199 protein-coding genes and 2 other annotated features (2 of these 201 only partly in view) are annotated in these 230,686 nt (G+C 46.5%); of the genes, 56 read left to right on the top strand and 143 right to left on the bottom strand.

The annotated features are described in order from the left end of the window. Positions 1-1,234, top strand: partial view of a serine hydrolase gene (locus tag MHB49_RS07775; protein ID WP_405155692.1) — the 3' portion only. It extends 260 nt beyond the left edge of the window; 1,234 of the gene's 1,494 nt are visible here — the last part of the coding sequence; its start codon lies beyond the left edge, outside the window; it ends in the stop codon at positions 1,232-1,234. A 42-nt stretch (positions 1,235-1,276) separates the two neighbouring features. Here MHB49_RS07775 and MHB49_RS07770 read toward each other — a convergent pair whose 3' ends face one another. Further along, a complete protein-coding gene (locus tag MHB49_RS07770) occupies positions 1,277-3,193 on the bottom strand; it encodes an ABC transporter substrate-binding protein (protein WP_405155691.1) in 1,917 nt (638 codons plus the stop codon). Between the two features lie 132 nt (positions 3,194-3,325). On the opposite strand from MHB49_RS07770, the gene MHB49_RS07765 reads away from it, so the two are divergent. After that, complete coding sequence (locus tag MHB49_RS07765; protein WP_405155690.1) at positions 3,326-4,546, top strand: MDR family MFS transporter; 1,221 nt, start codon at positions 3,326-3,328, stop codon at positions 4,544-4,546. 184 nt (positions 4,547-4,730) lie between these two features. On the opposite strand, the gene MHB49_RS07760 is transcribed toward MHB49_RS07765, so the two are convergent. Together MHB49_RS07760 and MHB49_RS07755 are read right to left on the bottom strand one after the other, a co-directional pair. Then, positions 4,731-5,915: a DUF4179 domain-containing protein gene (locus MHB49_RS07760; protein WP_405155689.1), complete on the bottom strand. Its 1,185-nt coding sequence runs from the start codon at positions 5,913-5,915 to the stop codon at positions 4,731-4,733. Then, positions 5,893-6,468 carry an RNA polymerase sigma factor gene (locus MHB49_RS07755; protein WP_405155688.1) on the bottom strand — a complete coding sequence of 192 codons (576 nt, stop codon included), beginning with the start codon at positions 6,466-6,468 and terminating at the stop codon, positions 5,893-5,895. The genes MHB49_RS07760 and MHB49_RS07755 overlap by 23 nt, the downstream gene beginning before the upstream one ends. Positions 6,469-6,641: 173 nt before the next feature. On the opposite strand from MHB49_RS07755, the gene MHB49_RS07750 reads away from it, so the two are divergent. Continuing rightward, complete coding sequence (locus MHB49_RS07750) at positions 6,642-8,816, top strand: serine hydrolase (RefSeq protein WP_405155687.1); 2,175 nt, start codon at positions 6,642-6,644, stop codon at positions 8,814-8,816. 192 nt (positions 8,817-9,008) lie between these two features. On the opposite strand, the gene MHB49_RS07745 is transcribed toward MHB49_RS07750, so the two are convergent. Together MHB49_RS07745 and MHB49_RS07740 are read right to left on the bottom strand one after the other, a co-directional pair. Beyond that, the gene (locus MHB49_RS07745; RefSeq protein ID WP_405155686.1) at positions 9,009-10,064 is read right to left on the bottom strand and encodes a hypothetical protein; all 1,056 of its coding nucleotides are present in this window, start codon (positions 10,062-10,064) and stop codon (positions 9,009-9,011) included. Then, positions 10,064-11,899 (bottom strand): HSP90 family protein, encoded by a 1,836-nt coding sequence (locus tag MHB49_RS07740; protein ID WP_405155685.1) that lies wholly within the window; start codon positions 11,897-11,899, stop codon positions 10,064-10,066. Before MHB49_RS07740 ends, MHB49_RS07745 begins: the two co-directional genes overlap by 1 nt. A 447-nt stretch (positions 11,900-12,346) precedes the next feature. Between MHB49_RS07740 and MHB49_RS07735 the strand changes: the two genes are divergently transcribed. From MHB49_RS07735 to MHB49_RS07720, 4 genes are all read left to right on the top strand, one after another. Then, positions 12,347-13,252, top strand: coding sequence for an ABC transporter ATP-binding protein (locus MHB49_RS07735; protein ID WP_405155684.1), 906 nt, complete (start codon positions 12,347-12,349; stop codon positions 13,250-13,252). After that, entirely contained in the window at positions 13,245-14,078 is an 834-nt protein-coding gene (locus MHB49_RS07730) for an ABC transporter permease (RefSeq protein WP_405155683.1), read from the top strand. Before MHB49_RS07735 ends, MHB49_RS07730 begins: the two co-directional genes overlap by 8 nt. A 248-nt stretch (positions 14,079-14,326) precedes the next feature. Beyond that, positions 14,327-15,613, top strand: coding sequence for a DUF5050 domain-containing protein (locus tag MHB49_RS07725; protein ID WP_405155682.1), 1,287 nt, complete (start codon positions 14,327-14,329; stop codon positions 15,611-15,613). Positions 15,614-15,800: 187 nt separating this feature from the next. Continuing rightward, positions 15,801-17,429: a helix-turn-helix domain-containing protein gene (locus tag MHB49_RS07720; RefSeq protein WP_405155681.1), complete on the top strand. Its 1,629-nt coding sequence runs from the start codon at positions 15,801-15,803 to the stop codon at positions 17,427-17,429. Positions 17,430-17,530: 101 nt separating this feature from the next. On the opposite strand, the gene MHB49_RS07715 is transcribed toward MHB49_RS07720, so the two are convergent. Continuing rightward, positions 17,531-18,103 (bottom strand): GbsR/MarR family transcriptional regulator, encoded by a 573-nt coding sequence (locus MHB49_RS07715; RefSeq protein WP_405155680.1) that lies wholly within the window; start codon positions 18,101-18,103, stop codon positions 17,531-17,533. Positions 18,104-18,599: 496 nt separating this feature from the next. Here MHB49_RS07715 and MHB49_RS07710 point away from each other — a divergent pair, with 496 nt between their 5' ends. Beyond that, positions 18,600-19,829: a glycine betaine/L-proline ABC transporter ATP-binding protein gene (locus MHB49_RS07710; RefSeq protein WP_247901291.1), complete on the top strand. Its 1,230-nt coding sequence runs from the start codon at positions 18,600-18,602 to the stop codon at positions 19,827-19,829. Further along, positions 19,795-22,383, top strand: a complete 2,589-nt coding sequence (locus tag MHB49_RS07705; protein WP_405155679.1) for a glycine betaine ABC transporter substrate-binding protein — start codon at positions 19,795-19,797, stop codon at positions 22,381-22,383. The genes MHB49_RS07710 and MHB49_RS07705 overlap by 35 nt, the downstream gene beginning before the upstream one ends. Before the next feature lie 237 nt (positions 22,384-22,620). On the opposite strand, the gene MHB49_RS07700 is transcribed toward MHB49_RS07705, so the two are convergent. From MHB49_RS07700 to MHB49_RS07645, 12 genes are all read right to left on the bottom strand, one after another. Then, positions 22,621-22,839: an immunity 17 family protein gene (locus MHB49_RS07700; protein WP_405155678.1), complete on the bottom strand. Its 219-nt coding sequence runs from the start codon at positions 22,837-22,839 to the stop codon at positions 22,621-22,623. A 211-nt stretch (positions 22,840-23,050) separates the two neighbouring features. Continuing rightward, on the bottom strand, positions 23,051-28,639 hold the full coding sequence (locus MHB49_RS07695; protein WP_405155677.1) for an S-layer homology domain-containing protein: 5,589 nt from the start codon (positions 28,637-28,639) through the stop codon (positions 23,051-23,053). Positions 28,640-29,128: 489 nt separating this feature from the next. Beyond that, entirely contained in the window at positions 29,129-30,502 is a 1,374-nt protein-coding gene (locus MHB49_RS07690) for an ABC transporter substrate-binding protein (RefSeq protein ID WP_405155676.1), read from the bottom strand. Positions 30,503-30,795: 293 nt separating this feature from the next. Next, positions 30,796-31,617, bottom strand: a complete 822-nt coding sequence (locus MHB49_RS07685) for a carbohydrate ABC transporter permease (RefSeq protein WP_405155675.1) — start codon at positions 31,615-31,617, stop codon at positions 30,796-30,798. Next, the gene (locus MHB49_RS07680) at positions 31,614-32,480 is read right to left on the bottom strand and encodes a carbohydrate ABC transporter permease (RefSeq protein WP_371129256.1); all 867 of its coding nucleotides are present in this window, start codon (positions 32,478-32,480) and stop codon (positions 31,614-31,616) included. The genes MHB49_RS07685 and MHB49_RS07680 overlap by 4 nt, the downstream gene beginning before the upstream one ends. Before the next feature lie 542 nt (positions 32,481-33,022). Further along, the gene (locus MHB49_RS07675) at positions 33,023-34,840 is read right to left on the bottom strand and encodes an APC family permease (RefSeq protein WP_405155674.1); all 1,818 of its coding nucleotides are present in this window, start codon (positions 34,838-34,840) and stop codon (positions 33,023-33,025) included. A gap of 285 nt (positions 34,841-35,125) precedes the next feature. Next, a complete protein-coding gene (gene rhaD, locus MHB49_RS07670; protein ID WP_405157075.1) occupies positions 35,126-35,977 on the bottom strand; it encodes a rhamnulose-1-phosphate aldolase in 852 nt (283 codons plus the stop codon). Positions 35,978-36,368: 391 nt separating this feature from the next. After that, on the bottom strand, positions 36,369-36,890 hold the full coding sequence (locus tag MHB49_RS07665; protein ID WP_405155673.1) for a GNAT family N-acetyltransferase: 522 nt from the start codon (positions 36,888-36,890) through the stop codon (positions 36,369-36,371). Positions 36,891-37,008: 118 nt separating this feature from the next. Beyond that, a complete protein-coding gene (locus MHB49_RS07660) occupies positions 37,009-37,692 on the bottom strand; it encodes a hypothetical protein (RefSeq protein WP_405157074.1) in 684 nt (227 codons plus the stop codon). Positions 37,693-37,877: 185 nt separating this feature from the next. After that, a complete protein-coding gene (locus tag MHB49_RS07655; protein ID WP_247901283.1) occupies positions 37,878-38,165 on the bottom strand; it encodes a hypothetical protein in 288 nt (95 codons plus the stop codon). Positions 38,166-38,341: 176 nt separating this feature from the next. Next, positions 38,342-38,830: a DinB family protein gene (locus MHB49_RS07650; RefSeq protein WP_405155672.1), complete on the bottom strand. Its 489-nt coding sequence runs from the start codon at positions 38,828-38,830 to the stop codon at positions 38,342-38,344. 26 nt (positions 38,831-38,856) lie between these two features. Continuing rightward, complete coding sequence (locus MHB49_RS07645) at positions 38,857-39,783, bottom strand: helix-turn-helix domain-containing protein (protein ID WP_405155671.1); 927 nt, start codon at positions 39,781-39,783, stop codon at positions 38,857-38,859. 296 nt (positions 39,784-40,079) lie between these two features. On the opposite strand from MHB49_RS07645, the gene MHB49_RS07640 reads away from it, so the two are divergent. Further along, positions 40,080-40,343: a DUF2642 domain-containing protein gene (locus MHB49_RS07640; RefSeq protein ID WP_405155670.1), complete on the top strand. Its 264-nt coding sequence runs from the start codon at positions 40,080-40,082 to the stop codon at positions 40,341-40,343. 243 nt (positions 40,344-40,586) lie between these two features. Further along, the gene (locus MHB49_RS07635; protein WP_405155669.1) at positions 40,587-41,318 is read left to right on the top strand and encodes a hypothetical protein; all 732 of its coding nucleotides are present in this window, start codon (positions 40,587-40,589) and stop codon (positions 41,316-41,318) included. A gap of 224 nt (positions 41,319-41,542) precedes the next feature. Here the strand turns inward: MHB49_RS07635 and MHB49_RS07630 are convergent, their stop codons facing one another. From MHB49_RS07630 to MHB49_RS07595, 8 genes are all read right to left on the bottom strand, one after another. Further along, positions 41,543-41,779, bottom strand: a complete 237-nt coding sequence (locus MHB49_RS07630; RefSeq protein ID WP_405155668.1) for a hypothetical protein — start codon at positions 41,777-41,779, stop codon at positions 41,543-41,545. A 121-nt stretch (positions 41,780-41,900) separates the two neighbouring features. Beyond that, positions 41,901-43,532, bottom strand: coding sequence for a chaperonin GroEL (gene groL / locus MHB49_RS07625; protein WP_405155667.1), 1,632 nt, complete (start codon positions 43,530-43,532; stop codon positions 41,901-41,903). A 73-nt stretch (positions 43,533-43,605) separates the two neighbouring features. Continuing rightward, the gene (groES, locus tag MHB49_RS07620; RefSeq protein ID WP_024630746.1) at positions 43,606-43,887 is read right to left on the bottom strand and encodes a co-chaperone GroES; all 282 of its coding nucleotides are present in this window, start codon (positions 43,885-43,887) and stop codon (positions 43,606-43,608) included. Positions 43,888-44,344: 457 nt separating this feature from the next. Beyond that, complete coding sequence (gene tatC / locus MHB49_RS07615) at positions 44,345-45,139, bottom strand: twin-arginine translocase subunit TatC (RefSeq protein ID WP_405155666.1); 795 nt, start codon at positions 45,137-45,139, stop codon at positions 44,345-44,347. Positions 45,140-45,217: 78 nt separating this feature from the next. Then, positions 45,218-45,466: a twin-arginine translocase TatA/TatE family subunit gene (locus MHB49_RS07610; RefSeq protein WP_405155665.1), complete on the bottom strand. Its 249-nt coding sequence runs from the start codon at positions 45,464-45,466 to the stop codon at positions 45,218-45,220. Positions 45,467-45,668: 202 nt separating this feature from the next. Beyond that, a complete protein-coding gene (locus MHB49_RS07605) occupies positions 45,669-46,154 on the bottom strand; it encodes a molybdenum cofactor biosynthesis protein B (RefSeq protein WP_024630749.1) in 486 nt (161 codons plus the stop codon). Between the two features lie 37 nt (positions 46,155-46,191). Then, positions 46,192-46,695: a cyclic pyranopterin monophosphate synthase MoaC gene (gene moaC / locus MHB49_RS07600; RefSeq protein ID WP_405155664.1), complete on the bottom strand. Its 504-nt coding sequence runs from the start codon at positions 46,693-46,695 to the stop codon at positions 46,192-46,194. A 15-nt stretch (positions 46,696-46,710) separates the two neighbouring features. After that, the gene (locus MHB49_RS07595) at positions 46,711-47,349 is read right to left on the bottom strand and encodes a 5-formyltetrahydrofolate cyclo-ligase (RefSeq protein ID WP_405155663.1); all 639 of its coding nucleotides are present in this window, start codon (positions 47,347-47,349) and stop codon (positions 46,711-46,713) included. Between the two features lie 278 nt (positions 47,350-47,627). Here MHB49_RS07595 and MHB49_RS07590 point away from each other — a divergent pair, with 278 nt between their 5' ends. Beyond that, complete coding sequence (locus tag MHB49_RS07590) at positions 47,628-49,586, top strand: ABC-F family ATP-binding cassette domain-containing protein (protein ID WP_405157073.1); 1,959 nt, start codon at positions 47,628-47,630, stop codon at positions 49,584-49,586. Positions 49,587-50,145: 559 nt separating this feature from the next. On the opposite strand, the gene MHB49_RS07585 is transcribed toward MHB49_RS07590, so the two are convergent. The 8 genes from MHB49_RS07585 to MHB49_RS07550 form a co-directional block, all read right to left on the bottom strand. Beyond that, positions 50,146-51,702, bottom strand: a complete 1,557-nt coding sequence (locus MHB49_RS07585; protein ID WP_247901274.1) for a 2-isopropylmalate synthase — start codon at positions 51,700-51,702, stop codon at positions 50,146-50,148. After that, a complete protein-coding gene (locus MHB49_RS07580; RefSeq protein ID WP_405155662.1) occupies positions 51,671-51,916 on the bottom strand; it encodes a hypothetical protein in 246 nt (81 codons plus the stop codon). Before MHB49_RS07580 ends, MHB49_RS07585 begins: the two co-directional genes overlap by 32 nt. Beyond that, positions 51,917-52,265, bottom strand: a binding site (T-box leader). A 66-nt stretch (positions 52,266-52,331) separates the two neighbouring features. Further along, positions 52,332-52,692 (bottom strand) — a binding site (T-box leader). Positions 52,693-53,005: 313 nt separating this feature from the next. Next, a complete protein-coding gene (gene tsaD, locus MHB49_RS07575) occupies positions 53,006-54,061 on the bottom strand; it encodes a tRNA (adenosine(37)-N6)-threonylcarbamoyltransferase complex transferase subunit TsaD (protein WP_062323739.1) in 1,056 nt (351 codons plus the stop codon). Beyond that, positions 54,058-54,579 (bottom strand): ribosomal protein S18-alanine N-acetyltransferase, encoded by a 522-nt coding sequence (gene rimI / locus MHB49_RS07570; protein ID WP_247901271.1) that lies wholly within the window; start codon positions 54,577-54,579, stop codon positions 54,058-54,060. The genes tsaD and rimI overlap by 4 nt, the downstream gene beginning before the upstream one ends. 237 nt (positions 54,580-54,816) lie before the next feature. After that, the gene (gene tsaB / locus MHB49_RS07565; protein ID WP_405157072.1) at positions 54,817-55,665 is read right to left on the bottom strand and encodes a tRNA (adenosine(37)-N6)-threonylcarbamoyltransferase complex dimerization subunit type 1 TsaB; all 849 of its coding nucleotides are present in this window, start codon (positions 55,663-55,665) and stop codon (positions 54,817-54,819) included. Positions 55,666-55,667: 2 nt separating this feature from the next. After that, complete coding sequence (tsaE, locus tag MHB49_RS07560; protein WP_247901270.1) at positions 55,668-56,150, bottom strand: tRNA (adenosine(37)-N6)-threonylcarbamoyltransferase complex ATPase subunit type 1 TsaE; 483 nt, start codon at positions 56,148-56,150, stop codon at positions 55,668-55,670. Positions 56,151-56,353: 203 nt separating this feature from the next. Then, a complete protein-coding gene (locus MHB49_RS07555) occupies positions 56,354-56,530 on the bottom strand; it encodes an H-type small acid-soluble spore protein (protein ID WP_053783520.1) in 177 nt (58 codons plus the stop codon). A gap of 5 nt (positions 56,531-56,535) precedes the next feature. Continuing rightward, entirely contained in the window at positions 56,536-56,832 is a 297-nt protein-coding gene (locus MHB49_RS07550) for a hypothetical protein (RefSeq protein ID WP_247901269.1), read from the bottom strand. Positions 56,833-57,032: 200 nt separating this feature from the next. Here MHB49_RS07550 and MHB49_RS07545 point away from each other — a divergent pair, with 200 nt between their 5' ends. The 5 genes from MHB49_RS07545 (at position 57,033) to ligD (ending at position 62,442) form a co-directional block, all read left to right on the top strand. After that, the gene (locus MHB49_RS07545; protein WP_405155661.1) at positions 57,033-57,944 is read left to right on the top strand and encodes a Ku protein; all 912 of its coding nucleotides are present in this window, start codon (positions 57,033-57,035) and stop codon (positions 57,942-57,944) included. A gap of 311 nt (positions 57,945-58,255) precedes the next feature. Then, positions 58,256-59,125, top strand: a complete 870-nt coding sequence (locus tag MHB49_RS07540; RefSeq protein ID WP_405155660.1) for a VOC family protein — start codon at positions 58,256-58,258, stop codon at positions 59,123-59,125. A gap of 215 nt (positions 59,126-59,340) precedes the next feature. Beyond that, positions 59,341-60,438 (top strand): endospore germination permease, encoded by a 1,098-nt coding sequence (locus MHB49_RS07535; RefSeq protein ID WP_405155659.1) that lies wholly within the window; start codon positions 59,341-59,343, stop codon positions 60,436-60,438. 67 nt (positions 60,439-60,505) lie between these two features. Then, entirely contained in the window at positions 60,506-61,471 is a 966-nt protein-coding gene (locus MHB49_RS07530; protein ID WP_405155658.1) for an RNA ligase family protein, read from the top strand. An 80-nt stretch (positions 61,472-61,551) separates the two neighbouring features. After that, positions 61,552-62,442, top strand: coding sequence for a non-homologous end-joining DNA ligase (gene ligD, locus MHB49_RS07525; RefSeq protein ID WP_405155657.1), 891 nt, complete (start codon positions 61,552-61,554; stop codon positions 62,440-62,442). Positions 62,443-62,501: 59 nt separating this feature from the next. Here the strand turns inward: ligD and MHB49_RS07520 are convergent, their stop codons facing one another. Together MHB49_RS07520 and cls are read right to left on the bottom strand one after the other, a co-directional pair. Further along, the gene (locus MHB49_RS07520) at positions 62,502-63,410 is read right to left on the bottom strand and encodes a YitT family protein (protein WP_247901263.1); all 909 of its coding nucleotides are present in this window, start codon (positions 63,408-63,410) and stop codon (positions 62,502-62,504) included. A 346-nt stretch (positions 63,411-63,756) separates the two neighbouring features. Then, entirely contained in the window at positions 63,757-65,196 is a 1,440-nt protein-coding gene (cls, locus tag MHB49_RS07515; RefSeq protein ID WP_405155656.1) for a cardiolipin synthase, read from the bottom strand. 375 nt (positions 65,197-65,571) lie between these two features. Here cls and MHB49_RS07510 point away from each other — a divergent pair, with 375 nt between their 5' ends. Continuing rightward, a complete protein-coding gene (locus tag MHB49_RS07510) occupies positions 65,572-66,918 on the top strand; it encodes a hemolysin family protein (RefSeq protein WP_405155655.1) in 1,347 nt (448 codons plus the stop codon). A 212-nt stretch (positions 66,919-67,130) separates the two neighbouring features. Here MHB49_RS07510 and MHB49_RS07505 read toward each other — a convergent pair whose 3' ends face one another. The 24 genes from MHB49_RS07505 to MHB49_RS07390 form a co-directional block, all read right to left on the bottom strand. Further along, positions 67,131-68,228, bottom strand: a complete 1,098-nt coding sequence (locus MHB49_RS07505; RefSeq protein ID WP_405157071.1) for an AI-2E family transporter — start codon at positions 68,226-68,228, stop codon at positions 67,131-67,133. Positions 68,229-68,430: 202 nt separating this feature from the next. Continuing rightward, positions 68,431-69,234 carry an ABC transporter permease gene (locus tag MHB49_RS07500; RefSeq protein WP_405155654.1) on the bottom strand — a complete coding sequence of 268 codons (804 nt, stop codon included), beginning with the start codon at positions 69,232-69,234 and terminating at the stop codon, positions 68,431-68,433. Further along, entirely contained in the window at positions 69,227-70,135 is a 909-nt protein-coding gene (locus MHB49_RS07495) for an ABC transporter ATP-binding protein (RefSeq protein ID WP_247901259.1), read from the bottom strand. Before MHB49_RS07495 ends, MHB49_RS07500 begins: the two co-directional genes overlap by 8 nt. A 527-nt stretch (positions 70,136-70,662) precedes the next feature. Next, entirely contained in the window at positions 70,663-71,181 is a 519-nt protein-coding gene (locus tag MHB49_RS07490) for a hypothetical protein (protein ID WP_405155653.1), read from the bottom strand. Positions 71,182-71,269: 88 nt separating this feature from the next. Then, positions 71,270-71,836, bottom strand: coding sequence for a VanZ family protein (locus MHB49_RS07485; protein WP_405155652.1), 567 nt, complete (start codon positions 71,834-71,836; stop codon positions 71,270-71,272). A gap of 43 nt (positions 71,837-71,879) precedes the next feature. Further along, the gene (locus MHB49_RS07480; protein ID WP_405155651.1) at positions 71,880-72,797 is read right to left on the bottom strand and encodes an LCP family protein; all 918 of its coding nucleotides are present in this window, start codon (positions 72,795-72,797) and stop codon (positions 71,880-71,882) included. A 39-nt stretch (positions 72,798-72,836) separates the two neighbouring features. Then, entirely contained in the window at positions 72,837-74,168 is a 1,332-nt protein-coding gene (locus MHB49_RS07475; protein WP_405155650.1) for a UDP-glucose dehydrogenase family protein, read from the bottom strand. After that, positions 74,165-75,553, bottom strand: coding sequence for a sugar phosphate nucleotidyltransferase (locus MHB49_RS07470; RefSeq protein ID WP_405155649.1), 1,389 nt, complete (start codon positions 75,551-75,553; stop codon positions 74,165-74,167). The genes MHB49_RS07475 and MHB49_RS07470 overlap by 4 nt, the downstream gene beginning before the upstream one ends. A 48-nt stretch (positions 75,554-75,601) precedes the next feature. Continuing rightward, positions 75,602-76,597 (bottom strand): polysaccharide pyruvyl transferase family protein, encoded by a 996-nt coding sequence (locus MHB49_RS07465; protein WP_405155648.1) that lies wholly within the window; start codon positions 76,595-76,597, stop codon positions 75,602-75,604. Further along, positions 76,563-77,948 (bottom strand): lipopolysaccharide biosynthesis protein, encoded by a 1,386-nt coding sequence (locus tag MHB49_RS07460; protein WP_405155647.1) that lies wholly within the window; start codon positions 77,946-77,948, stop codon positions 76,563-76,565. Before MHB49_RS07460 ends, MHB49_RS07465 begins: the two co-directional genes overlap by 35 nt. Further along, positions 77,948-78,844, bottom strand: a complete 897-nt coding sequence (locus MHB49_RS07455; protein WP_348773248.1) for a glycosyltransferase — start codon at positions 78,842-78,844, stop codon at positions 77,948-77,950. The genes MHB49_RS07460 and MHB49_RS07455 overlap by 1 nt, the downstream gene beginning before the upstream one ends. Before the next feature lie 24 nt (positions 78,845-78,868). Further along, positions 78,869-80,014: a glycosyltransferase family 4 protein gene (locus MHB49_RS07450; RefSeq protein WP_405155646.1), complete on the bottom strand. Its 1,146-nt coding sequence runs from the start codon at positions 80,012-80,014 to the stop codon at positions 78,869-78,871. A gap of 39 nt (positions 80,015-80,053) precedes the next feature. Next, positions 80,054-81,136: a glycosyltransferase family 4 protein gene (locus tag MHB49_RS07445; RefSeq protein WP_405155645.1), complete on the bottom strand. Its 1,083-nt coding sequence runs from the start codon at positions 81,134-81,136 to the stop codon at positions 80,054-80,056. Continuing rightward, positions 81,129-82,277 (bottom strand): glycosyltransferase, encoded by a 1,149-nt coding sequence (locus MHB49_RS07440; RefSeq protein WP_405155644.1) that lies wholly within the window; start codon positions 82,275-82,277, stop codon positions 81,129-81,131. The genes MHB49_RS07445 and MHB49_RS07440 overlap by 8 nt, the downstream gene beginning before the upstream one ends. Before the next feature lie 5 nt (positions 82,278-82,282). After that, complete coding sequence (locus MHB49_RS07435; RefSeq protein ID WP_405155643.1) at positions 82,283-83,587, bottom strand: hypothetical protein; 1,305 nt, start codon at positions 83,585-83,587, stop codon at positions 82,283-82,285. A 1-nt stretch (position 83,588) separates the two neighbouring features. Further along, the gene (locus tag MHB49_RS07430; protein ID WP_405155642.1) at positions 83,589-84,782 is read right to left on the bottom strand and encodes a glycosyltransferase family 4 protein; all 1,194 of its coding nucleotides are present in this window, start codon (positions 84,780-84,782) and stop codon (positions 83,589-83,591) included. Between the two features lie 25 nt (positions 84,783-84,807). After that, positions 84,808-85,773, bottom strand: a complete 966-nt coding sequence (locus tag MHB49_RS07425; RefSeq protein ID WP_247901244.1) for a UDP-glucuronic acid decarboxylase family protein — start codon at positions 85,771-85,773, stop codon at positions 84,808-84,810. Between the two features lie 32 nt (positions 85,774-85,805). Beyond that, entirely contained in the window at positions 85,806-86,474 is a 669-nt protein-coding gene (locus MHB49_RS07420; protein WP_247901243.1) for a sugar transferase, read from the bottom strand. After that, positions 86,471-87,379 (bottom strand): UTP--glucose-1-phosphate uridylyltransferase GalU, encoded by a 909-nt coding sequence (gene galU / locus MHB49_RS07415; protein WP_247901242.1) that lies wholly within the window; start codon positions 87,377-87,379, stop codon positions 86,471-86,473. The genes MHB49_RS07420 and galU overlap by 4 nt, the downstream gene beginning before the upstream one ends. Before the next feature lie 262 nt (positions 87,380-87,641). Beyond that, positions 87,642-88,325, bottom strand: coding sequence for a CpsD/CapB family tyrosine-protein kinase (locus tag MHB49_RS07410; protein WP_247901241.1), 684 nt, complete (start codon positions 88,323-88,325; stop codon positions 87,642-87,644). After that, a complete protein-coding gene (locus MHB49_RS07405) occupies positions 88,306-89,055 on the bottom strand; it encodes a YveK family protein (RefSeq protein WP_405155641.1) in 750 nt (249 codons plus the stop codon). The genes MHB49_RS07410 and MHB49_RS07405 overlap by 20 nt, the downstream gene beginning before the upstream one ends. Positions 89,056-89,171: 116 nt before the next feature. Continuing rightward, positions 89,172-89,657, bottom strand: a complete 486-nt coding sequence (locus MHB49_RS07400) for a tyrosine-protein phosphatase (protein WP_405157070.1) — start codon at positions 89,655-89,657, stop codon at positions 89,172-89,174. Further along, positions 89,654-89,785, bottom strand: a complete 132-nt coding sequence (locus MHB49_RS07395) for a hypothetical protein (RefSeq protein ID WP_405155640.1) — start codon at positions 89,783-89,785, stop codon at positions 89,654-89,656. The genes MHB49_RS07400 and MHB49_RS07395 overlap by 4 nt, the downstream gene beginning before the upstream one ends. 151 nt (positions 89,786-89,936) lie before the next feature. After that, positions 89,937-90,371: a hypothetical protein gene (locus MHB49_RS07390; protein WP_405155639.1), complete on the bottom strand. Its 435-nt coding sequence runs from the start codon at positions 90,369-90,371 to the stop codon at positions 89,937-89,939. A 326-nt stretch (positions 90,372-90,697) separates the two neighbouring features. Here MHB49_RS07390 and MHB49_RS07385 point away from each other — a divergent pair, with 326 nt between their 5' ends. Continuing rightward, positions 90,698-91,066 carry a helix-turn-helix domain-containing protein gene (locus MHB49_RS07385; protein WP_024632898.1) on the top strand — a complete coding sequence of 123 codons (369 nt, stop codon included), beginning with the start codon at positions 90,698-90,700 and terminating at the stop codon, positions 91,064-91,066. 484 nt (positions 91,067-91,550) lie between these two features. Here MHB49_RS07385 and gltB read toward each other — a convergent pair whose 3' ends face one another. From gltB to MHB49_RS07370, 3 genes are all read right to left on the bottom strand, one after another. Continuing rightward, positions 91,551-96,149 (bottom strand): glutamate synthase large subunit, encoded by a 4,599-nt coding sequence (gene gltB / locus MHB49_RS07380; protein ID WP_405155638.1) that lies wholly within the window; start codon positions 96,147-96,149, stop codon positions 91,551-91,553. Positions 96,150-96,826: 677 nt separating this feature from the next. Continuing rightward, the gene (locus tag MHB49_RS07375) at positions 96,827-99,109 is read right to left on the bottom strand and encodes a YhgE/Pip family protein (protein ID WP_405155637.1); all 2,283 of its coding nucleotides are present in this window, start codon (positions 99,107-99,109) and stop codon (positions 96,827-96,829) included. 210 nt (positions 99,110-99,319) lie between these two features. Next, a complete protein-coding gene (locus tag MHB49_RS07370; protein WP_405157069.1) occupies positions 99,320-99,901 on the bottom strand; it encodes a TetR/AcrR family transcriptional regulator in 582 nt (193 codons plus the stop codon). A 375-nt stretch (positions 99,902-100,276) separates the two neighbouring features. Between MHB49_RS07370 and MHB49_RS07365 the strand changes: the two genes are divergently transcribed. Beyond that, positions 100,277-101,497 carry an MGDG synthase family glycosyltransferase gene (locus MHB49_RS07365; RefSeq protein ID WP_405157068.1) on the top strand — a complete coding sequence of 407 codons (1,221 nt, stop codon included), beginning with the start codon at positions 100,277-100,279 and terminating at the stop codon, positions 101,495-101,497. Positions 101,498-101,770: 273 nt separating this feature from the next. Here the strand turns inward: MHB49_RS07365 and MHB49_RS07360 are convergent, their stop codons facing one another. Continuing rightward, the gene (locus MHB49_RS07360; protein WP_405155636.1) at positions 101,771-102,628 is read right to left on the bottom strand and encodes a cell wall hydrolase; all 858 of its coding nucleotides are present in this window, start codon (positions 102,626-102,628) and stop codon (positions 101,771-101,773) included. 130 nt (positions 102,629-102,758) lie between these two features. Then, a complete protein-coding gene (thpR, locus tag MHB49_RS07355; protein WP_405155635.1) occupies positions 102,759-103,361 on the bottom strand; it encodes an RNA 2',3'-cyclic phosphodiesterase in 603 nt (200 codons plus the stop codon). A gap of 188 nt (positions 103,362-103,549) precedes the next feature. Here thpR and MHB49_RS07350 point away from each other — a divergent pair, with 188 nt between their 5' ends. Continuing rightward, positions 103,550-104,506: a D-2-hydroxyacid dehydrogenase gene (locus tag MHB49_RS07350; protein ID WP_405155634.1), complete on the top strand. Its 957-nt coding sequence runs from the start codon at positions 103,550-103,552 to the stop codon at positions 104,504-104,506. Positions 104,507-104,642: 136 nt separating this feature from the next. Here MHB49_RS07350 and MHB49_RS07345 read toward each other — a convergent pair whose 3' ends face one another. The 31 genes from MHB49_RS07345 to MHB49_RS07195 form a co-directional block, all read right to left on the bottom strand. Further along, complete coding sequence (locus MHB49_RS07345; RefSeq protein ID WP_405155633.1) at positions 104,643-105,617, bottom strand: TRM11 family SAM-dependent methyltransferase; 975 nt, start codon at positions 105,615-105,617, stop codon at positions 104,643-104,645. 44 nt (positions 105,618-105,661) lie between these two features. Next, positions 105,662-107,374 (bottom strand): methyl-accepting chemotaxis protein, encoded by a 1,713-nt coding sequence (locus MHB49_RS07340; protein ID WP_405155632.1) that lies wholly within the window; start codon positions 107,372-107,374, stop codon positions 105,662-105,664. Positions 107,375-107,738: 364 nt separating this feature from the next. Further along, positions 107,739-108,743: an MsnO8 family LLM class oxidoreductase gene (locus tag MHB49_RS07335; protein ID WP_405155631.1), complete on the bottom strand. Its 1,005-nt coding sequence runs from the start codon at positions 108,741-108,743 to the stop codon at positions 107,739-107,741. A gap of 21 nt (positions 108,744-108,764) precedes the next feature. Then, positions 108,765-110,180 carry a deoxyguanosinetriphosphate triphosphohydrolase family protein gene (locus MHB49_RS07330; protein ID WP_405155630.1) on the bottom strand — a complete coding sequence of 472 codons (1,416 nt, stop codon included), beginning with the start codon at positions 110,178-110,180 and terminating at the stop codon, positions 108,765-108,767. Positions 110,181-110,814: 634 nt separating this feature from the next. After that, positions 110,815-112,065, bottom strand: coding sequence for a hypothetical protein (locus tag MHB49_RS07325; protein ID WP_405155629.1), 1,251 nt, complete (start codon positions 112,063-112,065; stop codon positions 110,815-110,817). Positions 112,066-112,474: 409 nt separating this feature from the next. Then, positions 112,475-114,355, bottom strand: a complete 1,881-nt coding sequence (gene htpG / locus MHB49_RS07320; protein WP_072734365.1) for a molecular chaperone HtpG — start codon at positions 114,353-114,355, stop codon at positions 112,475-112,477. Between the two features lie 1,040 nt (positions 114,356-115,395). Further along, positions 115,396-116,295 carry a nickel transporter permease gene (gene nikC, locus MHB49_RS07315; RefSeq protein ID WP_405155628.1) on the bottom strand — a complete coding sequence of 300 codons (900 nt, stop codon included), beginning with the start codon at positions 116,293-116,295 and terminating at the stop codon, positions 115,396-115,398. 24 nt (positions 116,296-116,319) lie between these two features. Further along, entirely contained in the window at positions 116,320-117,324 is a 1,005-nt protein-coding gene (locus tag MHB49_RS07310) for an ABC transporter permease (RefSeq protein ID WP_024632912.1), read from the bottom strand. Between the two features lie 154 nt (positions 117,325-117,478). Beyond that, positions 117,479-119,131, bottom strand: coding sequence for an ABC transporter substrate-binding protein (locus MHB49_RS07305; protein WP_405155627.1), 1,653 nt, complete (start codon positions 119,129-119,131; stop codon positions 117,479-117,481). Positions 119,132-119,974: 843 nt separating this feature from the next. Then, entirely contained in the window at positions 119,975-120,913 is a 939-nt protein-coding gene (locus tag MHB49_RS07300) for a glycoside hydrolase family 25 protein (protein ID WP_405155626.1), read from the bottom strand. Positions 120,914-121,361: 448 nt separating this feature from the next. Next, on the bottom strand, positions 121,362-121,859 hold the full coding sequence (locus MHB49_RS07295) for a holin family protein (protein ID WP_405155625.1): 498 nt from the start codon (positions 121,857-121,859) through the stop codon (positions 121,362-121,364). A gap of 77 nt (positions 121,860-121,936) precedes the next feature. Next, positions 121,937-122,095, bottom strand: coding sequence for a hypothetical protein (locus tag MHB49_RS07290; protein WP_405155624.1), 159 nt, complete (start codon positions 122,093-122,095; stop codon positions 121,937-121,939). Beyond that, complete coding sequence (locus MHB49_RS07285) at positions 122,095-122,388, bottom strand: hypothetical protein (protein WP_405155623.1); 294 nt, start codon at positions 122,386-122,388, stop codon at positions 122,095-122,097. Before MHB49_RS07285 ends, MHB49_RS07290 begins: the two co-directional genes overlap by 1 nt. Beyond that, positions 122,388-122,807, bottom strand: coding sequence for a hypothetical protein (locus MHB49_RS07280; protein ID WP_405155622.1), 420 nt, complete (start codon positions 122,805-122,807; stop codon positions 122,388-122,390). The genes MHB49_RS07285 and MHB49_RS07280 overlap by 1 nt, the downstream gene beginning before the upstream one ends. Then, on the bottom strand, positions 122,807-123,409 hold the full coding sequence (locus MHB49_RS07275; protein ID WP_405155621.1) for a hypothetical protein: 603 nt from the start codon (positions 123,407-123,409) through the stop codon (positions 122,807-122,809). The genes MHB49_RS07280 and MHB49_RS07275 overlap by 1 nt, the downstream gene beginning before the upstream one ends. Further along, positions 123,410-123,994, bottom strand: coding sequence for a pyocin knob domain-containing protein (locus MHB49_RS07270; RefSeq protein ID WP_405155620.1), 585 nt, complete (start codon positions 123,992-123,994; stop codon positions 123,410-123,412). Then, positions 123,994-124,584, bottom strand: a complete 591-nt coding sequence (locus tag MHB49_RS07265) for a YmfQ family protein (RefSeq protein WP_405155619.1) — start codon at positions 124,582-124,584, stop codon at positions 123,994-123,996. Before MHB49_RS07265 ends, MHB49_RS07270 begins: the two co-directional genes overlap by 1 nt. Continuing rightward, the gene (locus tag MHB49_RS07260) at positions 124,544-124,801 is read right to left on the bottom strand and encodes a hypothetical protein (protein ID WP_405155618.1); all 258 of its coding nucleotides are present in this window, start codon (positions 124,799-124,801) and stop codon (positions 124,544-124,546) included. The genes MHB49_RS07265 and MHB49_RS07260 overlap by 41 nt, the downstream gene beginning before the upstream one ends. After that, the gene (locus tag MHB49_RS07255; protein WP_405155617.1) at positions 124,794-125,933 is read right to left on the bottom strand and encodes a baseplate J/gp47 family protein; all 1,140 of its coding nucleotides are present in this window, start codon (positions 125,931-125,933) and stop codon (positions 124,794-124,796) included. Before MHB49_RS07255 ends, MHB49_RS07260 begins: the two co-directional genes overlap by 8 nt. A gap of 4 nt (positions 125,934-125,937) precedes the next feature. After that, the gene (locus tag MHB49_RS07250; RefSeq protein ID WP_064640166.1) at positions 125,938-126,393 is read right to left on the bottom strand and encodes a DUF2634 domain-containing protein; all 456 of its coding nucleotides are present in this window, start codon (positions 126,391-126,393) and stop codon (positions 125,938-125,940) included. After that, positions 126,386-126,796, bottom strand: a complete 411-nt coding sequence (locus tag MHB49_RS07245; protein ID WP_405155616.1) for a hypothetical protein — start codon at positions 126,794-126,796, stop codon at positions 126,386-126,388. The genes MHB49_RS07250 and MHB49_RS07245 overlap by 8 nt, the downstream gene beginning before the upstream one ends. Further along, positions 126,789-127,775, bottom strand: coding sequence for a phage portal protein (locus MHB49_RS07240; RefSeq protein WP_405155615.1), 987 nt, complete (start codon positions 127,773-127,775; stop codon positions 126,789-126,791). The genes MHB49_RS07245 and MHB49_RS07240 overlap by 8 nt, the downstream gene beginning before the upstream one ends. Continuing rightward, a complete protein-coding gene (locus tag MHB49_RS07235; RefSeq protein WP_405157067.1) occupies positions 127,772-128,401 on the bottom strand; it encodes a LysM peptidoglycan-binding domain-containing protein in 630 nt (209 codons plus the stop codon). The genes MHB49_RS07240 and MHB49_RS07235 overlap by 4 nt, the downstream gene beginning before the upstream one ends. 54 nt (positions 128,402-128,455) lie before the next feature. Next, positions 128,456-130,126, bottom strand: a complete 1,671-nt coding sequence (locus MHB49_RS07230) for a hypothetical protein (protein ID WP_405155614.1) — start codon at positions 130,124-130,126, stop codon at positions 128,456-128,458. Positions 130,127-130,151: 25 nt separating this feature from the next. Beyond that, on the bottom strand, positions 130,152-130,295 hold the full coding sequence (locus tag MHB49_RS07225) for a hypothetical protein (RefSeq protein ID WP_162842432.1): 144 nt from the start codon (positions 130,293-130,295) through the stop codon (positions 130,152-130,154). A gap of 14 nt (positions 130,296-130,309) precedes the next feature. Then, on the bottom strand, positions 130,310-130,744 hold the full coding sequence (locus MHB49_RS07220) for a phage tail assembly chaperone (RefSeq protein WP_053783415.1): 435 nt from the start codon (positions 130,742-130,744) through the stop codon (positions 130,310-130,312). A 183-nt stretch (positions 130,745-130,927) separates the two neighbouring features. Next, entirely contained in the window at positions 130,928-131,335 is a 408-nt protein-coding gene (locus MHB49_RS07215) for a phage tail tube protein (protein ID WP_110897169.1), read from the bottom strand. 94 nt (positions 131,336-131,429) lie between these two features. Then, positions 131,430-132,893, bottom strand: coding sequence for a phage tail sheath family protein (locus tag MHB49_RS07210; protein WP_405155613.1), 1,464 nt, complete (start codon positions 132,891-132,893; stop codon positions 131,430-131,432). Further along, complete coding sequence (locus MHB49_RS07205) at positions 132,893-133,135, bottom strand: hypothetical protein (RefSeq protein ID WP_405155612.1); 243 nt, start codon at positions 133,133-133,135, stop codon at positions 132,893-132,895. Before MHB49_RS07205 ends, MHB49_RS07210 begins: the two co-directional genes overlap by 1 nt. Positions 133,136-133,308: 173 nt before the next feature. Beyond that, positions 133,309-134,382: a hypothetical protein gene (locus MHB49_RS07200; protein WP_405155611.1), complete on the bottom strand. Its 1,074-nt coding sequence runs from the start codon at positions 134,380-134,382 to the stop codon at positions 133,309-133,311. A gap of 237 nt (positions 134,383-134,619) precedes the next feature. Further along, a complete protein-coding gene (locus tag MHB49_RS07195; RefSeq protein WP_405155610.1) occupies positions 134,620-136,473 on the bottom strand; it encodes a DUF4127 family protein in 1,854 nt (617 codons plus the stop codon). A gap of 351 nt (positions 136,474-136,824) precedes the next feature. On the opposite strand from MHB49_RS07195, the gene MHB49_RS07190 reads away from it, so the two are divergent. Further along, a complete protein-coding gene (locus tag MHB49_RS07190; protein ID WP_405155609.1) occupies positions 136,825-137,307 on the top strand; it encodes a hypothetical protein in 483 nt (160 codons plus the stop codon). Between the two features lie 51 nt (positions 137,308-137,358). On the opposite strand, the gene MHB49_RS07185 is transcribed toward MHB49_RS07190, so the two are convergent. From MHB49_RS07185 to MHB49_RS07155, 7 genes are all read right to left on the bottom strand, one after another. Then, positions 137,359-138,312, bottom strand: coding sequence for a hypothetical protein (locus MHB49_RS07185; RefSeq protein ID WP_405155608.1), 954 nt, complete (start codon positions 138,310-138,312; stop codon positions 137,359-137,361). 145 nt (positions 138,313-138,457) lie between these two features. After that, complete coding sequence (locus MHB49_RS07180; protein WP_405155607.1) at positions 138,458-139,093, bottom strand: VOC family protein; 636 nt, start codon at positions 139,091-139,093, stop codon at positions 138,458-138,460. After that, the gene (locus tag MHB49_RS07175) at positions 139,090-139,560 is read right to left on the bottom strand and encodes a VOC family protein (protein WP_405155606.1); all 471 of its coding nucleotides are present in this window, start codon (positions 139,558-139,560) and stop codon (positions 139,090-139,092) included. Before MHB49_RS07175 ends, MHB49_RS07180 begins: the two co-directional genes overlap by 4 nt. A gap of 52 nt (positions 139,561-139,612) precedes the next feature. Beyond that, complete coding sequence (locus tag MHB49_RS07170; RefSeq protein ID WP_405155605.1) at positions 139,613-140,176, bottom strand: NADPH-dependent FMN reductase; 564 nt, start codon at positions 140,174-140,176, stop codon at positions 139,613-139,615. Between the two features lie 202 nt (positions 140,177-140,378). Then, entirely contained in the window at positions 140,379-141,101 is a 723-nt protein-coding gene (locus MHB49_RS07165; protein ID WP_405155604.1) for a response regulator, read from the bottom strand. Positions 141,102-141,119: 18 nt separating this feature from the next. Beyond that, positions 141,120-142,790, bottom strand: coding sequence for a GAF domain-containing sensor histidine kinase (locus MHB49_RS07160; RefSeq protein ID WP_405155603.1), 1,671 nt, complete (start codon positions 142,788-142,790; stop codon positions 141,120-141,122). A 95-nt stretch (positions 142,791-142,885) separates the two neighbouring features. Then, complete coding sequence (locus tag MHB49_RS07155; protein WP_405155602.1) at positions 142,886-143,368, bottom strand: ArpU family phage packaging/lysis transcriptional regulator; 483 nt, start codon at positions 143,366-143,368, stop codon at positions 142,886-142,888. A 1,002-nt stretch (positions 143,369-144,370) separates the two neighbouring features. Between MHB49_RS07155 and MHB49_RS07150 the strand changes: the two genes are divergently transcribed. The 3 genes from MHB49_RS07150 to MHB49_RS07140 all read left to right on the top strand — a co-directional run bounded on the left by MHB49_RS07150 (position 144,371) and on the right by MHB49_RS07140 (position 147,259). Next, positions 144,371-144,817, top strand: coding sequence for a helix-turn-helix domain-containing protein (locus MHB49_RS07150; protein WP_405157066.1), 447 nt, complete (start codon positions 144,371-144,373; stop codon positions 144,815-144,817). Between the two features lie 42 nt (positions 144,818-144,859). After that, positions 144,860-145,267 carry an ImmA/IrrE family metallo-endopeptidase gene (locus MHB49_RS07145; RefSeq protein ID WP_062323893.1) on the top strand — a complete coding sequence of 136 codons (408 nt, stop codon included), beginning with the start codon at positions 144,860-144,862 and terminating at the stop codon, positions 145,265-145,267. 192 nt (positions 145,268-145,459) lie between these two features. Then, on the top strand, positions 145,460-147,259 hold the full coding sequence (locus tag MHB49_RS07140; protein ID WP_405155601.1) for a 5'-nucleotidase C-terminal domain-containing protein: 1,800 nt from the start codon (positions 145,460-145,462) through the stop codon (positions 147,257-147,259). A gap of 558 nt (positions 147,260-147,817) precedes the next feature. Here the strand turns inward: MHB49_RS07140 and MHB49_RS07135 are convergent. Beyond that, on the bottom strand, positions 147,818-149,602 hold the full coding sequence (locus MHB49_RS07135; protein ID WP_405155600.1) for a proline--tRNA ligase: 1,785 nt from the start codon (positions 149,600-149,602) through the stop codon (positions 147,818-147,820). 413 nt (positions 149,603-150,015) lie between these two features. Then, the gene (locus MHB49_RS07130; protein WP_405155599.1) at positions 150,016-151,962 is read right to left on the bottom strand and encodes an FAD-dependent oxidoreductase; all 1,947 of its coding nucleotides are present in this window, start codon (positions 151,960-151,962) and stop codon (positions 150,016-150,018) included. Between the two features lie 149 nt (positions 151,963-152,111). Between MHB49_RS07130 and MHB49_RS07125 the strand changes: the two genes are divergently transcribed. Both MHB49_RS07125 and MHB49_RS07120 read left to right on the top strand, forming a co-directional pair. Next, complete coding sequence (locus MHB49_RS07125) at positions 152,112-153,068, top strand: IS30 family transposase (protein ID WP_405152478.1); 957 nt, start codon at positions 152,112-152,114, stop codon at positions 153,066-153,068. Positions 153,069-153,487: 419 nt separating this feature from the next. After that, entirely contained in the window at positions 153,488-154,159 is a 672-nt protein-coding gene (locus tag MHB49_RS07120; protein ID WP_247901195.1) for a 3'-5' exonuclease, read from the top strand. Between the two features lie 54 nt (positions 154,160-154,213). On the opposite strand, the gene MHB49_RS07115 is transcribed toward MHB49_RS07120, so the two are convergent. From MHB49_RS07115 to MHB49_RS07105, 3 genes are all read right to left on the bottom strand, one after another. Next, positions 154,214-155,179 carry a helix-turn-helix transcriptional regulator gene (locus tag MHB49_RS07115; protein ID WP_405155598.1) on the bottom strand — a complete coding sequence of 322 codons (966 nt, stop codon included), beginning with the start codon at positions 155,177-155,179 and terminating at the stop codon, positions 154,214-154,216. Positions 155,180-155,339: 160 nt separating this feature from the next. After that, the gene (locus MHB49_RS07110; RefSeq protein ID WP_405155597.1) at positions 155,340-156,044 is read right to left on the bottom strand and encodes a hypothetical protein; all 705 of its coding nucleotides are present in this window, start codon (positions 156,042-156,044) and stop codon (positions 155,340-155,342) included. Between the two features lie 207 nt (positions 156,045-156,251). After that, positions 156,252-156,410 (bottom strand): hypothetical protein, encoded by a 159-nt coding sequence (locus tag MHB49_RS07105; RefSeq protein WP_405155596.1) that lies wholly within the window; start codon positions 156,408-156,410, stop codon positions 156,252-156,254. A gap of 340 nt (positions 156,411-156,750) precedes the next feature. Here MHB49_RS07105 and MHB49_RS07100 point away from each other — a divergent pair, with 340 nt between their 5' ends. The 7 genes from MHB49_RS07100 (at position 156,751) to MHB49_RS07070 (ending at position 162,375) form a co-directional block, all read left to right on the top strand. Next, positions 156,751-157,206: a hypothetical protein gene (locus MHB49_RS07100; RefSeq protein WP_405155595.1), complete on the top strand. Its 456-nt coding sequence runs from the start codon at positions 156,751-156,753 to the stop codon at positions 157,204-157,206. Between the two features lie 18 nt (positions 157,207-157,224). Then, positions 157,225-157,929, top strand: coding sequence for an AIM24 family protein (locus tag MHB49_RS07095; RefSeq protein WP_247901191.1), 705 nt, complete (start codon positions 157,225-157,227; stop codon positions 157,927-157,929). 365 nt (positions 157,930-158,294) lie between these two features. Continuing rightward, positions 158,295-158,978, top strand: a complete 684-nt coding sequence (gene queC, locus MHB49_RS07090; protein WP_405157065.1) for a 7-cyano-7-deazaguanine synthase QueC — start codon at positions 158,295-158,297, stop codon at positions 158,976-158,978. Then, the gene (queD, locus tag MHB49_RS07085) at positions 158,975-159,466 is read left to right on the top strand and encodes a 6-carboxytetrahydropterin synthase QueD (RefSeq protein ID WP_405155594.1); all 492 of its coding nucleotides are present in this window, start codon (positions 158,975-158,977) and stop codon (positions 159,464-159,466) included. The genes queC and queD overlap by 4 nt, the downstream gene beginning before the upstream one ends. Continuing rightward, a complete protein-coding gene (gene queE / locus MHB49_RS07080) occupies positions 159,459-160,211 on the top strand; it encodes a 7-carboxy-7-deazaguanine synthase QueE (RefSeq protein WP_405155593.1) in 753 nt (250 codons plus the stop codon). Before queD ends, queE begins: the two co-directional genes overlap by 8 nt. A gap of 154 nt (positions 160,212-160,365) precedes the next feature. Beyond that, entirely contained in the window at positions 160,366-160,857 is a 492-nt protein-coding gene (gene queF / locus MHB49_RS07075; RefSeq protein WP_247901188.1) for a preQ(1) synthase, read from the top strand. 249 nt (positions 160,858-161,106) lie between these two features. After that, positions 161,107-162,375 carry an MFS transporter gene (locus MHB49_RS07070; RefSeq protein ID WP_405157064.1) on the top strand — a complete coding sequence of 423 codons (1,269 nt, stop codon included), beginning with the start codon at positions 161,107-161,109 and terminating at the stop codon, positions 162,373-162,375. 550 nt (positions 162,376-162,925) lie between these two features. On the opposite strand, the gene MHB49_RS07065 is transcribed toward MHB49_RS07070, so the two are convergent. The 9 genes from MHB49_RS07065 to MHB49_RS07025 all read right to left on the bottom strand — a co-directional run bounded on the left by MHB49_RS07065 (position 162,926) and on the right by MHB49_RS07025 (position 171,568). Then, complete coding sequence (locus MHB49_RS07065; RefSeq protein ID WP_405155592.1) at positions 162,926-163,777, bottom strand: EcsC family protein; 852 nt, start codon at positions 163,775-163,777, stop codon at positions 162,926-162,928. Positions 163,778-163,967: 190 nt separating this feature from the next. Beyond that, the gene (locus MHB49_RS07060; RefSeq protein WP_405155591.1) at positions 163,968-164,948 is read right to left on the bottom strand and encodes a family 43 glycosylhydrolase; all 981 of its coding nucleotides are present in this window, start codon (positions 164,946-164,948) and stop codon (positions 163,968-163,970) included. Between the two features lie 413 nt (positions 164,949-165,361). After that, complete coding sequence (locus MHB49_RS07055) at positions 165,362-165,499, bottom strand: hypothetical protein (protein WP_405155590.1); 138 nt, start codon at positions 165,497-165,499, stop codon at positions 165,362-165,364. 157 nt (positions 165,500-165,656) lie between these two features. Beyond that, positions 165,657-167,078, bottom strand: a complete 1,422-nt coding sequence (locus MHB49_RS07050; protein ID WP_405157063.1) for an arabinan endo-1,5-alpha-L-arabinosidase — start codon at positions 167,076-167,078, stop codon at positions 165,657-165,659. Between the two features lie 56 nt (positions 167,079-167,134). Continuing rightward, on the bottom strand, positions 167,135-167,977 hold the full coding sequence (locus MHB49_RS07045) for a carbohydrate ABC transporter permease (protein ID WP_405155589.1): 843 nt from the start codon (positions 167,975-167,977) through the stop codon (positions 167,135-167,137). A gap of 26 nt (positions 167,978-168,003) precedes the next feature. Next, complete coding sequence (locus MHB49_RS07040; RefSeq protein ID WP_247901180.1) at positions 168,004-168,894, bottom strand: carbohydrate ABC transporter permease; 891 nt, start codon at positions 168,892-168,894, stop codon at positions 168,004-168,006. After that, positions 168,878-169,063 (bottom strand): hypothetical protein, encoded by a 186-nt coding sequence (locus MHB49_RS07035; RefSeq protein WP_405155588.1) that lies wholly within the window; start codon positions 169,061-169,063, stop codon positions 168,878-168,880. Before MHB49_RS07035 ends, MHB49_RS07040 begins: the two co-directional genes overlap by 17 nt. 71 nt (positions 169,064-169,134) lie before the next feature. After that, entirely contained in the window at positions 169,135-170,475 is a 1,341-nt protein-coding gene (locus MHB49_RS07030; RefSeq protein ID WP_405155587.1) for an ABC transporter substrate-binding protein, read from the bottom strand. Between the two features lie 133 nt (positions 170,476-170,608). Beyond that, the gene (locus MHB49_RS07025) at positions 170,609-171,568 is read right to left on the bottom strand and encodes a glycoside hydrolase family 43 protein (RefSeq protein ID WP_405157062.1); all 960 of its coding nucleotides are present in this window, start codon (positions 171,566-171,568) and stop codon (positions 170,609-170,611) included. 351 nt (positions 171,569-171,919) lie between these two features. On the opposite strand from MHB49_RS07025, the gene MHB49_RS07020 reads away from it, so the two are divergent. Then, positions 171,920-172,837, top strand: a complete 918-nt coding sequence (locus MHB49_RS07020) for a transcriptional regulator (RefSeq protein ID WP_247901177.1) — start codon at positions 171,920-171,922, stop codon at positions 172,835-172,837. Positions 172,838-172,923: 86 nt separating this feature from the next. Here the strand turns inward: MHB49_RS07020 and MHB49_RS07015 are convergent, their stop codons facing one another. Beyond that, a complete protein-coding gene (locus MHB49_RS07015) occupies positions 172,924-173,439 on the bottom strand; it encodes an SRPBCC domain-containing protein (RefSeq protein ID WP_405155586.1) in 516 nt (171 codons plus the stop codon). 29 nt (positions 173,440-173,468) lie between these two features. Next, positions 173,469-173,816 (bottom strand): ArsR/SmtB family transcription factor, encoded by a 348-nt coding sequence (locus MHB49_RS07010; protein WP_405155585.1) that lies wholly within the window; start codon positions 173,814-173,816, stop codon positions 173,469-173,471. Positions 173,817-174,099: 283 nt separating this feature from the next. Between MHB49_RS07010 and MHB49_RS07005 the strand changes: the two genes are divergently transcribed. Together MHB49_RS07005 and MHB49_RS07000 are read left to right on the top strand one after the other, a co-directional pair. Further along, positions 174,100-174,627, top strand: a complete 528-nt coding sequence (locus MHB49_RS07005) for an NAD(P)H-dependent oxidoreductase (protein ID WP_405155584.1) — start codon at positions 174,100-174,102, stop codon at positions 174,625-174,627. Positions 174,628-174,766: 139 nt separating this feature from the next. Continuing rightward, complete coding sequence (locus MHB49_RS07000; RefSeq protein WP_405155583.1) at positions 174,767-175,336, top strand: YdeI family protein; 570 nt, start codon at positions 174,767-174,769, stop codon at positions 175,334-175,336. 87 nt (positions 175,337-175,423) lie between these two features. On the opposite strand, the gene MHB49_RS06995 is transcribed toward MHB49_RS07000, so the two are convergent. Together MHB49_RS06995 and MHB49_RS06990 are read right to left on the bottom strand one after the other, a co-directional pair. Continuing rightward, the gene (locus MHB49_RS06995; RefSeq protein ID WP_405155582.1) at positions 175,424-175,780 is read right to left on the bottom strand and encodes a winged helix-turn-helix transcriptional regulator; all 357 of its coding nucleotides are present in this window, start codon (positions 175,778-175,780) and stop codon (positions 175,424-175,426) included. A 42-nt stretch (positions 175,781-175,822) separates the two neighbouring features. Next, a complete protein-coding gene (locus MHB49_RS06990) occupies positions 175,823-176,686 on the bottom strand; it encodes a helix-turn-helix domain-containing protein (RefSeq protein WP_405155581.1) in 864 nt (287 codons plus the stop codon). Between the two features lie 309 nt (positions 176,687-176,995). On the opposite strand from MHB49_RS06990, the gene MHB49_RS06985 reads away from it, so the two are divergent. The 3 genes from MHB49_RS06985 (at position 176,996) to MHB49_RS06975 (ending at position 182,748) form a co-directional block, all read left to right on the top strand. After that, complete coding sequence (locus tag MHB49_RS06985; RefSeq protein WP_405155580.1) at positions 176,996-178,684, top strand: ABC transporter substrate-binding protein; 1,689 nt, start codon at positions 176,996-176,998, stop codon at positions 178,682-178,684. Between the two features lie 9 nt (positions 178,685-178,693). Beyond that, on the top strand, positions 178,694-180,220 hold the full coding sequence (locus MHB49_RS06980; protein WP_405155579.1) for a glycoside hydrolase family 43 protein: 1,527 nt from the start codon (positions 178,694-178,696) through the stop codon (positions 180,218-180,220). A gap of 227 nt (positions 180,221-180,447) precedes the next feature. After that, positions 180,448-182,748 (top strand): helix-turn-helix domain-containing protein, encoded by a 2,301-nt coding sequence (locus MHB49_RS06975; RefSeq protein WP_405155578.1) that lies wholly within the window; start codon positions 180,448-180,450, stop codon positions 182,746-182,748. A 222-nt stretch (positions 182,749-182,970) separates the two neighbouring features. Here MHB49_RS06975 and MHB49_RS06970 read toward each other — a convergent pair whose 3' ends face one another. The 8 genes from MHB49_RS06970 to MHB49_RS06935 all read right to left on the bottom strand — a co-directional run bounded on the left by MHB49_RS06970 (position 182,971) and on the right by MHB49_RS06935 (position 194,643). Beyond that, complete coding sequence (locus MHB49_RS06970) at positions 182,971-184,002, bottom strand: glycoside hydrolase family 18 protein (RefSeq protein ID WP_405155577.1); 1,032 nt, start codon at positions 184,000-184,002, stop codon at positions 182,971-182,973. A gap of 5 nt (positions 184,003-184,007) precedes the next feature. Beyond that, on the bottom strand, positions 184,008-186,638 hold the full coding sequence (locus MHB49_RS06965) for a transglutaminase domain-containing protein (RefSeq protein WP_405155576.1): 2,631 nt from the start codon (positions 186,636-186,638) through the stop codon (positions 184,008-184,010). A 7-nt stretch (positions 186,639-186,645) separates the two neighbouring features. Further along, the gene (locus tag MHB49_RS06960; RefSeq protein WP_405155575.1) at positions 186,646-187,668 is read right to left on the bottom strand and encodes a carbohydrate-binding family 9-like protein; all 1,023 of its coding nucleotides are present in this window, start codon (positions 187,666-187,668) and stop codon (positions 186,646-186,648) included. A gap of 63 nt (positions 187,669-187,731) precedes the next feature. Next, a complete protein-coding gene (locus MHB49_RS06955; protein WP_405155574.1) occupies positions 187,732-189,018 on the bottom strand; it encodes an alpha-L-fucosidase in 1,287 nt (428 codons plus the stop codon). A 31-nt stretch (positions 189,019-189,049) separates the two neighbouring features. Next, on the bottom strand, positions 189,050-190,645 hold the full coding sequence (locus tag MHB49_RS06950) for an extracellular solute-binding protein (protein WP_247901163.1): 1,596 nt from the start codon (positions 190,643-190,645) through the stop codon (positions 189,050-189,052). A 41-nt stretch (positions 190,646-190,686) separates the two neighbouring features. Beyond that, complete coding sequence (locus tag MHB49_RS06945; protein ID WP_405155573.1) at positions 190,687-191,595, bottom strand: carbohydrate ABC transporter permease; 909 nt, start codon at positions 191,593-191,595, stop codon at positions 190,687-190,689. Positions 191,596-191,611: 16 nt separating this feature from the next. Next, the gene (locus tag MHB49_RS06940) at positions 191,612-192,595 is read right to left on the bottom strand and encodes an ABC transporter permease (RefSeq protein ID WP_405155572.1); all 984 of its coding nucleotides are present in this window, start codon (positions 192,593-192,595) and stop codon (positions 191,612-191,614) included. A gap of 1,124 nt (positions 192,596-193,719) precedes the next feature. Further along, positions 193,720-194,643 carry an S-layer homology domain-containing protein gene (locus tag MHB49_RS06935; RefSeq protein ID WP_405155571.1) on the bottom strand — a complete coding sequence of 308 codons (924 nt, stop codon included), beginning with the start codon at positions 194,641-194,643 and terminating at the stop codon, positions 193,720-193,722. A gap of 359 nt (positions 194,644-195,002) precedes the next feature. On the opposite strand from MHB49_RS06935, the gene MHB49_RS06930 reads away from it, so the two are divergent. The 3 genes from MHB49_RS06930 (at position 195,003) to MHB49_RS06920 (ending at position 199,230) form a co-directional block, all read left to right on the top strand. Continuing rightward, the gene (locus tag MHB49_RS06930) at positions 195,003-196,745 is read left to right on the top strand and encodes an ABC transporter ATP-binding protein (RefSeq protein WP_405155570.1); all 1,743 of its coding nucleotides are present in this window, start codon (positions 195,003-195,005) and stop codon (positions 196,743-196,745) included. Beyond that, positions 196,738-198,597: an ABC transporter ATP-binding protein gene (locus MHB49_RS06925; protein ID WP_405155569.1), complete on the top strand. Its 1,860-nt coding sequence runs from the start codon at positions 196,738-196,740 to the stop codon at positions 198,595-198,597. Before MHB49_RS06930 ends, MHB49_RS06925 begins: the two co-directional genes overlap by 8 nt. Before the next feature lie 117 nt (positions 198,598-198,714). Beyond that, entirely contained in the window at positions 198,715-199,230 is a 516-nt protein-coding gene (locus MHB49_RS06920; RefSeq protein WP_405155568.1) for a hypothetical protein, read from the top strand. Positions 199,231-199,243: 13 nt separating this feature from the next. On the opposite strand, the gene MHB49_RS06915 is transcribed toward MHB49_RS06920, so the two are convergent. Next, positions 199,244-199,675: an Lrp/AsnC family transcriptional regulator gene (locus MHB49_RS06915; protein ID WP_405155567.1), complete on the bottom strand. Its 432-nt coding sequence runs from the start codon at positions 199,673-199,675 to the stop codon at positions 199,244-199,246. Positions 199,676-199,802: 127 nt separating this feature from the next. Here MHB49_RS06915 and MHB49_RS06910 point away from each other — a divergent pair, with 127 nt between their 5' ends. Further along, a complete protein-coding gene (locus tag MHB49_RS06910) occupies positions 199,803-200,576 on the top strand; it encodes an MBL fold metallo-hydrolase (protein WP_405155566.1) in 774 nt (257 codons plus the stop codon). Between the two features lie 558 nt (positions 200,577-201,134). Here MHB49_RS06910 and MHB49_RS06905 read toward each other — a convergent pair. Next, positions 201,135-202,640, bottom strand: coding sequence for an alpha-N-arabinofuranosidase (locus tag MHB49_RS06905; RefSeq protein ID WP_405155565.1), 1,506 nt, complete (start codon positions 202,638-202,640; stop codon positions 201,135-201,137). Positions 202,641-202,914: 274 nt separating this feature from the next. On the opposite strand from MHB49_RS06905, the gene MHB49_RS06900 reads away from it, so the two are divergent. After that, positions 202,915-203,823 (top strand): transcriptional regulator, encoded by a 909-nt coding sequence (locus MHB49_RS06900; RefSeq protein ID WP_247901154.1) that lies wholly within the window; start codon positions 202,915-202,917, stop codon positions 203,821-203,823. An 87-nt stretch (positions 203,824-203,910) separates the two neighbouring features. Here MHB49_RS06900 and MHB49_RS06895 read toward each other — a convergent pair whose 3' ends face one another. The 5 genes from MHB49_RS06895 to MHB49_RS06875 all read right to left on the bottom strand — a co-directional run bounded on the left by MHB49_RS06895 (position 203,911) and on the right by MHB49_RS06875 (position 214,374). Beyond that, complete coding sequence (locus MHB49_RS06895) at positions 203,911-204,726, bottom strand: C40 family peptidase (RefSeq protein WP_247901153.1); 816 nt, start codon at positions 204,724-204,726, stop codon at positions 203,911-203,913. A 453-nt stretch (positions 204,727-205,179) separates the two neighbouring features. Then, entirely contained in the window at positions 205,180-208,455 is a 3,276-nt protein-coding gene (locus tag MHB49_RS06890; RefSeq protein WP_405155564.1) for a glycoside hydrolase family 48 protein, read from the bottom strand. A gap of 98 nt (positions 208,456-208,553) precedes the next feature. Next, positions 208,554-211,547 (bottom strand): glycoside hydrolase family 9 protein, encoded by a 2,994-nt coding sequence (locus MHB49_RS06885; protein ID WP_405157061.1) that lies wholly within the window; start codon positions 211,545-211,547, stop codon positions 208,554-208,556. A gap of 329 nt (positions 211,548-211,876) precedes the next feature. Further along, positions 211,877-213,613 carry a methyl-accepting chemotaxis protein gene (locus tag MHB49_RS06880; RefSeq protein ID WP_405155563.1) on the bottom strand — a complete coding sequence of 579 codons (1,737 nt, stop codon included), beginning with the start codon at positions 213,611-213,613 and terminating at the stop codon, positions 211,877-211,879. Positions 213,614-213,822: 209 nt separating this feature from the next. After that, the gene (locus MHB49_RS06875; protein WP_405155562.1) at positions 213,823-214,374 is read right to left on the bottom strand and encodes an undecaprenyl-diphosphatase; all 552 of its coding nucleotides are present in this window, start codon (positions 214,372-214,374) and stop codon (positions 213,823-213,825) included. Between the two features lie 184 nt (positions 214,375-214,558). Between MHB49_RS06875 and MHB49_RS06870 the strand changes: the two genes are divergently transcribed. Together MHB49_RS06870 and MHB49_RS06865 are read left to right on the top strand one after the other, a co-directional pair. After that, positions 214,559-215,548: an LCP family protein gene (locus tag MHB49_RS06870; protein WP_405155561.1), complete on the top strand. Its 990-nt coding sequence runs from the start codon at positions 214,559-214,561 to the stop codon at positions 215,546-215,548. Positions 215,549-215,711: 163 nt separating this feature from the next. Next, a complete protein-coding gene (locus MHB49_RS06865; RefSeq protein WP_405155560.1) occupies positions 215,712-216,968 on the top strand; it encodes an acyltransferase in 1,257 nt (418 codons plus the stop codon). 51 nt (positions 216,969-217,019) lie between these two features. Here the strand turns inward: MHB49_RS06865 and MHB49_RS06860 are convergent, their stop codons facing one another. Continuing rightward, positions 217,020-217,754, bottom strand: a complete 735-nt coding sequence (locus MHB49_RS06860; protein ID WP_405155559.1) for a hypothetical protein — start codon at positions 217,752-217,754, stop codon at positions 217,020-217,022. Positions 217,755-217,974: 220 nt separating this feature from the next. On the opposite strand from MHB49_RS06860, the gene MHB49_RS06855 reads away from it, so the two are divergent. After that, a complete protein-coding gene (locus tag MHB49_RS06855) occupies positions 217,975-218,922 on the top strand; it encodes a hypothetical protein (RefSeq protein WP_405155558.1) in 948 nt (315 codons plus the stop codon). Positions 218,923-218,969: 47 nt separating this feature from the next. Beyond that, positions 218,970-219,221 carry an NHLP leader peptide family RiPP precursor gene (locus MHB49_RS06850; RefSeq protein ID WP_405155557.1) on the top strand — a complete coding sequence of 84 codons (252 nt, stop codon included), beginning with the start codon at positions 218,970-218,972 and terminating at the stop codon, positions 219,219-219,221. A gap of 78 nt (positions 219,222-219,299) precedes the next feature. Here the strand turns inward: MHB49_RS06850 and MHB49_RS06845 are convergent, their stop codons facing one another. Continuing rightward, the gene (locus tag MHB49_RS06845; RefSeq protein ID WP_405155556.1) at positions 219,300-221,201 is read right to left on the bottom strand and encodes an ATP-binding protein; all 1,902 of its coding nucleotides are present in this window, start codon (positions 221,199-221,201) and stop codon (positions 219,300-219,302) included. A 164-nt stretch (positions 221,202-221,365) separates the two neighbouring features. Next, positions 221,366-221,647, bottom strand: coding sequence for a hypothetical protein (locus MHB49_RS06840; protein WP_379438738.1), 282 nt, complete (start codon positions 221,645-221,647; stop codon positions 221,366-221,368). Positions 221,648-221,793: 146 nt separating this feature from the next. Here MHB49_RS06840 and MHB49_RS06835 point away from each other — a divergent pair, with 146 nt between their 5' ends. The 3 genes from MHB49_RS06835 to MHB49_RS06825 all read left to right on the top strand — a co-directional run bounded on the left by MHB49_RS06835 (position 221,794) and on the right by MHB49_RS06825 (position 222,702). Beyond that, entirely contained in the window at positions 221,794-221,955 is a 162-nt protein-coding gene (locus MHB49_RS06835; RefSeq protein ID WP_167483752.1) for a hypothetical protein, read from the top strand. A 131-nt stretch (positions 221,956-222,086) separates the two neighbouring features. Beyond that, the gene (locus tag MHB49_RS06830; RefSeq protein WP_405155555.1) at positions 222,087-222,464 is read left to right on the top strand and encodes a hypothetical protein; all 378 of its coding nucleotides are present in this window, start codon (positions 222,087-222,089) and stop codon (positions 222,462-222,464) included. 37 nt (positions 222,465-222,501) lie between these two features. Further along, the gene (locus MHB49_RS06825) at positions 222,502-222,702 is read left to right on the top strand and encodes a hypothetical protein (protein WP_405155554.1); all 201 of its coding nucleotides are present in this window, start codon (positions 222,502-222,504) and stop codon (positions 222,700-222,702) included. Between the two features lie 174 nt (positions 222,703-222,876). On the opposite strand, the gene MHB49_RS06820 is transcribed toward MHB49_RS06825, so the two are convergent. Then, on the bottom strand, positions 222,877-224,088 hold the full coding sequence (locus tag MHB49_RS06820; protein ID WP_247901140.1) for an MFS transporter: 1,212 nt from the start codon (positions 224,086-224,088) through the stop codon (positions 222,877-222,879). 257 nt (positions 224,089-224,345) lie between these two features. On the opposite strand from MHB49_RS06820, the gene MHB49_RS06815 reads away from it, so the two are divergent. The 3 genes from MHB49_RS06815 (at position 224,346) to MHB49_RS06805 (ending at position 226,700) form a co-directional block, all read left to right on the top strand. Beyond that, positions 224,346-224,993 (top strand): peptidylprolyl isomerase, encoded by a 648-nt coding sequence (locus MHB49_RS06815; RefSeq protein WP_247901139.1) that lies wholly within the window; start codon positions 224,346-224,348, stop codon positions 224,991-224,993. A 494-nt stretch (positions 224,994-225,487) separates the two neighbouring features. Continuing rightward, positions 225,488-225,745 (top strand): YqkE family protein, encoded by a 258-nt coding sequence (locus tag MHB49_RS06810; RefSeq protein WP_247901137.1) that lies wholly within the window; start codon positions 225,488-225,490, stop codon positions 225,743-225,745. 160 nt (positions 225,746-225,905) lie between these two features. Further along, complete coding sequence (locus MHB49_RS06805) at positions 225,906-226,700, top strand: SDR family oxidoreductase (protein WP_405155553.1); 795 nt, start codon at positions 225,906-225,908, stop codon at positions 226,698-226,700. A 110-nt stretch (positions 226,701-226,810) separates the two neighbouring features. Here the strand turns inward: MHB49_RS06805 and MHB49_RS06800 are convergent, their stop codons facing one another. Beyond that, positions 226,811-227,572 carry a TIGR02206 family membrane protein gene (locus MHB49_RS06800; protein WP_405155552.1) on the bottom strand — a complete coding sequence of 254 codons (762 nt, stop codon included), beginning with the start codon at positions 227,570-227,572 and terminating at the stop codon, positions 226,811-226,813. A 227-nt stretch (positions 227,573-227,799) separates the two neighbouring features. On the opposite strand from MHB49_RS06800, the gene MHB49_RS06795 reads away from it, so the two are divergent. Further along, positions 227,800-228,774, top strand: coding sequence for a ring-cleaving dioxygenase (locus MHB49_RS06795; protein WP_405155551.1), 975 nt, complete (start codon positions 227,800-227,802; stop codon positions 228,772-228,774). A gap of 145 nt (positions 228,775-228,919) precedes the next feature. On the opposite strand, the gene MHB49_RS06790 is transcribed toward MHB49_RS06795, so the two are convergent. Both MHB49_RS06790 and MHB49_RS06785 read right to left on the bottom strand, forming a co-directional pair. After that, on the bottom strand, positions 228,920-229,627 hold the full coding sequence (locus MHB49_RS06790) for a stalk domain-containing protein (RefSeq protein ID WP_405155550.1): 708 nt from the start codon (positions 229,625-229,627) through the stop codon (positions 228,920-228,922). A gap of 249 nt (positions 229,628-229,876) precedes the next feature. Then, on the bottom strand, positions 229,877-230,686 hold the 3' portion of the coding sequence (locus MHB49_RS06785) for a hypothetical protein (protein WP_405155549.1). The gene runs 36 nt beyond the window's last position; the window shows 810 of its 846 coding nt (coding positions 37-846); its start codon lies off the right edge, out of view; the stop codon is at positions 229,877-229,879.

The raw sequence follows: 230,686 nt of genomic DNA, 5'->3' as shown, positions 1-230,686 counted from the left end.
GGATACGCCTGTTCAAACGTATTTGAAAGACTTCAAAATGTTCGATCCGGTAGCCACGGAACGTCTGACCATCCGCGATATGCTCTGTCACCGTTCCGGTCTTCCAAGGCACGAGATGGTATGGTACAACTCATCACGGAGCAGAGAAGAACTCGTAAACGCGCTTCAGTATCTGGAGCCTAATGAGGACTTTCGGAACAAGTGGCAATACCAAAACCTGATGTATATGGCCGCTGGTTATCTGGTGGGGCAACTCAAAGGAACTTCATGGGAGAATGTTGTTCAGGAGTCCCTGTTTAACCCACTCGGGATGAATTCAAGTGTCTTCTCTGTTGATGAGATGCAACTTCAACCTGACTTCGCCTTCCCTTATATGGATCTAAATGGAGAGAATACACGAATCCCTTTTCGAAAAATAGATGCCGTAGGGCCTGCTGGCTCCATTAACAGCAATCTGGTCGATATGATCGCCTGGGTACAATTTCAGTTGAATCACGGTCAACAAGATGGGAAACAACTGATTTCCAAAGAACAATTGGCGGTCACACACAGCCCGCAAATGCCCTGTGACTCACCATTCCACAGCAAAGAGCTGCCTGTTAGCACGTACGGCCTGGGCTGGATGATTGATTCTTATCGCGGACACGCCATGATTCATCACGGCGGAGCAATCGATGGATTCGCTTCACAGGTCGCCTTTTTACCAGAGGAACAGATCGGTGTGGTTGTCCTTTGCAATACCAATGGGAGTGTTCTACCCTACACCATTTCTTTTAACGTTATTGATCGTTTGCTTGAAATGGAGCCCGTGGACTGGACCAGAAGAGTAGCCAAATTAGTGGCTGGAGAATCGAATGAATCTGAAACTGATACAAATATCACAGAAACACCAACGACTTCAGAAAGCTCTGTTGAGGAAAAACCAGTGGAGGCTCAGGTTCATCCTCATGATCGTCCTATCCATTCGTATGCGGGAAGTTATAGCCATCCGGGTTACGGAGAAATCGTTATTCAACATTCGAATGATGGGTTACAGGCTACAATGAATGCCATTGAAATGCCTATGGAATACACAGGGAATGATACGTTTTCTGTGGAGCTTACCCTGTTTGGCCTAAATGTCACTTTCACGTATAAGACCGATGAACAAGATAACATAAGCTCTGTATCCATTCCGTTTTTGCTTGAACCGGGCACGAATCCAATTGAATTTATAAAGACACCTTCAGTATAAAAGTATCCCCGACCGGACTATCCCATTGTGGTGACTAAACAGTTACCACAATGGAATGTACGCCGGATAACTTGCTGTATCTTGGTCCGTGATCGAACTGCGCTTCACCCACAATCGACGTAGATCAGGCATGCCGAAGGAAAGGATACGATAATCCTGAAGCGAAGCATGGTGTGCATGCTCTTCCCTGAAACTGTACACGGGCAGAAGCAAAGCCTCTTGAATGAGTCGTTCCTCCAACACCTCTAGCCTGCGCAAACGTTCAGCAGTATCCTGAATCATAACGACTTGTCTGCACTTGTGTTCCAACTCCCTTTTCCTTTGGTCGTCAAGCGCAATGAGAAGGAGCGTATTCTGGAAGGTATACATTGTTAGCAGACTCAATGTGAGATGGTCATCGAACACCTCACCCGTATAGATCAGATCGCAAGAAGCAAACTCTTCATGGTATACGGCATTTACCGGATTACCTGGCATAACACTCACCTTCAGTCCAATCAGTTCACAGCGCTGTGCGAACCAGGCCATATCCGTCTCCATTTTCTCTCCTTCCTCTACCCACACAATTATAACTTGTCCTGCGTAGCAACTGCGTTGTAATAGCTTTGAAGCTCGTGCAAGAGAAGAATCAGCAAAAGGTACAGGTCGTCGCGGCCTCGATGCCTGTGGAAGAAAAAGATGATTGTGCTCTAATTGTTCGGGGCGGTTCATGGGTTCATTTTGTTCCGAATGCTCATTTTTATCTGTTTGTTCGATCATCCCGGACTTATCTCGGATCAGGCTATTTGCAGCCTGTACATTTGTTCGTGGCAATGCCCTCACGATCTCCTGTGGATCCATTAATTGCTGAACAGCCTGGCGGAAGTATAGATCCTGCTGCGGTCCTTCTTTTCGCATATTAAACGTCATGTACACACCGCCCTGAACCTCATGCTGCACCGAACGAGCTTGTCCGTCCGGAAACAAGTTCTGTTTGATCACCGACTCCACCAGACCCGACTGGGGAAGCTGCCATATTTCAACGCGATCAATATAAGCCCGGCCCCTGAAATAGGAAGGGAATACGTCCAATACAAGCAGCTTGGGATGATTGCGCGTCAATCGGTAAGGTCCCGTACCAATCGGATGCATCGGGTCCAGCTCCATATCACGGGGCAAGATGGAAGCATTCATACAGCTCATCAGATCCGGAAACATATAATTGGGGTAACGCAACAGAAAGCACACCGTAAGCTCATCCAGTGTCTCTATACGATGAATGGAGCCAAAAAGCGGTCTGCAGGGGCTTTCCTGATCGAAAATAATCCGTTCAAACGTGTATCTAACGTCCTCCGCATCAAGGATCCTGCCATGGTGAAAGAGTATGCCTTTGTGCAAATAAAAGGTCCACTCTGTTCCCTCCTCATTGCTCTCCCACGCAACAGCAAGGCTCGGTTCACAGACGTGACGCTCAGCGTTGTACTGCACCAAGCGATCAAATACCTCCGCAATAATTCCGACTTCTCCCCACATCGCTGCCTGAGACGGGTCCAATGTCTCAAAGGGAGTTTCCTGTGGAATACGCAGCGTATCAATCCTTCCACGAGCGCCTTGATCAGAACGCAGGCCGAACTGTCCCCGCAATCCTTGCATCAACATTTCTCTGATCGAAAATGGCAGTGTTGATGCCAGTGCATAGGCTTCCTCCAGCTTGTTCCCCTGTAAAAGTCGGTCGAATCGTTCCTGAGCAGCCTGTATCAGGGGATGGCAAAATACGAGCACTGATGTTTTCCCTCTGCCACGCTGTGGGCTCCATCTGATCCAGCCATGATCCATAAATTTGTTCATAATCAGATTCATATTGCGCATCGTACAACATAAATGATTCGCAAGTTCACCAATCGTTGTGTGTATTTCCTCCTCCTCATCTGCGTTCGGAAAGGCCTTACGCAACTGTATGTAATGTTCGATGACCTCCACAAATCCCCCACCTTTCCCTGCACTGATTAAAATACGAAATACATCCTTGTGCGTTTACAGTTTTTCTTCAGGTTTTCCTCCATTATACTCAGGTACATCGACAAGACCAGCAGGAGAGGAAGAGAGTTACATATGAAATACACTGAATTGCACCGCAACATCAAAATTCGCATCATTACAGATTTTTTTACGGATTTGACTCAGAAATCCATTATTCCGTTTATGGCAATTTATCTGAGTGTCCAGATTGGTGCAGGCTGGGCAGGTATACTGTTAACCGTTAATATTGTGGCCTCCATGATCGTTGGCTTAGGCGCAGGATACTGGTCTGACCGAGTCGGACGTAAGAAACTGATGGTCATCGCCCAACTGCTGCAGGTATTCGCCCTGTTCTGGCTGACTGCCGCCAACTCCCCATGGATGGACTCCGTACCTTTAACTTGTGTTATGTTTCTGCTTAGCAGCATCAGTTCGGGCATTACCGGACCCATTGCCAATGCCATGATTGTAGACGTGAGCAGTGAGCATGAGCGTCATTATGTCTATGGGCTGCAATATTGGACCACTAACGTTGCCGTTACGATTGGTGCGCTGATGGGCGGGTTATTGTTCGAGTCCTTCCGCTTCATTTTGTTCAGTCTGGTATGCATGGAGAGCCTGATTACACTATTTATTCTCTTGTTCTTTATTCATGAAACAATGGATAGTAGACACTCCAATCAGCTTGATGCCCCGATTAATAGGAATATATTGAAAACGTATGGCGGTGTATTTAGGGACAAACGTTTTATGGTGTTTTTCACCGCAACAGTGCTGGCTGTCTCGTTGGAATTCCAAATGGATAAATACATCGCCGTTCGTCTCAAAAGTGAATTCAGCGCCTATCTGTTCCGTTGGGACATCACAGGTCTGCAGATGTTCAGTCTGATCATGGCCATCAACACTGTACTCGTAGCCTTGGTGGCCATTCCATTCTCCAAATGGATGGGGCGTTTCCAGTCCAGATATATCATGACCGTCGGCATGTGTCTGTACACTGCTGGTTTCGCCGTGCTCGCTTTCAGCAATTGGGCCTGGCTGCTTATCACATCCGCTGTACTGCTAACCATCGGTGAGCTCATGTATGCGCCTGTCCGTCATGTCATGCTTGCTGGCATGATTCCCGACTCCGACCGTGCTGCCTATATGGCTGCTGACGGCATGAGTTATAATGCGGCCGCTCTGCTGGGGAGTCTTGGGCTGACGATTGGGGCCTTTCTGCCTTCATACGCAATGGCAGGTCTGTATGTATTAATGGGGATCGGTGCTCTCGTATTTTTCCGGCAGTCGCTCCGCCCGTCAACGACCTTATAGCGGGAATGAGCTCGGTTCTTCAAAAAAATTCTCACTAACATTAAACAATAAAAAAGGAAGCTCCCCCATCTGCTAAACGTTGAACCGTTCGAGGGACACTTTGCTAAAGCGGCCTCTCGCGGGTCAATGTCTAACTTGATGACGATGGAACAATCCTTTTTTTCCCTCTGTAGATAGACTGCAATTACAATTTAACATCAATCTTCAGTTCAAGATCATCGTAATACACTTTTGAATCGTTGCCGTTTTCGTCCAGCACGGGAAGCCAGTCACTGCCAATAATAAATGCATAGGGCTTGATGATCAGTTTTTCGGGGCGCTGGTCAAAGGGAGCATAGGACTCCTCTGAATGTGACGTCACTGGTGGAAGTCCGTGTTCAAATGCGATGGATTCCTGTTCAACGCTCTCGCCCTGCTCATTGATGATCTCAAAATGAACAGCACTGAGTTTGTGCCCCTTGGGCAAAGGGCCTGCATCCGGGGCAAAGCCTTTTGTATCCACGATGAGCTTGGTCATCGACGGGGTGAGTATTACCTTTTGCACCGTATAAGCGAATTCGTCATTGGACTGCGACTTCTCCGGGCTGAGCGTGATGCCATCCTGCATCTTCTTGACCGGAATCACAAATTCATACGGCTGCTCGATCCCGGTGACCGGAATAAGAACTCGCATCTCAAAATCATCAGGGATATCCCCGCCGTCAGTCCTGCTCAGATTTTCGAATTCGGCTACTAAAATCTTATCGCTAAACCCGACCTTCCCGGACTGATCCGTGCTGGCAATCTCATTCAAGGTTCTTGTCCGGTAGCCTAACTTCGTATCTCCAAGGTACATTTCGGGATATCCAAGGTACCCTTTGGCCGGATGCTCCTCTGCTCTGTCCCGATTAACCATGTTCAGACCCTCCGCACCTTCCCGCTCAATAGCCATACTTAACCGGATGCCATCATATGCTACCTCCGAGATCGTTATCTTAATGTCATCCTGTGCGTCTTGTTGTTCAGGAACCGTTGTCAGTCCTGCTTCAGATGCTTTTTTCAGCCCGCTTTTCCCGATCTCCTGAAAAAGACCGCCTACGACCGGAATGTTCCGCAACGCGGCAGCCATCACGGGAGAGACAAAACCACTGCCAACAATCCCGGCACACAACATAACACTTGCAACAGTCACAGCAATCATTCTTCGAGCGAAGTAAGGACGCCGAACCTTGCCGGACAATTTCAACCTGTTACTTCGTGTCTCCTCCTGCAACCGCTTCATGATGCGATCGCTGTATCCACCAGCAGGCATACCCAGATTCAAACCAGCATCACGAATTTCCTGTAGGATATCCGATTCTTCCAACTCACTTGGCATATGATTCATCATGGCTGAGCCCCCTCCTTGTCTTGTTATGTTGGACCAGCTTCTTACGAAGACGCTCGTACTTTTTGCGCAAGGTTGCCGGTTTCATATCCATAATCTGACCAATCTCTTCAAAACTGTACTGCTGTACCACTTTGAGCATCACCAGATTTCGCTCTTGGGCAGTCAGATGCATCAGTAACTCGTCAAGCGTTGTCTCGTGTGGTTGGGAGGACTGCTGCTGATGTTCTTTCCACGAAGCGATCAGCCGAATCCAGCGTTTGCGTTTGCGGATCAAATCAATGGAGTGATGGTAGGCGACCTTATACAGCCAGGATGTGAACGAAGTCCCAGCCTGATACTGTCCGATATTTTGATACACTGTTATAAAAATGTTCTGGAGTGCGTCCTCCGCTTCCTCACGATTGCTTAGTATGCCATAACAATATGTATACATTTGCTTCTCGTATGCTCTGATCAGTTCGGCATAGGCCTGCTGGTCTCCGGCTTTTACACGCTGCACAACCTGTTCTGCTTCCCCGGCATCCAGAAAGCATCCCTCTCTGGTACGTTTCAATACGTCCACTCCTTTCTCCCAATATCTCTATAACGCACCTGAACCCCTTATTTGTGACAAGCATATAAATTAAAAAACAATTCTCCCCAAAATTGTGAAACCTGTCTCTCAATTGAGCTGTAGTATACAGGAGTATGTGATTTTGTAAAAATTTACTTAAAAGGAGTGTTTGCATGCATTTATCCAATCGAAGCACCCGCTTCAGGCTCACCTCCCTAACGGGGGCGTTCATGGCGTTGGTCCTGTCCCTCAGTCTATGGGCACCCGCCGTGCAGGCGGAGACCACACCTGCTGCGGTCAATGAAAAAGGGAAAGTGACAGCGCTGACAACAGAGTCCGCGACAGCCTTTCTGGATACATTTTTTGATTCCGCCGAAGCAAAGGCACAATATGTAGGTGCTTCCGTCGTCGTGGTCAAAGATGGAAAAGTCCTGGCAGAGAAAGGGTATGGATATTCCGATCTGGAGAGTAAAACGCCTGTTGATCCGAAAAATACCACCTTTCGTATCGCCTCGGTCTCCAAAACATTTACATCAGCCGCTGTCATGCAGCTCGTAGAGCAAGGCAAGGTAGATTTGAAGGCAGATTTTCAGACCTATGTGAAAGGACTGAAATTCGATAATCCTTTTGACAAACCTGTAACGGTAGAGAACCTGCTCACACACACCACCGGGTTCGAGATTCGCGACCCACAGCAGGAAGACGTCCATGATGACTTTGACAAAAGTGTATCGATGGAGGATTATGCCAAGGTACATATGCCGCCTGTCGTTAGAGAACCTGGTACCGCCTACATGTACGACAACTTCGCTTTCCTGCTGCTTGGCATGATTGTGGAGAATGTGAGCGGCGAGCCGTTTGAATCGTATATGCAGCAGCATATCTTCAAACCTCTGGGGATGGATAACAGCAGTTTTATGCTGAACGGCAAGTTCAAAAACCAACTTGCAGCTGCCTATGATGCGGGTCATAATCCACTCGATCTGTACACCCTTTCCCCAACACCTATGCCTCAAGGCGGCATGCTCTCAACGGCTGAGGATATCGGGAATTTCATGATCGCTTTCCTGAATGATGGTGTGAAGGATAACGAACGTATTTGGAAAGAATCTACGGTAAAAAGCATGGAACAATACCGTTCTTCCATTCATCCGCTGCTGCCCAATACCACATATGGTTTCGAAGCTGCTTTTCAGCTTCCGGGTGCAGGCAGCAGCTCCAAAATTATTACCAAAGCAGGCGATATCATTGGATTCAGCTCTTATCTCTTCCTAATTCCTGAGCAAAACACAGGTGTCTTCCTTACCTACAACCAGACGGGAGCACTTCGTAATCTGTTCTACCCGGCCTTTATCCAGACGTTCTTCCCGCAATATGCGGAACCGGTCAAGTTCAAGGAGTATACACCCCAATCTGCGGATGAGCTGCAACGTTTCGCTGGGCTATACGCGGATCTGCGACTGAGCACCATTGTCAGTTCCCTGAAAGATGGCGGCAAAGAACCCGGACAATTAAGCATTTCCGACGTCTTCCTTGGCCCACGTCCCCTGATTCAGATTGAAGATCATCTCTTCAAGGACGAATTAACAGGCCAGTTCACAGCGTTCAAGGAAAATGCAGATGGGACCATCTACATGAAAGAACCTTATCTCAACCCATTCGGATATGAGAAAAAAGGGCAGAAACCCCAAGGCTTCCGGGATGTCCAGGCGAATAGTCCTTATGCTGAAGCCATCTATGGATTACAATCGCTTGGATACTATGCCAATGAGGCATGTGAAGCTTTTCAACCTAAAAATGCCGTTACACGGGCTGAATTCATTGAGGATGTCCTTAAAATGAGCGGGCTGAAAGCCAGCAAAACGACGCCACCTGCGGATACCGACTGGGCAACTCACCCTGCTGCCGGTTACATTCAGCTAGGTTATGAATCCGGCATGATCGCAGGTGCGGATGAGAAACAGTTCAAACCGGATCAGATCATCACCCGTCAGGAAGCCATGGTAATGATCTGGAGAACTCTCCAGCTGCAATATCCGAACGAACTGTTCGAGGATGTAAAGCTGGCCGGGCAGACAGATGCCTGGGCTGTGCCTGCCATCCAAATGATGGTGAAGCTAGGCATCCACGGTCCTGAAGTGAAGGTGCTGGAGGATGGATCGGTCGACTTCCTCTCCCGCAAACCACTGATCCGCCAGGAGGAAGCAGCGATTATGTACCAATTATTTACACAGCCAACCGATAAGATCGTAGCTGACCTGATGACCAAGCAGACGCAAGTGGATACTTCCTCAGACGAGGAACCTGCCAAAGATACAACCGCGCCTGCAACCGTGACTCCTGAATAATCAGAATACCAACATCATATTCACGGTAAAAAAACGATAAACAGGCTTGTTCGAAAGAGGGTAACCCTCCTTCTGAACAAGCCTGTTTTGTTTAGCGCGGTACCATTAGGAATACCATCCGATCATATCCTACATCATACTGCCTAATAAGATTAGCTGAGTTCGTTAGCAGCGCTTTAGGAATTATACTGACTATACCTCGCTTAACATAGAAGAGACATGCTGATTGCCATTCCGCTGGTCATATTTATCTGCAGCCGCTTTGGCATAAGCCGCAAAATAGTCGGCTAGTTTACGCAAATCCCCCGGATCTCCTTCATAGGGGAATGAAGCAGGAAGCCGCAATCGGTATCCTGGAGATTCGTCAGCCCAGCGGCGCAGCAGTTGTGCTGCTCTGGCATAGAACATCATTTTGGCAAACGGATCTTCATGCTCCATCGCGAGCACTATATTTTCTTCCAGTACATCGATGCCCTTCGCCGGGTTGGTGCGTGCAAGATAATCCATCTGCTCGGCAAAGCTCTGCACAAAATCATTATGTCCTTTGATCATGCGATAGCCTTTGGCCTGATGTTTGTCAGCTTCATTAATTTTACCAAGCCGGTATAGTGGCATCAAAATCTCCGATAAGGTCAGGTGCGGTATTTCGGCACAACTCATTCGCCCTTTCAATATAGGCTTCGCCGCTTCCAGCACCTTCTCATCCTCACCTACCAGTATCCAGTAACGCATAATCTCGTCCTGCTCACAGGCTTCACAATCACTCATAAAGTCACGGTCCATACTTCTGAACTTCGTGTAGCTGGTACCGGCCTCCTCCAGATCGCCAAGATCCATGGATATGCGGAACCGATAATACCAATACGAACGCTCGCTGTACCCGAATGATTTGAAGCGACGTCCAAAGTCCTCCAGCAGCTCCAACATTTTATCGCGAGACACTTCCGGGAAGCTGGATAACTCGCCCAAAATCCATTTATACGACCACATTAACGTTTCTTCGTCATAGCGTTCTGGCTGTTGATCAAACTTGCCCAGCTGCCAGGAAAAAGCAATCAGTGCTTTCATCGGATAACCGCAGAATGTCGCGGTCTCCACGATCTCTGAACGTGCTTCGTACGCTTCCTCCTCCATGCCATTCACATCAGCGACTCTTGCCGCTTCCTCCAGCATGCCCAGTTTCGCTGTTCCATTAGGCAGGCCATACGCCTCATCCATCAAATCCTCAAAATTCATTTCGGTCTTCATCAGGCATCCCCCTTACGATCTGTATTTGCACGCAAACCCCAATCAATAAAACGAACGATGCCCTGATTCAACACCTCAAGCTCCTGCCGATTCATCGCATAATGTCCCATCATCAATGCGTTGACATATAACATCTCAATGGCAATCGGAGTCATTTGGGCATCCGGTGAAGTCAGGACCCGCTGAATAATGGGATTGTTGATATTCAGGTACAGAGTCGAATAACCTGCGGAACTGATGCCTGAGGACAATGATCCAAGGACAGAAGAAAACAATTCTGTACTCTCCTCACTTGCTTTTTCCAATGCTCGCAGCGTGGAAGACTCCTGCGAGAGCGTGAACAGCACCGGCAAATCAGCTGGCTTGAAGCCCTTCACCTCTGCACGGCAGCGGAAACGTTGCAAAGCAGAATCAGCAAGGCGCAGGGCATCATAATACTGATTTCGTTCAGCCGGCGGCACATCGGTGAAACTCATGGATACCTCGTCCGGCTGCAACCGCTGTGTCTGTACATGCTGTACCGCCAGTGGCAGCATTGCCATCAAATCGCTGTCGTAGATGTATCCACCGTTAATGACCAGCATTGATTGGGCTGACGCGACATGATGAATCTGGCGATACTCATCCACCGTGGTCGTGAAGTACAACGTTTCTCCCTCGCTCATCAACTCGCCCAGTTCCCGATGGCCACGGGTGCTTTCAAACGGAAGCCAGCGGTGAATCATGGCGTAGAACTCCTGATCCTGCACAGCCAGTGCTTTCATCGACAGCGCATGCAGGCGAATCAGCTTCTGCAGTCGCTCCGTTTGGCTCTCAGCCATGTCGGCCAATCCTTTACGAAGGGCATCGCCAAGTTCGGAGCGAACCTCTTCCAGCTTTTCATTTTCATAAAAATGTTCCCGTGAAGCCGTTGGTTGAAGCTCATCTGTCCAGATCAGGCATTTCACGAAGAAGGCCCAATCCGGCAAAATATTTTCCGCCTTCTCCGAGATCAGCATTCGCTTCAGATACACCCGGTGAGAACGCTTGGCATTCAGATTGACAGCATGTGGCAGTACAAAAGCTATACCTCCTGTACGGCCTGAAGCCGTCGTCAGTGGGATGAAATCCTGGAACTTCTCTCCAAGCAATCGTTCACCAAAAGCCAGCACTTCCGCTCGGCGTCCACGGGCAAGCTCAGGCTCCATCAACCAGATCGGTGACTCGCTATTGACGATATGTTGAACACCGTCACTGTGCAAGTTGACTGGATAAGGCAGCAGCGCTCCATAATAGAACAAAGCTTCTTTCACATATTCCGTTTCAAAATAATGGGCTGCATCCGGCGTACAACGCAGATATACTTTTGTTCCCGGAGACAACTGTGTCTCCAATTGCCGAATCGTATAGGTGCCATCAGGCTTACCCCGCCACTCCATCGAAGGTCCACCCTTCGCGGATTGCGTCAGCATGACGATTTCATGGCTCACCATGAAACAGGACAATAATCCGATCCCGAATCGTCCGATAAACGAAGTCTCTCCATCGAGCAAGGCCTGCTGCCCACGCTTCGAGGATTGACCTATCATCGCGAGAAATTCATGGATATCGGCTTCCGTCAAACCAATGCCGTTGTCCTCCACCATCATGGTCAACTGCTCACCTGTTCCGGTTAGTTCCACACGTACTTCACCCTGGAATCCAGGTTCCGCCTCTGTTCGAGCTGTAATAGCATCAGTCGCATTTTGCATTAACTCACGTAAAAATACTTTAGGGCTGCTGTAGAGATGGTTCGATAAAATCTGGATCATACCGCTTAGATTCACCTGGAAGCGATATTCATTGGATGCTGTCATTTCGCTCACCTTCCTCTGGTCCAAACACATCTGATGTTTCCTACTTGGAAGTGTTCGTATGATGTGTTAGACGAAATAGTTATGTACTCACAAGGCATGAGACGCTCCATAGATGGATACGCCAAGTGACGACGTCAAACCGGCCTTGGCTAACCAAGACCGGCGTTAGATGAATATTCAGGCATTCCTGATATGTAAGAGGCCTTAAGTCTAATTACCACGTTATGGATGGCAATGAAACGGGATATTGCATCCTTTTAACCAGAATACATGGTATAAACCATAGTGAAAACAAACCTTAGACCCGATTTCGCCGGACTTTAGGGTGAAGTTGCTGCTCACATTTGGGACTAAAGACGGAGAAGTGTTATTTTCTGGCCCACCATTTGAACGATATAGCTCATCTGGACGTATAATCTCCAAACACAGATCGGACGGTGAAGAAACATGATTGAAGTACGCAACATTTCAAAGAATTTTAAAGTTCATCAGGCACTGAACGATGTCAGCTTCACGGTTGAACAAGGCAGTGTTACCGGGCTAATTGGACCCAACGGTTCGGGTAAAACTACCCTGATCCGCATTATGAACGGCGTTCTTGGCGCTTCAGGCGGGCAAGTACGAGTTAACGGCCTTGATCCCTTCCGTGAGACGGAGAACGTATTAGCCATATGCGGCACATTAACCGAACAGAGCGGATTGTATGAAAATATGAGCGGGCGTGACAACCTGATTTTTTTCGCTGAAGCTTTCGGTGTACAACATGCCAAAGCACGAATCGATGAACTTGTGGACCTGTTCAAATTGCAGGAATATCAGCATCGGAAAGTGGGGACCTACAGTACAGGCATGAAAAAACGCGTAGGTCTGGCACGGGTACTGCTGCATCGTCCCTCCATTCTCTTTCTGGATGAGCCGACCAACGGGCTTGACCCGGACGGGATTCAGATGGTTCTCCGTATCATCCGCAGGCTGAATCAAGAAGAGAACATGACGATTCTCGTTTCGTCTCACGTGTTATCCCAGCTCTCGGCCGTGTGTGATCGGTATATTTTTATGGAAAAGGGGCGTAAGGTTGAGGAAGGTACGGAGCAGGAAATCGTCAACCGGTACCTGACCTCACCCCGGATTGAAATTGAAGCGACGATGCCGAATGGCTGGCAAATGGTGACAGGGTATACACCAGAGATCGTTTCCACGAACAAAGCCGTGTTCCAGCTTCAAAGCCGTGAAGATATTCCGTTGCTGCTGCGACATCTGACTGAGCGTGGACAAGTCTATCAGGCCCGAATTATGGGCAGCGATCTGGAAAGTATTTATTTTGCCATAAGGGAGGCACACCATCATGAATAACCGACAAGCTATACGTGCACTGGTATACAAAGATATTCGAGCTATCACAGCCAGCGTGCAGCTCTGGCTCCCCATGTTGATCGTTCCATTGGTTATCGGGATCATTATGCCTGGAATTCTCATTTGGACAGCCTCAAGAATGGAGCTTGCTTCCCTCGGCAATATGAGCTTCCTGCTTGATACGTTGGATACCCTAACCCATGCCGGGCGGATTCCACAGCTCGCTTCGATGCCTACGGATAACCACCGCATTGTCTATTACCTCGCCTTATACATGTTTGCGCCGCTGTTTCTCATCATTCCGGTGATGGCATCCAGCATTCTGACGGCTAACAGTTTTGCAGGCGAGAAGGAGCGCAAGACGCTTGAAGGTCTCCTGTTCACTCCGATGAGCATGGATACGTTGTTCAAAGGCAAGGTGTTAGCTGCCCTTATTCCTTCTCTGTTATTATCCTGGATTACCTTCATAATCTACGGAATCATTGCCAATATCCTGATGTACCCCATGTTCGGGGCATGGATGTTTCCCAATCTGAACTGGATCATTCTGGTTCTGTGGGTTGTTCCGGCGTGCAGTCTTGTTGTCATTCTGTTGAATGTACTGATCTCGGCGAAGGTCCGTGGATTTCAGGAGGCCTATCAACTCGGAGGATTGGTCGTGGTTCCATTGCTTGCGCTGATTGCCGGTCAGGCCAGCGGTATGCTGCTTATCAGTCCACTCATGTTAATCCTGGTCGGAGCGGTGCTTCTGCTCATCAGTTTCATTTTGCTTCGTCTGGTTACTTTATGGAACAGTCGTCAGCAGCTGGCTGAAAGTCAGATTTAAATTTCCGCACCGCGTGTATCTTTTTTTTGCGCGCGGTGTATTGGTGTTTTGTTGTTTACCGCAGATAAGACGTTAGGCTATGCAGGTTGCGCAGAAACCTTCCAGCATGCAATTTTCATGAAATTCAATTTCATATCTGTCCATTTTATCCGACTGAGATGTGTAACATATTTTCCATAGTTTACCGATATAACGTAAGGTGATAATGTGTTACTTACATACATAAACAGAAGGGTGACGATTGATTTATGAACAAATGGTCTACACGCATGCAACGCACGGTCTGCTCCTTGCTACTGTTCACACTGATCGCGGCAGCCATCCTTGGAGGCGGAGCCAATGCTCATGCAGCTTCCCTCGGCCAAACTACGGTATATTATGAGTCCGATGGTGTATTGTACAAAGTATCCGGTGACGGAAGCGGAACCACAGAGGTATTGCTTGATTTTGAAGGAGATGGTCTATCTGCGGCGGGAACCTATCTCTATTACATCCGTTCAGAGTCTTCCACAACGCTGCTTCGCGTTCCTAATGATGGTTCAAGTGATTCTGCTGAAACCTATGCGACAGATGTATTGAGCTACTTTACGGATAATGGGTTCATCTATTATATGGATTCCAAAGGAACGATCTATCGTGCAAATGGAAATAGCGAAGCTTCCGCTGCCACCAAAATTGCAGACAAAGCAGATACGGATTTCCCGTTGCTCGCCGTAACGAAAGGCCGTGTATACTATAATGGGCTCGTTAATGGAAACCCATGGATCGTTTCCAAGGCATCCAATGGCAGCGGAGCCGTGCAGCGGATTGCTGCTGGCGCAGTAGAGAGTCGTTATTTTATGAACGAGGCCAAAAACGAACTGCAATTGATGGTAAACACTGACCCATACGAGCAGTACTACTCAACCAACGCCATTATTATGTACAAGGTAAACTACAATACAGGCAAAGGTACAGCTGTTAATCCAAAAGCAAAGCTGGATGTGAACGCTGTTTATGCTGGGGGCTGGGGCAACAATCTGTACGTGTATAACAAAGGCATCAAGCTGGACAGCAGCAAGGATTATGATTATTCCACAGGCAAAGCCTTTGCATTGACTACTTCTGGCAAAACATTTCAGCTTCATAGTAAAAGCATCCGGGAAGTGAGTCCACTGGGTACAGGTAAGGTTGTCGTTGTGGATGCAGACAAAAAGGCATATGCCAAAACGATCGCCGGGAACAAGGTATCCAAATCTGCCAACCTGAATCTGAACAGTGTCACTTTCGTGACCACTCAGTTGACCAACGGAACACCAACTCTTGCCTATGTATCCGGTACGAATGGTCTTTATTCCGTTAGCACCGCTCTCAAAGTAACCAAGCTCGCCGGAGAGGAATGGGCAACGTTCCAGCTTCATGACGATGTTCCAGGAATGTTCTACATCAACGCAGATGATCTCTATCGTCTGTATCATGTGCAAGCCAACGGCACTGGCAAAAAGGTGCTGAGCGACGTTTTCCTGGATGATATCCTATTGGTCGTGCCAAACTAACCTACGAATGTGGATGTAGGCTGATAGCCATCTCATCTTGTATGTTCAAAATTAAGAGGATAACCCTAAGCCATCAAGGCTCTGGGTATCCTCTTTTTTTGATGTGCAAAACTATTTTCCAAAAACATCTTCCATATGAGAATGATAATTGTTATCATTAAGAAAATAAGACAAAAGGATGGTCCGAATGACTGAACAGCTTCCCTTCATTTCTGAAGCCTCATCTCTGCCGCTCCTCTCTTCGATGTGCCGTGTACGGCGCGGGGAGCATTTCCGTGTGCAAGGCAAGACGGTGTCCCGGCCCATGCTCTGTCTTATTTTACAAGGAGACGGTGTTCTGGTTCTGAACGACACAGTCCATACCGCTGAAGCCAATCAACTGTATGTCCTGAAGGCAGGAACAACGATTGAGGCGGCTGCACGCTCCGCTGTGACGGAGTTTATACTACTTAGCATGGATACGGTTTGTTTGCAGCAAGTGCGCGGTCAATGGAAAATGTCCTCCTCTTCCGGCTTCCCGCTCGATTGGGAAACGGGCAGACTTATGGTTCGTCATGACCAACAGGCCAGAGAACGATTCGAACAATTATATGAAGCCTATCGCGGCGTTCGTTCTGATCACTTTATTAGCATACATAGCCAGCTGCATGAACTTTTGCAGTATCTCTCGGAGAACAGGCTTGAAGAAAATTATGAGAAGGTTGATCCAGCGCTTGAACGCAGCATTATGTATATGAGACGGTTCATGAGTGAAGGCATCAGCATGGATCAACTGGCCAAAATTGCCGGATTAACCCCAAGCTCCTATTCTCGCAGTTTCAAAAAAGTCAAAGGCATGTCGCCTACCGATTATCTAAATCGCTTACGGATTGACGAGGCCAAAAAACAGCTCAAACAGGAATCATGTGCACTCAAAGACGTCGCCGTATCTGTTGGCTATGGCAATGAATATTATTTTAGCCGCAAATTCAAACAAACCTTGGGAATCGCACCCAGCCTGTATATGAAAAGAGACCAAATTCGCGTAGCTACAGTGTCCAGAATGGGCCTTCATGAGAATCTCTCTTCGCTCGGATTACATCCCGTAGCTGCAATGGACGGATTTCATGATCGAGAGCTTGATGAAGTCGAGCAGCAGCAGGGGCTAGCCAAACAATTGGAGAAATTACGTCAGGCCAAGCCGGACCTGATTATCGGAGACTTTTATCATCAACCTTTTTACGATAAGCTTAAAAGTATTGCACCTACAGTTATTCTGAATCAGGCCCAAGACTGGAAAGAAAATCACATGCGCATGGCTGAACTTATCGGACGAGAGCAACAGGCCTTGCAGAATTTCAAAAAGCTTGAGCTTCGCAACCTTGAAATCGGACTTCGTTTGAGACATCACTTCGGACAAGAACGTATTGCGCTTTTGCAAATTACGAATCATTCTATCCGGCTTCTGGAAAGAGCTGAGCATCCATTAAATCGCCTCATCTACGAGGAGCTGGGGCTAAAACCTGCACAGATCATTTCAACTGATACAATAACAGACGAGTATGCGGCAGATAGCATCCCCATGTTGGACACGGATCATCTGTTCATACAGCGCGTCTCCAGTTCACCTGCCAGTGAGAAGATACTTCGGCGCATGAAACAAACGACCGCCTGGAATCGTTCTCCAGCGGTGTTGAAAGGCAACGTGCACGACATATCCGATTGGTCCATCCTCACCTGGACCCCCGGCGGACGCCATCAGATCATGGACGAACTGGAACAGATCATTCAGCAGCTGTTAACCCGTTCACGTGTGGGATTACTCGGACAATTGTAAAGGATACATCTTTTTCTTCATTATAAATGCACAAGCATATAACCTAACAGCAATGCAAAGAGCCCTCTCCGATTCGGAAAGGGCCCTTTGCATTACTGTTATTAATGTTCCTTGATTTCTTCCTTTGGAACCAATTTGTATATTTCCTCATCTTCCATGGTATCAATCAAACGATCCAGCCATTTGTAATAGGCTTCTGCTTGAAGCACCTTATGCTTGTCTTCCTTAAGAATGTGAAGAAGCTCAGCATCCGTTTGTTCGTCCAGTTCAGTAATCAAACGATTCAGTTCATCAATGGATTTGCGCAGGACCTGAAGGTTACTCTCCACAGCTTTTCTCCATTTAATCACAAAATAATCCGTAAACGTCTGATGCCAGTCATACTCCACTTCATATAGGTCTTTCCGGGAGCCTTTGCTCCATACTTTATTCACCATTTTTAGATCCAGCAGTGTACGTACGCCGGTACTCATGCTTGTTTTGCTCATTTCCATTTCCCGGCCCATATCGTCAAGGGTCATAGGTTTGTCTGCAAAAAAAAGCAATCCATATAAGTGTCCCGTGGACAGCGTAACGCCGTAGAGATCCATATTACGTCCAATGGCTTCAATGACGCGTTTACGGATTCTAAGAACGGTTGCCTGCTGTTCCTCTTGTAAATGGTCCAAGCTCATGCTTGCAACCTCCATTCTGAACATTCCCAGTCTTGGCAAAATAATTGCAACTGTTTAAGATCCTGCTTACATGGGAAAGTATCCGGCAGGACATCCTATATGCCAACAGGCTTTAGGTTATCCAATGTATTTATGGGAGCTTTACCAAGTTGCAACCGCCTACGACTATCTTTTAACCAAAAAAAACGGCTTAGATTCAGCACATTTTCTATTGTAGGAAAAGCGATATCAAATGTAAAGGTGTCATATTAGCCAGAATAAGGAGAATGACGGAGCATATGGACGAAAAACTTTGTACAGTTTTTACTGTACAAACATTATGTACTGTTTATTCGGTTGCTATACAGGTTAAGTATTGTTAGAATACAAAACGTTACCCAGAAAGACGGGAAGCGAAGCAACAATTACCGGATTTCGTGGCTGGGCGCACAAGTGTATGGGCTTGTGGATGCTGAAAGCCGTTCGAAGTGCACAACACATCAGAAGGGGTGAAAACATGACCATACTTGAAGTAAAGAATGTAAGTAAACTGTTTGGCCCCCAAACCGAGCAAGGTCTGCAATTACTGGAGCAAGGTTGGGGCAAAGAAAAGTTGGCCAAAGAAAAACAGATAACGGTTGGTGTCAACCGGGTCAACATGGAGATTCAGGAAGGTGAAATTTTCGTCATCATGGGACTGTCCGGAAGTGGGAAGTCGACACTTGTTCGAATGTTCAATCGTCTGATTGAACCTACATCGGGAGAGATTCTCGTCCATGGTAAAGATCTGCGTAAGATGAACAAGGAACAATTGCGCGAAGTGCGTCGGAAAACGATCAGCATGGTATTCCAGAAATTTGCGTTATTCCCGCACCGTACCGTTCTCGATAATGTGGAGTATGGACTCGAAGTTCAAAAGGTAGATAAAGATAAGCGTCGGGAAAAGGCAAAAACGTCGCTTGAACTGGTTGGCCTCAAAGGCTGGGAAGATAAAATGCCGGATGAGCTGAGTGGCGGGATGCAGCAGCGTGTAGGTTTGGCCCGTGCGCTGGCGAATGATCCGGAAGTACTGCTAATGGATGAAGCATTCAGTGCACTTGATCCACTGATTCGTCGTGATATGCAGGATGAGCTGATTGAGCTTCAGGATAAAATGAAAAAGACCATTATTTTCATTACCCATGACTTGGACGAAGCGCTGCGCATCGGCGATCGTATTGCCCTCATGAAAGACGGCGCAGTTGTGCAGATCGGTACTCCGGAAGAAATCATGATTCAACCGGCCAACTCATATGTGGCCCGCTTCGTCGAAGACGTGGACTTGTCCAAGGTCCTTACCGCATCTCATGTTATGCGACGTCCTGAAACGATTACGCTTGACCGCGGTCCTCGTGTTGCCCTCGAATTAATGCGCGAACGTGGTATTTCCAACCTGTTTGTCATTGACCGTTCGAAGAAGCTGCTTGGTGTTATTACAGCAGAAGATGCAACCCGCGCGATGCGCGAAAACAAAGTGTTGAACGACATTCTGATCACGGATGGGCCGACGGTATCACCTGAGACCCTGATTCATGAATTGTTCGAAATCGTAAGTTCCGCCCATGTGCCACTCGCTGTTGTTGGCGAAAATGGCCGTCTGCAAGGTGTTATCGTCCGCGGTGCCCTGCTTGGCGCACTAAGCGGTGAAGTTGCAGTAAAGGAGGAACTTGCGAATGATTCCCAAAATACCACTAGCATCGTGGATTGAAGCGATTGTTGACTGGATGAGCTCTTCGCTCTCTGGATTGTTTAAAGTCATTTCCGTTGTCATTCAAGAGGTTGTCGGATTTTTCTCCGGGTTGTTCATGCTCCCCCATCCGCTCCTGTTTATTGTAATCCTTGGAGTATTGGCATATCTTGTTGGCCGATTACCATTGACTCTGTTTACGGTTATCGGATTCTTACTTGTAGATAACCTCGGATACTGGTCCCAATCGATGGATACTTTGGGGCTCGTTATTACGTCAGGATTAATCTCCATTCTGCTAGGTGTTCCCATCGGAATCTGGCTCGCATACAGCAAAACTGCGGCTCGGATTATTACACCATTGCTAGACTTTATGCAGACCATGCCTGCATTTGTCTACTTGCTGCCAGCTGTAACTTTCTTCAGCCTCGGTGTGGTTCCCGGTGTTATTGCATCCGTTATCTTTGCGATTCCACCTACGATTCGCCTGACTCACCTCGGAATTAAGCAGGTATCCGGTGAACTGGTTGAAGCAGCAGACGCTTTTGGTTCTACTTCCATGCAAAAGTTGTTCAAAGTGCAGCTTCCACTGGCATTGCCTACCGTAATGTCAGGGATTAACCAAACCATCATGCTGTCACTGTCCATGGTTGTTATTGCTTCCATGATCGGTGCACAGGGTATTGGTGCGGAAGTCTATCGTGCGGTAACACAGCTGCAGATCGGTAAAGGTTTTGAAGCAGGTCTGGCTGTTGTGGTACTCGCAATTGTGCTTGACCGTTTCACGCAAAATCTGTTTATGCCAGGTCGTAAGAAGACCTCACGCATCTCGTCGAAACAAAAAGCCTGGATTACGGCTGCGGCAACGCTGATTGTACTTGTTGCTGGTTTCTCACAATACTTTACTGGTGGCAATACTTCTGCCGGTGGTAATAACACATCAGCTAATGCTGTAGGTGAAGAAGTCAATTATCAGATTATCGGCATTGACCCGGGTGCTGGCATTATGAAGTCTACAGCCAAAGCCATCAAAGATTATAACCTGACGGACTGGACCCTAATCGAAGGATCTGGTGCAGCGATGACTGCCACACTGGACAAAGCCATTAAAGCAGAACAACCAATCATAATTACAGGCTGGACTCCGCACTGGATGTTCAACAAGTATGATCTGAAATATCTGGACGATCCGGAGAAATCTTTCGGTGATGCAGAAGAAATTCACACCATTGCACGTAAAGGTCTGAAAGAGGATCACCCGGTTGCTTATGAATTTCTGTCCCGCTTCCAATGGACATCCGATGAAATGGGCGAAATGATGAGTGCCATCCAGAATGGTACATCTCCGGAAGAAGCCGCCAAAGACTACGCTGAGAAACATGCAGACCAGATTGACGAATGGACCAAAGGTCTGACGCCAGTTAACGGTGATGCATTTAAACTTAGCTATGTAGCCTGGGATTCCGAGATCGCGAGTACCAACCTGTTGAAATATGTTATGGAAACCAAACTTGGCTATAAAGTTAACGCCCTGCAAGTTGAAGCTGGACCGATGTGGACGGGTGTCGCCTCAGGCGACGTAGATGCCTCTCCTGCAGCCTGGCTGCCATTGACTCACGCTGACTACTGGGAACGTTACAAAGACCAGGTGGATGATCTGGGTGCCAACATGACCGGTGTACGTACAGGGCTCGTTGTTCCTGCGTACATGACAGACGTTAATTCGATTGCAGACCTGGAAACAGGTGCTTCTTCCTCGACTCCATCGGCGAATGCCAATGTGGGTAATGAAGTGAATCACCAAATTATCGGTATCGATCCTGGTGCCGGAATTATGAAATCCACAGCGAGTGCCATTGAGAAATACGGTTTGTCTGACTGGAAACTGGTTGAAGGTTCAGGAGCTGCAATGACAGCTACACTGGATAAAGCCGTTAAGAATAAAGAACCGATTATCGTTACCGGTTGGACACCGCATTGGATGTTCAACGCATATGACCTGAAATACCTGGACGATCCAGAAGGCGTCTACGGTGAAGCAGAACAAATTCATACCATTGCCCGCAAAGGGTTAAAGGAAGACAAACCTGTCGCTTATGAATTCCTGGATCGCTTCTCTTGGACACCTGAGGATATGGGTGAAATCATGGTCGCCATTCAAAACGGGGAAGATCCCCAAAAAGCCGCAGCAGCTTTTGCCGAGAAGCATAGTGACAAAGTGGCTGAATGGACCAAAGGTCTGACCCCAGTGAATGGAGATTCCATTAAACTGAGTTACGTAGCCTGGGACTCCGAGATTGCAAGTACCAACTTGCTGGAGTACATTCTGAAAGAAAAACTGGGTTACAAAGTAACCTCCCTTCAAGTGGAAATCGGTCCAATGTGGACCGGCATTGCCAATGGTGATGTAGATGCAACTCCTGCTGCATGGTTGCCTCTCACCTCTGCAGATTATTACAACAAATACAAGGATCAGATCGATGATCTCGGTCCAAATATGGACGGTGCCAAAACAGGCCTGGTTGTACCAACCTATATGGACATCAATTCCATTGAAGATTTAAAAGATAATTAAACCAGATTGAGATGGATAAACCTGAATTTGGCAAAAAGACCACCGAAATTTTTCGGTGGTCTTTTTTAGTGTAACTTTTACTAAGGTGTGTCTTCAAACCTACTCAACTAACTTTGTAAATCTCAAGGTTAAAGCTAAACATACTAATCGTTACCTTCTACAATAAAGCTCTGAAGCTGAATTATGTAATCAGGCTTTGCACATTATCTTTTCGTTTACTTTTCTTTTACTTTTTTTCTACGCTTGCCCAATCAGCAACAACAATACACCAATGGTAATCAGCACAATTCCAAAAATGCCATACACGACTCTTGCACCCTGGCGTCCAATCGTTTTCACAAAGAGACCTGCTCTAAAACTCTTCATAAACCAATCCCAATTGTTGATTCCACCCAACAGACTGAAAATCCCTGCGGCAATAGCCAATAGTGCGATTAAAACCGGTTGATCTTGCATGTCAACACTCCTTCCATATAATCCTGTCTACTATACCTTCCTCTGGTAAAAATGAACAGTCATTAAATAGTAAAAAAACAGCTGCAGATGGGAGTCTGCAAGCTGTTTTCGTTAAGAAAGAGTTTACGCATTATTCAGTCTAAGCGTTCCAACCTCTCAGGCTAAAACTGGTCATCGCTTCCTCTATATGAGCAGAGCAGCAAATCTTTAATTACTTCGCCTGAAACTCACTTGCTGAGATCAACAGGGTTACAACTTCAGCACGAGTTGCTTCAGCGAGCGGGTTAAACAGGTTCTTGCCTGTGCCTTTCACCAATCCTGCATCAGATGCAGCTGCGATATAAGGTACAGCCCATGCAGGTACTTTATTCGCATCTGCAAAGGTTAATGCGGCATTCGATTCAACTGGAAGTCCAAGTGCTCTTACAAGCATCACCGTCATCTCCATACGTGATACTTTGCCAGATGCACGGAATGTCTCATCCGTGTATCCACTGATGATTCCTTGCTCCACAGCCTGAGCAATAAAGGACTGTGCCCATGCCGGAATTTTGGAAGCATCCTTGAACGTCAACGCCTTACTGCTAGCTGGAAGTTCAAATGCTCTTGCCAGCATGACAATGAACTCGGCGCGTGTTGCCGGTGCATTTGGACGGAAATTACCGTCCTGATATCCGTTCACAATTCCCCGGGAAATGGCCTGCTCAATGGCAGCTGCTGCCCAGTGATTGCCGATATCTTTCAAAATCATACCCGGATTGGTTGGTGTAGTCCCTCCACCATTTCCATTACCCGGAACGGAAGGTGTTGTAGGCTTCGTCGGAGTGGTTGGATCCGTTGGTGTTACAGGTGTTGTTGGTGTCGTTGTACCCCCACCGCTATTGCCACTACCCGGATTACTTCCGTTGTCTCCACCACCATTACCAGGGTTGCTTCCATTCCCGTCACCTGGAAGTGGAGATCCCTTCAGATCCGTAATTCGTCCTTCCGTCATCTGATTGACTTCACCTACACGGTCCAGATGTTCATGGAAGATTTCATAATCCACCAGATTCAGTTCATAGTAGCGGTTATCATCTTTCGCTGCTCTCATGGCGCGGTAGAAGTCTCCTCCGTTAGCCATAAACGAGTTGGTGGCTACAATGTAGTATCCGTTTGGATCAATGTCCGTGTACGTGCCATTGGCATTTTTAATCTGTACTTTGAGCACGCGTTGACCAACTTGGGTCACCGTATTCGTTGTTGCATCAACTTTCTCGCCTTGCTTGGTGGAATCATAGTAGAAACGCATGCCTGAAACCTGCGGGAAGCGCCCTTCACCTGTTTCCACACCGCTCACGCCATTTTCCAGCGCTGCCGTAATTTCCTTACCTGTCATTTTAAGCGCAGACAGGTTATTTCCGAATGGCATTACGGTTAATAAATCACCCAACGTAATATCTCCTTTTTGGAATGACGCCCGAATGCCTCCGCCATTTTGGATGGCTACATATCCTTTAACGTCGTTTTCTTTCACAATGGATTTCACTTTCTCTAGCATGCCGTCTGTCATCAGGTCCCCAAGGTTGGTTTCCTGCTTGCGCACACTGCCGCGTTCTCCATCAAGGAATACGTTTGTTTTACCAATAACTTCTTTTTTGAACTCTTCTAGAGGTTTTGCATAGCTTTCCAGTTTCTTTGCTGCTTCCGGATCATTAGCGTATACATATTGACCGGTGGCATTCTTCGCATCCAGGTTCAGCAATTTGCCGTTCCATGTTTTCAATACGCCTTGTTCGTCAAACGTTACATCCAGTAGGCCAAGGGAAACGTCATATTCACCTGTCTGTACAACCAGCGTCGGATCAGTGTGTGTATCTACAACCACAGGTTTGTTCAGAATAGTGTGTGAATGACCACCAACTACGATGTCGATGCCTTGCACCGCTTCCGCCAGCTTCAAATCTTCCGAGTAACCCAGATGCGTCAGCGCAATGATTTTGTTGATGCCTTCATCTTGCAGCATGTTCACTGTTGCCTGAGCACTTGCTTTGTAATCCTTAAACTTCAGATCATCTCCCGGTGATGACAGGGATACAGTATCCGGTGTCGTCAAGCCAAAGATTCCGACCTTCTCGCCGTTTACTTCAGTAATAATGGCCGGATAGATTTGCGAATTCTCGCCTGGATTTCCGATGTTACTGTTGTACAGGCCACCCAAATTCGCATCCTTCGTATAGTCAATATTCGCACTCACGAATGGGAAGTTCGCTTGTTCAATAAACGCTTTGAGTACGCTAGGCCCCTTATCAAACTCATGGTTCCCGAAGGTCATGGCATCGTATCCGATCATGTTCATGAACTCCAGATCGGCCAGACCGTTAAAGAGATTGAAATACAATGTTCCAGAAAATACGTCCCCTGCATCCAGCACCAGGGTGTTATCATTACGTGTTTCCTTAATGGCTGTTACGCGGCGCGGGATGTTATCCAGATGCGCGTGCGTATCATTCGTGTGCAATACACGCAGGTTGAAGTCGCCTTCTTCTACCGCGTTTCCAATGCTTAGCTGCGCAAGCAGCGGATCATGGTCACTGACACGCCCATGTGAATCTTCGAAGTCAGCATTCACATGAACCGCTTCGATCGCAGCTGTTTCGGACAGATTTTTGCTCACCAGAATGTGATCCAGTGTCTGAGAGTTTCCGTCATAGATGTAGGAATAACGCTTGTTCTCTGGCAGTTTGTTTACCAGATTGTCCAGTTCATTCCCTTCAACAATACTCAGTGTTTTGGAGAACTGGAAGTCATTGAAGTCTCCGAGAACTGCGACATTTACCTCAGGATCCTTGTCGATTAATTCCGATACAAATTCATTGACAATCGCGGCTTGCTGCGCACGTTGTACTTCACTGCTGCGGGTTGCAGGCTGGACATTACCAAATGGGGCTAAATCCCCACCCTTGGAATTGAAATGGTTAGCGATAACCACCACACGTTCACCATTAAATTCAAACTCTGCCGCGAGCGGTTTTCTTGAAGTTTTGAAAGCGACATTATCCGGTTGAACGCGCCCTGGATTTAGCGACAGGTTTCCACTTGCATCAAGGGACAGTGCTGTGTTTGCATCACCCTTGGTACCCGCTTTCAAGGATACCCGATCCGGATTGTACAGGAACCCTACACGAATGTTGCCTCCGGTTGCTCCACCATCCATATTATTTAGCGGTGCAATATCGGTATACTGATAGCTTGGCCCATTATTACTTTTAATTGCATCCAGAAGCGTTTTAAAGCTTTCACTCGCATCTGTGTTTCCACTATCTGTTGCGCCATCGTTATCCTGAACTTCCATGATCCCTATGATGTCAGGACTTTTTAGATTGTTAACGATAATCTTTCCGATTTTATTTCCACGGGTTGCATCCTTTTTACTGAAATTCTCCACGTTAAACGTTGCTATGGTCAGCTTGTCTTGTTGCGGCTCAATGGAGGTTGTTGCCTGTTTTAAACCACTGGATGTAATCGGAGGTAAATCGCCTTCCAAGTTGACCTTATAATTACCACTCGAATAAGAAATCACACCAGTGATCGGGCCTGTAAATTTATCACCCGTAGTTACAGCTTGAGAAGGTTTTTTATTAATGAACAAGCGTTGAGGATTTAGAGAACTTTCAAAATCTCCTGTTCCGTCTCCACGTAAAATCACGCCTCCTACCGGAGTCCGCAATGGATTGTTAGGTCCGTTGTCTACGGTCACTGCTAATCCAGGATTGTAGGAATAAGGTCCAAGAATAGTAGCATTATCTAACTGAATGCACATGCCTTCTATACTTTCATAAAAGTCTATAGCATCCATGTCCGGGTTGAATTCGCTCAATCCATCTGAATCAATGACATTCGGTATTACGCGACCACCTTTCCCAATAATTACGGGTTGTGGCAATTCAACATTGGGTTGTTCCAACGTAATCTCGGAAGCTACAATTTCTGTGGTTGGCAGATCTGTTGCACTCGCTGCATACTCTTTGACTTGACCTGAAACCTTAACCTGATGCTGGACTTTCATTCCATGACCTTTTTTATAGATTAAAATCCCCTCAGAAGTTGCCGGATTTCCATCTTCCTGATCAGGAATGGATTGCATATAGAACGAATCTGCATTAACTACAGATGTAACAATCCCTTCTACATTTTGTACTTTCATTCCATCATAAATGGAGTAATGGCCTGCCCCCTGAATTTCGTGAATACGCACACCATCAATTCGATCCACCGCAGTATACTCAAAAGAAAAAATGGCGCTTACTCTGCTATCCGCAGTGGCAACAGCTTTAATGATTTGATCTTGATTGATTGTAATAGGCTGTGTGTATTCCGTCGAATTCACAGTTGGTTCAGAACCGTCCAGTGTATAGAAAATTTGGGAACCTACATAAGGAGAAGACAACCTAACTTCCGTTCCTTTTACAATGCCACCGGAAGGTGTGCTCGCTGTTACGGAGAGCAAATCCTCCAGAATATCCGACGCCGTTCGAGGAATCAGCTCCAGACCGTAAGTGGAATGGTAAGTCAAGACCCCTGTCACTTTATGATACGATTTGCCAACGGAGAGAGCAGACGGGCTGTTTTTGGCATAAATCAGCATTTCCCCGCCATGTTCATCTGTCGCCGTGTAAGTGGGCGTGTTGCTTTTTGTCACTTGAATATTGTTTACTTCGACAAGCATCCCTTCATACTGCCCTCCAGAACCCTTACTTCCCCCCGCACCGGGAGCAAAATGGGAAGAATTGAGCGATACAGGTGAAGGTAGATCCTGTGACTTTTCGACAGTCCGGATATATCCCCCCTGAAATCCCGATTTGCTTGCTTCAACCTGGACAAGGCCGTTGTAGATCGTAATTGGGCCGTAGGCTTCAATTCGGTCTCCCACTTCCACACCAGAAGCATTACCGCGCACAACGATCCCGGCATCGTTATCCTGAATATACAGATTGGATACACTGCCGGATAATTCGCTGTAGGTTACAATGCCTTGAACGGTAACGGTCGTATTTTCAGTTGCATTTCTTGCTTCAGAGATGGAAATAGGGCTGTTATCAACGATGGTGTAGTCAAAATTGGTAACATCGCTATTGTCGATCCCTTCTTTGGCTGCGTAGGTTTCAATGTGAGTTGCATCATTTACCGTGATGGGCACGGTATAGGGAAGATAATCAACATCCGTATTCTGTTTGTAGTATACAGTTGCACCGACAGTAGCTGTTTCCAATGTAACCTGCGTTCCTGTTGGAACAGCACCGGAAGTAGGATTAGCTGTGACGTTTGCCACTTTAGTTACAGGAGTCTCATCGATCAGTTGGAAGGTTGTTGATGTGGAGTCAATGTATTTGAGGCCAGGAAGAGCAAGATAGGAAGCTAGCGTTGCATTGGTTATCCTTACTTTTTTTCCAAAAAGCTCGGGATTTTTATTTAATCCAAATATGTCACGCACTGAGGTCTCATTAGGAATTTGAACAGACATAATCTTGCTTAGATCCGTTTCCCCTGGCGTATCAGCAATTCCGAAATTGCTTCCTCCGCTAAACGGGGCTTCCGTTTGAAGTTGGTTTTTTGAATTATTGTTAAAATACCCGATAACGTATCCTTCTACTGTCCCCGGTAATCCATCATTGTTGCGAGCTATTGCCTGAGCAACCGTTAACGGCTCATCTGCCGCGTCTGCCTTACTGCTGAACATTCCAGCCGGAATGGCACCCGTGATGAGCAGGACCATGGCCAGGAACAACCTGAGCCACCTCTTCATTTGCAGAACATGCATCTTTTACCTACCCCCATGTTTTTGGATTTACAATCATTTGTTCAAAGAGCTTGTACATTAGTTCAAATATAAGATAACTGAACTTCTATTACGTGTAAACAATATTCTTTTATAATGACACAAATTAGAACATACACATTACAAAATGGACGAATAAAAATAAAAACAAGTAAAAAAGTACTACTTTACAGCTTTTATATGTCATATTCAATGCTTCAATAGTGATTTTTTGTGTATAACAGCCTACATTGGGTGACCTAAACTAACATAAGAGAGATGAAAATCTCTGTATTCGACATATATTGATAGATATCCCTATAGCCAATTCGCCTTAAAACGATTTGGCCCTAGATCTTTTCACAGAAAAACGATGCGACAGTCAGTGTTGACCATCGCATACGCCTCACTCGTTATGACATCATAAGTTAAGCCATACATTTCAATTTTGCTATATCCAGCGTAGAGTTCTTCCTGCTGCAAACCAATATGTTACTTCTTCACCGTGCTGTTATACTGCGCAATCTTGTCTGTAATTTGCTTCGCTGCTGCATCCAATGCGTCTTGCGGAGTACCTTGTCCATTCAGAACGGTCTCAATCGCTCCTTCGACAATTTGACGGGCTTCGGGAAATACACCCATTACGGCCCCGGATGTTGCTGTCGAATCAGCGGAAGCGTGCAATTGGTCGACTGCTGTCTGGAACTGCGGGTACTTCGCCATATTATCCTTTAATACTTGCTCATCGTAGGCTGCTGTCGTAATAGGGAAGTATCCTGTCGCAACGCTCCAATTGGCTTGTACCTCAGGTGTAGCCAGGTACTTGATAAATTCCCAAGCGGCTTGCTGTTGAGCCTCGGATTTGTTGTTCATGATGTACAAGCTTGCGCCACCAACAACGACGCCGCCTTCTTTGGCATCTGCCGGACGCGGCAGGAAGCCTGTTCCCAGCTCAAACTTGCCACCAGCGCCCTCTACAATTTTGCGCAATCCAGCGGTGGAATCCAGGGTCATGCCGATTTGCTGTGCGGTAAATGCAGCGGTTGTATCGTCTGTGCTACGTCCCAGATTGGAGACAGTTTTCTCGTCCATCATCTTTTTCCACCATGTCAACGTCTTCACACCAGCTTCGGAGTTCAGCATGGATTCCGTTGCTGCATCGGTTCTTCCGTTACCATTGTTTACATAATCTGCATTCTGGTTCGCGAAGAACTGTTCCATAAACCAGCCATAGATAGCCATCGATGCGCCTGGTTTACCGTCTTTCGCCAACGCTTTGGCGGCTTGCTCAAACTCCTCGTATGTCTTAGGCGGGTTCTCCGGGTCCAAACCAGCTGCTTTGAACATGTCCTTGTTGTAATACAGAATCGGGTTCGATGTGTTGAACGGCATCGCGTTTAATTTGCCATCAATGGTGTAATAACGGATGATATTCGGCTCCAGTTGAGACAAGTCGAACTTGTCTTTATCGATGAATTGCTGTACCGGCGTAATCATTCCCGAATCGATCATGAATTTGCTGCCGATCTCGTACACCTGGATAATATCCGGACCACTGTCCGAGCCCATGGAAGCTTTGAGTTTGTTCAGGCTCTCATCATATTTCCCCTGATAGATTGCCTTCACCTGAATGTCCGGGTGACTTGTGTTAAAATCGGAAGCGAGTTGATTAATGGCTTTCTCTCCTGCACCCGACATCGAATGCCACCATGTCAGTTGTACCGGTTCAGCAGCTGCGGCATCCGCCTGCGCTCCGCCTGTTGTGCTTGTCGTTTCGGTTTTTCCGCCGCAAGCGGACAATACCAGCATAAGTGCAGCCAACATCAATGCAAATGTTCCTCTTTTTTTCAAACAAAACCCGATCATAATCGCTCTCCTTTTTTTGAGGCTCACGTCACAATAAGTGCTTTAACTTCTGCAAGGTGGCCGTTACGGTTACGAATCGTTCTTTTGATCGCTGTTATCACCGGATTTTTTTCATCTCCCTCAAAGGGGAAAATCCGGTGATAAAGGCGAACGCTTCGCTTCTACAGAATCGATTTCGTCCCCTCCACTACTTTTGCAGGCTTCAAAGAACATATTTCAAGAGTGAGGCCTTGTTTATTCGCTCCTGGGTATCCAAACCACAAACCCGTAAATCCATAAAACTTTTAACTGAATCAACCCTTCAGGGCGCCTGCGGCCATACCCCGGACAAGCTGTTTCAAACCGAAAACCAGAAGCAGCAGCGACGGTAAAATCACAAGCGCTGTGCCGGCAAACACCAGATTCCATGCTGTGGATTCCTGGAACTCCAGCATGGAGATCCCGATTTGTACTGTTCTCATCTCCGGCGTATTTGTGACGAGCAGCGGCCATAGATAGGAGTTGTACATGCTCAGGAACGAGTAGATCGCCAATGTTCCAAGTGCCGGGCGGGACAATGGCAGGACATGGGATACAAAATACCGGATGTGCCCGCAGCCATCGATCTTCGCCGCTTCAAACAACTCTTTTGGAAGCTGCATGAAAAATTGTCTTAGCAGGAATGTACCAAATGCTGTTGCCAGAAACGGAATGGTCAGCCCCTGATACGTATCTAGCCATCCCCAACTGCGCACCGTCAGATAGTTTGGGATCATGGTGACTTCCCAAGGAATCATCATCGTCGCCACAAACATGCTAAAGATGACGTTCTTGCCCTTAAACTCCATTTTCGCGAAGGCATAGGCTGCCATGCTCGCTGTTACAAGCTGACCAAGCATCGTCAGTCCCGCGACCAGGAATGTATTGCCGATAAACGAACCAATCGGAACAATATCGAATACTTCCGTGAAATTGGACAGGTCGATGGATTGCGGGATGATATGAGGCGGATACGCACTGGCATCCTCCGGCGTCATGACCGCCATGAAAAAGGTGTACAGCACCGGATACAGCACAAGTGCCGCACAGATTGTAAGCAACACATACAGCAATGTTTTGGTCCATGATGTTCTCATTGGTAATGCACTTTCCTTTCCACCCATTTGAACTGAATCAGGGTCAGCAGCATAATGACCGCGAACAGAATAAGCGCCTGCGCACTGCCTGTTCCAAAGCGGAAATTAACGAAGGCTTCCTGATAGATGGAATAGACGAATACATTGGTACTGTCCATCGGGCCACCACGGGTTAGAATGTTGATCTGTCCAAATGATTGGAACGCACCAATGATCGATACCACAGTGACGAAAAACAGGGTTGGCGACAACAGCGGCATCGAAATTTTGCGAAAAGTAAGCAAAGGTCCTGCACCATCAATCTTTGCGCTCTCATAAATTTCATCCGGGATGCCCTGCAATCCGCTGGATAAAATGATGTAATTGAATCCGAGATTCATCCAAATCGTCATAATGGAGATCGATATCAAAGCCCAATCCGGGCTGGTCAGCCAGGGAATTGGATCGATTCCAACTTTTCCTAATAAATAATTCAGCATGCCCAAGGTCGGATGAAACAGAAACTTCCAGATGACCGCCGACGAACCGACAGACAATACCACGGGCAGAGAGAACACAAACTGGAATATGCGCATTCCTTTGAAACGGTTGTGTGTTAATGCCGCCAGAATCAGAGCTGCCAGCATGCCGGTTGGCACGGTAAACAGGACAAATAGCAGCGTCACTTTCATACCTTGCAGGAAAAGTCCGGACTGGAATACCGCCTTGAAATTGTCCAGTCCCACATAAGCTGCAATCTGTCCGGTAGGGTCAGTGGAATGCAGACTCAGGTACACCGACTTAAACATCGGATAAAACAGAAACACTGCAAATAAAAGCAGCGATGGTGCCAGGAAACCATAGGCCAGCATATTCTCCCGCATCCGCTGTACTCGCAGCGAAGCTGTCCGGCGTTGACTCGTACCCCTTACGCGCCGTCTGGCAGCAGGCAAGCCGATCCGGTTGTCAAGCTCACTCATCGGATTTTCTTCCCCCTTGATCTACGCATTCGGTGTGTGAACTTCATCACCCACATGATCTAGTGTAAAAGCCAACTGTCACAGCAGCATCCACTCTGAATCAACGCAGCGTTAATCGTAGACAAGCGTCTTTACCAAACTAGGGAGGTTCAAAAGGCACCATCCAGGATTAGTAAACAGTAAAAAAAACCGCAAGAACTCCCATCATTCAGGAATGTTCGTGCGGTTTGGTGTGTAAAGAGAAGTTAAACAAACGATGAATTATAAACAAAACATATTTAACAGAAAACTGGATATTTAGTATTAACGTAAATGGTGAATTACGGAACTTCTATAAATAACCGCTCCAATGAATTGCATGTAAACAAATGTAATACACGTTTTACACCGTGTCATCGCCTTCGCCATTACCATCGCATCGCCTGTGCCATTGTAGGCGATGCTTTCTAACGATTGAGATGGTACGGCACGGTCGTGACAATCACGTCTTTGTAATTAATCAGATAAGCGCGGATCATGAAGCTAGTCTGATTGTGCAGTACATTTTGCCACCAATGCTTGGTGATGAACTGCGGTATTAGAATCGTGATATGGTCCGTCTCGGCCGTCTTCCATTCCACGGTATCAATAAACTTTTTGAGCGGCCCCATAATGCTGCGGTATCTCGATTTAATGACAACCAGGCGAACGCCAGGGTTCCACTCTTCCCACTTCTGCTCCATCTTGCGGATAGCTTCATCGTCGAATCCAATATATAAGGCAACCACGTGATCTGACATTGTCTGGGCGTATGAAATGGTGTTCATCACCACCCTCGTAATGCCTGCCACCGGAATGACGATTGTATTTCCCTTTCTTACCGGTTTCTCCAGCTTGATATCAATCCGCAATTCATCCGCGATGTTGCAGTAATGACGGTGAATGCGCATGAACACATAGACAACAAGTGGCAGGAAAATAAAGATAACCCATGTTTGCGTGAACTTGGTGAATATAAAAATCAATGTAATCGACAGTGTGGTCAGCATCCCAATCGTATTAACGAGCAGTTTCACGCCCCAGCCGGTTGGTTTGACTTTGATCCAGCGAATCATCATGCCCAGCTGCGACAGAGTGAATGGAATGAACACGCCTACGGCGTAGAGCGGAATCAGGCTTTCCGTATTTCCTTTGAATCCGACAACCAGCACGGCAGACATCACACTGAGAAAAATAATCCCGTTCGAGAAGCCCAGGCGGTCTCCTCTGACCATAAACATATGCGGCATATATTTATCCTTTGCCATCATGAAGGACAACAGCGGGAAAGCTGAATACGCCGTATTCGCCGCTAGGAACAGGATCAATGCCGTTACACCCTGAATAATAAAATACATCGTGCCCCTGCCAAATGTGGCTTCAGCTATCTGGGAAATGACTGTCGCCTTCGGATCAGGCTTCACCCCGTAACCATAAGCAAGTAACGTAATCCCGATAAACATGGCGCCCAGAATACATCCCATAAGCATCAAGGTTCCCGCTGCATTTTTCTCGGCAGGCTGTTTGAAGTTCGGAATGGCGTTACTCACCGCCTCAACCCCTGTCAAGGCCGAACACCCCGAGCTGAATGCCTTCAGCAGCAGAAACAGGCTCACATGAGACATACTTGTTCCGAATTCAGGGGCTGCAGCTTCCATGCCACCCGCGAGAAATTTGATGCCTCCGGATATAATCAGAATCGCAATCGAAAAGATAAACAGATATATGGGGATCGCCAGTACGGAAGCAGATTCCGTCACTCCCCGCAAATTCATAATGGTCAGAAATACAATCATGATCAGTGCAATGACTACGCTGTAATCATGAAGCATCGGAAAAGCGGATGTAATCGCATCGGTCCCTGCAGACGAACTTACCGCAACAGTCAGAATATAATCGACCAGCAATGATCCTCCGGCAATCAGGCTCGGAGCCGTACCGAGGTTATCCTTGGCTACGATATACGCGCCGCCTCCTGTTGGATAAGCAAAAATCGTCTGGCGGTAGGAAAAAATTAAAATGACGAGTAATCCCAACACGGCGATGGAGATTGGAACAGAGTACCACAAGGCGGCAAATCCGGCCGCAACAAGCACCAATAAAATCTGTTCCGTACCGTAGGCAACGGACGATAGTGCATCGGAGGACAGAATGGCGAGCGCCTTCCATTTCCCCAATTTTTCTGCATCCAATTCAGCCGATTTCATAGGCTTGCCTATTAAGATTCTCTTCATTTTGCCAAGCATGATCATAACTTCCTTCCGTCTTTCATCTGTGAAGCATTGTTATTATGCAAAATCGCCGAGCCGTTGACAATACGTCATTTCACCCGAATTTCGCCAGCGTGTGATAATGCATCCTACGATTCAATAATGGATAACAAAGCCTCGCTTTATTAGCTTTTTGAACTTTTTTGAATCAAAACGGCGTTTGTTCGCCGAAAAAAAGGAAATGGCCTTCGGTTTTAATAAACCAAAGACCATTTATATTAGGCTGTGTTGAAGCTCTTTCTTTTATTCGATCTCGACCCGTCAAATCTCCATGCCCAAGATGCCGGGACGCGGAGTGACACCGAAAGCCTGAGCCAGTGTAGCTAACTGCTGATCCGTAATTCTCTGTTTGATCTCATGACCTGCAACCAACATATACACCTGTGCTGCCTTCTCAATAGTCTCGATAAGACCAAAGGCTTCATCAATCGTTGTACCCGTTCCAAAAATCCCATGCTGCGGCCAGATGACTGCGTGGTATTCCTTCATTTTCTCAGCCGTTTGCCGTCCAATTTCATTCGATCCAGGCACCATCCACGGAATAATACCCACACCGTCAGGGAATACGACAACACATTCGGTACACATCTGCCACAGCGTCTTTGTAAATTTCAGTTCATCCAATTCGTGGATAAAGGTCATTGCCAGCACATTGGTCGCATGGTTGTGCATCACAACCCGGTGTTTCGGGTCAACTTTCAGACGTTCGATATGACTCATAACATGCGTAGGCAATTCACTCGTTGGGTTCGCCCCCGACTTTAGCCCCCAAAGCACTTCCAGCTCCTGTCCATCCTTCGATACACGCAGCAACCCCAGATTGCTCTCTGGATCAGCCAGTACATTTTTGAAATATTTGCCCGAAGCTGTCACAATAACATACTTGCCTGCCAGCTCATGCATCGAAAAGGCAGGTTTGATTTTGCGGATCACATGATTGATATCGATATATTGAGCGACCTCCTCTTCCTCCAGCAAATAGCTGACATTTCCGCCATTGCGTTCATCCCACCCGTTTTTCCACATATGTTGAGTAATCTCCGCCATCTCACGGACAAATGGGATATGGAATCCAGCAGCCTGCGTTGTTTCAGTGGTAAGGGTCACGTTCATCATCCTTCTCTCCTTATGATCAAAATAGAATGGCTGTCACGTTCATAGTAAGTTCCTTTTTTCACATTCATTATACCTTTGTTTATCTTTGTAAGTCAATAATAAACAGATAAATACACTTCATTTATTTTTGTTTAAGTTTGTTTATGTGTTTTATATGAAAAAAAAACAAAAAAATACCTCACCGGCGTCCGGCGAGGTCAGTCACACATCTATCTAACACGAGAAGGGGTTTACAAAAATAATCTTACCTCTGCTACCTTAATAGAAGCTGAAAATGAAATAAAAAAACGATGAAAACCCATTTACCAAAAAATTACGGTAACCCCTGCTATCCATTCAATCAAGCTATATATTTAAAGACTTTGCACTGCTCTGAATGGCCGATATATTACTCCTTTTTCAGTAAATAGGACGGGTGCATCAGTCCTGTCGGTTCATATCGCTCATCGCGTACATATTGGAATCCCAGCTTGGATAACATGTGACGTGACACTTCATTATCTGGATGATGCCCCGCAAACAACGCTTTAACCTTCCGTTCCCCAAATGCATAGTCAATCACCGCCCGTGCCGCCTCCATGGCGTAGCCCTTGCCCCAATTATCCCGGGTAAGATGAAATCCCAGTTCATATATCTCTTCTTCTGGAGAATAAGGGCGCAAACCACAGCAACCCACAAATACTTCCGAATCTTTCTCAAAGAGGGGCCAATATTGCACTCCCACCTCTTCTTGCCTTTTTATCTCCTGTGTCAACCGTGCTTCCACTTCATCCTCACTCAGAAATCCTTTGCTGCTAATCCACTTCGTTACCTCAGGATCTCCCCATAGAGCAGAAGCCAGAGCACGATCTTCTTCATTCCATGTCGAGAAAACGAGCCGCTCAGTTTCAAGAAAAGTTGTTCTTTTCATCGTCCAATAACCTCCTGTTTCACAACATCAGTCTACTAGTACTTCTACAATAAATTACTCGAATAGCTGCCTTAGTAAACAAAAATTTGTGTAGCCATTATATTACTAAAATTAATAGCTATAATTTCTGAGCCAGTTTCTCAAACTGATTGATATGAGGCTTAATCTCTTTTTCTACACTTTTGATAAAAGAACTAAATTGCTTCTGACTGAATTCATCCCCAACACCGACATCTTTGTATACTTTTCCTTTTTGATATGTAAATGAAAAGAAATAACCATCCTTCAATCCATCTAAAATATTTCCGGCATCTCCCAAAATTTTAAGACTCATATTTGAATCCTTGTAAACAAAAGAATAAGGAGGGTCTGCCACAGTAATATGTCGAACCTCATACCCTGTAATCCACTGATCTTTCGTAAATGTTCCGGTTTGGATTCTTGCTTCCTGCATTTCACCTGTCAGCGAAATTTCTTTAATAAGCAACTCACCCTTCCCTTCTTTTTTATCATTCTTCCAGAACCCCTCATATTTAAGCTCAGTAATGCTGTCCTCTCCACGTGTAACTACTTTATACGTACCTTGTCCTGAACGTTTTCCTGCTATCCAGTTTCCCTTATAAGTCTTGCTCTTTCCCCAGGTCATCGTCCCATAGCCATGAGGCTTGCCATTCTTGGTTTCACCATAATAAGTGACTCCATTTCCAAGCTCCAAAGTACTCATTGAAGAGGCTGCATCCGAAGCGTGCGGAGACATGAACAATGATAAACACAAGGTCAATCCTAAAACGTACAACAACATCTTTTTCAAAATTCAATCTCCCTTTCGTTTTGATATAAGAATATCGATCATTCTTATAACAACTACTTAAATTTATAAATACCCTAGTATAATATCACTTCCACCCCAGATACATCCACAAAAAAAAGAGAAAAACCTCTGCCGACAACCCGTCCGACAGAGGTTCACAAAGCATGCTGCATTCATTAGAAATCAGCTGTTGCGATTTGAATCGTGCCTGTTGAAGCACCTGACGGAGTCGTCAACAAAGCAGCTACGAGCAGCAAATCAACAGACAACGTAAGGCTGTTGCCAGCAGGGATCAAATACGTGATCACTGGAGCATCAACACGAGTCACAACCAGGTCTACCGGGAACGGACCATTATTGTTCACTGTGATGCTGGCATTCGTGCCCCCAGCAAGGTTCTCATAATACGATTTACCCACGCTTGCAGCCAAAGCATAGAACTGTTGCGGTAAAAGGATGGCCATGGAAATCACCTCCTTTTGCTTTGATACGGTATTCTATGCCTGGAATCTATTAATGTAACGGTAAAATGACCGTGTGATAACGTCCATTTTGATAGAGATGCTAGACTAAAGTAATCAAAAAGCCCCGCCAGATCATCCGGCGAAGCTACTTACATGAAACTTATATTTTAAGATTACTAAGCATACAGCATGAAAAAGTTCAACTCATGCCCCTGCTGTTTGAGGTAATTATACAACTGTGAACGGTGATGGAATACATGTGTTAGCGTCTCAATTTGCCATTGAGCCTGCAAATGACCATGCTCCATATAGAAAGCTTTGGTTGAGCGGTTCAACAGATCCTCTTCGCTCAGTGATACAATATAAGCCTTGTAGGCTTCCAAATTGCTCCAAAGTGCTGCCTCCAGTTTTTCAACATCTTCGATCCCTGCCAGGCTATTCTCTACCAAACCAACCTCCGCTTCACTCTTCTCCTGCATAATCGCAAGGTCCGACGCGGTGATCTGAATAAAATGATGGACCAGTTCTACCAAAGAACGCATATTGTCCTGCGGGCGATAAGCCCAATCTTCTGGTCGGATCAGGCGGATTAAGCTCGCCCCTGTACGTACTCCCGTCTCCAATTCACGGAGCAGATGATCCCGAATTTGCAATGTTCCATTCATATATGATATCTCCTTTACTATTATTCTCACGTTTTTAGCATAACGGATTGACCAGCCGATTTATTGTACAAATCGGACAAGATCAGATGATGTTCTTTGGCTGCTGTCAGCGGGGTATCTCCATAGAACTTGCGGAATTGACGAATCAGATGGGCTTGGTCAAAAAAGCCATGATTCAGAGCCAGTGCTGCCCCATCCGCCTCATGCCCCTGATGAATATTGCCCAGGACACGGTGAAAACGAACCACCTCACTAAATCGCTTTGGACTAATCCCAACCCATTCTGCGAACTTCCGATGCAGCTGGCGTTCACTGACAACCTCTCGCATTGCCAGCTCGCTGACACTCATACGTCCCCCATTGATAAAGATGCGATACAACGCGTTCTTCATCAAATCGTTCTCGTAAGTGTTGGTTTGCACGGACAGCGGACTCAGATAGGCATTCATAACCTGAACTCGTTCTTCAAAGGTTTTTGTTCCAGCCATCCGCTCCTGAAGCTCATTCAATCGGACTGGCCAACATTCCTCAAGCGGAATTCGCATGTCCGTAAATCCTTCCAATGGCAAACCGTGAAAGACGTACGCCCCACCTGGAAAAAAACGTACGCCAAATGTGTAATCTGCAGAAGGATTTACATCAGATGCCTTAGGCACAGCGAATGGATGTGAATAATTTCCACAGTAGGCGTAGGAATGAGCCGAGCGGACCGAGTCGTATGAAATCAGCATGTCCGTGCAGCCATCCGGCAATACCCGAGCGGGCACGGATACAGGTTCCTGATCTTGCTCCCCCAGGTGCGGAATAGAACCCGATTCCCAATAACAGGCTACATGAGCCATAAGGGAAATAGAAGGTATTTGCTCAATATAATACGTGTTTCTAACTGTCCCATTCATCTGAATGGGTCTGAACAGCGGATGCAGGCTGGAGTCCACGGACCATCCCTCCATTACGGGCATTTATGTATTCATCTATCATACCATCAACCGATGAAATGAAGAAAAAAAGTGCCCCGCCGGACAATCCGACAGGGCTAGTCACACATCTATTTAACACGAGAAGGGGTTTACAAGACTTATCTTACCCTTGCTACCTTAATGGAATCTGAAATGAAGATGAAAAGAAGATCAATTTTTATGTGCTGTTCAGCGAAACTCTGTGATTGGATTCCAAAGTAGGCAAACGCCCAGTCATTTGGGTAGGCAATCGCATAGGATACCGTATAAATGATTTGGGAGGTTTTTTCTTGAATAATTATCCAATGATGCATCCAATGGCTAACTCACATTATGTGCCCCACATGCCTCATAACATTGTCGTTCATCCAGTGGATCATTGCGTAGTCGAAAGTCTGATGTCCCTGGTGGGAAAAGTGGTTATACTGGAAACGACTCGTGGTAGACTGGATGGATGTGTGGTTACTGTTAAACATGACCATGTTGTACTGGAGGAAAGAAACAGAAAATTCTTCGTGCGTATTGCCGAGATCGTCTGGATCATGGCTGATTAGATAGCAATTAAGGCTAACGAACTGACAGCTACTTAAAAGGAAGATTAGACCACACTTAAGAGATGGTTCCTGTATTGCATAGGGGTCATCTCTTTAGTCTGCTCGCCTTCATTAGTGTACAAGTAACAGAATAGCTGGCCGTATGCCAGCAGTCTTTTTTAAAATGGCGAGTACGGGTTTAAAGTTTTCCAAAGGAACACTATAATGAGGGTACGAAATAACAATGTATTACGAGGTGAGAATTTGAAATATCTGTTTACAATACTATTTATCCTAGGCTTTATGGCTTTCTTCGTATTTCTTGTTTTGATGGTCTTATCCATAAGAAAACATAACCAAATAGCGGTAAGGCATGTGATGCTAACAGCGGCATGTTTTGTAATTGCTTCAATAGGAATGTATGGCATGCTGGCTTTATCTTCAAATCCTCCGCAATCATCCGGGACAAATCCGACGGAGAAACACGAATCTGGCCCAGCTATAACAGAGAAAGATTATGCACCTCTAGACCAAACGAATGCCTCTGGCTTACATATAACCACGGACGAATTCAAAAACAAGTTTAATGGCGCCGTGGGCAAATACCGACTAAATGGTTTGAGTATTACCCGCTTGAATATGAAAGAATCATCAGGCCAGGACACTGGCGCTTTCGAATATGTATTCAATGATGATTTACGATTGGTTGGTAATTTAAATTCAGATCAAAAAGTTCAAGACGTCAGGTTGTACAGGACTGGTGATGTCAGCGAACCAACGGGTGGAATCTTTCTGACTGCTATCGCTACACTTATTCTGACAACCAATAATGAGTACACGTATAATGATGCGCAAGACGTGATTCAGGACATTGGCATATTGGATCGCGACGTAAACCAGAGTGAATTTGATGGAGCGACTGTCCGTAATGAATTTGAATATCGCTTCATCATTCGAGACGATATTTCTACTTTTGGAATAACAACTGTTGAGTGAATTGCAAATGTGCAAACCAGTCTTTCAGTAGGAACGACTCAACATCCCTTCTTCCCTTCTTCCCTTCTTTAGACTTCTTTAGACTTCGTTAGCCTCTCCTTTATATCCTCACCTGCATCTGAATAAAGAAAGGCTCCCAAGTGGGAGCCTTTAAACTAATGACGAACATAAGTTGTTAACCTGCCTGTTAACAACAAAGCTATGTATGGTATACTCAATGATTACTACCTCGTGTATCGATCGATGTCATCGATCGCAGCTTGATGCTCTCTTCTGTGATGATCTTCATGCTGACGAACGTCGTTTTTTAACTTTGCTAAGAATCCCCATCCCATAAAAGCAAGTAAAAGCACGGTAATCAAAGCATAAGCGAAGCTATATAGATTCATATAAAAGTTGATAAAAATTGCAGCGAGCATCAAGCCTAGAATCCATAGTGTCCACTTTGTACCCTTCTTCAATTAATCTCCTCCTCCGTGGCAAGATATCATTTTAAAGCACGCCACCACCTGATTAAATGGAAAAAGGCTCCCGAGAGGGAGCCTTTTCTCTACCGGCATTAAAAGGTTTTTACACCTTTTATTACATCATGCCGCCCATTCCACCCATACCGCCCATATCAGGAGCGCCAGCAGCGCCTGCAGGTTCTGGCTTGTCAGCGATGACCGCTTCAGTAGTCAAGAACATTGCTGCTACGGAAGCAGCGTTTTGCAGAGCAGAACGAGTTACTTTCGCAGGGTCAACGATACCCGCTTCGATCATGTTAACCCACTCGCCAGTAGCTGCGTTGTAACCTACGCCTACTTGCTCTTTTTTCAGACGTTCCACGATGACGGAACCTTCTTCGCCAGCGTTAGCTGCGATTGTGCGGATTGGTGATTCCAGTGCTTTCAGCACGATGTTTACACCTGTTTGCTCGTCACCGGACAGAGCTACACCAGCAACCGCTTGATATACGTTCAGGAGCGCAGTACCACCACCGGATACGATACCTTCTTCAACCGCAGCGCGAGTTGCGTTCAGGGCATCTTCGATGCGCAGTTTGCGTTCTTTCAATTCAGTTTCAGTAGCCGCACCGACTTTGATTACCGCTACGCCGCCGGACAATTTAGCCAGACGCTCTTGCAGTTTCTCTTTGTCGAACTCGGAAGTTGTTTCTTCCAGTTGTGTACGGATTTGGCTAACACGAGCATCGATATCGGATTTGTTACCAGCACCGTCAACGATGATTGTGTTTTCTTTGGTTACACGGATTTGGCGAGCTGTACCCAGTTGTTCCACAACAGCGGATTTCAGGTCCAGACCCAGTTCTTCCGTGATCACTTGGCCACCAGTAAGGGCAGCGATATCTTGCAGCATGGCTTTACGACGGTCACCAAAGCCAGGAGCTTTAACAGCTACAGCGTTGAATGTACCACGCAGTTTGTTCACAACCAGCATCGCCAGTGCTTCGCCTTCGATATCTTCAGCGATCAATACGAGTGGTTTGCCTTGTTGTACGATTTTCTCAAGCAATGGCAGGATGTCCTGTGTGCTGGAGATTTTTTTATCCGTGATCAGGATGTACGGGTTGTCCAGAACAGCTTCCATTTTGTCCGTATCCGTGATCATGTATGGAGAGATGTAACCGCGGTCGAATTGCATCCCTTCAACCACTTCCAGCTCCGTTGCGAATCCACGGGATTCTTCAACTGTGATTACGCCGTCTTTGCCCACTTTTTCCATAGCTTCAGCGATCAGTTCGCCTACTTCTTCGTCAGCTGCAGAGATTGCAGCAACTTGTGCGATGGATTGTTTGCCTTCAACCGGTTTGGAGATGGCTTGAAGTTCAGCAACTGCAGCTTTAACCGCTTTGTCGATCCCTTTACGGATACCGATTGGGCTAGCGCCTGCAGTTACGTTTTTCAGACCTTCTGTGATCAGCGCTTGAGCCAATACAGTTGCAGTTGTTGTACCGTCACCGGCAACATCGTTTGTTTTGGTTGCTACTTCTTTAACCAGTTGTGCACCCATGTTCTCGAATGCATCTTCCAGTTCGATTTCTTTAGCAATCGTTACACCGTCATTGGTGATAAGCGGGCTTCCGAATTTTTTCTCCAGAACCACGTTACGGCCTTTAGGACCGAGTGTTACTTTAACTGCATTAGCCAATGCATCCACACCACGAAGCATGGAACGACGAGCGTCTTCACTGAATTTAATGTCTTTAGCCATGGTAAGAAAACCTCCCTAGTATATTGTGTAAAATGGTACTGCTATATGGTTCGGTTAACCGATTAAATTTGAATTAGTCGAGAATCGCGTGAATATCGCTTTCTTTCATAATCAAATATTCTTTACCTTCGAACTTAATTTCTGTACCGGCATATTTGGAGAAAATAACGCGATCTCCTTCTTTCACTTCCAGAGCTACACGTACTCCGTCTTTCAATACTCCGGCGCCAACAGCAATAATTTTACCCTCTTGCGGTTTTTCTTTAGCGGAGTCCGGCAGTACGATCCCGAAAGAAGTTGTTTGCTCTTGCTCCAGTGGTTCTACCAATACGCGTTCACCTAAAGGTCTGATCATGAAAAATAGCCTCCTTTTGAAATTATATAACGTTGCATTTGTAGGTTGTAGCCATATGTATTAGCACTCGACAGTGTTTAGTGCTAACAACCAACTTTATGATACTTCAACTTGAAGTATGATTTCAAGTCCTTTTCATGAATTCCTGCGAGATTTTACGTTGTATTTACACCAAACCAACCAAATACCACCCGGATTACCTTCGCAAATGTCATAATTATCATATAACTTATTCCATAGAATCGTAAGACCTCCTGCAACGTTCTCAGGAGCCCTTTTCCATTGTATCCATTGTTGAACATAATATGCCTGCTTGTCCCGTCCGCCGAAATATTTCACTGTATAGGTTATCGCCCCTCTTATCCCGGGGAAGAACCAATCGCCTTTTCCCGGGAAGGGCATCACGCCAAGGATTAACTGTTTAACCGTTTCAAATGCGGATAAAATTTCTCTCTTGTTATACTACGCTCTGCTTATCCTCGGTCTTATCCTCGGCACGGATGTAACGGGATTCAACTTCTGCATCAGCAGCAAGCTGTTTACGATACACAAAGCCAGACAGAAACACACTGATTTCATATAACAGGAGCAAGGGGATCATCACAAGAAAATCGGAAATAAAGTCAGGCGGTGTGACCACGACCGCAATGAAGATCAGCACAAAATAAGCGACTCTGCGCATTTTGCGAAGCCGGATCGGATTCAATATCCGCAGTCCTGTCAGGAACATAATGATTAGTGGAAGTTCGAACAACAGGGATACCGGCAGTACTATTCCAAACAAAAAACTAAAATACTGCTTCATTCCGTAGGTCTCAACAAGCCCCATTTTTTCCGTAATCGATGAAGTAAAAGAAAGTGCCATCGGGAAAACAACATAGTATGAGAAAGCCAACCCGATCAGAAATAACAGAAATACATAAGGCACATACTTCAGCGTGGCTTTCCGCTCACGCGGCCGGAGACCTGGACTGACAAACTTCCAGAGCTGAAACACCGTAAACGGCAGCGTAATGACCAGTGAGAACAGACCGGCAATCTTCATGTAGATGCCAATCCCGTCCCAAAACGAGAATGCATGCAGCACAAACCCCTGAGCAGTCTCTGCCTTTGTCAGATATTGATACACCGGGTCCGCCACCAGAAAGCCTGCCACCAGCCCCAAAATAAAAATGCTCAACACATACATCAGCCGCTTGCGCAGCTCACTCAAATGTTCTGTAAGCGTCATTTCTTCCTTCTGCTGCGTCATGCCTGCCCCCCATTGTTGCCAGCTTAAAATACAAAACCCTTCCGGCAGGAAGGGATTTCTCTTTCATTGCCGTCAAAGTTATTCCGGCAGGCGTTTATCCTCAGGCTTGTCTGCAGATGCAATCTCAGATGCCATTGGCTTCGCCTTTTCCTGCTCCTTGCGACTAGATGAATCATCATCCGAAATAATCTCACGTGCGCCTTCTTTGAATTCACGGAAAGTGCGACCGACTGCCCGCCCCAATTCTGGAAGCTTGTTGGGTCCAAACAAAAGCAGCGCGATAACGGCCAGCAAAATAAAACCTGTTGGTCCAATGGAACTAAACATTGATATTATTCCTCCTCGTTTCAAGCTTCAAAGATGCACACGCTTGGCCATAGGCTCATGGATGTCTTTGCTTCATTTTGAATTATGTCAATCATACCATAGATGTAACCACTTACATAACCCACATTATTCACAAAAGAGACCTCGACATCCAATCATTTTTTCACGCTTGATTTCACACCCGCTACTGTATGTTTCTCGTTTATTGCTTGAACTGACCCGTAACCATCAACAGCGCTTCCGGAAGCTGGTCCATAATAGCCGCCAAATGCTCATGCACACCCTTCGGGGTACCTGGCAGGTTGACAATCAGTGTACGTCCGCGAATGCCGCATACGCCACGGAACAGCATCGCAGAACGATTTTTGCCCATAACACTGTATCTCATGGCTTCAGCCATGCCTGGAACTTCCCGTTCAATGACCCGCCGGGTCGCTTCCGGCGTAATATCACGAATCGCAAGCTCCGTCCCACCCGTAGTCAATACCAAATCAGCGTGAAAATAATCCGTCATCTCAATCAAAGCCGCGATAATCTCATCGGGTTCATCCGGAACGATGCGGTACTCCACGATTTCCCCACCCAGTTCTTCTTCCACAAGTTCCCGGATCACTTGGGCACTCGTATCCTCACGTTCCCCGCGGGCCCCTTTGTCGCTGGCTGTCAGGATTGCTGTTCTCCACACCATAAAGATCACCCTTCTCCTCTATGAAAATAAATGTCCTTTATCGGCTGAAATCGCCGTTTTTGCCACCACTCTTAGAATTCAGCATGGTTGGACCGATAATCATATCTTTTTGCATGGCTTTACACATGTCATAGATCGTCAGTGCCGCTGCCGACGCCGCCGTGAGCGCCTCCATCTCGACACCAGTCTTTCCTTCGGTTTTCACCGTAACTTCAATCTGCAATTCATCGACACCGTTGTCATGAAAACGGATATCCACACCCGTTAATGCCAATGGATGGCACATCGGAATCCAATCCGATGTCTTCTTGGCACCTTGAATGCCCGCAATTTGGGCCACAGCCAGAACGTCACCTTTGCCGATGCGGCCCTCCCGAATGGCTTCAAGCGTTGCCGGATTCATCGTCACTTTGGATACCGCCACAGCTGTACGCACAGTACTTTCTTTACCCGAAATATCAACCATCCGAGCACGTCCCTGTTCATTAAAATGAGTCAGTTTTGTACCTGAAGTCTGGTCGTTATTCGCTTCTGAATTCAATCACATCACAACCCTTTATTCGATATGTAATATACCTTCGGTTGTTATCAACAGATCCATACGCAGATCAAGCGGGTCCATCGGAATTTCATCTTGAAGCTGGCCTGGCAATACCAATGCAGCCATCCGCGGTCTTTTGTCCGTCATCGCACATTTCGCTGCGAGTGTCTCGGCAAAACGATCATAATAACCGCCGCCATACCCAATGCGCCCTCCGTGAAGGTCATAGCCCAGCCCCGGTACGATGACAAGATCGATATCCGGCCAGCTTTCAGGTGGCAGCACTTCACAGGAATCTTTGGGCTCAGGTATCCCCCATATTCCCGGCAGAATATCATGTTCACCCATGATACGCCGCAACTCCATGCGAGCCGGATTCGCCAGCACTTTCGGTGCCAGCATCCGATCTCCATGCTTCCAGCCTTCTTCAAACAAAAAGGCCGTAGAGGCTTCGCTTCCATAAGACAAATAGCTGAAAATCATAAGCCGCTTGTTGCCCAGCTTCCATTTGTCCCGTCTAAGGCGCTCCAGCTCCCGCTTCGTCACATGATTAATCTCATTCATCGCCTGCTGACGTATGCTTTCATCCATCAGATCCCGGCTCTGTCTCAGCTTGGAACGAAGACGGCTTTTCTGTTCCGTATGATCCTGCATGTCCTTGAATAACCTCCTGTTGATCGGGAAGGTAAACCAGCTCTCCATTTAAACCATTTATATGTTATGCACCAGTTGTCATCGTGTTGGAATCGTTAAAATGATTCATTTTCTGCAAAATCCTCATGTATTAACATGCCTTCTTTCAGTTTATCATTGATTGACCAAAAAGACTACACGCCCCAGGCACTCCTAATCGGTGCATTTGCTCTGTATTTCATGTAAACTGGGATGTAGTTGTCAAATCAAGAACTGGACCTATGGAGGAACTTAATTTTATGCTGCTGCAAGTATCCGGAATTATCAAACGTTTTGGTGTCGATCCAATCCTGGACGGCGTGAACTTACAAATATTAGAACGCGAGCGCATCGGCCTCGTTGGTGTTAACGGCGCAGGGAAATCCACTTTGCTCAAAATTGTGGCCGGAGAAATGTCCTACGATGGTGGACAGATTTTCAAATCCAAGGAAACAACGCTTGGTTATCTCGCCCAGAACAGCGGACTTCAATCCGATCGCTCCATATGGGAAGAAATGATGAACGTATTCGCCCATCTGACCGAGGCTGAAGCGGATTTACGTCAGATGGAACAGGATATTGCTGACCCCGCACAGATGGAAGATGAAAAAAAGTATGCCGATCTGCTTGAACGTTATGCCAAACGCTCGGACTGGTTCAAGGATCATGGCGGTTATGAGATGGAGACACGCATTCGCAGTGTACTGCACGGGATGGGCTTCGGTGAATTTTCACCAGATACCCCAATTGCCACACTGAGCGGTGGGCAAAAGACACGTCTTGCACTTGCTCGCATTTTGCTTCAGGCTCCTGACTTGCTCATGCTGGACGAGCCTACCAACTATCTTGACATCGCCACCCTCACATGGCTTGAAGATTATCTCAGAGGTTATTCCGGTGCGCTGCTGGTTGTATCCCATGACCGGTATTTCCTTGACCGGCTTGTCACGACCATTGTGGAGATCGAACGGCACCGCTCCAAAAAATATACGGGCAATTACAGCCGATACATGGAACTGAAAGCTGCCGAGTACGAAAGTCAGATGAAGCAATACGAGAAACAGCAGGATGAAATCTCCAAAATGGAGGAGTTTGTCCAGAAAAATATCGTCCGTGCTTCAACAACCAAACGGGCACAAAGCCGCCGCAAGGCACTCGAAAAGATGGATCGGCTCGATAAACCAATGGGAGATCTGAAGAAAGCTCACTTTTCTTTTGAAACAGCTGTCATGTCCGGCAAGGAAGTGCTTCGTGTGAATCAGCTTTCCGTTGCCTACGATGAGGCTTCGCCGTTGTTCCGCAATGTGTCTTTTGATCTTAGACGTGGGGAAACGGTTGCTTTGATTGGTCCGAACGGTATTGGTAAATCCACCATGCTGAAATGTCTCACCGGAAGTTTGCGTCCTGTAAGCGGTGAGATCCAATGGGGTACCAAGGTGCAGATTGGCTATTATGATCAGGAGCAGACAGGACTTAATCCTTCCAATACGGTATTGGAAGAGCTCTGGAGTGCCTATCCAGGCATGGAGGAAGCGCGAATCCGTACGGTGCTCGGCAACTTCCTGTTCAGTGGAGATGATGTACTCAAAAAAATCTCATCGCTTAGTGGTGGAGAAAAAGCACGTGTTTCCCTCTCCAAGCTCATGCTTAAGGAAGCCAACATGCTCATTCTGGATGAGCCTACGAACCATCTCGACCTGTTCGCCAAAGAAGTGCTTGAAGCGGCGCTAATGGACTATGAAGGCACATTGCTGTTCATCTCCCATGACCGGTATTTCCTCAATAAAATGGCTGAGCGTATTGTCGAACTGCATCCCGGTGGGACAGAGCATTACCTCGGTAATTATGATGATTATGTGGAGAAGAAACAGGAGCTTGAGGATATTGCCCGCGAAGCTGCGGAAGCACGCCTTGCCTCTTCCAAAAAATCAGCTCAATCCGAACCAGCCCTACATGCAATCGAGAAATCCGGTGCCGCCTCATTCGAAGCGGACAAGCAGGCCAAGCGCGAAGAACGAAACCGCCAGCGCAAGCAGGAAGCTCTGGAACAACAGATTGCGAAGCTGGAAACGGAGATTACGGAGCTTGAGGCACAGATGGCTCTGCCTGAAATCTATCAGGATTATATGAAGCTGCAAGAGCTTCAAGAAAAAGCTGAGGATCACAAACTTCAACTTGCCAAGGCTTATGAAGAGTGGGAAGAGTTAGCTCTGGAATAGGACTGTCCCATCCCCCGTTCCGTATACTCCTCTACTATCCTTCTACTGGAATAAGTAAGAATATTAAAAGCTGATTCCTTGACGGGATCAGCTTTTTTATTAATGATAAACGTAGAGTTTTGACAAGGGTGTTTTCATAATTGTCAAATCCACTCGAATCATGGAAATTATTTTTCTGTTGATTACCCTCCCCTTTATCCACAAGAAAGCAATATAGCAAGCAACTTAATCAACTTAATTATACGGCGGTAGAATAGCTTTTTCTGCATAAAAACCATATTTATCCACCAAGTTATCCACGTTATCCACAACTTTGTGGATATATAAGGGAACCTCTATCCCCTAAATGCTTTGATTTTCGAAAACATTACGGGTTTGGGTTTGTTATAGTTACCCACAAATTATCCTGAATATGTGGATAACTCTAATCACACCTTGACAAACCTATCCTATCCCTCATATTTTTTCTCCTATAAAAAGACAAAAGCAGACCTCTGTAATTCAGGCCTGCCTCTGCCTTGCTTTTGATCACAACGTTATGTGATGTGCTGAAGTAATATTACGCGTGCACCGGTTCATCACTTTCAGTAGATTCCGCCTTTAGTCCGGCTGCATTGCAAGCTGCTACATACGCTAAACCGGCGGCCATGACAATATCATTATGAGTGGCAGTTCCCCTGAATTCACGGCCTGCACGCTCCACCGTAACTGCAGCTTCCGCGCTCGCAGCCTCTCCTCCGCTCAGTGCATGCATCTCCATGTCGACAAAGGTAATATCGTCTGAAATACTCTGTCCAATCGCACGAATGGTCGCATCTACCGGACCACCGCCAACCGCAGAATAGGATTGCTCCCCTGCGCTCGTGCGAATACGAACAGCTGCCATTCGATCCGTCATGCTGCCTGCTGTTACCTGCAATTCAACCAGTTCATAATCCTGGGCAGGAATATTCATGGTCTGGCTTACCATCTGCAATAACTGGTCATCACTAACCACTTTCTGTTGATCGGCAGTTTCTTTAAATACCTCATACAGTTGTTCCATTTGCTGCTCATCCGGCTCAAAGCCATATTTGCGAACCCGATCTTTCAAAGCATGGCGCCCGGAATGTTTGCCCAGAATAATCATGCTGCGGGGAATCCCCAGCGCTTCCGGGTCCATAATCTCATACGTACTCCGGTTCTTGAGCAATCCATCCTGGTGAATACCAGACTCATGCTGGAAGGCATTACGCCCTACCACCGGTTTGTTGTATGCAATTGGGAAATGCATCGCTCGGCTAATCTGACGGGATGTCTCATACATTTGGTTCAGTCTGATATTCGTTGTTGCACCAATGGCGTCTCCGCGCGTCTCCAGAGCCATAATCAGTTCCTCCAGGGCACAGTTGCCCGTCCGCTCCCCCACACCGTTGATGGTTACTTCAATCTGGGAAGCACCGTTGGCAATTGCAGCCAGACTGTTAGCAACCGCGAGCCCCAAGTCATTATGACAGTGAGCGCTGTAACGTACCTTATCTCCACCTCTTGCACCCTCACGTACCTGACGGAACATCTCTCCATATTCATGCGGCAGTGCGTACCCAACCGTATCTGGCAAATTGATAATACTTGCCCCCGCTTCAATGGCGACTTCAACCATTTCGATCAGATCATCCATCTTTGTACGAGCCGCATCCATGGCGGTGAATTCCACAATATCCGTGAACTGACGTGCATAGGAGACCATTTCCCGGGCAGTAGCCACGACTTCACTACGCGGACGACGCAGTTGATGCTCAATATGGATGTCCGAAGAGGAGATAAACAGGTGAATACGGCGGCGCGCTGCGTCAGCGGTTGCCCGAACGGCTGCATCAATATCCCCTTTGACCGCACGTGCGAATCCGCAAATCTCCACGTTTTGCAGTTGTCTGGAAATCGCCTGAACCGCCGCGAACTCACCTGGACTTGAGATCGGGAATCCAGGCTCGATGACGTCAATGCCCAGAGAAGCCAACTGATGTGCCAATTCAATTTTTTGCTCAGGCTGCAGACTCGCTCCCGGTGCCTGTTCCCCATCGCGCAGTGTTGTATCAAAAATCTCAATCATGCGTTTGTTGTTGTTCGTTGTCATCTTCATCAACCTCCATCAAATTTGGATATATATTGGATTTTGGGGAACGGAACAAGGCGTTCACTTCCCGTTTTCTATGTTTATTCATTTCGCATTCCATGCCGATGTGCACGTCGACTTGCACGCCGTGTGTATTTCCTTTTTCACCATGATTCTGGATTTCCCATTGCCCACCCTGCTGCCGGCAGCAAACACAAATAACCCGCCATCTCATCTAAGAGACGGCGGGTTATTATCCCCTCCGCGGTACCACTCTTGCTTGATGGTCCAGGCTTGCGCCAGGCACCATCCACCTCGTCGTCTCCGGCCTAGATCCATTGCAGCTGCGTACACCTCGCAACACGCACAACCGATCCAGCCGGAGAAACACCCTCTAACGGAGGTTAGCCGTTGCTGTGTACCACGATGTCCTTGGTTACAAGGACAAGGGGTGAGACATAGTCTCACCTGCTTCCACAGCTCCGTTCCCGGGCGAGATTCGAACGATTCCAGCCGCTGCGTCGCACCACCCCGCAGCTCTCTGTGCGCTTTATCGTTTTACTGCTCCCGTTCATTACATTTATGATATGTGACCATGAATTTCATCACCATTTTGAAAATCAAAAAAGCCTGCCATCTCCTGCAATATTGCAAGAGACGACAGGCTGTTCACCTTCGCGGTACCACTCTTGTTGACTTTCATTTTCCTTCGAGCTGATCCAGTATGCGTCCATACCGTTTTCAGTGCCCAAAGTGACAAAAGCCCCCTCAGTTATTGTTCATGTTCTACGGAAATGTCTCATCTGTATTCCATCAACAACGGCCCTTTCACGGAGGCAACCCGTAACCATGTACTTTGGGCCATCATCGGCCTTCGGCTTCTCCCAGGGAGTCACCGTGTTCCATCGTTCCGCTTCCAGGTGAGTTTCAGGTTTCCTTCGACTGCGTTGCACCACCCCGCAGCTCTCTAATACCCGGAATTACCTTACTGTTCCTGTTCATTGCGTTTCAGTTCAGGAATCTATATAAGTTCAACAAATGAATATTTACACTGGCGCTCCGATGACAGAAAAACCTTCCGATCGCTGTTATCCCCAGATTTCTTTGATTCCCTTCTAAAAGGGAAAATCCGGTGATAGCATATGCTCCCGATGCAGCTTTCTTTCAGAAAGCTTTTAGGCGAACGCTTCGCTTCTTCAGGTTATTTCTGTCCTCTCCGCTATCGTGTAAATGTTTAGTTAAACAAATCGTATTCCTGTTTTAATTTGTAATTAATATACAGTCTTCACTTGAGACTGTCAAGTCTTCAAATACATGAATTATTCTACAGCGATTGAACAGACCATGCCTCAAGTGAAAGTCCCGGATCAGCCTTGGCGTCGAATTCCGAGATTTCTCCCCGCTGCCATTTCAAATACGCCGCAGCTCCAATCATCGCGGCATTGTCGGTGCAATACTCCATCGGCGGAATCAGCAATTCGAGTCCTTCCTTCGCACAACGCTCCTGTAAAGCTGAACGCAATCCCCGGTTTGCCGCAACGCCACCGCATAACAGCAATTGACGTGAGCCATATTCACGGACAGCCCTTACTGCTTTTTCGACCAAAACTTCAACAACAGCTTCCTGGAATCCCCGTGCCACAGCAGATGGTTCAAGCGTTTCTCCGCGCATTTTGGCTTGATTCAGAACATTAAGTACAGCTGACTTCAGACCGCTAAGGCTGAAATCATATGAATCTGCTTCAAGCCAGACGCGCGGCAAAGGTACCACCTGTTCTGCTTCAGCAGCCATCCGGTCCACATGCGGTCCTCCCGGGTATGGACAACCCAATGCACGTGCCACTTTGTCATAGGCTTCGCCTACAGCATCGTCACGTGTACGTCCAATCAGTTTGAACTTGCCTTCGGATTCCATATGCACAAGCTCGGTATGGCCTCCAGAAACCACCAATGCCATTGCTGGATATTGCAGCTCATGGGTAAGTCTGTTGGCATAGATATGCCCTGCAATATGATGTGTGCCAATGAGCGGTTTGCCAAGTGCCATGGCCATGGTTTTCGCTGCCACGATGCCGACCAGCAATGCACCAACCAGTCCGGGTCCTTGCGTCACGGCAATCGCACTCAGATCACGCGGACGGATACCGGATTGCTCAATGGCCTGCTCCAACATCAATGTAATCACTTCCACGTGTTTACGCGAAGCCACTTCAGGCACAACCCCGCCAAATGCCTTATGTGTCTCGATCTGGCTCGAGATCAGATTGGACAACACTTCCCGTCCATCCTTGACTACCGCTACGGATGTTTCATCACAGCTAGTCTCCACGGCCAATATATAAGATGGTGCTGAACTTATCTTTTCATTGAAATCCTTCATGAATCCGTTACGCTTCCTTCCTCTTCGCCGCTCCGGCTCGCAGGCGGCAAATTCGCCCACATAATCATCGCATCCTCCCCATTGTCGGAGTAATATCCTTTGCGAAGACCTGCCGATTCAAACCCTTTTTTCTGATACAAGCTTTGGGCAATCCGATTTGAGACCCTGACTTCCAGCGTCATTCGTTCCATCCCGAGATAAGCCGCTGTTCTCATTAATTCGTCCAGCAGCTTCTCACCGAGCTTGCGCCCGCGATAGGCTTCCCGGACTGCAATATTGGTAATGTGGGCTTCATCCATGATGGTCCACATGCCGGCATAGCCAATCGCTGTACCTTCCAATTCCATAACCATATATTTAGCAAAATGATTGTGTGTCAATTCATTCCGAAACGCTTCTTCCGTCCAGGGCAAGGTGAAGGCTTCATGTTCAATAATCATAACATCAGGAATATCATCCAGAGTCATGAACCTGAACTGGAGCGCTGCTTCCTGCTCGTCATTCTCCACGTGTTCCATCTGCTTCTCCTCCCCTTTTAATGCATGTTCAAAAAAGACCCGCTTTCAGTACCGAGAAGATGGGATGAAGCTAGAAATGGAGTAGCGGACCGTAGGGAAAACTACGTGAGCAAATACAATGTTCCGAAAGAACATTCTTCGGAAGCATCCGCTTATTTCGGCTGAATTCCATATTCGATGCTGATGATGCCCTAGGCATCCTTCGTAATCACAAGCGGACTTTTTGACCAGCCTCTTTTAGCCTTTGCGCAGCAGATTGGCTTCTGCTTCAGCAAGCTGGGTGTAGTTGGGCACAAGCGCATGCACGTCATCTCGCTGACCTGCAAGCAGCGCCTCGGCGCCCAAGCGCCCAACCCAGCGGCCCTCCAGCTCATAGGGTACGAGCTGGAGCGCCGTTCCTGCGGGGCAGCGGAGTTCAGCCGCTGCCGCCGCATGCGGGCCCGTCTCGCCGACAATCCAGACGGCAGCGGGCCGCTCTTCCGGCGCCGCTTCCGCCATGCGGGCGGCGAGGGCTTCCAGCCATCCGTCCACCAGACGGATGGCATCCGGTTCGAGCCGCCGGGGCGCAGCGCTCCCGGCGGAGGCAAACAGCGCGGTATAGGCTTGACCGCGCCGCGCATCCACAAGCGGAACGATCCAATGGACAGGGGCGGCACCTGTGCCGCCCTGGTCCGCGGATGGCGTTCCGCCAGCCCCTGCTGCGGCATCCTCTGCCGCAGCTTCGGCCTTGGCGGCGAGGCCGCTGTGCCAGCCGCCCCAGGCCAGGGCCTGAAGGCTGGACACCCCAACAACGGGGATGTCCCACGCCCAGGCCAGCGTCTTCGCCGCGGTCACCGCAATGCGGATGCCCGTGTACGAACCCGGGCCGATGCCGACGGCAATGCCGTCCAGCTGTCCCGGCTGCGTGCTGCTGGCTTCCAGCAGCTGCTCCATTACAGGTACAACGTGTACCGAATGGTTGCGTTCTGCCCGTTCATTGCGTTCTTCCAGAAGAGCATGACCTTCCATAACTGAAGTTGCCATCACCGCAGTCGAGGTATCCAACGCCAAAAACCGCTGGCGCGGCTGTTTTTGTAAATCTTCCATCATCATTTGACTCCATTCTGTCTAAACTGTCGGCACATGGCAGCATAAGTCTCACCATACCCATCCAGCGTAATCGTTCGATCTTCCGGACCCGTCGTCTCGATCTGCACATGCAAGTGTTCCTGCGGCAGCAATTCGGGAATGATGCTCGACCATTCCACCAGACTGACTCCGGCTCCATAGAAATACTCATCCAGTCCAAGCTCGTCCGCTTCTTCCAGCGATATGCGATACACATCCATGTGATACAAGGGCAGACGCCCTTCGTATTCCTTGATCAGGGTAAACGTAGGGCTGTTGACCACATCACGTACACCCAAATGCCAGGCAAACTTTTGTGAAAATGCCGTTTTGCCAGCCCCCAAATCACCATCCAATGCAATCACCATGCCGGCGTTTGCCTGTTCAGCGAGTGCGGACGCCAGCACTTCTGTATCTGCAATGCCATGGGAGTGATACACCCACTGCTCATGCGTCTGATTCAATATACGCCCCCACCTTTGGCGGTCCAGCCGCCTGAGTTCACTTTGAACTTTATTATATCGGTCCCATTCTCCCCCCGCAACATCGAAGGATGAGAAGCAGAGCGGAGCATAGGCTACCATTCACACGAACGACAAATAAACCGGCACCTTACGGCACCGGCCTGACCTAAACATGCCTCACCAGCATGTTCTTTCTCCTTGTTTTACTCTTCCAAACGGTCTACACGTACTGTCTGGGTATTGCCCGGCCTGCTGCCCACCTGCACCGTTGCCATGCCATTGGCCTCATCTACATTTTCGATCCAGACCGGGTCTCCTTCCAATGTAACGGCAATCGTATCTTTGGAATCATAAATAGCTTTCGCCCGTTTCACATCCATCATAATTATTCGTACTCCCCTTCCGGATCATCATGCGATTCCCGCACCATGCTGTCTGTTGTACTTTCACCGATATAACCGTTGTCTTCCGTTACTTGTCCACCGCCCAGGCCCTCATTCACCATCCGGTCAATGTCCAGCATGAACGACTCCCTGTCAAGCGGCAGCTCTTCTGAGGTGATGGCCTCCCAGTTAACCGCTGTTGCAGGTGTATGAAAACCTTCAGCCCCTTCCGACTCGGCACGAGGATACGGAGAGAACGTATGGGCATGAGCTTCGGCTTCATCTCGTTTGTTTTTCATAGGGGGACCTCCTGACATAAATAGTTAATAACTAACATCATCCTCTTTCAAAGCCAGTGCTTTTACAGCGCAGACTTTGAAGGATGTTTCTGTTATCATCCCCCACTCTTTCTGAAGCATACCGCTTCCGGGAAAATAGGGTTATCCCACCCGTAAAATGCCCATACTATTCATAAAATGTTCTCGGAAAGGAGCCGTTCATGCATACAGTCTGGAAAGGTGCAATTAGCTTTGGTCTGGTTCATGTTCCTGTCAAAATGTTTTCGGCTACCGAAGATAAAGACATCTCCATGCGTTATATTCACAAAGTCTGCGGCAGCCCACTCGCTTATGTTCGTAAGTGCCCTTCCTGCGAGGTTGAGGTTCAATGGGAAGAGATCACCAAAGGATATGAGTATGAGAAAGGCAAATTCGTCTTGTTTGAGAAGGACGAGCTTGAAGCGTTAAATGATTCCAGCAGCAAAACGATTACCATTCTCGATTTCGTGGATTTAACGGAGATTGATCCGATTTATTTTCAAAAAACGTACTACCTTTCCCCCGATCAAGCGGGAGGAAACGCCTACCAGCTACTAATGACTGCCATGCGGGATACAGGCAAGATTGGCATCGCCAAAATCTCCATTCGTTCCAAAAGCAGTTTGGCTGCGATCCGTGTGCTGGGTGATTGCATTTCCATGGAAACCATTTTCTATCCGGACGAGATCCGTCCCGTCACCCAGGTTCCCAACCTGCCCGAGGTTCTGAACGTCAATGAGAAGGAATTGACAATGGCAAAACTTCTGATTGATCAGTTATCTACTCCTTTTGAACCCGGTAAATATACAGATGACTATCGCGCCAAACTGCTTGATCTGATCAATCACAAAGTGGCAGGTGAAGAAATCAAAATTGCCCCTGCCAAGCCGGAAGCCAACGTCATGGATCTCATGGCTGCGCTGCAAGCAAGTATTGAAGCTGTAAAGCCCATTCCTACCGATCCAGGAACCACCACGGCCAAGCCAAAGAAACGCGCTCCCAAGAAAACTACGGTTCAGGCAGCGGCTGGGGGAGAAACAGAAACTCCTTCTCCTGCCAAAAGAAAGAAGGCTGCGCCAAAGCCCAAAGCGTAAGCAACAAAGGCAAGCGCTTGTCATCAACATCAACTTTGGAAAGAAATCCGGCTATGAAGCCGGATTTTTGTTTTGTATTCCCTATTTGCAACGATACTTACCAAGAATGAGCACACCAAAATCAAAATTACAATTGACGAAAGTTGATTTATATTTTATATTAACTTATGAAAAGTAACCTATTTATAAATATACAGTTAAGCCTCATAACTACATGAATTATGACACTACAATAACCCGATTCCATTGCCAATGAGTGAACCGCAACAATTCAACTAATTCAACTAAATTTTATACAGGAGGAATTCCTTATGAATTCAACTTATCAAATTCCTGCTACTACCCATCTGGGTGAAGTAAGTCTGCGAATCAGCAATTTGGATCGCTCCATTCAATTTTATACCGAAGTGGTTGGGCTGAAACTTCTTGAACGCAGCGATAAAGTCGCTACCCTGTCAGCTGATGGAAAACAGTCCCTTCTGCGACTGGAGCAGTTAGCCAATGCAGTGACGATGCCTGTTCGCTCCACTTCGGGCCTGTATCACTTCGCCATTCTGCTGCCTGATCGCAAATCGCTGGGCCTTGCTCTTCGTAATCTGGCTGAATCCGGCATCGAAATTGGTCAAGGTGACCATTTGGTCAGTGAAGCATTCTACATTTCCGATCCAGATCAGAACGGGATCGAAATCTATGCAGACCGCCCCCGGGACACCTGGAAGCGGGATGCAGATAATAACTACATTATGTCAAGTGATCCCGTTGATGTAGACAGCCTGTTCGCTCTGGCCGCGAATGAGCCTTGGCAGGGATTGCCTGCCGGAACAGTCATTGGTCATGTTCACTTTCATGTACGCAGTCTGGAAGAGTCACGCCGTTTCTATACAGGAGTACTTGGATTCGATATCGTTGGTAACTTCGCCAACATGTCCGCCCTGTTTGTGTCCGCAGGCGGTTATCACCATCACATCGGACTGAACATTTGGGCTGGTACCGGAGCGCCTGTGAATCCGGCCAATGCGACAGGCATCGACTACTTCACCATCATTTATGAAGGAAAAGAACAATTGGAACAAGCTGTCGAACAACTGCGTCAATCAAACACATCAATCGAACAGCAAGGTAAGGACTGGTTTACTGTAGACCCGCAGAATATTCGCATTCGCTTGACCACAACGAGCTAACACGAGAAATCCGTGACATGAATATTGTGTATGAAGCTAGTACTCTGATTAGCCCGGATAACAATTCCCTTGCTCCATCTAGGGAATTCAGTTGTCCGGGCTTTTTTCCCTGCCTTTTTTATGTTCATAGATGCCTATATCCATTTCCAAATAAAATTGGTGCAATTGGTGCATCCTAACCAAATATCTAGATCGACATGCGAAGGAGAACCCACATGATTGAGAAGGGGCGTTTAACCGTAAGACAGCTGGGCTCACTGATGTTCTTATGCACGATTGGTGAGCAGATTATCGTCTTCCCCTCGATGATCACCTCATATGCACATCAGGATGCATGGTTGTCCGCATTATTGGGCGTTGCTGGAGGAGTAGGGGTTTTGTCCATTATGCTTGTTCTATACAAACTACAGCCCCGGATGAATCTGATCCAACATGCATTGCATACTCTTGGACCCTGGATCGGAGCTTTCATCAGCTGCTTTTATCTATTCTATTTTCTGATGGGAACCTCTGCGTTCATAAGAGAAATTGGTGATTTCATGACGACCCAGATCTTGCCTGAATCTCCGCTTTTCATTGTCAATTTGCTCTTTGTATGTACCCTTGCTTGGGGACTCCTTTCTGGTCTTGAACCTATCGGCAGGAGTGCAGAGGTTTTTCTTCCCCTGATTGTGGTGTTCCTGCTCATTCTGACTGTCTGTCTGTTCCCACATTCACATCTGGACAACATCAAACCCATTCTTGCGGAAGGCTTTCTAAATCCCTTTAAAGGCTTTGTCGCTGTGCTTACCTATCCATATTGTGAATTGTGTATCTTTCTTATGCTCTTTCCTTACGCCAAAAAGGAAGCACATTGGGAAAAAGATATCCTTCTGGCAGCCATCATAGGAGGACTGATGCTTTCCCTAACGCTAACCATCTGTCTGCTGGTCATGGGGCCATTTATGACGCAGCACCATTGGTTCGCAGCATTTAATCTGTCGCTGAAGATTAATATAGGCAACTTTTTGCAGCGCATTGAGGCCTTTATGGCTTCCGTCTGGATTATTGCCGTCTTTTTCAAAAGCATTCTGTTCTTGTATAGCTTTGTACTCGGAATCACTCATCTCTTCAAACTGTCCAGCTATCGTCCACTCATTTTGCCGGGTGCCCTGCTGATTCTGGCCATGTCCCTTATTCTCGCCCCCAACGAAAATTTCTATCTCAAAGTTGTTGTTCCGTATTGGATTGATTGGGACCTGACCTGTGGCATCGGAATTCCTTTGCTGCTCATTATGGTACATAAACTAAAAGCAAGGCTTCGTAAGGGGTAAACTTGTAACATCCAACTTAGGAGATCAAGCTCAGGCAGATTTAAAATAGGAAAGGAGTTTTAAGCATATGTTCAATCCCCTGGTTCCTTTTGAACCTATATCCCGAGACGTGATTCCTACCGGGCCAAACTGGATTGCCCAAATTAAATGGGATGGGGTCCGCATGCTTGCTTACGAGGATGGACACGGAATTCAGTTGATTAATCGCAGATTACACAACCGAACTGCACAGTATCCTGAACTGGTCCAGCCACGCAATCTGTGCTCCGTCCCTTCTTACATTTTGGATGGAGAGATCATTGCCCTTGATCCGGATACGGGAAAACCGTCCTTCTATCACGTGCTGCGGCGAGATCGCATGAGCAGACCAGATGGCATTGCCCAAGCTATAAACCAGATTCCGGTGACTTATATGGTATTTGATATTCTTTTCTGCGATGGGGTATGGGTCACAGATCAACCACTTGCAGAACGTCAGCGTCTGCTGCACCAGGTTCTGAATCCTGCTCCCCATGTTCAGGAGGTAACTAATACGTCAGATCCCGACGCCCTGCTCACTGTAATGAGGCAGCACCAGATGGAGGGAATTGTATGTAAGGACCTTTCCAGTACCTACGGCATCAACGGTAAGGATCAACGCTGGCAGAAGGTCAAGATTTTCCACGATCTTTATGCGATGATTGGTGGAGTAACTTACCGCAGCGGTACCGTCAATGCAATTGCAGTCGGTGTATACGATGGGCCTAACTTTGTCTATATTGGTCATGTAGGCACGGGTAAACTGAACTCGGACTCCTGGCGTAAATTAACCGAAGAAGTGAAGCCTCTCATCCGAAAGGATAGACCCTTTTATAACATTCCGGAAAGAAGTGCCGAGACCACATGGATCGAACCACAAATCGGTGTCAAAGTGCAATTCATGGAACTGACCCGCCATTTTACGCTACGTCACCCAAGTATTCAGGCTTTTGCTTCGGTAAAACGAGATGAGTGTGGGATCAGCCAGATCAGTCAGCTTATCCCTGAACGATAAACCATTTTTCTATCCGCCCATAATAGTAAGAGAGCTTACATTTTTCTTTAAAATCGTACTTACCACAGGAGGTGGTCTTCATGGCCCACACAATAAAGGGCACCATAACAATTAATGGAACGGAGCTTACCGTAACCAATCCGGACAAGTTGTTATGGCCCGAAGCAGGTGTAACCAAGGCTATCTATTTGCAAAAACTGGCTGCACTGGCTCCCTATCTGCTTACTTACACACGCAACCGGCTTCTTACCACGATACGTTACCCACATGGTGCAGGCGGCGATTTTTTCTACCAGAAGAATGCTCCAGATCCCGTTCCAGAGTTTGTACGAACCGAGGTGCATGAGGGGATACGATATGTAGTGATGGACAACCTTCCTGATCTGTTATGGCTTGGCAACCTAGCCGCTCTGGAGTTTCACCCTTCCTTACATGCTGTAGGCAGCCATCTGCCTTGCGAGTGGATGATTGATCTTGATCCTTCGCAGGAAGAAGAGCCTCGCATTATGCAAGCTGCTCTGATCGTGGGAGAAACGCTGACTTCGCTTGGTTTGAGATCCGTACCCAAAACCTCTGGTGCCACAGGTATACAAATTATTGTTCCGATCCGCCAAGGAATAACCTTCGATCAATTAAGGGACATCGGTTATTTTGTAGGCAAATACGTCACTCAAAAACATCCGGATCTATTTACACTGGAACGCTTGAAAAAAGACCGCGGGGATCGCATTTATTTTGATTACCTGCAACATTACGGCGGCAAAACACTCGCAGCTCCCTACACACCCCGTGCCAAACCAGGCGGTACTGTATCTACTCCCCTTACCTGGGACGAGGTTCGGAACAACGTATCGGTTAAGGATTACCACTTGATGAACATTGTGGAACGCCTGACGCAGACCGGGGATCTGATCGCAGCTGTCGAACCCCAGCCTGTTGAGCTAATCATCCAGCATTTAAAACAAAAATAGCCGGTCACCCTCAAACCAAGGGTACCGGCTATTTTTTCGTTTACGCGCGATGAGATTCGCTAATGTATACCTTTTTTCTTGAAACGTCCGCCCTTCACATCGTGAATGTTCCCAATTGCCACAAAGGCATGCGGGTCCCAATCTTCAACAATGGACTTCAGTTTAGCTTCTTCCAAACGGGTAATCACCACAAAAATAATTTTCTTCTCGTCTCCGCTGAAGCCGCCCTCTCCATCCAGGAAAGTGACGCCACGACCTAGACGGTCGGTCAAGGCAGAACCAATATCGCGGTACTTCTCACTGATAATCCATACCGATTTGGATTGATCCAACCCTTCATTTACAATATCGATCATCTTCATTGCAATATAATAAGCAATCATGGAATACAGAGCGTTTGGCCAGCCAAACACAAAACCTGCACCAGCAAAAATAAATACGTTAATAAAGAGAACGATCTGCCCAACAGATAACGGTGATTTCTCACTCAGCAGAATGGCTACAATCTCAGTACCATCCAGTGAACCACCCGAACGGATAACCAGGCCTACTCCAACACCGAGGATCAATCCGCCAAATACTGCTCCTAACAGCGGTTCACCGGGCGTCAATGCCGGAACGTGGTGTAACAAAGATGTTCCAATGGACATTACCACAATCCCGAGCAGTGTAGATAACGCAAACGTTTTACCAATTTGTTTATATCCCAGAATCAGGAAAGGCAAGTTGAGCAAGGTCAGGAAAATTCCGAGTGGCAGATGCGTAAGTTCTGACACCATAATCGAGATCCCTGTGATTCCACCATCAATAACGCCATTTGGCACGAGAAATACTTCGAGTGACACAGCCATCAGTGCAGCACCGACCAGAATCATCACAATGCGCTGCAGAAGCTTCAATGAAAACACCGAGCTCTTCACATTGTGGTCCGGCTTGGATGTTAATTCTTTAACCGTTACATTGGACATGGTATCCCCCCGTTATGATCAATATGTGAATCCATTTCATAAATCATTTAAGTACTTCAGAGGAACCCTGCATACAGTAGAACAACACCGTTCCAACGCTATATGCACCCCGTTGTATAAGCACCTAAAGGCTATATGAAATGTATTCAAGTATGTCTTAATTCCGGTTGACACTTCCAAAAGAGAGCAAAAGGGAGCCTGTTTTCCCGCAGACTCCCCTCCTTCGCCAAGACATAATTTATATAAACATTATATCATAAAAGATCAAATTTGAGCAAAATAGTTAGCAAAAAGAAGATAAATTCACAAAAAGTGAACTTATCTTGAGAAATCCGCCCTAAAACGGCTAAAGCAGCGGAGAAAGCATGCGAGAAAGCATTTCTGCCCCTTTTTGCCACCGTGAACGCCGTTGAAATACCTTCACATCAATCTGGCTGCATTCATGCAAATCACGCTCAAAATCCTCGGTCAATCGCTGCATGGATGATGTCTCGAACAACACAGCGGTCAACTCGAAATTACAGAAAAAGCTGCGCATATCCATATTGGCTGTACCTACCGTCGCAAGCAAATCATCCACAATCAGAACCTTGGCATGTACAAAACCTTTGCGATACTGATAGAACTTCACTCCCGCACGCAACAATTCTTCCACATAGGACATAGAAGCCAAGTGCACAAGCCGGGAATCGGATTGATACGGAATGATGATTTTCACATCCACTCCACTGACGGCAGCCGTCTTGATTGCTTCATATAATGCAGGATCCGGAATGAAATAGGGTGTTGTGATGTATATGCGTTCGCATGCCACGGAAATCGACCCAAAGCACATTTCCTGAATGGCATCCCAGTCCTGATCCGGTCCGCTGGCCAGAATCTGAATCCGTTCATCCCCACTACATATATGCGGCGGGAACAGTTCTGTCAGCTGAGGCTCTGTAATCTGCTCCCCGGATGCAAGCTTCCAGTCATTCAAGAACGTATTTTGCAGAAAATAGACGGCATCTCCTTCGATCTGTACATGGGTATCACGCCAAAAGCCAACCTCCGGATATTGCCCAAGATAATCATCTCCTACATTAATTCCACCCACAAACCCAATCTTTCCATCCACCACAACAATTTTACGGTGATTCCGGTAATTCACTCTTCGGTCAATCGTTGCAATGAGCGGCGGCAGAAAATAATGAAACTCAACCCCTGCTTCCTGTAACTTGCGGATAAAGCTCCAACTCATTTTGTGACTGCCGAGTCCATCGCAAATCAATCTCACTTTGACGCCTTCTCTGGCTTTGCGAATCATTACGTCCTGAAACCTGGTACTGATGACATCATCCCGAAAAATATAAAATTCAACATGCAGATGATGCTCTGCCTGTTCCATTGCCCTCAGCATGGCTGCAAATGTCTCTTCACCATTCGTAAGCACCTGACTCCGGTTGCATCCTGTGATTGGGCTCTCAGACAGGTGTGACAGCAGATTGAACAAACGCTGCTGATTGGTGAATCGACTACCCGACATCTGGTCGGCATGATCCACAATATGAGCCTGCTCCCAGATTGTTTCCCGTATTTCACGAAAGATTCGAGAACCGCCTTTTCGGACCTTTTTGCGTTTGCTGTAGTCCTGGGCGACAAAATAATATACAACAAAACCGATCAAGGGTATACAGAATAAAATAAAAAGCCATGCCACAGCTTTCGCCGGATTACGGAATTCCAGCAACAGAATGGTGGCTGCCTGAAAAGTAAATACGAGCAATAAAATGACCAGCCAAAACATTCGGCTTCCTCCTCATGGCAAGGTTGAAACCCTGCCGATCTCTCTGACTACACTAGCTTTGACGATAAAGTCTTTAGCTAATCATAGATACCCAATGTATGTACTGATCGTAACGTTTGCTTTAGATAAAGTTTTACATAAGCAGTTGATGTGCAATGCCGTCAGCCAGTTCATTCCATGTTCCACGTTGTATATTCTGACTCTGTTTCGCTTTACATATGATTCTTTTCAGTCAGCAGAGCAGCACTTTATCACCATTTACTACATTTGACCTTCCAGTCTCTTCCTCTTTTCTTGACCGGAAGGTGGTCTTCTTACGTAAAATTAGATATAATATTCGTTAAAAACTTATTACTTAAAGGAGAAGACTCGTTAATGGACAGTGAGAGGTATGCGATAAATTTAGTATTGGTTGCTTTTTTGATAGGACTTTCGGCGTTTTTTGTAGCGGTGGAATTTGCACTTGTAAGGGTTCGCCCGAGCCGGATTGACCAAATGATTGCAGAAGGAAACAAGCGTGCCTTGGCTGTCAAACAAGCCGTTGCCAACCTGGATGGATATTTGTCCGCCTGTCAGTTGGGTATCACGATTACATCTCTGGGTCTGGGCTGGCTGGGAGAACCAACGGTTGAGAAAATTCTCCACCCTGTGTTCGAAAGCATGAGCATGCCGGAGACCGTTTCTTCATTCTTATCGTTTGTTATTGCGTTTGTTGCTATCACTTACTTGCATGTGGTAGTTGGTGAACTTGCACCTAAAACGATTGCAATCCGTAAAGCCGAAGCCGTTGCTTTGCTGACGTCTACACCTATCATCTGGTTTAACCGAATTATGTATCCTTTTATCTGGCTATTAAACAGCTCAGCGAATCAACTGGTCAAGTTGTTCGGAATCAAGCCTGCATCGGAACATGAAGAAGCTCACTCGGAAGAAGAATTACAGATTATTATCAATGAAAGCTTTGAGAGCGGCAAAATCAACCAAGCCGAATTCGGATATGTAAGCCGGATTTTTGCTTTTGATGAGATGCTAGCCAAAGAAATTATGGTACCCCGGACTGATATGGTCTGCCTTTATGTCAATAGATCAAACGAGGAAAACCTGGAGATTATCCGTCAAGAACAGTACACCCGTTTTCCTGTAGTAAATGAGAGCAAAGACGATATTATCGGTATCATTAATACCAAGCAATTTTTCCTGGAATTGTACGGAAACGACGAACCTGTCGACCTTTCTTCCCTCATTCAGCCGGTATCCGCTGTGCATGAAACAACTCCAGTCAAGGATCTGCTCAAAAAAATGCAGAAGGACGGCGTCCATATTGCCGTGCTGGTCGATGAATATGGGGGTACTTCCGGGATTGTAACGATTGAGGATGTGCTTGAACAGATTGTCGGAGAAATCCGGGATGAGTTCGACGCAGACGAAGTGGAGGATATTCAGGTCATCAATGAAAACTATGTCATTATGGATGGCAAGGTATCTTTGTCCAAAGTAAACGACATGTTCACATCAAACCTGGATGCTGACGAATGGGATACCATTGGCGGATGGCTCTATAGCCATCGTCCAGAGATGAATGAACAAGAAGAATATGAATTCGAGAATCTGACCTTCGTTTTGCTGGAAAAAGACAAGAATCGCTTCTACAAAGTCGCCGTTGTTCCCAAGGAACCGCTGACCATGTCCGACTACATCGAGGAAGACGAGTCGAATTCATAATCTAACATTTAAGCTTGTCAATAAAGATACACTAAAAGGGAAGTCCATCGTCGTGAAGATAATGGACTTCCCTTTTTTTTCATAATGGCAGGCATATCAGGTGTGTGCCGCTGTTGACGTTCCTGGATGTTTAGTGTGACTCGCACAGGCCGTCGAATTTCTAACGAATCGAGCACGTAAGCGAGTCTGAAGTTCGTTACACCGTAGTTGAATTAATTGGCTGGATCTGCCTTGTCTTCAACGATTCGATTCTGAATCTTCCGGAAAATGATTTTGATAATCATATACAGTGGAATAACGATGATCATCCCGAGAATGTTTCCCAGATCCGCCCCTACAAGCAGCAAGATGACGGTAGTTAACGGATGAATATCTAACTGTTTGCCATAGACATAAGGAGAGATCAGATTGTCCTGGATCTGCTGGGCGATAACAATGATGACAAGCGACCAGATCGCCATTGAAGGGGATTCAATAAACCCCACGATGACAACAGGAATGGCTGCCAGCAAGGCACCCACATAAGGAATGAAGTTCAGAATAATGGACACTACCGTCAGAAGAAGTGCATATGGCAAACCAAGGATCAGAAAACCGATATACATCAGGATGCCCAAGGCTACATTGACAATGACACGACCCACAATATAGCCACTTAGAGCTTCATCGATTTCACGTACCGCCTCTTCTCCATCCTTACGGTAACGTCTAGGGAGCAACAGTGTAAGATTGGTTCCAAATTTACTGCCTTCCTTGAGCATGTAATACAGCATGATCGGGAATGTCGCCAGAATAATGACCAGATTGGATACAACCGAGAACAATCCGGATACGTAATCCGTAACCTGGGCAATCCCTTGACTCAGAAAATCAGAGAAGCGCGAGAACAGATCGGAATCTTCAGGTAGATATTTTGAAATGAAACCGCTTCTCTCGAATTCACCCAACTGATCACTAAGGGAAGTAATCAGTACCGGGGCATTTTCTACAAAATTCAATAGCTGCTCACGTAATGAAGGCCATACGAGCACACTAAATCCTGCCATGATCAGCGCGATCACCACGTAAATAATTAGGACTGACAATGCACGTTTCATATTGTGCCGTTCCATATAATCGACGAGTGGACGCAGCAGATAATAGAAGAAACCGGCAATCAACAGCGGAATGATGATGATGTGAATCAGTGAGGTCAGAGGACTGAAAATAAAATTGACTTTATCCCCCAAATACACGATGAGCAGCAGCAAAATAATGGCTGTGCATATGCGATAAAACTTGTTGTTTATCAAGTAACGTGATCCCTCCATACGCTGCTCTGCCAAATACCGACTGCGGCGATAATATGTATGTATTTCAACTAAATACATCTTGGCAGCATGTTCCATTCCAAGCCGTATTCTCATGCATAATTATATGTACCCTTAAATGCTAGTCATGCCACAGCGGATGCTGAATATACTCACTTTTCTATCCTGAAGGAGAAATTGGGCAAAAAAAAGAAGCAGGCGATTAGCCTGCCACATCTCTTTTGTTGAATACAACCCATGAGATCAACATAAAAACGACATAATATACAGCTAGCACAGCAACAGAAAAGCCAAGTGTCATGCCTGCATTGGCTTCGGTAATTAGTCCTGATCCTGTTGCAGAGTCCATGTATTTTCCAAGATCCATATTAGTAAACAGGACATACTTCGTCCATTCATAACGGTTCGGATTGAAAATCAAAGACAACGGATTCCTGGTAATTATAATAAATAGAGATATCCCGATGGACAATCCTCCTGATCGAAACACAATGGCGAGCATAAAGGCAATTGCGATAGTAATAAAAAGATCAACGTAGGAAAATCCCCATGATGCAATAACGCGCCCAGCAGTATTAACACTATCACCCTGGTCGTACGGCACTGATTGTGAAAACAGGATGTACGACATTCCCGTCGCCAGAATGATAATAAGCAGTGTACTTAAGAGACTGAAACCAATCACTGCCACATATTTGGATGCCAGAATTTTGCTTCGTGACCACGGCCGGATGAGCAGCAGCTTAATTGTTCCCCAAGTGAACTCTCCTGCTACCACTTCAGTTGTAATGACAACACAAAAAATACTATTAAGAAATACAAAAACAATCCCCACTGTTGTTGAGGCTGACTCCCAGATTGAAATCCCAGTCGATCCCATACCCTGTCTAAACAAAACTGGTAATAATAACGAGAAAATCGCAAGAATGGAGAGAAATGTCCAAGTGAGCGATCTACGGTAAATTTTCATATTCTCATTCAGAACCAAGTTCCAAAAGCTACCCAATGCTTCCGCCCCCAGTCACCTGCAAAAATTGATCTTCCAGCGTATGGGTTACATTACGGATACCGTATACCTGGAACCCTTCACTAACCAGCCTCGCATTCAAGTCCGGAATCTGCTCACGGGATAAACGAATCACAATGGCATTGCCCTGAACTGTAGCCTCGCTAATGAGTTCGGCTGCACGCGGGGCATCATTTACCTCAAAAGCAACCTCAGTTAGTACGTCTACTCCCGCCTCAGCTCTGAGATTTCTCACATCAATCAATTTGCCATTTTGGATAATCGCAACGGTATCACACATCAACTCCATCTCGGACAGCAAGTGGCTGGATACAAAGACGGTGATTCCTTCCTCCTGACAGAGCTGACGCAAATAATCTCTAAGTTCCCGTATTCCCTGTGGATCAAGTCCGTTGGTGGGTTCATCCAATACCAATAACTTTGGCTTATGTAATATGGCTTGAGCTACACCCAGACGCTGGCGCATACCCAGAGAATAGGTCTTGACCTTGTCATGAATGCGGGCTGTAAGTCCTACACGTTCAATGGTCTCGGCAATACGTTCTTTCGTAATGCCAGGTGACATCCGGGCAAAATGAACAAGATTCTGATATCCTGTCAGAAATTTGTACATTTCCGGATTCTCGACAATGGCCCCAACCTGAGCTATGGCTTGTTCAAATTCATTCTTTACACTGTGTCCCGAGATGATGATATCACCTTGACTGATGGACATGAGTCCTACCATCATTCGAATCGTTGTTGTTTTCCCCGCCCCATTGGGTCCTAAAAAACCAAAAACCTGCCCCGGAGAAATATCCAGAGTCAGGTCACTGACCAATGATCGGGAGGAGATGATTTTACTGACGCCTTGAAGACGGACAACCGGCTCCTGCTGCATTCCATTTCCTCCTTCATCAACGGACATTCGCATCATGCCCGTTTCTCATATGAAGATAGTGTATCATAATCTTTAGTATATTGTCCCGCAAACTGGGATTTCCCTTGACGTTTCATATGAACTACACACGCTTCACAGCATCCAAGCGGCATTTCACTCCGATAAAATCCGGTGCGAAATACGTGATTGCCTCCACAGTCCTCTTCCTTTAGTTCGACAGAGCCTCTAGCGACCGACACAATCATCCCACAACTGACACAGTAAAAGCGGTCCATTTCGATCAATGATATTCCTTCCCCTCACAAGGAGCAATGAAGTCCCTGTTATTTGTCGTTAGACGATGAATTTTGATACATTATGTATCTAACTCGTAATTTACTTGACACCGGGACTAATGTCAACCCCTTGCGGGTTTAAAAAGAAATGAAATGCAAAAAAAGCTCTATAAATGCGACTAAAGTCTCACATTTATAGAGCCTTTTCACGTACTAATGATACAATTCGGTTCATAGTATGGGTTTATACTATCATTCGGTTTTGTCCCGCTCGGTCTCGGTATCTCCCTTCTTTGGATAATACCAAAGCAGCGTCCAATCGTCCCCATCCTTTACGATATAACAATCCTGCACGATTTTAAATTGACCAAAGGTTCCCGTAAACTTCTGGGTAACACCAATGCGATACGCCTCTGCGAATGGTTTAACGCCATCCATTACTGTAACATCAAACTCACGTTCCGGCTTTTCCATCTCCAGATCAAAGGTTTCCACCCCGAAATGCTGCATAAAAATATGCGCTCTGGACTGTAAATAGACGCTTTTGGGAAAACGTTCTTTCATCAGCGGATGAAACAACTCCCATGAACTGCCGAAATCACCCGTCTGCTCATATTTGTAAAACTCTTCGGCAATGGCAGCAGCTTCATCTGGTGCATCCGCACGAAACAAATATGGGATGGTTCTGCCTATGAGCCACAACAGCAGCAGTACAAGTGCTATGAATCCGATCTTTTTAAGTAACGCATTCCGGTTCCTTCTTCGCAGCATGCCCCGTCCCCCTTGTCCTACTTCCATACTTATGATGGATAGCAGGCAAGTAGAAGCGGGAACTAGACAAGCAGCATTTCCTGGGAAATCACTTTCTTTTGGCTGAAGATCGCCTCGGATATCTGAATCTTCTGGAAACGGCATTAACACCCATATATAAGGCAATTCCTCCACATCCGCCAAGCAGATCCACACCCACATCCCGGATTGAACTCGTCCGGTTAGGGCTGAACTGCTGAATATATTCATCAATGGAAGCGATAATCACTATCACGGTCAGGGCAGTAGCGAAACAAGCCCACATATGAATTTTCCTATATCTCATCCCACCATAGATAAGCACTGCCAGCACAGCATATACAAATAAATGTGCACTTTTTCGAAATATGAACTCCACAAAATCATACGGTCGTTGTCTTAAGGAATAATCAAGCTCACCGTATGTGAATTGCACATCGGGTAGTGCAAATCCGATCTTCACCTTTTCAGACCATTTATGCAGCCAAGGCTGGATGGTCTGCTGCTGATAAGATTGTGTAGAAAAGTGCCAGATCACCAAAATCCAGCCGGCAATCAGCAGAAGTGACAAGATATAAACATAAGGTCGTTGTTTACGTCTATGCTTATGTCTTCGTTTTCCGTACTCCTCCTCCATAAACAAAGTCCCACCACTTTCATAAACCTTTCATTATTTCTGTTTATTGCTCCAAATGTTTTTCAAGTATTTCGTGAATACGATCCCGTTCCTGTTGATCCACAATGTAATAATAAATCCCATTGATTTTCTCGCCTTTACCCTGAATCTCCACCGTATCCACATTCTCCAGATCATTACGATATTCGAGGAGAAGTTCCTTCATTTCATCAAAAGTAACATCTGTTCTGACATGAGTACCTAGTTCATCCAGCATATTTTGGATATTAAGTACGCTGGAGAATTGCATGGTATTCTTAAGCATCTGCTTCAAAACCTCACGCTGTCGGTCATTACGACCCAAATCCCCTTTCGGGTCATCATAGCGCATTCTTGAAAAACCGAGTGCAGCAACACCGTCCAGATGAATATTTCCTTGATCGTAACGCTGGCCCTCATAATCGAAGGCAAAAGGATTATTTACGTCCACGCCTCCGACCAGGTCAATGATTTTGGCAAAGCCCTCCATATCCACTTTCATATAATAATGAATGGGGACTCCCAGAAATCGTTCGACGGTATTTACCGACATGTCCACGCCTCCGAAGGCATAAGCATGATTGATCTTATCTACTGTGTTGTGTCCCACAATATCTGTTCGTGTATCCCTTGGAATGTTAAACATGAGCACTTGTTTTTTCCCCGGGTTCACACTCAGTACAATCATGGTATCCGAGCGTCCTCGATCATTCGGACGTTCATCCACACCCAAAATCAGTGCATTGAAAGGCTCTTTGCTGTTGATATCCACCCGTAGCCCACCTCTGCTATCTGTGACCGAGACGGGCTTTACAGGATTTCGAGGCTCATAAATTTGGTCAGCGGTTGATTTAACGGATTGGTAGAGATATATGGCATAGCCAAACACAACGACGACAAAAAAGGAAACAATCCAGATGGTAACTTTCATCCACTTTTTCATGGGTTCTTCCTCACTCACATTCAAGATGATGAATAGCTGTTAAATGATTGCTGCCGCTTTCCCTTCCAGTTTCGTCAAACCCGGACGACCAACCGAATAATATTGAAGATTTGACGCCTGAACCTGTTCAGCACTATACAAATTACGACCATCAATCATGATTGGATCCTTCATGATCTCGGCAAGTTCATTCAAATCGATATGAGCGAATTCCTTCCACTCAGTCAACACGCACAAAGCGTCTGCTCCTTCAGCAGCGTGAAGTGGATTCTCTTCCCACGTAATGGAGGCTACATCTACCTCTTTACGGAAATTTGCAGTCGCAATGGGATCATAAGCCTTGATTACTGCACCAGCATCACTTAAATGCTGAATGATATCAATCGCTGGAGCATCCCGAACGTCATCTGTCTCCGGTTTAAACGCTAATCCCCAGACAGCAATTGTTTTTCCTTTTAAAGATCCCAGTGCCTCTTCCAGTTTGTGAATGACATGAAAACGCTGATCCTGGTTTACTTGAACAACGGATTTTAATAATTTGAAATCATAATCGACCATGCCTGCAATCTGAATTAACGCCTGTGTATCTTTTGGAAAACATGAACCTCCATAACCAATGCCTGCCTTCAAGAAGGAAGCTCCAATACGCTTATCGTAGCCCATGCCTTCGGCCACTCGTGTAACATCAGCCCCTACTTTTTCACATATATTCGATATTTCATTAATGAATGAGATTTTGGTTGCTAGAAATGCATTGGAAGCATATTTAATCATTTCGGCTGATCGAATATCTGTAATGATCAGGTTCTCCGTCAATGGCCGATGAAGTTTCTTTAGTGATTTAATTGCGCGATCACTGTTTGTTCCAATAACAATCCGGTCAGGATTCAGCGTATCATTGACCGCTGATCCTTCCCGGAGGAACTCGGGAACAGAAGCCACGTCGAAAGGCTGAGATGACATACTGCTAACCAGCTCACGGACACGATCATTGGTGCCTACAGGAACGGTGCTTTTGGTCACAATAATTTTGTAGCTTTCAATGTGACTTCCAATCTCTATAGCTACTTGCTCCACATAGCTCAGGTTGGCTTCACCGTTCGGAAGAGAAGGCGTGCCTACAGCGATAAAGATAATATCCGACTGGCTAATCGCTTCAGCAATATTGGAGGTGAACGATAATTTGCCTGCTTTCATGTTGGAAGCCATCAACTCTTTGAGGCCGGGCTCATAGATAGGAACGTTGCCCTCGTTGAGCATCTTTACTTTGGCCTCATTGTTGTCCACACAGATGACTTGGTTGCCGATCTCCGAAAAGCATACTCCCGATACAAGACCTACATACCCTGTTCCAATCACCGCGATATTCATCTTGTTTTCCCCCAATTCACGCAATTTTGGATAATATCTGTCCATTCCATCTCTATTCGCACGATATCCTCTTCCACCAGCTCACTGCCCATCTGAACTTCAATGATTTCAAGCTCGGTTACGGCTTTTACACTGTGTTTACTGCCTGCCATAATGGAAATGATGTCCCCCTGATTAAGTAATCTCAGTTCACCATCCAGAATCAATTCGCCTTGTCCCGAAACAACTGTCCATACTTCATTTCGTTTGAGGTGGTACTGATAAGAAAAATTCTTACCTGACCCAACGATAATGCGTTTGGTTAATACTTCTTCTCCTCTTGCATTACGCGTGTAATCAAGCACCTTGTAACAACCCCAGCGGCGTTCCTCATACATAGGGCGTTGAGTGTCATCCTTAAGAACCTCTTTAATCTGCGGACTTGCCTCTTTCTCACTGACCAGAATGCCATCCGGACTGGTCGCAACAATCAAATTGGATACCCCCAGCACACACACCGGGATGTTCAACTCATTGATCAGATGTGTATTCACTGAGCTGTTGGTCATTACACCTTTGCCCACAATATGTGTGCTCATTTCATCCGTCAGCGTATTCCATGTGCCGAGATCTTTCCAATATCCGTCATAAGGTGTAACCACAATATGACCGGCTTTCTCAACGACCTGGTAATCAAAGCTGATTTTCTGTAATCTTCCATATTGTTTGAGCATCTCTTCATACTGAATTGGAAGCTCAAGTGAGATCAGCAGATTAATCAGATAGTTCAGCTTGAATGCAAAAACCCCGCAATTCCAAAGGGCAGATTGTTCGATCATCTCTGCCGCTTCAGTCTCACAGGGTTTTTCTTGAAAACGTGATACTTTGGCGTAATGGTTATATTTTTCGGTTTCATGTAGATCAGGAATAATATAACCGTATTTTTCTGAAGGATACGTGGGTTTTACTCCGATTAATGCGAGCTCCGCACCAGACTTATCCAACACTCCTTCAAGCTCCGCGACTTTATAGAAAAAGGATTCCTCCACATATGGATCAACGGGGAGTACAACGACCGTTTCGTTCAGACTGACACCCTGTACCGAGTACAGATAGGCAGCTGCCAAGGCAATTGCGGGAAAGGTATCTCTGCGTTCGGGTTCTACGACAAGATCAACCTCATCGCCGAGTTGACTCCGTAAAATCTCCACCTGTGGCTTGCTCGTTGCAATCGTGGCCTGTTCGCTTAGCCCCGTATGCTGCAGCTGCCTCCATACCCGCTGCACCATGGATTCAGTCTGCCCTTCGGGGCCCTCCAGTACTTTCAGGAACTGCTTCGATCTCGTATCGTTGGATAAGGGCCATAACCTCTTACCTGATCCACCGGAGAGAAGTACGATTCTCATGGTTATCACTCCACTCTCTATATTTTAAACACATTGAGCCCGGATTTTTCAGACTGTTGCGGTTGATTCCATATACTTTGGCGCAGGAGGAGAGATGGCTTTTGAGGAGGAATCCATGTTTGCCGTGTTAACTTCATGAGTCCATACCCGATAATATCCCGAGTTTTTCCCGTAGGAGTTATCTATCAAGACATTGGGTTTTGCCATAAGGCACGACAGGATATGCCCGTGTAATCTGGAAGAATGAATCATGCGATAGTCCGCGAAACAACGAATAGCCTTGTTCACCAGATAATCACTAAATTTCATCCATAAAAATTGTGAAATGGCTCGTGTCGTCCGCTTTTTTAGCCCTTTACTAATGTAGTGAATCAGTTTCTTTTCATATCTGTTATATAATGTTGGCCAATCCAAGTAATCCCCTTGCTCCTCTGATGAAATCAAAGATTGCTGAGAGATTTGTTCGATATCTGTTCTCAAGAAATTCAACTTTTCTTTACGCGGAGATCGTTTTAATTCAATGGGCCATAATTGATGCGCCATATCAGGAATTAAAGTCACCTCACACTTGAAACGCTCTGAAGCAACCTGATACGACATTTCATCCCGAACATATATATGGAGATCTGGATGTTTATTGAAAATGGCAGCAGTTCTTTGGAGAGCAGATTGATCTTTATAAAATATCGTCTGAGGAAGAATCACAATCTTATGATTCGGATAATGCTGAACAATAGTTTCCCTCAATTTTTGGTGTGCTTCGTATAAATCACCAAAGTTCCCTCCACCATGGAGTACAATAATTTGATCCCGTGGTATTTCAACCTGATAATCAAAATCATGAACACTATATCTATGGGTGACATGAATACGGTGATCTTTAAAGAAAGCCTCTGTTCCCTTCATAATAAGAAGATCCCCACAATTGCTATGAACAGGATAATCAACATAGTAAATATTGGAATTTGAGGGTATGACCTCCAGAATTGATTCAAGTCTTTGTTTCAACTCATCCATGGGATGAGTTCTTTGCACGTTTGGCATCTTTTCCGGCTCCTTTGAATAAGTTTTTCTCTCTCAATCTTTCCTTCAGGAAAATAATATCTTCCTTGTTGTACAGCATCTTGTGCATGGGCATTTTGAAAATAATAGATATCGATGCCAACGACATCAATATACGTACAAAGGAACCCAGCAATAAAGCTAGCCCTATCCCGTATAGACCTAGTAGTGGAGTGAGTACAAAAAATAAAGTAATGGTGACAGCCAAAGCAATGATCTGCCGGAGTACAATTACACCAGGTCGCCCCAGCGCATTAAATGCAGATGCCAAAATCCAGGATCCTCCGCCAACAATGCATTCCAATGATAATAAGTAAAATACACCACTAGCCTCAAGAAACTCCGGTCCGAATAACAATCCAATAAAAAAACGACCAATCAGCATACTAGGTATGATGATGATCGTCATAAGAACCATACTGATTCGAAAGGCTCTGCCTACAAGAGTCAGTACCTTCTCTTGTTCCATGCCTGCGACCTTTGGAAAGATCACATTCGTTATCGCAGTCTGGACTACATTAAACATTCGGGAGAGAGCAAAAACAACCGAATACAGCCCAAAATCTTTGGGCGTAAGCAGCGCCAAAATAATAATTTTATCAAACTGGTTATACAACGTACCTAGCAATTCTACACCATATACTCGAATGCCATAACTGAATAAGTGAATACAGGCTTTGAATTGACCAGCCAATTTGTTTACCGAACTGAATATTTGCTGACGCATGGCATACATGTAACATACTAATACGAGTATATTGGCTGCAAAACTAACGATAATTGCACTTTCCACCGTCAATATACCTGTAATCCATAACAGTACAAGCCCAGTAAGATTTAACAAGGGTGCAAGCAGTCTCGATAAATTGTAAATATGAAACTTATCCGTCCCTTGAGCTGCTGCTGCAAGCGCGCCCATCAACAGCATCACCGGAACCATGGATACCGTATACCAGCGCGCAATGGAAACGACAGATTCCGAATATCCGGAGAGCCAGGAAGAGATGCCAAACCAACTAACAATCCCAGCTATGATGCTGATCGGAATTTGAACCGCAAAACTCATGCTGATGTATATTGGTAATTGATTTATGTTCTTTTTCACATTGTAGATTAACGAGGTTGGCAGACCGAATGCAGCCAGACCAGATATAAAAGCAGGCCAGAACAGTACAGCAGCAAGTTCACCTTTACCGGTTGCCCCGAACATTCGGGCTGTAATAATAGAAGTAAGTGTCGTCACAGCCATAATAAGAATATTGGCAGCACTGGTCATAAGAATGGTCTGCAGCATGCTGAGCTGTCTTGGCTTCTTGGCAATGGCCATGTTCATCAGGCTTTCAGTCCTCTGCTGTTTCGGAATGATCCTACGATCGTCCCGTTACGATAAGATATCTTTGCCATTTCACTCATGACCTTTTGCACATTATTGAATGAGATTAATATTAATAATGCCGCCTGAACAATCCTTACCGTATGCTTGAATATTCCCCATCCACTCTTCTTATAACGTGTTGCATCACTAATGCCTTGCCAATACACTCTTCGCAGCAACCAACGTTTGGTCAGCCTACTTTTTGCTATTTTGTGCTCTACAATAGCGTATGGACTGTAAAAAACTTTATATTCTAAGCGAACCCTACCGATTAGTTCACTTTCTTCACTCGACATTAAATTGCTGCCGACACGTCCTAAATCTTCTCTAAATGGTTCTATCTGTTGGAAAATACTCATTCTGAATGCTACGTTAGCTCCAAAAGGAATAGAGGGCGCCTGCATTTCCACAATCTCGCTAGAAAAATCCATCAGTGTGTACAGACTAACGATATCCTGTGGTATCCAATCAGGTTTCCCACCTTCCCAGATAGGTACTATTTTCCCACCAACACAACCAATTTGGGAATCCATATCAAAAATTTTAATGACTTCTTTAATCCAAGTCGAACAAGCTAGTGCGTCATCATCCAGAAATAAAATAAATTCCCCTTTCGCTTCCTGTATTGCTCTATTTCTTGCATAAGATAATCCTAATTGAGGCTCGAAAATATAGCGAACATGCGCTGGCATCTTAAGAGAGTCGAATAATTCTTTGGTGTTATCTGTTGAATTATTATCAATAACCAGAATCTCGTAATCAACACTACCCGTGTCCCCATTCAAAACACTTTCAACAGCCTGCATCGTGTCTATCGCTCTGTTGTGTGTGCAAATGGATACTGAAGCTCTCATTAACTCACCCCAAATCTTTTTATTTTAGGCTAATTGTTTCAACAGCTGTCCGCGATGCGACCACAGACAATGATTGATAACCCAATCGTAACCGTTATTCCCCATCGTTCTGGCCAGTCCCTCATCTGTAATCAATTCTTCAATACGATCGGCTATTTCCTTTTCATCGAGAGGATCTACGAGATAACCGGTAACTTCATCCTTTACCGCATCGGGAATTCCACCACTATTCCCGGCAATTACAGGCAATCTGTAGTAGTTGGCCTCAAGAAATACAATGCCGAAACCTTCAACATCACCTTTTTCCTTGATATCACGGCTAGGCATAATGAACAGATCAGAACATTCATATAACTGATGCAGCTCATGGTCAGTCGTCCGCCCTGTGAAAACAACTACAGAATCCAACCCGTACTGTCTCACCAGACGTTCCAACTGTTCTTTATAGGGGCCATCACCGCATATTACATATTTAAGATCTGGAATCCGTTCAATCACTTGGCTCATGGCTTTAAGCGTGACATCATGACCTTTGCGTTCAACGAGACGAGAAACGGTAATCATTACTTTTTTACCGTCCAGATCATATTTATCCCGGATATCTTCGTGAAGTCCAGTAGAACCGTTTAATTTACTTACGTTTAATCCCGGTGGAATTATGACTATCTGCAGCTCCGAAATACCCAGCTCTACCAATTTTGACTTCGTATACTGACTATTTGCAATCACCTTGTCAGAGCGTCTTAAAATGAATAATAGGAGTGGAAACAACCTGCTGTTCACCATCCCCATGACATCCAGACCATGAACATAAGGGAAATATTTAATCCCGAAAAAAGCTTTCATTACCGGACCTGCGATACCAACCGGGAAGACATTAACAAAATGTATTTCCTCTGTTTTCTTACGCCATTTCAGAAGAATAAGCTGCATGATTAGAATAAACTGCGATAGAATTAACAGGATTTTATTCGAGTTCCAATAAATTCGTTTTCGAATAATCTCAAAATCGGCCTTCCGGTCAAATTGTTCGGATTCGGCAACATCCTTAATTTTGTTCGTTAGAACCGTGGTCTCCTCTGCAGGAATCTGCGAAATAAGCCCGTAGGCATAATCATGAATTCCTCCTTTTTCCGGCGGGAAATCAATAGCAACAAATACTTTATTCATACGTTTTATCTCCCTTGAAAGACCTTATGAGTCCAGCCACTATACTGTGTTCATAATGATATTGACTGTGTCTTTAGCGCATTTATTCCAAGAAAACAAGCCTGAATGACCTTTACCTTTGTATGACATTTGCGCACTCAATTCTGAATCGGATGTGATCTCAATCAACCGTGATGCTGCATCTTTCGGGTTATCGGGATTAAAATACAAAACGGCATCTCCGCATACTTCAGGAATGGATGCGCGAGAAGATACAATCACCGGGCAACCCGTTGCCATTGCTTCTAAGGGTGGCAATCCAAACCCTTCATATAAGGAAGGAAAAATAAATCCTGCAGCATTTTCATATAGCGCCTTTAACTCTTCATCAGTAACATAACCTACCCAATTAATTGCATCGGAGTCGGTCCATGTTTGTTCACCAAATACTTTGCTGTTTTTGGAGCCAACAATAACCACATTCAGATTATGAGCTTCAATCTCAGGTAATACTTCAAAAATAAGGTTGAAATTTTTGTAGGGATTCATTGTACTCACAGCCAGAACATAGGGAGACTGAATCCCGTATTTTTCAATCGTCCCTTCCGCCGCTTTTTTTCGATGGATGTGATCAATGCCCAAATGAGTGACCGCCAGCTTATGCTCTGCTATCTTACAATGCTGCATCAGCTCTGCTTTGGAGAAATGAGACACTGTAATAATTTTCTTAGAGGTTTTACCCAGTCGTACCATTAGAAATTTGTACCAGGCACGAAAAGCAAAAGAAAAAGCTTTAGGGTAATTGAAGACAGCGGCATCATGAATTGTGACGATTTGGTTTTTGTTAAAAGCAGGACCCGTATTACACAAATTAATTAACAATCCATCCTTGGCATAAAAGGGAAGTTCAAATTGCTCCCAAAGATGTCCTTTCAACTTACCAACCACTTTGAGGCGCATATGTGTGAAAGCTGGTTCATTAAGAATATTGGCAGGGGACAATAAACAAAATTCGTAACTGTTTCTGTCAATTTCCCCCCGTTCAATCAGTTGGTCAATTTCCTTTACCAGTTCCAGTGCATATCGCTGAACTCCTGTTACAGTCTGAGTCAAAAAACGAGCATTAATATATATCTTAATCATGTGCATCTCCAGCTCTCTTCGAATATTCTAAACGACTCTTCACGAGGTTTTCCGAAACGGAAGCTCCTGTGACAGCCTCATAATAAAGCCCTACAAGTTCTTCGTTCATCCGAGCAGCGCTAAATTTATCCTTATAGATGCCATAACCTGCCTCACCCATTTTCACCAACTCAGCCCTGTTTAGGTTCTTCAGGATGTCCAACAGTTTGTGAGAATGTTCAATGTCAAAAATATATCCATTTACACCATGTTGAATGAGTTCCGGTAAAGCTCCACGATTACTTCCTATGACAGGTTTGTGATTGTTCATCGCTTCAATGGCTACAAGTCCGAACCCTTCCCATCTAGAGGGCATAATGACTGCATCGCATTGCTGATAATATCGATCTATGTCCGCATTATTCACCCAACCAAGTCGAGTAACGTTTTCGGGAAATTCCCATGCATTATCTTCAAGTACATTATCTCCGATAACATAAAGATGAATATGTTGCTTTATTTCGGGATTTTCTATAAATAGATTTAATACAATATCAAGCCCTTTTTGTCGGTCATACCTGCCTACGAATAGCAACTTAATGATGTTAGGGTCTTCCGAAGATTCGCTGATAGGATTCACGTTATTGCGTTCGCGTACACCGTTATATACGAGTTTAGACTTGGAAGTAGATAGTCCCAAGTGTAAAGATTGTTCCAGTTCATATCTCGAAATATTAACAACGACATCTGTTTTGAGTTCCATCAGCTTTTCTATTAAGAGATATCCCTTTTTGTATACTGGCTTTGTATCCATAAGAAAAGCCCAGCCATGGGAACAATAAAAAACAATTGCCTTCTTGGGTCGTACAAAAAACAACCCTCTTGCAAGCAGGCCTGCAAATGAGCTGTGAATGTGAATAATATCCGGTTGAACTTTCTCGATAATCTTATGAATCTGTCGCATGGCTGAAAGAAAATATTTAGGATGCCGTTTGTATTTATAATACAGAATATGACTTGAATCCAACTCAAAATCGGTGGCACTATTATGCTCACTCATCAGTAGATAAACATCAAAGAATTGCTGTTGATATCCGACAACTTCATTTATATAAGTCGCCATTCCACCAACAACGTACTCGCCGATGTGTAAAATCCTCATTTCCCTCAACCCGCTTTCTGTGGTATATCCCTTGAATCACGAGAATGAACAAGAGCCATACCAATAATCATCCAGAAAAAAATGTTGGCAGGGAACATCTCCAGTACATTCGTTGTAAGACTTGCGGCAGCCACTCCTGCCCCAAGTGCAATTGCCATCTGAGGTAGGCGCAACGGACCTGAATCCGAGATGATATTCATTTTTCTCACTAGAGAGATAACAATCCACATAAATAGAACAAAAAGATAGATCATCCCGATCCAACCTGTCTGTTCATAGAAAGAAAAGTATTGATTATCGACAGCAAAGTTATTGGAATCCAAACCGATAATCATTGTTCTGCGGCTGGCAGCTCCTACGGAACCAATTCCATTCCCAATCGCTCCATTCATCGTAAACGGGGAGGTAAGATTGCTGCCCCATGACTGCAATCGACTCAGTAAAGAAGAACTCGAAAGCAGGTTATTGGATTCAAGTAAACGCCCTCCGAAAAACACAACTGATGGAAGCAAAATGAAGGTGAACGCCAATATTAATGTGTTCTTTTTGCTGTACTTTCGAATTTGAAGAAAAAACATAACCACCTGATATACAATCCAAAGGACCAAAGCAGAACGAATCGTGGATAAGAGTAAAAAACTGATCGTCAACAACTGAATGATTCCTCGAAACATCCGATGATTCACAGCCATTTTAGTCCGTTCTGCAATCAACCCTGTAATGACCAAAGCATACGCATAGCCGTCAGGTGAGTAGGTAATAGATGACAAACGAGGCACACCTTCAAAATAATTTTTAATATTCACACCATAGATAAAACCAAGTGAGATCAACTGTTCAATGCCAAGCGAGTATTGTATCAACCAACCTGCAATTAATAAGAAAAAAACGCTCAGGTTTGTTCTTGCAAAGGGGTATATGCCCTGGCTTTGTGAGAGAAGCATTCCAGCAAATATCATGATTAGTGGCAAGAATGTTATTTTTATACCATATATAAGTGTTACCACACTTGCACCCAGCAACAGATTAAAGGAACCCAGTACAACAACTGACCCCAATACAAATAGAAAAGGTCTGATAAACGAAGCTTGATTGCGGAACACTTTACTTAAAGCAAAGCCCGCAACCAACACCAGTGCCAAGTCCTTAAGTGAACGAATAATGATATTGTCTACATAAATAGAAAGCAAACCATAAACCGACAGATAGATTATTAACAAATGTGTGGTTGTCGTAAACAGCGGAAACTGTGATTCCGACTTTTCATATACATTCAAATAGTGCCTAGAATTCAATGAAGTGAGTTGCATTTTACCCTCCACGCCTGATTAACTTTTCGTATATGTCGATATGCTCTTTAAGAAGATAGGCTTCATTAAATGTCTGGCTATGTGCATAACAATCCTGCTTCAATTGAAGCTTATCTTGTTCAGGCAGACGATAGTATTGAATAATCCCATGAGCGATAGCGTCTGAACGGCAGGCAGGAAAAGAAAATTTTTCCGGTTCAATCAGAATTTCTGGCATGCCTCCTACACGTGATGCGTATACTGGTGTACCTACCTGATAGGACTCGATCACTACTCTTCCAAAAGGCTCAGCCCACGTAGAGGGGACAACTGTAAGATCCATCTCTTTCATCTGTGAGGCAATCAGGGATTTATCCAGTTTCCCTCTGAACATAACGCGCGGATCTGAATCGGCCAACTGTTTTAAATGGTCCAGCAGAGGACCATCCCCAAAAATATGCAGGTTGCCCACAATATCCTGTCCAAGACTTTTTACCGCTTCAATTAAATATTGAACACCCTTTACTTCCGTCAATTGCCCAAAATAACCGATATTCAATGGCTGATGATGGTGAATTTCCTTCTGCGCATACAACTGCTGGACATTGTTATTTTCCTCTACAATGTTATGGATCACATGTTTCGAGGATCGTTCAAAGAAACCAAGTGTTGTATGACTCCCAAGGATATGATTGGAAATACCAATTACCGAAGATATTAATCGACTGTATCTCCTTGATATTTGTCGATATATCCTGGAATAGGCAGATATCTTGATCGGGTCAATCAATGAAAAGTCACGTAACGTATGCACGACAGGAATATTCAATTCATGTGCAGCTTTCCAGATCGCCAGACTCAGACCAGGAATATTCTGGGTATGAATAACAGCCGGCTGTACTCTGGTGAGATACGCCTTGATGTATCGATATTGCTTAATATTAAAGATATCCTGGACTCTCCAGATGATTTTATTCGCAGGGGATGTTTCTAACCCAGAGTCACCAATCCAGTACCGATTGTTATAGGGTAACCGCGAGATCTCGATCCCGTTTATCATCTCAGTACGTACTTCTGGTTTCTCGTGTTCACCTACAGTAATGACCTTGACCTCATAATGACGATTCATCGTCTGCGCCAAAATTTGTGTTGATATCTCTGCGCCCCCTATGATATGGGGTGGATACAAGCTGTGAGCTATTAATACCTTTTCCATTCTTCTCAACTCTCTTTGATCAGCTTCATGGGGTTTCCTGCAGAAGCATTGCCCGGTAATGATCAATCGTAAGTTTTAAACCTTCTTCCAGGCTAATTTCAGGTTCCCAATTCAAAATCTCCCGAGCTTTATTGATAACCGGACGTCTAACCTTGGGGTCATCTTCTGGCAAAGGTAAAAATACGATCTTGCTGTCTGATTGCGTAAGCTCTTTAACTAAATGAGCGACTTCAAGTATGCTATATTCCGTTGGATTACCAATGTTGATAATTTCTCCATTTGCTCTATCTACAGCCATCAGTTGTTGTAGTCCTCGAATGTTATCATCCACATAACAGAATGAGCGAGTCTGTGCCCCGTCCCCATACACCGTAATATCCTGTCCAGTCAGTGCCTGTGTTACAAAGTTGGAAATCACACGACCGTCATCGTTCCGAAGTCCTGAGGAATAGGTATTAAAAATACGTGCTACCTTCACGTTAACGCTGTGTTTCGTGTAGTACTCGTAGCAAAAAACTTCGCCCAAGCGCTTGGCCTCATCATAGCAGGCTCTTGGTCCCCAAGTATTGACGTTACCTCGATAACTCTCAGGTTGTGGATGAACTTCAGGATCTCCGTAAGCTTCACTCGTACTTGAATACAGGAACTTTGCTCCTTTCGTACGGGCTAGCTCCAGCAAATGATAGGTTCCCCGAGTGTTTACCCAGATCGTACCGATCGAGTCGGCCTGATAGAATTTGGGTGAAGCCGGTGAAGCCAGGTGATAGACTTCATCCACTGGTTGATCTATTAGAAAATCCAGTGAGTCGGGCAGCGTAACATCAGCTTCACGGAAAAAAAAGAGGGGGCTGTTAGCCACCTCTTGCAGATTTTTAGAAACGCCTGTTGAAAGGTTATCTATTCCGGTAACCTGATGTCCTTGATCAATTAATGATTTGACTAGATGTGAGCCCAGGAAACCGGCCGCGCCCGTCACTACAACATGCTTCAATGCGATCACGCTCCATATATCTAAAGAGTAGGTTAAAATGTATTACTTTTGATCATAACGCCAACGGTTTTAAAGATAATGGTTACATCCATCTTAAAAGAGATGTTGGAAATGTAATGAAAATCATATTGCAGATTATGATGAATAGGCTCCTTGCGAGCTTCACTTACCTGCCACAATCCGGTGATCCCAGGTTTCACCAGAAAACGTCTGCGCTCCAGATCCGTATAGCTTTCTTCTACAATTCGCTTCATTTCAGGCCGGGGGCCTATGAAACTCATATCCCCTTTGATTATATTAAGCAATTGCGGTAACTCATCCAGGCTGGTTTTACGAAGTAGTCTGCCCAGCCGTGTAATTCTCGGATCATCGCTTGTCGTTGGGGATGCGCTGTACTTCGGAGCATCCGTGCGCATCGTTCTGAATTTATAAATATTAAACTTCACTCCGTTTTTCCCATAACGCTCCTGTCTGAATATTACAGGTCCTTTGGAATCAAGCTTAATCATAATCGCCGCAACAAGCATGACCGGTGATGTAATCAGCAGCAGTACAGCCGCAATAATAAAATCGACAAACGGTTTTACTACGTCAGCATATCCGCCAACGCGTCGTGAGTAAGGCTGCTCCAATATTGCCGAAGTGCCCTCTTTGGCTAAAGCTTCCCCACTCCCAAAGTACTCCGGTCTTGAAAGTTTCACAGACTATCCCCTCCTGCTACAAGCAATTGGTTCAATTGTTCCTTCATCAGAATCTCTTCAATCGCCATGAGGACCGGCGCACGCAATTCTTTATTTTTGAGTGCAAAGTCAAGTGTGGTCAGAATATAACCCAGCTTCTCACCCACATCAAACCGTGAACCTTCAAAATCATATGCGCTAATGCCTTCATCCCGATTTAACATTTGCAAAGCATCAGTGAGCTGGATTTCACCACCAGCACCTACATTTTGTTCTTCCAGGTATTCAAAAACCTTAGGTGTTAAAATGTAACGACCCATAATAGCCAAGTTAGAAGGTGCTGTACCCAAAGGAGGCTTCTCAATCATGCTGTTTACAGAGGATAGGCGTCCCTCTGTATGCATGGGATCAATAATCCCGTAGCGGTAGGTCTCACTCGGACTCACCGTTTTCACACCGAGTACTGATTGGTTCACCTTTTCATATTGCTCAATAAGCTGTTTAGTGCACGGGACATCAGAAACCACAATGTCATCGCCAAGCAATACAGCAAATGGTTCATTGCCAATAAAGTTTCGAGCACACCACACCGCATGCCCGAGTCCCAGCGCTTCCTTCTGCCTTATGTAATGAATATCAACGTTGGAGGACTTCCGGACTTCTTCCAGTAAACCGAGCTTTCCTTTTTCGAGCAGATTCTGCTCCAGTTCAAACGCACTATCGAAATGGTCTTCAATCGCACGTTTTCCCTTGCCCGTTACAATAATAATGTCCTCAATTCCGGAAGCTACAGCTTCTTCAACGATGTATTGAATGGTCGGTTTATCCACAATAGGGAGCATTTCTTTAGGCATTGCCTTTGTAGCGGGTAAAAATCGGGTTCCCAATCCGGCTGCGGGAATGATTGCTTTCCTCACTCTAGTCATAAATACCACCCTATCCATTAATATTTTTATGTTTAAAAGCATGAGTTGAATCACTTATTAAACACCATGAAATCATGAAATAAATTGATGCAATTCTTACTTTTAATTTCATAAAAGGGCATTAAACCCACCCTCACATCACACCTTTGACGATATACGTCTAAGGTACACTACCCACAGTGTGACCGAGTGCCTACCTTGATAAAGGTATAGTAGACATGACCTTGGAGCATTTACTTTCCGACTTCAATCCCCGTAATCTTTATGCATTTTCCCCATAGTTAGCATTTCTACCCTTTGGCACCTGAACATTGTTCAATACCGCTCCCAGAATTCGTGCGTTCACATGTTCAAGATGTGATTTTGCTTTTTTGACCAGATCCTTCTTCACCTTGCCTGCACTTACTACCAGAATTACGCCATCACATAATGAACTAATAATTAAAGCATCCGTAACTGCTAGAACAGGAGGTGTATCAAATAAAATCACATCATATTTTTCCTTTAAATCTTCGAGCAGAGCTGTCATTTTACGGGATCCTATCATCTCTGAAGGATTAGGAGGTATGGGGCCAGAAGACAGGACATGAAGCCCTTCCACTCCTGTTTCTCGAAGTACTTCCGTAACCTTATATTGGCTGGATAATACACTAGTCAGACCCACGTGATTGGGGACATTAAACATACGATGCACAGCAGGCTTACGTAAATCCGTATCCATAAGCAGAACCTTTTTTCCTTCTTGAGCATAGGCAACGGCAAGATTGCCTATTGTTGTTGTTTTTCCTTCACCAGACAAAGCAGAAGCAATCATGATTGTTTGAATTTGACTATCAATGGATGAAAATAAAATATTTGTTCTCAACTTCCGATAAGCTTCAGATGAACTAGACTTGGGATTAGCCATTGTAACTAGGCTTCCTTTATCATTGGTTAACCGTGGCATATTGGCCATCACCTACCTGCTTTTGAGATGTTGTCTGTTTAGAGATGCGAGCATCTTCCTTCTTAATTCTGGATACAACAGCGAGTGCCGGAATACCCAGCTCTTTCTCTAATTCATCTTCAGTTTTTAAGGTGTCATCCAAGTATTCCAGAAGGAATACAAAACCTATAGCCAGTAAAAGTCCAACGAAAAAACTGACGAGTATGTTTAAAGAAGGATTTACATTAATGGGCCTCGAAGAATCCATAGGTTTGGCTTCACTCAGAATGGTTACATTATCTACTTTCATAATTGCGGGGATTTGGGATTTGAACACTTTGGCAACGGCGTTAACTGTTTTGGCCGCTTTTTCGGAAGATAGACCTGTGGCGGTTAAACTCATAACCTGGGATTCTTTCGCAGTAGTGACTTGAATGTTTTGCCCCAGTTGGCTCCCACTCATGCCTAGATCGGGGTATGTAGCAGCAACTTTATCGAGAATTGCTGGAGATTTAATTATCTCTATATAAGAGTTGATTACCTTAATGTTGGTCTGGATTGAACCAATATCAAGATTAGGGAAACCTTCTGCGTTATATGCCTGATTGACGATTAATTTAGCATTTGCTTCATAAACAGGTACGGTAAAAAAATAATTTTTGACACCGGCTCCGATGCAAGCAACAGCCACAAAGGCTACGATGATCCAAATCCGTTTGCGTAAAATTTGCATATATTCTTTTAGTTCCACGATGTATTCCTCCCTTTATCTTGGTGATATGATCATTCTTTTTCTTATTGGATGACTTACCAAAATAAAAACCCGCGCTTTAGGGCTCTAATCCCCCCTTTTTGTATCTGAGGTATTCATCGAGAATGTTTTTCCACCATATTATGGACGTCCAATGAAATGAAATGAAATCCGTTTTCTTTGCAAAAATGGAAACACCATTTCTGAACTTTTCGCCCGAAAAGTCCTATGACCGATTGAGCCGTAATTTGACATAGAGCACCTTGCCCAAGATATTCAACCAACAATTCAGGATTGTTCTGGATTGGACGATTACGTTCCGGATGAGCGATAATTGGAATGATACCCGCTAATTTAAGTTCATGGAGTATCCCGGGGAACTGCGAGGGAATATGGCCAAAGGGCAATTCCAGCAACATGTAACGGCTCCCGGCGAGTGTGCAGCACTTTCCTGCATATAAGTCTCCAATCAGGTTTTCATGCACCCTGATCTCCTGTCCGGGACGGATCTCCAAGCGAATGTTGCGTTTGCGAAGTTCTGCATGTAGCAGGTCCACTGCCTGATTGACCACGTTGGGTTTATTATTGTACTGCCCGTTCAGGTGATGCGGAGTAGCAATGATCGAGGTAATTCCTGAGGCTGCCGCTTCTCAGCCATCGCAATGGACTGTTCCATAGCAACAGGACCATCATTCAGACCGGATAATATGTGGCAGTGCATTTCAACCATATCCAAACTTCCTCAATGTATGATCCTCCTCGCCCCTTTATTCATTGCGCAAATGCTTTTGGTGTTAAAGAACTAATGCATAACGCTATGAAATATAGTAAAATGGCGTTAAGTACATGCTTGTTCAGAATATGTTTAGAATGTGTTCAACTCATATGGTAAAATCAATGTAATGATAGGTTTTCTGCAAGTTAGGTTGTTCCGATGCTTTCTCATACTGAAACCGGGAAACGGTCGGAAACTGAACTTCTCGAATCATTGTATTTAACTGTCCCGTTATATATAGTGTCTGCTCTTGCTGAATATGCAAGCTTGAATGATACAATGTGAGCTCACCGAATGGCTGTTTCCATTGCAACCTTGCTTGGAGTCGTACGCATACATGGCTGTCTTCCACATCTAAACCAATCAACATCTCTGGTGTTATTGGCAAGTCCAAGTCGCTCAAGAAGGTGATTGCTCGTGTGTCCATACCAAGCAACAGAACGGGGCGTCTTTTGCGGTCTACCAATTTGCCATGAAACTCCTGAATGTACATATGGACATTTAATTTGAGATCCGCCCATTCCTGAATCATTGAATTCATGGCTTCATTCCTTTAGAATGGATTAGCTTGCAAGTGTTGCCTATACTCCTTCTCACAGGTATATTGGCTAGGCAACGTGGTCATACTTAAAATATCCCAAATGATACATTTTGTAACTCCATACGTCCAATTTACGATACAATTTGTATCATGTCAAGCAGTATTTGGACATGGTTCTTTTGATTTACGACAATATGAGATGTCCTTAGACAGACCTATTTACAACTGGGACTAATAAGGCGTTATGCAGGAAAGCTGCCCTGATCAAACACTTGGCTCAGGATTGTTTCAATATATATTTGATGGCGTTCAGGGGGAAATAGCATATGAGCTACGGAAATCGCATTGCTGAATTAAGGGAACAGCGGGGACTTACTCAAGAAGAACTTGCGAGCTCCATTCATATTACAAGAGCTGCTCTCTCCCACTACGAGAAGAACCGACGTAAACCGGATTTCGAAGTGTTAACGAGACTTGCTGACATCTTTGGCGTATCGATTGATTATCTCATTGGACGGACGAAACAAAGTGATGTCGTGATGGATGAGGACGTAAGGGAATTCGTCGACGCCCTTGAATTATCGGATAAGGAAGTGCTGGAACGCTTTGGTCTGATGATTGATGGCAAACCCTTAACAGAAGAAGAGGCACGTCGTTTTATTGCTTTTGTCCGAATGGAACGCAGTATGGATTAAATCCGCAAAGAAGACCCAGCACCGAGGAATATCACTCTCCGGTTTCTGGGCTTTTTTATGTCTTGATTTGATTTCCCTCCATCTATTCGATTCTTGTCGATGTGTTGTCAAGCCCGCTTGTTGTTGTCGGAGGATACGAAATGGTTCCAACGCTCCGGGTCGATTCCGCATTGTAGTAAAACTTTCATGATGTCCATCTGGGTTGCTTCGACTGGTTTACCTTTCGGCTTACGATCGCCCCTGTTTGGATGCTTCATATTCATTCCGCTAACCTCTCTTATCTTTATACTTTCCCTGCCCTCCAAAACTAGCCTTATTATACTTGAGAAAGTTCTTCAATGTTGTCGTCTCATGGCGATAGCGTTTTTTGTGCGGGTTCTAATTTTGTCGAAAACCAAATAGGAGCTCTACAGCGCCGCATTGGACGCCATAAAGCTCCTATTCTTCTTAATACAACCGGTTCATGCACTCTAACAAGAATGAATTAACCTCCTGTACGTGCAAGTTCACGCATGTTGGCTTCAAAAGCAGCCAGCAAAGCAGCCTCTCCGGTCAGGCCCGTGGCCTGAACGCGTTCGATTTGCTCTGTCATTCGTTTAAAGTCCTTCGGTATAACTCGAACAAATTGATCTACAGATTGCTGCCAGTTATCCAGGATGCGCTGACCAGCCGCACTGCCCGTATTCGCAACGTGGCGTTGAATCATACCTCGCAGATCTGCACTCTCAGAAACATCTTCAATGCGCTCCAAAAGTACCATTTCCAGATTACAGCGGTTCAGGAATGTGCCTTTTGGATCATAAACGTAAGCAATACCTCCGGACATGCCAGCTGCAAAGTTACGACCTGTATCACCCAGAACGACGACACGTCCACCCGTCATGTATTCACAACCATGGTCGCCTACACCTTCAACAACCACTTTGGCACCTGAGTTCCGAACAGCAAACCGTTCCCCTGCGATACCACGAATATAGGCTTCACCACTGGTTGCCCCGTATAGAGCTGTGTTACCAATGATGATGTTATCTTCTGCATCGAATGTGGCTTTTGGTGAAGGCATGACGATGAGTTTACCTCCGGATAATCCTTTACCTACATAGTCGTTGGAATCCCCTTCAACGGTCAATGTCATACCTTTAGGTACAAAGGCCCCAAAGCTTTGTCCAGCAGAGCCGACAAATTTGAATTGAATCGTATCCTCTGGCAAGCCTGCAATTCCATATTTGCGTGTAATTTCGCTACCCAAAATAGTTCCTACTGCACGGTTTACGTTGGTAATTGGAAGCACCGCTTCGACCGGTTGACCGGATTCAATTGCAGGTTGCGCCAATGACAGCAACTGCTGCATATCCAATGTCTCTTCCAATTGATGGTTCTGATGCTGTGTACGATAACGTGCTGAGCCTTCCGGCATTTCAGGCACATGCAATAATACCGACAGATCTACACCTTTTTTCTTCCAGTGGTCTACAGCCTCTACCGTTTCGAGACAATCTGTACGACCGACCATTTCCTGAATCGTATGGAAGCCAAGCTCAGCCATGATTTCACGGACATCTTCAGCAACAAAACGCATGAAGTTGACGACATGAGCAGGATCTCCCGTGTAATTTTTACGCAATTCAGGGTTTTGTGTTGCTACACCTACCGGACATGTATCCATCTGGCAGACACGCATCATGATACAGCCGAGTGCAACGAGTGGTGCTGTTGAGAATCCATACTCCTCAGCTCCCAGCAAAGCAGCGATAGCCAAGTCACGGCCATTCAGCATTTTGCCGTCAGTTTCCAGAACAACACGGTCACGCAGATTGTTCAACATTAACGTTTGGTGTGTCTCTGCAAGACCTAGCTCCCAAGGCATTCCCGCGTGGCGAATCGAGCCTTGCGGGGATGCACCTGTACCGCCGTCATAACCGCTGACGAGGATAATATCGGCACGACCTTTGGCAACACCTGCCGCAATCGTTCCAACGCCGACTTCGGATACCAATTTAACGTTGATTTCTGCACGTGGATTGGCATTTTTCAAGTCATAGATCAACTCCGCCAGATCCTCAATCGAGTAGATATCATGGTGCGGTGGCGGGGAGATCAGACCTACACCCGGTGTTGATCCACGAACCTCAGCAACCCAAGGGTATACTTTACGTCCAGGCAGCTGCCCACCTTCACCCGGTTTTGCTCCCTGTGCCATCTTGATCTGAATCTCATCGGCATTGACCAGATAGTTGGATGTTACACCAAAACGTCCGGATGCCACCTGTTTGATGGCACTGCGACGGGAATCCCCGTTGCTATCTTTAATGAAGCGAGCCGGATCTTCCCCGCCCTCACCTGTGTTGGATTTACCGCCAACACGGTTCATGGCAATGGCGAGATCTTCGTGTGCCTCTTTGCTAATCGAACCGAAGGACATTGCCCCGGTTTTGAAACGGCGCATAATACTTTCAACGGATTCCACTTCTTCCAAAGGAATCGCAGGACCGACCGGTTTTAGCTTCAGCATGGAGCGAATGGTCAGTAACTGATCATTTTCGCCTTGCACGAGTTTGGCATACTTTTTATACAGTTTATAATCGCCAGTACGTACAGCATGTTGCAATGTATGGATCGTTTGTGGATTGAACAGATGCTCTTCTCCGTCGTTACGCCATTGGTATTCCCCGCCGGAATCCAGCACTTTGTCATTGCCATCTTTGTCCGTAAAGGCACGGTTGTGGTGAGTCAGCGCTTCAGCAGCCACTTCTTCCAGACCAATCCCGCCAATCCGGGAAGGCGTCCATGTAAAGTAACGGTCAACAAAGTCTGATTTCAGACCCACCGCTTCAAAAATTTGAGCTCCGCGATAGGATTGAATCGTTGAGATTCCCATTTTGGACAATATTTTAATAACGCCCTTGGTAGCGGCTTTAATATAGTTCTTCACGGCTTTTTCATGCGAGATGCCGCGCAGCAGTCCTTGCTGAATCATGTCATCCAGCGTTTCAAATGCCAGATACGGGTTCACTGCACTGACACCGTACCCAAGCAGCAAGGCATAGTGGTGAATATCACGCGGCTCTGCCGATTCCAGCAAAATGCTGACTTTGGTTCTGGTTCCTTTACGGATCAGATGGTGATGCAGACCTGCTACAGCCAACAGTGCTGGAATAGCCGCATTCTCGGCATCCACACCACGGTCAGACAGGATCAAAATGTTATGACCTTTGTCAATGACACGGTCCGCAGCTTCGAAGAGCAGTTCCATCGCTTTGCGAAGTCCTTCTGCGCCCTCTTTCGCTGTAAAGAAGATCGGAATTGTCATGGAACGGAAGCCTGGACGGCGCACGTGACGAATTTTCGCGAAGTCCTCATTAGACAATACCGGTGTATCCAAACGAATCTGGCGACAGCTCTCCGGTTCAGGATTGAGCAAGTTGCGCTCTGGGCCAATCGTTGTAGCCGTAGACGTGACGATCTCTTCACGGATGGCATCAATTGGAGGGTTGGTTACCTGTGCAAACATTTGTTTAAAGTAGTTATACAAACGCTGCGGACGATCCGACAGCACTGCAAGTGGAGCATCATAACCCATGGAACCCGTAGCTTCCATCCCTGTGGATGCCATTGGCTCCAGCACTTTGCGCAGTTCTTCAAATGTATATCCATAGGCCAGCTGAAGCTGGGTCACGTTATCATGTTTTGGATCAGGGAGTTCCGGTGCATCCGGCAGCTCATTCAAATCCATCAGATGTTCATCAAGCCAATCCTGGTACGGATTCTCGGCCGCAATGAGAGCTTTGACTTCCTCATCCGCAATGATACGGCCTTGCTCTGTATCAACAAGCAGCATACGTCCTGGACGCAGGCGGTCTTTGTAGAGAATTTCTTCTGGAGCAATATCAAGTACCCCAACCTCGGAGGACAAAATAATGCGGTCATCCTTCGTTACATAGTAACGTGCAGGACGCAGACCATTCCGGTCAAGGGTTGCACCAATCTGCAAACCGTCCGTAAAGGCCATCGCCGCTGGTCCGTCCCACGGCTCCATCATCGTGCTGTGATATTCATAGAATGCCTTTTTGGCAGGGTCCATTCCCTCATCTGTACTCCAAGGCTCAGGAACCATCATCATGGCCACGTGTGGCAATGAACGGCCGCTCAAATAAAGGAACTCCAACGTGTTATCAAACATGGCTGTATCCGAACCGTCCGGATTGATAACCGGTTTTACTTTCGAGATGTCGTCACCGAACAATTCGCTCTCAAACAGCGACTGGCGTGCATGCATCCAGTTCACGTTACCACGCATCGTATTGATCTCACCGTTGTGGATCATGAAGCGATACGGGTGGGCACGCTCCCAGCTTGGGAATGTATTCGTACTGAAACGGGAGTGAACAAGCGCAATCGCAGATTCCACGAGATCTTCCTGAAGATCCAGATAGAACTGTCCCACCTGTTCAGTTGTCAGCATGCCTTTGTATACAATTTTGCGACAGGACAAGCTTGGCAGGTAAAATGAACCACCTTCTGCTTCATCCGCCGAATAACGAATAGCCAGCTCCGCACGTCTGCGAATGACGTACAACTTCCGTTCAAATCCCAATTCGTCCTTCACTTCTGCCGATCTTCCAATGAATACCTGACGTACATAAGGCTTCGCTGCAAGCGCAGAACGTCCCAGCATCTCATCAAACGTAGGCACATCCCGGAAACCCAGGAATGTCTGGCCTTCTGCTTCGATGATCTTCTTAAGACTCTCTTCATGAGCGTTGCGAATGACCGGGTCCTGTGACAGGAACAACATTCCTACGCCATAGAACCCCTGTTCAGGTAATGCAAAACCAAGGCGGTCCGCTTCCTGCGCAAAATAACGATGTGGAATCTGGATCAGGATACCGGCTCCGTCACCGGAATTGGGCTCACTGCCCTGTCCTCCGCGGTGTTCCATGTTACTAAGCATGGTCAATGCCTGACTAACGATGTCGTGTGAAGGTACTCCTTTGATGTGGGCAACAAAACCCATTCCGCAAGCGTCTTTTTCGAACTGCGGGTCGTACAGACCCTGTTTAGGAGGTAATCCGATGTGTCTCATGGAACGCAACCTTTCTATAATGAAGTATTTCGGAAAGATCAAGAACATAGGCAACAAGCAACAATAAAACGGGAGGAGCGGGCATCTTCAATATGAATAATCGCCTGCTGGATAAACGAGGGCGACAGCAATAAGGGCTGTCAATCTTATAAGTGCTGCTAGTGCGGCAGAGGCCATCCATGAGATGAGAGCTGATGCGGATCATCCGGCAAACAGCTTGTTATAACAACACGCAACCGCTGGCACGGCCGCTGATATGGAGCGACGTTTTTTGATATAGTTCTATTATTTTAACACCGACCTAACATCAGCGCAATTTAAACTTTTTAATACCTCTGATAAGAAATGTTTTGCAGTACAGCTTTAGTGTGATGGTGTTAAAATTCATCTCTTTTTCGAATAATTATACACATTTTATGTCAAAGCACAACTCATTTTATTTTGCTGGCAAAAGAAAATCATTCCATATGTGGCCTGCGTTTATCCATAGTCGGGCCAATTTTTCATGCCATGATCCAGCGAATATCTGCATCTCTATGCATTTGTATACAAAAAGAGTCTGCAACCCATTTTCGGGTCACAGACTCTTTGCACTTTTTGACTACTATATTGCATAATTTCGATACTTGAGTTTAAAGTTTATTTTCAGTATTCTGTCCTATTCCGGTGAATTTGGCTTATGCCGTCACCACTTGGCCGGATTTAGCCGCTTCGACTTCTTTTTTGCGACGTTTGCCGTTCCAAAGGAAGAAAGCCAAGGTCAGCACCACGGACACACCTGCATAGATTGCCAGAATGCCGACCTGATGCCACATCACATCGAAATTGCCACTGGATACAACTGCTTTGAAGCCCATGATGCTGTGCGTCATTGGCAGCCAAGGGCTAAATGCTTGAAGCCACGACGGAATCAGCTCTACCGGGAAAGTTCCCGCACTTGCTGCAAGCTGGAAGACCAACAACAGAATGACAACGTAACGACCTGGCAAGTCCAGCCAAGTTACAAGAGCCTGAACAATAAACATAAAGGTCAGTCCCGTAAAGATCGTGAACAGATAGAACAGCGGTACGCTGTGTGTCTCCAGTCCAAGACCGTACAGCATGAAGCTTGCCACAATTACGGATTGAATGATGCTCACAAAGCCGAATACGAGTGTACGGCTGACAAAACGATTCCAACCCGTTGCGCCCGGTACGGAAGTTTCCCGCATTTTCAACACAATCGTTGAAATCAGCGATCCAACAAACAAACCGATGGACAGGAAGAACGGCGTCAACCCTGTACCGTAATTACTTACGTTCTCTGTTGTGTTCTCGGACGTATTCACAGGTTCGGCGAACATATTCACCACATCGTCTGACTTTTTGACTTCTGATGTTTTCTGAGCTGCATCATTCAGCTTGGTAGCCAGTTCGTTTGAACCGTCTTTCAGTTCAGATAAACCGTCTGCCAGCTTGCCTGCTCCGTCACCAAGTTGTTTGGAGCCGTCCGTAAGTGAACTCACGCCCCCGCTCAGTTTACCCACACCCGTCTGCAGGGCTGTTGTTCCTGAGCCCAGTTGCTTGGCTCCGTCTGCAAGCAGCGTACCACCACTTGCAGCTTCGCCTAGCTTGCCGCTGAATTGCTTCAGGCCATCGGAGAGCTTCGCTCCGCCTTGGCTAAGCTGTCCAGCGCCCGCCAGCAATTGCTGCTGGCCATCCACCAACTGGTTCGCACCCGTCAGAAGCTGCGCTTGTCCTCCATGCAGCTCGGAGGCACCTGCCGCCAGCTGCTGATTGCCCTGGTGCAGCTGATCTGCACCCTGCGCAAGCTTCTGTTCGCTCTCGTGCAGTTGCTTACTGCCTTCAGCAACTGCTGCGCTGGCTGCCAGCAGCTTCTGTACGTCCTCACTGGCTGCCAGCTCAGGGTTGGATGCAGCAAGCTGTTTCAACCCGTCGGCAACGCCCTGAGCACCGTCAGCAACCTTGCTGCTGCCGTCTACTGCCGATTGCAGGCCAGTGGCCAATGTGCCACTGCCCTGGACTGCATTTTGCAGACCCTCAGACAGCTTCGCACTGCCCTGCTCGGACGATTGTAGACCCGCTTGCAGCTTGCCTGCTCCGTCCACGGAAGACCTCAGTCCAGTTTCCAGCTTGGCACTGCCATCCTTCAACTGGTCTGCACCGCTCTGAAGCTGGCTTGTTGCCGCCGCTTGAAGCTGCTGCAAACCGGATACCAGATTGGATGTTCCGCTTTCCAGCTTGGTTGCACCCGTGTGCAGTGCATTGACACCATCACTTAGTGGAGACAAACCATCTTGAAGCTCCAAAGTTCCGGATGCCAACTTCTCCAAATTATCCTTGAGCTTCACAGCCCCATCATCCAGCTTGCCTGCGCCGGTATTCAACTCTCCTGCACCGTCGCCGGCTTCTGCCAATCCGTCCGACACTTCGGAAAATTTGTCTAGCAGTGTCTCCGCATAGGATTCCGTTACTTTGGCCGAAACCTTGGCTTTCAGATCCTTGATGGCCGTCTTGCCAATCTGCGCACCCACGAAGCTATAATTGCCATTTGGTTCGTAGATCAGATCAGCCGGCTCTGGTTTGTCATCAAGCAACGTGGTTGCCTGGGATGAAAAGTTTTCCGGAATCGTAATTTGCATATAATATTTGTCGTTTGCCATGCCTTCTTTGGCTTCGTTTGCACTGACAAAATCCCATTTAAAATCTGCATTTTTCTTCAGTTCATCGACAAGGTCACTACCAACATGCAATGTTTTGCCTTCCAGCTCTGCACCTTTATCAAGGTTAACAACCGCAACCGGCATTTCATCGACATGACCATATGGGTCCCAATAAGCAGCGAGATAGATACCACTATACAGAATCGGAATAAACAAAATGGCAATAACGGGGATCAACACCTTCGGGTTTCTCACGGCCGATCCCACATCCTTGAAAAACACGGATAAAGATTTCATGTCATATTCTCCCCTTGTTTCCTCTGCTCTCTGAGCAGAATAAGCATAATGATGAAATTAATTTGATGTCTTCCGGAAAATTTACCGAAACACGAAGTGACCAGTTTCCTCAAACGGTCACTTTAGAGCAAAAAAACAAACCTGTCTCTCGACAAGCCTCACTGCCTGAAACGCAAGATTAACCCATATCTATAGTAGATTAATTTCAGATTACGTTGCAGCAGCAATTCCTTCCATTAAGAAAAGGCGAAAGTAATTCTTGATTTCCTCTTTGCTCAGCGGCTCGTGCTGCTTGCTCCAATCTGAGGTGAGGGCAATGTACAAACGAATCATCATAAAGGCGACTACCTGTGGATCACAATCACGAATCTCACCGTTGTCTCTTGCCTTCTCAAGCTCACGGGCCAGAAAATCGGAGATGACTTTCTCCACTTTCTCCAAACCTTCCTTGGCTTGAAGTGTTCCAAAATCCTTAAGCTCCTGGGACAATTTAACCAGCAAATCGTGATCACGGCGAAACTCCAGCAATGAATCAAGCACACGAAACAGATTATCAAAAAAAGCACTTTCCTGATGAACTTCACGATGAGCAATGTTTTTCATTTCCTGGATGACTTCCACCAAAATCTGATCAAACAATTGTTCCTTATTCGTAAAGAACGTGTAAATTGTTCCCTTGCCAACATTCGCAATCTTCGCTACCTGATCCATCGTGGTTGCCTTGTATCCAAACATGGCAAAAGACTGCGTGGCTGCTTGAATGACCTGCTGTCTCCTGTCAATCGGAGCCATCATATCCCTCCTCATTTTCATTGATCGTCCTTTTTTAAATGACCAAAAATACAATTCGGTCATTCGGTCAAAAACAAGATTACCACTCTCATCCTCAGATTGCAACCCTAACATTTAAAATTTGGGTTAATTTTTTTTAACCGAAATGCAGTGGAAACTGCTTCTATCGTCGTCTATAGTGTATGATGACGCCAATAACACGGTTAAAGACGAAGTTTCGATGTATCAGAACATTAACTATTGTGTAAATATGTAACGAATGAACATGATTTTCCGCTTCACTGTATATTCATGTAGTAGTGCATCGCCCAGTATGATCATGAATTATACCAAATGCTGAATGTTAAATTTAAATTGATGAATAAAGGTGAACTCATGCGAAAACCAAGAGTGCTCTTGTTATCCGAAGGTTTCGGCACCGGTCACACCCAGGCCGCCCATGCGCTCGCAAGCGGTATTAAGAAAATCAGTCCACATGTGCATAGCCGGGTCATTGAGCTCGGCAAATTTTTGAATCCAACCATGGCTCCGCTTATTCTGTCCGCATACCGTAAGACACTAACCGTTCAGCCCAAGCTGGTCAGTCTGCTGTATCGAACGCAGTATAACAAATCACTAAACGGATTTACCAAACTGGCCTTGCACCGGATTTTCTATACACAGACGGCTCAAGTCGTGTCCCAATTAAAGCCCGATGCCGTGATCTGTACCCATCCATTTCCGAACGCGGTCATCTCACGCCTGAAACGTCAGGGACTTAATATTCCACTATATACGCTCGTCACAGACTACGACGTACATGCAACGTGGATTAATCCCGAGGTAAATAAATATCTGGTATCCACGCCGCAGGTAAAGGCTCTGCTTGAAATCAGAGGGGTTGAGCCCTCTCGCATCCAAATTACCGGTATTCCTGTACACCCTGACTTCTGGGAAGCAGGGGATAAGGTGAGCCTCCGACAGGAAATGGGCCTTCAGAACATGCCCACTGCTCTGCTGATGGGTGGCGGATGGGGACTTTCCTTCGATGAAGAACATATGAAGGCTCTTGCATCATGGGCGGATCGTGTACAGCTGCTGTTCTGTCTGGGAAGCAATGAAAAAATGATTGCCAAGTTGAAAGAAATGTCCTGCTTCCAGCATCCAAATATACGTATTCTCGGCTATACCCGTGAGGTCAGCAAACTGATGGATGTATCCGATGTGCTCATTACGAAGCCAGGCGGGATGACTTGTACAGAAGCCTTGGCTAAAGGGTTGCCGATGTTGTTCGTGCCTCCATTGCCAGGACAGGAAGAAGAAAATTGCGAATATTTCGTACAAGCCGGATATGGTCAGGTCATTCACTCTGCTGACGTTATTGCAAACCGCTTCAGACATTTGTGTGAGCAGATCTATGCACCAAGCCAAGCTGAAAGCCAGCTGAAATCATTCCATAAATCAGGGAGCAAAAATACCTACGATCCAACATGCTGTGCCCAGACTGTTCATGATTTATTGTTCCCGGCTACAACAGAAGTCACATCCGCACCCAAGGAGCGCTTCACAGCCGGAATCGGAGCTACTTCGCTGTCAGGTACCAGAATTCCATTCTAGCAGCTCTATGACCCCTTCGAGTCGTTCTACGAGGGCGTTTCATCTCTAGGAGAGCACAAAGAAGGTTCCCCTCCATTGATCCGGAAGGGAACCTTCTTTTATTTCGTTCATATCTTCGTATGATTTTCTGCTAAAAAGGGTAATTTAAATAACAAACCCTCATCACCAAAAAATTAAAAACAACGAAATAAAACTGCGTTTCTGGGCCTTTTAAGGTATATGTAGTATATACATAGTTAACTACCCTGCCTGTTTGCAGAATTTACAGGTCAATTACTTGTAAAAAGTATGATGCCCGATCGTTTTTACTTTTTTCTGGGAGCGAGCCACTGTCAGATCATCCGCAAGCGTCAATGACAGGAAATAATACGTATCATCGGCGACTTCCTTTTTCCCATTCAACGCTGCATTGACTGCCTTGATACTGTCCTCATTGGGAGTAACACGTTTCAAGCGCCCGTTCGCTACAGGACTGAACTGAGATTTCTGATAGATTACTTTGTAAATGGTATCGGGAAAATTGGCTGACCGCAGCCGGTTTAAGACAACATTGGCAACTGCCACTTTGCCTTCGTACGGTTCACCTTCCGCCTCTGCCATGACGATTTTTTGCAGCAGATGCAGTTCTTTATCGGACACACTGTATGACCAGGTTGCAAGTTTCGAGTCTTCCTGGTTCAGAAGTTTGGTCCGTGTAAAGTAAAGTTTTTGGGGGGGAGTCGTAATTGCAGCTATCGCCTTGGCACGCTCTACTTTGGCCAATTTCAGAGCAGCCTCTTTTTTGGCTTTGGCCGCTGCTGCAGCTCGGGCTGCATGCTTAGCCTTGGCTTCTTTCTGTTCCTGCTCTTCCTGAGCAGCCGTCAGCCAATTCTTGGCCGGGAGCGAATTGGTCCAGTTATCCGCCTGAATAGACGCATCAGTAGACAGACTTGTCCCGTCTTCCATCATTCGCCTGTCTCCGCTAAAAGAATTTTCGCTATTTTCTGCAGAAGCCGCAAGCTCGGTCATCTGTTTGCTATCACTTTCCTCATTCCACTTTCCAGTCGCCTGAACGACGTTAGCCCCCACTATACATACAAGCAGCACAGATAACATCGGTGCCACCCAACGATTTTTGCTTATAATATCCATTCGAAGATTCCTCCTGTCGAAACAATTCCCTAATCTAAGTAACCACAAAAAAAGAATTTGAATAACGATGGCTAATATTACATAGGGAATAACGTAATGTCAATGTGATTTTATGGCATATCCATGAGTTTCAGGAAAAAGAAAACGTATCCACGACCTCATACATCGGCGCCTGACCTGACTGTGTCACATATAGCACAAAATCTTGCACTATCCAAGAATTAACACCCAAAAAGAGTTCAGGAAACAACCCAAATATTCCTTTATCCCCATTTCCTGGGTTGTGACCCAAAAATTTACGCGCCATCGTAATATGAGGAGAATACGGTCTTAATTCAGCCTTAAATCCCAGAGAGGAAGTTGCGTCCACGATCCGTTTTTGCAAAAGATGCAGTTGGTCGATCTCTCCTTCAACACCTTTCCACAGCACCTTTGGTGCCTCCTCCAGACCGAATGTTCCCCATCCGGATAATTGCAACTCAAAAGGATGAGTTCCAACCGTTACCGAGCGCAATGTTTTCCGAAGAAGTCCAATGTCACTAACAAGGGTATCCCCCAGAAATTGCAATGTAATATGATAATCCCTATAATCGGTCCATTTGCGAAAATCAAGCTTTCCTTGCACCTGCTCCGCAGACATCCGAAGTACATTCTGAATATGTGTCGGCACCCGAAGTGCAATAAATAATCGTTCCCTTCGGGATGGAAGATCCGTATATGAATAGTTATTCATGGTATACACCTCTTCTAAAGTTCATTTTATTATTTCACAGTCGTCTCTATGGTTTCAAGCTGGTTAAATATAGAGTGACACAAATTCAGAGATTTGCACATGAGGCTGTATTCCTGCCTTTTACGCACATCGCCTTCTTTTCTGATACACTAAAACCACAACATATTGATTTCAGGAGGCCAATAACTATGGGTAAAATTGTATGTTTCCCATCCTTGTCAACGAAACAGCAACAACGCATTCTGGAGGCAGCACCAGGTTATACACTTAAGGTTGGCAAAGCCAAGGAGATTGACTCATCGGAGTTAAAAGAAGCTGAAATTATCGTAGGCTGGTCTCCTCTGGTAACCGAGCATGCACTGAAAGAAGAAAGTCCCCTGAAATGGGTTCAGGTCTGGTCCGCCGGCGTCGATAACCTTCCATTCTCAGATCTGGAACAAAAAAGCATTTTGGTAACCAGTGCTAATGGCGTACACGCCATTCCCATTACCGAAATTATTCTAGGCATGATGTTGTCCCACAGCCGTTGGCTGAGACAAGCGATGCTGCACCAGCAGCAAGCCGAGTGGAAATCACCGGGCAAACCGCTTCCGGAACTGCATGGCAAAACAGCGGTTATTGTCGGCGTCGGAGAGATCGGATCAGAAACCGCGCGTATTCTCAAAGCACTGGGCATGAACGTAGTCGGAGTGCGCCGTTCAGGAAAAGATGTTCCGAATGTAGATCTAATGTACAACATGTCCGGCCTGCACGAAGCACTGGGGCAAGGTGATTACGTCATCAATATTTTGCCACTTACGGATGAAACCTATCATATCTATGACCAGTCTGCATTTGAACATTTCAAGTCCGGTGCATGCTTCGTCAATGTGGGGCGTGGCCCAAGCGTGAATACGGACGCCCTGCTGGGTGCGCTAGACAGTGGACAAGTTGCCTTTGCTGCACTTGACGTATTCGAAGAGGAGCCGCTCCCAGCTGATCACCCCTTGTGGGGTAAGGATAACGTCCTGATTACGCCGCACATTGCCGGCAGCACAGAGCAATACACTGAACGAGCACTGGATATTTTTGTACAAAATCTGGAAGCCTATATTGCCGGAAAGACTCTCCCGCTTAACTTGATGGATTATAGTCATAAATACTAAAAATTCCATTTTATCCTATGTGAAATTGTACAAATCCATGTAATGTAGTTTTCCCATAAAAAATCAAAAACCTCCATACCGGGAAATGAATTTTTCCGGTATGGAGGTTTTTTCTGTTATTTCCATTATAGTCATTCTAGGTGCACAGCCAAATGTGACGTATAAACGTCCCTTTGCTCACGGTTCGATACTGATCGATGTTCCATCCGGCATCCAGAATGTGCCCCTCCACCCATTCAGTGGAAACGATTACTGCTCGTCCTGCAAGTCTCTTCAAACTCGTCAACATGGCAAGTTGTTCCTCATCCGGAAGAACAGAACAGAGATTATATGGCATGTCCAGTATGGCTGCATCGTAGAAACCTTCCAGATCATTCATATCTCCGAGGGTAATCCTGGCTGGATCATATCCATAATGAGGAAGATTAATGCGCGCACCTTGTACTGCCAAAGGGTTTAAATCATTTCCTCTGGCCTCAATCCCCATCGACAACGCCTCAATGATAACGGTCCCCATCCCGCAGCACGGATCGAGCAACTGATGTCCCTGCACATGCGGAATAGCAATATTCACCAACGCTCTGGCCAATGTAACACCAAGGCCTGTGGAATAATTTTGCGGCTTCTGATGATGGGTTTGCCACGAGCGGTCGGCTTCTGTCCATTGACCGAAGAGCCATCTACCATTCCCATGCATTAGTCCAAAAGTCACGTCAGGCTGTTTCATCATCGCTTTTCCTTTAATGCACATGCCGAGCTCTTTTTCCATCAAACGGGAATGTGCGTAGTCCGGCATATTATCGCCTTCTTTCAGGCAGACAACCTTGAACGTTTCACCAGATGACAGTTCGATTTGTGAAGCGGCAGGCTTAAGACCTGCCACAGTATCCGCTTCGGCCATCACATCCAGCCTGCCCCGGATAAAAGGACTTCTCCCTGGTGGAATACATCGATCGGAACGAACATAGGCATGGTCGCGTGAATCAAGATCTGTACCAGGAACGAGCATTGTTCCCAACTCCAGTTCACACAGGGCACGTTCATTCTCATGGCAAGCAAAGGTATATACGTAACTTCCGACAACTGAATCTTTGGTGATTTTAGAGGTCAATAGAGTAGCCGTCCTTCATGTTTCTTCTATTATAAGAAGAGGTTTTATATTTTTAATTTTTCAATGGAAGCAAGCAGATCTTCGGACAATTCTTTCAATGTGTTAATATTGCCGCTAATCGTTTCCATTGAACTCACCTGTTCTTCGGCCGACGCTGACACTTCTTCTACGCCGGCTGCGGATTCCTCCGATACTGCCGAAATTTGTTGACTGAACTGATGCATGCGTCCGCTCGCTTCCTGCATGCCCTTCAAACCATCTGTCATTGTACCAATGACCTGAACCATACCTTCCACCGACTCACTAATGGTGCGGAACAGATTGCCGGAATTACGTACTTGCTGTTGTCCACGCTCTGTCTCCAGTACACCTGTTCGCAATTCCTCGACTACACCCTGGGAATCCTTCTGAATATCCTCCGTGATGACAGTAATCTCTTCTACAGATGTCCGAACGGCTTCCGACAACTTCCGCACTTCTGCTGCAACGACTGCAAATCCGCGTCCGCTCTCTCCTGCACGGGCAGCTTCAATAGAAGCGTTCAATGCGAGCAGGTTAGTTTGGCGCGCAATGTCATGAATGACTTGAACCAACTGTGAGATGTTTTCGTTTTTGCGGTCAAGCTGCTCCATCTTGTTCATGGAAGACGAGACTACACCAGCAATCTGCTGCATCTGATTCACGGATTGCTCCATGGACTCCCGACCGTTCAGCCCTTGTTTCAGAATGAGGTCTGACATCAGCCGAAGCTGGTTCCCCTGCTCCGAATGTTGCAGAATATGTGCGTTCAATTCCTCGACGGTGCGGGCGGATTCAACAGCCGTTCCCGCCTGACTCTCTGCTGCTTTTGCCGACTCTTCCATCGTTAGAGCAATTTGGCGACTGCCGATCTTAACCTCTTCAGAGGAAATGGCCAATTCGCTGCTTTGGCGGTTGACAGCTTCAGCGATTCGTCTGACATTCAGTACCATGGAGGTCAGATTACCTTTCATGTCATTCACGGCTTTGGCAAGTACACCAACTTCGTCTTCATGTTTGGTATGTATGTCCTGGACATTCAATTGACCTTCCGCAATCAGTTTCACGGCACTGATCACCCGTAGCAGCGGTTTAATAACTTGTGAACGGATGATCGGAATTACTATTGCTGTAATCATAATCATGACCAGAACACCAATGATAATAATAATTCGGCCATCCTGAACGGATCGAATTGTCTGAGCCGCTGAGAGATCGGACTGCTCCTGATTGTATTCCACCAGAAAATCCAGATGGACTTGCATCGAATCAAAGGAAGCTGCTCCTTTTTCGGATACTTCCTTAGCCAGTTGTTCCTGACCTTCGTCACTCAGCTTGATGGCTTGCGTGTTGATTTTAAGGTAAGCTTCCCACTTCGTCTTTAGCTCTTCCCAATGTTCTTGTTCTTCAGCTGCCTTGTCCTGCTGATCATATATTTTAATAGCCTGAGCCGTTTCACGAATATATTTGGTGCGCTCTTCAGCGAGGTCCGCTTTGGCCCCTGCCTGTGCATCATAGTGGCGATAGCTCAATGACAAGATATGCTCTGTTGTATAATTCAAACGGTTAATTTGCTGAATGGAAGGCATCCAGTTGTTGGTGATCATATTCGTGTTTTTTTCCATCGAGTTCATTTGTATAACAATTGTGACACTAAGAAGAATTAAACAGAGGATTAATAAATAGAACGCGATGCTGATACGCAGACCGATACTCTTGATCCTGAATCTGCTGAACATGTGATTTCCCCCTTGTGCCCATCTTCGGCCACTTCCGAATTATAGGTGCTTTTGTCGTTGTTTTACCCTTCTTTTGGCATCTTGCAAAATACTCTTTTCTATAATTATATATACAGGTAAAGAGACGTAAAGTATTATAACATTCTTTTGTTTTGATCATACTTTATTTTGTAAAATCTTGTGATTGTTTCACAGCACCTGCTGAACGGGATTGAATGATGTAGAATTTTGACTAAAATGAAGCAAAAAAAGAGCTGCAGCATACGGTGAATATCCGATCTGCAGCTCTTACGATTTGAATCCAAGCAGATGGCGGGTATGGAACCTGCCATTCTTAGTATCATAACGACTAAGAGCCGCCCTCTTATGCGTTCATCAGTAACTTGTAGGAGGCCAACCTTCTCTCGTAATCCGGTCCAGTTGTTACTACAAGCAGCCGATCCGTATTCAGCCTTTGGCACACCTGCTGCAGCTGGTTCCAGACCTGTTCAGGTGTACCGGCATAATGCCGTTGTACCTTATTCTCATTGGCATCGGTCCTGTCGTTGGTGCTGGTACTTATGCTGACATGGTCAGACTGCGTTGAAATTTCTTTTCCAACAGCTCTGCGTCTCTCCGCCATTTCGCGGCTCCAGGTCACCGCATCTTCCTGCTTCTCCGCACACAGCATACTGACAGCAACCATAACCTCAGGCTCTTTCCTTGTGGCGCTGGGGATAAAGCCCTCCCGGTAACGCCGAACAGCCTCTGTACCATCCGCATCACTCATGAATTGTCCAAATACATACCCCATGCCAAAACGGGCGGCAAACTCAGCACTCTTTACGTTGGTCCCCAGCATCCATAAGGATAAAGGAAGCTCCGGAATCGGGCGGGCCGTCACTAGATGTTCCTCATAAGTGTAACGGTCTTCCAGCAATTCGGTCAGTGCCGCGAGTGATTCTGGCAGCTTGGACACATGCTGCAAGTAATTGCCACTCAAGGCCATCGTTGCATGCGGGCCACCCCCAGGAGCTCGTCCCAAACCGAGTTCAACCCGTCCCGGGTAGAGCGCCGCCAGCAGTCGGAACGACTCTGCTACCTTAAGCGGGCTATAGTGCGGTAACAGTACGGCACCGGAGCCAAGCTGAATCGTGTTCGTTCGCGCGCCAATATGGGCAAGCAGTACTTCCGGTGATGCTGATGCAAGTTCATCCATGTCATGGTGCTCAGACGTCCAGTACCTTGAATAGCCCCACTCTTCAGCATGCTTCGCAAGTGTAACGGATTGTTGAAGCGCCTGTTCTGCTGTGGCGCCGTTCAGCCTTGGAACAAGGTCAAGTACGCCCAGATTGTATTTTCCACTGATGTTCGCACCCAAGCGTCTCATCTCCCTTCGTCTTCCTTATCTCTAATCCAGATCGTAGATGGAACCGACCTTGAGGCCGTATAGTTCATTGTAGATTTTCTCGGCAAAAGCGTCCGTCATCCCGGCAATATAATCGATCACCATATGCTCCCATGTCCAGATTGGATTCGCCTTCGCCTGATCTTTCTCATAACGCTGCAGCCAATCGGATGGAATAATGGACTTTGACGTTTCCGGATCAAGGAAAGCATCCCACAGACGCTTGATCATCCATTCGCTGCGCTTTTGCAGCCTTTGCACACGCAGGTCACGAATCATGGTCACCCAGGCAAAGCTTTTGAGCACACTTACCGTACGCAGCATATCGAGATCCTCGGCACCTTCACGGACAAACGTCACCTTTTTCCAGTCCCCGTCATCAATAACGCCCAGGCTGGCGACAAAAAGGCTGACCCAGTAAGCCTTGACCTCACGGCGGGTACGAGAGTAGTCATGCTCGCAGAACGGCATCTTTTCATTCCAGATGCGCAGGAACGAAGCGAGGACTTCTTCGACTTTTTTGCCAATCGCTTCCCTTGTCCATCCGTTCCAGAACAGATCCTCTAATGTCGTAATTTTATCCACAATCAGTCGATTGATATGCGGATCTTGCAGGAAATGCTCGTGTACTTCGATTTTGCCTGCTTTGATGCCATCTTCCAGATCATGTGCGGAATACGCAATATCATCGCAAAGATCCATGAGCTGCGCTTCAAGCGTCTTTTTGCCAGAGGGAATGTCCCAACGATCGCGAATCTCGCGGATATACTGCCATTCATGATGATACATGCCCTTCTTGCTCTCCGTACCCGGATACGGGTACTTGTTGATGCCCAGCAGCACCGCATCCGACAGGTTCAACCCATCGATATCCTCCCTTTTCTCCAGAAACATAATGAGGCGGAAGTTATGCGCATTACCTTCAAAATGTTCATATTTCCGCTTCAACGCTGCACGAATCTCCGATTCCGGTTGAGGGGATTTGGCACCACGATTTTTCTTCATCATTTTCTTGGCCTCGGTGTTGATTAGATCATCGAGGATGCCATCCAGCACTTCTTCTCCTTTATGCCCAAAAGGCGGGTGACCGAAGTCATGCGCAATCGCGGCACACTCCACCACTTCCGAATCGATAATCAGTCCGGGGCTGTCTGCTTGGTTCAATTCCACCTCGGGATAGCGACGCAGCAAGCTTCTTGCTGCTTCTCGCGCAATCTGCGCCACCTCCAGGGAATGCGTCAATCGCGTGCGATAATAATCGCCCGTTCCTGCACCAAACACCTGCGATTTTCCTTGCAGCCGACGGAAGGTCGGTGAATGTATCAGTCTGGAATAGTCGCGCTCATAAGCGGCACGAGCCCCATCCAGCTTCGTTAGTTCAGGATATTGTCTATGTTCTCTCAGATCGTTCCATTGCATGTTGATCACTCCTAGCCGACTGTCTCTATTTTGAGTGATTATACACATATTCTGCAGTTTCGAAAAGCAAAACCTATCTGCGATTGTCATCTCTTCTCACATCAACTTATGATGCACAGTCGTCTTCTCTTATTATACCCCGCCAGACTATCGTCCGTGCACCTAAATGATAATGATATAAAATGAAGATATACTTTCTCAGTCCAATCTCCAAACTAATCTTTAATACAACTCGGTAAATTAGAGATCGATCCTTTAGTTAGCTAAGAATAGATGTCTAATCATTTGAATATGAGTTTGAGAATTATTGAGTAAAAAACATCATCAGTTGTTGAATCAAAGGTTGGAAATCCACATTATGAACCTTATCGACACAAAAAATGGCAAGCCATTCCTGCTTTTAATTTAGCTTATGTACAGTAACAAGCGAGATGTTTTTTAGTCAACAGAAACACTGTATTGAAACCTCACATACGCCTTTATGGTTTTAAGTCAACATTCTGGGTACGAAAATTGGGCTTATAAGGACAAGGTATTCCATTGATTAAATTCTAAAAAAAAGTTCGGTAAAGTATTTCCCAAAGAATGAGAAAAATCTACTTTACCGAACATCCAAATCTAAGTCTCGATATACTCATATTACTTTTGATGATTGAAATTTTACGGGATTTAAGTTAGGGAAAATCGTTGATTTTTTTTCTCTCGCTAGCTGATTGTAACTTATCCCCAAAAATAACCATGTGGTCAAGTAGGAAAACTCCGGGACAGATATCATTAAGGATACATAAATGATTAGTAAAGAAATTTTAAGACCATCATTAAAATAGTTTTTCTTTAATTTAAACATTGGATATAAGAAAAATATACTAAAAAAAATAAATCCAATAATACCGCTATTAACCAATAATGTAGAGAAAAAATCGGTTGAACGAACATATCCAAATCCAACCCCGAACAACTTATTGAAAAATGGCATATGGGAAAAGTATTCCAAATGTGTGAACATTGAAGAGGATCTTTGATTCCCTGAGTGGGAATCAATCTTATTAAATAGTAAGAATTCAAGAACAGAGGTAACCTTTTTATAATTTAGAATAACTAAAATTGTGGAGAAATATAGGAGTATTTGACAATACCTATCTCTTAAATGGTAACGCAAAACTCTATATACGAAATAAATTAATATACCTAAAAAAGCGGTTGAAGAGGTAGATAAAATTAATGCTATTAGCATGGGAATGTGGAATAAAGGTTTGCGTAAATGTATTGCAAATACCCAGAGAGGTAATACAGTAAGTGCGAAAGCGCTTGGTTCTCCAGTTAGACTCTTCATTCGAAGTGTATCTATTCCAAAAGCATCCGTTCTCTGACTCATGCTCCCCAGTCTAGGATCACCGTTAATATCTAAAGCAAAAACTCTGTTACTCAAAAAATCTCCAGTTGTTCCAAATAGTAAATAATAAATCCATTCGTAAAATCCATAAATAAGAAATATAGAAGTACCTATGAATATGAACTTATTCCATTCCTTCTTGTAAAAGTACTTAGTATAAAAGCAAATTATTGAAGCAGCAATAAGATATATGGATTGAGTAAATAGGCTAGATCTTAAAAAAACATGCCCATTTTCGTTAACTAATATAACATTGTGCACAAAATTGTAGTCATATCCTTCATTCATTTTGAATAAAACAGTTAATTGTGCTAAACCGTTAAATAGCGTTAACACGTAAACGAAAATAATTATATCTCTATAAAAATAATTTGTTACCTGTTTAACTTCCGTATTATTTTTGAATTTTAGACTAATGGCAAATAAAAGTACAAAAACAACTGACAATAAGGATAAAAGCAGCCCCGGCGTTGTTCCTGGATTTGAAGGCATTAAAACCCAAGAATTTATAGGTAAAACAATGGCCCATATTTTAAAATAATTATCAAAAGGCTTAGGTGCGGATAATACTTTAATATATTTTCACCTCTCAATATTGCATTTGATACAAATTGTATCACCACATATGATTTGTATCAATGCCAAAGTAATTTTTCAGCAAGAATAGTTCATTCTTTTTTTGAAAATTACTTCAAAGATTTTTTCGTTATCTCACATCCCCTCCGCATAGGTAAGATACAATAAAAAAAAACCGACAGGGCGGAAATACCCTGTCGGAGTGAAGATGGTGCGCGCAAAATTTAGGACGTTACAACTTACAGAAGATTACCTTAAACCCTTCCGCTGCGTAAAATGTCCTGCTTTCTCGTTACTACCGTTATATCACTGTAGTATTGTGTATTTACACCATTACTTTGCAGATATCGTTGGTGAACTCTACCGGGTCTTGAATTGGAAGTCCTTCGATCAGCAATGCTTGATGGTATAGCAAGCTTGTGTATAGGCTCAGCTTTTCTTTATCCTGTGCAAATGCGTCTTTCAAGGATTTGAAGACATCGTGATTGACGTTGATTTCCAGCACTTTATCCGCCTGTACATTTTCGCTGTTCGGCATAGCTTTCAGGATTTTCTCCATCTCAATCGTCAGTTCGCCTTCAGTGGACAAACATACCGGGTGGCTTCTCAGGCGTTTGGATGCTTTAACAGCTTTTACTTTGCCGCCGAGCTGTGCTTGCATCGCTTCGAACAACTCTTTGTTGTCGTTGTCCTGTGCGTCTGTTTCTTCTTTGTCTGCACTGTCCTCGATACCCAGGTCACCGCTGGAGATGGACTTGAATTCTTTCTCTTTGTAATTCGTGATCATTTTGATTGCGAACTCATCAATGTCGTCGGTGAAGTACAAGACTTCATAACCTTTATCGAGTACACCCTCGATTTGTGGCAGCTTCTCAATCCGTTCAATGGATTCACCGGACGCGTAGTAAATGTACTTCTGATCTTCCGGCATTCTGGAAACATACTCGTCCAGGCTTACCAGCTTCTTCTCTTTGGAAGAAGAGAACAAGAGCAGATCCTGCAGGGTATCTTTGTTCACACCATAATCGCTGTATACGCCATACTTCAGCTGACGGCCAAACGCTTGGTAGAACTTCTCATAGTTCTCACGCTCGTCTTTGAGCAGGCTTTGCAGTTGGCTCTTGATCTTGTTCTTGATGTTCTTCGCGATTAGACTGAGCTGACGGTCGTGCTGCAGCATTTCACGGGAGATGTTCAGGGACAGGTCTTCCGAATCGACCATACCTTTTACAAATCCGAAGTAATCTGGCAGCAGATCGCCGCATTTGTCCATAATCAATACACCGTTAGAGTACAGTTCGAGGCCTTTTTCATACTCTTTTGTATAATAATCAAACGGTGTGTTCTCCGGGATAAACAGGATTGCATTATATACCACTGCGCCATCCGCGCTGATGTGCAGGTGTTTGAGCGGTTTGTCAAAACCGTAGCGTTTTTCCATATAAAAGTTGTTGTAGTCTTCTTCGGTCAATTCGCTTTTATTTTTGCGCCAGATCGGCACCATGCTGTTCACGGTTTGCTCTTCTTTGTATTCTTCGAACTCGTTTTCTGTACCTTCCTTAGGACGCTGACCTGTCACATCCATCTTGATCGGGTAACGAATGAAGTCGGAGTATTTCTTAATGATGGATCTCAGGCGGTACTCTTCCAAAAATTCGTCATACGAATCTTCTTCGGTATTTTGTTTGATCGTCAGGACGATTTCCGTACCCACGGAATCTTTCTCAGCTGGAGAGATCGTGTATCCATCCGCGCCTTCGGATTCCCATTTCCATGCTTCGTCGCTGCCCAGTGTTTTACTGGTTACCGTGAGCTTGTCCGCCACCATAAATGCGGAGTAGAAACCAACCCCGAATTGTCCGATGATGTTGTGTCCGTCTTTGGCTTCATTCTCTTTCTTGAACGCCAGCGAGCCACTCTTCGCAATAACCCCCAGATTGTTCTCCAGCTCTTCCTGGGTCATCCCGATTCCTGTATCGGTCAGTGTAAGCGTACGGTTCTCTTTGTCGATCGTGAGCTTGATATAGTAGTCCTCTTTGTTGAAGACGAGTGTGTCGTCCGTTAGTGCTTTGTAATATATTTTGTCAATGGCGTCGCTGGAGTTGGAGATCAGTTCTCTCAAAAAGATTTCTCTTTGGGTGTAAATGGAGTTGATCATCATATCCAGCAAGCGTTTGGATTCAGCCTGAAATTCTTTTTTAGCCATGAATGGGTGTCTCCTTTCAATTTGGATATCGAATGATTTGGTTGAATATAGAAAGCAAACCTTTGAATACTCCCATGCAGAATGTTACGTTGCTAGAAAAGCCTTCAATCGCTTTTATCCCCAGATTTCTTTGATTTCATATTCAGGGCTCAACACTAATACAAGTAATTGATGTTCTTCTGGTGGCCGTTCCGGTTACGGATCGTTCTTTCGATCGCTGTTGTCTCCAAATTTTCTTGAACTATTCTGAAATGGTTAGAAATTCGGAGACAAAGGCGAACGCTACCGCTTCTTAAGAATCGATTCCGTCCCCTCCACTACTGAAGTTGTTTCGCCAAATACTTGCTAATGCTAAGACATCTTTAAATCGGAAAAATCCGGGGAGACAAACTACAATTCCCAAAATCTTTTCTAGCCCCTGCACTCTCCATGTCCTATTCAAGTTTCACTTTATCCATATTCAAAAACACAATCATTCCATATGTAGTCGTGTAGTAAAAACATCATTTGTTAGCACTCTGATGACCGGAGTGCTAAACCCTTCCTTTTATATAACATATGGGAAAATTGGGTGTCAATACGAAAGCGGTTATTTTAACAAAATGATCGAATGACACTTCAAGTTTTGCACATCTCTACCTATTCTAGCTCAATACATCAGGCAATACAAAAGCCGCTCCGAACCAAAGTTCGAACCGGCTTGGAGGCAGATGGCAATGATTGTGGGTAGCATTGGCAAGCCAAATGCTAACGAACCTCACAGACGTTAATTGGTCTTTTTAGGATGTTTTCGCAATCTAAAGAATCGTAGGCACGCTATTTCTATCTAAAGCCGACCTTTCGAGGCTTTCCGCAGGTTTTTCGGAAAATAGCGTGTGTGTGATTCGTTAGACTGAGAAAGTGGCAGCAACTCGCGAAATAAGGCTTCCTAGGTTCGTTAGATTTGGATCAGCGTCGGTGACTTAGTTAATGATGCAACGGGTTGCAACTAGTGTAGCAACTAGAAATGCCACCAGAAAAGCAATCAAAGATGCGAACCTCTACTTTTTGGCCATCTTTGGATCCAGGGTATCGCGCAGGCCGTCCCCGAGCAAGTTGAAACCAAGCACAGTGAACATGATGGAAAGTCCGGGGAAAATAAGCGTCCACGGTGCTTTTTGCAGAAACTGGCGGGAATCCGACAGCATTTTGCCCCATTCCGGGTCGGGTGGTTGTGCCCCCATGCCGAGGAATCCAAGCGCAGCCGCTTCAATAATCGCTGTTCCAATTCCCAGTGTGCCTTGTACAATGAGCGGGGTAAGGCTATTGGGCAAGATGTGCCGGAACAGAATGCGCATATTGCCAGCCCCCAGCGTACGTGCCGATGTTATGAATTCCTCCTGTCTCAAGCTAAGTACCCTGGAACGCACCAGTCGTCCGTAGGTCGGGATGTTCACGATCGCGATCGCGAGCAGTGCATTTTGCAAAGACGGGCCGAGAATCGCCACGATGGCGATTGCTAACAGGATAGCTGGGAAAGCGAGCAGGATATCGAACAAACGTGATATGAGCATATCTGCCCATTTTCCATAAAATCCGGCAATCAGACCGAGCAATGCGCCCGCAATAATAGAGCCAATAACAGAAAAGAAGCCAACCCACAATGAAATACGCGCTCCGTGCAGCACTCTGGAGAAAACGTCACGCCCCAGATCATCGGTACCAAACCAATGCTCTGCCGAAGGGGCTTGCAGACGATCTGTGAGTACCTGCTCTTTGTAATCATATGGGGCAATGTACGGGGCAGCAAAGGCCATCAGAATGAAAAAAACGATAATGATCAAGCCTGCCAGCGCAAGCCGATTTTTCCGAAACGTTCTCCAGGCTTCACGCCACGGACCCGATGCAGGTGCCGACGCGGCGTCAATGGAAGCTCCGGTATTGGTCGATAATTTGGCCATGCGGCGTCTCCCTTCTGTTCATACTCATTTATAACTAATGCGAGGATCGAATACGGCGTACAGTAAGTCTACAATCAGATTAATCACTACGAAGAAGAAGGCCACAATCAGGATACCGCTCTGGATCACCGGATAGTCGCGCGAACTAATTGCTTCATATATATAGCGACCGACACCGGGCCAAGCAAAGATCGTTTCCGTCAGCACGGCTCCCCCCAGCAAAGATCCGGTCTGTATGCCGATGACGGTGAGCACGGGAATAAACGCATTTTTCAACGCATGTCCATATACGACGAAAAACGGGCCGAGCCCCTTCGCCTTCGCCGTTCGGATATAATCCGAACTCATTACTTCGAGCATGCTGGAACGCGTCATCCGGGCAATCACAGCCATCGGAATTGTTCCGAGCGCAATACTTGGCAGCAGCAAATGTTTTGTTACTGTCCACAGCTGATCCCAGCGTCCTGCAATCATGGTATCCAGCACATACAAGCCTGTAATGGCTTCAATCGGATCACGCGCATTCATCCTCCCGATGGACGGCAGCCAGTGCAGTTTATTTGCAAACAGCCACTGTTCCATCAATCCAAGCCAGAAGATTGGCATCGATACACCCACCAATGCAATGACCATACAGCAGTAATCAAACCACGAGTTATGTTTCCACGCACTGACAATTCCAGCATTCACACCAATGATGATCGCAAACAGCATGCTTGCCATCGTTAATTCGAGGGTTGCCGTCAGATAGGGCACAATTTCCTGGGCAATGGGGACCTTGGTACGGATGGATGTGCCCAGATCTCCCTTAAACAGATCGCCCAAATAAGCGAAATATTGTTGAAACCATGGTTTGTCAAGACCGAGCTGGTCACGCAGCGCTTGCTTGGATTGTTCGGTAGCCTTTTGCCCGAGTATGGTCTCTGCCGGATCACCCGGAATGGCGTGGATAATGGAAAAGACGATCAAGGTCATGCCCAGCAGCACGGGCAGTAACACAAGTACACGTTTGACGATGTAACTGTTCACTCCTCATTCACCTGCCTTTAACATATAAAAACGCTGGCAAACATGCATGCTTTAGATCGTTACATCCTGATGTGGGTTCTGCCAAGCATTGCGTGTACGCCAGCGCTTTGTAACTAATGAGTCCTGATAATACTAAATTCAGCTAATATATAAGTTATTCAAAGTAGGCATTAGCATAGGATTCCGTGCCCAATGGGGACGGTACGAAATCTTTCAGGTTTGCTTTACCTGCCAAAATGGGTGTGGTGTGCACCAGTGGAATCCACGGCGCATCTTCCTTAATAATCACTTGCGCCTGCTTGTACAGTTCCGCACGTTTGTCCTGATCCGTTTCTTTCTGCGCACTCGTGAGCAGCGTATGCAGTTCTTCGTTTACGTAAAAGCTGCGGTTGTTGCCCGGGATTGCATCCTTATCGAGCAGTGTGTACAGGAAGTTATCCGGGTCACCGTTATCACCGGTCCAGCCAAGCATGTAAATATCGTCTTTCTCGCCGGCTTTGGCATCATCCAGATACGTTGCCCACTCCGGTGATTCGATGTTGACGGTCACTCCGATTTTCTCAAAATCGGCCTGAATCGCTTCGGCAACCTTCTTGCCGTCAGGCATATACGGCCGGGATACTGGCATGGCATAGAATGTTACCGGATCAGGCAATCCTTCAGGGTAGCCAGCTTCGGCAAGCAACGCTTTTGCTTTTTCCAGATCATAAGCATAGTCCTCAATACTGTCGTTATACCCCCAAAGCGTTGGCGGCATCGGGTTTACCGCTGGTTGCGCTTGTCCGGCAAAGAAAGCATCGATAATGCCCTGTTTGTTTACCGCATGGTTGAGGGCTTGTCTTACTTTCACGTTATCAAACGGTTTTTTCTTAAAATTGAAGCCAATGTATGACACGTTAAATGGTGGACGCTCGATTTTTTGCAGCTCGCTATTCCCCTCAAGGATGGACAGATCGTCCGGGTTCAAGTCCTCCATGATATCAATCTCGCCGTTTTGCAGCGCATTGAAGCGAGCCGTGTTATCTGGAATGGAACGTACAATCACTTTGTTCAGCTTCGGCAGTCCCTCTTTCCAATAATTCGGATTCTTCTCCAGGGTGATGGAGTCGTTCCGCTTCCACTCTTTGAATACAAATGGGCCTGTACCTACGGGCTCGCTCTTGAAATTTTCCTTTTTCTCCTGAATTGCGGTTGGGCTTGCAATGCCGAATGGCGTCATCGCAATGTTTTGCAGGAAAGGCGCTTGTGGCTGGTTCAGGGTGAACTCGACCGTTGTCTCGTCAATCGCCTTTACTTCCTTGATCACGCGACCGTCTTCCGGACCAAACATGGAGTCATAATAGTCGAAGGAATCTCCCTCGAATTTATATTCACTGGCCGGGTCACTCCATCGGTTGAAGTTGAACACCACAGCCTCTGCGTTGAAGTCAGTACCATCGTGGAATTTCACGCCGGACTTCAGCTTGAAGTCATACTTGAGTCCATCCGCCGAAATCTCCCAGCTCTCAGCCAGTCCAGGAACAACCTCGGTTCCACCTTCTTTGTAGTCCAGCAATGAATCGAATACCTGATGTCCAATCTTTAGTGACTCCCCGTCTGTAACGATTGCCGGGTCCAGCGCCACCGAATCTCCGCCGCGTCCCATAATCATCGTATCCTGTGCTGCCACTTCTGCCGGAGGCTCGCTGCCTTCTGCCGGAGCGGGGGAATTGCCTGTACCTTCGTTACTCGTGCTGGAGCAGCCCGACAGAATCAACACTGTACTCATGGCCATGGCCATGACCCCGGATAACCATTTTTTTCTCATTCGCATACGTACAACACCCTTCCCTGTCTCATAATGTGTGTGATACTGGCGTGAAAAAACTTCAATGATTACAATCGATCGGTTTGGTGCTTTGTATCATATGAAAGGCTTTAGAAGCCTGCGATACCTATGATGTAAATCTGAATAAGTTAAAGCGTATATATGAAATGTAAAACAGGATGTAACCGCACACATTTGGTTAAAATTTTTGAAAGATGAGCTAAGTTATAAAAACTTGTGGTTGTTGCACCATACTTGTTGCTCAATAATTGAACTTAGGTCAATAATCAACAGTAAAATGGGACCAACTGGTCGCAGCCGAATAAGGCTGACTTAGAGAGAACGGTAGTGTTATGTTGGATAAAGTTTTGGCTAGGGATTTGAAATGGAGTTAGATCGTTATAGCTGAATTGTTGTTGGAAAAGTTTAATGATCGTGATCAATTGGAACAGAAAGAAAGTATGTTAAACAGAACTGAATTTTTAGTGGTTTCTTAAGGCGGTTGGATTGGATTGTTTCAAATGTTGTGAGATTGATCTAGAGATGTTGGATTTTACAACAGGGAGACATTACAATAACTTTTTCATGTTAAAGTCTTGTCATGATGAGGAGGTTTGTGTAAATAAACAGTGGTGAAAATCGATTTCGTGTAACTTACTTTACATCACATTCATCAATTAGACAAGAGATTTACGGACATAAGTCTTCAACTTTATTATATATGTTAATATCACTTACATAAAACACAAAAAAGGAACACCATTCGACAAATAGCGTCGTGTGTCCCTTGTTGTGTTCCCTCTTTTAAAATCGGCTCCAACTTATATCTTAAGTTTTATCAGCTTATTTTTTGAATAAACCTCTGCGGTACATAACCGTGATAAAACGGTAAAAATCATAACTCGCCCCATTATCGATGCTGAACAGCGGATTTTTGGTGTCATATGCCAGTGCTGCGTCCACGGCCGCTTTTGCCCAGACTGGAACTTCCATCTGCTGCCGCGCCTGAAGTTTATCAACTTGGGATTTGAGCGCATCAAACGCTGCTTTCTCTTCGGCTGTCATCGGTTCGCCCCCTTTCGGTGGTTCGGTTGGATTTGTGGGATTGGTGGGTTCGGATGGCTCTGGCGGCTTTGGTGCTGCTGTTGCATATCTTGCTTTTAATTCCGCTGCCGATCCTTGGAACTCGTTCATATCCACGTTGCCGCTGATCCCGTTCACCTTGCCCGAGTCCGTATACTGCCAGAATGTCCAGCGTTTCCAGGCAGGCTTGTCATCCGGTACACGCGTGTTGCTGTAACGCGCAATCCATAGATCGTATGAGCTCATCGAATTATCAAAATTGCCGGCAAATGAATTGCCCGTGTATATGATCGGTTTCACACCCGTGAGACGTTGTAATTCCGTTAAAAAAGCTTTAGCTACCGTGTTGATCTGAGCTTTGCTCAGGTTACCCGGATTATTCTCGTAGTCCATGACAGGAGGTAATTGCATCGCCTTGGCGCCTCCTACTTTTTGCAATGTCGTGGCATAATGCGCAGCTTCAGCCTTGGCACCATCGGTAGTCGTTGCACGGAAGAAATGGTACGTTCCGACCAGCATGCCCGCCGCCAGTGCGCCAGTTACGTTTTTTTGGAAATTTGGGTCGGTGTACGTCTGCCCTTCGGTGGCCTTGATGAACACAAATGTCATGCCGCTTGCCTTCACTTTGGCCCAATCGATCGTGCTCTGATACCGGGAGACGTCAATGCCCTGCGTGTTGCCCGAGCTTCTCGTTTGCATGTTTCTCACACCCTTTATGCGGCAAATTGCCGTTTGTATATAGTTAATGCTTGGGGATCTGGGGTTGCTTGTGTGCGTGTCCCTGATTTTTGGTGAGTGCTAAAGTTGGGATGGCTATGGGTTATGTCGGTGGGTTTGCTTGGTCAATCTGCTTCGTATTCTATGTCGTCTGTCGGTAGACTACTAGGTATCCATTAACTCACTAAGGAAAAAATACCGAGTCGGTACGTAACCGTTCCAGACACGGATCGTTCTTCCGATCGCTGTTGTCTCCAAATTTTCTTGATTCATTTTCTTAAAGGTTTGAAATTCGGGGACAAAGGCGACCGCTATCGCTTCTTCAGAATCGATTCCGTCTCCTTCACTACTTGTAGCTAATGGATCGGCTTTCTATTCGAATATTGATCTATCTCTTGCTACTGGGCACATTTGAATGAATGCTAAATCCTTACTTTGCTTCATCTCTAGTCTGTTGATCAGTGTCCTCATGATCTGACTTTACAAAAGATTCTTTAGAATCAGGAGTATAGTTGCCGGGAATCCCCCCGTCTCCTCCCTTACCCTTGAGCACTTCAATGGCCTGCCGAATCGCAGGCGGAATCGGCGCGCCCAATTTGCCCCCATTTTCAATTATGGACAATAACTCATTCGCGATATAAAAAAAGGCGACCGCATCCCTGAACAAATGTCCGTCTCCCAAAACACCGTCCACCAGATGAGCCACCGATACCATTGCAAATATAAACACCTTTCGTGCGATGCCGAACATCCCGACATTGCTCTCCAGCTTACCAATCATCCCCGCTGCCGCGATGCCCGTTAGGTAATCGAGGATGACGAACACGAGTAGTACTCCGAGCACGCCTGACCAACCTCCGAAGAAGTAGGTTGCTGAGCTGGTTATTAGGGCGAAGAGCCATTTCCATAGAGTTTCCCACCGTTCCATGGTTTCACCTCCTTTGGGTTTTTAAATGCCAGCTGCTCCATAGGGCATAAAAATAGCGCACCACGTAGGTACGCTTGTTAAATTCCTTCGGATTTTGACAAAATGTAATCCTCAACGGCTTGACGGTAATCGTCATTGGTGATGTCATCAAGCAGGTATACTTGGCTGGTCTTTAGATTAAGTCCTTTATTTAAGATTCTTTCTGCTGCAATACGTACCACAACTTCATTTACCATCACAAAATCCCTCCTGTATTTTCATTGGCTAACAACAAAATCTGTTCTTCCAATTCTTTTATTTTCTGCTGTTCTGGTGTTTCGACAATGGGAAGCTCCTCTAAAACTGGTTGTTTCGTAGCAGGATCGATACTGACAATTCGATGAGTGTGATAATCGATTGCCCCATACTCCAAATCGATGTAATGTAGTTCAGTGATTTCCTTCCTTGGAAGTACATCACCTTGTATTTCACCAGCTCGATAGATGATCTCACCGTCTTGATCGTATATAATTCTAGTCCCAATATTCATTATTCGTATGCCCTCCAATAAAATGGACTTGATGTCAATTCAAAATATGGCAACGGTACCTGAAATCCACCGTTTGTGATATAAGTTCTGCCAGCGCTTTTGTCCTCTACTCGGAAATCAACCCACATTGTTCCTGTGCTTGTCCATCTATACCCGTTGTACACAGGATAGCCGTTATCTATTCTTTTGGAATTATAACCCAATATAAAATCCTCATCATCATGAAAAGTGATAATGATTTGCGATGGTAAAAAATTCAGATTGGTAACACTTATATATCCGCAGGTAAATGCAGTTCCATCTGAATAAAGAAATCTTTTATTTCCTAAGTTATATCCAAAGCCTGAAGCAAACTTCCTCCCCTCATCAGGTCCATCCAGCGCGTAATTATCCAACGTATAATATTCAAGTCTCGGCATTAGTTCACCACCAAAGCATTGACATGAACAGTAACAGAGGTTGACATGTTAGACACTCGGCAAACGACTGATTCGTTGTCCAATACCTGATCTAAAAATGGAATAAACAAGGTATCCAACGGTTTTAATGCTTTTCCGTAAATGACATAATCGCTCCCCAGTTTCATGTAAAAATCTATCGGACTCGTTGAAAGTGTGCATATGACTATTGATTTAACAATCATTTTTCCTGCTGGAATAACTGTGGTATCTGTTGTGTTAACCTTCATTCTGGCGGTGAGCATGTCTGTCCTGTCGGTTACCTTGCCACTTAACCTAACTGATAAGGCATTTGCAGTCGGGCAAAAAACAAGCACAGATTCGCTTGCTTTCATAACTTGATCTAATACAGGTATAACCAAAGTTTGACCCGGTTCGATGTCGTGTAATCGAGCGAAATCGATGCCTTCTAATTCCACACTAAACATTTGTTTAGTCGCACTTGTATTGCATATGGTTAGTGATTTAAGGATAACTGTTTTACCCCATGGGACCGTATAAATACTACCAACCGAAGTGGTGGATGCGTAACCTCCGTATAACTTTTGTGTTATTACAGCCATCTATAACGCCCCCCATAGATTTTCTTCTGGTGTTTGCAATACCCAAGGATGCCAAGAGTTATTATTTCTAATCCGCGTATAAGTGATTGACGGACTAATAAAAGTCGTAACCCTTTGTAATAAAAACGAAGAAGAATAAATAATAACCTCAATATAAAAAGAACCTTGAATTGGGCCGTTTGCAGTCACACTACTGAAATAAAATCCAGGGGCCAAATAGTCATTTAAATCCGAACTCCCCACCACCTTGACAATTCCATCATCCTGTGTGAGCTTGTACTTTTGCCATGGCTTATCGTCTACATATTTTTGAGCAGCTAATCTAGCATCATTGAGCGCCTTTTCAGTAGGTACAAGTTCTTCAGAGTCACCGTCAATCTTATTTGACAGTTGCACTTTACCTTTTACCGTAAGGGATGCATCCGGGATGTCCATCTCGCCCATCATTTGGCGTAATGTCTCCAAATCCTCCCGTGTCGCCACACCAGCATCAATCTTTTCAAAAATCCCGTTAAAACTCTCTCGGGTTACGTTTTCGTTCCCCAAGGGCAGAGGCAATTTCAGTCGATCTGTTTCTTTTGGCATTACGCCCACACCTCCAGTTCATTCCACGTCAGAGACGCGGCGTCCAGTTCATCCCAGGTCATCCGTTTGTTGTCCAGATCGTCCCAGATCAGATAGCGATACTCATATTCCACGGCCATGTGGGCCGGTTTCAGTTCATCAATCGCACGTTTGAGATCGTCAATATTGGGCGGGATGCCCATCGTGTCCACAAAGCTCACCGTAAAACTCCACGCTTCCGGCTGAAAAGTTATATCCACCTTGCCCCCGGCATACGCCTCAGCTACATTCGCAACCAGTCTGCCGGAAAATTTCCCGGCACCGCGCAGCTTCGATTCCACCACGGCACGCCGCTGCTCAACAGGTTTGAGACGATCCGTCTCAATGCCAAGCTCCTGTTCCCAGAAATCTAGGCCCCATGTCGCCGTGCGGACAAAGAACTGATCCAATGTTTCATCCAGCGCCTGATACAAGAGATCCATCTCGGTTCCTTTGGACTGCATATCCGCCTGCATCACGCGGGAAGTCTCATAGTAGCTCGGCAAATACGAGAACAATTCCCGCCCTTTCTCACTCATCAATCCAACAGGTACAGCAGAAGGAGCACTCATGCCCTGTCCCCTCCCTTCCTTTCACATCAATGCAAACCGCTTCGCTCAAATGCTGCGTTCCCGAGCGGAGTACCGCACGACCCAAGCACTCTTCTGGCCCACCACTTACTTCATTTCCAGCTGAACCGGATGCTGCATAGTCAGAACATTCCCAATGTCCCACATTACCTCTGCCCCCACATCCGCACTTCGTATCCTCCACTACAACACTACTCATGCACATCCACCGTCCCCAGCACCGCCACCTGACTCGCGGTCATCTCGATATTCTGGTCGCTCACACCGTTTACGGTCAGCTCCGAATAATCGATAATCGGTGGAATGTCGAGCAGGATTGCGGCAATTCGAGTGTAGCGCACAAGCGGATCAGCAAAAGCCAACTGTTTCAGATACGCGGTCACCCCACCCTCAATCAATGCCCTCACATCTGCCAGCGTCGCATCGCTTGCAAGGGTCAGCTTCACCTGAATGTTCATCGGCACTTCCTCGGCGGGCATCACCGTCACCACCGGGCCAGCCGGGGCAACGCCTTCTCCCTGTCCATCCTGCGTCGGATCAACGTACTTCTGCACCGCCGCTACCAGATCGGTGCCCGCAGCACGCTTGTCCGTATCCAGCAAATACAATCCTACCGTGCCCGGACCTTGCCATAACGGAATAACCCGCGTTGCACCAACACCTGGTACTTCACTGGCCCACTGCACATATTGCGATTTGTTGCCGCTTGTCCCCTGATTGCGGACTTTGGCATAAAAGCGTTCCAACAGCGCCGTATCTGCCTCGATATCCGCACCGCCCTTAATCACCTCAACATTAGTTACAGAGGTAACGCCACTCACTGGTGTAGACAGCACGGTCACGGTGCCCGCAGGCACATTGCTTTCTTTTCCGGCAACGAGCGCCCGCACACCAACACTACCCAGACCATCTTCTCCCAGCTCCACACGACCAACGGTTTCATATTCAAGTGAGGCCTCACCGGAGATTTCATCGGCCAACGTAGCCACAACCGTGCCCGCAGGCACCACTTTCCCAGGCGTACCAGCAAATTTCACTGTACCTTGCGCCACTACAGCAGCCCGCCGTGTAATGCCATGCTCTCCCGCCCGCAGATCCAGCTCTTCCGAACGAAAATTCGGATCACTGCTCGCCGCCGTACTCGCAAATCCGCGCCGCAGCAGTTCCTGCGCCCATAGCGCTGCCTCAGATAGCATAAACGCTACCGGAGCCTCCGCATCCCACAGGAACGAACCCTCCGACTTATCCAGATCCGCGGGCAGACGATCCAGCATACGCTGCATAATCTGTTCCTCCGTCTGGTCCTCCAAATAACGCGGAATCTCAGCCATCCCGTCAGATCACCTCACTTTCCAGAATAAACATCTCTTCCTGCACACTCGCCACCCGACACGAGAACATGCACTGCTCCCGATTCCAATCAAACGTAAACTGGTCTACCGAATCTGTGCGAGGATCAGCCAGCAGCGTCTCCGTAACCATCCGGGTAATCTCACTTTCCATCACTCCCCGGCTGTCACCCTGACCAACCAACTCATCCAGCTCCGATCCATAGTTTCGGGAGTAAATCACATGTCTGTAACGTGGCGTTTTCACTGCTTTGATGCACCACTGCACCCACGCTTCATGCGCTCCTGCCGCAGCAACTTTGCCACTTGGGGTCAGCACAAAATCCCCTGCATCGTAATCGAATCGCCAGCTCCGTCCAAATCTCACCTCTTCCGAAGCCGCCCCCGACAGATCTTCCTCATCTCCCCATACCAAACCCGTTTCCGGGAACAAACTAGGCATTCGCACTCACCACCTTACACAGCACCACAATGTCGTTACCGCCATTCACCCGCATCGCCAGCACTCGATCTCCAGCTTTCAATCCTTTACCAAGAGACCACACCGCTTCTTCCACTTCCCCTTTTTGCAAAAGAAACCTTCCCGTGCCCGTCGTTCCGCCGTTTGCCACGTCAGGTATACCGGAAATCGAGCCAGCAGCCTCGCGCTCCGGCAAATTTAATGTCCCAGGAAACTCGGCCACGAGATAGTCCTGCACCTCGTGCTTGAAATCATCCAGCTTCACACCGGATGAAGTCATCGTACCCAGCACCGCTCCCATGCCGCTCACGGCCTGACGAGTATGCGTGCTCATCGCACCCCGCATGACTTCGGCAAAATGTCCGTACGGATCTTCTTTATTCAAGGTAAACCCTCCTTTTCACCAGCTCGGCCGTGCCCAGTTCCAACGTCATCGTTCCATGCCCAGCGGACAGATCACGGCTGACAGACATGACGATTAGCTTCAGCCCTTTGAGCAGCACCGCGTCTCCGGCACGAATCGTATTCACATCTGGTGCAGATACGGTAAAGGTCTCCTGAATACCCGTCAGACGGCTTTTCGCCAGCTTCTTGGCGGCCGTCGCTGTTTTCACCTGATCGTCCTCAATCAGCTTTTGCAGCGTGCCCAGTTCAGCTACACCGTCCTGCTCAATCGCGAGTACTTTGGAAGGAACCTCTTTGCCGCTGCTGGACTCCGAGGCCGCCATCACTTTAACTTTGGTGACCGCACCTTCGAGCGTACGCATCTGGGTCAGATCAATCAGTCGATCCAGCTCATGCACCTTTGCATTACTGCCCACCTTGAACAGCTGCAGCCCACCCGGCGTCATCCGCGGATGATAAATATCTCCACCAGACTTCACCGTTTCCTTTAGATCGGCAAACATCATCGAAAAAATCGTCTGCGACCGATACACCGCTTTACTCAGCTTTGTCTTGGTATCCGGCAGCGCGGCGTAGGGTATTTTCCATTCCTTGGCGTACGTTTTGAGACGCTGCGTAGCAGTCTGGTCTTTCGGCAGCAGGAACTCATCCTCTGATTTTTCCAGATAAATCATCCGGTCGTAGACGGTCAGGGACAGTCGCTTGGTACCGCTATTCGAGCTTTCCACTTCCCAGATGACGGCAGGGTGCAGCAAGTGAACCATTGATTTTTCGCCAAAAGGAATCCCGCTGATCCGCACCGCCATACCCGGTGAGATCGCAGGCAGACCCGAAGATGCAGACACCGCCAGCCGGATGTTGGCCTGATAGGCAATCTGGTCGAGCGAGTCCTTCAACGTAATCGTCTCCACCAGTTTGGTGATGTCAAATTTGTCGTCCACAATGACCTTGTAGGTCATGGCATCACCAGCTTTTGTCCCGGCTTGATCCGGTTTGGATCACTGCCAATGGTCTTCACATTGAGCTTATAAATTTCGTTCCATTTGGAACTACTGCCCAGCTCAAGCTTGGCTATTTTGGACAGGGAATCGCCAGATTTGACGGTGTAGGTCTTGCTGCTCGTTTTCAGATCCGTACGAGAACCCGATTTGCTCGCAGATGCTGCACCGCCAACCTTCTCCACTTTGGAGTCCCGCCACGTACGCAGCGTAATGTCAAAGTAAATATCTCCGCTCTCACCGCCCCGGAAGGTCGTATTGTGCGAGATCAGATATACGGGCACGTTTACCCCTGTGTTGGTAATGATGAAGCGCAGCGGCTTCTTCGATACCAGAAACGTATTCAGCATATTCATCGCTACACGCGGATCAGGCAAAGGCTCGTACATGCAATAGGACGCATCATATTCTTTGGGAAAAAAAGAAGAGAAGGTGATCTCCTTCACCTTCTCCCCCTGCGCAAAATCAAACTCGCCATGCTCCAGCATATTAATCGTTTCATACCCTTTGGATCGGGAGATCGTTAGTTCCTCCGGTTTCACCGGAAATTGAAACTTCGTTTTCCCATCGATCAGGGTAAATTCCATTTTGACACCTTCCACGTTATCTTCAAAAACAGTCATAAACGGCCTCCTTTCTGCTTAGGCCATAATGGTTTTTCGGTTTTCCATCGCACGGCGCACTTCGCCTGCAAATCTCATGCCAACCTGATGTGAGATGGCATCGTAGTCAATAGCGTTCTCCCGGACGGTCACCTGAACAGCCCCTTGCGGTACGTTGACGGTGATCTGGTTGGTCGTCTCGGTTTTAAAATCCTTCAGGTAACCGGACAGACTGCTCATCTGGTCTTCGGAAATTTGTACGGTTATCGTGGATGATTTGCCATTAGCATTCGTTTGAGCTCCGTTACCAAGCGCCATCGCTTGGTTTTGCATCACGCTTGTTCCCATGAATCCTGCTGCCGTAGGTTGACCGAACTTGCTGTTCATATATGCTGCCGGACCCGTCATTGTCAGTGCCGATGGAATATAGGCAGGTGGCATCTGCGGACCTGTCGCTGCTTGCGAGGTTAAAGCCACCGTTGCCGCCTGGGCTTCTGGGACAGTGGATACGGATACGACAGGCTTCTCTTCCTCTTTCTTGGAGCCAAAACCGAAGAAACTGGATATGCCATTGAACATATCCTTTGATTTCTCCATAACAATATTCGTTCCCTCCACAGCAAGATTCGCCATTTTCGAAATACCCTCTGCATGGTTATTGATAAACCCACCTACCTTATCGCCAACCCAGCCACCTGCTTTCTCGCCAAGCCATCCACCTATTGCACCGCCTGCCAGGGTTCCACCCACCGGAATTACACTGCCAAGGATGCTACCGAGAGTAGTTCCTAATGCACTACCAGCAACAGAACCTAATGCACGCACTCGTTCCTCTGGAGGGGCGCTTGCAAGATCTTTAATATTGCTAAACATACGAATCGGTGCAAATAGCTTGCCTGCTCCCTTAGCTAATCCGCCACCCAGTTTACTCATTATTCCAGAGGCTCCACCACCTCCTGCTCCACCACCACTGCCACCAAATAACCCTTTCACATCTCCCCACATTCCGTCTATACCACCGATTAAATCGGACCCGGCGGTCGAGAAATCGTTCATAAAAGTAGCTCCGCGTTTCGTAACCCTTACCGCTTTCTTCCATTTATTTCCTGGGGTAGATGGGGTTGTTATTTCTCTCCACAGCTTTTTCCCACTACTTCTGGCGTCAAATCCCTTTTTTACTCCTGAAGAAATCGATTTTCCTCGATCAAACATGCCTTTCATCTTTTGTAAAAAGGTTTTAGGCTTTTCTTCGCCTCCTGATGCCGCCCCAATATTGATGGAGTCGAGCTTGGTACTCAGCATATGAATAGATTGCGTATTGGTATTCAAGGCATCGATCAATGGCTGTGAATTCACATTAATGGACACACCTGAAATTTGGTGGCTGACTTTGTGCTGTACATTAGCTGTAGCATTCAACATTTTAGATCGGATTTGCTTCATTTTTTTCAACAAACCATTTAATGCTGGAGTCGCACTGTCAATCAACCCAACCGTCGGCGTAATCCGCAGCCTGCTGAGCCGAACAGCTGTACTATAGATGCTTTCCAGCCTGCGCCCGGTCGTTCTCAGCTCATTGTTTACCTTGATCAAACTCTGATAGCGAACTCTGCCCAAACGTTCAGTAGAACGCTGGATCTGATCCAAATAACGGATGGTCGTCCGCATTTCCGCGTTTGATTTGGACAAACCCACAATCATTTCTGCCATTTCTTTCACCCCCTGTCCGATCTAGTTATCTATTCATTTGCGAGGTGATCGCTGCCATTTCCTCTTCCGAGAACGCAATCAACAGCGAACGCTCCCCGCGTGGCAGGGACCAGAATTCTCCGGGCCGTAGATGATGACGAACCCACATGTGATACAGGAACGTAGTCATCCCGCCGGAGTGAATCAGTTTTTTAGGTCTTCAATCTCCACACCGAAGCCGGACAGCTCAAGTACCTTGTCGCCAACAGCATCCAGCTCACCTGCGAGCAGCATGCGGCGAACCGCTTGTTCCCCACCGGACAGCTTCATGCGTCCGGTAATACGGTTGTCTCCCCAACCGGACAGCTCGAGGCCCCGCACATTCATTTTTACCGTGGCTTCGGAAATCAGCAGCGCGTTAAACGTTTCGGTATCCACCTTTTCCTCGGTGCGGCCTTTGACCGTTTTGCGAATCGTACAGCGTTCGCGGATCTGATCCACTTTGGAGGATGTCAATCCACGCAGAGTCAGCAGCAGATCCAAACGTTGAATGCGTACATTCTCTTCCGGCAAACGTTCTGCTGCTTCAAACAACTGATCCAAAATTTGTTCTTCAGACATATTCTCATTCATACTCATGGGGTGCGATCTCCTTCTCATTTTACAATTGGGTTAAAACATCTCCATATTCAGGGATAACAAAGAGACCGAGAATTTCTCGGCCTGTCTGTGTATCCCACTTCTGTTAAGTCTCGTTGCCCGTTCGCCTGATTAGACAAGTAGCTTTACGAGGCCTTTTCGAAGTTCGAAATCATTCCATTCTTAGTTCGCTACAATCGGATTCAACAATTCAAATCCTTCAAACGTAAAGCCTGTTTCCTCCGGTACTTCCTCACCCGCTGTCCAGTTCGCGAGTTGGATTTTGTCCACCATGCAGCCTTTCAGCAGGACACTCTCATGTCCGTAAGATTCAGGATCGTCGAGTTTGGAAATAATCTGGAACTTGGTGAAGCCACGCTGGATCATGTCCGAAGTGACTTTGTAACCTGTCATCGTACCTGTTCCTTTTTTCGCACCATTCTTGTGTACTTTCCAATCGTTGCCGACCAGATTCAGCTCACGCTTCTCGATTTCTACGCTGGCCTCCAGCTTATTAATATTCGTCTGCCACACACCGTCGATATGCAGCTGACCATGGGTACCGAGAATTACTCTTGACGCATCCAACATGACAATTCCTCCTTGAGATTAGAAAATATCGTATAAACCATCCATTCAACGAATCGGCGTCTCTTTTAAAAGACCGTTTCCTTCTACACAAACCTTATTGCACGTAAAATGTTCCAAACAACTGCTCCATTACATCCGTCAGCTTCACGTTCCATTGCAGGAATACCTGATCCGCCTCCGGCTTAAGAATAGGTGCAGCACCATAATACGCCGGGTCAAGAACGACATCGTATCCCTCAGCTTCAATGACATTACTCTGTGCAAGCAGCGCCAGATAGGCTTTCATCGCACCGATCAGCGCTTGGCGTCCTTCTTCCGTATTGTTTACTTTGCCGATATACGTATCTTCAGCAGAGCGCTGCAAATCCGTATTAATGGCATCCATCACACGAATGGAACGAATTTTTTTCCAGGCATTATTCTGTCCTGCGGCAGGGGTCACGAGTGTATTCACTCCGCGAAGCGCCTTCACCTGACGTCCATCGTGGAAGAAAATAAATACGCCATTCTGTACCGCCTGCTCCTGTTCTGCACGAGTCCAGCGACGAGTCACGTCATCGAACGGAGAAGGTGCGTATGTTGTGGATTCATTCAAACGTTGTCCGGCAATCAGACCTGCGACATAAGCGGAAGTCTCAGCCGAGCTATAGAAAGCATCCCCCAGACGCACACCCGTACCAACATTGATTACGCCCTCATGATTCAACGTGAGTGAACGTGCCGCCGCCTTCTGTGCAGCGGTCGCAGAGGTGTCGTCTGCCGCAGTACCGCCGAATACAGCCAGCACCGGTTTACCCTCACTGCGCACACGTTTCACCCATGCTGCAAAGCTCGCCAGCAAAGGTGCATCCGCTGCATGATCCAGTGCCAATACATCGAATTGCTCACCTTCCAGCGCGCCCTGCACGGCAATATACTCCGTATTGGTCAATCCATCGTTGCCACTTGCACCACCTTTGAACGCCGCTCCCGCAACGGTTGCAACGACACCTGTACCATCGCCAATCGCCTGAGCGTTAATCCAAATGTTGCTTTCATCCGCATTGATCTCTTTCGCCAGCGACGCTGCCGAAATATCCGCAGTCAGCAGTGCATACAACATGCGGTTGCCTTCAAACAAGCGCACTTCATGCTTCGTATTATCAATTACACCCGGCTGAATGGTGACGTAGAACCCGTTACCCCGGTCACCCGGATACTTGGCGTCCAGTTGCAGCACGGCTGCATCACTGCTATCTTTCAGCGTAAGTGTGGCTGCTTTCGCCGTCTCTCCGGCTACCCGATATGCGAGCAGCTTTTTCGGTCCACCCAGCAGGGCTAGCTTCAAGGACGTATAGGCTGTCCCGTTATCCAGGGCATGCGCCGAGAAAATACGCTCAATTGCAGCTTCACTGCCGACTTCTACAAAAGTGCCCACCGGACCCCAGTTGGCCTTGATCGGCACAACAACCGTTCCGCGATTACCAGCCTGAATGGCCGAAGACGCTGCTGCCTGAAAATTCATATATAAGCCCGGAAGTACCGGACGATTCGTTTGCTCCCAAGTTCCGCCTGCCATTATCCCTTCACCTTCGCTTTCATAAATTGGTTGATGCGTTCCTTCGCTTCCTCAATGGAAAACGTCTCTTGCGCTGCTTCGTACAGCGCACCATACAGCACCTCTGCCTTAACGGCAAAGAGGGCTTCGGCATGATTCATCAGCTCGGCCTGCGTATATTGCGGGGCGGCCTGTTTATTTTTTTTCACGGAGCTTGCCATGGGCCATCTCACCTCATCTGTTGGACTGACTGCCGTATTCATTGAACCTAATCTTGGTACTATCTTTTTGACCTATGAATTTTTGTCCCTATGACTCTATGAATTTTCGTCCCTATGAACCTACGAACTTATAAATTTGAGGCTACAGCTATGATATTGACTTTCTTATCTGGAACCCCATCAAGAGTTCCTCTTGGTTAACGTTTACTCTATCTTCACTCTATCCCTTTGCTATGGTGAATCTCGCGGATCAAAGGTACATCCGTTCCCGGACGACGAATATGCTGCTGCAGCGTCAGACGAATCTGCCCGTTCAAGTAGGCGTCGGCCTGCAGGTCGGCAGAAACTTCATCCACCGTCACATATCGCGTATCGTCTGTATCCGTCAGAGCAATTCGGGCCTGCACAGCCAGTTGTTCAACCAGATGTGTGACCGTTTGACGGACATCTGCCACATTGGCAGACAGCACATGCCCGATCCATTGCTTACGAATCTCCAACGCCGAAGTCCCTGCGGTGGTTGTACTGCATCCCGTTAATCGCCACAGTATGGACTTGGCCCTGTAACCTCCAGGCCAGACATCCCCATATACGGACCATTCCTCGCCGAGCTGAGTTCGTGTCCAGCCTTGAAGTGCAGCCATCCACGAGTCTGCCGTTTCTGCCTGAGCGATTTTCACCGTTTCCGGAACATACACCCCAAATCGCAGGCTGCGCGTAACCAGTCCAGAACTGACGTCCACACGATCGCCATCCGAAGAACCCAGATAAGTGCAGGTAAATGCCCCACCCTCTTCATCCTCCAGCCTGACCTGGTGCAGTCCTTCCATCAGCGCTGCTGACCATACTTCTACTTGTTCAGCACCTCCATCTTCCGGGCGTGCATATGGAGAGATTTTGATGATCCGCCTATACCCCGCCCAAGCAGACTTCGGTACTTCTTCTGCAAAAGCAATCACGGCACAGGGTCCTGCTAACACCTCTCCCGGTGCAGGAATATCCTTTACTTGGCCATTCCATGCCGGGACAAGAGCGCCGAGCTTCTGCTTCAACGTTCGCCTAATGACGCTACTCAATTTCTCTGAGCTGTCCATGTTGTTTAACCCACTACGCATAGGCACATTCATTTCACTCCCTTCAGCTGCAAGTTTCGATCTGTCCGCATTGTGCAGCGACAATGTGGCAGCAGCGAACTCCCCCTTTAACCAATCTGCTAATGGAAAAAGGAATTCACCGTCAGTACGTCTCTGTGCTGACGGTTCTCCACCGGCGCCAAAGCTGGACACCATTCACCGCATCAAAAAGACCGGCCCCTTGTGGCCGGTCTGTACATTAGCGTATGTGCTTTCGGTGTGTGTGCTTTCGGTGTGTGTGCTTTCGGTGTGTGTCCTTTGCTATGGATCCGATAATACAATCTTACCCCCTTTCATCCCTAGCGCGGATGGTGATTCGTACGACTTCAGTGCGAATAAGGGTGTATCTGGGGTGGAAAAAAGACGACTCAGCACGTCTCATGCCAACGCACCTTATTTCAGCGTAACTTTCGGATTCAACGTGATCTCAAACGCACGTCCCCAGATGAAGTCGGGGTTCGCATATTCCAGGAGTGCACTGCAATACTCCGCATAGGCTGCTTTGCCATTACAGATTTGTTTGATCGCTACGTTCCCTTGGGCAAAAGCCGGTTTTCCTGCCAACGTTGCTGTATGGGTCTGCATCAGATCCCTGAGTAAAGTCTGCAAATGAGCATAATCCTCTTCCGAGTTAAACAATGACATGTTCTGATCCGCAAGGGTGGCCACATTGGTATACAGCGCATGCGCTCTGGAATACGTACGAATATCTGCAATCGCTACTGCTTTATAGTAGTAATCTTTCAGGAAACGTTTGAACAACAATGAACCTTGTGCATTCATGGCATCTCGCAACGCGTGAGCATGGGTTTCGGTTGTAATCAGAGCATAGCGGGATTGTCCCATACCCACAGCCATACCGATTTTGTTCCCCGGCGTATTCCATGCACTGTAACCCAAAACCCGACCTGTATACGGACTATTCAGGAGTGCTTCGGCTACATCCACGTTGGCTGGACCTTTTCCTACAAAATCAATCAGCACCGAAGGAAGACCTTTCTCACTATTACTCGTCAACTGCGCCACAGCTGCCTGCACCTGATCCAGCGCCGTAATGGCAATAATCTCAATGTCCACCGGATTTTTACCCGGTTTGCCTGGATGACGATTCGTCATACGATCCAGCTCGGACGCCATGTCAAACGAAGAAGCTTCATCGATAGAGGCAGCACTCGTTAATTCATTCCCATTTTCCGCATTGGAAGTTGTGTCCGTTCCCACTTCAGGCTCCGGGTAAGCGGAATCCGCCACAACCACACCACCAACAATATCCACATGACGCACCACATTCTCGTGCACATTCATATATTCATAGGCATTGATAATCGTGGAACCATGAGGGCCAAAATATTTCACTGCATAACGCGTCTTCTTCCCACCACGAAGCAATTGGTTCGCCATACGAGCGACCAGAGCGTGACCCAGGCCATCCGCATCCGGAAGAATAATAGCCCGATCCGGATTTTGTCCATCCGTCCCACCGAGCCATTCATTGATTCGTGCTTCCACATAATTGATCTCATTAATCTGAACGCCTTGCGTATTCGCATCGTCGACGCCTACGGCGAGGAAGTCAATATATCCTTTGCGAGCAAGCTTATCCAGAATGTACAGATTGGTTTTGAATTTATGTTGTCTGGTGTTGTAGTACTGTTCTTTATTAAAATACGTCGTTTCCCCATATTCCGTAGACTCTGGAGAAAGGTTGTACCCGTTCACAATATCCTCGAATGCCGTAGAGGACTGGCGTGGCTGCTGCATCAGTGCACGTGACTCGTTGTAGGCATCCAATGCGAGACCATCTGCAAAAGAGGTGGTGGCGAGTCGCATAATGGTATCCATCACAAACACCGGTTTGCGTGGATATTTCCCTTTAATCGCTTTGATCACATCGAGTAAACGGGTGGTGTCCTGATCATAATCAGGATATATGCCGCCTCCATCTTCACGAAGCTGACGACTGCCAATCAGCCCCCCATAAGCCAGCATATCCGAAGAGATGATGAATCCATCGACTTTGGCGGCATTTTTCAAAATGAAATCATGAATGTTGGACGGTTTCCCATACGTAGGCGTAGATGTCCCAAGCAACGTAGACCCTTCTACCGTTTTCTCGGAATCCAGACGATTTTGAATGTCACCCAGGTGCGGTGTAATGATGTGGATACCGGCTGCTTTTCCTTGTACAACGACGTCATCCAGATTCGCTGGACGATCATCCAGTGGAACATACAATACTGTTTTCATATCCGAAAACCTCCTGTTAGATATATTCAGTCTTTCTTTAGTACCCGATCAGAGCAAGTGTGCAATCACCGCATAAAAAAACGACCCTTGGAGGGACCGTACATTAGCGTATGTGCTTATCGGGATAGGGTCACTTGCTGCTGATCCGATAATACAATCTTACATGTTTAAATCGGTCGCGCTGTCGGTTGTCCGTATGGATTACGTCTATTTGTTGTTGCTCTCACGGCGGTTAAACGTCGGTTTCTTGCGGAGAGTTTACCGGATAAACCAACAAATCCATTCCTGATGCTGTTTATATGATATAAGCAACCTTTCTAACCCTATTTACCATAAAGGATGGATACAATCATGAAAAAAAAGCTCTGGTTCTATCTGTGGATTGCTGTTACCAGTTATATGGCTGGCCCCGTTATGTATGCATTGACAATGTACACCTTTTATCAGGAAACAGATGTTCTAACTACTTCACTCATTGGATGGACCGCTGCTACATTCTCATCCGTTGGTATCCTGTTTATCCTGGTCACAGTCATTCTGCTTCGAGTGCTGCACATCTATTATTTCTGGCTGCAAACGCTGCTTTTTGAGTTACTTTTCCTTGTGCTCGTCTATATGACCACGGTTCTGCTTGGGACTGGAAACACAAGGCTGCCCTCGCCCTCCTTTCCTTTTACGCCCGAAGGCATTCCCTTGTGGGTGTTCTGGGGCAGTATCGCGCTTATGAGTTCCTGGGGAATATGGTCAGCGCGTCAGCCCATGCGAAAATCACCATACATGCTGGCGTCCAGAGTTATTCTGCTCCTGTTTATCCTTGAAATATGGCTCCATTAAAAAAGAAGAAGCACAGCCATCTCAGGCTGTGCTCTCTTAAACGTATTTTGCTCACGCGATAATATAGCGGAAGTTTTCCCAGCTTTCTGGAACCGAATTTCCGTTTCTGGCATGATGGTAGAAGCTGAATGGAAATTTGAACAGATGACCTCCGTGCCAATCGCGAGAACGTCTGTCAGTGAGCCAGTATTCCAGTTCATGTGGAAGTGCAACAGAGCGTTCTGCACGGATCAATGGCAGACGGTCTACAGGAGATTGCAGTGTGGGCATCTCCTGTGCAACATCCACATCCCTACTCAGTCGCAGCGCCTTAACCATCGTGAGAAAAGGCGGAATGCCTTTATGGAACAAAGCAGGATAATCCAGTTCAAATAATATATTAAGCGCGTGCCCGTAGGTTAACATGTGGCCGATCAGATCATGATGTGCTTCTGCCTGATAGATGGTACGAAATGCGCCAAGCTCATCCAGAATCAGCCGGGACAATTGTTCCGGGCGTTCTATATCAGGGAATCCGTCTGCCTCATTTAACTTCAAGCTGCGAATTTCTTTCACAGTCGTGTTTACCCAAGATCTTCCTGGGATGGTACGTTCAAAAGAATCAATAAGTTCAACCATCTGTTCCATGTCGTGTTGCGTGCCCCAACCATCCAGTTCCCGAATGGCTTTCAGACTGAGGGCACCATAGATGGCCTGATGGCCAACCCAGTGCAGCTCTCCGATGGTCCGATGCAGCGCTTCGGTAATACGCGCTTCGGCCTCTTCCCTTGGCACAGCCTCTCCCTTCAGGGAGGTCAAGCCATCCTTCAATCCGTGCTGGCGAAGCATGGCTTTCGCTTCAGCCGTAACACTGCCTGCTGCAAGGGCGGTGAGACGATTTTCCCGCAACCAGAAATAAGCCGCAATAGCTCCCGCCCCATAATGCGCGTGCCACAAATCTCCTGTACGCTCCCGACTGGATACCATAATAGCCAGCCCTTCTTCCAACAAACGTCGATCCAACATGCCACCACCCTTCATCGATGCAAACCCTGATATAGATACGACTAGCAACAGTTTTTTAGCAAAACACTCTTTATAAAGCGTTTACTTCTATAAGATGATTCAAATGGTGCACATATGACCGTTTTGCCTGCTGTTCCGCGTCATTTTAGCCGATTCGAAGTCTCCCAACATCACGAATGGACACTTCCAGCGGATATATGTTAGCTTTTTGCTCGGAAAAGAACCAGACTCGCTCCTTCTTCACCACAATAAACAGACCGTTCACATCCCCTATAGGGGCAAATGTATCGCTAATTGCTCTCCATCGTTTCAACGCCATCTGCTCAAGTTCATCTACCGTAGAAAGCACATCTTCCGTGACAAGTCCCACCTCACACACCTGCAGCAGATCCTTCTCCGAAAAGGTGCGGTCACTCTCGTTATGAACGGTATGATGAGCAATCAGCTCCAGAATGTTACCGACAGGATCTTCGAAATAGAGCGAAGTCGAGTTCCAATTGGTTGAATAAGTCTCATCCTCACCTTCATACCTACTTAAACGGACACGTGCCGCTGCCCACGCTTTGGCCTCCTGAAAACGATTGGCTGGAATCATCCAGGCGAAGTGATAGAAGGGTTCCTGTTCTGTTCTACTCTCAGCGAATATCATCTTCGTTAATCCAACTCGTATCGTAAATGAATGCCGAGACTCCTCAAGCAGCTCCAATCCCAAAGTATCCACATAAAATGGTTTGATGTCTTCCAATCGTGCTGTATAACATTTGACCTCTTCAAAAATCATCCTGAGTCCCCCTTCATCCGACCGTGTATCTTCTCCCACTCACTCCATGGCACCATGCCGAGTTCCGGCTTCGCTTCATCCGGGAGCATCGATATGAATTCCAGGGAATGACCATCCGGATCGGTAAAATATACGGACACAGCCGGCATCCATCCAAATACATACAACTCGCCAATATCATCATCCAGAAAGTTACGCGTCTTGATCCCTTTATCCTCCAGGTAAGTGACAGCTTGCTTCATGTCCTCCAACGATACCTGAAAAGCAAAATGCTGTCGCCGCACCTCGGAAGGGTCCTTTTGCCACAGTCCGAGCATTGCGTTGCCTTCACCGCCAATCCAGTAAAAGGAGTTCCCACGATCCTTCTGCCCATAAGCGTGCTGCAATCCAATGATCTGTTCATAGAAATGATGGGATCTCTCCAGATCCGTTACGTTCAGATGGGTTTCAAATATACCTTTAATCATAATGAAAACCTCTTTCTCTTTTTATCTATGGTTAGTTTCCGTTAATTCTTTCTCATTTCCGCGCAGCTGTTAATGTCTCTGCAAGGTGCAAAAAGGAACCCAGAACGCGTTTGATCCGGTCCTCAATATCCTGACTGCCTTCAAATTCTTCGTATCCGTCAAACGTTGCTTCAAACCTTCTGCGCTGTGCACCACCAATGGAAATCCACTCCTGCGCGTTAATCCCATGCAAATTGCGAATAATGGCCTGCAGCTGCAAAAGTGAGCTTACTCCGACCGCGCCTCCTGCGGAGCTGATGGATAATACCGGTTTACCACTAAAATGAGCCTGGCTCAGGTGATCCAATGCATTTTTTAGAACACCACTGATGCTGCCGTGATACTCTGGCGTGGACAAAATAATGGCATCTGCCGCGAGCATACGCGTGTTCAAATCAGACAGATTTTGATCTTCATTCTGTTTTTCATCCGGTGCATAAAAAGGGAGCGGTGTCTGATATAAATCAAACAAGCTGGCTTCATGCCCCTGACCATTGATGACTTCAACGGCATATTCCCCTAAACGTGTACTGGTTGCATTTTTCCGATTACTGCCTGCCAAAATGATAATATTCATTGATGTCACTCTCCTTCGATTTTATAAAAACATTCCATCTCTTCGATTCAACTTTCCCTACTCTCATCTTACCTTGCTTCTACCTCGGAATCGTCGGCAGATAGACTTAACTTCCAGCACAAAAAAACTCAACCTTTTGGTTGAGTTTCTACGACTTTAGACTGAAAATATCGGATTAAATCGAAAAATGCAGGAAGATGGATTAGATAACCCAACCATTTCTTACGGCATGAAGTGCAGCTTGTGTTCGGTCTGCCAGGCCTAATTTGTCCAACAGATGACTGACATGGGTTTTTACCGTTTTCTCGGTAATGATTAGTTTGATGGCGATCTCTTTATTACTCAATCCTTGTGCGATCAGTCCCAGAACCTCTCGTTCCCGACGGGTGAGTATGTCCGGTCCATGAGAATGTTCTTTCCCTTGCTCGTCCCGCTCTTGCTCTGAAGGCCGAGTGTACGGATGGGGATTTGCACGCCCATGCGACTCATTCATCGGCAATTCAGACGAAGCCATCACATGCATTAATTGTCCTGCTGCCGCTGGATGAAGTTCTACCTGACCTGCATGTACATTACGAATGGCAGCGGCAAGATCCTCTGGCTCAATATCCTTTAGCAGATATCCCTTCACTCCTGCGCGTACGGCCGGCACCACATGATCCTGATCCGAGAAGGACGTAAGTACGATGATCCGAATTCTAGGCAAGATGGAGCGAAGCCTTCTCGCTGTCTCGATCCCATCAAGTACCGGCATATGCAGATCCATTAATACCACGTCTGGATGCAGCTGTTCCGCTTGTTCCAGTGCTTCCTGTCCGTTCGACGCTTCTCCAACAACTTCCATATCTGGCTGTGTGGACAAAAACACATACAACCCGCGCCTCACCATGGCATGATCGTCAGCAAGTAAAATCGTAATCGGCATGTCTTCTTCCCCCTGAATTTATACAGATTCGGACGGAAGTGGAATGACAACCGTTACCGATGTTCCCTTACGGGATGAACTCACAAGTTCAAGTCTGCCGCCCAGCGATTGGGCTCGTTCTCTCATGATGGACAGACCAAGTGAACTGGCAGGCAAGGCCTCACGCTTTTTGGCTCCCCCTTTTCCACGATCTGTAACGATTAATACCGCTTCCTGATCGCTTAGCTGGAGGGATATCTCCGCGGAAGGGACCCCTGCATGTTTACGTACATTATTCAGCGCTTCCTGTCCGATACGCCATAAGCCTTCCTCAATACTTTGAGGCAAGGAGCGCACACCCGTCCGATGTACAACGACCTGCAGTCCCTGTCCTGTACCATATTCCTGCAGTGCACTGAGCAGACCAGACTCCAACCCGGCTGGACGAAGCTGCATAATCAAGGCACGCATTTCCTTCAATGCTTCCTGTGACAAGGAACGGATATCCTTCATCGCTTCCGCAGCGGGATGCATCTGTGGTGATGCGGATAACATACTCTCCGCCCCCTTGGCTGTCAGCGACAGGGAGAACAAAATTTGATTCACCGAATCATGCAAATCCCGAGCCAGTCGGTTTCTTTCCTCCAGTCGGGTCAATTCCCGGCGTTTGTATACCAGTCTTAGACTCTCCCACGAGGCTGTAATATGTTCAGCGAGCGCATCAAGAACCTCGCGATCTGCATGAAGGAAACCATTCGCCGAGTCCATTCCAACCACCAGCACTGCCGTTTCGCCGGGAGAACTTAATGGAATCGGGGCGGCCAGACCCGAACCCAAAACGGACATCGGAAACCGGGTATTGCACATGGCAGCAACGCCCTGAATCTCTGTTGCCTTCAATACCGTAGCCCGATGAGAATCAATAACATCATTCATACGAGCCTCCACCTCTGGAGATAATCCGGAGAGATTCATCATTTCGGACTTGCCATGAGCATGAGCTGACTGCACCATAAAACTTCCGTTTTTCTGTGATAACAGTGCAGCAAAAGGCCAGTCATAATGATGCCCGAGCAGCTTTACAACCATCATGGCCATATCATCTGCACTGCTGCACTCGTTGACCATCATGCCCAGCGAACGACTGAACTCCCCCAGCCTGACATACAAATCCGCACGCCTTTGCTCTGCGCTGTATAATCGCATCCGCTCCATTGCACTGCCGATCTGATAAGCTACAGCCTGCAAAAGCGCCAGCTCACTATCACTAAAATGCTCTTTTCCTGGCGCAGCAACATTCAGCAGTCCCAGCATCTTCTTCCCCGAGCGGAGCGGAACCGTTGCATGATGGGTGATGTCATGGGTATCTCCCCATTGATGTTCCACGGCATCCTCCAGACGTTTGCAATTAATAATATTGACGGCATTATCCAATCTCCCGTCCCGGAAGCGATTCACACACCAGCAAGACCCGCAGCGCATTGGCTCCTTGTCGTTATACAGCAGAGCAGGAGGCAGACTGTAATCAGCAATGCAGACGTATTCTCCCTGAGGATTGATCAGAAACACCCAGCCCGTAGTCAAACCCGTCAGTTCCAACAGCTTGCCGAGTACCGTATCCAGCATCAGATTCAGGTCGTTGGATGTGTTGAGCGTTTCCGCGATCGTCTTCAGTGTATACATCTCCTGCATTCCGGCTTTTTCCGTCATGCGGATTCCTCTCCTTTGACTGATCCATAGAGTTGTTTTCAATTATTGTATACAATCAGCGAAGGATATAAAAGGATGAACTTCCCGCTTCCTTTCTAGCCCAACTTCTGTCGCTCTTTGCGAGGTGCGGATAAAGGCTCCATATTAATCAGGCCACGATCCGAGAGAGCCAGCGCCATTTTATAGAAAGCACGCGTCCGAATCTTCGTATACGTATCCTTGCTGACAGGTGGATCAAATACATGGTTATACACCTTGTAGTCAAATACATCGTCATCTTTCAGATAACGTTCACTGACGAGTACACGTTCCTTCTCGCTCAAGCGGGATACCACAAAGTCAATCGTATCGCAGTACGCCTGACGTGCGCGCTGCACATCCACATTATAGATTGCCGTTCTGGCGGTGGAATCCCCGGTCACATTCGTTGCACCATGGAAACGCTCAGCGTAACTTGCTGTCACCAACACCTCTCGTTCTTCAAAAGCAATCGTTTTATAAATCCGGTATTTTTCCAGCGCGGCTTCAACAGCAGTCTGTGTTTTGCGTCGGTCCAATTCGGGCAGCATCAGTTCCATATTCATTCTCCTCCTTTAACATTCGTTATAGAATGAAAGTCTATTAGCTTCGCATGTTCCACTCCGATGACAGAAAAATCTTACGATCGCTGTTATCCCCAGATTTTTTTGATTATATTTTCTAATGTAAAAATCCGATGATAAATGCGAACGCTACGCTTCTCCAGCTTTTTTCTGTCCTCTTCGTTTGCGTAACTTAAAGTTCATTCTATAAAAGTTAAACTTGCATACATCTCTTCTTTGGTATTTTGTATTATTCGGTTACAGTCGCTTTCGGGTACAAAAGATAGACGAATAGAATCTTTTCGATCTACCTATTGCTGATTTGAATCGCTCTTCGGATGAATACAAGATACTCCTTTTATTAGAGTTATCCAGTTCTCTGAAATAGTAACGGCATTTTTCAAGTTTTTCCTGTTGCCTTTTGGACTCAAATAAAGTCAGCGATGAAGCAGAAATTATTCATTTTCCTCATCATTCAGCTTGTCTCAACTTTACATTTTGTTCGTATATTGTTCGTATTTCTATTTGAGGATACCACTTTCTGGGGATTGGCGTAAACCTTCATTTTGGGTCGTTTTAACTATAAAATAAAACCCGCACTCTCATTTTCTTTACCTTTTGGCATAATTGTTTCATATCCCTTTACCTAATGGTATATATACGATATAGTACAGATAATTAAAGATCTTCGTATAAGTCATTTTCTAGTTTTAATGTTGAGAAGGTACATTTGAATATTCGATGAGGGCAGTATTGGCACTTCAAGAGAGTGGCAGTAGTGAAGGAGACGGAATCGATTCTGAAAAAGCGGTAGCGTTCGCCTTTATCACCGGATTTCTCCCTTTAGGAAAGGGAAAAAAGGAAATCTGGGGATAACAGCGATTGGAAGAACGATCCGTATCCGGAACGGGGCATCCGCAGATCGTCAAGCAATACCTCATGCTTTGCTTCTCAATATTAATTAGTAATACACTTGTACGAATCAAAGGAGTGGCATGAATCGTGGAGCACGCTTTTGGTCCTTATCTGAAACAACTGCGCGAGCAACAAGGATACAGCATCAATCAGCTCGCCGAAGCAGCAGGAATCAGCAACTCGCAAATTTCGCGCATTGAAAATGGGGTTCGCGGAGTCCCCAAACCTGCTACCATCCGCAAAATTTCGGACGCACTCTCGGTTCCCTACGCAGATATGATGAAGCAAGCCGGGTATTTGGAAACTGTCAATACAGCCAATGCGCTCCAGGACGCTCCGGAATGGGCAACTTACAAGGACCGTCGAGACTTTAAAAAGATGCTCGAGGATGAGGATGACTTAATGTTTGACGGCATCCCGCTGGATGATGAGGATAAGAAACGAATCAAGGATGTCCTGACAGGTCTGTTCTGGGAAGCCAAACAGATGAACAAACGCAAAAAAACGAACGATCCGGACGAGCGCCCATGAAGCATTTCAAGCTGAACAAACTAAAGCAGCAGGTGAGATGATATGGATGACATTGTAACAAAGCTGATTCGAAAACACCGGACCAACTGCCCTTTCAGCATTGCCAGAGCCATTGGAATACAGATCCGATTCACCAATCTGGGCAAGTCTACCAAAGGACTGTATTTCCGAAAGCTCCGTCGCAGATTTATCGTCATTCACAATGATTTACCGCCGGAATGGCAGCGCTTCGTGTGTGCCCATGAACTTGGACATGACCGATTGCACAAAGGCATAAACCGCTTCTTTCTGGAGGAACATTCCTATTTTGCCCCAGGCAAGCTGGAAAGACAGGCCAATCGTTTTGCCATACAGCTTCTAACTTCAGGGGTGATGCCAGAGCCGGATGAATCACTGGAGAAATTTTGTTTACGTACAGGACTGCCACGTGAAGTGCAGCATTTTTTTTAGTCTTTTTAAGAACACATGTTCCTTTAAAATAAAATTCTCTCTTCATCTTTCACTGTGAAAATCTGATGTCACTTTCGGGTTACCTATTTTTACGTGAATAGCGAGATTTCCTAATAATAGTCTGGTAAAATACAACATGAGTTGTGCAAACGCTCACGTAGATTATTATTTATGGGGAGGTTACTGATTCATATGAAAATCTGGAAGACTTACGTTTCGCTTGTGCTCACGCTCTGTCTGCTGTTTGGCAGTGTAGGCATTGCCGCTGCTGCAACGGATACCAATCCGGGCACTGGTAAACACATTACTATTCTACATACGAATGACATGCACGCACGCGCAGTTGAGTCCTCACCTGCGATGGGTTTCGCCAAAGTGGCTGGCATTGCGGACAAATACCGTAGCGAAAACCCAAATACCCTTCTGCTGGATGCCGGAGATGCAGTGCATGGTACAACCTTTGCTACACTTGTTAACGGGGAAAGCATTGTTAAAGTGATGAACGAAATCGGTTATCAGGCCATGGTTCCAGGTAACCACGAATTCAACTACGGCTCCAAGCGCCTCATCGAACTTGCGGATATGATGAAATTCCCTATGCTCAGTGCCAATGTGAAAAAGAAAGACGGAACTCGTCTCTTCGAGCCTTACCTCATTAAAGAAGTCGACGGCGTGAAGATCGGGATCATTGCACTGACTACACCGGAAACGATGTATAAAACAAATCCGAAAAATGTGGAAGGTCTTGATATTACAGACCCAACTGCGGAAGCCAAAGTTCTTGTGAACGAAATTCGCAGCAAAGTAGATGTTGTTGTTGTATTGGGACACCTTGGACAAGACGCGTCCAGCACCGATACTAGCTTCAAAGTTGTAAAGGAAGTGCCCGGCATTGATGTATTCATCGACGGTCATAGCCATACGGTTCTGCAAGATGGACTTGTATCCGATAACGGAACATTAATCGCCAGCGCTGGTGAGTACACTAACTTTGTAGGTGTGATCGACCTGTGGGTTGACGGTGGCAAAGTAACGAAAAAACAAGCAACACTGATTGATGAGACGGAAGCAAAAGACATCAAGCCGAATGAGAAAGTTGCCGCATTGGTTAACTCCATTCAGAAAGAACAAGAACCCATCCTGAAAGAAGAAGTAGCCAATACAGCAATCCTGCTGGACGGCAAACGTGAACAAGTACGCGCAGGTGAAACCAACCTGGGTGACCTCCTGGCAGATGCCATCCGTGACGTCAGCAAAGCCGATATCGCACTCACAAATGGTGGCGGTATTCGTTCTTCCATTGAAAAAGGTATCGTAACCAAAGGGGATATCATCACTGTACTTCCTTTTGGTAATCAGGTTGTAACGCTTGAAGTAAAAGGCTCTGATGTACTCGCAGCCCTTGAAAACGGTGTAGGATCTTATCCTGAACCAAGTGGTGGATTCCCACAAGTATCCGGCATGACGTTCAGCATTGATTCTTCCGCTGCCAAAGGCAGCCGTGTACACTCCGTCATGATCGGAGATAAAGCCCTTGATCCGAAAGCAACATACACATTGGCTACGAATGATTTCACCGCTGTTGGCGGTGATGAGTACACCATGTTTGCGAAATACACTACGTCCGGCATGTATGGTGCCATGGATGAAGCGTTGATCGAATACATGCAAAAACTGGGCGCTGTGGATATCAAAACAGACGGCCGTATCAAGGAAGCCAAAGCTCCTGCAGCTGAGCCGGAAGCTCCAGTAACCGAAACACCAGCACCAACTACACCGAAACCAGAGACACCAAAACCAGAAACACCGTCGAAACCGACACCAAGCAAACCAGCTCCAGCCAAAGTGCATATTGTAAAATCCGGAGATTCCCTGTATTCCATCTCCAAACAGTACGGTACCACTTGGCAAGCTCTGCAAAAGCTGAATAAGATCAAAAATCCACACTGGATTTATCCAGGTCAACAATTGAAGCTGCCTGCAGCTTCATAAAAAAAGGGTGTCCCTCATGCCATAATCGGCTGATGGACACCCTTTTTATTTTAAGAATCAATCACATCAATATACGGTTACCTAACGATGCTCCATTCTCCCTGTTTACCCCAACATCACTTTGCTGCAAAAATAAATCCCCGGAAGCACTCTGAGAAATCACTTCATGTCCTGTCCCCAACCGTGGACTAGATGTGATTTCTCCAAAATTGCCACTCTCATGCGGTTATTTCACATTCAAAACGACATATTTTTCGTCCATGATTTGCATATTTGCACATGTATAGATTCTTTTAACACCATATTTGAAGCTCTTATGAATAAACCTGTTGTATACAGAATACATTTTTTCAAATTCTAGTTACTTTGTATGATAACACACAAATATTGTTGTATCCTTATATGACTATAGCCCTCTTTTTAATGCTTTAATCCGCTACACAACCACAAACATCTCTTATCGCATTTTATCCGGACCTACTATAGATTGGTCTATTATATAGAGATACGTAGCAACAGTTCCTTACGGGATGGATGCTTTTTAATTCCAATTTTGGACTACAGCTCTTCCTTCGCCCGCTCTACAGCCTCGTGTGCCGTCATACTGATTCGGTTGGATTCACCTTGTGCTGCAAGAACATGCGATCCAAATTCCACCTGTCGCTCTGCCGCGCCTCGGCCAATCACAATCTGGACAGGCAGCCCGATGAGTTCCGAATCCTTGAATTTCACCCCTGGCCGTTCATCACGATCATCGACCAATACACTGTATCCTGCATCCAACAGTTGTTGCTCCAGTTCCAGCGTGAGTTCGCGTTGCTGTTCATCCTTCCAGCTCATGGGGATCAGATGTACATGATAAGGTGCGATGGCTGATGGCCAACGGATACCCTCTTCTCCGGCATATTGTTCAGCAATAGCGGCCATCAGACGAGACACACCGATACCGTAACAACCCATTACAGGTGCGCACTGCCGTCCATTGCGATCCAGGAAGGATGCTCCCATAGCGTCACTGTACTTGGTTCCCAATTTGAAGATATGCCCAACTTCTATTCCTTTTGTGAATACAAGCGATTCTCCACAGGTTGGGCAGCCGTCACCTTCAGCAGCAAAACGGATTCGATCTACTTTGTCCAAAGCAAAATCTTTACCCGGAACTACATTCGAATAGTGTACGTCGACTTCATTAGCTCCTGTAATGGCATGTTCCATTGCAGCTACATCCGCATCTACTACAATCGGCAGATCCAGTCCAATGGGACCGAGAAAGCCCACAGTTAATTTGGGATGACTCGCTAGGGCAGTTTCATCAGCCAGAATCAGCTCCTCTGCACCTAATACCTGCTTCAGCGCGATATCATTCACTTCATGATCCCCACGAACAAGCGCAGCGATCAATTGACCGTCAGCCTGATAAAGCAGCGTTTTGATTATCTCATGAGGAGCCTTGCCCACAAAGGAACTTAATTCAGCAATGGTCCGTACCCCTGGAGTTTCAATACGGACCAGCGTGTTATCCTCCACATTCTCAACGGCTCTAACCGCTGTAGTGGAACCACTAGAACCAGAAGAAACAGAATCTTCTGCTTGCGCTGAATTTCCGGTAGTATATCCTGACGTCTGATATCCAGCCTTCTCCAGGTTTGCGGCATATCCACAATGTTTGCAGGTGACGATTGTATCTTCTCCCACATCAGCAAGTGCCATGAATTCGTGAGTCTCTCCCTGACCACCAATGGTGCCTGCATCAGCCTCCACCCGAATATATTCCAGTCCACAACGCTCCAAAATGCGCGAATACGCCGTATTCATGGCCTGATAGGTGCGATCCAGCTCTTCCCAATCGGAAGCAAAAGAGTACGCATCCTTCATGATGAACTCCCGTCCCCGCAGCAATCCAAATCTTGGACGACGTTCATCTCTGAATTTGGTTCCAATCTGATAAAGGGTAAACGGCAGCTTCCGATAGGAATTCACCTCGTCACGAGCTAATGCAGTCACAACCTCTTCATGGGTTGGACCCAGGGCGAATTCTCGTGCATGGCGATCCTTCAGACGCATCAGCTCAGGGCCATACTGTGTATATCTTCCGGATTCTTCCCATAGCTCAGCCGGCTGCATGATGGGCAGCAATACTTCCTGACATCCTGCACGATCCATCTCTTCCCGAACGATTCGTTCGACATTTAATAAGATACGACGTCCCAAGGGCAGGAAACTGTATATCCCTGCTGCGAGTTGGCGAATCATACCCGAGCGTAATAACCAGCGATGCCCTGCTGCATCTGCCTCTGCTGGCGCTTCACGTAATGTTGGAACAAGCATTTCACTTTGACGCATCTTGTTACACCCCTTATCCTTCTAATTGTTATTGTAAATCAGGTTATAAACAGCAAAAAAACACATCCGTCAAGGGACGAATGTGTCGTGGTACCACCCTTATTTAACTGCACTTTGCCAGCTCACCTGATATCAAATCATCAAGGCCTCACCATAACCGATTCTCCGTTTGCAACCTATGCAAAACGTGAACATGCAGTCCTTCAGAGCATAACGGGCCCATCCGGCGAAGGTCACAGGCCATTTGGGCCTTTTCCTCCGCAGCTCGCGAGGTAGGAATAACGAAACAGCAACAGAAACCTTGCACTATGTGGTTTCCTCTCTGTAGAAGCTGGCTGACGTCATTATGTCCTCGTTGATCGCTGTTATCATTTTTTGATCACCATAGTGTATTTACAAGAAATTGTCAACCATTACTCGAATACTACCCCCGAATAATATTCCACCACATCACGGATGAGCATGTACGCCTCTCCATTAGTAAGCTCGTTTTTGTTTGCTATACCAGCAAGCGTGTCCTTGCTTACGAAGTTCTGCATTTGCAATTGAGTGAGTGCCAATTCAGGTGTAGTTTCAGCTTCAGCAGCCCCCATTGCCAAACATAGCATATACGCAGCTTGATCCAGAGTTAAAGGTAAAGCGGAAGCGTTCTTCATACTCCCAACAACTTTATCTGCACTGCCTGTATAAAAGTTTGGAAACATGGCTTGCAGTCTTTTCAATTTACTCAAATAACGTTCCGGATTCATGGCCGTATCCAGATCCCAACCCTCATTATTATAATTACCTGAGGTCATGTACATACTCGCGGCAGCAAGTAACCCCCTATAATCCTTATGCTCCATGTAGTCAGGCTTCTCGAAATCATGCATCGATAGATCCATGCCTTGTTTCTCCAGCATCTTACGCAATTCGGTTGCACGCTCCTTAGAAGCTGAGAGTTCCCGGAAGGACTCCTTGTGTATATATGCCAGTTTGACCGCTGCTCCAGCAGCTTCTCCAGTAGCCATCCCCAGAGGGACGACCCTTGCGCTTCCATGTGGAATCGTGTCATAACTTGCTGCTCGTCCTACTACTAACAGACCATCAACTTTCAATGGGACAAGCGAACGGAAAGGTACACCATATTGAACTGGACTCAGCATAATTGTACCAGGATTGCCCACACTCGTACTCTGAATATCGATATCGTATGAACCATAACCAATAGCATCCCAATGATCACGATTCTCCATAACATCAGCAAGTGTCAGACGATACTCACCATAGATGTGACGTGATTCTCTTACGTAGAGCTCATCCGCCGTTCCGACATATTGAAGCCCTGCAAATTCCTCGTAATTTTTCTTCAAAAAATCAACGATCAAAGGTGCTTCCTTCCGCCCTATCTCCAGTCCCTCTTTCACAGATGCCGGATCCAGTGGATCTACTCCAAAGATCTGCATCGTATTGATCAAGATGGTATCATCGTTTTGTCTCCCAATGTTCAGACTGCGAATCTTGATGCGTTGCGGATCGGTTGATTCATATTTTCGCGCATCACCGTATCCCCAGGCACTCATTTTATCAACACCTGTGCCTTCTCTTTCCCTGAACTTTTGCCATACTTCATCTGTAACACCACTTAGCTTAAATACGAGCGTAGAGACCATCTTGGACTTGCCATCTCCAATGTCCTGTCTGCCTATGGAATATGGAACCCCAGCAGCCGCTGCAATATCTGCATCCTGAGTAGCGTCAATGATTGAACGTGTTGCAATTTTTATAATGGTTCCATCTTCTTTAGTTATGTTCATCCCTATAATTGTAGTTTGCCCTTCCGAGACAGACTCCGTAATGGGCTCTAAATGTTTAACATTCATCAGAAGGTCTATATTAGGTTCGGAATAAATCATTCGATAGAAAACGTTAGCTGCTGTATGGATATCAAATGAACTGCCCTCAATCTGGTCAAACCATTCCTGAAAAATCCCTTTATTCAGAAAATCAGGCTGTCGAAGACTGCTCAACCATTGTGGCTGATCAGGGGAGTAATTCAAATCCAACGTATTAAGTCCCCCTTCGGTCATCAACCCTCCAAGCATGTTGCGATCTCTTGCTTCTACCAACAATACCCGCATCCCGTTGCGGGCAGCAGATAACGCAGCTGTAATCCCTTCCGGATCAGTTCCAGCAACAATAACGTTATAAGAATCGGACAGCGTTGTGCTCGATTGTACAGTCTCCAATGGCTGCCATACATAATTATTATTGAATTTATAGTTCTTGTTCCAGATATAAAAGGCAGCATAAGCTGCACTAAATAAAATAATAAATACAGCGGCCGTAACTGCTGTTGCTTTCATTTTTTTGCTAACCAAAATAATAATCCTCCACTATGTAATGTAAATTCTTGACGGATTGTAATATGAAGTGCGACACCTACTGGAAATAAATAAAAAATGGCCCATGGCCGGATTCGTGTAGAATGAAGTCACCACAACACACATTCACACAAGGAGAATCCACCATGAGCTACACACATCTTAGCATAATCGAGCGCAGCAAGCTAGAAATCCTCCACCAGCAAGGGAAAAGTGCCCGAGCCATTGCCAATGAATTGGGCAGGCATCATGCCACCATTTGCCGTGAACTTCGTCGAAACGAAATGCAAATGCCCTATTGTGCCGAGCGATCTCAGGAGAGCTATGTCCAAAGGCGTAAGTCCTCCGTTTCCGCAGGGAAGTGGACACCGCAGCAGTCGGTCCTTATAGAAGAAAAACTGCATGCCACGTGGTCTCCTGAACAGATCGTAGAACGGCTCCGTCAAGAGGGATACCCTATAGTCTGCTTTAAAACCATCTATCGCTGGCTGTATACAGGCCGTTTGGTGAAAGGGGGGCTTGCCGTCCTACGTCACAAAGGGAAACGGCAGAAGCCTGCAGAGACGCGCGGCAAGTTTGCTGTGGGTAAGAGCATCTCTCAGCGTCCGAAAGAGGTTCGTTCCCGGAAAACCTTCGGTCATTGGGAACTCGATACGGTCGTCTCAGGCCGTGGGAAAAGCAAGGGCTGCGTAGCTACATTCATCGAACGCAAGACTCGACTGTACATCGCCATTCCCATGCCTGACCGTACCGCTTTGTCCATGGAAATTGCTTTTGGCGTAGCAGCCTCGCAGTATCCTCCTAGTGCATTTCAAACCGCTACTGCCGATCGTGGCAAGGAATTCGCTTGTTATGCCAGTCTGGAAAAAGTTCATGGCCTACAGGTGTATTTCGCAGATCCGTATTCTTCCTGGCAACGGGGCTCGAATGAAAATGCCAATGGCCTCTTGCGAGAGTTTTTCCCCAAGGGGACGGATTTTGCACAAATTACGGATGAATCCTTGGAGACCGCTCTACGCTTGATCAACCACAGACCACGAAAATGCTTGGGCTGGAGAACCGCTCACGAATCCTTTTCAGAGGAACTGTCGCACTTAGCTTGACAATCCGTCTCTTAAAAACTATTAATGAATCACCTAACTCCGATATTCTTCCAACAAAATGCTATTACGCCCCCCTCTCCAACCATAAAAATGTCCATAAAAAAACACTCCCCAACAGTTTGCACCATGTCAGGAAATGTTGATTATATCGGCCTCTGTTATGATTAAGATCCTACGATTGTGCATAACAATGACAACAAAAACTTGGACTGCATCCTAACTTTATCCATTATAAAGACCCCTTTTTGCAATGTAAAGGCATCTCAAACCTATGCACTTCATACAAAAAGAAACTTCAACACTCCCAACCGTTATTACTCACCCTCCATGAATTGCTGAGCGATGGCTGACATGGCCGTGCGTTCCCTGTAATATAGAGAAGTAGGAACCATGTATTAAATGATAAAGGAGTTTGTCCTATGCCATATATTATTTACGATCTTGAATTCACGGTAAGCCGCAATACACGTTATTCTTCTGAAATTATTGATATCGGTGCCGTCAAAGTAACAGAAGGTGAGAACGGCCTGTGTGTATCGGACACGTTCCACACTTATGTTCGTCCATCCAATAAATCGGTGCTGTCAGCTGATACGATTCAGTTTACGGGGATTACGCAGAAGGACATCGACGCAGCCCCTCTTTTTCCGGAAGCGCTGAATCAATTTATTGCCTGGATGGGAAGTGAATCCTATTACATGTGTTCCTGGGGACCCGATGACCGCACCAAACTGATCTCTCATTGCCGTACTCATCAGCTTGATGTAGCCTGGATCACCAACCACAATGATCTTCAGCAACAATGGTCGCGCACGATGCGCAGAGAGGGAAAATTTCGACAGCTCGGACTCGCTCAGGCTCTTGAACTATGCGGTATTGAATTCGATGGTACTCAGCACCGCGCTTTGGATGATGCCATTAATACTGCCAAAGTATTCATGCATCAATTTGATCAATTCAATTTGGAAACCAACTGCGCAGCAGATGATGAGGGCATCACATCCAAAGTGGTCTATTCCAGCAGCACAGAAGATGACGATAAAGATTCCCCTTTTGGTAACCTTGCGCATCTGTTCAAAACCAAAGATTAAGTGCATACAACGCATATTTATTAAAGACGGACCCACCCAGACCTGCACTGAAGTTCAGTTGTAGAGCTCCCTCCAACGTTCAAGACGTTCTTTCATCATGAGGCGGTATTTCTCGGGTTCCAGAATTTCTGCATCAGGTCCATATTGAGACAACCAGGTTAAAAATCCTTGTTCATCACTTAATATGGCCTCAAACAACAGCGTGCCCTCCGGTTCGATTGTCAATATGGGGCGTGCAAAAAACTGTTCCTGCATAACACGCTCCACCGCGTGAGGCGAGAATCTGATCTTGAATGCAGTCCACTCCGTACTGCCGGTAAGTTCCCTTGGCGTACGGAAGTGAGATTGTAAAAGGTAATCATCTTTGCGGAATGTGCGTGGCAAAATCCGAACTCTGTGCAAGCGATTCACTTGAAATATTCTCAGTCTCTCTGACAGGTGACAATATGCCAACAGATCAAATCGATATTCGCGGGGAATAAGACAGTAAGGATCCATTCGCGCAATCCCCTTGTTACCTTGAACGAGATATTCTCCTTCTATAGTATTCTGGGATATTCCAGCCTGAAGCAGCGTCACCAGTGAATGATTGAAATGTTCGGTACTGTCATTTTGCCAAGCAGATGTACCCACCTTGAACAACCCGCTAATTTGCTCAGACCATTCCACTCGCTCTGTTTTGTTTTTCTGACTCGAAGCAACCACTTTCTCATACGCGCTCTCAAAAGCAGGTTTCAGCAACGGACGAATACTATCCATGACTTCTTCCAGGTGCATAAAGGCTTGAGCTTCTTCATCAGACCAATTCAGCGGATACATGGCAAAATGGCTGATAAACATGTATCCTCTCCCGTGTCCCATATTGGCGATGGGGATATGCATTGCACTGAGGGCCTCCATGTCGCGGTATATCGTCCTTTCCGTCGTCTCGCACCGCTCAGCAAGCTCACGGGCCAGAATACCCGGCTTGGCCTGCACAAGAGTTATAATGCGCATTAATCGGATCAGTCGGTCTGTCATTTTGCCGGACCCTCCACGATGTTGTTTCAAAAAATTCGATACAACTCCATCCATTTTTTATTATTATGTTGTTTAGTACATTCGACTTATTCCCTGACTTCACCTTCAAAAATTATGTAGAAACATTCCTTTCTCTATCATCACCACTAGTTCTTTGTCCCTATTCACCTAACATCGTTTTTTCACGATTTTGAACCGTGGAGTTAAAAGTAATTCCGTAATGGTGCCGAAGTTTCTCCACAATTTCGGCTTCCACGTAATAATCCGGATCCTGTTTTCGAGCCGCTTCAATTAACAAAGCATCTGCGTGACGACGCAGCAGATCACTGCCCTCTTGTGTACGTCCTCTTTCATAAGCGCGCAAAGCTTGTTTAATGAGAGGAACGGTTTCATTTAATTTGATCGTCTTCTCCACCTTGGGATCTTCCGGCTGGCGCAGCATGCCCAGATGACTTGTGTACTGAATATACAATTGTTCTCTGCGCAGCAGCACTCTCTGGCTTTGCTTCAACTTTCGTGTACTCCAATATGCTGAACATACGGCACTTTTCCCCGAAACACGAGGTCCCATGGCGAATTCGAGTAAGATTTGTTTACTCTCTCCCTTGTATACATCGCCAAGTCTTAGGACCCAACCAATATCCGTTTCTTTGGAGCGACAGCCATAGATGCCCTTGAGATGAATTCCAAATTCCGGTTTGAGCAATAGTTCCAAGTCTCTCGACACAATTTTGGGTGCTATTTTCCTGAGTCTTTTGGCAGGGGCTCCGTTACGCCACTCTACCATCATATATACGGGGTCGGCTCCCCCTGTCGGTATGGCCTCTCTATTCCACGAATAAGATACTTCAAAGACTGAGTTCACTGGTAGTCTCTCCCCCGATTTATATGTATTATCTTCTAAGTTATCAGGGTAAATGGACACTATATTGTCACGGAACATATGTTCGCAGGAAATTTTTCCATAATATTAGTTTCTCATCCCTAAATCCGCGTTATTACGACAATAAACGACGAAAAAGCTTGGCAGTATGCCAAGCTTTTAGACCACTTTTTTATGACAAGTCCTAACTTAAATCGTGGACGATCCAATTCCTATTTTGTGTAAATCTTGTATGGAATCAGGTTCTGTAATTGGAGCATAAGTAATACTGTCAATAATCAATTCACGCCCGATCGGCTCACCATTTACAGTGATCTTAATCGTTTTGGTTTGTTTAGTTGTGTACATATGTTTCTACTCCTTCGTGTTCACGATCTTCATAAAAATCGGATATATTGATTTCAATCATTAAATTACAAATTTCGTTAATATGAATAGCAAGCACCCGGAGCTGAAGTAAAAGAATGATGTTAAGACCATCCGGGGTGCTGCCCTGTTCTTCTATTACCCCGACAATATCAAAATTAAACAGCTGTCCACATGTATTTGTTTATTCATATATAGGGTAATTAAAACTACATCCCCTTGAACCCATTGTCCCGGTTTTGACGTATAATGTAAGAGTCCTATTTCAACAAATGACGACGAAATCGGCAAACGATTATGTAACCGAAAGAAGGTGCCTTTCATGCCAAAATCCATTCAGGGATATTTCATTCGGGTGTTATTCACCACTTGTGTATTGTTTACTGTTTCTTTGACTTCTACAGTCAGTGCAGCGAATGCCAATATATTCTCCGATATCTATAGTGGATGGGAACGAGTCTCTGAGCTACCTGGGGAAGTAAACGCCTTGCAGGAAAGCTACAAACAAACGCTGGAGCAATTAAATCAGACCTCTGCCCAATTGGGACAAGCCCAGGCAAATGTCGAAGCATTCAAGGCCCAGAACGAATTGCTGCTGGCGCAAAACGAAAAACTGACGGACATGGTGAGCAAGCTGCAAAATGATCAGGATGCCAGAACAGCAACGGCCAAGCGCATTCAGACCATGATTATCACAGCCGTTTCACTCATACTGGGATACTTTATTCTGATTCGGGTGATGCGCTGGGGAATGCGTCGTCGTTCAGGCCGAGTATAAAAGAACAGGAGCAACCGCATGCACATACACCTGAACACTGCCGAAGCTGGCGGAGCCGGACAAGTGGTCACGTTCTCGTTGATCCAGGACGACCGCCTGCATATTCTCCACCCCCAGCAAATTGTCGCTTTTCGCGGCTCAAGCAATAGCCGCAATGATAAATTTATGAACATTTCAGGTATCTATCGCAAAAAAAAGCTGATCAAATCCGAAATTACCGGTCCTTGTCAATTTGTAGCCGCCCTGCCTCCTGGATTCACCATGAAGGAAGTTGAGCTGAGCGAGAACAGCGATCTGCTGTACGACTTCCGCCACCTTTTTTTCTACTCTGACGGCGTCACGATGCATACCAAAATTCAGAAAATCAAAAACATGCTGATCACTCGAGATGCCGTGAAAATGAAGTTTTCGGGCAAAGGCAAAATTGGATTGCTGACACAAGGTCAGGTCTGCCAGCAGGAACTGCACCCTACTGCACCACTTTATGTGGATGCAGGCAGTATTATCGCCTATCCTGAGAACGCGCAGCTTGAACTCACCGTGTACGGGAACAACCTCGCCAGTCAGCATATGAACTATCATTGGAAGATGACAGGACATGGGTCTGTGCTCTTTCAGGCTGGACGTGAAAATCATAGACTGGAACAGGATGTAAACGACGAAGGCTTGTTTAAGCGCATTCTGAAGGAAGTCATTCCGTTTGGAAATGTATTAATTAAATAAGTTCAGATAACGTACCTCTCGGATTTAAATGGATTCTCATGGAAAGCATGCTCACCGGATTCAAATTGTGTTATACTGTACCGGACAATTGAAGAAGAAAATCCATGCCCATGGCATGGGAGAGGTTCGCGAACTCCCTCTATAAGACTCGACCTTTGTAAAGGTCAATATAGTCTTGCGTACATTTTTTTTGGTAATAACGTACGTAAAAAACTAAGGACACTAGATCGTTTCTGCTTTTTTGAAGCAGCCTACGAGAAGGTGTGTTTTTTGATGGATGCCAGTTCATGAACTTCTCTGTTCTTCCGACACTCTGTGCCTGTGTGCATGGATTGATCTTAAGAAGATGGAGAGGTTTTTTTATGTTGAACGAAGAAAAAGCAGTCGTTGTATTCAGCGGCGGTCAGGACAGCACAACTTGTTTGTTCTGGGCCAAACAGCAATTTGCTGAGGTTGAGGTCGTTACCTTCGATTACGGGCAGCGTCACAAGCTGGAGATTGAATGCGCCGCAGAGATCGCTCGTGATCTGGGTGTGCAGCAAACGGTACTCGACATGAGCTTGTTAAACCAGCTCGCGCCCAATGCACTTACCCGTACGGATGTGGAGATTACGCATGAAGAAGGCGAATTGCCAAGTACGTTTGTCGATGGGCGGAATCTGCTGTTCCTTAGCTTTGCGGCCATTATGGCGAAGCAAAAAGGGGCTCGTCACCTGGTTACAGGTGTATGCGAAACAGATTTCAGCGGTTACCCGGATTGTCGGGATTCATTTGTGAAATCAATGAATGTTACGCTGAATCTGTCCATGGACTACCCGTTTGTCATTCACACCCCTCTGATGTGGCTGGACAAAGCGCAAACGTGGAAAATGGCCGATGAACTCGGTGCATTTGATTATGTGCGGGAGCGAACACTGACCTGTTATAACGGGATTATCGGCGATGGCTGCGGTGAATGTCCTGCCTGCAAGCTGCGCAAAGCCGGACTGGATCGTTATGTGGAGCAGCGCACTGCTTCTGTAGGATCTGTTGGAGCGGACGCACGATGAGAGAACCCGGGACATTCCGTATTGTGGAGCGGTTGCAGCGGATTGGGGAAGATATTCTTCCGGATCAGCTGCGTTATCATCGCAAACGTGTGCTTGTGAGCAAGGAATTTACGTTTGATGCGGCACATCACCTGCATTGTTATGAAGGCAAGTGCAAGAACTTGCACGGGCATACGTATAAAGTTGTTTTTGGCATTAGCGGTTACCCGGGTGAGACCGGACTGACGGTTGATTTTGGACATATCAAGGAGATATGGAAAACACAAATTGAAGGGTATCTGGACCATCAGTATTTGAACGAAACCCTTCCCCTCATGAACACAACAGCTGAAAATATGGTCGTCTGGTTGTTCGAGCAGATGGAGCATGCCTTGCAAACCGAACCGTATGCTGCTCTGACTGAGGGTGGCCGAACGGAGTTTGTCCGCTTATACGAGACGCCGACCAGCTACGCTGAGGCCAGACGGGAGTGGATGATCGATGAGTAGTGTGGAACGGGGCAAAGAGGCTCGTATTCCTGTAATGGAGATTTTTGGCCCGACAGTTCAAGGTGAAGGTATGGTCATTGGGCAGAAAACGATGTTTGTCCGCACCGCGGGCTGCGATTATCGCTGTTCCTGGTGCGACTCGGCCTTTACTTGGGACGGCAGTGGCAAGGACCTGATCCAAATGATTACGCCGGAGGACGTGTGGAACGAGCTGCGTCGCGTTGGCGGCTCGCGCTTCTCCCATGTGACCATCTCAGGCGGCAACCCTGCCCTGCTCGCTTCGCTGGGCGGATTGGTTAAGCTGCTTCGGGAGAACGGCATCCGCACCGCGGTAGAAACGCAGGGCTCCCGTTGGCAGTCTTGGCTGGCGGACATTGACGAAGTCACCGTCTCGCCCAAGCCACCCAGCTCAGGCATGGAAACCGACTGGGCTGTGCTGGATGATCTGATCCACCGACTGGCTGCTCGCCCGGTGGAACGAAGCCACAGTCTGAAAATCGTGATTTTCGATGAAACAGATCTGGACTATGCCCGCCGTGTGCATGCACGGTATCCAGGCACAAATTTATTTTTGCAGACCGGGAACCCGGATGTCACTTCTGCCGATACGCCAGATCTGGCGTCCTCGCTGCTTGCTCGCTACGAGTGGCTGATTGATCAAGTCAGTGCTTCCGATGATCTGAACGACGTTCGTGTGCTGCCACAACTGCATACGTTGGTATGGGGCAACAAACGCGGCGTCTGATGGACTGTATGGGTGGAATGGGCGGCATGATGTAAGGATGAGAATGAATTGTCCTCAATTAATGAAAAGAAAAGAATTAGACAGGCAAAATCGCCTATTTATATATACCGCGAGGCTTCGGGCTTTGACGGAAACAAGGAGCGTTTAAGAACCGATGAGACAATCTGATGAAATGCAAGATCTAACATTACTGGGTAACCAGGGTGTAAAATATACGTTTGAATATGATCCGGGGATCCTGGAGAACTTTGATAACAAGCATCCGTACCGTGATTATTTTGTCAAATTCAACTGCCCGGAGTTCACCAGCCTGTGCCCGATTACGGGTCAGCCGGACTTTGCGACGATCTATATCAGCTATATTCCTGATGTGAAAATGGTGGAGAGCAAATCGCTCAAGCTGTACCTGTTCAGCTTCCGCAACCATGGCGATTTCCACGAGGATTGTGTGAATATCATCATGAACGACCTGATCAAGCTGATGGACCCACGCTATATTGAAGTATGGGGAAAATTCACGCCGCGCGGTGGCATTTCCATCGATCCGTACACCAACTACGGCAAGCCGGGTACGAAGTACGAGCAAATGGCCGAACACCGCATGATGAATCATGATATGTACCCCGAGACGATTGATAATCGTTAATTTGGCAGATACATCAATTATGCTTTGTACAAAATAAAATTATAGAACACACAGAAGCCGAACTCTTCTATCTGAAGAAGTTCGGCTTCTGTTTTGTCGGATTTCGAATGCAAGACACGCAGATTATTTCACCTGTTCCCCTTGTCGACCTTTCAAATCTGTCCTATTATGTAACAATATGCTTAGGCACATCACATCATCAGGCGCTGATCCCTCGTGACCGCGACCAAAGGAGAACTGTTCATGTCCATGCAAAATTCATTATCCAAAGACGCCGCTGCGCGTTTGAAGGCTCCACCCGGATTGGATGCACAAGGTACCGTTTACCGGATCTTAATTGCTATCAGTCTGGTCCATTTGTTCAACGATTCGATCCAATCTGTCATTCCGGCTATTTTTCCAATTCTGAAAGACTCCATGCATCTCACGTATACGCAGATCGGATGGATTTCGTTTGCTATTAACTTTACTGCGTCCATCATGCAGCCTGTTGTAGGCTGGTTTGCTGATAAAAAACCGACACCATCCATTCTGCCCATCGGCATGGGCTTTACGTTTACCGGTATGCTATTGCTTGCCTTCGCCGACAGTTATATGGCTGTCCTGATCTCCGTCATCTTTGTTGGGCTCGGTTCGGCGGCGTTCCATCCAGAAGGTTCACGGGTATCTCATATGGCCGCAGGGCCTCGTCGCGGTCTCGCTCAGTCAATCTTCCAGGTGGGTGGTAACGCAGGTCAGTCTCTGGCTCCATTGCTCACCAGATGGATTTTCATCCCGTTTGGGTTGTTCGGTGCCATCGGCTTCACGGGCATTGCAGCTGCGGGAATCGCGGTCCAAATCTATATCGCTCGCTGGTATGGACACATGCTGCAATCGGGTGGATATCTGCGCAGACAGGCGGCAGCCCGTCGTGCTCCCAATCCGGCATTACGTAAAAAGATTGCTGCGGCCATAACCATTTTGATTCTGCTCGTCTTTGTCCGTTCGTGGTATGTCGCTTCGATCGGCAGTTTCTATGCGTTTAACCTGAAGGATACATTCAACTTGTCCACAGAGGACGCACAGATCTATATCTTCCTGTTCTTGGCGGCTGGGGCTCTTGGTACGTTCTTTGGCGGTCCACTGGCGGATCGCTTCGGTAAACGCAACATGATCTTCCTGTCGATGGCCGGAGCCGCTCCACTGGCGCTGCTGCTGCCTTACGCGAATCTGTTCTGGACAGCCGTGCTGCTGACCATTATTGGTTTCATTATGTTGTCCAGCTTCTCGGTGACCGTTGTGTATGCGCAAATGCTGATTCCGGGTAAAATCGGAACCGTCTCCGGCCTGATTACTGGTCTGGCATTTGGTATGGGCGGTCTGGGAGCACTCGTGCTGGGGAACTGGATCGACGTGTTCGGCGTATCGCCAGTTATGCAGATGTGCAGCTTCCTGCCACTGATCGGTATCTTCACCTTCCTGCTTCCATCGGATAAGCTGCTGAACCGCTGGGCGGAAGAGAATGGTAGCGAAGATTAAACGTATATTTTAATTGGATTAGATTTAATAAGATCAGTTAAAAAGATCCGTTTCAACAAAATAAGCTGTGATGCTCAATGAAACAAAATGGGGTTGTTAAAACGGCCTCGTGAAACGTAACATCAGGTGGTTAACCAACCTCGAAATGTTACCTGTTGTGTAAACGGGATAAAGCCTTGTAGCACTAGGCTTTATCCCGTTTTTGTTTGGTCAGCATCAGCGTTAACGACATCCACGTGCTGTTCCCAGGCAGACGGCGCCCTGCTTCATGATAAAGGCGATCAGTCAACAAGTGCGGTAAACAGCTGAATCGAGCCTGCAAGAAATGACAGAATTCAGTAAGATGATATGTGTGTAACGAATCCAGCACACGTTACTGGAATCATTTCTCGCAATCCGCCAATGTAACGAATCACAGACACTTTATTCCTTTTGTTTTGTGTGGTTTCGCATCGTTTTGCCTGATTATCATGCAAATAGCGATGGATTCGTTAGCGTTGGAATCTGTGCCAAATGGCAGTCCTCCCTAGCCATTTGGCTCTGATGGACATCATTTTGAAAGGCGCTGAAGAATCAGCCGCTTTTTGTATAACATTTTTCCGGCTTCGGCAACATCACGAATCGTATTTTTGTTACTCACCGAACCGAATACCATGCCGGCAATCGGAATGAGCTGGAACAGCTTTTTCCAGCCAAACGATTCACTGTAGGAATTAAAAACCTCTCGCCAGCCCTGCATTTGAGAGATAACCTCCACCTGCTTGTCGGGATTATCATAATCGGTGAGTTCATCAATAATGGCTTTCTTGCCCACAATATCAGCCGAGGAGAATTGCAGACATTTGACGATAAATATGCGCTCTTGAGGTTCGTCAGGATCATATCCGTAGCATAGCGCCATTTCCTGCAGCACCTTTAGGGAAAGCCCCATCACGATTGGAATATCCGCCGCAATCGTTACAATGCCACCGATACCTGTTGCGGCCCCTTGTGCAGCAGCAAACCTCGTTCGACTGTCCGTAATGTTATCAGCAGTGCGATCCAGCACTTCAAGCGGTAAGCCTTCCACACTGTGGATTTTTGCGGCAGCTTCTGTTTCTGCAACCTCTTCAATGTAATAAGGGGGTTCGTCCTTCATTAAATAACCCGACTTGACCGCTTCCTCTTGGAGAAGCTTGGCTACTTTCTTTTTCTGCACGAGAAATTTCCCACCATGCTGCACATACTGACCGACTTCATTCAGCGAGTCACCAATCTTCTGTTTCAGTGCTTTGGGCATCACTTTATCCAGCATGGCAAATGGCAAACGACCAATTTTGTCCCAAATAAACAAGTCCTTCTGCCCTTTTTCCCATTTCAAAATCTGTTCCAGCTCCCGGTCCAATGTCTCGCGCGAATCCATATATGGCCTCCTAATGTTATGTGTATAGTGAATTGTATACTCCTCATACGCAGAGTCCAAAGGAAGGTTGCTTCTATGTCAGTCCATAATATTGAATTTCCAGCCATCACAAACAATGTGTGCATAAATAAGAACCCTTAATCAGCGTCATACGCTAACTAAGGGCTCTACCTATCCAAAATCTTGATTCTTATTTCGCTTCTGCCGCAGCATTCCCATCTGGAACAGGAACTCCAAAGTCAGGCGTGCCATCTTCGTTCCAGTGAATTACCTGCGCGCGGGCGTGACGGTTTGGATCGTATAGAGGATCTCCCTCGATGTCCTTATAGTTTCGTGCGTGATAGATCAGAATATCCGTTTTGCCGTCTGGTGATACGGTAAAGCTGTTATGACCCGGACCATATTGGCCGTTGGCTTCACACGTCTGGAATACCGGATTAGGCGATTTCACCCAGCTCGCTGGATCAAGCAAGTCGGCATCTTCATCCGCAGTGAGCAAACCCATACAATAATTGCAGTCGGTCGCACTCGCCGAGTAACCAATGAAGATTCGCCCATTGCGATGCAGCACTGCTGCCCCTTCGTTCACCTTGAAGCCGATGATCTCCCAATCATATTCAGGTGTAGCGATCATGACCTGCTCTCCGCGCAGCGTCCACGGATTTTCCATTTCGGAAATGTACAGGTTCGAGTTACCCACAATGTCCGGATCTTTCTGTGCCCAGACCAGATAACGAATTCCCTTATGCTCAAAAGTCGTTGCATCCAATGCAAACGTCTCCCAGCGCGTTTTAATTTGTCCTTTTTCGACCCATTCACCTTCCAGTGGATTCGCAGAATCGTTCTCCAATACATACATCCGGTGATCAAAAAGACCTTCATTCGTCTCGCTGGTATGAGCCGCTGCGTAGTATATGTACCATTTTCCATCGATAAAATGAATTTCGGGTGCCCAGATGTTGGCACTCATTGGTCCTGTATCATGTTTGCGCCATGCCGTTACCGGCTCGGCATTTCTCAACTCTTCCAGGGTTTGCGCACGCCGAATCTCAATCCGGTCAAAGGCTGGTACGGAAGCGGAGAAATAATAGTAACCGTCTGTATGACGGTACACCCACGGATCAGCACGCTGCTCCAGGATGGGATTGGTAAATGTAATGGAATCAGTCATGGGAATGCTCCCCTTTCAAATGTGTGTGTATGGCTCGGAGTGAGGATTAGAAACCTTTGAGCGAAAAACATAAACCTATTGTCGGTGCACCGCAGACGCTCCGGGGGTGGTAGGGCCTTGGCGCTCTCTTGTCCTCCGATTTCTTCTTTCCACCGCTCCTGGCGGTTGAAATCGGATGCCAAAGTCGCCCCTGCGGCTCCTTCCTCCCCCTTCGCTGCTTGTGCACCTGAAAAACAAGGGCTTCGCACTAACCGCGCTCGCTGAATCAAATCCCAACTCCGAGCCATCGGTGTGGCTCTGTATCTATGGGGTCGACCGCTTCGCCCGGTCGACTCTCCCCACTAAATGTATGTCTGGCCGTGGCTTCTCGGCCAGCTTTGGGTGCACCGCGGACGCTCCGGGGTGACAGGACCTTAATCGCTCTCTTGTCCTCCGATTTCTTCTTTCCACCGCTCTTGGCGGTTGAAATCGGATGCCAAAGTCGCTCCTGCGGCTCCTTCCTCCCCCTTCGCTGCTGGTGCACCTTGAAGCAATAGCTTCGCTCTATTCACGCTCGCTGAATAAAACCCAAACTCCGAGCCATCGGTGTGGCTCTGTATCTATGGGGCCGACCGCTTCGCTCGCTCGACTCTCCCCACGAATTGCACGACTGGCCGTAAGCTCTCGGCCTAGCTCCAATTCCAAACTTCGAGCCATATCTATGGCACTCTACTTCTCCTCCGCGCTAATCTGCTTGCCCCAGACGGCAATGCCGCGGTCGCTCAGGCCTGTCACAACAAGTGCGGGCTGGCTTCGCTCCCAGTCCCAGGACGGGAGCAGTTTGAGCTCCTCTGTTGAAGCTCCGCCCCACGGGCTTTCTTTCCACTCCAGTGTCAGTGTTTGTTTGCCGTCAAACGTCCACTTGCCTGAACCGTTTTCGCTTTTCAATTTGCCATTGCCTTGTAAGGTGTAAGGTACTGCCTGCACCTGACCGTCCACTGACGGATCGACAGCAAGACCTTCCCACTCCCCGGCGATCATCGACTTCGGAATGTCCTGTGCGTACTCCCCTGCATATCGTTCAGGTGACACAACGGGCCATCCGTCCTTGGTCCACACCATTTTACGTACATGCAGGTACGGCCAGTTTTTATCCGTCTCGCCTCTCGCATGATGCACGATATAATAATCGTCGCCATCTTTAAGGACCGAGTTATGTCCAGGTGCAACCCAGCCCTCACCTTCGGTGAAGCGATAGCCACCCAGAATTTTGGTTCCAACTTCGTATTGGGGCAGATGCTCTGTATCCAGCATGTTCATGCCATTTACATCCGTGTAGGGGCCTTTAATGGAATCAGCGCGGGCTACACGCACGTTATAATCTTCGAATAAAGAATCATATGAGACGAATAAATAATACTTTTTGAACTCCGGATTATACACAATATATGGTCCCTCCACCGCACCTTCTTCCGTAGCACGATCACGGGCGGCAATGCGGGTCCCATACCCCTCTTCCTTGAACTTTCCGGTTTCCGGATCGAGAGGTGCAATGTATATCCCGTCAAAAAATGAACCGTACACCATCCATGGATTGCCTTCGGCATCTACTATCGGATTGGCATCAATGGCATTCAGCTTATCCTTTTCATTCTCCGCTGTTTTAACAACCAACCCTTCATCTGTCCAAGGACCCTCCGGGGACGAGGAGGTCTGCAAACCAATAGCTGAACGCGTACTGCCAAAGGTCGAAGCCGAATAATACATTCGGTAGGTGTCGCCAACCTGAATCACATCCGGTGCCCATAGATTTACCGCCCCTGTCCAATCGAGGGCTTCCTTCGGAATCCCCGGCAAAGCCTGACCTACCCATGACCAGTTGATCAGATCATCCGATTTGCGTACCATGACGCCAGGTTTCGCTTCTCCCGCAACACGAACGTCTGTGGAATAGACGTAATATCCCTGATCTGTTTTGATAATGGCCGGATCATGTGCATTGTTCACCGTCCAGCGGGATTCGTCGTCCAGAATGGAGGTGTCATACAATTGAGTATCTTGGGGAGCATCCGGAAAGACCGGCGGGGACACCGCTTCCCCTGCTCCATCTCCAGAACAGCCTGTAGCCCCAACCAGCAGCATAAGCAACACGGAAGCAACAACTCCTTTTCCTGAATTCGTCCACCGGCGGAATGTTTTCCGCTGACTCATCCCTTCACTCCAGAGATTGCTACCGATTCAATAATCTGTTTCTGGAAGATCAGAAAGATGATCAATACCGGCAGCAATGCAACAATGGATGCTGCCATAATAAGCGGGTAATCCGTCTGGATCGCATACGTGGCATTAAAGTTCGCAATGACGAGCTGCAGGGTCTGTTTTTCAGGTGAATTCAGATAAATAATTGGTGCCAGATAATCGTTCCAGATGCCCATGAACCAAAGAATCAATTGAGCTGCAATCGCCGGTTTAATGAGCGGGAACGTAATGCTGGAGTACAGTCGGAAATAGGAGCTCCCATCAATTTTGGCCGCTTCAATAATGGCATCAGGCACACTAAGCAGGTATTGACGCAGGAAGAAGATCATGACAACGTTACCGAATAATCCAGGAACGATAAGCGGCAGCAGTGTGTCCACCCATCCCAGCTTCGAGAACATGATGAATTGCGGAATCATGACTGTCGGATATGGAATCATCATGGATGCGAGCAGTGCAAGAAACAGTTTGTTTTTATGCGGAAATCTTAATTTGGCAAAAGCAAAGGCGGCGATACTCGACGTAAACGTCCCGACAACGGTAACACTGATCGCCACGATCAAGCTGTTTTTGATCCCGCTGAGCAGCGGACCTGCTTCCCAGATTTCCTTATACTTTCCGAATTGAAACACTTCAGGTATCCACACAGGCGGAAGTGCGAACACATCCTGCTTCTCCTTCACGGAAGTGGACAACATCCAGATCAGTGGCGCAATCATCGCAACAGCACCAATCGCCAAAACGATAAAAATGATAGAGTTCGTTAGTTTCCTCTTTTGACTGTAAGACATCTCCGGTTCACTCCTTTCCTAAACCATTAATCCCCATCATAGGCTGATTTTTCATTCATTTTGAATTGCACTAGGGTAATGACAAAGATGAAAATACCAAGAATCATGGCCATCGCAGAGGCATAACCCATTTGCAGGTTACTGAATGCTTTCTGCCAGATATAGAAGACAATCGATGCGGATGAATATTCAGGACCACCCGTAGGTGTCATAATGTTCATTTCGGTGAAGATTTGAGAACCACCAATAATATTCGTAACGACGAGGAAAAAGGTAACCGGCTTCACCATCGGCCAGGTGATGTTGCGGAAGATTTGGAACCCGTTCGCTCCATCCAGCTCGGCCGCCTCGTAATATGTACGTGATACACTTTGCAATGCAGCCAGATACAATAACATCGTGTATCCCAGGCCTTTCCAAACCGTCATAATAATCAGGGCCGGTTTAACCGTGTCTTTATTGGCGAGCCAGTTAGGACCTTCAATACCGAATAAATCCAGGAATTGGTTCACCAATCCATAATCCCCGTTGTACGCCCAGTTCCACATGATGGACACCGCTGCCAGGGAAGAAATGACTGGAATATAATAGATTACTCGAAACGTTGTTGTGCCGGGAATTTTACGATTCAGACCCATCGCCAGCAGCAATGCAAGCAACAAACCAATCGGGATACCCAGCATCAAATAAAACGTGTTGAACATCGCTTTGTAAAATAGATCATCTGTGAGCAAATCCTTAAAATTGGCCAAACCGATAAAGTTCATCTGTCCCAAACCATCCCAATCCGTAAACGAACCGTACAAGGAATACAGGAAAGGAAACAGGACAAAGATCAGCAAACCAAGAATCGGAGGCAAAATAAACAAATACCCGTACAGCCTCTCTTTGCGATACAAACTAGATTTTGTAATCACTGCGCTCACCCCTGTTTCTAATATCAGCATGTTGCATGAATCGATGAATGCCTGCTCGCTTGATCAATTCATGCAACATGCCCGCATGGAATCCAAAATGATGCCAGCAGCGTGATAGCAGGCTGCTGGCACCGCATTTTTTGAACACGGAATTCACTACTCTATCCATTCTGAGTAGGCTGCTTCTCTCTAGAACCTACCTTCAACCTTTTAAGTCAAATTTCAGCATTTACAACATGCTTATTTCTGAGATTTTTTCTCTTGCTCAACCGCTTTGTCCAACAGTTTTTGCATTTTGGGCTGCTGCTGCTTCACATAGTCTGCCGCTGTAATCTTGCCATCCAGTACAGGCTGAATGTCAGTGAAGAACAGGTCATACCATTCCGCATTGTACGTGTAGTTACCTGGCAGCGCACGACCATAATCTTCTACGATATCAATGAATTCTTGTTTGTTGGCGGGTTTGGTTGAAGTATCCTTGGCCCATTCGTCAGCCATATCGAGCAGATTCGGGATTTGCACTTTGGCATCGACCAACTGCTGCATACCTTCTTTGGAAGCTGTCAGGTAATTCACCAGCGCTGCAGCTTCTTCCGGATATTTCGTTTTGGCCGATACACCGATCCCCAAGGAACCGATCCACGTCGCTGATTTTCCAGTAGAGCCAGCAGGGAAAGGCAGCAAATCATAATCGAAAGGCAGTTTCTCGAATGTACTCATATCCCATGGGCCTACAGGGAAGAAAGCCATTTCCCCTTTCATCCAGCGTTGATATGTATCCAATGTTTGCGCTTCCTCGATGGAAGGCGTGATTTTGTATTTGTTCTGCATGTCCGCAAAGAATTGCAGTGCTTCCGCGAATTTCGGATCATCAATGGTTACCTTCGTTTTGCTCTCATCCAGCCAGTCTGCGCCATTGCTCCATACAAAGGCTTGCAGCGCCCACTGTACATTGAAGCCTGTACCGAATACATCCGGTTTCCCGTCTCCATTCGTGTCCTTCGTCGCCTGCTGGTTGACCTTGATGAACTCTTCCCATGTATAAGGCTTGTCCTTATCAGGGAATGGAATGCCCTCTTTTTCAAATAACGTCTTGTTATAACCGAGTGCAAACGGACCTAAATCCTTCGGCATGCCGTAGATATCGCCCTGACCTGCCATTTTGCCATCATAACGGTATAAGTCCACGCCATATTTCCAGATATTATCCAAATCTACATCCGGATTGTTTTCAACGTAAGGAGACAGGTTCAACAGCACATTGCTGTTCACATAAGCTTTCACATCGCCTGGGTTAAAATAAAATACGTCTGGCAGGCTGTTGCCGGTGATGGCAGCTCTCAATTTGGTTGCGTATTGATCAGCGGCAGTTACGATAATTTTGACTTTGACTCCTGGATGCTCTTCTTCATATTTTTTGACAACGGCTTGATAAGCCTTCTGCTCATCCGTGCCGCCCCGGAACATAAATGTCAATTCCTTGTCCCCGCTTGATCCGCTGCTTCCTCCACAGCCTGCAAACACCAGTGCACTTACCAGCATAAGCAGCATCAACGTGACCAACCTTTTTTTCTTTACCATCTGAACCCCTCCTGATCTGGATTTGTAACCGTATTCAATTCAGCAAAAATATGATTTCTGTTGTTAAATTTATCAAATCCAGATCACTTTAGTCAATACTTTATTAAAACATTTCATATTTATTTAAAACAAATTAGTACGTTGGCCATCCGCTGGAATCCCAAAGCAAGTCGTTAATTAACAATTTCGGATTGCCATTATCATCGGCATCATAGGCGTGGCGTGCAATTACATTACCGTTATACACATCCTGCCCGCCGGGTCCCTTCCACTTGACGTTCCCCGTATCCAATATCGTTCCTCCGCCATTCAGCATGTTCACACCGTTTTTGTCCACATACGGACCTGTAATACTCGTTGAACGTCCATAGACCATTTTGTAGGTGCTATTTACGCCCTGACAGCATGAATCAATCGAGGCAAACAAGTAATAATAGCCATTCCGGTACACAATACCCGGTGCTTCGATGGCCCCGCCATTATTCGGACGCGCCGCAATGGAGGATATGCTTCCAGTAGGTTTCATCGTCGTTTTATCCAGTTTCACAATCTTCAGACCACTCCAGAAAGAACCGAAAGCCAGCCACGGGTTGCCTGAGGCATCGATGACCAGATTCGGATCAATGGCATTGTAGTTATTGGCAGATGTAGTCTGAAGCACCATTCCTTCATCCTTCCATTGTCCCGCACCTATGCTGTTCGCAGAGGCAAGGCCAATTGCGGATCTATTCGAGCCAAAGGTAGAAATGGAATAATACAGCCACACTTTGCCGTTATATTGCTCAATGTCAGGCGCCCATACATCCAAACCGCTCTGTCCCGGAACGGCAGTAGCCCACCAGGAGGGCTTGCTTAGAAAAATCTGCGGAACGCGATACCATGAGGATCCGTTATCCGATTTCAGTACCTGAATGCCAGGACCTGTCGAAAAGGTGTACCATGAACTTCCCTCTTTGATGATGGATGGATCGTGGACAGCAATATCTCCGGACAAATTCCAAAATGCCGCGAATGCCCGAGACTGACCCGCCAGCAGCAAAACAAGAACAAGTAGTGCCGGTAATGCCCAACGTTTCTTCCTGAATCCTGTCATTCCTTTGAATTTTTCCAAATCGAATTCCACCTCTCCTGATCAAATGGTTAATTTGGTTCATGAAGTATTAAATCAATTTAGGTATACTAGGATTATAAAAGCGGTTTCATCACAATTCAATGGTATATTTCAAATATATATGAAATGATTTAAGTTATTTTTTAAAGTAAATATACAACAATTTATGAATAATGCATTCATTTATGCTATGTATACAAGGGATTAGGCTTCCTTTTCTCCGCCCTTCCCTTCCATCGGGTAATCATTTATAATTATCTAAAACAAACCATATAAATGTGCAGAAGCCTGGTCAGTAGGGCTTTGTTCAGAACGTGGAAAGGAAAACCACCTATGATTTATATTAAAGATCTGATGTCTGGCGTTAATATTTTCAAGGCACTCAGTTCGGAAATTCGAATCCAGATCATTGAACTGCTTGCCAAGAACCAGAGTCTTAACCTCAATGACCTTGCAACCAAACTGGGGCTCAGCAATGGCGCCATTACAATGCATATTAAGAAATTGGAAGAGAGCGGCCTGATTGAGATCAATACTGCGGTTGGCAAACATGGAATTCAGAAGATTTGTTATCTCAATGAGGAAAAACTGATGGTGGACCTGCGTTCACAGGAGATTTATAACCGATACGAGGTTGAAATTCAGGTAGGTCATTATAGCGATTACCAGGCTGCACCTACATGTGGTCTCGCTACGCGGGACAGCATCGTCGGTGAGTTCGATGATCCACGCTATTTTGCTGATCCTCTCCGTATTGATGCGGAGATGATATGGCTGGCCGAAGGTTATCTGGAATATCGTATTCCCAACTACCTTAAGCCTAACCAGACGTTCAGTGAAATTCAGTTATCCATGGAGTTGGGTTCGGAAGCACCAGGTTATTGCGATAACTATCCTTCAGATATTTATTTCTACGTCAACGGCATTGAGATCGGCTGCTGGACAAGTCCAGGGGATTTCGGCAATACGCGCGGGACGTTTAACCCGGACTGGTGGCCACCACATTTGAATCAATACGGGATGCTGAAGCTGATCCGCATCACCCAAGAAGGCAGCTATATTGACGGATGCCGTATCTCGGACGTTACCCTGGACGAGATTGGCCTGGATTACAAAAGCGATATCCATTTTCGAATTGCTGTAACAGACGGACCAGTGAACAAACGGGGATTGACGATCTTTGGCAAAAATTTCGGCAATTACGGACAGAACCTGCTTGCGCGTGTGCTCTATAATGTGCAAGAGGAATAATTACGCAATTACAAACACATCGTGTTATAACTTAAAGACCAACAAACAGCCGCCAAGCATATGCATGGCGGCTAGATTCATTTCTATTACTTAACTTCGCCCAGACGCTCTGCAAGACGATCCCAGGTTTCCGTAATTCCCTGCAGCATGCCCATATCCATGACCGTTTGAAGTGCCTCTGCGGACACATATTCTGAACGATTAACGATCTTTGTCTTGCCGCCGAGATCAATGAATTGCATGGTCACCTCGGTTGACGGCAGGCTCTCATCTGTATTCCCCTCGGCGTCCGAGAAATAGTCGGTATATACAATCCGTTCCGGTTCAACAATTTCCTTATATACAGCTTTGCCCCAGGATTCCATACCGTAGAAATCACCCTGACTTTTATCCTCACATTTCATGCAGTAATGCCAAATACCGCCTGGGCGAAAATCGACGTTACAGACGGGAATTGTCCAACCTCTCGGTCCCCACCAGCGCTGAAGATGCTCGGGTTCCTTGAACATGCTGAACACAAGCTCACGAGGTGCGTCAAAAACACGCTCAAGTACAAGTACCTTTTCATTATCCACGCTAGACACCATTCCATCGTTTAACATTGTCATTCCTCCTTATGATTTGGGAATACTTATGGTTTATCTTTCTTACTTTGCAGTTCACGCAAGTATTGATCCAGGTTGTCAAAACGATCTTCCATGACGCTCTGAAACGACTGCAGCCACTCATCCAATGTACGAAAAGGTTCGGGACGGAGCTTGTAGATCCTGCGGTTAGCTTCGGCCTTTACCTCCAAAATGCAGTTCTCACTGAGTACCTTCAAATGCTTCGAAGCTTGAGGCTGGCGTAATTCCAGCCGTTCAGCAATTTCCCCTACAGTCAGAGGACCATCACGCAATAGTTCGACGATATGCATACGATTCGGTTCAGCCAAAGCGCCCAACAAGGCCATGTCCATACCCGGATTGTGTCCTGACATGCCTTTCACCTCATTCAGTTATAGTGTATTGGTAGAATCTCATCTCCTTCACCAAAATGCTCTTCTTCCTGATATTTGAAGTATACTTCATAAGGAATATTCCTGTAAAGGAATATTATTCAGATCGTCAGTCCGATCTTTCATTAAATACTCTTTGGAACATACCAATGGACCGAAGGTGCTTACCTTAAGGTAAGTACCTGTACTAAAAGTGCATACTTACATCTTGGCAGCACTCCCCTTATACTCAAGAAATATTAGCGCTTAGGGAGGAAGAATTATTTTGAAAACACTTGTCATCGCAGCACATCCCAACATGGAAACATCAGTCATCAACAAACGGTGGATAGAAGAACTCCAACAATATCCCGAAAAATATACAGTACACGAACTTTATAATGTTTACCCTGATGGGCATATTGATGTGCAGCAAGAACAGCATCTCATTGAAAGTCATGACCATCTGGTCCTGCAATTTCCGTTCTATTGGTTTAGCAGCCCACCTCTTCTTAAAAAATGGCTGGATGAAGTTTTCACTTATGGCTGGGCTTACGGCTCTGAGGGAGACAAATTACAGCAACGCAAAGTCGCTTTGGCCGTATCTGCCGGAATCAAAGAAATAGATTACACGGAAGGTGGCAAATATCGCTATACCCTTGCACAACTGTTATCTCCTTTTGAGACGACCATGCTTTACTGTGATGCGGATTATCGATCATTCTTTGCCTTTTATGGGGCAGAACATGAGCCTATGGCAAGTGAAGTGGAACAAAGCACACAAGGCTATTTAAATTTTATTGACAATCTGTAATCATAATCGGTCAAAAACAACCGCTAAACGCTCCAGCTTTATGAAGAAGTGTGACAGTCTGTTGTCATACTTCTTTTTTTATAATCATTTTATAAACAACTCAATTCATAACCAATCCAAAGGAGACAATATCAAAATAATGGAGCATGAACATTTAATTACCGTAAAATCAAGAGAAGATTTGAGAATGTGGTTGCAGGAGCATGGAAAGACTCAGAAATCCTGTTGGGTCGTTGTTAGCATGAAACCAACCCAAAGCACACTGTTATATTTGGACGTGGTTGAAGAATCTTTATGTTTTGGCTGGATTGATGGGGTTAAGAAAAAAGTATCTGGAAATCGGTTGGCTCAGAGACTGTCTCCCAGAAGCAAACGCAGTTCATGGACAGAATTAAATAAAGAGCGTGTTCGCCGTCTTGAGAAGTTGGGATTAATGAGCGACGAAGGAAGAATGGTGCTTCCTGACATGAATCACGAGGCTTTCAAAATAGACGCCGTTATCGAGCAAAGGTTACAAGAGCACGAACAAGCTTATGCGAATTTCTTGGCATTTCCAGCTCTTTATCAGAAAATCCGGATCGACACGATTCAAAGCGTTAAAAATCAGCCCGAGTTATTCAAGAGTAGGCTGGATAAATTCATAACAAACACAAAAGAAAACAAAATGTACGGTCAATGGCATGACCACGGTCGTCTTCTGGATTATTAAAAATGGTTAAAAATACAAATTACATTTTTATGGAAATTAAAAAAAAGGCCTCCTTGAACAGGAGATCCTTTTTCTTAATTCGCCTTACTATCGTTTGATATGCTCCGGAGTAAACATATTGGCTTCTCCCCAATCACACATCATATTTAACAACGGCATCAATGATTTGCCCCGTTCGGATAATGAATATTCAACTTTAGGCGGGATCTGTAGATATTCTTGACGTATCACCAAACCATCTTCCTCCAGCTCTTTCAACATAACGCTCAGGGTCTTAAACGAAATGGTACCGATACTTCGCTTCAGCTCATTATGTCGCATCACCTTGTTTTCAGACAGCCAATACAGAATAACCATTTTATATTTACCATTAACCAGGGACAGCGTATATCCAAAGCCGGTATCTTTTAACGCCACGCCCGTTGGAACACAAGTTTCTCTCACACTCACCCCTCCTTCTTCCATTCATCCCACCTCAGTGGCACGTTATAGAGACTGCCTATACATTTTGGGAGAAATGCCATACGTCTTTGTGAATTGCCTGCTGAAATAATTGCTGTCATTAAATCCGCATTCATAAGAAATTTCCGTAATGGACAAGTTCCCGTGTTTTAACAGATAACATGCCTTCTCCAGACGCAGCTTCTGTAAATAAGAGATAGGTGTCATCTGATAATAGGATCGAAAAATCCGGTTCAGATGCCGCACTGAAACATTCGACCTCCCAGCAATCCCTTCCAAGGTCAGAGGTTCCAGATAATGATCCTCGATATAGGAAATGGCATTGGCCAGATGCATCAGATTATTGCCTTCTATGGCCTTCTCCTGTGTATCATAATGCCTCGACAGATAGACGACCAACTCCGTAAAACGGGAGATCAGCATTGTCTGATACCCTTGCTGCTTACTTTTATACTCCTCAATCATGACCGAAATCAGCAATTCAACATATTCCAGGCTGGGGATAGGTAAAGCCAGTTTACTCGGATAAGAGTGAAGATTACGATAAAACGGTTCCAAAACAAACAGTGCCTGAAAGCCATTGGATTTCCTCAGATCCGGTCCAGTCGAAGCGAGCATCTCCGGTCTGAACATAATATTGCATATCTGAAAATCATAGGGGTCTTTGTATGCATGCGGCGTGTCCCCATTGATCACGAATACATTTCCCTTCTTGATAAATGATTCCTCAGTGTTGACGATATGCGTGGCATTCCCATTCAGTACGATCACGAGTTCAGAAAAATCAACATGCCTATGAAGTTCCATGTCTTCGTCGTGTCCGCCGTATTGAATAAAAAATGGAAATTCGTGGTCTGAAGTAAACCACCTCAAATATGCATTACTCAAAAGATCCCCCTCCGCGAACATTGTTGGGCTGAATGTCTATATCATGCTACTCCAGGACCGAAAAATCAAGGTTTGTCGATCTCTGAGCCGATATAATTCCTCTTGTAACTGTGCAGAAGAACCTGACATCTAAGGGGGTGCAGTTGGTTAGAGATTACATCATACCGTTAATCTGTCGAGTGCATGTTTCTTATCACCATTTTGTAAACGCATTCAATTCTATAGAGGCTCCTTTTAGCGGGCTCTATACGTAACATGCGTCAGAAAGTTCTCTCAGACCAATTATATGGATCATATCAGGGGGTTAATATGACTAAACTATCGAGAAAGATTCCAAAATGTTCTGTCGCACTTGCACTCTCGTTAAGCTTGCTGGCAGGGTGCAGCAATGGCAATGAAAGCTCCGAAAGCAATGATGGAAATGCCAGTAATACTTCGCCGATGACGTTGACCTTTTTCGGAGCAGATTCCAACTCAAACTGGAATAAGATGCAGGATGATGTCGGCAAAGAAATAACCAAACAGACAGGCATTACGCTCGATGCCGAATTTGCCGTATCAGACCCCGCTCAAAAACTGGCACTCATTGCGGCAAGCGGCGATTACCCCGATCTGATCAGTCCCAAAGGAGAACTAGACAAATTGGTGGATGCAGGGGCAATGTTGGACCTTACCGATCTGATTGATCAACATGCCCCAAACATCAAAAAGCTGTTCGGTGATCAAATCAAACGACTGCGCTACAGTAACGATGATCCATCCATTTATGTAATACCCACCTACTCAGCCATAGACGGAGTCAACTTCGTGGCAGGAGCGGGCTTCGAGCTTCAGCATCGTGCGGTGAAAGAGGCGGGATATCCACAGATCAAGACATTGCAAGATTATGAAAACGTCATCCGATCGTATCTGGAGAAGCACCCTACCGATGAGAATGGCAACAAAAATATCGGTATGACACTGAACGCGGATGACTGGCATATCCAAATTACCGTGACGAATCCCGCTGCCGAGACTACAGGTAAATCCGGTGACGGGGAGTATTACGTTGATCCGGATACGTATGAAGCTACGTATCATTTCCGCACGGAAGGCGAGAAAGAGTATTTTCAGTGGCTTAACCACATGTATAACACGGGGTTGCTTGATCAGGAATCTTTTGTACAGAAGAACGACCAATATCTTGCCAAAGTCGCTTCTGGTCGAGTCATTGGTCTGATTGATGCAGACTGGGGCTACTCCGATGGTGAGAAAGCACTCAAGTCTGCCGGGAAAAATGATCAAACGTATGGACATTATTCGGTCATGCTGTCTGACCAGTACAAGGATAACCGCTACCAGTCCACAGGTTTCATGGCTGGCTGGGGAGTAGGAATAACCGAAAGCGCCAAGGATCCGGTACGAGCCATTAAATTTCTCGATTTCCTTGCATCTGAGGAAGGCCAGGTTCTTAACTATTGGGGCGTAGAAGGCAAGCAGTATACCACGGAGAACGGTAAGCGGGTTGTACCTGCAGATGTGCAGGAGCGCATTATTAACGACAATATCGCCTTTACCAAAGAATCCGGGGTGGGTCTCTATACTAACATTGGTGGTCATTATGGGGATGGTGTCAAAGACTCCACTGGAAATTATTACACCAAGAACTTCCCGGAACAGATCATTAAGAATTACACGGATGCAGAGAAAGAGACCCTCAAAGCTTATGATGCAACGACCTGGATGGATCTGTTTCCGAACGAGAAGGATTACCCGATAAAACCATGGGGAGCGGTATGGAACATCTCCGTACCAAGTGAAGATGAAATCAACATCATAGCCAACAAGGTGAAGGACATTACATGGAAGCAAATTCCACTGGCTGTTATGTCCAAACCGGAAGAATTCGATGCCATCTGGAATGACTATCAGCAGAAGCTCATTGATGCAGGTGTCGAAAAAATGGAACAGGGATTCACCAAATACGTCCAGGATCGTGTTAAACTCTGGAATGAATAGGAGCACATCATGAAGAACTACACTAATCCCGTGATTCCGGGCTTTTATCCTGATCCCAGTATTTGTCGGGTAGAAGAAGATTATTACCTCGTAACCAGCACGTTTGAGTACTTCCCGGGAGTACCCCTTTTTCACAGCAAAGATCTGGTGAATTGGCGTCAGATCGGCCATGTTCTCACTTCTGCCGAGCAGCTGCCACTCGCCAAGGCGGGCAGCTCAGGCGGAATTTATGCGCCAACGATACGCTATCACGACGGTTGGTTCTACATGACAACAACGAATGTAAGCGGAGGCGGCAATTTCTATGTACGAAGCAGGCAACCTGAAGGCCCTTGGTCCGATCCCTTTTTTGTTGCCCAGGATGGAATAGACCCCTCCCTATTCTTCGATGATGATGGGCTTATATACTTTCAATCAGCCTGTAATGGCAATGAAGGCGAAGGAATATATCAGTGCGAGATCGACATTTTGACGGGCAACAAGCTGACAGAGAGCCGATTCATCTGGGGCGGAACTGGCGGTGCTGCACCCGAGGCCCCTCACCTGTACAAAATAAACGAATTCTATTATTTAATGATTGCTGAAGGTGGAACCGAATACGGGCATATGGAAACCATCGCGCGAAGTACTAATCCGTACGGGCCATTTGTTCCCTGCCCTCACAATCCAATCCTGTCGAACCGAAGCATGAAAAGTAGTATTCAGGCCACTGGGCATGCAGATTTGGTGCAAGCACATGACGGGAGCTGGTGGGCGGTATGCCTTGGCATACGTCCTGCTTCTTATCCGTTACGTCACCATCTGGGGCGTGAGACGTTCCTCGCACCAGTCACCTGGACGAACGAAGGATGGCCATTAATCGGTCATGACGGAATTATTGAGCCTATCATGACCGGGCCGGAGCTCCCAGAAGTCCAATGGTCTCGTAAGGAAGTCCGGGATGATTTTAATGTGCCCTCACTGGGCCTGGACTGGATCTTTCTGCGGAATCCGGCTCCTGACAGCTGGTCCCTCACAGAACACCCGGGCCATCTTGCTTTACGAGGAACCCCCGTGTCTCTCAATGATGGTGGAAGTCCCGCCTTTGTTGGTCGCCGTTTGAGTCATTTTTTATGCCGCATGGCTGCCAAACTCAACTTTGATCCAACATATGATGGTGACGAAGCGGGATTAACTGTTTACATGAATGAGAAATATCATTACGATTTGGCTATAAAGCGGATCAACGGTCAGAAAAAAATAATATTTAGACGAACGGTCGGTTCACTAAGAACAGAGGAAATTCGGGATTGCGGAACCGGACCTGCGATATTACGAATTCAGGCCCAGCGTGATATCTTCAGGTTCTCCGTCGAGCAAGGTGAAACAACCGATGTTGTCGTGGGCTCAGGCGAAACTCACCTGCTCTCAACTGAAGTCGCGGGCGGCTTCACAGGAGTCATCGTTGCCATGTATGCCCATAGTCCATCGGGAGAAGGCGCCCTATGTCTGTTCGATTGGTTTGATTATGAACCGTTGGATGAACTAATAGTTTAACCTTCCCATTTCAATGTACAAACTATGAATACTCTCTATTATAATTATCCCCTTTAAGTAGATACTCTTTGAAAAGCCTTGTGTGTTAACATAAGGAAAAGAGTGAACTTGAAGGGGATTTTGCTATACTTAGCAGGAACCCATAACTCGGCATGATGGCAGCAGCTTTATGGTCATTATGAGAGCGTTATCACTGTAGATCTAATGAAAATCGGGAGGTTGCAGATATGAAATGGAATCACTTCAAGTCCAAGCTTCTGCTTAAGTACACACTATCCTATATCTCCATTTTCCTAATACCTCTTGTTATATTAACTATCATTATTTATCACAATGCTGTGGACACGCTCCGGTCCGAAATTGAACAGACCAACGTCAATCAGTTGACTCAAGCAAAAACGGTTATTGATGACCGCATGAAGGAATTGCAGGACATCGCATTTCGCATCGCCTACGATGAGCAGCTAACGCGGTATTGGACCCATCATCCCTATTACAGTCGGGAATCAATTGGTGCATTGGTCAAATATAAAGCCACCAGTTCCATTATCGATGAATTATTCCTGTTCTTTCGAGGTGATGATACCATCTACTCGTCCCAGGGCTCTGAGAATCTGGATGTATTCACTGGCCGCTACAAATTTAATACCTGGAACGAGACGGACATGATTCGGGATTTGAATAACGTTCCGTTTCCCACGATACGACCGGCTGAACAAGTCGTTCAAGGAACCAAAATACCCAATTCCATGCTGGCCTACCTTGTACCGATTGCGCCTAACAATACGCCCGCCCATGGTACCGTCATGTTCCTGATTCACGAATCCAATCTGACCGGATTGATTGATTCCATTCTCAGCGATTACCACGGGATGACTTATATCTTTGATAATTACGGACAGGTGCTGGCTGCCAATTATAAGGGAGAAACCATTACCGAACAGGAAGTCAAAGCGCTGTTTGCACTTGAGCCCGGAACGCACAGCCTTTCCTTGAATCAAGAACCGCATTCGGTTGTATCTGTCAAGTCAGATGCTGGCTGGACTTATGTAACCGCTATGCCCAGCAATCAGTTTTTTAGCCGAATCGTCCATATTCGTACCTTTATTGTTCTGGTTTTTTCCTTCATGGTGGTCATGGGTACTTTCCTCGCTATTATGCTGGCACGCAGACAATATCATCCGATTTCAGACTTAATGGAATTCATTCGGTTAAAAAACAACCCCGGACCTTCCACAACCAGCAACGAGCTGGAGTGGATCAAGAAAACGCTGCATGATTACAGCCAGCGCGTGGACCTTCAGGAGCCCTATGCTCGCAATCATATTCTGCTCATGCTGCTGAAGCATGGTCATACCGGTGAGCTTCCATCTGAGTTTACGGACAATCTTGGCATACGTTTTTACCGATCCCATTATTTTGTCATGACCTTGAGCTGGGATATGCACGCTTTCTCCATTGCAGATCATTCCGAACAGCGTACTGTCATGCAGCTGTTAAACGATGTAGAGCTGCCGGAACTGTCAGCTTATGCTTATGGCGTGGAGCTTCCACAACCAGACCAAGTGGCACTCATCGTGGGATTTGATGCCGAAATCAGGCATGAGTCTGGCTTGAAGGCTCGTATGGATCCTATTGTTGAATCACTGCAATTGATGGTGACCAAGCATGTCGGAGTCGCTCCCGCCATCGGGATCGGCAACAGCTACAGCTCTCCATTGCAGCTGAACCAATCCTACATCGAGGCATCAACGGCGCTGGAAGCATCCATGCTGCACGGACAAGGCAGCAGCACCTTTTTCAACGCCCTTTCCGGTTCCGGTGCACAAGACCCCTCTTTCTGGGTCCCCAAAGATGTGCTGCTGAAGCTGGTCCAGAGTTTGAAACAGGGCAGTTATGATGTGGCAGTTCAGATGGTATCAACCGCGCTGAATACCCTGAAATCTGAAATGCCATCTGTACCGCTGCTGCGCTGCATCTGCTTCGATATTCTGAATACAATGCTCAAAACAGCATCGGAGCTTGACATTCACCACGTGGTCAATCAACTTCCAAGGATCACTTCCTATGACTCTCTCGAGGATCTGGAGAAAAAACTGACAGGTCTTGCCGCCGAAATCTGTGCTCATGTTGAGGCGAAGAGCGAGACGGAAGAAAGCTCTCTAATGGATGAAATCGTTGCTTATATTGATGCCAACTTCTCCGATTATGATCTCAGTCTGGGTACGATTTCATCCAAATTCACGATTTCTTCATCGTATTTCAGCCGTTCCTTCAAAGAGAAGATCGGTATGAATTTTACCCAATACATCTGGCAGAAACGGATGGATGAAGTCATTCGGCTGCTGCTTCATACAACTGATCCGTTAAAAGATATCATCACGCGCGTCGGTTATCTGGATACTCCGAACTTCATCCGCAGATTCAAGAAAGAAACGGGTTATACACCCGGTCAGTATCGCAAAATGCATCGTCCCAACGGCTCCGCTGATGCGCCGGATGATGACGACGAGGAATGTATGGGATAAAGGATTGAACCGACGTGGATCAGGAATGCATCAGGTAACCGATGATCAACAAACGCAAAAAGGGCGAAGTGGGATGAACCCCAACTTCGTCCTTTTTGTGTATATCAATGTTATTTTTAATCATCCAGGGCTTTCGATACAAGCCCTTCATCCATCCAATAATTCACTTTTGGAACGATCAGAACTATTTCATTGGCCGAGCTTCTTCTATTTTCAACCATGTCAATCCTGAAGCCCTTGATGGATCGCACCCAGCAGACGATGGGTCGGATCACAGCCATATTCCCAGAACATGATTCCGGCCAGGCCTTGATCCTTTACATAATTACATTTGCACTGGATCGATTCTTCATCATCATAAGAGATTAGGCTGGACCCATTAAACAGGAACGGTGCACACGCTTCTTCATCCCAATAACGAACGTAACCATTCTTATCGATGTACTTCGATTCCAGCTCTGCAAATGATGGACCGTAGCCACCTGTGCTGCCAGCCATTTGGTGAAGTCCGTGATTTCGGTCAGGAACCTCAGTCCAGATCCGGGAGTAGAACGCGGCGCCGATTACGATCTTCTCCTTCGGCACGCCAGCGCGGACGAAGAGGTTCACGGAAGCATCTGTACTGATTCGGAACAGATCTCCGGTAGGCGTATACAAATTCGTATGGTGTCCGGTCAAAATTTGAAAACCGCCGCGCATATCGTAGGTCATTAGCTGCACATAGTCCAGATACTGCTGTACCTCAGCCATCTCTGTACCGTCTACATAGTACTGGTCCGCCCCTGCTGCAATGGTGAGCAGATAATGACGGCCATCCTTAACTTCCTTGGCATCCAGCGTTTTCCGGATTGTTTTGAGAAGCAAGGTGAAATTCCGTTTGTCATCAGGACTTGACGCGATACCTGCTTCACCATAACAAGGGTACTCCCAGTCCAAATCAATTCCGTCAAAAGGGTATTCCTCCAGCACCCGAACCGCCGATGCAGCCATGCTGTCCCTCCCCGCCTGGGTTGAGGCTGCTTCAGAGAAGCCACCTGCGCTCCATCCGCCAACAGACAGCAGCACCGTCAGATTCGGATACTCTCGCTTAATATCCCGAACAACCTCCCCGTTTGTTAAATGCTCGGTGGTGATTTCATCATTCTTGACATGACCGAAGGCTACGTTCAGATGTGTTAACTTCAACAGATCCTCATGAGTCATATCAGTAAGAACAGAATCGACTGCATAACCCACAGCGATATATTTTGTCACCCTCTTCACTCCTCCCTTCCGCTCAAAGATATCGCAGCAGCAATCTGCAGGGATTCCTTACCGGTACCAATCCTGTATCCGGAGGCTGAATAACGGATTTGATCCTGATGATCCAGCACGAACAGATGTGGATAACCCGCTTCGTGAGCAGCAGGTTTCGATATGAACCCTGACAAAGCCGCATAGCTGGAATCCCGTACAAAAATTGTACGTTCCGGCAGCTTCGGATAACTCACAGGATCAAAGGAGGCGTTCCACTCCATCTCTCCAATCACCAGCACGATTGGCAAGCCAAGCTTATTAAGAGGCTCAGCGAGCTCACACAGCTCCCGAATCAGATGTTTGGTTGGTTCCCGCTCCGGTTCAATCCAGGCAGCAATGGCCCCTTCTGATCCCAGAAGCTCTTCCAGTACCACCTCAGAACCATCCAAACGAGTCAGCACACTGCCGTTTGCCAGTTTTCCCAGCACTGGGATGTCCACCTCCGGCTCACGATAAGTCAGGACTACCTCTGTGGTGTCTCCAGCCCGAACGGTGCAGTAAATGAAGCGGACTCTTACCGTTCCATCTTTTAAACGGATGCCAGTTGTTAAACGATAAGCTCCCGATTCAACCTCAAATGGATCACTATAGACATCGGAGTGTCCATCCGGATAAATCAGTGTTTTGTACACCCCGTCTTCCAGACGTGCGAACGTGAAATTCTCCGCATAGGATGCTGCCGGGGCATCCTCACGAGCCTCTGAGTCATTGAGGAGATGCAGCATTCCCCAGCCTGAGCTGTCCTCATTTCGAGAAGAGGCTCGACTGAATACTGCATCCTTCCAGCCTTTTCCACTAAAGTACTGCGGTTTCTGCTCACTCGGATGTAATCGGGCCGGAATGCCCAAACTGCGACACACTGCGACAAACAGAATATCCAGCGACTGTGGATCTCCCTTCATCAGGCTGTATGTACCTGCCGGGTTTCCCTTGCCTTTCAGATTGGGAAGGTCCTCATGATATTCATAGCTCTGTTCCAAAAGTTGAGCAAGCATCAACGGATCTTCCCTGAACGCTGCTGCCTCTTGCTCGGAATAAGCATTCAGGAATACGGATCGATAAGGAACCAGCATTTCATAGGAAACCCGCGGGCACAGGATGTACTTCACAAATGTCTCTTCTGTCCATTGTCCTCGCTGCGAAAGCGCACCTAAAAGATGATCGTCCAGCGTTGGCCGAAAGGTATCGATCAAGTCTTTTTCGTTCATCGACTCCAGCAACCGGAGTGGCCACTCGCCAAATTCGCCGGAACATTCCTCCAGGAAGGCTGCGATTTCATGGCTGTTGCCCCTTGCCTTCTGTAGAATATCCCACACCCGTTCCAGAGGCAGTTCAGCCGAACGAGCCAATGCAGAGGCCTCTTCCTCACTCAGGAATGTATCCTCATATTCACTCCGAATCTTCGTGCCTTCCTCCAAGCGGCGGTTGTGATCTCGAATCTTCTCTTCCGGTAACGCAGTAACCATTTCTCCCTCCCCTTCTGGAGGAGGAACCATATCAAAATCCACGACCCCTGATGGCTGCTCTGACGAGTCCAACACGATCTCAACATGATCGCCGTCCTGAGCTTTGAATAGAATTTCACCCCACTTGCTGCCACGAACCGCACGAATTACTAGGTCGCCATGACCTGTCTTAAATGAGGCATCTCCTTGTGTGTCAGTCTTGATTTCGGCGATGGGATAAAATTCAGCACTATTGTACAGCTCAAAGCGGACACTCGCTTCAGGCACAGGCTCACCCTGCTCATTGATTACCTTCACGCCTATGGTGTGCGCTGGCGCGTAGTTCTCCAGCAAATTGATCTCCGTATATCCCTTCTCGGAGAGCGTTATATCCTCTGGTCCCGGATAGTCGGCAAAAATCCTCGTATTAATCAGCATGGCCCTGCGTGCTGGCGGACTGAACCACCCTTGATTCAATCCGGCTTCCGGCTCGCATGCCCCAATGTAATACCATTGGCCGTCTGCCCATGCTTCCACCCAAGCATGATTGCTGTCACAGTGAGCCCAGCGCGGTGTGTAGACCTGACGGGCAGGTATGCCAATGCTTCGGAGAGCGGCTACCGCCAGCGTGGACTCCTCGCCGCATCGACCGCGGGCATTCCGAATCATCGACAGTGGCGAGATCGTTCGCAGATCGCTGCCAATATAAGTCGCTTTCTCATGACACCAGTAATTGGTCTCCAGAATAGCATCTGCCATGGATAACTTCGCTGTCCGTTCAGCCAATTCGTCAAAGATAATGCCGCGGAAATCTTCAATATTCTCTGTATTGATTCGATAGGGCAGCACAAAATGCAGAAACAAATGATCCGGTACACGCTCCCCCCAGGGCACTCGCTTGCGAATGTCCAGTGCCCAGCGCACATGACTGAGGAACAGTTCTCCATCATAATCAGCCAGGTCGTTCACCGGCATGTAGGCATACACATATTTCAAAGCCCATGCCTCTTCTTCTGTTAATGGCTGCTCAAACACATGAAACAGTTTATCTTTGCGGGCCTCTGCAAAACGTACCTTCTCCTGGAACTTCTGCTCGATCCGTTCCAATGCTTGTGCATCCATCGAGAACACCAAGGTTTGGCTGGTCATCGCTAGCTCACTCCTTCCACAGCTTTCCGTCTTCCCGAATGCAGATTAAGGTGGTGCCGTCCGAGGAAGGCGTACTAATCTGGAATAGGCTACGGGTCTTTTCAATTACAGGCTGACAAATGAATGTTTCTTCACCCATTAGTAACTTCACATCCTGTGTAAATTCACCATGGGCTTCAAAATAATTGCGTTCACGGTAGTAGAGTCTGCGAAGCTCCCATTTGATTCGTTCGTCTTCCGGCAGCTCAAAGGACTGATCCGTTCCGTCATCCGAAAATACGACATAGCCCCATAACTCCGGATAATGCATGTTAATAATACCCATGGGCGACCAGACCCAGTTGTCTTCCGGATAAGGTTTGCCTGTATCCGGATTTAGCACCTTGCGGTATTCGCCATCGTGCACCTCGGTCTGCCATTCCACCCGCGAGAAGTTGACACGCCAGAACTCACCCGGCGCAGGCAGACGGCTGCCTTCGGCACATTCCTTTAGGCTGGTCCAGGGAATTGCGACCTCGACACTCCATTTCCGGTTATCGGCGCCAGGTGTGTTCAACTCCCCATCGATATGTACGGCCGTCTTGAGACCGCTGATATCCCAACCGTTGACCGGAGGTCCACCATCCCGATATGGCTTCACCAATAACAGGTCCCATACCGTATTCAGCGCATTGATCTCGAACTCATAATATTGATGGGTATCCCCGTCGGGATCGATAAAAATCTCAAAATCATTGTCGTAGAAAATAACAGAATCCCGCTCGGTCAATGTAGCCCAGATCTGATCTTCAATCAGTTCGGCTGCAAAGTAGAAATAGTCGTTATCCCACAGCATTTTTACCCGTGTCTGTTTTCCAGGCTTCGGCCGAAGATCCCCTTCGATATCAACGAAATCATCCGTCCAATCAGCAGCATTCCAGAATGCCTTGTCTATGCGGCCGTCCAGCACCAGCGGTTCCTTTGCACGCTTGCATATATAATGTTTGGGAGCATACTCAATTCTTGGCTCAGGTACTCCACTTTGGTTCATATCGCTCTCTCTCCACTTCATGAGGGAGGGCATGCATCTATTGGCGCATGCCCTCCCGTAATATTAGTTATGGGTAACAACGGCTCCTGAGCCGCCGTACATTTCCAGTTCCTCATCGAACTCGAGCTTAAGAACCGTCACCTGCTCATGGGTGTCCTCCGGGGTCATTTTAATCCACGTTGTCCCCGGGATATTGAACCAAGGCACACCTCCATGGATTTCATGGTTAAGTTCTTTGCCCGAATGCAGCACAGTAATCCTCTTGATTGGATTGCATAGTCCCTTGATGCATACATTCTCTTTTGGATCATCATAAACAAACAGGTACAAGGTTTTTCTGTCCTCGGATACGGTGCTTCCCCCCAGATAATAGCGAGGCATAATACCTTCACCCGTTCCGAAGACGGCCTCTTCATGGGTTCGGATCCAAGCTCCCAGTCCAAGCAGAATATCCTCCTGCCTCTTATCAATGGTGCCATCCTCGCGCGGACCGATATCCAGCAGCATATTGCCCCCCATTGAAATACAATCACAGAACATTCGGATGATCTGATTTAACGATTTGTATTTATGGTCTGTTGGTACATAGCCCCAGGATGTGTTAATCGTGGTACAGAACTCCCATGGTCCCTCCGGTCTTGTGATTGGAATGCCTTGCTCCGGCGTTTTATAATCCCCATAGCCCTGAAGTCGGGAATTAATGATGATATCCGGATTAAAGGATTGCAGGTAATGCTTGAACTCCGGGAGATTCCACTGCTCGGCACTCCGTTCCCAGTCCCCATCAAACCACAGCAGATCCACTTTTCCGTAATTCGTCAAGATTTCCCGCAGCTGATGGTTATTGAACTCAAGGAATTTCTTCCATTTCTCCTGATCCTGAACACCGTCCACAGGACTTGAATGCCGATTGACACTGCTGAGATCCTCCGGCACCTTGCCGCCTTCATATACGCTGGGATAATCCGGGTGCGACCAATCAATCAGCGAGAAGTACATCCCCAGATGAATCCCCTTCTCCCGAATCGCCTCCGCATATTCCCTCACAAGATCCCGATTCGCTGGTGTCTGTTTGACGACATTGAGGTCGCTATACTGTGTGTCCCACAGAGCAACACCATCATGATGCTTCGTTGTCAGCACGGCATATCGGGCTCCCGATTTCTCAATCAAGTCCGCCCACTTCTCCGCATTAAAATTTGATGCCGTAAAACCGTGCAGCTGCTTCATATACTCTTCATAGGAGAGCCTTCCATTATAGAAGGACCAGGATTCCGCAACCCCGTCTACAGCGTAGATGCCATAGTGAATGAATATTCCGAGCTTGGCCTCCTCAAACCACTTTTGCATCCCTGTTCACACCTCTTTCTGATCCTTGTTCTTATTTCCCTGTATTCCAGCGGTCATATGCGCCTTGATATAGTTCAACGATACGATCGCTGCCCATTTTTTGAATTTGCGCAATATACTTATCCCAGTTCTCCAGCGGCTCCTGACCGGTTACGAACTTCGCCTCCATTTGCTTGACGTAGGTATCCAGATCAGATAATAAAGCCGTCGCTTCGCTTTGCTCTTCATTTGTTAAATAAACGTTAGGGAATGGCGCTTTTCCGATAGGCACCAACTTCTCTTGATTCTGCTGGTCAATCCACTCATCAAACTCGGTGCGAAGCCCCTTCGCTACATCCGGATCATTAATGCCCGGTGTCAAGATGCCGAAGTTCGGCGTGATTTTACCGCGATATTCCTCACGATCCCCGCCGCCAGGAACAGGCAGCCATTCCTTCACGAGGTTCTCCTTATCTTTGAATTTCCACAGCACACCTTCTGGACCTTGATTGAACAAGGTGGCTCCATCATAGCTGTACAAATAGTCGATCCAGCGCATCGTTGCTTCAGGAGACGGGTTGCTGCTAGTAATTGCAAAGGTCCCCCGTGCCGATATGCCCGGATGTTTACCGTATACAGGCGAATCTGCGATCTCGCTCTTCACGGGTGTCATCAGCGGATGTTTTGTGCTAGGCTCGCCGCCGAGTGTGAAGTACGGATGATAATCATTGAACAAAGCAAGCTTGTTGCTTTCGCCTTTTGCTTTTTTCTGGTCGCCGGTTTGCGAGAAGGTCTCATGATCCAGCAAATCTTCCTTCCATAAACGGTTCATAAACGTCAGATAACCTTTGTAGCCTTCTTCCTGGTAAGGATAGTGGACTTTTCCGTCCTTATCCGCATAGATTCCTTCGTTGTACATTCCCCAGAAGCCGAAGAAAAACATACGTAGATCGTCCAGTTTTACAGAAGTAAGCGGGATTTCATCCTGTTGTCCATTGCCGTTAGGATCTTCTTCCTTCACACGCTTCAGGTACGTATACAATTCCTCCGTCGTTTTTGGCTCCTCTGCGTTAAGTGCTTTTAGAAATTCTCCGTTGTACCACATCGGACCTCTGTACCACACGGCAGCCGTATCGATAAATGGCAGTGCATACATATGTCCGTCAGGCGTTGTAAATGATTTGCGAACATCCGGGTTTTCGTCGAGGATCTTTTTAATATTCGGGGCATAACCTTCATCAATGTATTTTTCCAGTGGGATCAGAATGCCTTGAGTCCCATAAGTAACCTGCTCAGCCGGCTTGAGATCCGCAGCGTAGAACATATCCGGTAAATCGCCACTTGCGAATACCAGGTTCTTCTTTGTTTCAAAGCTGTCGATTGGCGAAAGCTGGTATTCCAGCTTGATGCCTGACAACTTCTCCATCTCTTGCAGGACTGGCATCGTGTTCCAGTCGGCTACACCTGCATCCTGGGACATAACCTTTAGTGTGAGCGGTTTATCCACAATCGGGAATCCTTCCTTTTTGACCCCTTCGACCTTTGAAGTCGCGGAACCTCCATCTTCATTGGAACCACAAGCTGCAAGCAATACCGCGGATAGGGTGAGGCAGAGTGCAATAGATGAAGCCTTGCGAAGCTTTTTCATGACAACAACTCCCCTTATTTAATGTGGATTATGGTTTAAGATCATCCCTTGACGGAACCGATCATAACACCCTGCACAAAGTAACGCTGAAGGAACGGATAAATCGCAATCACAGGCAAAGTTGAAACGATAATGACGGCATATTTGACCAGCGCAGCAATTTCCGCTTTGGAATTCATCGCTGTTGCTGAAGAGGTATCGATCGCTCCCCCGCCCTGTGCTGCCATCTCCTGGAGCACCAGAATTTGGCGAAGAAAGAGCTGCAGCGGATACTTTGAGGAATCATTCAAATAGATCATGGCACTGAAATAACTGTTCCAATGTCCAACTCCGTAAAAGAGCGCCATCACGGCAATGATCGGCATGGAGAGCGGAAGTACAATTCGGATGAATAACCGGGTGTTGGTACACCCGTCAATATGTGCTGCTTCCTGCAACTCCTTGGGAATGGTTGATTGGAAGAACGTACGGCATACGATAATATTCCAGATGGATGCAGCTCCTGGCAGAATGAGCGCCCATATGCTGTTTACCATCCCAAGATCCTTCACTAGCAAGTAACTCGGAACAAGCCCTCCGCCGAAAAACATCGTTACCATAAACATTGCCATGAAGAATCCGCGTCCCACAAAATCAGAGCGGCTGAGCGCATAGGCTGCCGGAAGCGTGACCATGAGGTTGACGAGTGTACCTAAGACCGTGTAAATGATCGTATTTTTGTATCCGATCCAGATGTTGGTGTTCTCAAACACCCGGGCATAACCTTCGAACGTAATTCCTTTTGGAAGCAGCCACATCTCACCGGAGCTTACAAATTTGGGATCACTGATGGAGGCGCTGATGATGTATAACAACGGGTATAGCACAATGATGAGCGCGATCGTCAAATAGATGTAGTTGCACCATAAAAACAATTTATCGCTTCTGCTTTCCTTCACTGCGGATGACATGTGTTTTCCCCTCCTTTTACCACAAGCTGTTTTCACTGGTGCGACGTGCAATTTGGTTCACCGTAATGAGCAGAACCGCATTAACGACCGAGTTGAACAATCCTACAGCTGTTGAAAAACTGTACTGCGCATCAACCAGACCGGAACGGTAAACGAATGTCGAGATGACATCAGACGAGCCCATATTTAACGGATTTTGCAGCAGCAAAATTTTCTCGAATCCAACGCCCAAAATACTGCCCATATTCAGAATCAACAAAATGGTGATCGTAGGGATAATCGCTGGAATGTTAATATGCAGAATCCGTTTAAAACGGCTCGCACCATCCACCACGGCAGCTTCATGCAGCTGTGGGTCCACACCTGAGAGAGCTGCAAGGTATATAATGGTGCCCCAGCCTGCACTCTGCCAGACTCCCGATAGCACGTACACAGTCTTGAACCACGCAGGGTCCGTCAGAAATTGAGGTGCCTGGAATCCAAGAGCCTCCACCAAATTGACAATCATGCCTGACGAAGGCGACAAGAAGGTAATGATCATACCCGACATCACGACAACTGAAATAAAATGGGGTGCATACGTGACCGTCTGTACGGTTCGTTTAAAGAAGGAATCCTTTATCTCATTGAAGGCTAACGCCAGAATGATTGGCAGCGGAAAACCTATAGCCAGCTCATACAAGCTGATACTGAGGGTATTCCATAACAAATCCCAGAAATAATACGAATTAAAGAAGCGGATAAAATGATCGAACCCGACCCACGGGCTTCCGGTGACACCAAGCGTCGGGATAAAGTTTTTGAATGCAATTTGTATCCCGTACATCGGCCCGTAATGAAAAATCAGAAAGTACAGAAATGCTGGCGCGATAAACAGGTACAACTCCCAGTTCCGAGTCATTCTTCTCCATAACTTATTTTTCTTGCGGTTTGGAATCGTATTTGCGCTTGTGTACACTGATAGGTTTTGCGGCAAGGCGGACTTCCCTTCTGGCTGCATCCGTTGTTTCCTCCTTTTCTAAATGAAAATCCGTCCGTTTTGTAAGAAGAGCGAAACACTCCTGTTCAATTGTAAGGAATGAGTCCCGGACCACATTTCGATTATGGGGCTCTCACTCCCTCTTTTTTGATAACGCTTACATACTGAGTTTATGAATCATTTCTGGATTCGTAAATATGCTATTTCGATCTTCTCTCTTAAAAACACGGAAAGTACTGTTAACACGGAGATTTACACGTTTCCTTTAAGCTTGTCATTGTCATTTTTGATAGGTAAAACATGTGGAATTTGACCCGTTTTCCTCATGAAGTTGTAATTTTGAGTAGAATCGCATGAACTTGAGAGTGGTCAGATCTGAAGAAAGTTGAGAAACAGAGCTTAAAGTCAAAACCCACATATGGTTATGGAAAAGGTATTCCATGTGTGTAGGTCGCATTCTGGTTTCACATTGGTCGTACAGTCGCAAGGTCTTAGCGTGCATAGCAAATTACCATGTTGCATGTAATAGAGACTCAGTTGCTGTGTTTCGCCCCCCCTCCTCATTTGTCTTCCTTCTCTCTTGATGCTTAGAAAAAGTAATAAAGATAGATTTAATTCAATCACATATATGTAATATTATCTATCATTTATTTATCATCTGCATCAAGCTCCCTGATGGCTTGGCTTTATTCTATGAGTTTCTTCCCGGCTCCGTAAATATGTCATTTTCACCCTTGACTACAAGGCACATAAACGTAGATAAACACTGGAAATTCCAAGTCATATATGTTGATTTTGTGCATGACATGGCGAACTGGAATGATTGATAATTACAGAATAAGGCCAGAAAAAAAAAGCCGATTCATAACACGAAGCGGCTTTTTTTCTATATAGATATTGATTCACACCTTAATAAACGACAATTATTGTGTTATTTAATATAACACCATTCAACTTATTGACTTAAAATCCGTTGAAAAATGTAATATAAGATAACACATAAATACATATCAGGTGTATTACAAAAGATGCGCACTGTAAAACAGACGCCCCCCTACGCCACCTTCTTCAGCACAATCACCGATTAACATACACAAAAAAAAGCGTACTCCGATCAAGGATCGAAGCACGCTGGCAGGGCTAGCTTATTTTCCAGAAGGCTGTGCTTCTGCAGTGTACCCTGTTGGAATGTCTGTCTCTGCGGTTACATCGGTAATGACCATTGGATACATCATGTCCGGGTCAGGTTGGGTAATGGTATACAGCACGATAGCACGTCCATCCTTCTCCAGTTTTACATCTTCAATCTTCAATCCATAACCAGGATGAGGCATTTGCGCGGTCAGTTTAACTTTTACCGTCTTGTCATCCACTTTGGTAGATGTCACGGTAGGTACAATCGCCTGTTGGCCTTCGCCTGGATTCGTTGGAGTCGGTTCTGTCGATCCACCATTGCCGTGCTTATCTACAAATTCAAGTGCATTGAAGATCATGCTTGCAGCCTCCATACGGGTAAGCGACTGATCTGGACGGAAGTTACCGTCCTTATCCAGTTCAATGATGTCCATGTTCAGCAGGTTCTGGACCGCAGATTTGGCGTCCTTACCGATTTTATTTTCGTCCTTAATATCATTATACAGCATGATCACCGGATATTCTCCAGTTGTATTAATCCCTTCGAGCAGCAAAATGGCAAACTGCTCACGCGTCATTTTGGCTTGTGGATTCAGCTCCACCGGAATGGACAGACCATTCTGTGTTGCAGCCTGAACGGCATCGGCGTACCAGGTTGTTGGACTAATTTTATTTTGTGCCGAAGCGGCAGCGTATTCATTTTTCAGACCAAAAGCGTTCACGATCAGTTGAACACCCTGTGGCTCGGACAATGCGAGATCTGGACGAAATAGATCCGCCGTTACTCCATTAACAACACCCTTGGCATGTAACGAGTCCACAATTGTTTTTTGTCCTTCATCTTTTACATCCGAAAAAGCAAGTACCGATGCACCTCCTGCAGTCAAAGACACGCAGAGCGCAAGTGTTGCAGCCAATCCTTTTTTATGTTTCATTTCTTGGCACCTCCATAGTTAGTAAACCCAATTTTTGACCTTTTCAATCCTACAGACGGGAGACCCTCCGAAAATGTTTCAGTAAAATCGACATCCGGTGAATAAATGACGGAAATATTGCATAGACCCCTTTCCCTATGGCTCTGGTCCCGTTTCTTTCCTGTATGCTTGCTTGCTTCGTTGACATCCTTATCGATTAGCGTAAAAATAAGAATAGAGAATTCTATTTGAATGACGGATAAACACCAAACCGGATCGCATAAAGTAAGAGGGCACGACGCGCTATTATCAGGTGTCGGCCCTTTTCTTGACTCCGCTTCCGAACTCACTTTCACCCTGAACAAAGGAGAACAAATCTTATGTCCAAGAAAGGATTACTACGAGGCTATGTCATTGCCAACTGGCCCGTATATCTGTTCGCTGTACTACTGATTATTGCCTCCAATGTCGGTCAGGCGTCCTTGCCACGAATTCTGGGCAGCTTCACGGATCAGCTTATGCAAAACACGCTTCAGATGAATACGGTCATCCGGTACAGTCTTTCACTATTAGCTATAGCCATCGCTTATAATCTGTTATTCGGTACCGGCCAGTTCATGATCATGAAGCTTGGACGACGCTTCGAATTCATGACACGTGAGCGCATTTTCGGTAAATTCTCAGAGCTGAGCGAACACTATTTCTCCAAACAGGGGAATGGGAAACTGCTCAGTTACGTCATGAATGATGTCACCTCTGTACGTGAAGCCATCTCCAACGGTGTCACTATGATGACCAATGCAACATTTCTTTTATTATCCTGTATCGTGATGATGCTGCTTAGCGGAATCCCGATGAGACTTATTTTGATCAGTATTGTGCCTTTGCTGGCCATTCCCTTTCTGGTCGTTTTTTTCGGTCCGCGCATTCGCAAGCGCTCTCGTGATGTACAGGATGCTCTTGCAACCATGACGGAATCTGCAGAAGAACAGCTGGGTGGTATTCGTGTAACCAAAACATTTGCCATTGAAGACAGTGCCCGTGAGCGTTTTGGAACCACAGTCGATGCCATCAAAAGCAAACAGCTGCGGCTCGTTCGCCTTTCCTCTCTATTTCAAGCCCTGCTGCCGCTGCTGGGTGCCATTTCACTGGTTGTCTCCCTGCTTGTCGGCGGAATTTTGACGATGCATAACTCCATTACACTCGGAAGTTTTGTTGCATTAACGTTATATTTGCGAATCATCATGGGACCGCTTCAACAAATCGGGAATGTAATTAATACCATGCAGCGTTCCGGAGCATCCCTGGAGCGGGTCAATGATCTGCTAACGGAAGTACCTGATGTATGCGAGCTTCCTCAAGCGACAAGTCTTAAAGCCGTGAACGACATTACGATTGAGAATTTGTCCTTCTCCTACCCTGGCAGTTCATCCCCTGCGCTCAAAAACATCAGTCTGAGCATCCAGGCAGGACGAACCGTGGGCATTGTGGGCAAAACAGGTTCGGGTAAAAGCACCTTTGTGAAACTATTGCTGCGTACATATGAGCCACCTGAAGGCACAATTCGTATTAATGGCACCGACATTCGGCAGCTGTCCCTGGAAAGCCTACGGTCCCGTATTGCCTATGTACCCCAGGATGGCTTCCTGTTCAGTACAACCATTCGGGACAACATCGCTTTTAGCGACCGCGAGGTTCCGCTGGACACCGTCGAGCACAGTGCACGACAAGCGATGATATACGAGAATATTATCCGGTTCCCTGATCAGTTTGATACCCTGTTGGGTGAACGGGGGCTCACGTTATCTGGAGGTCAGCGTCAGCGGACCAGTCTGGCGAGAGGTTTAATCAAAAAAGCCCAAGTGCTCATTCTGGATGACAGCATGAGTGCTGTGGATGCCGTCACCGAAAGCGGCATTCTGCGCAGCCTGCGGGAGATCGGCAAAGGCAAAACAACGCTGATCATCTCCCACCGAATCAGTGCGGTCCGTCATGCCGACGAAATTATCGTGCTGGATGAAGGCCGAATCGCCGAACAGGGAACGCATGCAGGACTGATGGCCGCAAAAGGGTTATATGCTGCAACCTATCGTTTGCAGGAGGAGGGATTACATCATGACTGACCGTAACGCTGAAGTTCGTTCAAATGCGGGAGCACCAGCACCGTCAGGGCATGGGCCCGGTTCCGATGAAGGCGCAGACCAGAGTAAGCGCACTTCGTTCAAAGCGATGATGTCCTACGCCCAACCTCATAAATGGGCCTTTGCAGGTATCTTTCTCTGTTCACTGCTGGGTATTTCCGCCGATCTGCTGCAGCCTTATCTGGTGAAGATCGCGATTGATGATCATCTGGCAATTGGTCAGACCAGTGTAGGCTTTCTTATCCAGTTAGCAGCCATCTTTCTAGGGCTGGCTGTAATCAGCTTTATTTTCACCTATGTACAAAACAATCTGCTGCAACATGTCGGTCAGAACATCGTCTCTCGCATTCGTAAAGACCTGTTCAAACATATCTCCAAAATGTCGATGTCTTTCTTCGACCGCTTCCATATCGGCAGTCTGGTTACGAATGTATCCAGTGATACGGAGACGATCAGCAGTTTCTTCACCCAGGTGCTGCTTAGTCTCATCCGGGATGGCATGATGCTGGTGCTCATTATCGTTTTTATGTTCCAGCTCGATCCGGTACTCGCGGGGTACTCCCTCATCGTTTTACCTGTGATTGCTATTGTGGCCGTATTGTTCCGAAGTCGGCTGCGCAGAGCTTATCAGAATGCGCGCACTCGCCTCTCCCGTCTGATTGCGTTCACGGCAGAGAACCTGTCCGGCATGTTTTTGATTCAGGCCTTTCATCAGGAAGAAGAGCAGAAGAAAAGATTCACGGAACAGAACCACCTTCACCTAAAGGCCAATATTGCCCAGGCCCGATCCAATGTTATATTCAACCGTACATTTGATATCCTCGGCAATGCCGCGCTCGTCATGATGGTCTGGCTTGGAGGACGTGCTGTGCTGGGGGAATCGCTGCAGGTGGGTGTACTCTATGCATTTATCAGTTACATCCGTCAGTTCTTCCAGCCGATTAACCAGATTACCATGCAGTGGAACACATTCCAGTCAACAACCGTATCCATGGATCGGATCTGGAACATTCTGAGTACCCGTCCGGAAGTCGCTGACCCGAAACCCGGGATCGCCTCCACACTTGAACCACGGAATGTGATGGGGCAGATTGATTTTAATGATGTATCATTCGGCTATCGGGCAGACCGCCCCCTGATTCAACATATGAATCTGCATCTCTATCCGGGTGAAATGGTGGGCATTGTAGGAACTACAGGAGCTGGCAAAAGTACACTGATCTCCCTGCTCAATCGCTTTTACGATGTGAATCAGGGCAGTATTGAGATTGATGGAATAGACATTCGTCATTTCCCGCAGGCCAATCTCCACCGGATCGTTGGTCTGATCCAACAGGAACCGTTCCTCTTCTCGGGCTCCATCATTGACAATGTACGAATGTTCCGCGAGGATATTACAAGGGAGCAGGCTATTCAGGCCTGCCGATTCGTCGGAGCACATGCGATGATATCACGTTTGCCGCAAGGCTATGATACACGTCTTTCCGAACGCGGAAGCGGTCTGTCCGCTGGAGAGCGTCAATTAATATCGTTTGCCCGGATTGTGGTATTTCAGCCTCGAGTGCTTATCCTGGACGAAGCAACCGCGAATCTGGATTCGCATACCGAACAATTGGTACAACAGGCGCTGGAATCCGTCTCACAAGGAAGAACAACAATTGTTATTGCGCATCGTCTATCTACGGTCATGCATGCAGATCGGATTCTCGTTATGGAGAATGGTGAGATTGTCGAGGAAGGCTCACATCAGAAGCTGATTGCTGCTGAAGGGGTATATGCGGATCTATATACCCATGCGCGTGAAGCCGGTAATGATTCAGCTATCTCTGGATAGTGGAACTGAATCTGGACAAAGTGGGGTTAACTCCACTTAACATTAAACGTGCCGCTCTGCGATGCAGGCGGCATGTTTGGTATATTTTCTGGGAAATGATGATTAGGAGGTGTACGTGTGAAACCTGAATTATATCAATCTTCGGAGTCAGAGTCTAAGCTTCAGCATATTGGTTACCGCCGTTTCACGGCTATATGGAAAGGAGTGCTGTGTCTTCTCTTCTTGCTGTTATGTGTCACCTTGTTATGGATCATCTATGACGAGCATGCTGGGCAACTGGAGACATTGTATTATTCCATCGCAGCCATTCTTGGCATGTGGTTTATCGGACCTTTATTTTTTATGTTTCTGTCCCGGGCAACCGCGAGTTCTACCGTGCTATTATCTTGGAATGACGAAGGGTTAAACGCCCCTAAACGAACCATTCCCTGGAATGAGATTCGTAAAATTGAGCTTGGCTCTCCAGCCGTCAGCAAATGGATATTGTCTGCTTCTCCCATGATTGCCCTGTATTTGAAAGACGGCACACGGCGTCATATCCAGACCGATCATTTGCTTACCAAAAGAGAGCTCAGTCGAGCAATTGTCTTTCTGCAGGAGACGCTGCGCGAGAAACAACAGCACGACATTTGATACCCAGCTCCCATTATTCTGACTTTTCAATACCCACAGACAGGTTCATTCTGTAATTTCCATAAGGCAAAATGGCTTCCAGCAAACTGCCAAGCTGCTCCATGGTTCCTGTGCGTACACGCATCAGGTAGCATCCCTCTCCGCTGACACGGTGAACCTCCACAATGTCTTCACGTGCAGCCATAAATTTACGGAAGGCGGCGTGCCTGTCGCCGGAATTCAGAAAAATCGTTACAAATGCCTGCAGGCCCATGCCAAGGTGTTCCGGGTTCCATTTTACCGTATAGCCTTCAATTACACCCAAATCATGCAGCTTGCGTACTCTCGCACCTACGGCCTGTCCGGTCAGATGCACCTCTTCGCCGATCTCTTTGTGAGAGCGCTTGGCATCCCGGATCAGGCTTTTCAGTATACGTATATCGGTATCATCAATCGTTTCATTCATCTATTTTGCACTCCTTTCAACATGAAATTAAAGCGGTCTGTTTTCTTTCAGTGGATTATTTACGCCGCTAAACGGGTTGTATAACATATAGGATAATAACACTATTTCCCGAAGGAGTGCAGGTTCAATGAAAATTCAATTGATTCGTAATGCTACATTATGGTTGGAATATGGGGGACTGAATATACTCGTTGATCCGATGTTGATGGATAAAGAAGTGATGCCTGCTTTCCCAAACACGCCCAATGAATTACGCAATCCAAGAGTCTCCTTACCCGAGACGGAAACGGATTATCTGAACCCGGATCTGCTAATCGTTACACATACCCACCCTGATCATTGGGATGAAGCAGCAGCGAAGCAGCTCCGTAAGGATATACCTCTGCTATGCCAACCAGGAGATGAAGCCGTGTTCACAGAAGCCGGATTTACTAACGTTACTGCCGTGGATGACAAACATGAGTATCATTCCGTCCGTTTCGCCCGCACTTCAGGACATCATGGAACCGGGGAAATCGGCGAACGCATGGGCAAGGTGTCTGGCTTTGTATTGGAAGCTGACGAAGAACCTGTCTCCTATATCGCCGGGGATACTATCTGGTGTGAAGAGCCCGCCGAGGCCATCCGTCAATATCAGCCTGAGGTAATTGTGGTGAATGCCGGCGGTGCCCGCTTCCTGCAAGGAGATCCGATCACGATGGACGGACCTGACGTAGCAGCTGTGAAACGCCTTGCACCGAATGCGCATGTTATCGCTGTGCATATGGACGCCATTAACCATTGCATGATGTCCCGCGTGGACCTCGCGAGTTATCTGGCATCCGAACAATTGGATGGACAGGTACTCATCCCACGTGACGGAGAGAGCTTTGTGTTTGGGCCGAGTGCTGAATTGAAGTAAAATTCATTTACTGTTTGTTCAAATGTCTAACGAACCTGGGACGCTCTATATGGCGAGTTAGCGCAAGTTCGCCGTTCTAACGAATTGTAGACGCCTTATTCTCTCTTGCATCCCCTCTTTGGCGGCGAGATCGCAGGTTTATATCAAAATAGTAAGTCCTGAGTTCGTTAGATTTGCTGTACAGCACTAATCTGCAAAATAAGGTGTACACGATTCGTTAGAATCTGGGAACCATTTTAGGAATTCTCTTGTGACTCAAAATGGATTAAATGTAGGCCGCCTTTCAAAGAGGCTGGACAAAGTGCGTCACGAAAAAGAGCTGAATGCGCGAAAACTCGCATCCAGCCCTTTTTTTTAAAAATTTATGAATTACAGAAATACAGCGATGGCCCCTAGGAGTGCTCTGTAACCTTATAAGTGGCTCCAGTGTCTGTAATTTCGGAGTGCTATGTGCTCCGTTTGGGCTATCACTGTCCTGCAATTTCGGAGTGACTTGTCAATCCGGCTGTGCTGCGACTCCACTGTCTCCTGTATTGCCCGTCCAACCGAATGATTCTATTACTGAACTTTCAATCGGATCACGTTCCATGAAGCTTTGGCCAGGCTTGCCGTGATCACTGTATCCGATACCTCTGCACCACCACGATTATGAGGAGCGACGCGATTCGGCTGTGCAGCCGTATTGGCTGCTTTCAGATCATCACTTTCCAGTACAATATGCTCAATCAACTGACACTTCCCAAAGCTGCGCAAATCCACTTCAAGCGGAAGTGATTCTTCCAGATGACGGTTTACAGCGAAAACAGTTACTTCCCCCTGCTCTTCATTATGCACTGCAATGCCCTCCAGATAAGGAACATCCGTAATTTGTTTGGTGTCGTATTTTGGTGACTGAATCAACGGCACAAGCGCTGTTCCACGTCCAAACACGGAAGCGTGCATAAACGGATAGAAGATCGTCTGTCTCCATGCGGCGCCGCCATTGTCTGTCATAATTGGAGCGATAACGTTGACGAGCTGGGCCAGACACGCCATTTTGACACGGTCCGCATGTTTCAGCATGCTGATCAGCATACAGCCCACAAGCAGTGCATCCTCATGGTTGTAGACATCCTCCAGCTGCGGCGGAGCAATCTGCCATGGATCCAGCTTCCTGTCACTTTCATTGGAGTGGTACCAGACATTCCATTCATCAAAGGACAGGAACATGGTCTTTTTGCTGCGTTTTTTTGCTTTGATATAATCACACGTTGCTTTTACCGTCTCAATAAAACGATCCATCTCAAGGGAGCGCGCAAGGAAGGTTGGCGTATCCTGTTCAGCATTACCGTAATACTGATGGAGCGACAGATATTCAACATGATCATACGTGTGATCCAGCACCGTCGCTTCCCATTCCGGGAAGGAAGGCATGCCCAGGGATGAACTTCCGCAAGCAACCAGCTCAATGGTTGGATCGGTCCACTTCATCACTTTTGCCGCTTCAAGTGCAATCCGTCCATATTCTTCTGCTGTTTTGTGACCAATCTGCCACGGACCGTCCATTTCGTTGCCTAGACACCAGGTTTTGATGGCATGTGGCTCTTTGTATCCATGTTTAATACGCAAATCACTATAGTAAGAACCTTCAGGATGATTGCTGTACTCCACGATGTTACGGGCTGCGTCTACGCCCCGTGTTCCCAGATTGACAGCCATCATCACTTCCGAATTCGCTTGTTTGGACCAATCCACAAATTCGTTAAACCCGAATTCATTCGTCTCGATTGTTCTCCAGGCCAGTTCAAGTCTGCGTTTGCGTTCAGACACCGGTCCGACCGAATCCTCCCAATTGTAACCGGATACAAAGTTGCCGCCAGGATACCGTACAATCGGAACCTGCAGCTCCTTAACCATCTCCAGCACATCTCCACGGAAACCCGCTTCATTCGCTGTAGGATGACCCGGCTCATATATTCCACCGTAAACGGCACGTCCCAGATGTTCAATAAACGAACCGTATAATCGTTTATCAACTGCGCCAATTGTAAAATCCTTGTCTACCGTCATTTTTGCTTTTTCCATCGTGAAGTTCATCTCCCTAAGATTAATATAAAAATTAATTGATAATCTATGGATCAACGTTCATATTTATATTAAAATCGATTATGGCACCAATTTCAACATGAATTTTGCAAAATGTTATTCTTTTGACTGGATTTATGTTTAACTTAATTCTATAAAAATAATTGATATGAGTTAAACTCATATTCACACAGCGATTGGAAGGTTATGCTGTCAGCGTAGTGCCCTCGTGTGAATTACACTAGATCAACTCATATTAGCTGGAGGAACAGATGTGATCAGAGCAAATACCGATGCAGAATGGCTGCCCCTGTACGAGGCACTCGCGAGTGAAGTCCGTTTGCAGATTATCAGACTTGTTGCAGAGACCCCAATGAACGTAAAAGATATTGCCGCATCACTCGGTCTGAGCAGCGCAATTGTAACCATGCATGTTCGGAAACTTCAGGATGTGGGCATTATTCAGTCCAAAATGATTCGTAAGGATGGCGGCACGCACAAAATGAACAGCCTGGCTGTCGACTGGATTGGCATCTCCATGCCACAGGAAACAGGCGTTTCCCGCAAGCTTCACGAAGTAGCCATCCCCGTTGGACATTACACCCATTTTGATGTGTATCCGACATGTGGTCTGGCTACATCCACTCAAGTCATTGGACAGTATGATGACCCGCGCTATTTCCTTGATCCCGAGCGGATGCATGCCCATATTCTCTGGTTTGGACGCGGATTTGTGGAATACAAAATTCCAAACTATATCTTGTCAGGCCAACAGATCAGTGCCATTGAATTGTCACTTGAGATAGGTTCGGAAGCGCCCTCTGTCAACCCGAACTGGCCTTCGGATATTACCTTTATGCTCAACGGAATTCGGCTGGGTGAATGGACAAGCCCTGGAGATTCAGGAAATGGACGAGGAATGTTTACCCCGGAATGGTGGAGCGACAGTGTCAATCAATACGGCATGCTGAAAGTACTGCGAATTACCCATGAGGGCACATTTATTGATGGACAGCATATGTCCGAAATTACGCTTGCGGATATTCCCGTTGAACGAAACCAGTGGACATTGCGCCTCTCTGTGGAGGAAGATGCGCAGCATGTCGGCGGGTTGACGTTGTATGGTCAAGGATTCGGCAACTATGATCAGGATATTCTGTTCCGCCTGTACTATCAGGACTAATATCAACAAAAAGAACCTTCCATTCCCACGCATAAGCAGAGATGGAAGGTTCGATATGTGGTTATTGATTAACAGACATATTGGAACTTAAAGTGCACTGCCACCAAACAGGAAACGATACTCCCAATGTTTGCCGGAGATATCACTAATCGTTACACCGCCACCAGCGTTGGAATAGGTGTGCAGTATTTTGCCGTCACCCAGATAAATTCCCGTGTGGGTAATCTTAGCAGTAGATTTGTTCACACCAGAGTACGATGAAGCCGAGCTGCCTTTGTACGACATAAAGTACATCAGATCACCGCGCTTCAGATTTTTCCAATTGGTCTTAACGGTACCGTTGGCTTTCACATAAGCACCTTGTTTACGCGAATCGGATGGAAGCTTGATTCCAAGCGCATCAATAAAGGCCTGACGGACAAAGCTTGAACAGTCGAACGTAGCCGTACTGTTACGACTTGCGCCAAACTCATAAGGTGTCCCCCAATATTTCATACCAGCAGCTATGACTTTCTCCACAGAAGCATTGCCTGTAACTGACGTACTGCTGCCTGAACCAGACCCGCTAGTACTCCCACTTCCTGTTGTCGTGCTGCCTTTCACGGCTTGTGTATATTTTGAAGAAGAAGATATGTATCCTGTCCGGTTACCGGAGTCCTTAACTTTATACCAGCCTGATCCGGACTTTTGCAATACCGTAACCGACTCGCCTTTTGGCACCATACGAACAATGCTCGCCGAAGAAGATGGTGATGTACGCAAGTTTACTCCCCAGATGACTTTAACTTTTGAATTCACGACAGCGGCTGCCGATGCAGGTGTTGTGAATGCTCCTGTTGTCAGACTTCCCATCAGCATCGTTGCTGTTACACTTGCGGTAATGATCTTGCTCTTCCAGTTCATGATGTCGTGTTCCCCCTGATGTTACAGAATTTTAACCTGGCTTATACGCCAGGCTTGCCCCATTGTAAAACGGGCTGTCCATAACGATCATCAGTCCAAAGTCCTGTATTCATTCAGGCAGGCTTGAGCACTAAGAATCAGGGGAATGCCTCACACCAGTTGGCTAAAACTACCGCAAATCACTTCTTTTTCAAAAGTTAAATTATTGTAACTATTTGCTGTACTTCATTTTTTGCAGTATATAGCCCTAAGCCGCCAATCACTTGGGACATGCGTCATATGACCTACTTTTTAATGTTTAAATTCTATATTTGGTAAACATTACTATGGTTCATTTTCGATATAGCTGCTTACATGAAGAACATAAACGCATCAAAACATGCAAAAAGCCGGAGATCGCTCCCCGGCTAAACTTAGTCAGAACATGAATATGAATCTATTATTTAATTCCGATTATGGCTCAATCCCCCAAGCGCTAACCCCGCCAATATAAGCGGTCACTTTATTCCAGGCGCTGAAGACCGTTTTGGATTCATCGAAGGAATAATCATTGGTCTGATCAAAATTCGTCCAGTTATTCTTCGAGAAGCGACCCTGGATCACCCCTGTCTCTGCCCCGGCAGCCAAACTGCCTGCCCCGGATTTGAAACCAATCTCCAGATACGTATCCGCTGTACCTTTAGCCGAATCAACTGTTACAAAGTGCGCTTCAACGTTACCGCTGCCAATCTGGGCATAATCACACCAGAAACTCAGATCGGATGCACTATCCTTCGTAAAGTAATACCGCAGCTTCACCTGGCTCAGATCCACTGCTGTCGTGCCTGTGTTCTTGATATTGAACTGCGGGGTCACCGCATTGCCTGACGTCTCTGAACCGCCATTGCGGTATTGTACTTCGAGAGCACCTGTCGTTACAGGAGGTGCTGTTGGTGTCACTATTACGACATTGGACAAGGTCTGCCCGCTTGTATTCACTGCCACCACTCGGTAATTGTATGCGGTACCGTTCACTGCCGCAGCATCCGTATAAGTCAGTGTCGTCAAACCTGTAGCCAGATCGGCGTAGGCTCCGCCTGCAACCGAGCGTTGTACATTGTAACTTGCTGCTCCGGTGGATGCGGTCCATGTCAGCACAGCCTGATTATTGCCTGCCGTTCCCGTAAGGGTTAACACTCCTGGTATGGTTGTTCCCGCTTGTGGTGTTGCAGAGGTCTGAGCAGAAGGTGCGGATTCACCTGCCGTGTTCACTGCGGTCACCACATAATAGTACGTCTTGCCATTGATCAGCCCTGTATCCGTGAAAGTTGGACCGGTAACCCCCGTTGCTACGGAAGTATACGGGCCACCATTCACCTCTGCACGTTTTACGGTGTAAGAAGCGGCACCAGTGGTTGCCGTCCAGTTCAGAACAACCTGCTGGCTTCCTGCTGCAGCTGTCAAACCCGCCGGAGCTGCTGGCACTTGGACCACTGGGCCTCCTGCGTCACCAAGGAGACGATCATATTCCCCATATGCGGTAGCCATGTCCACCTGTGACCAGAAACGGTGATACGTAAAGGTTGGTGCGCCATTTTCCCATTTTTTCGTTTTTGGGTTGTAAGACGTTTTGTACAAATTATCGAGATAAGCCCATGCCGGATCTTGCTTTATGGCTGGACGCAGGTCAGAATAACCAATGTATACGCCATTACCACCCTTGGCCGGGTCAGAAGGTACGCCGGCTGTGCCCGGAATTGTGTTGCCCTGACCGAAGGTTCCCGTCCAGTTCGCCGGGATGTAAATTTCTTTGGCGAAGAAACGGAAGTAGTCTTTACGAACTTCTTCGGTCACGATCCCCACACCATCATTGTACTCCCATGCTGTGTTCAGCAGCTTTTCGGCCATATCTTTGGCTTCCTGTCCTTTGGCACTGAGTACGCCGCCTTCGGCTTGGGTCCCCGCAGCAAAGAACGTCAGGGTTTTGATATAGCTCCCCAGCACGCCTGTATCCTGAGCAGGATCTTTGGTTACCACATGGAAATTAGGATTGTTCGTAAAGGAACTGAACCCATTCCATGTGTCCGGTTGCCCCTGCCATTCCTGGCTGCCTGGAATCCAGAACTCGCCTGGTGCAGGCGTTGTCGCAACCTGTGCGTTGGTACCGCCAAGGATTCGTTGACCTGCCGCATTCAAATAATATCCTTGTGCATCCGTCACCGGACGCTCGTCGACGAACACATAATCCTTGGCCCAGTCGACCCACTTGGTAATGACTTTTTTGGCCATTTGGAAGTTCTCGGAGCTAAGGTCCCCGCTTTCGGCCAAAATGTAATACATCTCCGCCACCCGCTCCAGCGGCCATGCCTGGAATCCAAACCAGGTGTTGGAATCCGGGTCGCGATATACTGGCGCTTCTTGATAGGCCATGTCATAGAATGTACTTGTTCCTGCCGGATAAGCTGCATAGGAACCGCCTATACTGTTGGTTGCTCCCCCGCCGATAGCTCCTTCATGAGATTGTAGCCAAGTGTAGAATTCAAGCTGACGTTTCAGTGTAGCATTCCAGTCTGATTTGGCTGTTGCTGATTTGGGAATCAAGCCGCCAGCCGGATCAGACAAGGCATAGGCTGCCACCGGATTTTGATATGCCTGATGGGTATGACTCGCTCCAATTCGCCAAGCCCAATCCCCACCTTGACCCAAGCCACCGCCCCATGACGTATACCAAGCCATGAGATACATGTTGGAATCCTTGCCTGTACCTGGAGTTGGTGTGCCGGTCTTGGCACTTCCGATCTTTTGGAAGTATTTATCATACATGCCATAGCGCAGATAGTCCCCCATTTTCTTTGCCTTATCCAGATATTCCGTATTGTTGTATCCCATCTCCTTCGCCCAATACAGCACCTGTATAGCACGCGCATCGGCATCCGTTGCGTTTGTGTAACGCCATTGTGCTGACGGTGTCTGATTTTCTTTTGTGAACAAGCTCATGAAGCCTTCGTTTGCCTTCCCAAAGGATTTATCATCCTGGGATGGATGCGGGATGGCTTCCCACACAGACTCCTGCTCTCCACGCTGAAACGTGTTCACATAGGTAGCCGTATGCGATGGATTCAGCAAGTTGCCATATCCATACCAATCATCCACATCGACAAGCCAGTGCATGAGATAAGTCTGATTGTTACCATAAGTCGCCTTGAGTTCGGTATCAATCGGGTCTTTACCCGCTGCATATTGACCGTTAAGTAGCGATGGATATTGGTCAGGGAAAGGTTTCTCCGCTGCATAGGTAGCAGGGCTGTTCGGGTTGTATGAACTCATCGTAGGCTGCTCTTCCTTGCCGTCACCTTCGTTGACCGGGATAATGTATTTTTCCATACTGTCCCAAGCCGCTTCCAGTTGAGACCAATCTCCCGTGTAGTGACCATACATGGTTTCCAGCCAGAGCCAGTAGCTATATGCCTCGGATGTTGTCATGTGCCCATAATCCGGTGCCTCGCTCATCAGCGTTTCAATGGAATGATAGGGAAGTCCTTCTGGAGAAAAATAACCGTTCGCCGGATCTTTCAGCTGAGCATACAATTGCAAAAATCTCGCTTCGTTTATTCCATCCGCCTGAGCATCAACGGCCTGCTCTTCGGCATAAACCGTGTTGGGCCCTGCCCATAAACCGGTGTACCCGGTCAGCATAACGGTCCCTGCAAGCATGGCAGACAAACTTTTTTTGGCAGCTGATTTCAACATGTATATACCTCCCTGGAATGGTGAATTCATTTTGAATCACTCGGGTCTGCACATGCTGTTGATCTGTTGGCTTGTTTGATCTGTTGACTCCTTTAAATTTATGGCTCAACGCCCCAGAATTTCGTACCTCCCTGATACCCCGTTACCTGATTCCATGAGGCAAAAGCCGTCTTCGTGGCATCGTAGGAATAGTCATTGCTCTGATCAAAATTGCTCCAGTTGTTCTTCGAGAAACGCCCCTGGATCACGCCTGTCTCGGCTCCGGCAGCCAGGCTTCCAGCCCCGGATTTGAAGCCGATCTCCAGATAGGTATCCGCTGTACCCTTAGCCGGAGTCAGCGTGACGAATTTGCCTTCAATGTTAGCCGTACCGATCTGGGCATAATCACACCAGAAGCTCAGATCACCCGTGCCATCCTTCGTAAAATAATACCGGATCTTCACTGTGCTCAGATCCACCGCCTGAGTCCCGGTGTTCTTCAGATTAAACTGCGGAGTCACCGCATTGTCGGAAACACCTGATCCTCCGTTACGATACTGCACCTCAAGTGTGCCTGTCGTTGTAGGAGGCGCACTAGGTGTCAACGTCACGATATTGGACAACGTCTGTCCACTCGCATTCACGGCGGCGATTCGATAACTGTACGCTGTACCATTTACGGCTGTTGCATCGATATAATTCAACACTGACAATCCAGTTGCCACATCGGTATATGCGCCGCCCCCAACGGAGCGCTGTACCTTATAAGTCTCAGCTCCCGTGGCTGCCGTCCAGGTCAGAATCGACTGGTCGTTCCCGGCCGTACCGCTTAACGTCAGTGCGCCAGGCAACGCTGTTCCAGCCTGCGGCGTGACAGAGGCTTGTGCAGATTCCGGCGATTCCCCGGCTGAATTCACAGCCGTCACCACGTAGTAATAGGTCTTCCCATTCGTGAGCCCCGTGTTCGTATATGTCAGTCCCTGTACACCTGTCGCCACAAAAGTATATGGACCCCCATTCAGCTCGGCACGCTTCACGGTGTACGATTCTGCCCCAGGTGATGCTGCCCAGTTCAGGATGACCTGTGCATTCCCTGAGACAGCCTGCACCCCCGAAGGTGCAGCAGGCGTGACGATGGGTGTAACACCAGGTTGCTGACCGTATATCCGTATTCCCGCATCGTAGACTGGGAGATATACACTCTTCGCCACATTGCCTGTGCCCAAGCCCTGGAATGAATGATCATTATTCGCATTCCAGGCGCCTTGGGGGCCGGTAATGCGGAACTGAACTTCTTTGCGGTAATGTCCTTCCCCGCCCGGGTATATTTTGGTTCCGGTATAGTCCGCAGTAACCGCGTATATTCGTTTCGCTGCATCAACCACAACGGGTTGGGATACAGTCGCTCCCTCGGCGTATGCGGTTGTAACATGGACGTCAGAAGCGGTATATCCTGCAGCGTAAACTTCACTCAGATCCAGGAAATAGCGAAAAGACAATTTATCCCCCATCCGCGCAGGCCAGCCGGAACGATTGTTCAGTTGAGCCTTGATTTCCGTGTAATTGGAACCGGATGCTTTCACGGCAGCTTCGACAAAGAACTCATCTGTCTTCACTTCGGGAGCCGGGAAATTCGCAATGGGCTGATCATTCTGGCCGAACAGCAGATTCATCTTGGCTAACGCGCCTGTAAAGCCCGCATTGTAATCGGTTGCCACCTCATTGCTGACATAGTCCCCAATGGAATCGGTATAGGCATCCGACGCATCCGGTCCACCAACCATTGCTCCGTACAACATGTGACGGTGATCTGATGGTGTATTTTCAGAATTCATCCATGAACTGTGGGAGGTCCTATGATGAGGGTGCTTAGGCGGATTCTGACCATAACCGACTACATAACTGCTCTGGCGAGGATTATCCCCCAGGATGTAGTTCATTTGCGAGACGGCAAAGTCCTGATACCTTGCTTTCTTCACCGGATCACTGACCCAGTCGGAGTACACAAAAGCAATAAACGATGCATTCGCTGCATAACGGAGTGATCCCCATGTATCAAGCCAGGCAAGCCCGCCCGGTGTATACTTGATCCGTTGTCCATTTGTGCCTACTGACCAATAATCCAGATTGCGCTCCGTGGATTGAATGAACCGCGTCGCTTCTGGCATGTTCAGACTGGACGTAATGCGGGCCAGCAGAATCTGCGCTCCGTAATGTTTGTCATCCCAGCCTTGGGTCCATGTATAGGCCCAGTTCCCGTTCTGTCCATCCGCCTGCCACAGATTCGCCGTGGCAATGGCTTTGGACAAGTAAGCGCTATCATTTGTCGCCATATATAACCATGTTGCAGCCCAGGCGAGTTCATCATAGTAACCTGTCCATGAATTGTAGAACGATTGAGCATCTGTAATGCAATCGGAATATTTGCCTCGATACGTATCCGCGAAGCTGTAAAGTTCCTTCGCATGCTGAAGCAGTTTGTTCGCATAATCCGGGTCACTGTCCCGGAACACAATGGATGAAGAAGCGAGTGCCGCTGCGGTTTCTCCCGCAAGTTCACTTCCCGGACAGGATGCATCGATCTTATAAGCAGGACGGTTCATCTGCATCACTTCAGCCGGTCCCCACCAGGCATGGTCTGTATTGCCTGCTCCAACTTGTCCCCATAATTCATTTGGTTTTGTATGCGCTTTCACAAAATAGTCTGTGGCCCATCTCAAGTTATCCTTAATCTCCTCGAGTTGCCCTGCCTGCTCGTATCCCTCGCGGTATTCCACAACAGACCATGCTAACATCGTAGCCGAATAGGCCATGGGCAAACCGAATTTCACATGATCCCCGGCATCGTACCACCCTCCGGTTAAATCAACCCCAACATCCGCTCCGTCATTTAATCCGGAATCACCACGCCATTCCACCCGGTTGTCTTCCGGCAATTTCCCTGAACGCTGTGTTTCATAGAAATAAACCGCCTTCTGCAATGCTTCCGCATAGTTATGATTCCCGGCAGCCGCATCTGCCTTGCCATTCCATGCCTGTATGGATGTACTTCCTGCCAGTAGCCCTGCCGATAACGCAAGAATAGCGATTCGTCTCCACCAGCTTCCCTTCATCTTCAACCATTCATCTCCTTCTGCAATAGTCGTCTCGTCATTTTCCAAATACACTGATGTAATGACCCGCTCCTTTCTATGGTGTGACTCCATGTATTTCCACCATTAATTACCATTATATCCTTTTGCTCCAGTTGCAATATCAGCGCTGGTGACTTCTGAAATAACATTGTTGTGACATGTCAGGGTAGTGATATGACAAAAAAGACTGTCCCTCATATTGCATGAATGCAATATAAGAAACAGTCCAGATATCTCGGATAAGCCGTGCTACAGATTAAATTATGATCATCCTATTATCCAGTCTGAACGCCCGTCTTTTGGATCGTTTATACTCTGAATTTGTTGATTTGCTCCTGTAATTCTTCTGCCATTTTGGATAAAGAGCCTGCGGACGAAGCAATCTCTTCCATCGAAGCCAGCTGCTGCTGGGTTGCCGCGGATACATTATGCACTCCACCTGCAGCTTCTCCAGCAATGTTGGAGATCTGATCCACGTACCCTACAACTTCAGTCGTACTTGCTGACATTTCCTCCGAACCTGCAGATACTTCCTGAATTTCACCAGCGACCTTGTTCACTGCATTCGAAATCTGTTCAAAGGCTTGTCCCGCCGCGGTTACAATCTCAATGCCTGCCTCTGTTTCATTGCTATTTACTTTCACAGCCTGCACGGCATGATCTGTATCCTTCTGAATCAATTGCACGAGATCCGTAATTTTTTGAGCAGATTCAGAGGATTCCTCGGCCAGCTTACGCACTTCTCCGGCAACAACAGCAAAACCTCTGCCATGCTCTCCTGCTCGTGCCGCTTCAATCGCTGCATTCAATGCAAGCAGATTGGTCTGACGGGCAATATTGTTGATAACCTCGGTAATGGTACCAATCTCTGCTGAGCGATCTCCCAGTCCTGTAACCAGTTCGGTCAACGATGCAATGGAATTACGAACAGAACCCATCTGTTCAACAGCCTGCTGAATAATCATATTTCCTTCGGCAGACTGATTCGCTGCATCAACAGCTGATACGGATACACTTTGAGCAAGCTCAGCAATCTGTTCCGAACCAATCGCCATCTCACTCATCGCCTGTGAAGAGCGCTTCACCATATCTACCTGATTAGACGTACCTTCGGCCAATTCCTCTACCGTTTCGGAGATCTGTTCCGATGCTCTGGTATTCTGCTCTGCACTCGCGAGAAGCTCCTCTGAGGAAGCAGCTACCTGTTCGGATGTCATCGATACGGATTGAATCATCTCCCGCAGGTTGCCAGTCATCACATTGAAGGAATCGGCCAGCGTTCCCAGCTCATCTTTGTTCTTGAGAACAATCTTCTCACTTGTCAGATCACCGTCTGCAATCAACATCGCTGCAGCATTCATCTTCTGAATCGGACGCGAGATGATACTTGCAATGAAGAAGGCGATAAACATGGCGAGCAAGAATGCAACAATCGTTACTCCCAAAATAACATTAAATGCCTTTTCAGCTGATTCAACCGATGCATTTGTAGCCGAATCCGACCCTTCATTCCCCATTGTAATCAATTGAGCAATGGCGTCATTAGCTGAATACCATAGGGGATAAGCCTCTGTATGCAGTTTGCTGGAATCAACAAAATTGTTGTTCAAACCTAGTTCAATGAATGCAGGCATCTTTGCCAGATAAGCATCATAGTTGGTGCTAAAATCATTGTAAAGTTTCATCGCCGCCTCATTGTTTGCAATGAATGTCAGCAACTGTTTTCGTTCATCTTCAATCTTGGCCAGAAGCTGATCCTGAGCCTCTTTCAACTTTACAGTTTCATTCTCGTCCTGCTCGACGATGATGGCTAGCGCAAGACGCTCTACATCGGATACATCTCCATTCATTTGGCCCAACAGAGACACACTAGGCATCCATGTTTTGTCGATGTCATCAGCTTTGCTAGACATATCATGGATTTGGGTCAGCGCATATATGCTCACAAAAGCCAGAAGTGCCGCCACAATCAAAAATCCGGTCAATAATTTCATTCGAATCGTTAATCTCAATTTCCCCATCACGTTCCCCCGCGTACCTTCCATATTCCCCACTCCTCAACTTAGTGCATAAACTACTGCATATTTATAATATATCGACACCTTTCGTCATGAATTGTATATATGAGAATTTGATTTTTTGTAAATTTCATTTAACTTCGAAATAAACACAAAAAAGCCTCAAGTCTTTGGCACTCCAAAAACTCAAGGCTTTTATATCCGAGCTTCTCTTCCACTCGTATAAGTTCATATACCTAACGGAAAATCCGCCGATGAATGTTAATGAAGAAATCGGGAATCGACTTGGTATAATTACGCGTAGCAATCAAGATTACACTGACCAGGCTGCCCAGAATAAATCCGCCCAGGATATCTCCAGGATAATGTACACCAACATAGACACGCGAGACTCCTGTCAGCACAGCAAGCAACAGCATCCACATACCGAAGCGGCGTCCAATAAAAAACGAAGCTGCAGCTAGCGCAAATACAAAGGAAGCATGTTTACTTGGAAAAGATGGATCTGGCACATGCGGAACCAGTTGATGCACCGTGCCTTCCATGAACGGCCTTGGATGACCTACCACAGGTGAAATTCCCCATTTGGCCAGAACAAGTGCTATGATCGAAGCTACACACGCATAAAACACAATTCGTTGCTTCGACGGGTTGCCAAGAAACCACACAATCACAAGAAGTCCGATCATAACCCAAACCGCATATTCAGCTGATGTAATCATAAACCAGTCCAGAAACGGAATACGGTCAGCAAACTGGTTGATCCAATTAAATACAGATTGATTCATAACAGTCGTTTAATACCTCCATTACACAAAACACGATTATTTTTTACATAATAAATATACACTAACTATTTGTCAAACATGTCGCCTAGTAACCGAACTTTCGAAATCAAAGGGGACATTTCTCTTACTTTTTGTTAAACTAGTTTGGGTTACATAATAGTTCATTCATAGAAAGGTGAAGATTATGCTTAAGAAATGGTTATGGGGAACATCCCTAACCCTGGCACTTGCCATAGCCGGCGTTATTGTATATTACGGATACTCGATTGTTCATTTTGCCAATAGCATCTCAACCGCTTCCGAGACTTCCACTTCTGACACAAACCAAAATACGGACACCCCAACCACCCCTGTTCCCAAATGGGAAGGGAAGGAACGAGTTAACATTTTGCTGCTTGGCGGTGACACCAGAGGGGAGGATGCCGGTCGTTCAGATTCGGTTATGGTCGCTTCCATTGATCCGGTATCGAAGAAAGCCCATCTCTTCTCTGTTCTGCGTGATACATATGTTGATATTCCGGGACATGGCAAGAGCAGACTCAACGCGGCCTTCTCCTACGGCGGAGCGGAATTAACCAAACAAACGGTAGGTGACCTGCTCGGCATCCCTATCCAGCACTACGTGTATACTGATTTTATCGGATTCATGGCGCTGGTTGATGCTGTAGACGGGATCGATATTGATGTAGAGAAAGACATGTATTATACCAGCAAAGCAGATAAACATATGTACGATATTGATCTCAAAAAAGGACTTCAGCATATGGACGGCAAGACCGCCCTTCAATATGTCCGGTTCCGACACGATGCCACATCAGACTTTACGCGTACCGAACGGCAGCGGACTTTTATGACTGAGCTGGCCAAGAAGATGCAAAGTACGACTTCACTCTTCAAGATTCCTGAAATATTGGAAGCTGTCGCTCCATATATCGAGACAGACCTCAGTCCAACACAGATGTTGAAATTGGCTTCGCTCGGATTTGATATTAACGTGAATGAAATCGATAAACAGCAGATCCCTCCTAACAAGCTGCTTACCAATGAGCTTGCAGGTTCTGCCCAGGTACTCGGTGTTAATAAACCCAAACTTCAGGCATACATTCAGAATTTGTTTGAGGAAGATGCGAAATCTTCAGAGGATGGATCAACGAAAGTACCCGATTCAAACTAAATTAATGAAAACTTAAAGAAGCAAGTAAGTACCCGAATACTTCAATTAAAAAGACGGCGGCCGCCGTCTTTTTTTGTGCCTATTTTCCCCATTTAATGCAGCCTTAATGTTTAACAGGTACCCTTAAATGATGAATTCCGGTTACAGAAGGAGGAATACACACGTGAATAAACCGCGAATCGTGGAATGGACACAACTGCGCGGCCTTGCGTTTCTCGCCATTGTAATGCAGCATAACATCGCGGAATATATATATCGCGCCGATATTGAACAACCTGATTCCGTCATGCTGACCATGATTTATCATCTGACACGTTTTGGTACACCGACATTCGTCTTCCTGTCCGGTGTAATGCTGTTCTATCATCACAGTCATACCAAACCGGATTACCCCCGTTTTATCCGAAAACGGTTTGGAGATATCTATGTACCCTTTGTGGTATGGACATTCATCTATTGGTTGTTTGTCCGTATATTTACTCCCGAGTTCTGGCTTTCCGGTATGCCGGACTTCCGGAGTTTTGTTCGAGAACTGTTTCTTCCCCAGACGGGATATCATCTATGGTTTGTGATCATGGTGTTTCAGTTCTATATTCTGTTTCCCCTGTTTCTTACAGGTGCAAAGTTCATTCAGAGACGTATTGAAAAAGTTACACGTTTCACCCCGATGCAATGCGTCATCACGCTGATTCTCATTGGGATGGCATTATATACATTGCTAATGAAATGGTCTTACTACGATATGGGCGGCTGGACAGCTTCATTACCTCAACCCTGGTCGGGTTTGCTGCAATATCGTTCCTATTCATGGGTAATGTACTGGTTTTATTTTTTGCTGGGCGCAGTCTGTGCCTGGTCAGTGGATAGCTGGAGGGGCTGGACCGCAAAGGTATTACCCTGGATGGTCTGTCTGTTTATCGGGATGTATATATGGCTTGGATATGACGTGCTGCGGGGATCCGGGGATGTCGTTAACCTGAATATCTCAACCTATCTGAAGCCGACGACATTCCTTATTATTATGGCTCAGATGTTCATGTTCTATGGGTTCCTTGTACTGCTGCGAGGCAAAGATAACCCATTTCAGCGGCTCCTGACGTGGATTGGCCGATATTCTTTTGGTGCTTATTTGGTTCATGCACTGATTATCTACTGCATCGCGTATGTTACCCGGCCGCTTACATTAACCGGATGGCATCTGCCAATTACGTTGCTCTCGTTTCTGCTTACCGTGGCAACGTCTCTTGCCATCAGTTGGGGACTATCCCAACTCCCTGGTTCTCGCTTCACCGTAGGATTGCAACGGAGGAATCGTCTAGGTCGACGTCGACGTTTGCATGATACCATATCTGCGGGCAGAACCAATTCACCCGAGCGAAATCCGTCTGCCAGTGCAAATCGCAGTCCGGAAACCAGCTAATCCTGGTTGAATATAGAAAAAGCGTCTCCCTTCGTGGAAGACGCTCTTTTTTTACTTCACTTCTGTGGAAGCGGAACGACCGGGTACAGGTTCATGAGGGCCAGGAGCTTGATGTGCATTGCCCTTCTGATTAACGAACCTTTTCAGGTCACCCGTCAACTGCTCCTTTAGCTTGTCTACCAGCTGCGTTTCACTGATGCCTTTTGCCTGAGCAATCTCAGCCAGTGACTTCCCGCTCTGAAGTTGTTGGTGGAGCTGCTCCGGAGTGATGCCGATAAAGCGGGCAATAGCCCCCTTGTCTATCAACGGACGTCTGTTGCCATGGTGCGCGAACTCACGTCTTAACTCCCGCAGTGGTGTATTGATTACCTTCTTGAGTTTGGAATCCATACCTGCTTTGGCTGCTGCTGCCTGCTCCTTCGTGAGACAGCCTTCTTCGGCCGCCTTATCCAATCGCTGAGTGAGCGAAGGCTTCAGCTTCTCCAACAATTGATCTTCACTAAGACCCTTGCGTTCCTTGGCAATCTGAGTCAGCGTTTTGCCAAGCTCCATCTGTTCCTTTAAATCACGGAGTCCAATGCCAAGTAAATCTGCGGTTTCTCCAATCATAAACAAGCCATGACCTGCTTGCATGCATGGCTTGGCTTGGTTTGTGGAGGTTGATGGTGTCGCCACATGATCTTCAGCAGATCCATTTGGATCAGCAGATGTCGTATAGCCGGTTGATGCTGTTATAAATACGGCTGCCAGTCCGGCTGCCATCCATTTTGTCACACTGTATTTCATTTCGCTTCTTCCTTTCATATGTCAAAATCCTGTGCTCTCTTAGTTTGAGCCTAAATTCCACTTTTTTATGCCATAAAAATACAAAATGTCATTATTTTTTTCACAATTCATCACAAAAAATCCTATTTTTTTCAAATCATTTCCGGTATACTGATAGTAACTTCATGATCTAGTCGAATAGTCCTTAATTATTTTATTATGGGAAGGACGTAACCAAACGATGCGGAGAGAATGGTTTGATCCGTTTAGATCCGATGTGGAGGTGGTGTTCGCTGCAGCAGAGCAGCTGGTACAGAAATATCCTGAACCAATGTCAGAACATGCACTAGAACAACTTCATTTGGTCAACCCTCTGTTACGAGATTCGGGTCACAGCTACATTGGCTACATTATTCCATTGTGGATGCAACTCTCGGATGGACTGCCACCAGAAAAGGCACACAAACTAAGTACTGCCTGTCTCATGCATATGCTATATTTTCTGAATCAGGATGAAGTTATGGACGAAAAACCCGAAGATGTAACACTGAAATTATCACTGGGTAATCTTTACCACATGGATGCCATTTGTGCCTATTCAGAGCTATTCAGCCTTTCTTCCCCGTTCTGGACGTATTTCAGACAGTATGTGGAAGATTGGGCCATGAGCGTCACCGGTGAAAATTCCATTGATTATTTCAGGATAAACCCATTATTAATCGCCCAAAAAGCCGCCCCACTTCAGCTCGGAGCTGCTGGCTCACTCCTTCTTCTGGAACAGAAGCATCGCATTACTGCGTTATGTTCTAACGTCAATATTGCACTGATGACTCTCCAGATGACAGATGACTTTACAGACACGAAACAAGATGCTGTGCATGGAAATTACAACAGCTTCCTCTCCCACATATCCACGGCACTGGAACACAACTATCCGGTTCATCCTATAAGTGAAATTGTACATGATAATGTATACAATACTGAATTCATGAACTCCTATGTTGACATTGCTCAGCAATATAACCTCAAGCTAACATCTTCTAACTTGGAATTTTCGCATCTCGAAGCGTTTAATTCTTACTTATGCAGTATTCTGGGACAGGCTGTTCAGGACATAAAACAGCATAAAAAAACGCTTCTTCAAGGTGGGTTTCATTACTGGATCAGCGAAAAATCACATTCGTCCTAATGGCCAAAGAAAAGCGCTGGTACAGTTCAATTATAAATTTGAAGGGAATGTTGACGATGATGGTATCAGAGAAAACGTTGCACGAGGATATTATTGAAAAGGCCTGGACTGATGAGCACTTCAGACAACAACTGCACTCCAACCCGAAGCAAGCGCTTCGTGAAGCATTTGGCATTGATATTCCTGAACACATTCAGATTCGTACCGTTGAAGAACAACAGAATGACTATGTTCTTGTGATTCCTCCCAATCCATCCAAAGTGAATTATGACGTCAATTGCGGACCGTGGAGAAGCTAAACGGATTCAATTGAATATGTGAAGCAACATCACAAGGGGTAGTGAACAAAAAAAGCCATTGTACACTTCTGCCGCTCGTCATTCGACGAACGCAGCAAAAGATACAACAGCTTCTGTTCCTACCCCTTTTGTGCTTGTAAAACTGATCTGCCCATGCATGGCTTCAACGATTCGAAAGGTCACCATCATTCCAAGGCCTGTCCCCTTGATTTTGTTCGAGAAATAGGGCTCTCCAAGGCGGACCAGCGCTTCCTCATCCATACCCTCGCCGTTATCTCTAACATGTATCTTGATGACCCCATCCTGAGCATAGGCCCAAATATCAATCTGACCCTGCCCTTGCAGAGCTTCAATACTATTTTTAATAATATTAATAAAAGCCTGTTTAAATTTGGATGAGTTCCCTCTGATGCATAAATCTGGCGGAATATCAGTTGTTATTTTGCCGCCCTCCAGATTAGCCATCGGAACAAGAATACCTTCGATATGGTTAAATTCATCCGCGATATTCAGAGAGACGATATGATCAAACTCCGGTTTGGCAAACGTCAGGAAGTCGGTAATAATACCGGAAGCCCGATCAAGCTCTTCCAGAGCAATCCGAACATACCCTTTGTTTTTGTTGTCTTCCTGCTCTGTCATAAGCTGAAGGAACCCTCGCGTCACCTGCAGCGGATTACGAACCTCATGGGCAACCGATGCCGCCAGTTCGCTAATGATCTCCATTTTCTCTGATCGCTGCAATTCATTATTGAATAATTCCAACTCTTTCGAGTATTCCAGCACTTTGGTATGTTTTTCAGCAAATCGGCTTCCCAGGATGGCAATAAGTGAGATAATAAAAGCAACCATGGACCATTTCCACCATATCAGATGATATGTTCCATTGCGCTGGTAATACCACAATAGTTCAGCAACACTGATTAAGGCAAATGTGCCGAATCCCGTAGCAAGCAACAGAGCTTCCCGGCTCCGCTGAAGCGCTTTGGAGATGGTGCCAATCATTAAGATGCTCAACATAATTACGAGAATGAACCCAATCACGTTCTGAACCAACAAACTGTAGAGCATATCCCATTGACCGCCTGAAATAACATCAACCATCAGGGCAGCTACAGCCACTACAGAATAGATGAGTTGGAATTTTCTGAGTTTGGTAAAGATGCCATATCGACCTGGTCCGATAATTTGTTCAAAAAAATAACAGAGTGCAGGCATGCCCATCAGCATGGCCAAATCAAACAATACGGAATACAGATTACCGTAAACCTGGTAGAACGTATATAAAAACTGCGAGTAAGTGATGATCATCGTCCCGATGGAACCCATCACAATACATAGTGAAATCCACAATCCTTTATGAAATTTGCCCAGGAAAAATGTGCAACTAAGCATCGTAAGAGCCGTGAATACAAAGGTCGCTCCTAATATTACATCCAGCAGTCCATTGTGAATGTACTTTTCCTGTAATGTTGCATAAGGTCCAACCTGAACCGTTCCGTAGATGCCAAGTCTGCCTTTCTCATTCTCGGACCATACATACAGTTTCCCACCTGAATTCTCACTTGATAAGGGTAACAACACCGCATTATTGTCATAGTTGTAATGGTAATTCTCATATACCTTACGATTATCGAGGTAGATCACTATGTGGTTCCCTTTAATATTTTCAAAACGGATTGCCGAGCTATCTTCGTTTATTTCAGGAAGGGTCACGCGAGTCCACATAGAACCTGAAGGAGCTTCAACGCTGCCGTATTCCAGTTTTTCTGCACCTTGCTTCTCCCAGATTTCCTCCGAACCTTGAACCTCACTAATGAAACCCTGATCGTGTACGTTCCCCCATTTTACTTCCCATCCCGTAATGGATACAGGTCTGTCAACTTCCCCTGCAGTCGCTGAGACAAAGTCATGCGGCAAGCATAGGATATTCAACATACTTATCCATAAGATGATGATAGCTTTGGGCACATTTTTCATTCACAGCACCTCAAAGTTCTTATTTTCTCTATCCCCAAGTTCTCTCATTTTATCATTCGCCACAGTTTAACGTGTCACCTTCTTGAAAGGGAGTGAAAATTCACATTTTAGTAGATTTATAGTTTTATTTCCATTTTATTGTTAGGTTTTGAGTGTTTTCTCCATTATCCGCGTAAGTCCTCGAACTGGTTCTCAATCATTTCGCGCTCTTTCTGCTCTATCTTTGTACGATATTCCAACCACTGCTCCGTTTCCTCATCATCATAGATCGTCCATATATCCGAAAAAAGATAATCCCGCAATTGGACAATCTGTCCTGACCATATCCCGCCTACCCAGAACAGCCCGTCCGGACGACGAATAACGGTACGGGAAAAGCCGGGCGTCGATGCTTTTTGCCCGATTCGGATGTGAGTGATCATATTCCCCAGCGTATACCAATCCAATTGGAATCCCTCCCTCATATATCCATGTTTCATCATATCATAGGGCAAAGATGAAAAGCTGTAAAACTGACCTGTGCGATTCAATCTTGCCTTCTCAGTGTAATGGTTCCTCAAAGCCAACAATATACCATTGAGGAGTGATTCAAATGAATGAGCCACACAGAACGGTAGAAGTAGAGCATAAGGATGTCCAACACAAATCGGATTCAAGTAAAGTCGCTTCCACGTTTATCAAATATGCGGCCTATATCATTATTTTCTTTGGATTCCTGTACTTTCTGGTCAAATATGTATTCCCCAAATTTTAGGTATATAAGTTGAAACTGTAATCCATATAGCTTTCATTTTCATCTTATGTTCATATTCGAGGAAGACAAGGGAATCATAATGGGTGCGAGATTACAGCCGTTATATAATTCACTGAAAGGAAGTGCTACTTATGTCAGACCGACCGATTAGCAATGCAGAGAGCGACCGTTATTACGACCGTTATCAGAGGTCTCGAGATATTCCCATGGAAACCGAAGCCCCTGAAGGGGACAGAGACACTTTTGATGAAGTTACTGGGAAACGTATCGATACTGAGGATACAACTAATATGGTGAATCCGCCCCTTGTAGCGGTTACGGAAGAACCGGAATTGGAGTCACGGACAGCGGAGCCTGAACTTGAATCCGTGCCTGATGCTGATCTTATCCAACCTAATAGTCCGGTTGACCCCGCCGCACCCGACCCCGATGCCCTACACGGGACGGACCTGCTTAACGGTGCTGGGGCAGATGCCAAACCGGAGAACGATATTCCACTACGGCCTTAAACCCCCTTGTCACAGCTTAACAGGAGGTGCAATCACGATGAAGGAAGATCCGAAGCGACAAGTACATGAGCCCGATAATCTGGTAACTGAACGGGACATTGATCCGAATTTTGGATTATTCACGGAAGACTCTTTTCCGGATGCCCTAGCAGATAAGGATCAGCTTGATGCGGTTGAACATGCAATTCCGAAGGAGAATGACAATGTAACCCGAACGGATTCATCCACGGATGAATAGGAACGTATTACAGATTTAAAAAGAATAGAGGAAACCTCTTTGGCAGAGGTTTCTTTTTGCATTAGTTCTCTGTATAACAAAGACTTTATCCTGAAAAAGAGATGGCAACCGTATTCCTACAGTTCCATCCCTCTTTCAGCTATACGATTAGCCATTTAAAAGTAATGTTTTTGTTTACTTTGCTAAAGGTTTACCCGATCCCGGCAACTTCTGTTCCAGTCGAGCCCATTTTGCCACAACAGCCGTAATCAGCAGCGCAACTCCATTAATAATAAAAATCCAACGAATCGGCAACCAGCCCCCCAGTACCCCACCGATTATCGGCCCCGCCATCGTGCCAATCTGGGAAGCCGACTGATTCAGGCTGAATGCTCTTCCACGGAAGCCGGGTTCGGTCACTTGCACAATCATCGCATTAATCGCCGGGAACACCGCAGCAAAAAACAATCCATACACAAAACGCAATATGCCGAATCCAATATAACCTGTAGTGAAGAACTGCAGAAGGTTACCAATCGCCCCACCAACGAGGCCAATGATCAGTACTTTGCCATACCCGATTCGTGAACCAATTTTACCCCAACGCGGTGCCATAATAACCGTGGCTACACCAACCGCTGAGAAAATAATTCCCGAGCTGAGAGAAGCACGATCGGGCTGGATGCCCATTTCCATCACGTATACCGTCAATAATGGCTCCAGAATCATGACGGAGAAAGTACATATGCCCATCATGCCAAGCACCGTAATAAACAATCGGTTGGCTCTGGCTTCCCGGATATCATCCATCACATGGGAACGCGCCTTGTTCCGGTTAAAGTTCTCTTCCTTAACCCAAAAGGTCGCGATCAAAGCGGAGACTAACACAACGATGGCTGAAAATAAAAACGCATTCCGATTGCCGTAATAGTGGCTTACCACCCCGCCAATTAACGGGCCTATGATTCCTCCTGTTGCTCCGGCTGTAGACATGATACCGAGTGCATATCCCGTTTTCTCTTCCGGTGTGTTGGTACCCACAAGTGCAATCGCCGCCGGAACAAAACCAGCGAGCAATCCCTGAAACAAACGAACCACGATCAATGAATACGGGTCCTGCACAAAATAATTGATCAAATACAAAACCGCAAGGCTGTATCCCGACCGGATCAGCATTGGCTTGCGCCCGTATTTGTCAGCGAGTGACCCCCAGAAGGGAGACACCAGCGCACTTGCCAAAAACGTGATGCCAAAGGCAAGCCCTGACCAGAACTCCAGGTGATCACGAACGCCCAGATCGCCACTCAGAAACAAAGGCAGAAATGGGATGGAGATTGAATAAGCGGTGCTGCAAAAAAACACACCAATCCACAAAATCACCAGATTACGCTTCCACGAGAAGTCCATATACCCGCACGCCCTTTCCGTTAATGACGTCGGGACTGCCGTGTATTGGAGCGGACGGAACAGACCCGTACGTCCCTGACTGCGGAAGCATTTTCCTTATTTTACACCTCTGTAAGCATTTACACCATCCCTTATCGCCCATAATATGTTGCCTTGCATTGCCATCTTGTCCGCAAAAACGGTATGATAGTTGAGGGATTATCCGAAAATAATTCTGACTAAATATATTGTGCAGAGATGCAAGGGGGAACGTTCTCATGTCTTTTCGGTGGAAAAAAACAACAGCTGTGTCGCTGATTCTGGCGATGCTGCTTATCGTCATTAGTGGTTGTGGACGCCCTTCAAGCGGCGCGACAGAAACGGTACCAACTCCGCCCGAAGGGCCAAATCCTGTGGCCACCATTGAAATGCAAGACGGGCAAAAAATTGTCATCGAGCTGTATCCTGAAATTGCGCCCAATACCGTATACAATTTCATCTCACTCGCCAATAAAGGTTTTTATGACGGGTTGATCTTTCACCGTGTTATCCCAGGCTTCATGATTCAGGGTGGTGATCCAAACGGAAACGGAACAGGCGGTCCAGGTTATGCGATCAAAGGTGAATTCACATCCAATGGTCACAAAAACCACCTGAATCATACGCGTGGGGTCATCTCCATGGCGCGCGAATCTGATAATCTGGACTCCGCAGGCTCCCAGTTCTTCATCATGTTAGCGGATGCTGATTATTTGGATAATCAGTACGCCACATTTGGCAAAGTATCAGAAGGCATGGACGTCGTTGACGGCATTGCCGCTCAACAAATAGGCGCAAAAGACAAACCAGTTACCGATCAGGTCATGAAAAAGGTTACTGTCGACACTCACGGTTTGGAATACCCTGAGCCTGTGAAAATGCCTTAACCTTTGGAACGGATCTTAGTGTTTCATCTTGATTCACAACCTGTAAGACAAACAAAAGCTCTGTCCTGCGTGTTCACGCAAGGCAGAGCTTTATTCAATGTTAGCGTTTGCATAAATGACTTTATAAAAAATGCCCTCTTCTGGCACAACTCTATATGCAGCAGCTCTGCAACCCGCTGATCTCAATACATCCATCCCATCAAACGCAACCAACCGATGATCGCTATCCATAGCGGACAGCTGAAAGCAACACCCCATGCAAGCCCTTTCAGCAAGCTTCGGTTTACTTCCATGAACAACGACTCCTTTCTCCAGGGGAATAGTCGCAGTATCGGTACTAATATATGATTTTATACCCGTTTTCATTCGTCATGTAAACCTCCATTTCCTGCTTTTGTTCTTGTGTTTCATGGAATGGGTTTCGTGAACCTGATATAATATGACTACTGAGTATAAATGGAATCTGATTTATGTTCTTGAAAGGGGATTATTCCATGGCAAAATCGAAAAAACACACTCCTGCCCCAAAGGCAGCACAGGATAAACCGACCACACTAAAGGATCTGTTGAGCAGTGATGTGCTCGAGAAACTGAAAGCTCAGGCGGATGAAGCCAAGGCAGCCGAGGCAGACCGTAAAGAGCAGGAACGCCAGCAGGCTGAAGAAGCTCGTAAAGCGGAACAGAAGCGGAAAGATAATGATTTTGAGTACCTGTTGAATAACAGTTCGATGGACTGGAAGAAACATAAATAACTTTGCAGCAATCAGATCATTATGAAATCTAAATTACTGATACAGGGCCGTTCAACGGTCCTGTTTTTTTGTATAGGCTTATGATTCACCATGCGGGAGTCGGGTATGTAGAGATAGAGAGTATACTGACTGACAATCCATACGATACGGAGGGATCAGGATGACTGAACAACGTTTGCAAGGGAAAGTAGCGATTGTAACCGGAGGTGGTTCCGGAATTGGCCAGGCAACAGCCATTCGATTTGCTGAGCATGGGGCGAAAGTGTTCATGCTGGATCGAACCCCGGAGAATGCAGAGAAAACCAAACAGACGATTGAAAGAGCAGGCGGAGAAGCCTATGTCATTGAATGTGATATATCCAAACCGGACAACGTGCAGAAGGCCATCAATCAGGTGGCAGAGCAAGCTGGTCAGCTGGATATTGTATTTGCCAATGCGGGCATCAACGGCACCATGGCTCCGATTGAAACGATGGAACCTGAAGATTGGGACCAGACGATGGGCATCAATATGCGTGGTACATTTGCAACTGTGAAGTACGCCATTCCCCATTTGAAGGACCGCGGAGGAAGCATTATTATTACGAGTTCCATTAACGGTAACCGTGTATTCTCTGGCATCGGCTTTTCTGCATACGCTTCCAGCAAAGCAGGCCAAACGGCATTTACAAAGATGGCTGCATTGGAATTGGCCCGTTACAAGATTCGTGTTAACGCGGTCTGTCCGGGAGCGATTGATACCAATATCGATGACAACACCTATCCTTCGGACGATCTGAAAGAAGTACAGATCCCGGTTGAATTTCCGGAAGGTCATGAACACCCACTCAAAGGTGAACCTGGAACGTCGAAGCAGGTCGCCAATCTGGTGCTCTTCCTCGCTTCCGATGAATCTTCCCATGTGACTGGTACCCGGATCTACGTGGATGGGGCGGAATCTTTGCTCCGCGGATAACCTTAATAATGTGCTCCATATGATTTAATAACCAAACATCCCGCAAACATTCTGGATATCCAGACTGCTGCGGGATGTTTAGTTTGAAATATAACTAACTTAACTGTTAACTAGAGCGCTGAACTCTTTCCTCTCTTCACCCGGTTATTTATCCGCTCCGGAATCGCAAAAAGCAGGACGTACATCAGGGAGAACATCCCTACAGCCAACACCTCTTCCCCAAGAATGTACAAGGGATAAGGACCCAACATGTCGAGCACTGAAGGTGTATCGGGTTTATGTCTAAGGAACATATAATTGGCGTCCAGCAGGACGTCCATAACATATACCAACAACGCTGCCACATTCACGAATATCATTGATCCGAACACCGATCTCCAGCTTGGACAAAGCTGTTCCACCCACGTCATGTAGAGCAACGCCAGAATAATACAGGCGTGAGCAGTAAAAAATTGAATGAAACGAAAATGTGCAAAAGCATAACCAAGATTAGGCGTTACAATGGCCATCAAGGCTCCTGCTATACCTGCGAACAGCAATGCAGAATGCAGCAGCCGGCTACGTGTCAATAATAACAGCGCCGATAACAGTAGAGACAGACTGCATAGTTCCAGCGGCAATGAAGTCTGCAGACTCCATACTTCCCCATATACATACCAGAGTTGAAGCACAATCTCACAGCCAAACATAACACTAGCTATCGTAATTCGAATGGTCCGGCGTACGTTGGAGGACAATGAGCGCAGCCCATTCCGAAAAAGAAACATAACTATAATCAGTGCAGCAATCAGACTGATCGCCCATAGGTGTGAATTTGAAAATAGTATAAAAGGTTCCGCATCATAAGGGTCAAGCCACTGAGGATAAGCCATAAGCCTCTTCTCTCCTTCTCATTACATAAACACAATATATCTCTTTAATGTTAACTTTTTCATTTTGGCATTGAATAAGCGCACTGTCCAGATGGAATTATAAATTAGGATTGTATTTTAAATATCTTTATGTTAAGATAAATTCAAGAACAGGACACACTTAAAGTTAGTAACTTTCTTAACGGAATATTATAAAAAAATAATTTAACCCTCAGGAGGAATTTATAATGCAAATCAAAGGACTTCACCATGTATCTGCACTGACCGCACACGCCGCTGAGAATTATCGGTTCTACACAAACGTCATGGGTCTGCGACTAATCAAAAAAACAGTCAACCAGGATGACGTTTCGGTCTACCACCTCTTCTATGGAGATGAAAAAGGAAATCCGGGTACCGAACTTACCTTCTTTGAAATTCCAATGGCTGGACAGACGCGCGAAGGTGTGAACAGCATCTCAGCAACGTCACTTCGTGTTCCAAGCGATGCCGCCCTGACATACTGGCAACAACGTTTTGATGAATTTGAGGTCACTCATGGAGAAATCACCGAGCGTGGAGGGCGCGCTACTCTCTCATTTACAGACTTTGAAGGACAACGTCTGATTCTCGTTTCGGATGAACATAATACAGGTGTTGCAGGGGGTAAACCTTGGGATCAAAGCCCTGTGCCTGCCGAATATGGTATTGTGGGCTTAGGTCCAACCCATCTTACGGTAAAGGACGCCTCCCTTACCGCTACAGTTCTTACCGATCTGCTCGGTTTCCGTCAAAAAGGGACTTATCCCGCTTTTGTTGCAGGCCAACCCGATGTGCTCGTCTTTGAATCCGGTGAAGGTGGCAGCGGCTCCGAGGTGCATGTCGAAGAACGGAATGACCTTGCCCAAGAGCGCCCTGGACGAGGCAGTGTGCACCATGTTGCCTTCAGGGTCGATAATGAAGAAGAACTGAAACAGTGGGTTGAACGGGTTCATAACTTCCAATTCCCGAACTCAGGTTTTGTAGACCGCTTTTATTTCCGCTCCCTGTATTTCCGTGAACCTAACGGTATCTTGTTCGAGCTTGCAACCGACGGTCCTGGCTTCGATACGGATGAAGAAATGGCTCATCTTGGGGAATCTCTGGCGTTGCCTCCATTCCTTGAAGGCCGCCGGGCAGAGATCGAATCCAAACTGAAACCGCTGGACACCATGATTCGATAATCACTGGCTTTATAACAGACAGATAGGTAGATGGATAATTCAATAAATCATCAAAAAAATAAACGATTATCGTGGTACCATCACCCGAGAAGCACACCGGCTGATGTTCAGACGATAATCGTTTTTCACGTTCCATAAAGTCCTTTTATTTGATCAAATAAGATGTAGTCAGGGGTACAAACAAGGAAGAATCAGGTGTCTCTTCCACAATCTCCACAACCACAAAATCCGTTTTGGATACATCCACATCAACACCAACCAAACCATCTTCCGCAGCAAGCGATACAGATTTCAGTGTTGTATTATTCCCATCCATTATTTTAATTTCCTGGGAGCCACCTACTGCCGCCAGTTCCAGATGTAATTTGGAATATTTCTTTTTCGTCATGATTTGGAAGCTGTTTCCGAGCTTGACTGAATCGTCATGCAAATAAACATCTTTGTAATCCTTACCCTTATAGGAAGTATCTGCTGGATCTTTGGTATGCCAGTCAGACGTTCCCAACACGGTTTCTCCGAGCGAACTTAATGTCAGTTTGTTCGTTTCCGTTGGAGCTGATCCATTACTGCCGCCAATAATAACGGAGGAGCTGGCACTGTCATAACTGATCTCAGTACCCAACAGGTCACCTACTGCACGTACAGGCAAATAAGTCGTTCCATTGTACGTAATCGGTAAAACTGTCTTGCCATTGGCATCTTTGGCTGTTACCGTTGCTCCATTCATTTTCAGAGATATCTTACTGTTCAGATACGCTTTGATTGGCTCCAGTCCCGTTGCCGCCAGTGCCCCAGTACCGATGCCGAGCGTAAGTGTACCCACCATTAAACCCAATACAACCTTCTTCTTCATTCGCTATCCCTCCTGAAAAGTATAGTATAGATGGATGAGGTTCGTCCTTTATACATTTAAACCATTAAAGTGTTAATGTCAACCATTTCATGGTAAATCCCTGTGCCATAACTTGAATTCGGACAGCACAAAGCGAGGCTAAGTATACATCATTTTTTTCAGCCTCACCTTTTTCCCTCCGTCATTCATACCGCAGGACATATTTTTTTCACAGCTATCCGCAGATCCGCTCTTCTCTAATTACTAAATTCAATCAAAAGATTCATAGTATTCATCTTCATATTCTTCTGTGCTGTATGCCAAATCAACAGCCTGCCACTCGCCATCCTTATAGTCATATGCAAAGTTCAGGTCACCGTCATATAACCCCATACCGTATGCACCGGATGCCGACACACCCAACTTGCCATCCTCCACACTGTAATAAACAACACTGCCGAACTTGAGTTCTTCGTTGTACACTCCACCGCTCGTATCTTCCTCCATCAGAGACGGCTCTGCATGAACACCATCAACGGCAACGTTGATACGAACCTGACCTGTTGTAACACCAACCTTCGAATCTACATGCTGCTTCACGATCTCATCCAGTGATTGCATCTTCATCTCTTCCAATGTTTCCGGATCAATAATATGCGCCTCACCCAGGTAAATCCCCGTCCCATGACCCGCTGTAAATAACACAACAATCTCCTTCTTGCCGTCTCCATTCAAATCCAATTCATGCACTTCCGGTTTGTAGGACCCGCCTTCTCCTTGCCATTTGCTGAATTCCCGTGTCTTTCCGTTCACTTCGAGCACCATTCCGTTATATATATATCCTGAACCCTCCACTTTCATGGGGTACAGTCTTACGCTTTCATTTTCAGGAGCGACTGAAATGTATCCTTCCTTGACGGAAGCAGCTTCTTTCGTTGTAAAAGTGGTTTCGTTCATTGTTTCTATATTGGAAGCCGCGACCGCTGCGGTCTGGCTGGATTGATCATCTATGTTAAGCTGTTTTTGCGATTCATTCATGGTTCTGGCAGACGAAGTCGTGCTAATCGTAGCTACCGCCAA

It is taken from the genome of Paenibacillus sp. FSL K6-0108 (genome assembly GCF_045040695.1).
Lineage (GTDB): Bacteria > Bacillota > Bacilli > Paenibacillales > Paenibacillaceae > Paenibacillus > Paenibacillus pabuli_B.
Note: the sequence above shows the minus strand (reverse complement) of the source record. Positions and strands in the feature narration are given on the sequence as shown.

Coding starts and splice junctions, on each gene's coding strand:
- MHB49_RS07765 (WP_405155690.1), top strand. CDS start 3,326: ATGAAATACACTGAATTGCACCGCAACATCAAAATTCGCATCATTACA.
- MHB49_RS07760 (WP_405155689.1), bottom strand. CDS start 5,915: ATGATGAATCATATGCCAAGTGAGTTGGAAGAATCGGATATCCTACAG.
- MHB49_RS07750 (WP_405155687.1), top strand. CDS start 6,642: ATGCATTTATCCAATCGAAGCACCCGCTTCAGGCTCACCTCCCTAACG.
- MHB49_RS07745 (WP_405155686.1), bottom strand. CDS start 10,064: ATGAAGACCGAAATGAATTTTGAGGATTTGATGGATGAGGCGTATGGC.
- MHB49_RS07740 (WP_405155685.1), bottom strand. CDS start 11,899: ATGACAGCATCCAATGAATATCGCTTCCAGGTGAATCTAAGCGGTATG.
- MHB49_RS07735 (WP_405155684.1), top strand. CDS start 12,347: ATGATTGAAGTACGCAACATTTCAAAGAATTTTAAAGTTCATCAGGCA.
- MHB49_RS07730 (WP_405155683.1), top strand. CDS start 13,245: ATGAATAACCGACAAGCTATACGTGCACTGGTATACAAAGATATTCGA.
- MHB49_RS07725 (WP_405155682.1), top strand. CDS start 14,327: ATGAACAAATGGTCTACACGCATGCAACGCACGGTCTGCTCCTTGCTA.
- MHB49_RS07720 (WP_405155681.1), top strand. CDS start 15,801: ATGACTGAACAGCTTCCCTTCATTTCTGAAGCCTCATCTCTGCCGCTC.
- MHB49_RS07715 (WP_405155680.1), bottom strand. CDS start 18,103: ATGAGCTTGGACCATTTACAAGAGGAACAGCAGGCAACCGTTCTTAGA.
- MHB49_RS07710 (WP_247901291.1), top strand. CDS start 18,600: ATGACCATACTTGAAGTAAAGAATGTAAGTAAACTGTTTGGCCCCCAA.
- MHB49_RS07705 (WP_405155679.1), top strand. CDS start 19,795: ATGATTCCCAAAATACCACTAGCATCGTGGATTGAAGCGATTGTTGAC.
- MHB49_RS07700 (WP_405155678.1), bottom strand. CDS start 22,839: ATGCAAGATCAACCGGTTTTAATCGCACTATTGGCTATTGCCGCAGGG.
- MHB49_RS07695 (WP_405155677.1), bottom strand. CDS start 28,639: ATGCATGTTCTGCAAATGAAGAGGTGGCTCAGGTTGTTCCTGGCCATG.
- MHB49_RS07690 (WP_405155676.1), bottom strand. CDS start 30,502: ATGATCGGGTTTTGTTTGAAAAAAAGAGGAACATTTGCATTGATGTTG.
- MHB49_RS07685 (WP_405155675.1), bottom strand. CDS start 31,617: ATGAGAACATCATGGACCAAAACATTGCTGTATGTGTTGCTTACAATC.
- MHB49_RS07680 (WP_371129256.1), bottom strand. CDS start 32,480: ATGCGGGAGAATATGCTGGCCTATGGTTTCCTGGCACCATCGCTGCTT.
- MHB49_RS07675 (WP_405155674.1), bottom strand. CDS start 34,840: ATGCTTGGCAAAATGAAGAGAATCTTAATAGGCAAGCCTATGAAATCG.
- rhaD (WP_405157075.1), bottom strand. CDS start 35,977: ATGAACGTGACCCTTACCACTGAAACAACGCAGGCTGCTGGATTCCAT.
- MHB49_RS07665 (WP_405155673.1), bottom strand. CDS start 36,890: ATGAAAAGAACAACTTTTCTTGAAACTGAGCGGCTCGTTTTCTCGACA.
- MHB49_RS07660 (WP_405157074.1), bottom strand. CDS start 37,692: ATGTTGTTGTACGTTTTAGGATTGACCTTGTGTTTATCATTGTTCATG.
- MHB49_RS07655 (WP_247901283.1), bottom strand. CDS start 38,165: ATGGCCATCCTTTTACCGCAACAGTTCTATGCTTTGGCTGCAAGCGTG.
- MHB49_RS07650 (WP_405155672.1), bottom strand. CDS start 38,830: ATGAATGGAACATTGCAAATTCGGGATCATCTGCTCCGTGAATTGGAG.
- MHB49_RS07645 (WP_405155671.1), bottom strand. CDS start 39,783: ATGGAGGGATGGTCCGTGGACTCCAGCCTGCATCCGCTGTTCAGACCC.
- groL (WP_405155667.1), bottom strand. CDS start 43,532: ATGGCTAAAGACATTAAATTCAGTGAAGACGCTCGTCGTTCCATGCTT.
- groES (WP_024630746.1), bottom strand. CDS start 43,887: ATGATCAGACCTTTAGGTGAACGCGTATTGGTAGAACCACTGGAGCAA.
- tatC (WP_405155666.1), bottom strand. CDS start 45,139: ATGACGCAGCAGAAGGAAGAAATGACGCTTACAGAACATTTGAGTGAG.
- MHB49_RS07610 (WP_405155665.1), bottom strand. CDS start 45,466: ATGTTTAGTTCCATTGGACCAACAGGTTTTATTTTGCTGGCCGTTATC.
- MHB49_RS07605 (WP_024630749.1), bottom strand. CDS start 46,154: ATGGTGTGGAGAACAGCAATCCTGACAGCCAGCGACAAAGGGGCCCGC.
- MHB49_RS07595 (WP_405155663.1), bottom strand. CDS start 47,349: ATGCAGGATCATACGGAACAGAAAAGCCGTCTTCGTTCCAAGCTGAGA.
- MHB49_RS07590 (WP_405157073.1), top strand. CDS start 47,628: ATGCTGCTGCAAGTATCCGGAATTATCAAACGTTTTGGTGTCGATCCA.
- MHB49_RS07585 (WP_247901274.1), bottom strand. CDS start 51,702: ATGACAACGAACAACAACAAACGCATGATTGAGATTTTTGATACAACA.
- MHB49_RS07580 (WP_405155662.1), bottom strand. CDS start 51,916: ATGAGATGGCGGGTTATTTGTGTTTGCTGCCGGCAGCAGGGTGGGCAA.
- tsaD (WP_062323739.1), bottom strand. CDS start 54,061: ATGAAGGATTTCAATGAAAAGATAAGTTCAGCACCATCTTATATATTG.
- rimI (WP_247901271.1), bottom strand. CDS start 54,579: ATGGAACACGTGGAGAATGACGAGCAGGAAGCAGCGCTCCAGTTCAGG.
- tsaB (WP_405157072.1), bottom strand. CDS start 55,665: ATGGAAGATTTACAAAAACAGCCGCGCCAGCGGTTTTTGGCGTTGGAT.
- MHB49_RS07555 (WP_053783520.1), bottom strand. CDS start 56,530: ATGGATGTGAAACGGGCGAAAGCTATTTATGATTCCAAAGATACGATT.
- MHB49_RS07550 (WP_247901269.1), bottom strand. CDS start 56,832: ATGAAAAACAAACGAGATGAAGCCGAAGCTCATGCCCATACGTTCTCT.
- MHB49_RS07545 (WP_405155661.1), top strand. CDS start 57,033: ATGCATACAGTCTGGAAAGGTGCAATTAGCTTTGGTCTGGTTCATGTT.
- MHB49_RS07540 (WP_405155660.1), top strand. CDS start 58,256: ATGAATTCAACTTATCAAATTCCTGCTACTACCCATCTGGGTGAAGTA.
- MHB49_RS07535 (WP_405155659.1), top strand. CDS start 59,341: ATGATTGAGAAGGGGCGTTTAACCGTAAGACAGCTGGGCTCACTGATG.
- MHB49_RS07530 (WP_405155658.1), top strand. CDS start 60,506: ATGTTCAATCCCCTGGTTCCTTTTGAACCTATATCCCGAGACGTGATT.
- ligD (WP_405155657.1), top strand. CDS start 61,552: ATGGCCCACACAATAAAGGGCACCATAACAATTAATGGAACGGAGCTT.
- MHB49_RS07520 (WP_247901263.1), bottom strand. CDS start 63,410: ATGTCCAATGTAACGGTTAAAGAATTAACATCCAAGCCGGACCACAAT.
- cls (WP_405155656.1), bottom strand. CDS start 65,196: ATGTTTTGGCTGGTCATTTTATTGCTCGTATTTACTTTTCAGGCAGCC.
- MHB49_RS07510 (WP_405155655.1), top strand. CDS start 65,572: ATGGACAGTGAGAGGTATGCGATAAATTTAGTATTGGTTGCTTTTTTG.
- MHB49_RS07505 (WP_405157071.1), bottom strand. CDS start 68,228: ATGGAGGGATCACGTTACTTGATAAACAACAAGTTTTATCGCATATGC.
- MHB49_RS07495 (WP_247901259.1), bottom strand. CDS start 70,135: ATGCAGCAGGAGCCGGTTGTCCGTCTTCAAGGCGTCAGTAAAATCATC.
- MHB49_RS07490 (WP_405155653.1), bottom strand. CDS start 71,181: ATGCTGCGAAGAAGGAACCGGAATGCGTTACTTAAAAAGATCGGATTC.
- MHB49_RS07485 (WP_405155652.1), bottom strand. CDS start 71,836: ATGGAGGAGGAGTACGGAAAACGAAGACATAAGCATAGACGTAAACAA.
- MHB49_RS07480 (WP_405155651.1), bottom strand. CDS start 72,797: ATGAAAAAGTGGATGAAAGTTACCATCTGGATTGTTTCCTTTTTTGTC.
- MHB49_RS07475 (WP_405155650.1), bottom strand. CDS start 74,168: ATGAATATCGCGGTGATTGGAACAGGGTATGTAGGTCTTGTATCGGGA.
- MHB49_RS07470 (WP_405155649.1), bottom strand. CDS start 75,553: ATGAGAATCGTACTTCTCTCCGGTGGATCAGGTAAGAGGTTATGGCCC.
- MHB49_RS07465 (WP_405155648.1), bottom strand. CDS start 76,597: ATGCCAAACGTGCAAAGAACTCATCCCATGGATGAGTTGAAACAAAGA.
- MHB49_RS07460 (WP_405155647.1), bottom strand. CDS start 77,948: ATGAACATGGCCATTGCCAAGAAGCCAAGACAGCTCAGCATGCTGCAG.
- MHB49_RS07455 (WP_348773248.1), bottom strand. CDS start 78,844: ATGAGAGCTTCAGTATCCATTTGCACACACAACAGAGCGATAGACACG.
- MHB49_RS07450 (WP_405155646.1), bottom strand. CDS start 80,014: ATGAATAAAGTATTTGTTGCTATTGATTTCCCGCCGGAAAAAGGAGGA.
- MHB49_RS07445 (WP_405155645.1), bottom strand. CDS start 81,136: ATGATTAAGATATATATTAATGCTCGTTTTTTGACTCAGACTGTAACA.
- MHB49_RS07440 (WP_405155644.1), bottom strand. CDS start 82,277: ATGAGGATTTTACACATCGGCGAGTACGTTGTTGGTGGAATGGCGACT.
- MHB49_RS07435 (WP_405155643.1), bottom strand. CDS start 83,587: ATGCAACTCACTTCATTGAATTCTAGGCACTATTTGAATGTATATGAA.
- MHB49_RS07430 (WP_405155642.1), bottom strand. CDS start 84,782: ATGGAAAAGGTATTAATAGCTCACAGCTTGTATCCACCCCATATCATA.
- galU (WP_247901242.1), bottom strand. CDS start 87,379: ATGACTAGAGTGAGGAAAGCAATCATTCCCGCAGCCGGATTGGGAACC.
- MHB49_RS07410 (WP_247901241.1), bottom strand. CDS start 88,325: ATGCCACGGTTAACCAATGATAAAGGAAGCCTAGTTACAATGGCTAAT.
- MHB49_RS07395 (WP_405155640.1), bottom strand. CDS start 89,785: ATGGTTGAAATGCACTGCCACATATTATCCGGTCTGAATGATGGTCCT.
- MHB49_RS07390 (WP_405155639.1), bottom strand. CDS start 90,371: ATGAATTCAATGATTCAGGAATGGGCGGATCTCAAATTAAATGTCCAT.
- MHB49_RS07385 (WP_024632898.1), top strand. CDS start 90,698: ATGAGCTACGGAAATCGCATTGCTGAATTAAGGGAACAGCGGGGACTT.
- gltB (WP_405155638.1), bottom strand. CDS start 96,149: ATGAGACACATCGGATTACCTCCTAAACAGGGTCTGTACGACCCGCAG.
- MHB49_RS07375 (WP_405155637.1), bottom strand. CDS start 99,109: ATGAAATCTTTATCCGTGTTTTTCAAGGATGTGGGATCGGCCGTGAGA.
- MHB49_RS07370 (WP_405157069.1), bottom strand. CDS start 99,901: ATGGCTCCGATTGACAGGAGACAGCAGGTCATTCAAGCAGCCACGCAG.
- MHB49_RS07365 (WP_405157068.1), top strand. CDS start 100,277: ATGCGAAAACCAAGAGTGCTCTTGTTATCCGAAGGTTTCGGCACCGGT.
- MHB49_RS07360 (WP_405155636.1), bottom strand. CDS start 102,628: ATGGATATTATAAGCAAAAATCGTTGGGTGGCACCGATGTTATCTGTG.
- thpR (WP_405155635.1), bottom strand. CDS start 103,361: ATGAATAACTATTCATATACGGATCTTCCATCCCGAAGGGAACGATTA.
- MHB49_RS07350 (WP_405155634.1), top strand. CDS start 103,550: ATGGGTAAAATTGTATGTTTCCCATCCTTGTCAACGAAACAGCAACAA.
- MHB49_RS07340 (WP_405155632.1), bottom strand. CDS start 107,374: ATGTTCAGCAGATTCAGGATCAAGAGTATCGGTCTGCGTATCAGCATC.
- MHB49_RS07335 (WP_405155631.1), bottom strand. CDS start 108,743: ATGAGACGCTTGGGTGCGAACATCAGTGGAAAATACAATCTGGGCGTA.
- MHB49_RS07330 (WP_405155630.1), bottom strand. CDS start 110,180: ATGCAATGGAACGATCTGAGAGAACATAGACAATATCCTGAACTAACG.
- MHB49_RS07325 (WP_405155629.1), bottom strand. CDS start 112,065: ATGCCTTCAAATCCAGGAACAACGCCGGGGCTGCTTTTATCCTTATTG.
- htpG (WP_072734365.1), bottom strand. CDS start 114,355: ATGGCTAAAAAAGAATTTCAGGCTGAATCCAAACGCTTGCTGGATATG.
- nikC (WP_405155628.1), bottom strand. CDS start 116,295: ATGGCCAAATTATCGACCAATACCGGAGCTTCCATTGACGCCGCGTCG.
- MHB49_RS07305 (WP_405155627.1), bottom strand. CDS start 119,131: ATGAGAAAAAAATGGTTATCCGGGGTCATGGCCATGGCCATGAGTACA.
- MHB49_RS07300 (WP_405155626.1), bottom strand. CDS start 120,913: ATGCAAACGAGAAGCTCGGGCAACACGCAGGGCATTGACGTCTCCCGG.
- MHB49_RS07295 (WP_405155625.1), bottom strand. CDS start 121,859: ATGGAACGGTGGGAAACTCTATGGAAATGGCTCTTCGCCCTAATAACC.
- MHB49_RS07290 (WP_405155624.1), bottom strand. CDS start 122,095: ATGGTAAATGAAGTTGTGGTACGTATTGCAGCAGAAAGAATCTTAAAT.
- MHB49_RS07285 (WP_405155623.1), bottom strand. CDS start 122,388: ATGAATATTGGGACTAGAATTATATACGATCAAGACGGTGAGATCATC.
- MHB49_RS07280 (WP_405155622.1), bottom strand. CDS start 122,807: ATGCCGAGACTTGAATATTATACGTTGGATAATTACGCGCTGGATGGA.
- MHB49_RS07275 (WP_405155621.1), bottom strand. CDS start 123,409: ATGGCTGTAATAACACAAAAGTTATACGGAGGTTACGCATCCACCACT.
- MHB49_RS07270 (WP_405155620.1), bottom strand. CDS start 123,994: ATGCCAAAAGAAACAGATCGACTGAAATTGCCTCTGCCCTTGGGGAAC.
- MHB49_RS07265 (WP_405155619.1), bottom strand. CDS start 124,584: ATGAGTGCTCCTTCTGCTGTACCTGTTGGATTGATGAGTGAGAAAGGG.
- MHB49_RS07260 (WP_405155618.1), bottom strand. CDS start 124,801: ATGAGTAGTGTTGTAGTGGAGGATACGAAGTGCGGATGTGGGGGCAGA.
- MHB49_RS07255 (WP_405155617.1), bottom strand. CDS start 125,933: ATGGCTGAGATTCCGCGTTATTTGGAGGACCAGACGGAGGAACAGATT.
- MHB49_RS07250 (WP_064640166.1), bottom strand. CDS start 126,393: ATGCCTAGTTTGTTCCCGGAAACGGGTTTGGTATGGGGAGATGAGGAA.
- MHB49_RS07240 (WP_405155615.1), bottom strand. CDS start 127,775: ATGACCTACAAGGTCATTGTGGACGACAAATTTGACATCACCAAACTG.
- MHB49_RS07235 (WP_405157067.1), bottom strand. CDS start 128,401: ATGGAATTTACCCTGATCGATGGGAAAACGAAGTTTCAATTTCCGGTG.
- MHB49_RS07230 (WP_405155614.1), bottom strand. CDS start 130,126: ATGGCAGAAATGATTGTGGGTTTGTCCAAATCAAACGCGGAAATGCGG.
- MHB49_RS07225 (WP_162842432.1), bottom strand. CDS start 130,295: ATGACTACGTTCCTGTATCACATGTGGGTTCGTCATCATCTACGGCCC.
- MHB49_RS07220 (WP_053783415.1), bottom strand. CDS start 130,744: ATGAGTATGAATGAGAATATGTCTGAAGAACAAATTTTGGATCAGTTG.
- MHB49_RS07215 (WP_110897169.1), bottom strand. CDS start 131,335: ATGTTGGATGCGTCAAGAGTAATTCTCGGTACCCATGGTCAGCTGCAT.
- MHB49_RS07210 (WP_405155613.1), bottom strand. CDS start 132,893: ATGGCAGGCGGAACTTGGGAGCAAACGAATCGTCCGGTACTTCCGGGC.
- MHB49_RS07205 (WP_405155612.1), bottom strand. CDS start 133,135: ATGAATACGGCAGTCAGTCCAACAGATGAGGTGAGATGGCCCATGGCA.
- MHB49_RS07200 (WP_405155611.1), bottom strand. CDS start 134,382: ATGGTGTCCAGCTTTGGCGCCGGTGGAGAACCGTCAGCACAGAGACGT.
- MHB49_RS07195 (WP_405155610.1), bottom strand. CDS start 136,473: ATGAAAACAGTATTGTATGTTCCACTGGATGATCGTCCAGCGAATCTG.
- MHB49_RS07190 (WP_405155609.1), top strand. CDS start 136,825: ATGAAAAAAAAGCTCTGGTTCTATCTGTGGATTGCTGTTACCAGTTAT.
- MHB49_RS07185 (WP_405155608.1), bottom strand. CDS start 138,312: ATGTTGGATCGACGTTTGTTGGAAGAAGGGCTGGCTATTATGGTATCC.
- MHB49_RS07180 (WP_405155607.1), bottom strand. CDS start 139,093: ATGATTTTTGAAGAGGTCAAATGTTATACAGCACGATTGGAAGACATC.
- MHB49_RS07175 (WP_405155606.1), bottom strand. CDS start 139,560: ATGATTAAAGGTATATTTGAAACCCATCTGAACGTAACGGATCTGGAG.
- MHB49_RS07170 (WP_405155605.1), bottom strand. CDS start 140,176: ATGAATATTATCATTTTGGCAGGCAGTAATCGGAAAAATGCAACCAGT.
- MHB49_RS07165 (WP_405155604.1), bottom strand. CDS start 141,101: ATGCCGATTACGATTTTACTTGCTGACGATCATGCCATGGTGAGGCGC.
- MHB49_RS07160 (WP_405155603.1), bottom strand. CDS start 142,790: ATGACGGAAAAAGCCGGAATGCAGGAGATGTATACACTGAAGACGATC.
- MHB49_RS07155 (WP_405155602.1), bottom strand. CDS start 143,368: ATGGAACTGATGCTGCCCGAATTGGACCGACGCAAAACACAGACTGCT.
- MHB49_RS07145 (WP_062323893.1), top strand. CDS start 144,860: ATGGATGACATTGTAACAAAGCTGATTCGAAAACACCGGACCAACTGC.
- MHB49_RS07140 (WP_405155601.1), top strand. CDS start 145,460: ATGAAAATCTGGAAGACTTACGTTTCGCTTGTGCTCACGCTCTGTCTG.
- MHB49_RS07135 (WP_405155600.1), bottom strand. CDS start 149,602: ATGCGTCAAAGTGAAATGCTTGTTCCAACATTACGTGAAGCGCCAGCA.
- MHB49_RS07125 (WP_405152478.1), top strand. CDS start 152,112: ATGAGCTACACACATCTTAGCATAATCGAGCGCAGCAAGCTAGAAATC.
- MHB49_RS07120 (WP_247901195.1), top strand. CDS start 153,488: ATGCCATATATTATTTACGATCTTGAATTCACGGTAAGCCGCAATACA.
- MHB49_RS07115 (WP_405155598.1), bottom strand. CDS start 155,179: ATGACAGACCGACTGATCCGATTAATGCGCATTATAACTCTTGTGCAG.
- MHB49_RS07105 (WP_405155596.1), bottom strand. CDS start 156,410: ATGTACACAACTAAACAAACCAAAACGATTAAGATCACTGTAAATGGT.
- MHB49_RS07100 (WP_405155595.1), top strand. CDS start 156,751: ATGCCAAAATCCATTCAGGGATATTTCATTCGGGTGTTATTCACCACT.
- MHB49_RS07095 (WP_247901191.1), top strand. CDS start 157,225: ATGCACATACACCTGAACACTGCCGAAGCTGGCGGAGCCGGACAAGTG.
- queD (WP_405155594.1), top strand. CDS start 158,975: ATGAGAGAACCCGGGACATTCCGTATTGTGGAGCGGTTGCAGCGGATT.
- queE (WP_405155593.1), top strand. CDS start 159,459: ATGAGTAGTGTGGAACGGGGCAAAGAGGCTCGTATTCCTGTAATGGAG.
- queF (WP_247901188.1), top strand. CDS start 160,366: ATGAGACAATCTGATGAAATGCAAGATCTAACATTACTGGGTAACCAG.
- MHB49_RS07070 (WP_405157064.1), top strand. CDS start 161,107: ATGCAAAATTCATTATCCAAAGACGCCGCTGCGCGTTTGAAGGCTCCA.
- MHB49_RS07065 (WP_405155592.1), bottom strand. CDS start 163,777: ATGGATTCGCGCGAGACATTGGACCGGGAGCTGGAACAGATTTTGAAA.
- MHB49_RS07060 (WP_405155591.1), bottom strand. CDS start 164,948: ATGACTGATTCCATTACATTTACCAATCCCATCCTGGAGCAGCGTGCT.
- MHB49_RS07045 (WP_405155589.1), bottom strand. CDS start 167,977: ATGTCTTACAGTCAAAAGAGGAAACTAACGAACTCTATCATTTTTATC.
- MHB49_RS07035 (WP_405155588.1), bottom strand. CDS start 169,063: ATGGATAGAGTAGTGAATTCCGTGTTCAAAAAATGCGGTGCCAGCAGC.
- MHB49_RS07030 (WP_405155587.1), bottom strand. CDS start 170,475: ATGGTAAAGAAAAAAAGGTTGGTCACGTTGATGCTGCTTATGCTGGTA.
- MHB49_RS07025 (WP_405157062.1), bottom strand. CDS start 171,568: ATGACAGGATTCAGGAAGAAACGTTGGGCATTACCGGCACTACTTGTT.
- MHB49_RS07020 (WP_247901177.1), top strand. CDS start 171,920: ATGATTTATATTAAAGATCTGATGTCTGGCGTTAATATTTTCAAGGCA.
- MHB49_RS07015 (WP_405155586.1), bottom strand. CDS start 173,439: ATGTTAAACGATGGAATGGTGTCTAGCGTGGATAATGAAAAGGTACTT.
- MHB49_RS07010 (WP_405155585.1), bottom strand. CDS start 173,816: ATGTCAGGACACAATCCGGGTATGGACATGGCCTTGTTGGGCGCTTTG.
- MHB49_RS07000 (WP_405155583.1), top strand. CDS start 174,767: ATGGAGCATGAACATTTAATTACCGTAAAATCAAGAGAAGATTTGAGA.
- MHB49_RS06985 (WP_405155580.1), top strand. CDS start 176,996: ATGACTAAACTATCGAGAAAGATTCCAAAATGTTCTGTCGCACTTGCA.
- MHB49_RS06980 (WP_405155579.1), top strand. CDS start 178,694: ATGAAGAACTACACTAATCCCGTGATTCCGGGCTTTTATCCTGATCCC.
- MHB49_RS06975 (WP_405155578.1), top strand. CDS start 180,448: ATGAAATGGAATCACTTCAAGTCCAAGCTTCTGCTTAAGTACACACTA.
- MHB49_RS06965 (WP_405155576.1), bottom strand. CDS start 186,638: ATGACCAGCCAAACCTTGGTGTTCTCGATGGATGCACAAGCATTGGAA.
- MHB49_RS06960 (WP_405155575.1), bottom strand. CDS start 187,668: ATGAACCAAAGTGGAGTACCTGAGCCAAGAATTGAGTATGCTCCCAAA.
- MHB49_RS06955 (WP_405155574.1), bottom strand. CDS start 189,018: ATGCAAAAGTGGTTTGAGGAGGCCAAGCTCGGAATATTCATTCACTAT.
- MHB49_RS06950 (WP_247901163.1), bottom strand. CDS start 190,645: ATGAAAAAGCTTCGCAAGGCTTCATCTATTGCACTCTGCCTCACCCTA.
- MHB49_RS06945 (WP_405155573.1), bottom strand. CDS start 191,595: ATGTCATCCGCAGTGAAGGAAAGCAGAAGCGATAAATTGTTTTTATGG.
- MHB49_RS06940 (WP_405155572.1), bottom strand. CDS start 192,595: ATGCAGCCAGAAGGGAAGTCCGCCTTGCCGCAAAACCTATCAGTGTAC.
- MHB49_RS06935 (WP_405155571.1), bottom strand. CDS start 194,643: ATGAAACATAAAAAAGGATTGGCTGCAACACTTGCGCTCTGCGTGTCT.
- MHB49_RS06930 (WP_405155570.1), top strand. CDS start 195,003: ATGTCCAAGAAAGGATTACTACGAGGCTATGTCATTGCCAACTGGCCC.
- MHB49_RS06925 (WP_405155569.1), top strand. CDS start 196,738: ATGACTGACCGTAACGCTGAAGTTCGTTCAAATGCGGGAGCACCAGCA.
- MHB49_RS06915 (WP_405155567.1), bottom strand. CDS start 199,675: ATGAATGAAACGATTGATGATACCGATATACGTATACTGAAAAGCCTG.
- MHB49_RS06910 (WP_405155566.1), top strand. CDS start 199,803: ATGAAAATTCAATTGATTCGTAATGCTACATTATGGTTGGAATATGGG.
- MHB49_RS06905 (WP_405155565.1), bottom strand. CDS start 202,640: ATGGAAAAAGCAAAAATGACGGTAGACAAGGATTTTACAATTGGCGCA.
- MHB49_RS06895 (WP_247901153.1), bottom strand. CDS start 204,726: ATGAACTGGAAGAGCAAGATCATTACCGCAAGTGTAACAGCAACGATG.
- MHB49_RS06890 (WP_405155564.1), bottom strand. CDS start 208,455: ATGTTGAAATCAGCTGCCAAAAAAAGTTTGTCTGCCATGCTTGCAGGG.
- MHB49_RS06885 (WP_405157061.1), bottom strand. CDS start 211,547: ATGAAGGGAAGCTGGTGGAGACGAATCGCTATTCTTGCGTTATCGGCA.
- MHB49_RS06880 (WP_405155563.1), bottom strand. CDS start 213,613: ATGGAAGGTACGCGGGGGAACGTGATGGGGAAATTGAGATTAACGATT.
- MHB49_RS06875 (WP_405155562.1), bottom strand. CDS start 214,374: ATGAATCAATCTGTATTTAATTGGATCAACCAGTTTGCTGACCGTATT.
- MHB49_RS06870 (WP_405155561.1), top strand. CDS start 214,559: ATGCTTAAGAAATGGTTATGGGGAACATCCCTAACCCTGGCACTTGCC.
- MHB49_RS06860 (WP_405155559.1), bottom strand. CDS start 217,754: ATGAAATACAGTGTGACAAAATGGATGGCAGCCGGACTGGCAGCCGTA.
- MHB49_RS06855 (WP_405155558.1), top strand. CDS start 217,975: ATGCGGAGAGAATGGTTTGATCCGTTTAGATCCGATGTGGAGGTGGTG.
- MHB49_RS06850 (WP_405155557.1), top strand. CDS start 218,970: ATGTTGACGATGATGGTATCAGAGAAAACGTTGCACGAGGATATTATT.
- MHB49_RS06845 (WP_405155556.1), bottom strand. CDS start 221,201: ATGAAAAATGTGCCCAAAGCTATCATCATCTTATGGATAAGTATGTTG.
- MHB49_RS06835 (WP_167483752.1), top strand. CDS start 221,794: ATGAATGAGCCACACAGAACGGTAGAAGTAGAGCATAAGGATGTCCAA.
- MHB49_RS06830 (WP_405155555.1), top strand. CDS start 222,087: ATGTCAGACCGACCGATTAGCAATGCAGAGAGCGACCGTTATTACGAC.
- MHB49_RS06825 (WP_405155554.1), top strand. CDS start 222,502: ATGAAGGAAGATCCGAAGCGACAAGTACATGAGCCCGATAATCTGGTA.
- MHB49_RS06820 (WP_247901140.1), bottom strand. CDS start 224,088: ATGGACTTCTCGTGGAAGCGTAATCTGGTGATTTTGTGGATTGGTGTG.
- MHB49_RS06815 (WP_247901139.1), top strand. CDS start 224,346: ATGTCTTTTCGGTGGAAAAAAACAACAGCTGTGTCGCTGATTCTGGCG.
- MHB49_RS06810 (WP_247901137.1), top strand. CDS start 225,488: ATGGCAAAATCGAAAAAACACACTCCTGCCCCAAAGGCAGCACAGGAT.
- MHB49_RS06805 (WP_405155553.1), top strand. CDS start 225,906: ATGACTGAACAACGTTTGCAAGGGAAAGTAGCGATTGTAACCGGAGGT.
- MHB49_RS06800 (WP_405155552.1), bottom strand. CDS start 227,572: ATGGCTTATCCTCAGTGGCTTGACCCTTATGATGCGGAACCTTTTATA.
- MHB49_RS06795 (WP_405155551.1), top strand. CDS start 227,800: ATGCAAATCAAAGGACTTCACCATGTATCTGCACTGACCGCACACGCC.
- MHB49_RS06790 (WP_405155550.1), bottom strand. CDS start 229,627: ATGAAGAAGAAGGTTGTATTGGGTTTAATGGTGGGTACACTTACGCTC.